This window comes from Streptomyces sp. KL109B (assembly GCF_030766935.1).
Taxonomy (GTDB): Bacteria; Actinomycetota; Actinomycetes; order Streptomycetales; family Streptomycetaceae; genus Streptomyces.
The window spans coordinates 518829-713038 of record NZ_JASERL010000004.1; the positions used below are offsets into that span (position 1 = coordinate 518829).

Genomic DNA, 194210 nt, shown 5'->3' on the forward strand with positions numbered 1-194210 from the left:
CACACGGCCAGAATCACGTGATGCCCGCTCTTCCCGGAGGGCAACGTGCCGGTGTGCGACAGCGTGGCCGGCGGCTGCCCCTGGTACGGCACCGTGAGGAACGGCGTCGTATTGAGGGACGCCCGCGTCAGCGGCTGGCTCTGGTCCCAGCCGTCCTTGGTGATGTAGTAGCGGAAGTCCGTGGTGGAGTGCCGCGCGGTGAACTGCCAGCGGAAGGTCTGGCTCTGACCGGCCGACACCTGCGTCGTCGGCCAGGCGGTGCCGTTCGGCTGCTTGGCCGCGTCGAGCGCGCCGAAGTTGCCGTGCCCGCCGGAACAGATGTGCCCGTCCGCGGGTCCGGCCGCAGGGAAGCCCTTGAGGCCCTCGACGCTCTGCGGCTCCCACTGGATGTCGCCGCAGCCCTTGACGGTGCCGTTGGCGCACAGCTTCTGCCTGCTGATGGGCAGATCCGTGTAGCCGTGGCCGCTGGCGCCGCCCGCGGAGAGCGCGAACGCTCCCGCGGTGGTCAGGCCGAGCACGGACGCGTACACCTTCGTACGCTTCGAGATCCTTCGCATGCTGCCGCTCCTGGGGGTGTTGGGAGTGCCGGAAGCTGTGCGCACAGCGATAGTTCAGGTCTAGACCAACGCACAATGTAGAACCGTGAGTTGGGCATGTCCAGACCAATCGCAATTCCCGAAGCGTCACTCCCCTCGCCCTGTATAGAAGGCCACCGTCAGGTCCTTCACGAGCAACTTGCGTTCGTAGTCGTCGAGATCGACCAGGCCGCGCGCGGTCAGCCGCGTCACGGTGTCCTCCACCGAGTCCACGACCGAGGTGAGGACGGTGTCCCGCTGCCGCGCGTCGAGGGCCGCGATCCGGCGGCGGCGCATCGCCGCGGCCACCTCCGGCTCGTACTCGATCCGCGTGGGCTGCGCCGAGAACACCTCGATGCCGACCGCCGCGGCGTCCTCTGCGAGCCGCCGGGTGAGCAGATCGCCGAGGATCTCCACGCCCCGCAGCGCGGGCGCGTCCCGGTCGCGGACCTCGGCGGGCAGCCGGGACAGCACCCGCGCGAGCCCCGTCTCCACGCACTCGCGCAGATACGTCTCGTGGTCCGCGACCCCGAGCGTCGCCCGCGCCGTGTCCTTGATCCGCCAGGCGACGAGCACGACGACGCGCAGCGCCTCGCCATTGGCGTCGACCGCCGGCAACGGCTCGCTGCGCCAGTGCCGAAGGCGCAGGTCGACCCGGCGGCGCCGCAGCAGCGGGTTCAGCCACAGCAAGCCCTGCCTGCGCACGCTCCCCCGGTACCGGCCGAAGCGGGTGAGCACCCAGGCCCCGCCGGTGCGCCCGCGCGCGAGCCCGCCGACGCCGAAGGCCGCGAGCGCCCCCGACCCCGCGAGCGCCGCCCACTGCGCGGGGCCGAACCCGGCGCCCACGGACCCGCCGACCCCCGCGAGGTCCGTCACGACCTTGGGCAACGCCCCCGCCCAGCCCGCCGAGGCCGCGGCCCCGGCCGCCCCCACGGCCCCGCCGAACACCCCGAAGGCGCCGGGCAGCGCACGTACGGGACGCTCCTCGATGTCGGGGTCGGCGGACGGCGCGGAGCGGGCCGGGGCGGTGGCGGCGGCGGTGGCGGTGGCGGCCGGGGGCGTACGACGGGCAGCGGGCGCGGTCCGGCTCTTGGCCGCGCTCTTGCCCTCGGCAGCATCAGCCGTGGCCGCACCGGTCGCCTTGGTGACCACCGCCGGGCGCAGCGGCACCGCCACCGGATCGGGGTCGTCACGGAAGAGGAGATGGACCGGAATCTCGGTGGTGGACTCGTTGCGGATGAGCCGCGTGCCGCGCGCCCCTCCGTCGGTTTCGGTCATGGAACCCTCCGCGTCGCGCGTCATGAGAAGAGCCGCCGCCAGGTCTCGGGGCCCGGATAGCCGTCGGCCGCCTTGCCGCGCCAGCCCTGGGCCCGCTGGAACGCCTCGACATTGCGCCGGTCCGCCTCGGTCCAGCGCGGCCCAGGACCCTTGCGGTAGTGCTTGCCGAACCCTTTCTTCACGAGCTGCTCGCCGAGCCGCGTGACATCGGCGCTCGTAGCGCCCTGCCGGAACTTGGCCTTTCCGGGGAAGGCCGACGACCCGGCCCGCTCACCGCCACCGGCGCCCCCGCCGGCCGCCGGAATGCTCCGCCCCTGCCCCTTCGACAGATACGCCCAGGTCGTGGGCCCCGGGATGCCGTCGGCCGCCTTGCCGCGCCAGCCCTGCGCACGCTGGAACGCGCGGGTCGCCCTGCGGTCGGCCTCGCTCCACTTCGGCCCGGGGCCCACCCGGTAGTACCGCTTGCCGCCCCGCTCGACGAGCATCTTCCCGAGCCGGGTCACATGCGAGTTGTTCTTGCCGGGACCGAAGTACTTGGCTCCGGGGAACTTCGTCGACGACGCGCGCGAGCCCGAACTGCCGTCCGTGACCGCCTTGTAGCGCAGCGCGATGTAGTTCTTCGAGTGGCTCCAGTACGCGTACGGGGTGGTCTGCACGCGCGCGCCCGGCCGGGTCTGCTCGTACGCGACGTACTGGGTGCGCGAGGCGTTCGCCCAGCCGCCGAAGATCGTGACGTGCGAGCCCTTCTCCGGGTCGGAGGGGTTGTGGAAGAGCAGGATGTCGCCCGGCTGCAGCTGCGCCTTGGTGATCCGGGTGCCGTACTGGGCGAGGCTCCCGGTCCACTCGTTGCCCGGCAGGCCCCACGCCATCGAGACGAAGCCGGAGCAGTCCTGGCGGTAGCCGTCCTTCCAGTACTTGTTCATGTCGTACGGGACCTTGGCCGAGATCCACGTTCTGGCCCGGTCGAGGATCGCGGTGCGCGAGGTGCCGCGCAGCGTCGGGGGCCGGGTGAGCGAGACGGAGGCGGCGGCCGGGGCCGGTGCTCCGTGCAGGGGGCCGGTGCCGCCCTGGGGTGTCGTGTCGCCGTTGTCCTCGTCGTCCGGGGCCGGGGCCTGGGGCCTGACCTCGCGGTGTTCGGCCGCGGCTGCCGGGGTTGTCTGGAGGCCGCCGATGACGGTGCCCGCGGCGGCGGCGAGGACCAGGGCGTGCCGGGTGCCCACCTTGGTGCGCACCGGGTGGGACACGGAGCGCCGCCACGCGGCGCAGCCCGCGCAGTCGCAGTCCTCGGCCGGGTCGACGTCCACGAATACGGGTGCGCTCATGCGCTCCATGCGATTCCCCTCACACTCCGGTGCCGGACTTTGGAATATCGAGCCTCGATTTCGCACGCAGGAAGCGTCTCAACTGTCCCGACAAATCGCATGTTGACGGTCCGAATGATTGAAATCCTCAGAAATTACCCAAAACCTCGGCGCGTCGAGTGGTCAGGAGCACCCCAGAGGGTCGGGTAAAGTTATGCGGGTCGACAGGCGCCATTAGCTCAGTTGGTTAGAGCAGCGGACTCTTAATCCGCGTGTCCGGGGTTCGAGTCCCTGATGGCGCACCACCCCGAAGGCCCCCCGCTACTGCGGGGGGCCTTCGGCGTACCACGGCGACCCGCCACACCCGCCAGGCGTAAACGTCACGTTTCCCGGCGTATCGCCCTTGCGATCATGAACCGGGGCACAGCACTCTGTCATGGAGCCATTGGCTCCCAAGAGGCTTACGGTACAAGGCAGTTGAAATGGGCACCGTGACATGCCGGGCCCGATCCGGTTGCCGAGCGCGGGGAGAGGGGCCCCGCCCATGAACCGATGTCGAGGGGGGCATCATGCAACCGGAAGGCCGTCGTTCCAGTCCTATGTAAGTAGGTAAGGGTGGGACGGTGGCCCGCCAGCGATACGCCCGGGGGCACGGTCGAGGGGAACCCGTCCCCAGGGCGTCGGACCGACGACCACGCGGTGACGCGTGCGGGGGGATGACTCATGACGTCGACGCCGACGGGCGCGCGGCCAGAATTCGACCCGTCCGAGACGACCCAGCTGCGGGTGCCACCGCACCGCACGGGCAACGGTCTGAGGCGCATCAGAAAGTCACTGCCGCGCTACGACTACGAGCACTACAGCCGGCTCGCCGGGCCACTGACCCAGCCCGACCCCACCAAGCCGTACAAGGTGCGCTATCGCTCACTGCTCTCACAGGAGCCGCACCGGATCAGGGCCGCGCTCATGCTGGGCGCGGCCCCGCTGCTTTCCCTGGTGCTGCTGTTCTGGCTGATGCAGCCCGAGCACTGGACCGAACGGGACTACCCCGCCTACGAGTTCCTGCCCGCGCTCGACATCGTGATGCTCGTGTCCATCGGGCTCATCGAGTTCTTCCGCTGCATGAACGTGCTGTCCAACGCGCACGCGACGCTCGTCGCCCGCGACCCGGTCCCCGTAGTACCCGAGACCGGAACGCGCGTCGCGTTCCTCACCTCGTTCGTGCCGGGAAAAGAGCCGCTGGAGATGGTGACGAAGACCCTGGAGGCCGCAGTGAAGCTGCGCCACCGGGGTCTTCTGCATGTATGGCTGCTCGACGAGGGCGACGACCCGGCGGTCAAGGAGGTCTGCGCGCGCCTGGGCGTACATCACTTCTCCCGCAAGGGAGTTGAGAAGTGGAACCAGCCGAAGGGGCCGCACCGCGCCAAGACCAAGCACGGCAACTACAACGCCTGGCTGGACGCTCACGGTGACGCGTACGACTTCTTCGCCTCCGTCGACACCGACCACGTGCCGCTGCCCAACTACCTGGAGCGGATGCTCGGCTTCTTCCGCGACCCGAACGTCGGGTTCGTCATCGGCCCGCAGGTGTACGGCAATTACGACAACTTCATCACCAAGGCCGCCGAGTCCCAGCAGTTCCTCTTCCACGCGCTGATCCAGCGGGCGGGCAACCGGTACGGCTCACCGATGTTCGTCGGCACCTCGAATGCCGTACGCATCAGGGCGCTCAAGCAGATCGGCGGCCTGTACGACTCCATCACGGAGGACATGGCGACCGGCTTCGAGATCCACCGGCACCGCAACCCCGCCACCGGGAAGAAGTGGCGCTCCGTGTACACGCCGGACGTACTCGCGGTCGGTGAGGGGCCGAGCGCCTGGACGGACTTCTTCACCCAGCAGATGCGCTGGTCGCGCGGCACGTACGAGACGATCCTCAAGCAGTACTGGAAGGGCTTCTTCACGCTCCCGCCGAGCAAGCTCTTCAACTACACGATGATGATCATCTTCTACCCGATGGCGGCGATGAACTGGATTCTGGCGGCGCTGAGTTGTGCGCTGTTCCTGGGTCTCGGCGCCTCGGGTGTGAACATCGACCCGACGATCTGGCTGATGCTGTACGGCAACGCGTCGGCGCTGCAGATCGGGCTCTACGTGTGGAACCGCCGGCACAACGTGTCGCCGCACGAACCCGAGGGTTCCGGCGGCGTCGCCGGCATGGTGATGTCCGCGCTGTCCGCGCCGCTGTACGCGAAGGCGCTGATCGATTCGGTGCTGCGCCGGAAGTCGAAGTTCGTGGTGACACCGAAGGGCGACTCCGCGAGCCCCGACCGGTGGTTCGCGACCTTCCGCTACCACTGGTACTTCATCCTCATCTTCGCCGCGTCCATCGCCGCCGGCTTCCTCTACGGGCACTCCCACCCGGCGATGATCACCTGGGCCTCCTTCGCCCTGCTGATCACCGCCGCCCCGATGTTCGCGTGGCGCTACATGGTCCGCCAGGAGAAGAAGAAGCCGAAGCCGCCCGAGGCCCCGCAGCAGGATCGCCCCGAGCAGCAGGCACCGCCCCGGGCGCACAACGTGCCGCAGCAGCGGCCCAGTTGGGCCGCACAGCCGCGCACCGGGGTGGACGGGGACAACGAACAGACCATGCAGATTTCCCTGGGGGGACGTAACAAGTGAAAGACGGTTCGAGCCGCCGCCGTGCCCGGCGCATAGTCATCGGCACGGTGGTGGTCCTGGCGCTGGCCGGGATGAACGGGCCCTGGCTGTATCGCTTCGGATCGGCCAAGTACCACGAGTACAAGATCAACCGACCGGAGTACAAGGCCGAGAACGGGCACTGGGACGTCATCGAGTTCCCCAAGAACATGCGCCTCAACACGATCCACGCGGCGCTGCTGCACACCGGCAAGATTCTGCTCGTCGCCGGTTCCGGGAACAACCAGAAGAACTTCGACGCGAAGAAGTTCGACACCCGGCTCTACGACCCGGTGAAGAAGACCATCAAGAAGATTCCCACGCCGACCGACCTGTTCTGCACGGGACATACGCAGCTGGCGAACGGGAATCTGCTGATCGCGGGCGGCACCAAGCGCTACGAGAAGCTGAAGGGCGACGTCACCAAGGCCGGCGGCCTGATGATCGTGCACAACGAGGACCCGGACGAGCCCAAGACCATCAAGGCCGGCACCGTCTTCACGGGAAAGAAGAACGGCAAGTCGTTCGTCGCCAAGGACAACATCACGATCGAGCGCGCCAAGAAGGTCTTCGACAAGGCGACCGGGAAGTTCCTGCGCAATGACCCGGGCCTCGGCCGGGTGTACGTGGAGGCGCAGAAGTCCGGCGCCAAGTACGAGACCGGCACCCAGGACAACTACCGGGTGCAGGGCCTGACCGGCCAGGACGCCCGCAATATGTACGGCATCGCGCAGAAACTCGCCCTGGACAAGAAGGACTTCCAGGGAATCAGGGACTCCTACGAGTTCGATCCGGTCGCCGAGCGGTACATCAAGGTCGACCCGATGAACGAGGCGCGCTGGTACCCGACGCTGACCACGCTCTCCGACGGCAAGGTGCTCTCCGTGTCCGGGCTCGACGAGATCGGGCAGCTGGTGCCGGGCAAGAACGAGGTGTACGACCCGAAGACGAAGAAGTGGACGTACCTGAAGGACATCCGGCAGTTCCCGACGTATCCGGCGCTGTTCCAGATGGAGAACGGGAAGATCTTCTACTCGGGTGCGAACGCGGGATACGGGCCGGACAACGTCGGGCGCAAACCCGGGATTTGGGACCTGGCCAGTAATAAGTTCCAGCGGATTCCCGGGCTTTCGGATCCCGGCATGATGGAGACGGCGAACACCGTCGAGCTGCCGCCCGCGCAGGACCAGAAGTACATGGTGATCGGCGGTGGCGGGGTCGGCGAGTCCAAGCTGTCCAGCGAGAAGACCCGGCTCGTCGATCTGAAGGACCAGAACCCGAAGTTCGTGGACGGGCCGAAGATGGACAAGGGGACGCGGTATCCGCAGGCGTCGATCCTGCCAGACGACTCGGTGCTCGTTTCCGGTGGTTCGGAGGACTATCGGGGGCGCGGCGACTCGAACATCCTTGAGGCGCGGATCTACGACACGAAGCGGAACACGTTCAAGCGGGTCGCCGATCCGAACGTGGGGCGCAACTATCACTCCGGGTCGCTGCTGCTGCCCGACGGGCGGGTGCTGTTCTTCGGTTCGGACTCGCTGTACGCGGACAAGGCGAATACGAAGCCGGGGACGTTCGAGCAGCGGATCGAGATGTATACGCCGCCGTATCTGTACCGGGATTCGCGGCCGGCGCTCGAAGGGGGCGAGCGGACGATTCGGCGGGGTGGGTCGGCGACGTACAAGACGGATCATGTGTCGTCCATCAAGACGGCGCGGTTGATTCGGCCGAGTGCGTCCACGCATGTCACGGATGTCGATCAGACGTCGATCGCGCTTGAGTTGAAGAAGTCGGACGACTCGGTCACGGTGACGGTGCCGAGGAGTCGGTCGCTGGTGGAGTCGGGGTGGTACATGCTGTTCGTTACGGACGATGAGGGGACGCCGAGCAAGGCGGAGTGGGTGAAGGTGCCCTAGCGGGTGGCGGGGGACGAGGTCGCCCGGCGACGATCGCTTGATTGGGGTCAGTTGCCCGCTAGTTTCAGGGCGTAGTCGCCCCACCATTCGCCGGCCTTGGGGCCGCCCTTGCAGGTGCCGTCGGATTCGCCGGGGCGTTTGACCCAGAGGTAGGCCTTGACCTGGGGGTCGCCGGTTTTGGTGGTGGGGTTTTCGCCGAGGGCGCGGCCCGGGGGGTTGCACCAGCGTTCGTCGGCGGCGCCTGCCGTGTAGGGGCCGTTGCCGTTGCGGCTCGTGTCGACGACGAAGGGTTTGTTGCCGATCTTCGCCGAGAGTTCCTTGCCGTATCGGACGGACTCGTCGGTGGTGTAGAAGTTCGATACGTTCACCGCGAAGCCGTCGGCCTGGTCGACGCCCGAGCGCTGGAGCGGTTCGAAGATCTGGTCCGGCTTGCCCCAGCCCGCGTTGCCCGCGTCCAGGTAGACCTTCGTGTCCTTGAGGGACTTGAGCTTCTCGACGGCGCCCTTGAGCAGGTCGTAGCGCTCCTCGTGGAACTGCTGCGGCGTGCAGTTGTCCACCATGTGCTGCACCGCGTCGGGCTCCAGGATCACCGTCGCGGGGCGGTCCCCGATGCCCGCGGCGACCTGGTCGATGAACGCCCGGTACGCGTTGCCGTCGGCCGCGCCGCCGCCCGAGTACTGGCCGCAGTCGCGGTGCGGGATGTTGTAGACGACGAGCAGCGCGTCCCGGTCCGCCTTCTGGGCCGCCTCCGTGAAGCCGCGCGCCTGGTCCGTGGCGTTCTCCGGCAGGAGCCATTCGCCGCTGGGCTGCTCGGCGATCCTGCGGACCTTGGCGGCCTCCGCTTCCTTGCCGTCCTTCGCGAGCGCCGCGGCGGCCTTGGCGGCCTTGCTGTCGGGGTTGACCCAGAACGGGTCGGCGCCCTTGGGCTGTTGGGCCACGGGGGACTCAGCGTTGTCGCCCTCCTTGTCCCCTCCTCCGGAGGAGCAGGACGTACACGCCGCCACGAGCAGCGCCGCCCCCACGACGACCGCTCCAGCCCTCGGTTTCCGGTACATCCACTCCCCCTTGGGTGCACTGTCTGGCCCTCAATCGTGGCATACGTCCCCGCCGCGCCACGAGCGCGTACGCCGCTTGTCAAGGACCTGTTACAGCGCCCGCGGCTCGGGTAGGCGGCGGCAAGGAGGACTCTGTTGCGCGGGGTGAAGGGTGGCGCGAATTGACTCACGAGACCCGTGAACTGCGCCTGGCCGCAGCCCTGTTGGAGTACGCCGAGATCTTCCGCGACACCTTCGACCCGCTGAGCTGCCTGCGCCGCCTCACCGACCACTGCGTGGAGCTGCTCGGCGCCCTGGGCGCGGGCGTGCTGCTGGCCCGGCCCTACTGTCCCGCGCCCGCCACCCATCGCGGCCAAAGACCCGATGTCGTACGGGAGTTGCTGGCCTCCGACGGGCCCGCGAGTCCGGCTCATGACACGCTGCGGACCGGTCGTGCGGTGGCGCCCGTCGATCTGGGATCGGTGGCGGCCGCCACCCGCTGGCCCGAGTTCACGGCGATCGCCCGCCGCCGCGGCATCACCTCCGCGTACGCCGTTCCGCTGCGCCGGGCCGAGGACTTCGACGGCGCGCTCACCGTCTTCTTGACTCACCATCCGCCGCGTACCGATGAGTTGGCAATTACCCAGGCGCTCGCCGACGCGGCGGCCATCGGGCTGCACAATCGCCGTGTCCACAGTCAATACCGGGAGCTGACCGGGCAGTTGAGGGCGGCGTTGAGCAGCCGGGTGCTGATCGAGCAGGCGAAGGGCATGCTCGCCGAGCGGTGGGAGACCGTGCCGGACACCGCGTTCGGTGCGCTGCGGAGCTACGCGCGCGCGAACCAACTGCCGCTCGACCAGGTCGCGTCCGAGGTGATCCGCCGCACGCTGCCCGACGAGCGGGTCAGGCCCGGTTCCTCGTGAGCCCTGGGCTGAATCGCCCAGCCGTTCTAGAGTCATAGGGAGTGGCCCAAGACCCTGGCACGCTCGTCTGATGGACCATCACGCCTCCCGTGCCGAGGCCGGGCACTCCCGCAGCCCGTCTCCCGCACGGTCGAGGGCCAGTCCGGCCGGCGGCTCCGGGGGGATCGGGCTGCCGGCCGGGCCAGGTGTCCGGGACGGACCCTCAACTCGCCTGCCGCGCCGCCTTGTCGGGCGCCGTTACGTCGGTGAGGTACGCGGAGACGACCACGTTCGCGGTGTAGCTGCGCGAGGCCTTGTCGAAGCTGCCGCCGCAGGTGATCAGGCGGAGTTCGGCGCGGTCGGAGCGGTGCGGTCCGTACGCCTTGGCCGGGTCGAAGTTCTCGCGTCCGAGCACCCGGACGTCGTCGACGGTGAACGCGGCGACGGAGCCGTCGTCCCTGGTCACGCGCACGGTGTCGCCGGGCTTCGCCTCGCTGAGTCGGTAGAAGACGGCGGTCCGGGTCTCGGTGTCGACGTGCCCGACGAACAGGGCGGTGCCGCGCTCCCCCGGCCGTGCCCCGTCGCCGTACCAGCCGACGGCCCCGGCCCGCGCGTACGGCGGCGGGTCGACGGCGCCGCCCGCGTCCAGGCCGCGGGGCACGACGGGCGCCCGTACCTTCAGCGCGGCGATGTCGACGCGCTGCGGTGCGCCGCCCGCGACGGGCTCGTGGGCGGGCGGCAGGTCGACGTCGGAGGGGCGGCCGACGGCGGCCGCGTCCCCGGTGGTCGGCGAGGAGAGGCCGAGGTCGGTGGCGCCGCGGCCCCACAGCCACAGGCCGAGCAGCAGCACCGCCCAGGCGACGCCCGTGAGGAGCCGTCCGGCGCCCTGCAACCGGTCGTTCATGGCGGGCTCAGCGCCTCGTCTGCGTATCGGCCGACCTGCGGCGGCGCACGCTGCGTACGGCCACGGCGACGGCGGCGACCGCGGCGAGGCCGAGGCCGATGAGGGCGTGCCGGGTGCCGGGGCCCTCGCTGGGGGCGGCGGCCGGGGCCTGGTGGGCGGCGAGGGCCTGCCGCTCGTGGGCGGTGCCGCCGCCGCCCGCGTGCACGGGGGCGGTCGGGGACGGGGTGGGTGAGGCGGAGGCGGCGGCGCCGTCGAGGACGCGGAGGGTGCCCTTGACCTTGGCCTCGACTCCGTCGCAGGTCACCGAGACCGGGTAGGCGCCGGGCGTGGTGGAGGAGGTGACGCGGGCCTCCGCGAAGAGGGTGGGCTCGTCGGCGGAGGGCGCGAGTTCGGCGGGGGCCACGAAGGCGGTGGAGCGGGCGCTGCCCGTGGCGCCCTCGCAGCCGGACACCCTCAGGTCGACCTCGGTGCCCGCGGGGGCGGCGGCCGGGGTGACCGTGACGGACCCTCCGGAGGAACCCCCTGGGCCTGCCGTGTCCGCCGCGTCCGCGGCGCCGACCGGTGCGGCCGCCAGGACGACGACCCCCGTGACACTGACAGCGAGCACACCTGCACGCATCGTGAACCTCCTCTTAGGCAGGGTCACGCTTCGGGTCGCGTTCCGCATCCTGAGAGCCAGCCGCCTCAGGGGTCCCGTGCGTGCATACGATGGCGGTCAGTCGATCGAGAGCCGTATCGAGCGCCGTATCGAGTGCGTATCGAGATCGAGTGCCGTATCGAGTGCCGAGGAGTCCGCACACATGGCAGAGCCCAAGCCCATCGAATCGTGGCTGACCGACATGGACGGGGTCCTCATGCACGAGGGGGTGCCGATCCCGGGGGCGGACGCCTTCATCAAGAAGCTGCGGGACTCCGGCAAGCCGTTCCTCGTCCTCACGAACAACTCGATGTACACGGCCCGTGACCTGCACGCCCGCCTCAACCGGATCGGCCTGGAAGTCCCCGTCGAGAACATCTGGACCTCCGCCCTCGCCACGGCCAGGTTCGTCGACAGCCAGCGGCCGAACGGCACGGCGTACGTGATCGGCGAAGCGGGTCTGACGACGGCGCTGCACGAGGAGGGCTACATCCTCAGCGACTCCGACCCGGACTTCGTGATCCTCGGCGAGACCCGTACGTACTCCTTCGAGTCGCTCACCAAGGCGATCCGGCTGATCAACGGCGGGGCCCGGTTCATCGCCACCAACCCCGACAACACCGGCCCCTCCACGGAGGGCGTGCTGCCCGCGACGGGCTCGGTGGCGGCGCTGATCACGAAGGCGACCGGCAAGGACCCGTACTTCGTGGGCAAGCCCAATCCGCTGATGATGCGGACCGGGCTCAACGCCATCGGGGCGCACTCCGAGTCCAGCGCCATGATCGGCGACCGGATGGACACGGACGTGCTCGCGGGCCTGGAGGCCGGGATGACCACGTATCTCGTGCTGACCGGGCTCACCGCGCAGTCGGACATCGACCGTTTCCCGTTCCGGCCGACCAAGGTGGTCGACTCGATCGCGGACCTCGTCGACCTGGTCTGAACAACGTACGGCGGCGACCGGGGAGGGCTCAGCTGCCGGTCGCCGACTTCCAGTCGTCCACGTACGTCTGGAGGTTCTTCGCGACGTCGTTCCAGTCCGGCTCGAAGATCTGCACACCGTCCATGATCTTGGCGAGTGCGACGGCGTCGTCGTCGGTGGCCTGCACGTCGGCGCGCGGCGAGAAGCCGCCGCCGACGGAGCTGACCTCGCGCTGCTGCTTCGCGTCGAGCATGAAGTCGAGGAGCTTCTTGCCGTTGGCGGTGTGCGGGGCGTTCTTCACGAGGCCGCCCGCGTACGGCAGGGCGAAGGAGCTCGGCTTCCCCGATCCTCCGGAGCCCTTCTTCGGGAACCAGATGCCGAGGTTGGGCATGTCCTTGGACTGGGCGTAGTTCATCTGTACGTCGCCGTTGGCGGCGAGGAGTTCGCCCTTGTCGACCTTCGGGGAGAGCTTGCCGGTGGAGGCGGACGGGCCGACGTTGTTGGCCTGGAGCTTCTTCAGGTAGGCCATCGCCTGCTCCTTGCCGCCGAAGTCGTGCATGGCCTTGACCAGCAGGGCGGTGCCGTCGCCCGCGACACCGGGCGTGGAGTACTGGAGCTTGTTCTTGAACTTGGCGTCGAGGAGCTGCTCCCAGGTGGTGGGCGCGGTCTTCAGCTCCTTCTTGTTGTAGACGAAGCCGAAGTAGTTGTTCACGAGGGACGTCCAGGTGCCCTTCGCGGACTTGTCGGCGCCGTCGACCTGGTCCGAGCCCTTGGGCGTGTACTTCGTCAACAGGCCCTTGTCGTCGGCCTGTTGGATGAACGGGGGCAGGGTCACCAGGACGTCGGCCTGGGTGTTGACCTTCTCGCGGACGGCGCGCTGCACCATCTCGCCGGAGCCGCCCTCCACGTACTTGACCTTGATGCCGGTCTTCTTGGTGAAGTCCTTGAAGACCTTGTCGTACCAGCCGTCGCCGTTCTCGCCCTTGAGGCCGTCGGCGCTGTAGACGGTGACGACCTTGTCGTCGGAGGCGGCGGAGCTGCCGCCGCAGCCGGTGAGGGTCGCGGCGAGGGCGAGGCTGCCGGTGACGGCGGCGACGGTGGTGAGCGTGTTCTTGCGCATGGCGTGGTGAACTCCCGTAGTACGTGAATGAGTTAGCGGTACGAGGCCTTGGTGCGCAGCCGCGAGACGGCCAGCAGGACGAGCAGCGTGGCGGCCATCAGGACCACCGCGATCGCGGAGCCGGTGAACAGGGAGCCGCGGTCGGTGGTCGCGTAGATCTGCACCGGGAGCGGCATCCAGTCCGGCGGGTAGAGCATCATCGTGGCGCTCAACTCGCCCATGGACAGGGCGAAGCAGAGGCCCGCGGCGGCGTTCAGGGAGGGCAGGAGCAGCGGCAGCTTCACCTTCCACAGGACGTACGCGGGCCGGGCGCCGAGGGAGGCCGCGGCCTGTTCGTACGCCGGGTCGAGGCGCTGGAGGGCGGCCGATACGGACTGGTAGGCGAAGGCGGTGACCAGGATCGTGTGGGCGATGATCACGATCCAGCGGGTGCCGTTGAGCAGCATCGGCGGCCGGCTGAACGCGACGAGGACGGCGAGGCCGACGACCACGGACGGCACGGCGACCGGCAGCATGAACAGGGCGTCCATGACCCGGCGCCCGCGCTTCCTCAGCGCGGCGGCCGCGAGCGCGGCCCACCCTCCGGCGACCAGCGCGAGCACGCTCGCGGTGACGGCGGTGACCAGGCTCGTGGTCAGGGCGGTGAGGGAGTCGCCGCTGGTGGCGGCCTTGTAGTGGCCGCCGGTGAAGGCGGCGGGGAGGGCGCCCGACCAGTTCGTGGCGAAGGACGCCGCGAGCACGACGAGGAGGGGCAGGGCGAAGAGGGGCAGGAAGAGGACGAAGAAGAGCCCCCAGGTGGCCCACCTGCCGGCCTTGCTATGGACCAACACGACGGCTCACCACCCGGTACAGGCCGTAAAGGCCCACGGACACAAGGACGTTGACGACGGCGACGACGCAGGCGCCCGGGTAGTCGGACTCCAGGATCGCCTTGCTGTAGACGAGGGTCGGCAGCGTGGTGACGCCCTTGGCGCCGGTGAACAGGACGATGCCGAACTCGTTGAGGCACAGGACGAGGACGAGGCTGCCGCCGGCGGCGAGCGCGGGCAGCGCCTCCGGCAGGATCACCTGCCGCACGATCCGGGCGGGCCGCGCCCCGAGCGAGGCCGCGACCTCCAGCTGCCCCGTGTCGACCTGCGAGAACGCGGCGAGCAGCGGGCGCATCACGAACGGCGTGAAGTACGTGATCTCGGCGAGCAGCACGCCCCACGGCGTGGCCAGGAACTGGAAGGGCCCGGTGGCGGAGCCGGTGACGTCCGTCCACAGCCCGTTGGCCATGCCCACCTGCCCGTACACGAACAGCAGGGCGAGCGTGATCAGGAAGGACGGGAAGGACAGGAAGACATCGATGAACCGGGCGACGCCCTTCGCGCCGGGGAACGGCACGAACGCCACGATCAGCGCGAGCACGAACCCCAGGACGAGACACCCCACCGTCGACCCGACGGCGAGCCACACCGTCGTGCCGAGCGCCTCACGGAACGCGGAGGACGCGAAGACATCGGCGTACGGCTTGAGGGAGGTGCCGCCGGTGTCGGGGGTGAGCGACTGCTGGACGACGAGGTAGAGCGGGTAGAGGAAGACGACGGCGAGGGCGGCGACGGGCGGCAGGGCCCAGATCCAACCGCTGTTGGCCGTACGGGACTTGACGGCGCTCCGGCGGGGTGCGGAAAGGGCGGCGCTAGCCATTGTCCTCACCCACCCCCGCGGAGAGCAGCACCGCGTCCTCCGGCGCGAAGTGGACCGTGACCCGCTCCCCCAGCGCCGGCGGCTCGCGCAGTTCGCGCACGTCGGCCTTGACGCGGTGGCCGTCGACATCGACGTAGAGGCGGTGGGTGGAGCCGCGCCACTGGACCTCGCGGACCTCTCCGGTCAGGGAGTTGGGGCCTTCGCCGAGGCCGACGAGGTGCGGGCGGACGCAGAGGGTGGCGGTGGAACCGGCCGCCGCGTCGCGCCGCTCCGGGACCCTCAGTTCGGTGGAGCCGAAGGAGACGGTGTCCTTGTCCCGCGAACCCACCTGTACGGGAAGGAGGTTGGCGTTGCCGACGAAGGAGGCGGTGAACTCGGTGCGGGGCCTGCGGTACAGGTCCTGCGGAGTGCCGACGTCCTGGAGGCGGGCCTGGTCCATGACGGCTATTCGGTCGGCGAGGGTGAGCGCCTCGACCTGGTCGTGGGTGACGTACAGGATCGAGACGTCGGGCAACTCGCGGTGCAGGCGCGCCAGTTCGGCGAGCATGCCGGAGCGCAGCGTCGCGTCGAGCGCGGACAGCGGCTCGTCGAGCAGCAGCACGCCGGGGCGGACGGCGAGGGCGCGGGCGATGGCGACGCGCTGCTGCTGGCCGCCGGAGAGCTCGCGAGGATAGCGCTTGGCGTAGGCGGCCATGCCGGTCAGTTCGAGGGCCTCGGCGACGCGGGTGGGGATCTCGGTGCGCGGCACCTTCTGCGCGCGCATCCCGAAGGCGACGTTGTCCTCGACGCGCAGGTGCGGGAAGAGCGCGTAACTCTGCACGACCATGCCGATGCCGCGCCGGTGCGGCGGCAGGTCGGTGACGTCGCGCTCGCCGAGGAACACCCGCCCCGAGGTGGGTCGCACGAACCCGGCGACGGCGCGCAGCGCGGTGGTCTTCCCGGATCCGGAGGGCCCGAGCAGGGCCATCACCTCGCCGGGCTCGACGGTCAGGTCGAGGGAGTCGAGGGCGAGGGTGCCGGTGGTGTTGTTGCCGGTCTTGCTGGTGCTGCCGCCGTACGTGACCGAGACCCGGTCGAACCGGATGCCGCTCAGCTTCTGGTCGATGTCTCTCACGGCGGCAACACTCCTGGCGCCGGGTGTCCCTCGCGAAGCGGCCCGGCAACGGGACGGTGAACGGGCACCCAAGCTTGGCCCAGACCCGTTACCTTTCTGTTATGCGGGTGAAGCCGGGTTGCTCAACTCCTGGTGGGCGCTGGGGTGTTACCAGCCCTCCGCGCCCAAACGCGCGGTGAACGAGAACCGGTCCCCCCGGTAAAGCGTCCGGACGCGCTCCAGGGCGCGGCGCCCGGTGTCGTACGAGATCCGGTGGATGAGCAGCATCGGCAGCGCGGGCGGCGTGCCGATCAGCAGGGCCTCGCGCGGGGTCGCGAGCACCGTCTCGATGCGCTCGTCGGCCGAGCCGAACTCGATGTCGAGGCGGTCGTGGACGTAGGCGTAGAACGAGGAGTCGGGGTCGAACTCGGCGTCGAGGCGCGGCATCCGGGCCACGGGAACGTACGTCGATTCGAGGCCGACGCGTTCGTCGTCGGCGAGCAGTACGCGCTCCATGTGCCAGACGGGTTCGCCGCGTTCGAGGCCGATCTCGGCGGCGAGGGCGGGCGGGCACGGGAAGCGTTCGAGGCCGATGAGGGTGCGTCCCGGGCGGCGGCCCTGGCGGCGGACGCCCTCCGTGTACGAGGCGAGGGAGAGCGGCTGGGCGAGTTTCGGTCCCGCGACGACGGTGCCGCGGCCCTGGCGTCGCAGCCGGCCTTCGAGCAGCAGCTCGCGCAGGGCCTGGCGGACGGTTTCGCGGGCGACTTCGTAGCGGAGGGCGAGTTCGCGTTCGGTGGGGAGAGGGTCTCCCTCGGTCAACTCCCGTAGGAGTGCGGCGATTTGGGCTTTCGCGGCGTAGTACTTCGGGATGCGCCCGTGCTCGGGGATGCCGTCGCGCACGGGGGCGCCGGGCGCCTGGTCGTTCGGGTAGTCCACCCGGGGATGTTCGCAGATGGGGGTGAACGTGGGGGTGGAGGCGGGGTTGAGGCGGGGGTTGAGGCAGGGGTGGAGGCCCGGGTTCAGCGTCCTGCGGTGCGGAGGCGGCGGGCTCCGACGACGAGCGTCGCGCCGGCGAGGAGGAGGGCGCCCGCCGTGATGCCCAGGGGCAGCAGGGCGCGGGGGCCCGTCCGGGCGAGTTCGTCGGCGAGGGTCGGGCCCGTGGGCTCCTCGATGGTGAACGGGTAGCCGTTCGACTCGCCGACCCAGTCGCCGTCGTCGTCCCTGCGGCGGACCAGCGCGGCGCTGGCGGTGACGCGGTCGGGGCGGGTGCCGTCGGTGAACGCGAGGCGTACGTCGACGGTGACGGTGTCGCCCGCGCCGACCGAGAAGCCGGGGAATTCGCCGAACACGCCGATGTTCTCGCGGGCCTCGGTGCGCTCGAAGTCGACGGGGCGCCAGCGGGTGCCGTCGCGGAACTCCAGCTTGATGCGCTTCGGCGTCAGGCGCTTGGTCCGGTCGACGAGTACGAGGACCGGGTGGAGGTCGGCGCAACGGGTGGCGGTGGTGTTGGTGAGGTCGAGGGAGAAGCGGTGGGGGGCGGCGCCGGGGTGGTAGGTGGCGGGGCCCTCGTCGATACGGGTGTCGATGGGGAAGTCGCCGTGGGTGGCGGCGGAGCAGGCGCGGGTGCCGGTGTCTGCGACGGCTGGCGTGGGGGGTGTTGGCGCGAGGGTGAAGGCGGCGGTGGCGGCGGTGGCGGTGACGCCGAGGGTGAGTGGGCGGCGCAGTCGCATGGCGGGCCTTTACGGGTCGCGGAACGAATAGCCTCTCCGGCGGGGGTGGGGTGGGTTGTTGCGGCGCGCCGCGGTGTCCTCCGGTTTCCCTCGGTCGGCGCAACCGGTGCCGTGGTTGCGGCCTCGGGGCTCCGCCCCGGCCCCCGCGCCTCAAGCGCCGGCGGGGCTTGGATGTGGTCGTTCGCCGCCGAGGCCGGAGAAGATCGGGGCGCTGCCCCGGACCCCGCGCCTCAAACGCCGGCGGGGCTTGGATGTGGTCGTTCGCCGCCGAGACTGAAAAAGATCGGGGCTCCGCCCCGGCCCCCGCGCCTCAAGCGCCAGCGGGGCTTGGATGTGGTCGTTCGCCGCCGAGGCCGGAAAAGATCGGGGCGCTGCCCCGGACCCCGCGCCTCAAGCGCCGGCGGGGCTTGATTTGCCGAACCGGCGTTACAGACACGGGAGTCCGCCCCCCCCTGCCCGGGGCACGCGGCTTCCCCGCCCTCCCCCGGTACGGGTTACGAGCGGTGAGGGGTGGCGTGGCCGAAGACGGGGGCGAGGATCATGTGGGCGGCGCCTTCGACGGCCAAGGTGTCACCGCCGGGAGCCGCCCGGACGGGTATCGCGGGGCCACCGCCCTCACGCCGCGCGCGGGCCGCGACGACGTGGGCCACACCGCGTACGAAGCGATCCTCGTGCGCGGCCACCGTGCGCCCACCCAAGAGCACCGCGTCGATGTCGAGCAGGCTCACCAGATTCGCCGCGCCCTCGCCGAGCACCCGCGCCGCCTCGTCGAGCCCCTCGTCCGTGCCGGATGCGACCGCCGCGAGGCAGAGCGCCTCGATGCACCCCCGGTTGCCGCAACCGCACACCGGGCCGTCCAACTGGATCACCTGGTGGCCGAATTCGCCCGCACCGGTGCGTGCGCCGCGGTACAGGGCGCCGTCGAGGACGAGGCCCGCGCCGAGCCCCGTACCGAGGTGGAGGTAGGCGAAGGACTGCTCCCCCGCGCCCTCACCCGCACCCTCGCCCTCGCCCTCAAGTGCCAGCGCCAGCGCCGCCGCGTTCGTGTCCTTGTCGACGACGACCGGGAGGCCGAGGCGCTCCGCGAGGGCGTCGCGGAGGGGGAAGCCGTCCCACTGGGGGAAGCCCGTGACCCGGTGCAGTACGCCGCCCATGTGGTCGAGCGGGCCCGGTACCGCGACGCCCACGCCGAGCACGCTCTGGCCGCCGTCCGCGTCGAGCAGCGCGTCCACCTCGCAGGCCGCCGCCGCGAGCACCGCGTCGGAACCCGCCCCCAGGTCCAGCGGCGCCCGCCGCGCCGCGACCACCGCGCCTGACAGGTCGGCGAGCACGATGCGCAGCTCGTCGCGGTCCAGGTGCAGGCCGACCGCGTGCCCGGCCCCCGCGAGCAGCCGCAGGACCGTGCGCGGCTTGCCGCCCGTCGAGGCGCGGCGGCCGGCCTCCACGGCGAGGCCGTCGCCCCGCAGCCGCGCCGTGATCTTGCTGACGGCCTGCGGCGTGAGCCCGGTGCGCTCGGCGAGTTCGAGGCGGCTTATCCCCGTCTCCCCCGCCGTGCGCAGCAGATCGAGCACGAGCGCCGCGTTGTGCCCGCGCAGGGCGCTCAGGTTCGCGCCCACGGTCGCCGCCATGGTCCTCCTCACGTATGCATCACCCTTGCATCGCCCTTGCATCGCCCCTGCGCCATCCTTGCGTCACCCTTGCGTCACCCTGCTCCCCACCAGCCCATCACCAGTCCATCACCAGTCATTGTCTCCCGCGCTTGCACTTTGGCAACACCGTTGCTTAAGTGGAGGCATGACTGGCATGACTGGTATGAGTACTCCGCTCCGCGTGGGGCTCGTCGGGTACGGCCTCGCGGGCTCCGTCTTCCACGCTCCACTGATCGCCGCGACCGAGGGCCTGACCCTGGACACGGTCGTCACCTCGAACCCCGAGCGCCAGGCGCAGGCGCGCGCCGAGCACGGCGACGGCCTGCGCTTCGTCGCGTCCCCCGACGACCTGTGGGAGCACGCGGACGAGCTCGACCTGATCGTCATCGCGTCGCCGAACAAGACGCACGTGCCGCTCGCGAAGGCCGCCATCGAGGCGGGCCTCCCGGTCGTCGTCGACAAGCCGGTCGCGGGCACGGCGGCACAGGCCCGTGAGCTCGCGGAGCTGGCCGAGAAGCAGGGCGTACTGCTGTCCGTCTTTCAGAATCGGCGGTGGGACAACGACTTCCTCACCCTTCGATCCCTCCTCTCCGAGGGCGAGTTGGGGGATGTCTGGCGGTTCGAGTCGCGGTTCGAGCGGTGGCGGCCGCAGCCGAAGGGCGGCTGGCGCGAGTCCGGCGACCCGGAGGAGATCGGCGGGCTGCTGTACGACCTGGGCAGTCACGTCGTCGACCAGGCGCTGGTGCTGTTCGGTCCCGCCGTCGCCGTCTACGCCGAGTCCGACGTGCGCCGCCCCGGCGCCGAGGCCGACGACGACACGTTCATCGCGATCACCCACGCGAACGGCGTCCGCTCGCATCTGTACGTCTCCGCCACCACCGCCCAACTCGGCCCGCGTTTCCGCGTGTTGGGCTCGCAGGCGGGCTACGTGAAGTACGGGCTCGACCCGCAGGAGGCCGCGCTGCGCGACGGGAGGCGTCCGGCGGCCGGTGAGCCGTGGGGCGTGGAGGGCGAGGCCATGTGGGGCCGGGTCGGCTCCGGCGAGTCCCCGCAGACCGGCGGCGGCCGCCCGTACGCGACGCTCGACGGCGACTACCCCGCGTACTACGCCGCCATCGCCGCGGCCCTGCGCGACGGCGCCCCCAACCCGGTCCCCGCCACCCAGGCCGCCGACGCGCTCGACGTCCTGGAGGCGGCCCGCGTGTCCGCCCGCGACGGTGTGGTGGTGAAGCCGTGAGCCCCCTCAACCCCCGTCCCAATCCCGAAGGCGCCCCGCAGATCGCCGAGTTGGAGGAGCAGGAGCGCAGGCTCGTCCTCGACTCGTTCACGTACGACGACGCCTGGGCGCTCGGCAATCTGCTCGTGGAGCTGGCCCGCGAGCGCGGCGCCCCCGTCGCGATCGACATCACGCGCGGCGGCCAGCAGCTGTTCCACGCGGCGCTGGAGGGCTCGGCCCCGGACAACGACGCGTGGATCGCCCGCAAGCGCCGCGTCGTGGAGCGCTACCACGCCTCGTCGTACCTGGTCGGCAGCCGCTTCCGGGCCAAGGGCACGACGTTCGAGGACACCTCGCGCCTCGACCAGGACGTGTACGCGGCCCACGGCGGCGCCTTCCCGGTCACCGTACGGGGAGCGGGAGTCGTCGGCGCCGTCGTGGTCTCCGGGCTGCCGCAGATCGAGGACCACAAGCTGGTCGTGGCGGCGCTTGAGCGGTTCCTCGGCTAGGGCCCCTAACGCGCCGTCAACCGCAGCCGGACCGGTTCCGCCGGGCGCATCGTGATGCCGAACGCCGTCGCGATTTCCCGGTCGTCCTCGGCCACCACCTCGTACGACCGAAGCAGCGTGGCGAGGCCGAGGACGGATTCGAGCATCGCGAACTGCGCGCCGACGCAGGCGCGCGGGCCGCCGCCGAACGGCATCCACGCGTACCGGTGGCGGCCCTTCTCCGCCTCCGGCAGGAAGCGGTCCGGGTCGAAGCGCATCGGGTCCGGCCAGTGGGCGGGGTCCCGGTGCGTGACGTACGCGGAGATGGTGACGTCGGCGCCCGCCGGGAGGAGTACGCCGTCGATCTCGGTGTCGGCGACCGCCTGCCGGCCGACCGCGGCGGCGGCCGGGTACAGCCGCATCGCCTCCTTCACCACGCGTTCGGTGTACGGGAGTTGGTCAAGGTCGGCGGCGCGCGGCGGGCGGCCGTCGGTGAGCACCGAGTCGATCTCCTCGCGGGTGCGGGCCTGGGCCTCAGGGTTCCGGCCGAGCAGGTGCAGGGCGAAGGTGAGCGACGTGGAGGTCGTCTCGTGCCCGGCGAGCAGGAAGACGAGGACCTGGTCGCGGATCTCGTCCGGCGAGAGCGTCTCGCCGTCCTCGGTGCGCGCCTGGATCAGCAGCCCGAGCAGGTCGTCGCCGGGCTCTTCGGCGGCCCTGCGCTCGGCGATCAGGGTGTCGCAGACGGCGTACAACTCCTGGCGCGCGGAGTCGAACCGGCGGTTGCGGGGCGTCGGCCAGTCGGGCTTGACGATGCCGGCGCCGTAGGCGCGCCGCAGGGACGTCTCGCTGATCTCGGGGAAGAAGCGGCGGACGGCCGGGACGGCGGTGTCGATGTCGGCGCCGAAGAGGATCCGGGCGACGGCGCGCAGCGTGAAGAGTTCCATCTCGGCGGCCACGTCCACGCTGTCCCGGCCGCGCCAGCTCTCGGCGGTGGCCTCGGCCTCGCCGACGACGGCCGTGTCGTAGACCCGGATGCCGCGCGGGGTGAACAGCGGCTGGACCAGCCGGCGTTGACGCAGATACGTCTCGTCCTGGCTGGTCAGCAGGCCGTTGCCGAAGGTGCTGCGGAGCTCCTCGTAGAAGAGGTTGTCCTTGCGGAAGTTGCCCGACTCGGTGGCGAGGACCTGCTGGGCGGCCTCGGCGGAGAACAGTCCGTACATGGCGCGCCGCAGTCCGGGCGGTCCCGCGAGGAACTTGACCACGTCGCCGTGGGTTTCGCGGGCCCGCAGGAAGGTGCCGAGCGCGTCGCGCTTCAGGTCGAGCATGGAGCCGAGGAGCGGGGCTCCGGAGGGTATGGGGGCTTGGGCGGTTACTGTCACGATCGGCAGCGTGCGCGCCCCGTTGCGGGCTCGCAACGGGGCGCGGCGACTCTCGCTCAATCTTCACGTTACCGGCGCGTCAACCTCCGGCTCAGGCACGGCCGTTGGCACGGCGCTGCCTGCGGGTCAGGTAGACGGCGCCCGCACCGGTCGCCGCGGTGACCGCCGCGATCGAGCCGAGGACCGCGGTGCCGAGGGAGGGCGTACCGGTGTCGGCGAGCTCACCGCCGCCTCCCGTGCCTCCCGTGCTGCCACCGGAGGCCCCGCCGTCGTCACCGCCGTCGCTCGGCGTGGGGGCAGGGGTGGTGTCGGAGGGGGTGGGGGTCGGGGTGGTCGGTGAGAGGGTGGGGGTCGGGGTGGTCGGTGAAGGGGTGGGGGTAGGAGACGTCGGAGTGGGCGTCGGGGTCGTGGGCGTAGGCGTAGGCGTGGGCGTGGGGAGGCTGTCGTCCTCGCACGTCGGCAGGTCGCCGACGAACGGGTACGCGTGGATCTCCTGGCCCCCGCCGGCGCCCGCCGGGGAGGTGTGGGTCAGCGAACCGGCGCTGTAGAAGCGGCCGTTGAAGCCGGACATCGTCATCGTCGTCGTGCTCGACGGGTTGCCCACCAGAGTGCTTCCGGAGAACTGGGTGCCGCCCGCGAGCTCCACGCTGCTCGCGTCGGGGAAGTTCCACAGCAGCCGGTCGCGCAGTTCGGGCGGGAGCAGGTCCTCGTACGTGTTGATCTTCCGGGCGTCGCCGTAGACGTTGACGAGGACGGTGGCCCCGGACGGGATGCCTGCGAAGCGGTAGCCGGCGGAGCCGCCGCTCGCGGAGATGAGGTCGAAGTCGACGTCGAAGACCTGGATCGGGGAGCTGCCGTCGCCGGTGAACGTCGTCGTGCTGCCGTCGTTGACGGCGGTGCCGGTCGGGGTGCGGCGGGCGCCGTTGTCGTACGCGTAGCAGTGACTGGCGTCGGTGAGGTGTTCCCGGATGCCGGTGTAGGGCCTGGCGGCGTCGGGGTCGCGGACGGCCTTCGACTCCACGACGCCGCTGAACGTGCCCCCGATGCGCGCGACTCCGTCGGCGTCGGCTGCCTCGACGGCCAGCCGCTCCCCCTGGGCGACGGTCAGGTCGCCGCCGGTGGTGATGAAGTCGGTGCCGTCGTCCGGGGGCACGCGCGAGCCGACGCCCGCGATGCCGACGTTGTAGATCCCCGAGGCGCTGGGGTCCTTGTCCTGGTCGTAACCGCCCATGACGACGACCTTGCCCTCGGCCTCCGCGGCGCCCTGGCGCACGAGGAAGTCACCGCCGACGAAGACGTTGATGTTGTTGTCGCGCCCGGACAGGCCGCCGTTGTGAGGCTCCGGATACGAGTCCGGGCACGCGTCCCCGAGACAGGGCCCGAGCCCGTCCGGCAACGGTTCGGCGACCGCGGGCCCGGCGGCGGCCCCCACGACGAGAACCGCGGAGGCGAGGCTCGCCGCCGGCAGCCGGGCGGTGGACAGAGCACGTCTGATTTTTCCCATAGCCGCACTATGAGAATGCTCCCTGCCCACCCCCGCCAGACACGCACCCGCGGGGGCCCAAGGCGCCCCAAACGGCGGCGGGCGCCCCCTCCAGGGGCGCGGGACTGTGGCGGTCTACGGCTCCGCCGCGTGGGCGCAAACGCAACCACAGCAGAACCCGCACCCGCCAACGCACACACAACCAGCAGCCCAAAGAGCGCGCCCCGCCCCCCAGCGGAGAGCGCCTACGCTCCCTTCAGCTCCTGCCGCTGCCGCCCGAGCCCCTCGACCTCCAGCTCCACCACGTCCCCGGCCCGCAGATACGGCTTCGGCTCGGGCTGCCCCATGGCGACGCCCGCCGGCGTGCCGGTGTTGATGACATCGCCGGGGTACAGGGTCATGAACTGGCTGACGTAGCGCACCACTTCGGCCACCGGGAAAATCTGGTCGGCGGTCGTGCCGTCCTGCTTCAGCTCCCCGTTCACCCACAGCTTGAGGCCGAGCGCCTGCGGGTCCTGCACCTCGTCCGCGGTCACGAGCCACGGGCCGAGCGGGTTGAACGTCTCGCAGTTCTTGCCCTTGTCCCACGTGCCGCCGCGCTCGATCTGGAACTCGCGCTCGGACACGTCGTGCGCGACCGCGTACCCGGCGACGCAGGCGAGCGCGGCCTCGTGGGACTCGACGTAGCGGGCCGTGCGCCCGATGACGACGGCCAGCTCGACCTCCCAGTCCGTCTTCTTCGAGCCGCGCGGTACGAGGACCGTGTCGTCGGGGCCGACCACCGTGTCGGCCGCCTTGAAGAACACGACCGGTTCGGCGGGCGGCTCGGCGCCGGTCTCCGCCGCGTGGTCGTGGTAGTTCAGGCCGATGCACACGACCTTGCCGATACGGGCCACCGGCGGGCCGATCCGCAGCCCCGACGCGTCGAGGACGGGCAGTTCTCCGGACGCGGCCGCGGCCCGTACGCGCTCGATCGCGGCGTCGTCGGCGAGCAGCGCCCCGTCGACGTCCGTGACGAGTTCCGACAGGTCCCGCAGGGTTCCCCCGGCGTCGAGCAGCGCGGGGCGTTCGGCTCCGGCAGGACCGACTCGCAGCAGCTTCATGGTGTAACTCCCTCTGCAGTAGGAGGAGCCTCCACGGCCCGGTGCGGCGGGCAGCCAACGGAGGACTGGTCGATCCTCCAAGGAGAACGTCCAGCTGGCAATACCCCGTTCACGGACTGGACCCGGACCGCTGCGCTCCGTGGGGGCTTCAGAGGGCGGGCGCGGCCGCCGCCCCTCCCGCGTACGGCATGTCCCGGTAGAGCACGGCCCGCTCGATCGAGCTCCACGTCGTCGACGTGACGACGTACAGCGCGGCGGCGAGCGGCACGAAGGCCACCGTGAACAGGGTGAAGAAGGACATCAGCGGCATGAACTTGCCCATCGCCGCCATGCCCGGCACCTGCTGCTGCCCCTCCGCGCCCGGCTTGGCGGCGGCCTGCGCCATCTGCCGCTTCGTACGCCGGTAGTTGAAGCTCGCGACGGCGGCGACGAGCGCGAACAGCGCCACGTAGACGAGGCCCTGCTCGCCGAAGAGGCCGCCGTGCGCGAGCGCGTCGTGGAAGCGGCCGCCGAGCGGGGCCGCGCCGAGGGTGTGGCCGAGCAGGGCATTGGGCTCGCCGCCGATGCTCTGGTTGGAGAACAGGTGGTAGAGCAGGAAGAACGCCGGCATCTGGCAGAGCATCGGCAGGCAGCCGGTCAGCGGGGAGACCTTCTCCTCGCGGTGCAGCTCCATGATCGCCTTCTGCATCGCCTCTGGGCTGTTCTTGTGCTTCTTGCGCAGTTCGGCGATGCGCGGCTGGAGCTTGGCCCGCTCGCGCTGCCCGCGGGCCGCCGCCCGCGACAGGGGGTGGACGAGGAGGCGTACGAACGCGGTGAACAGGATGATCGCGGCCGCCGTGGCGGAGGCGCCCAGCAGGGGCTGGAGCAGGTCGGCGAGGTGCTCGACCAGGCTGGCGAAGACGGACATGAACGACGACATGGGTGAGCCCTCCGGGGGTCTCGTCGTGCCGGAAACGGGACGCGGTGTGCGCTTTCGGCGTGACGGACTGCTGCGGAGCGGAAGGGTTCAGCAGGCCGTCGGGGCGAGACGTCCGGGTGCTCGGGGCCGGGGCCGGCCGGAGGCGTCGGGATCGCGCTGCGGCAGGAACGCGGTGCGCCGCTCGCGGTCGCGGATGGCGGTGCGTACGCGGGTGGGCGCCACGGTGGGCGCGGAGCGCGCGGCGAGGACGGCGCAGGCGGCGAGCGCGGAGCCCGCGGCGGCGGTCGCGGCGAACGTGACGGCGCCGACGAAGCTGCCGGTGTCGACGAGCGCCGAGCCGAGGAGGGCGAGGAGCAGCAGGGCGACGGGCCGCAGAAGCGTGGAGCTCCCGCTCGTACGTGCTGCCATGCGCCTGCCTCCTCTCACCACTCTCGTAGTCGTGTCCCGCCCAGTTATACAGGCTCGGTCACGACGGGCTGGAGGAGGCGTCGCGGTTCGAGGAGGGCGCGGCTGACCGGGTCGGCGGGGTGCCGGTCGAGTCCTTCGCCCGGCAGCATCTCGACGTCCTCCAGTTCCACAGGGCCCCCGCACTTCGCGCACTCGCCGACGACGCCGAGCGGCGTCCCGCACACGGCGTGCGTGAACTCACGCATCGGCAGCGAGCCCGGGATCTCCCGCCCCCACGCGCCGAGCGCCCGCACGGCGGGCCACAGCCCGCGCCCGTGCTCGGTGACGACGTACTCGTGGCGCGGCGGCGACTCCTGGTACCGGCGCTTTTCGAGGACGCCGGCGGTGGTGAGCGCCTGGAGCCGGGTCGCGAGGACGGCGCGCGGGATGCCGAGGTGGACGAGGAAGTCGTTATAGCGGCGCACCCCGTAGAGCGCGTCGCGGATCACGAGCAGTGTCCAGCGTTCGCCGACGATCTCCAGCGCGCGGGCGAGCGAGCACTCCTGCGACGCGTAGTCCTTGCCGAGAGCCATGGCCCCACTGTAGCCACTTTCCGCGTTCCAGGTTCAGTGAACGAACCGACCATGCTACGTTCGTCGAGCCGGTAAGTTCATTCACTGAACCTGCGACTGGATAGGCCCTGCCATGCCCCAGCCCACTCAGCCCGTACTCGCCCACCCCCTTCATCCCCGGGCCGCCGAGCCCACCCGCCCCACCGCCACCCTCGCCGTCACGAGCGCGGCGACGGCCGTGGCCCTCATGACGTACACCGCGCCGATGATCACGCTCGCGGACACGGCCGCGTCCCTGCGCACGGGCCTCTCCTCCCAGGCCTGGCTGCTGAACGGCACCCCGCTCGGCCTCGCCGCGCTGCTCCTGGTCGCGGGCAGCCTCGCCGACGACTACGGGCGGCGCCGCGCCTTCGTCCTCGGCACGGCCCTGCTCACCGTCACGACGGCGCTGGGCGCGCTCGCCACCAGCACCCTCCTGTTCACGCTCGCCCGGATCGCGCAGGGCGCGGCGTCGGCGGCGATCCTGGCCGCGAGCCTGGGCCTGCTGGTGTCCGCGTTCCCGACCCCGGCGGGCCGGGTCAAGGCCACCGGGGTGTGGGGCGCGTTCGTCAGCGGCGGCATCGCGCTCGGCCCGGTGGTGGCGGGGGCCGTCACGGACCTCGCCAACTGGCGCTGGGCGTACGGGGTGTTGGCCGCGGCGACGGCCGTGGTCGCGGCCCTCGCGCCCCGCGCCCTCACCGAGTCCCGCTCCCCACGCGGCGGCCGCCCCGACCTCCCCGGCGCCCTGGCCCTCGGCCTCGCGCTCGCCGCCCTCCTCGCGGCCCTCACGCTCGGCCGCGACGGCTGGCTGCGCGCCCCCATCGGCGTACTACTGGCGGCAACTGTGCTGCTGCTCACGGCGTTTGTGGCCATCGAGCGCCGCTCCCGCACGCCGATGATCGACCTGTCGCTGCTGCGCCGCCCCCTCTTCCTGGCGTCGACGGCGGGTGCCTTCTTCACCGGCGTCTCCGTCGTGGCGCTCTTCTCGTACGTCCCCACGCTCGTGCAGCACACGATGGGCGTCACGGCGATGGGCACGGCGGGCCTGTTCGTGCTCTGGTCGGGGACGTCGTTCGTGGTGGCGCTCCAGGCCAGGCGGCTCGCGGGCCGGGTCTCGCCGCGCCACCAACTGGCCGTCGGCTTCGTCCTCCACGCACTGGCGGTGGCGACGATGCTGGGCGCGGCGGGCTCGGGCCACTGGACCCGCCTGGTCCCGGGCCTCGTCGTGTCGGGCGTGGGCAGCGGACTCCTGAACGCCGCGCTCCCCCTGCTCTCCGTCGACTCGGTGCCGGCCGACCGCGCCGCGATGGGCTCGGGCGCGGGCAACACGTCCCGCTACATCGGTTCGGCCGCGGGCGTGGCCCTGATGATCGCGGTGTCGACGTCGACGGGGACCGGCCGCCACGCCCTCGACCGGGGCACGAACGCGGCGTTCATGGTGTCGGGCGCCCTGGCGCTCGCGGCGGCGGGACTGCTGCTCACGCTGCGGGAGCGGAAGCCCGCTCGCCCGTGACCGGAGTCATGCCGCCGGGGCGGAGACCCCCTCGTCCGTGACCGGGTCCCGCGCGAGCACGACGTCGTCCGGCCGTTCGTCGCGGTCGGCCGGACACGCGTACGTCACGGCGAGGGTGACGACGAGGTTGGCGGCGAGCGCGAGAATCCCGGCGTTGACCCCGAACACGGGATCGTGCCCGCCGAAGACCAGCACACACACGATGACGACCCCCACCCCGAGCCCACTCAGCGCCCCCACCAGACTCAACCTCCGCCACACAAGCCCCACCAGCAGCATCGGCACGAGCTGCGCCATCCCCTCGTACGAGATGAGGGAGAGCCGTACGAGGGTGTTGGGCGCGGCATAGGTGAGCACGAGCGCGACCGTCCCGGCGGTGACCACCACGACCTGCGCCCCGGCCTTCTGCACCCGCGACGAGCCGCGCCATCGCGGGACGAGCGACATGACACTGCTCCCCCACATCGTTCCAATGACCAGCATGAAGACGGCCATCGGCACGATGGAGGAGAGCGCGGCCGCGACCCCGACGACCCCCACGACCCACGCGGGCAGCGAATCGACGACGAGCTTGAACAGCGCCAGGTTGGAGTCGGCCCCGGTGAGCCCCGGAACGACGAACAACGCCGCCATGCCAAGGAACATGGGCACGAAGAGCAGCACGTTGTAGGCGGGCAGCCACATCGCGTTGCGCCGCAGCGCGTCGGCGCTGCGCGCGCCCAGGTACCCGGCGACGGTGGTCGGGAAGATGACGACGGTGAGCGCGTTCAGGAAGGTCGTCGTCGCGAACCACCCCTCCCCGTACGGCGATCCACCACTCCCCGGCAACGTAAGCCACGCACTCTTCTCCTCGACGAGCCGATCGAGGAACGCCCCGTAGCCGTCGAAGTAGTGCAACGGCACATAGAAGGCGAGAAACGCGAGCGTGACGATGACGAGCAGGTCCTTCAGCACCGAGACCCAGGCACTCCCCCGCAGCCCACTCACCACGACGAAGAGCGTGGTGACGGCGAAGCCGATGAAATAGGCCCAGTTGAGGCTGACGGCACCGTACGAGATCGTCGAGACGACGACGCCCATCCCCGTGATCTGCAACTGGATGTACGGGAGCAGGAACACGGTGACGAGGACCGCGACGGCCGCACCGAGCCAGGGCTTGCCGTACCGGTGCGCCACCATGTCCGTGATGCTCACGAGCCCGTGCCGCCGCGCGTACGACCAGAGCAGCGGCCCGACGACGTACCCGATGGCGTACCCGCAGGACATATAGGCGACGACGTACAGGACAGGGGCCCCGTAGTTGTACCCCCACCCGGCGGCGCCCAGGTAACTGAAGCTGGTGTACCCCTCCCCCGCCATCAGCACCCACACGAACACGGCGCCGAGGGACCGCCCGCCCACGGACCACTCGGCGAGCCCGCCGCCACCGCCCTTTCCGCGTACGGCGAGCAGCCCGAGGGCGACGGTGGCGACCATGAAGACGCCGAAGAGGGTGGTGGCAACGGCGGCGTTGCTCACTTGCCGGCCTCGCGCATCCTGCGGTCCCCACGCCAGGTGAGCCAGGCGGCGAACGGGGTGACGAGGGTGGCCCCGAGCAACCACACGAACAGGAACGGCAGCCCGAACACGACGGGTTCGACGCGGTTCACGAAGGGCAGCGCGCCGATGTAGAGCACGAAGGGGACGAGGAGCCAGAGCAGGTGGGGCCGTTTGATCACGAACAGGGAGCCTAACGGGGACGTCCTCCGCTATCGGGGACGCATGGCGCTCAGCTTCCCCCACACCACGAGCCGGTACTTGCTGGTGAACTCGGGCGTACAGGTGGTGAGGGTGATGTAGTACCCGGGGTCGTCGTACCCGGCCCCCGGCACGACGCGGCTCCGCGGCACCGGGTTGATGACACCCCCGTCACCGGCCGATGTCTGGGCGAGCGTCTTGTCGACGACGTACGAGTACGAGGCGGACTTCGTCTCCACGGTGAGGGTGTCGCCGCGCCGCAGCCGGTTGATGTACCGGAAGGGTTCGCCGTGGGTGTTGCGGTGCCCGGCGAGCGCGAAGTTGCCGGGGCGGCCGGGCTGGGCGGTGTCCGGGTAGTGGCCCACGTAGCCCTGGTTGAGGACGGCGGACTTGCTGATGCCCTGGGCGACGGGTGCGCGGATGCCGATGCGGGGGATGCCGAGGATGGCGTAGGCCTGGTCCCAGTCGGGGGTGGTTCCGGCGGGGGCGGTGGAGGGGGCGCTCGGGGTGACGGTGGGGTCGGCGGTACCGGCGGCGGGCTCGGTGGACGGGGCCGAGGAGTCCGAGGAGTCCGAGGAGCCGGAGGAGCCGGAGGGGCCCGAGGAGTCACCCCACTGCCGCTCCAGCGCCTGCACCTGCCGGTCGGCGCCGGCCCTGGCCTCCCGGTTGGTCCACCACAGCTGATGCACGACGAGCAGCAGCACGACGAGGCCGAGGGTGACGGCGACTTCGGCACCGTTCCACAGCACACGGCGCGCGGCGGACCGTGGGGCCCGCCCCTGGGCGACGACGACGGGCCTGCCCCCGGGGGCACGCGTACGTTGCATCCGTTGCGACAGCACGCGCGCAAGATAGGTGGTGGGGCGCGAACTCACCAGAGCCTCACCAGAGCCTCACCAGAGCGAGGGGGCGTACGGTCCCGTCCCGATCGGGCGGGTACCCGGCCAAGGTTCCGGCAGTACGGTGTCCCCCATGCGCCCCGACACCCCTGCCACGCCCTCCGAGACCGACCGCGCGAACCACGTCGCGGAAGCCGAGCGCCTGGAGCGCACGGCGGCGATGTACCCCGAGGACGCGGAACACCTGCTCCTCCAGGCCGCGGCCCACTACGAACTCGCCGAGTCCCGCGACCGCGCGACGACGTTGTACGACACCCTGCTCTCCGCCGCCCCCTCCGGCACCCTCAACTCCCCCACCCTGATCCGCGCGCTGAAGGCGGCGAACCTGTGGGAGTACGGCCACGAGGCGGAGGCCAGGGCGATCATCACGGGCGTCCGCACGGCGGCACCACGCGACCCCGGCCCCTGGGTCATCGTGGCCGAGTCCCTGGAAGCCCACGACGAACTCGAACAGGCCCACGAAACCTTCACGGAGGCGCTGAACCTCCTGCTCCCGGACCCCGCCTCCGGCGACGTGGAGTACGCCCAGCACCCCCTCCTCCTGGGCCGCCACCGGGTCCGCCGCCTCCTCGCGGTCGACCACGACACGTGGGACGACCTCGCCGACGAGGTCAACCGCACGTCGGTCTCCCTCGACGAACTCCACGACCCGAAGCGCGTCTGGGCCCTCGGCTCCGAAAACCCGGCAGAGCTGGAGGCCGAAATCACCCGCCTCCGCGCCGAATTGGGCACCTACCGCGAAGCCCTCTCCCGCCCCTTCCCGGTGGCCGTCCTCCACTGGCCCTCGACGGAATACGCGGAACTCCTGTCGGCGTACCCCGCCCTCTCCTCGGAATACCCCTCCTACGAAGCCCACTTGACGTCAACGGAGGCCTCGCTGCGCGAACTGTCGGAGTCGGGCACGGCCAACCTCGGCATCGTCACGGGCACGGTCCCCTCCTACGAGGCCTTCGCAGCGTCCGAGTCCTCCTCCCCGGAGGACGCCTCCCTGCTGCCGCAGTACGCGACGACACTGGCGGCGCGTGGACGCGCGGTGGCGTGGCCGCCGGCGGGTGGGGCGGGGTGTTGGTGCGGGTCGGGGGACGCGTACGAGGTGTGCCACGGGACGGGCCGCTGACGAATCGGCCGACGGCCCAGACGGGCCTCCGCCGCACCGGTCCCTCGGCCACAATGCTCGTATGCCCCACCCCACCCCGTCCTCCGCCGCCGTCTCGGCGCGCATGAGCCGACAGGGCTCCCGCGACACCGCGCCCGAGGTGGCGGTCCGGCGCCTGCTGCACGCGGCCGGGCTGCGCTACCGCCTCAACGTCCCGGTCCCCGGCATGCCCCGGCGCACGATCGACATCACCTTCGGCAAGGACAGGATCGCCGTCTTCATGGACGGCTGCTTCTGGCACGGCTGCCCGCAGCACGCGACGAGTCCGAAGTCCAACGCCGAGTGGTGGCGGACCAAGCTGGACAAGAACATGGCCCGCGATCATGGACAGTGCAGGCTGAGCGTCGGACACCCACTCAACGAGAGATGCCCCGTCACAGGTTCTCAACTTGACTATTTCGAAAGCTACTTAGACGTTCCGTCGGAACCGTCGGCTTCCTCTTACAGATTTTCCTTCTCACTTTCACCGTCGCGCGCTACCGTCTCAATCACCCCCATGAACAGGCGTGTTCGCGCGTACGAGAATGGTCATGTTTCAGCATGCACCAACCTCGGTGAGCAGGCGACCCCACGCAGATCGACCGATACCGAAACCGTGGGCATGGATATGCAGATGAGCCAGGCGTACGACCAGTGGTGCGAGGTGTTGTCCGAGGAGTTCTTTGGTGCATCTCACGCATTGCAGAACACGGTCCTGTACGTCGATGACGACGTGGAGCGTGAGCTCGCCGAACGACACCGAATCGAGACACCGCTCACCGATGCGGTCTCAAGTCGGATGCACTGGGGGAGGTCGGACCGTTCACTCCTCCACGGGATCAGGTACGACTGCCGACTCTGGGCCTCGCAAGGGAGCGTCGGCCCACCCCCAAGCCTTCCCGTGCTCGCAGCCTCCGTTCTCGCGGCCACTCGCATGGCGGCCTCCGATGGAATGCGCCGTACGAACTACCGCGGGCGCTGGTACCAGTTGTTCGGTGTTCCGCAGGAGGGACACCAGGCGAACCGACTCAACCAGGCCCTGGACGACGTAGCCGCGATGTGGGCCGAGTTGGGCTCATGGCTCGACGAAGCCGGTGGACTGTACGGCACCAGCACGGTGAGCACGGACAAGACCTTCTGGCGGGTCGGCTACCCGGTCTCCCAAGCGCTGGTCCGCACGTCGGACCGTCAGATGCTCACTCGGTTCTTCGCGACGACACGGCTCCGCCCACGGAACGCCACGGGGGTTCCGGGTCGGGAGCTTCTGCGCCGACTCGCTGTATGGAGCGCGGGCCGTGGCCGCCAGTTCTCCCCGCGCTTCATGAACGAGGTGCGGCTCGCCTCCCAGAGCGGCAAGGGCGATCCGCTCATCGACATCGCCGCCCTCCTCGAACGGCTCGCCGCTGACTGGGACGGCACACTTCACGAGCCCGAGCGGACACACCGCCGAAAGGCGGCAGGGCTACGGCTTGCGGTGACCGAACGAGGGCAGCGCCTGGAATGGCTCGCGGACATAGCCGAGGGCATCGATGAGACGACCGTCCAGGTACATGGCGGCCGGTCCTTCTCCCTGCGGTCCGACTACGGCGGCGTGTACTCGGGGCTGGAGACTCTCAATCCGTCTGAACCTCAGCTCAGACTCGGTTTACGGCTCGAGGGAAGCGACCTCGTCATCGAGTGGGTACCGCAAGAGGTCGTCCTGCTCCGCATGCATCCAGACCTCGGAGAGTGGGTCAGTACGGAATACTTCGAGCCTGGCGAACACCACTGGATCCTGGCCTCTTCAGCCGAGGCCGCGAAGGTCCGAGCCATGCTCGCCTCGCTCGACTCCAGAATGGTCCCGGAATATAAGGCCCCTGTTCCAGGGTGGGTACTCTTCAAGAGAGTTCGCGCGGTCGACGCCTCAGCGTTCACCAGGACTCTGAACTCGAAGAACGAGCACACCTACGTCCTGCAACCGCAGGTACGCCGGGACACGAAGCTCGTGGGCGGACTACGCATCGCCCGTGAATACCCGTCGGGTTCCGGCGTAGCGGGCCATTACCTCAGTGGTGCCGAGCCGGACTTGCTGCTCCCGGCCGCCCAGGCACCCGACGGAACAGTCGATGTGACGCTGAATGGCCGCACGACGAAACTGAAGGCCGACCCCCGGGTTCCTTTCCCTCTGAGGAAGCTTTCCCTTGAGGAAGGAACGCACCAAGTCGGCACTACGTCGAGCAGTCATGTCTTCACCGTGCACCAGGGGCTCCACGAGGGTCTGCCGGAAGAGACCGGCAGTCTTGGCTATAAGTGCGGCGGAACCGCGGCTGTTCGCGTCAGCACCACAGACGACAGCGGGACGTGGCTCAGGGGAGCCGTCGTCCCGGAAACGATCAAACTGCCACACTCGGTGATCGTCAGGTCCCGGATCCAGGAAGCGTTCTTCCTCGACCCGTACGGCGGGGTCGTGCCTGTGCGAGGCCAGAAGCCCCCTCCGTGGATCAGAAAGCGGGTGCCGGCGGCAGCCGCCGAACCCGCCCTGGAGGTCGAAGCCCCCTCCACATCAGTGTGGTTCGTGTACCGAACCTCCCAGCGCTGGTGGGTGAGAGCCGTCAACACCGACATCCCTGCCCCCGAACTGACCGGGGAGGAGTATGAGTGGGCCGATGTAGTGCGTCGAGCGCACGCCGGTGGCAGATGCGGCCTCCCGGCCTGGGCCCGTTACGTGGAAGCCGCACGGGCAATCGGCAACGAGCACGATCGAGGTGCAGTGTGATGGATATCGGTGACCTGCTTCTTCGGTGGCTCAGCGAGGAAGCGACCGGCCAACTCTCTGAGGTTAAGCAGGGATTGTGGTGGCTCGGCACCAAGGACTGCCCCGAGATCGGGCCGGGCGCGCCAGGCCGCTGGCTGCGCGACGCCGTCTCCCTCGCCTACCTCGACATCGACTGGACCGGACGCCAGTGGTCGGCCGCACCTCCCGTACTCACCCCTCTGCCCAGAGCACAGGGACTCGCCGTCCTCACAGGTAGTCGCACCGCGGCTCTCGATCGGCGTCTGACACAGTGCGTGGAGGACGGGCTCGTCGAGCTGTACCGCGCCCCTTCGGACCGGCCTTCGCAGGACATCCCGCTCCCGGCGTCCCTTCTCGTCCGGTTCAACGAGGTGAGCGAACTCTCCCAACTGGCAGAGGACTTGTGCGTGGAGCATGCCCCCTGCTTCGCCTACCAAGGTGCGGCGCTCCTCTCCGACAACGTTCTTACGGAGAGAACCTCGGTTCCCGAGTTCGGGGCGCCTCTGGAGCAGTACGACTTTGACCAACGTCGCTATGTTCCAGTCCCCCGCCCTCAAGGCCAGGGCCTGTACCGGCTCAAGCGGAGAGACGGCAAGCGAACCTGCCAAGTCCTGCTCGATGACACTTGGTACGAAGCCTCACACGAACACGGTGTCTACGCGGTGCTCGCGCTCCAGGGCAACGCCGCCGACGTATTGCGGTGGCTCCCAGAGGAAGACTGCGGCCGAGACCGCACCGGCACACTCTTCGTCGACTGGGGCTACCCACTCCCGGACCTCCAGCGAAGAGTGGCTGCCATGTGCTCCGGCCTTGCCCCGCGGATCAACGAGGGGGCAGAGAACCTGGCGTACGACAACGTCCCGGAAGTCGTCGCCATCAAGATCGCACGCTCGCTCGGACAGACCCTCGGAGACCAGCAGTGAACGACGCCTCGCCCTCGGAGCCTTCAGCCTCGCAAGCTCCGGATCTCGATGTCATCGGCTCCTTCGAGCATTTGAAGGACGCCCTCTTCCGTTATTACGACACACCATTCGGCCTCGCTGACAAGCAACTCCAGGAGGAACGGCGGCTGCTGTTCGACCGGGACGGTGGCGCCTGGCGGCGACCGCTGATCGAGGTACGGCCCCAGTACGTCACCTCGGGCATGAGCATCGCCGACTCGGTCCACACCGTAGGGGCTCATCCAGATCTCGCCGAACTGGTCAAACTTGGACTCCTCCACGAGGTTCCGTCGCTGTACGAGCACCAGCACCGAGCGCTTGCCGCGGCGGTGCGGGACAACCGGGACGTCGTCGTCACGGCGGGCACGGGGTCCGGGAAGACCGAGTCGTTCCTGCTGCCAATTCTGGCGGACCTGATACGCGAATCCGAATCGTGGACACCGGCGTCCTTGCCGGTCAACAGATGGTGGCCCTCACCCAACGGGGATTTCCAGGCGCAGCGTACGGGCGAGCGCGGGCGGCACGCCGCTGTGCGCGCCCTCGTCCTGTACCCGATGAACGCGCTGGTCGACGACCAGATGATGCGTCTGCGCAAGGCTCTGGACAGCGATGGTGTCCGCGAATGGCTCGCGCGCCGACGCCCCGGCCACCGCTTCTACTTCGGCCGGTACACAGGTGCCACGCCGGTGCCCGGCGAGATCGGTTCCCCCACCGGAGTCCGAACTCTCCGCGAGGAATTCGCCGAGTCCGAGAAGCGCAGTCGCCGGGCTCAGAGCCTCGAAGGCGACGCCCGGTACTTCATCCCGCGCCTCGACGGCGGCGAAATGCGCTCACGCTGGGACATGCTCCAGGCACCACCAGACATCATGATCACGAACTACAGCATGCTGAACGTCATGCTGATGCGGCCACGCGAGTCGGCAATCTTCGAGAAGACTCGCCGCTGGCTCGACGAAGTACCCGACGCACGCTTCACGTTGGTCGTCGACGAGCTCCACATGTACCGCGGGACAGCGGGCACCGAGATCGCTTATCTGCTGAGGAACCTCCGGCACCGTCTGGGCCTCGACCACAGGCCGGACAAATTCCGTGTGATGGCGGCGTCCGCCTCACTCGAGGCGCCGCGCGATCTCGACTTCCTCCAGGAGTTCTTCGGGGTCGAGCGCGACCGCTTCGAAGTACTTGGGGGCCGACTCGTCCTGCCCGCGGACACCGCCACCGATGTCTCCGGCTTCGCCACCGAGTTCGCCCAACTTTCTCAGCAACCCGATCCTACCGAGTCGGACGAACTCCTCGCTCGGTCCAAGGCGGGTGAGGCACTCACCAATGCCCTGCGCGACGGGGATCGCCTCACCTCGGACTTCGACACCTCGGTCTCCGACAGACTCTTCCCTGCTGCTCGGGACGCAAGCCAGCGGCGAGCGGCGATGTCCGGTGTCCTCGCGGCGCTGCGCACCACCACACTGCCGGACGCTCCACGGCTGCGCGGACACCTGTTCTTCCGCAACATCCCCGGAGTCTGGGCCTGTTCCGATCCGACGTGCAGCGCGATAGCCCGGGAGTCGGAGAGCGACCGAACAGTGGGCAAGCTCTACTCCCGTCCAACGTCTCGCTGTGACTGCGGCTCCAGGGTCCTGGAGTTGCTCTACTGCCAGAACTGCGGGGATGTGTTCCTGGGCGGCTACGCTCCCGAATCCGCTTTCAAGAAGCGCAGGGCCAAGGGCTTCGAGGCAGGACTACTCGCGGACCTCCCTGATCTCGACTCGCTGCCCGACAACGCATCGCTCGGTGCCAATGCCGCGAACTACGTCGTCTACTGGCCCCGTACGCGGGAGCCCTCCTTGGACAAGCACGACTGGACTTCCAGCTCGGACAAGGGGGCCATGAGCGCCGAGTTCGAGTTCAAACGGAGCTCCTACGATCCGCGAACGGGCACACTGCGCAACCACCGGAACCACACCGGATGGTCCTTCCACGTCAGCATCCCGGAGACGAAACGCGGGCACAGCCGCCTCAAACCCGAGAACCTCCCTGCTGCCCCGACCCGTTGTCCCGCCTGCAACGACAACTGGGAGATCCGCAACATCGGGAGTGAGCATTTCAGCCTGAGTGACCCAAGGCGTCTGCGCACACCCGTACGATCCATGCGCACCGGTTTCGAGAAGGTCAACCAGGTACTGACCACCGGAATCTTCTCGCAGCTGACTCATCGGCAGGCAGTCGTCTTCTCCGACAGCCGTCAGGACGCGGCCAAACTCGCGGCAGGCCTTGGACTCCGGCACTACCAGGACCTCCAGCGTCTCCTCCTCGCCAAGGAGGTCACGGAGCAAGGTGAACCTGTGACCGACCTCGCCACCGTGCAGGGTTACTACCGCAAGGACGTGGCGCCACCGATCTACGTGGCCGATGCCAAAGCGGCCCGCTCCCGCCTCCGCGCCCGGGACCGCGAGACGTATGACGCGTGGGAAAAGCTCGTGAAGTCCGATTCGGCAGGCGGCCTGGACGACCTCGACGACACCCCCGCCCCTGAGACCGAAGCCGATCTGCACGAAGTGCTGAGCCGGGTCCCCAGCCTGGACAGCCACGCCGCAACCGTTGCCGAGCATCTCGTCCATCTTGGAGTCAATCCGGGCGGGCCCGGAGCGTCGCTCCAGAGAACCCAGTACCAGCAGGGCTCCCCGGCCTCACCCTGGTCCTCGCTCTATCGGTGGCCCGACGATCCTGATGGCAAAGTCCGCGATGAGTCGTCGAGCATGCTGAGCGAGCGGCAGCGAAATCTCCGGGACGAGATCTGGGAGTCTCTCAGACGAGAACTCCTGATGGGCCTGTTCGGCAGTGCAGGAAGGGACTTCGAGTCCCTTGGTCTCGGCTGGCTTACCCTCTCGACCGACAAGACGTCACTCGACGCTCCCCGCTCCTCGAACGCTGCGCTCATCCGCGGCAGCCTGCGTGTACTGGGCCACTTGCGCAGGTTCGCCGGCCTGCGCACCGCCGCTGACGCACCTCCCCGCCCCCTGCGCGACTACTGGCGAAAGATTGCGGAGGCATCCGGGGGCGGCAGTACGGCGGAGGACGTACAGCGTCAGGCGGAGCAGGCATGGGGCAACGCGGTTGTCGGCTATGTCATCCAGCCCGAACACGTTGCCCTCCGCCATGGAGAGAACAAGGCATGGACTTGCGGCCAGTGCACACGCCGGCACCTCCACCCCGGGACTGGCATCTGCACCAAGTGCGGAACCACGCTCCCGAACGAGGCCATCCCCTTCAACGCGCCAGATGACGACTACTACGCCTGGATGGCCAATAACGGAACCGGCAATTTCCGGCTCAACACGGCGGAACTCACCGGCCAAACCGACAGAATTGAGGCTCAAGGCCGCCAGGCCCGGTTTCAAGGCGTCCTCCTGGACGAGACGGAGAAGCCCCGGCCCGACACCCTCGACGTGTTGTCCGTGACCACCACCATGGAGGCCGGTGTTGACATCGGTCCGCTCTCCGTCGTGCTGATGGCGAACATGCCGCCCACCCGCTTCAACTACCAGCAGCGAGTTGGACGCGCTGGACGACGTGGCTCGCCCGTCGCCCTGGCCCTCACCGTATGCCGCGGCCGAAGCCACGATGAGCACTATTTCCAGGACCCGAAGCGCATCACGGACGCGCCCACTCCCGCGCCTTATCTGTCCACGGAAATGGAAGACATCTACCGGCGTGTGCTGGCCTCCGAGGTACTGCGCAGAGCCTTCGACGCCACCCGTGAGGCCTCGTCGGACGAATCCGAACTCGATCCAACTCGAAATGTTCACGGGCGATTTGGCCTGGCTCAGGACTGGACAGCCGTCCGATTCGAGATCGAAGCGTGGATCACATCCGAACACCGACAGATCCGCGCGCTCGCCGACGCCCTGGCCGCGCACACGCGCGGTACGGGCATGGCCGAGGACGCCATACTCTGGATCACGGAGGGTCTCATCTCCCGTGTGACAGCTGTCGCGGAGGCGCCGCACGGCCACCAGGACCTGAGCCAGCGACTCGCGGAAGCCGGCGTCCTCCCGATGTTCGGCTTCCCGACCTCCGCCCGCTACCTCTACACCCGCAAACCGATCCGGTCCTATCCCTGGCCTCCCCCAGGCGTGGTGGACCGCTCGCTCGACATCGCCATCGCCCAGTTCGCGCCGGGTGCGGAGACCGTGAAGGACGGGAGCGTGCACACCGCGCTCGGCGTCGCCGCCTATGAGCCCACCGGAAGAGACCCACGAGCGGTATCGGATCCCCTGGGCGAGGCCCGCCATATCGGTATGTGCCGGGCTTGCGGCCACCTCGACGAAGATGCGAAGCCCAGGCCCGAATCCGAGGCACACGACAACACCGACGTACGGAATCTTCCGTGCCCAGCATGCGAAGCCGACGACGGATCATTCCGGGAGATTCCGCTCCGCCAGCCCGCCGGTTTCTTCACCGGTGGCAAGCCCCGGGACTTCGACGGCAACTTCTCGTGGCGCGCCCGATCGCTGTCACCCCGCACCGCTGCCGACCTGGAGACCGGCGCGCCACTGAAGCACATCGAATCAAGGCTGGTTGTCCATGCGGGCAAGGGCCGTCGCTACGCGGTGAATGACAACAGCGGACGTCTCTTCCACTTCTCCCCCGCCAAGGCGACCGGCAAGTGGTCCGGGGCTCTTGTCGAGGCCGAAGCGGCGTCGGTCCACGCCCCGTGGTTGTCGACCGATACAGGGACGGACAGCAGCACGGTCAGCACCGCCATTGGCGCGGTCCAGCACACCGATCTCTTCCTGCTCGGGCCGACATCGGGTGAGCTCCCTGAACTCGGCCTCCGACTGAACCTCGCCTCTGTCCCCCAAGTGACGGGCTTCCCCGATGATCGGTCAGGGCGGCGTGCCGCCTGGTACTCGCTCGCCGCACTGCTCCGGGTGGCGGCCGGCGACATCCTGCAGGTCCAGCCGAACGAGATCGCCGCGGGTATCCACGGAGCGGGTTCGGCGCACAACCGCGCCCGGACCTTCGCGTTCCTCTCCGACACCCTCGACAATGGGGCCGGCTATTGCACTCACCTCGCCGAGCCGGATGTCTTCCGGGAGCTGATGACCGCCGCGCGCCAGATGCTGGAGAGGTTCCGCACCGGCAACCATGGGAAAGAGTGCGGCGGTTCCTGCTACGAGTGCCTGCGCGACTACACCAATATGGCCTACCACTCACTCCTCGACTGGCGTCTCGCTGAGGACCTGCTCTCCATCCTCTCCGGCAGGACCTCGGAAGGCATTCGGCCCCGGCAGGCGAGCCGACTCCTGACGAACTGGTCAAGCGACTTCGCGGAAGACGAGGCCGAGTTCGTGCCCGACCTGGGGGGAGCCGGCCCGGCGGTCCTCTTCGAGGGGCGCCTCTGGGTCACTGCGAAGAGCCCCTTCGAGGCCACTGACTCCGAGATGAATGCCGCTCGGATCATTCGTGTCCGGCAGGCCGCGGCAGCGGACAAGAGGGGCGTGCCGGACGTCGTGTTCGTCGATGACTTCCTGTTGGACAAGGCACCGTCTCGTGTCAACGCGCTGGTCACCGGATTCGAGGGGCCGTGATGACAGTCGCCGAAGACCGTCAACCGCACGACTATCGTTGACACACCTGAACGCACCCATTGGCAACACACCGAACAGGAAAGGCAATTGCTCCCCTTCGAGAGAGACAAGACTGCGGCCTCCTGGATCGTGAACCAGGAGCTCGTGAGGCAGGACGCGGAACTCGTCGCAGTAGCCGAGCGCATCCGGTCACTCGATCCGGAGGGAAGGCGGTTCGCCGCAGTGCTCCGGGACACCATCGACCAGCTCCTCAATGGCGAGGTGACAGGACGCTACGACTGGAAGACGCTCTTCAAGACCGAGAAGACGCACGCAGGCACGATGGTGGAGATCAACCTGCAGCGTGAGTTCGAGTTCGACGATGGCGATCCCATGGACTACCGGATCGCCGGCGTCGACGTGGACTGCAAGTACTCCCAGCTGTTCGGCGGCTGGATGATCCCGCCTGAGGCCGTGGGGCACCTGTGCCTCGTGCTGTGGGCCGACGACTACACGTCCCGCTGGAGTGCCGGCGTCGTACGGATACACCGCGAGTGGCTGAATGGCACCAACAGGGACATGAAGCACACCCTCAAAGCCGAACACCGAAACAAGATCTACTGGCTGTGGTTCGAGGAGGAGCTTCCCGAAAACGTGCTGCTCCACATGAATCCCGGCGACCGAAACGCGGTGTTCGCTCCGAAGTCCGGCCAGCAGCGCTTGAACGAACTCTTCAGGCGAGCACAGGGACGCCGGATCGGCCGGAACGTCGTCCGGACAGTCGCTCAGCAGAAGGACTACATGAAGCGGGTTCGCGGTAACGGTGGATCCCGCTCCGCACTGCGCCCCGAAGGGATCCTCATCATGGGGGACTACGCCAGCCACCAGGCCATCGCCGCCCGGCTGGGCATCCCCGTGCCACAGGAAGGCGAATTCGTCAGCGTCCGCGTAGTCAAGGCCAGGTCGGAGCACGCTTCCCAGCCACAAATCGAACTCGACGGCTCGATGTGGACATGTGCCGGGCATGATGACCCCTACGAGCGCGGCCCGCTGCTTCCTACACACACCGCGATCAGCGGCACATGAGTCTCCGGGCGTTTCTCCATACCGAGCAAGGGAGTTGAGCAGTGCCAGGCGATCCCCATCAGCCCCGGGAGCTGCCGTTGATCAGGCAGTACAAGGACTGGCTGCAGCGGAATCCGCCAGAGGACAGCCCTGACAGAGCGGCCTTCTTCTCCCAGGGCACCGTCGTACTCGACACGAATGTGCTCCTGAGCCTGTACGAGTACACCCCTGATGCCCGTGCCGAAGTACTCCAGGCCCTTGCGTCGGTCCAGGACCGTCTTTGGCTCCCGCACCAGGTTGGACTGGAATTCGTCAAGGGCCGCCACCGCGTCATCGCCGAACGGCACAAGGCCCTGAAGGCCGCTCCAAATTCCATCAACAAGCACATGGGAGAGGCCAACAAGGCAATCATTGCCGCCAGGCAACTCGTGCAGGATTTGCTCCTCAAGTACGCCCGGGACATCACGGGCAGCGAGGAACTCGCCTCGCTCATATCCAGCCAGTCCATTGATGCACTGCTTGGCGACTGGAAGAAGGAACTCATCGCACGTGTGAAGAGCCTGAGCGCAGGCAGCGACATAGCTCTTTCATCGGTTGACGCAGAGGACCCGGTCCTACCGAAGGTTGCCGAACTCTTCGGCGAGAACGTGGCCGCTCAGCCCAGCCCGGACGAGTTGCGCCACAGAGTTGAGGAGGCATCTTCATACAGGTTTCCCAACAAGATCCCTCCGGGGTTCTCCGACGCAGGCAAGGGAACCCCAATCGACGCGGCCGGCGATTACCTGCTCTGGGAGGAGGTAATCCGGTTTGCCAGCGACTCGACAGAACGTGAGCACCTGCTGTTCGTTTCCAGTGACACAAAAGAAGACTGGTATGAGACAGAGGGGGGTCAGCGCCGACCATGGCCCTCACTGGCCACCGAGATGAGGATCCGCGCAGGTACCGAATTGCGCATTGAAACTCCCGGACAGTTCTACCGCGGTGTGAAGCAGTATCTGCACGCCCGCATAGCCGATACGACATACGAAGAGATCGACCGAGCTGCGGAGGTCCCGAGCAACCCTGTCATCACGGATTCCGGAGCTGTCGGTGCGGCCCCTCCCACTGAACTCGTCCTGGCCGCCACAAAGGCCGCAGGGCTCAGCCCGTCGGCACTGCGAACGATGGATGATCTGGCCGACATCCAACGTCTGACCTGGTGGCTGATTGGCGTTACTGCTCAACTCGGCAGACGCACACCGAGCGACGATGAACCCGACGTCGCGCTTGAGGCAGCGATCCGAGCAGAGGAGCCACCCTCTGCTCACTGGCATCCGGGCACCACACTTCGGCTTGGCGAATGGCCCTATCGGAGTTCAACATGGATCGCGCCTTGGTTCGCACAAGCCGTGAACAGCACTTCCCAGAACGACAGACGGACCCTCCAGGCCCTAGCAGCCCAGCACTTGGACCTTGCGCCGCCCCCGGCTTGAGGCAGCCCCGCCCCACACAATCGGAGATGCACATGCCCGACCCCGAGCCTCCCGTTGAATCCTGGCAGCGGGAAAAGGCCAATACGCGACATGCCTTGCAGGTCCTGGCTTCACAGATGGACGAGCACACTCGGGGACAAGACCTTTTCGTGGCGTACACATACGCCAAGAAAGTGGCAGCCAGAGCCCTACAGGCAAGGATGTTCATGCACTTGCCCGAAAGGAACGAGGATTTCCACCGAATTCATGCGCGCGTACAAGCTGAACTCGACGCGCGCTACGGAAACTTCTTTCCCGATGGGTTCCTGAAAACCCCGTACAGTGGACAGCTGCACGAACGCCTCTTCTCTCTGCTGCAAGAGAACCTGAACACCGACCTCGAGGGAGACATGCTGCGCATCGTGACTGCCGACAGCGTGCACACCGAGCGTCGAGCCCGTGAACTAAGGGAACTCGGTCTCGACGTGGAGTGCCGCAAGGCCAAGGAAGGTGACTTCTACAATCTCCATTCGCTTGACCTGACCTTTGAGCGACTGCCCTCGCTTGTCAGAACCATCACGCGAAGCAAAGTGAAGGAGAAATCAGAGAGGGATCGCCTCCTCGAGCGCGCAGGAATCCAATCCGCATGAAAAGCGACCCCTCCTGGGAACCACCGGCGGGCTCCTGGGCCTCTTCGGCAGCGCGCCGCCGGAACATGCAGGCAATCCGCAGCAGAGATACCGCACCCGAGCGGCTGGTACGCCACCTCGTTCACGCTCAAGGGTTGAGATATCGGGTAGCAGCAAAGCCGCTATCCGATTTGCGGCGCACTGCGGACATGGTGTTCCGTCCGGTGAAACTCGCCGTATTCATCGACGGGTGCTACTGGCACGGCTGCCCCGAGCATTACGTGCCGCCCAAGACCAACTCGGGCTATTGGTCCGACAAAGTAGCGCGGAACATGACCCGCGACGCAGACACCAACCAGCGCCTCAAGGAAGCCGGTTGGACCGTTCTACGGTTCTGGGAACACGAGTCACCCGACGACTGCGCGCTCGCCATCGTCGACACTGTCAGCCACCTTCGCGCTGACAGGGGTTGAAAGGTCGTCGACCGCGAACAACGCACCACTGTCACGCTGGCTGACGAGTTTGCGCTTTCTCCGCTTCCTCACGGGAGCAACGACTCCCGCCTCGCGCGCCGCTTCCAATGCCTTGCGGATCTGCACTCCGACCGCCTCGGCCACTGGCGGTGGAAAGGCGTTCCCCACTTGCCGGTAGGCCGCCGTCTTCCCGCCGGAGAACTTCCAGGTATCCGGGAAACCTTGGATCAGCGCGGCTTGGGTCACCGTTAGCTTTGGCCCCGAGTCCGCGTATAGATCGCGCTCCTCGGTCCCCTTTGCCTCCATCTCAACGATCTCGTTCGCAACACCAAGCCCACACACTCCGAGCTCCGCCCAGGCCTTCTTGGCTCGCGTCGGGCCCAAGTCAGCCCCGCCATGCTTCTTCGAGCCGCCGACGAGCGTCGGCGCCACTCCCCTGTCCGCCTTCTCGAGCCAGCGGTCATACCACTCGTCGGCACGCGGATCGTCCGACGCGTTGTACCGCTTACGCATGGTGTCCTTCAACGCCATTGCGACCGTGAGCAGCGGCTTCGTCTCAGGCTTCTTCTTCTCAAAGAAGGGAAAGTATTCCTTCTTCAACGCGACGAGAATGGCGCGCGGACGAAGCTGCGGTACCCCATAGTTCTTCGCCTCCAGAACCTCCCAGTAGCACTTCTTGTATCCCAAGCGCCTGAGTTCTGTGAGGATCTCTTCGCGGTAGTCACGGAACTTTTCGTACGGCTCCAAGAGCCCCCGAACGTTCTCGATCAACACTGCCTTGGGTTCAAGCTCATCAACCAGATCAAGCATGTATGGGAAGAGGTCACGCTCGTCGTGCTTCCCCAGCTGCTTGCCGGCCAGGGAAAATGGAGGGCAAGGCACCCCCCCGGCCAGGAGATCAAGGTCTCCTCGCTCCAGCCCCAGCCCCGTACGGAGCTCCTTGGGATCGATCTTGGTGAGGTCCCCCTGCATAATCTCGCAGCCATCCCACTCCTCGTCGCGCTCGACGTTCTGCCTCAACGTTGCGACCGCGTGCGAGTCGATCTCGATCAACGCAAGGTGCCGGAACAACGCGGCGTGAAGCCCCTGCGCCTGGCCCCCCGCCCCAGCGCAGATCTCAATCGAGGTCAGCTCCCTCTCAGTGCTGGCCATGCACCCTCCTTTCCGACTTACTCAACTGGCGCCGATTGCCACCAGTCATTACAGAGGGTGACAGACCCCACTGACAGCGCGACCTTCCCAAGTGTGCGGCATGCCGCGCCCCTTCTGCCCCACAGCCCCCGCGAGAGCGAACACTCATACGATATTGCCTATGCCGCGCTACGACTGGACCCGGGAAGAGCTCCTGCTGGCCTGCGCGCTGGTCGTCGACAACGGCTGGCGGGAGCTCCGGAGCACCGACCCACGGATCATGGAGCTGTCCGAACTCCTGAGGGCCCTGCCCGTGCATGAAGGTGCGGCGGAAAGCGACCCGAATTTCCGTTCCCCGAACAGCGTCAAGCTCAAGACGAGCAACATCATGACGGCGTACCGCGGCTATCACGGGACGCTCATGAAGGGAGGCCGAGGAACCCTCAAGGTCGTTGAGGACTTCACCGAACACCCTGCGGAGATGCTCGCCGCCGCCTACTCCCTTCGCGCAGGAATCGCCTCTGGCGAGCTCCTGGCCATATCGGAGCAGGCTGACGACGGAGACAGTGATCCGGTCGACGTGCTTGAAGGACGCCTGCTCGCACGCTGGGCCCACTACCGCGAACGTGACCGCAGCCTGCGCACCCGCAAGATCCAGAGCGTCACGAGGAGCGGCCTGACGATCCGCTGCGAAGTGTGCGGTTTCGACTTCCATCAGATTTACGGCGGGCTGGGAGACGGCTACATAGAGGTACACCACAGGCTCCCCCTCCACATATCCGGCCCCACCAAGACCCAGCCTGACGACCTGGCCCTCCTATGCGCCAACTGCCACCGCATGTGTCACAAGAGCTTCCGCGACAAATCCTGGCGCACTCCCGACGAGCTGAAGGCCGAGATGGAGAAGTCCGCAGACGACTGAACCTTGCCGAGCCATGAGACACAGGCTTCGCTCGGGTCCCGCCTCATGCCGCTGCCCTGACCACATGCTGATCCAGGTCAACGCCGAAATCGGTAGCAAGAACCAGCTGCAGCCGCCGGTATGCCTGCACCTCGCGTCGGAGCCTTTCCTCGACCGCGGTCGTCAAGCCGCCCCCGCCTCGTATCGCACCACAGCCTGATCCAGGAGATCGTCCGGATCGCATCCCCGCGCCGCTGCCCAGTGCAGCAAGTCGGCGATCAACTCGACAGCGGGCTGGGCGAGCCCGGTCGGAGCCTTCACCGCGAACAGGAGCGGGCGCCCTCGGTGATCCTGGTAGGTCTGCAAGATTGCGCTGGCACGTCGGATGCCAGAGATGAATTGGGCGTCAGGGACCTCCAGTTCACACCACACCGCCTTCCCCGAAGCCGTGAGCAGCGTGCCCCACTCCGCGACGAGCGCCGCGACCAGATGGAGCCCGCGGCCGCACTCCGCACCGCACTCCACCCCCGTTACCAGCGGGATCGCGTGACTCTGGTCGTGGACTTCGATACAGAGACGGCCGTCCCTGAGCTCCAGGACCAAGGCTGCCAGGGCGCCCGCGCCTACGTGATGCAGGACGTTCGTCGCGAGTTCCGTCACGACGAGCTGGACCTCCTCCACGAGGGATTCGAGCGCCCAGAGCTCCAGCAGGCCGGCGGCCTCCTGGCGCAGGCGGCGCATTTCCAGCGGGGCCGCCTCGAAGGGCAGCACGTAACGGAGTTGGAGTTCTGAAGAGACGTCGTGGTCGGCCATGGCCGTGCTCCCTCCCGGGCCACACAGCGCTGCGCCCGCCGCATCCATGCGGCTGCGCTGCGTAGCGGTGCACTCACGAGCATGGCACAGAGAAGTCTCACTGTGTAACTTCTCACGAGAACCCATCGAGTGAATCTACTGGTACGCCAACTCCCGCCGCACCTAGCCTGATCAGGATCTCCGGGGACCCCCGGGCCTGTACGGGGAGGAAACCCATGTCCGTCCGGACCACCACACGCCGCCGTCAGCTCGGCGCGATGATGCGGAAGCTGCGCGCCCGCAAGGGGCTCACCCTTGAGGAGGCCGGGAATCTGGTCGGCGTATCAAAAGCGACGGTCAGTCGGTACGAAACCCAGGCCGGGCCTGTGAAGTGGCTGGTGGTGGAGGCGCTGTGCCGGGAGTACGACGCAACGGACGCCGAGCGCACAGCAGTTGTCGCGCTCGCCAAGGACGCGAAGCAGCAAGGTTGGTGGAGCTCCTTCACCGACTCCATCCCGGAGAGCATGAACATGCTGCTCACGCTTGAGGATGAGGCGGTGCGCGAGGATCACTTCTGTTCCGTCTACGTCCCCGGGCTGCTCCAGACCCGCGAGTACAGCACGGCCCTCCAAAAGGCCAACGAAGTACGGCTCGCCCAGCCCGAGATCGAACGCCTCGTGGACATCCGCATGAAGCGGCAGGACATTCTCAACCGTCCGTCTCCACCGCACCTTTGGGCCGTCCTGGATGAGTCGGTGATCCGTCGCGTCGTCGGCTCACCTGCGGTCATGAAGGCCCAGCTCACCCGGCTGCTCGAAGCCAGCGAATCGGCGAACATCACGCTGCAGATCCTGCCGTTCGCCAAGGGAGCGCACGGGGCCGCGCTGGGGAGTTTCGTGATCCTGGGCGCCGCGGAGCCGTCTCTCGACGTCGTGTACGTGGATATCCACACCGGCTCACTCTTCCTGGAAAAGGAAGAGGAACTCGCACGTTACCGGCTTGCGTTCGAATACCTTCGCGCACAAGCGTTGGACATGGAGGCATCCGCTTCCATGATCCAGGACGTACGCAAGGAGCTGTAATGCAAGGTGGGCCCGCGCTTCCAGCGGCTCGGCAGTGGTTCAAGTCGTCGTACAGCGGCGCCAATACAACCGAGTGCGTGGAAGCCTGCCCCGTCGCCGAGGGGATAGCGATACGCGACTCCAAGCACGCCACCGGCCCCGTCATCCCCTTCGCCCCCCACCCCTGGGCCGCCTTCCTGCACGCCCTTCGGGCCTCCGACCGGCCCCGCCGCCCCGGGCAGATGCGGCACGACTCCCCCTCGTAGACGGAGAGTTGTTGAGGAGCAGAGCCGGGACCGGGGCGCCCAGGCACGACGTGAGCGTGGCGCGGATGTGATCGGCCACCGTCCCGGGACGGGCCCGCAAGTCCTCCCCCGTCACCGCCACCACCCGCAACCCCGCCCGCGCCAAGCGATTGCGCTGGGCGAGGGTGCGCTGCCAGGACTCGACGTCGAAGTGGTAGGCGCGGGAGTCGACTTCCAGGGCCACGCCGTGCGCCGGCCAGTACGCGTCCGGGCGGGCCAGGAAGGTGCCGGTCGACGGGTCGTGGAGGTCCGGGTTCCACAGGGGTTCCGGGAGGCCGTAGCGGTGGAGCAGGGCGCGCGCGTCCGCCTCCAGGGCCGAGTGGACGCCCGCCGTCAGGTGGTCCGCGGACCGTGCCACGTACGGCGCCAAGTGGCGGCGTGACGCGCGGAGTTCGGACAGCAGGGCCTCCGGCGCGCAGAAGCCCTGCTGCACCGCCTCCGCCAGCAACGCCGTCACATCACGTTCGCACGCCAGGTCGCGCACCGCGTCCGCCACCGCCCGCCCCGGCTCCGCGCACCGCAGCCCCGCCACCGGCCACACCTCCGGCACCCGGCGCGTGCGGTGCACCCGCACGTAACCCGACGCCCGCCGCGCCGCGTCCGCACCCTCGTACGGCACGAGTACGTCGACGTAACGCAGGCGCTCCGGGCGCGGCGCCGCGCGGAAGTTGTGCAGCGTCAGCGCCGCGTGGCCGGTCAGCAGGGCGTGCTCACCCCCGTACAGCAGCGCCGCGCGCAGGCGTTGGCGTGGGGTGGGCGGGCCCGTCTGGAGGAGGTAGACGTGGCGCAGGATGCGCTGCCAGGGGCCGTCGCGGCGGGTGCGGTAGCTGATCGTCGAGTCGGCGCAGCCGAGCGCCAACAGCTGTTCGCGCGTGAGGAGTTGGTCCTGGGCGCGGGCGAGTTGGGTGCGGGCCAGGGCGGGGGCGGATGGCGAGGTGCGAGTGGTCACTTGAGTAGTCACCCCTGACTCATGCCCCTTCCCGCCACACACTCACCCTTCGTATCCGGTCCATAACTGTGTGCGTACGGGACTGTGACCCCTTTCCCCAGATTGGCTGGAGAAAGGGGTCACAGCCCCCCTCACCCCCCTCCCCCACCCTCCATCCACGATGTGGCCCACACCACACCCCTCCGCGTCACACCCCCGCCCCGCGCTCCGTCACATCTACGTAGCACGTAGGTAGCCGCCAAGAAGGCCCCCAAGGGCCGGACACAGGAGCCCACCATGGAAGCGCGCCTCAACCCCTTCACCAGCCCGCTCGCCGGGAAGGTCGTCAAGTACCTCAACTCCGCCGAGAAGGCCGTCGCCGACTCCTCCCTCCCGGCCGCCACCCGGGAGCTCGTGAAGATTCGCGCCAGCCAGATCAACGGGTGCGGGTTCTGCACCGACATGCACACCAAGGACGCCGCGCACGCCGGCGAGACCCAGCAGCGGCTGAACCTGGTCGCGGCCTGGCGCGATGCCACCGTGTTCACCGACGCCGAGCGGGCCGCGCTGGAGCTGGCCGAGCAGGGGACGCGGATCGCCGACGGGGCCGGTGGCGTACCGGACGAGGTGTGGGCGAACGCCGCGAAGCACTACGACGAGGAGCAGCTCACCGCGCTCGTCGCGCAGGTCGCGATCATCAACAGTTACAACCGCCTGAACGTCATCGCGCAGGTGCCCGCCGGTTCCTACCAGCCGGGTCAGTTCGGCTGAGCCGCCCCTGAGCCACCCCCTCGCACGCGGGCGCGCCCCTCACCGAACCCGAACCCGAACCCGAACCCGAACCCCCGAGGGCCGCGCCCGCGCCCCCGGGCGTAACCTCACAAAAGAGACGCCCCCACGGCACGCCCTACGACCCCGGAGGTTCACCCCATGGCCAGCGCCAGCACCCGCGCCCTCCCCACCGCCCCGATAGCCGCCGCCGGGCTCGTCGGGGGTTACGCCACCGCCCGGTTCACCAAGAAGCGGCCGCTGGGCGGGGCCGTGCTGGCCGTGGCCGGGGCCGCCGCCGCGACGCAGTGGACGAAGGCGCGGGGCGGGAAGGTCGCGGGGGCGCTGACCGGTGCGTACGTCGCGGCCTTCGGCGCCTCGCACCCGCTCGCCAAGAAGGTGGGGGCCTGGCCCGCCGTGTTCGGCGTCGCCGGGGCCGTGGCCGCCGCGTCGTACGTCCTCGTGGACCGCCGCGCCTAATCGGTACCGGTAGGGACGTGCGTCAGTACGTTCACCACTTTCCCCTGCGGGTCCCGTACGAAGAAGCGGCGCACGCCCCACTCCTCGTCCCGCAGGTCGTGGACGATCTCGGCGCCCGCCGCGCGCATCGCCGCGTACGCGGCGTCGACGTCGTCCACCTCCACGCTGATGTCCGGCACCACCGGGCCCGTCGCCTCGTGCGTGAAGAACTGGATCTGGGCGGTGGGGTCGGAGGGGGAGACCAGGGTCATGATCCAGCCCATGTTCATCGCCTCGCGGAAGCCGAGCGCGCCGTAGAAGTCGCGGTTCGCCGCCATGGCGCCCGTCTCCCCCGACACCTCTACGTTCGGGACGGCCCGGCGGATGTGCGTGTGCGTGTCCTCGGTCGCTGCCATGTCGCTCATCGTCGCCTCACCGCCCCCTGAACGTCGAGCGGTACGCCCCCGGCGACACCCCGAACACCGCCTGGAAGTGCTGCCGCAGCGACGTTCCGGAGCCGAAGCCGGTCTCCGCCGCCACCCGGTCCACCGTGTGGTCCGTCTGTTCCAGCAACTCCCGGGCGCGGTCGACGCGTTGGCGGTTCAGCCAGGTCATCGGCGTCAGGCCGGTCTCCTCGCGGAAGCGGCGGTTGTACGTACGGATGGACATGGAGTCGCGGGCCGCCAACTGCGTGAGCGTGAGGGGCTCCGACAGTCGCCGCAGGGCCCACTCCCGTGAAGCCGACGTCGACGTCAGCCCCGTCTCCTCCACCGGCACCGGCCGCTGGATGTACTGCGCCTGGCCGCCCTCCCGGTACGGCGGCACCACGGTGCGGCGCGCCACCTCCGCCGCCACCGCCGAACCGAAATCCTCGCGGATCATGTGCAGGCACAGGTCGATGCCCGCCGCCTCCCCCGCCGAGGTCAGCACCCGGCCCTCGTCCACGTAGAGGACGTCCGCGTCGACCGTCACCGACGGGAAGGTGTGCGCGAAGCGGTCCGAGGACATCCAGTGGGTCGTCGCGCGGCGGCCGTCGAGCAGGCCGGCCGCGGCCAGGACGAACGATCCGGTGCAGATGGACGCCACGCGGCCGCGGGTCGCCGAGGCCGCCAGCACGCTCTTCAACTCCCCTTCCAACGCACCTGGTTGGAGCTCCTCGTCCAGTTCGTGCGAAGCCGGCACCAGGACCGTCCGCGCCGTCTCCACCGCCTCCAGGCCGTGCTCCGCGTAGATCGGGAAGTCGGCGTCCGTGCGGATGCGGCCGGGACGGGGCGCGCAGGTCCGCACCTCATAGAGGCGCTCGCCCGTGGCCGGGTCGCGGGCCGTGCCGAACAGCTGGTGGACCAGGCCCAGCTCCATGGGCAGGACACCGTCCCGGACCAGGACCGCCACCGCCGACTTCGCACTGCCCCGAGCACGTCGCACAGCAGCACTGGTCATGGCCAGATTCTTTCACACCGTGACCATCTGGCCAGTCGTGCCGCCGCCCCCTCCCGGCACAGGCTCGTACCCATGGACCCCAACCCCAGGCAAAGAAAGTGGATCGTCGCCGCCGGCGCCGCCCTCGCCATCGTCGTCGCCGGAAGCTTCAGCACGCTCGCGGGGCTGCTCGTCGGGCCGCTGCACGAGGAGTTGGGGTGGTCGCGGGCGGACATCGGGTTCGGCTCGCTCGTGAACATGGTCGTGTACGGCGCCACCGCCCCGCTCGCCGCCGCCCTCATGGACCGGATCGGGATGCGGTGGGTCGCGAGCGGCGCGCTCGGCCTCATCGCCACCGGCACCGCCCTCGCCACCACCATGACCGCGCCCTGGCAATTCGCCCTGTACTGGGGCGTGTTGGTCGGGGTCGGGACCGGGGCCACCGCCACCACCTTCGCCGCCACCGTCACCGAGCGGTGGTTCGTGGCGCGGCGCGGGCTCGTCGCCGGGATTCTGACGGCGGCGAGCGTGGTGGGGCAGTTCGTGTTTCTGCCGGTCCTTTCGTGGGTGATCGGCGAGTGGGGGTGGCGGGCCGCCGCGTACGGGCTCGCGTGCGCGGCGGGGGGTGCGCTGCCGCTCGTGTACGCGGCCGTGCGGGATCCGCGTGCCGCTCCGCGCAGCCGGAACAGTCCCCGCCTGGGCCTCAACTTCCTCCGCAGCGGCCCCTTTTGGCTGCTCGCCGGCACCTTCGCCGTCTGCGGCGCCTCCACCAACGGCGTCATGTGGACGCACTTCGCGCCCGCCGCGCACGACCACGGGATGCCGCCGACCGTCGCCGCCTCGCTGCTCTCGCTCATCGGGATCTTCAACGTCGCCGGGACGGTCGGGTCCGGGTGGGCGACCGACCGGTACGATCCGCGCCGGTTGCTGGCCGCGTACTACGCGCTGCGTGGCGCGTCTCTTCTCGTACTTCCTCTGCTGCTGAGCGCGAGCGTGAATCCGCCGCTCGTCGCGTTCACCGTCGCGTTCGGGCTGCTCGACGTCGCGACCGTGCCGCCGACGATCGCGCTGTGCCGCGCCCACTTCGGCTCCGGCGCCCCCTTCGTCTTCGGCTGGGTGAGCGCCGCGCACCAGGTGGGGGCGGGGTCGGTGGCGTACGTGGGAGGTGTCGTCCGGGACGTGTTCGGGGCGTACGACCTGGTGTGGGTGGGGGCGGGCGTGCTGTGCGCGGTGGCGGCGCTGCTGGCGCTCGTCATCGGGCGCGGTGGTTCCGTCCCCGTGGTGGGGCGGCCGGAGGTCTACGCTCCGAACGCCCGCGACACCGTATAGATCACCAGACCCGCCAGGGAACCGACCACCGTGCCGTTGATCCGGATGAACTGCAGGTCGCGGCCGATGTGGGCCTCGATCTTGCGGGTCGTGTGCTCGGCGTCCCAGCCGGCGACCGTGTCGGTGATGAGGGAGGTGATCTCGGCGCGGTACGTCGTGACGACGTAGACCGCGGCGCCCTCCACCCAGCCGTCCACCTTGTTGCGGACGTCCGGCTCGGAGGACATCCGGTGGCCGAGGGAGAGGAGGGAGGCCCGCACGCGCAGGCGCAGTTCGCTCTGCTCGTCCTCGGCCGCCGCCACGATCATTCCGCGGACCGCGGCCCACGCGGAGGCGATGATGTCCTGCACCTCCGAGCGGCCGAGGATCTCCGACTTCAGGCGCTCGATACGGTCCCGGGTGTCGGAGTCGGACTGGAGGTCGGCCGCGAAGTCCGTGAGGAAGCGGTCGAGGGCGCCGCGCGCGGGGTGCTCGGGCATGTCGCGCATCTCGGTGACGAAGCGGAGGAGTTCCTTGTAGACGCGCTCGCCCACTCGTTTGTCGACGAAGCGAGGGGTCCAGCCGGGGGCGCCGCCCTGCACCGCGTCCATCACCGAGTCCGAGTGCAGCACCAGCCAGTCGTGGGCGCGGGCGCAGACCAGGTCGACGATGCGCTTGTGGCCGCCGTCGGCCACCACCTTCTCCAGCATCTTGCCGAGGCCCGGCGCGATCTCCGCCTTGTCGGCACGGCGCGTGATGGCCTCGCCGACGATCGCCTGCACGTCGGAGTCGCGCAGCACGGTCAGGGCGCCCCGCAGGGCCGTCGCGAGCTCCGCCGTCACCCGATCGGCGTGTTCGGGCTGGGCGAGCCAGGAACCGAGGCGGCTGCCGATGCCGACGGCGCGCAGCCGGCCCCGTACGACATCGCCTGACAGGAAGTTCTCGCCGACGAATTCGCCGAGGGAGACGCCCAGCTGGTCCTTCTTGGTGGGGATGATCGCCGTGTGCGGAATGCGCAGGCCGAGCGGGTGGCGGAAGAGGGCGGTGACCGCGAACCAGTCGGCGAGCGCGCCCACCATGCCGGCCTCCGCCGCTGCCGCGACGTATCCGGCCCAGGCGCCCGCGCCCGCGTGCTCCGCCCAGGTGGCGAGTACGTAGACGAGCGCGACGAGGACCAGAAGACCGGTCGCCGTCAGCTTCATCCGGCGCACGCCGCGCCGCTTCTCCTCGTCGGCCGCGGTGAACTCGGTGGCGGAGCGGCGGGCGGCGGGGGTGGGGTTGGGGTTGGGGGTGGGGCGGGATTGGTCGGGGGCGGCGCGGGAAGACTGCCCCGTGTCTGGTTCAACCGCTTCAACCGCTTTGTCCGCCGGGCCCTGCGTCCCCCGCGCCCCGCGCTTCACGTCGCCGTCCACTCAGCCCACTCCACCTCGGTCATCGGCCCGACTGCCATCGACCTGACGTCGACTGTCATCCGCCTCACACATTGTCCCTTCTTGACCTACTCCCGGAACGAACCAAAGGTTCCCGGCGTCTACCTGTCCGGAGGGGGGCAGCGTCGGCCCCCTTGTTTGACGGTCCCATCCCATGCCGCATCATGGGTTCATCACACCGGAGCCTCGGGCTCCCCCTGCCCGAGGAGACACACACCGCATGACCAAGCGTCACGGTTATGCCTTGTTGACCGCGCTCGTCGCGGTCGTCGTGATGATCTCGGCCGCCATCTACGTGGGATTCTCCGGAGTCCTCGGCGGCGACGACGACAACCTTCAGGCGAGCGGCACGCACTCGCGCGGCTCCGCCGACCCCGCATCCACCGGTACCTGGGCCGGCACCTGGTCCGCGTCTCCCGCCGGCGGGGAGCCCGGCACGGAGACGAATGGATTCTTCGGCCACTCCATCCGCAACATCGTGCACACCAGCGTCGGCGGCAACGCCGCGCGCATCACCCTCTCGAACCTCTACGGCCAGTCGCCGCTGCGCATCACGCACGCCTCGATCGCCGTGGCCTCGGCGCCGAACAATCCGACGGCGCTGTCCGACACGATGCGGCGCCTGACGTTCTCCGGGAACCCCTCGGTCGTCATCCAGCCCGGCCAGCAGGCCGTCAGCGACGCGCTGCGGATCACCGTGCCGAGCGACTCGGACATGCTGGTCACGACGTACTCGCCGACGCCTTCGGGACCGGTCACGTACCACCCGCAGGCCCGCCAGATGTCGTACGTCGCCCGGGGCGACCGCACCGAGGAGCCCAGCGGCACGCTCTACAACCAGCAGAGCCCGTACTGGCGCTACCTGACCTCGCTCGACGTGCTCAGCAACGAGGCGCAGGGCACCGTCGTCGTCCTCGGCGACTCCCTCACGGACGGCATCACCTCCACGATGGGCGCCAACCGCCGGTGGACGGACATCCTCGCCGAGCGGCTGCGCACCGAGTCGGGTGCCCCGCGCTACGGCGTCGTGAACCAGGGCATCAGCGGCAACCGGATACTGGCCGACGGCTTCGGCCGCCCCGCCAACAACCCGAGCGGCCTCTCCCGCTTCGAGCGGGACGCGCTCAGCCGCTCCGGGGTCCGCGCCGTGATCATCGACCTCGGCATCAACGACATCCTGCGTACGCCGCAACAGACCAACGCCACGAAGATCGTCGACGGCCTGAAGGAAATGGTCCGCCAGTCGCACGCGCGCGGCCTGCGGGTGGTCGGCGCGACGCTCATGCCGTTCCAGGGCCACCCCGGCTACCGCCCGAACCTGGAAGCGGTCCGCCAGTCCGTGAACCAGCAGATCCGCGCCGGCCAGGTCTTCGACAGCTACGTCGACTTCGACCGCGCCCTGCGCGACCCGTACAACCCCCGCCGCCTCCTCGACCAGTACGACTCCGGCGACCACCTCCACCCCAGCGACGCGGGCTACCGCAAGATGGCGGAGACGTTGGACCTGTCGTCGTTGCGGGGATCGACGGGGGCGGAGCTGTAACACTCAGTCGCAGCCAGGTCGGGCTCCCGCTCAATCGGCGACAAAAGCAGAGTGGCCTGCGTTTCGGATGTCGAAACGCAGGCCACGCACTCGCCGTGCGGCGGAAGGGATTCGAACCCTCAAGCCCGATCAAGGGCCACAGATCCTAAGTCTGCTGCGTCGCCATTGCGCCACCGCCGCCCGGCCGTCATGCTACCGGGCCCGGTCCCGACCACGGCACCAGGTATTGGTGGACGCATGGCAGTTCGGGCACAGATACCGCAGGTTCTCCCGCCGGTTGTCCAGCGGGTCTGCATTGATGTGGTCGACCTCCAGGACCAGCCGCTTCCCCTGCCACAGCTCACCCTGGCCACATTCGGCACACGCGCGTGGTGTACCGATCTCGTCGAGCGCCCGGCGCAGCGTGCGCGTACGGGCGCGCTGCGCCCCGGATTCGTGGCACACCAGGATCTCGTCGGCGCTCTTGCGTGTGGGAGACGGGACTCCGGCCCGGTGGCCCTGCCCGACGAAGTGTTCTGTCGACAGCCCGTATTCGTCGATGCTGCGCTTCGCCCTGGCGCGGGCCGCCCCATTCGCGGGTGAAAGCCCGAGGCGGCGCAGTACGTCGGCCAGTCCATTGGCTTCGGCGACGGCTTGCGTGAGCTCTGCTTCCGGGAAGAGGCTTTGCCCCGCCCTGCCGCGACGCCACGTGAAGTGACCGGTGTCGATCCCGAACCTCTCCAGCTTGGCGTTCACCAGCCCGTACGGCCCGTCCTCCGGTGGAATCCCCATGTGGACGAACATCTCGCGGACGCTGGTGGAGCAGGCGGCGGCTTCGGCCAGGATCTCCTTCGAGTACGACCGCTTCGGTCGTTCGGGCAACGGCTCGTCCTGGAAGTGGGACGTGTCGATGCCATAGTGAGCGAGCCGGTCACTCAGGTAACGACGGGGGCCGCTGCCCATCGGCGCGCCGACCCGGCGCATGAGATCGACCAGGCTGTTGGAGACGGGCGCGGTCCGCTCCAGGAGCTTCTTCGGATACTTGCTCATACCGAACTCCCCTTGCGGCCTCGGTATGTGTCCGTCACGGAATGGCAGTTGGGGCAGAGCAGGCGGAGGTTCTCGCGCCTGTTGTCCCACCAATCGCCATTGATGTGATCGACCTCCAGCGGAAGGGGCCGGTTGTTCCACTGCGTGCCGGTCCCGCACATTGAGCATTGCTCGGGTACACCGAGACGCAGCAGCTCCCGCCGGAGGCGACTCCCCGGAACCCGGCCATCCTCTGGGGAGCGCAGGATGAGCGGATTGCCGAGAGCTCCCTTCGGCCGCTGCTCCGGCCGCACGAAGTGCGAAGTGTCGATCCCGATCGCCTTGATCCGTCGACTGATGTGAGCCTGGTTGCCGCCCACCGCGCTGACACCCAGGCGCCGTACAACATCCTTGAAGTTGCTGGACTCCGCGACGACCCGGCGCAGTGTTTCCTCGGTGTGCCGTGACCAGTGCCGAGGAACGTGCGACATGTCGATCCCTTCCTCGGCCATACGTTTCTGGAGGTAGGCCCGACGGCCCGGGGTCGGGTCACCCCCACAGAACCGCACCGCCTCGTCCCACGACCCCGCGCTCCGAGCCGCCTTCTCCAGCAGCTCCCGCGTGTACCGCTGCCTGCCACCCATGAGGCCCCCTCCCTTTCGCCCGCCCGTTCCCCTTCTCGTACAGAGCAACGAAACGAAAATCGGACCGTCACGCACGAAGTGCGAAACGGTCCGATCCGGTGCCGGGAACGGGAAGTGGGGGTCAGAACTTCGGCGTAGGTGCCTGGGATTCGACCATTTCGGCGGCCTCCTCGTCCGTCTCCACCGAGGGCGGGGAGCCGGCCAGGGGCTTCTGGGCGGTCTCCTTCATGCAGGCGACCGCGATGACGCCGACGAGGGCCGCGGCCATCGAGTAGTAGGCGGGCATCATGTCGGAGCCGGTCAGGCCGATCAGGGCGGTGATGACCAGCGGGGTCGTGCCGCCGAAGATCGAGGCCGAGAGGTTGTAGCCGACCGAGAGGGAGCCGTAGCGGACCTGGGTCGGGAAGAGCGCCGGGAGGGCCGCCGACATGGTGCCGAGGAGGCAGACCAGGGAGAGGCCGAGCAGCAGCATGCCGAGCGAGACGGCCCACAGGGCGCCGTTCTTCACCAGGAGGAAGGAGGGGATCGAGGTGATGAAGAAGCCGATCATGCCGGCCATCAGCAGCGGCTTGCGGCCGAAGCGGTCGGAGAGCTTGCCGACCTGGTTGATCAGGCACATCAGGACGATCATGGTGATGATCAGGATCAGCAGGCCGTGCGTCTCCGAGTAGCCCATCTCGTCCGACAGGTACGTCGGCATGTACGAGAGGAGCATGTAGTCGGTGATGTTGTAGGCGCCGACGAGGCAGATGCAGAGGATCAGGGTCGGCCAGTAGTCGCGGAAGATCTTGGCCAGGTCGCCCTTGGCGGTGGTCTCCACGGAGGAGGCGGCGTCGGTCGCGCGGTGCGAGGACTCGTCCTCCAGCTTCTGGAAGGCCGGGGTCTCGTCGAGGCGCAGTCGGAGGTAGAGGCCGACGAGGCCGATGGGGCCCGCCACGAGGAACGGGATGCGCCAGCCCCAGGACTCCATGCCGTCGCTGCCGAGCGCGGAGGTCAGGATCACGACCAGGCCGGCGGCGCCGACGTAACCGGCGAGGGTGCCGAACTCCAGGAAGCTGCCGAAGAACCCGCGCTTCTTGTCGGGCGCGTACTCGGCGATGAAGGTGGAGGCGCCGCCGTACTCACCGCCCGTGGAGAAGCCCTGGATGAGGCGGAAGAGGATCAGCAGGACCGGGGCCCAGAAGCCGATCGAGTCGTAGGACGGGATCAGGCCGATCGCGAAGGTGCCGATGGCCATGAGGATCATGGTCATGGCGAGGACCTTCTTGCGGCCCAGCTTGTCGCCCATGGGGCCGAAGACCATGCCGCCGATCGGCCGCACGAGGAACGAGACCGCGAAGGTCGCGAACGAGGAGATCAGCTGGACCGTGTCGTTCCCGGAGGGGAAGAAGACGTGTCCGATGGTCACGGCCAGGTAGGAGTAGATACCGAAGTCGAACCACTCCATGGCGTTACCGAGCGATGCCGCCTTCACCGCGCGCTTCACCGCGGTGTCGTCGGTGACGGTGATGTCGGTGCGGCGCAGCGGCGGGTTCTTGCGCCGCCTCACGGCGCGGAACAAGGCGCGGTGACGCTTGACCGCCTCCGGGTCGGGCACCAGCCCTTCCTCGGTTTCGGTGGCCATGGGGTGGATCCCTTCTCTGACTGCAAAGCGTTTCCAGGTTCCACCTGCTCGCGGACGTTAGTTGCAAACGAAAGTCCCTAGCTTTCGGGACTTTCGTCACAACCTTTCGTCCTTAACTTCCGTCAATGCCCGAACTTTCGCACGCGGGACACCCCCAGAAGATGCGGGAATTCTCAGATGCCGAGATCCTTGATGATCTTCGCCACATGGCCGGTCGCCTTCACGTTGTAGAGGGCGCGCTCGACCTTTCCGTCCTCGTCCACGACGACGGTGGAGCGGATGACTCCGGTGACGACCTTCCCGTAGAGCTTCTTCTCGCCGAAGGCGCCGTAGGCCTCGAGGACTTCCTTGGACGGGTCCCCTACCAGCGTGACCTTCAGTCCCTCCTTCTCGCGGAACTTGGCGAGCTTCTCGGGCTTGTCGGGCGATACGCCGATGACGTCGTAGCCGGCCTCGGCGAGTACGTCGAGGTTGTCGGTGAAGTCGCAGGCCTGCTTGGTGCAGCCGGGGGTGAGGGCGGCCGGGTAGAAGTAGACGATCGTCTTGCGGCCCTTGTGGTCGGCGAGGGAGACCTCGTTGCCGTCGGCGTCGGGCAGGGTGAAGGCGGGCGCGGTGTCGCCGGGCTGCAGTCGCTCGCTCATGGGGGGGCCTCCTGGGGCGTCGTGCCGAGTGGGACTCGGTTGAGCGTAATGGGGGTGCCGAGGGGTGTGGCGGGCGGCGAGCTGACAGACTGTCCATTACTCATACGCAGTTACTCACACGCAGTGCGAGCAGCGACCTTGGAGGCAGCGCGGTGTCGGACAAGTCCAGCACGTCGGATACCCCGGATACGCGGACGCCGGCCCAGATCGAGGCGGACATTAAGCGCCGCCGCGACACCTTGGCCGAGACGCTCGACGAGATCGGTGTCCGGGTGCACCCGAAGACGATCGTCGGCGACGCGAAGGCCAAGGTCGCCTCGCAGGTCGACCACACTCTCGGGCGGGCGTACGTCGGGGCGAACCGGCTGGTGTCCGAGGTGAAGGGGCAGCTGGTGTCGGAGGAGGGCGCGCCGCGCCTGGAGCGGATCGTGCCGGTGACGCTCGTCGTGGTCGGGGTCGTCGGCCTCCTCGCGGTGGGCTCGCGGCGGCGCAAGCGCTGACCCGGCGGCGTACAACGGCGCGTGGGGCAGGTAAGTTCGTCGGCGTGAGCGTCAATCCCGATAAGCCCAGCACCCACCACGACGACAAGCTGCCCATCCGGATGCTGCACGACCGTGTGCTCGTGCGGCAGGACTCCGCGGAGGGCGAGCGGCGCAGCGGTGGCGGCATCCTGATTCCCGCGACGGCCGCCGTGGGCAAGCGCCTTGCCTGGGCCGAGGTCGTGGCGGTCGGTCAGAACGTACGGGCGGTGGAGCCGGGCGACCGGGTGCTGTTCGACCCGGAGGACCGGGCGGAGGTCGAGGTGCGGGGTGTGCCGTACGTGCTGATGCGCGAGCGGGATCTGCACGCGGTGGCGGCCGACCGGTTCGAGGGGTCCGAGGACTCGACGGGGCTGTATCTGTAGCCGACCGGTATCTGTAGCCGAGCGGTATCTGTAGCCGACTGTTCGTACGCGCAAGGGCTGGTGACCGTGGTCACCAGCCCTTTTCTCTGACCTGTCGGACTTATTGGCCGTCCGGCAGCGGGTTCAGATCGGTGCCGCCGTCCTGGCCCCCGTTCTGGCCGCCGGTGCCGGGTTCTTCCGTGGTCGGTTGCCCGTCCGTCGGTTCCTCGGTCGGCGGCGTCTCGCTGCTCGGCTCCTCGCTGGGCGACTCCTCGTCGGAGGGGGTCGCGGAGGCGGAGTCCGAGGGGGACTCGCTCGGTGACTCGGAAGCGGACTCGGACTCCGTCGTCGTGGGCAGCGGTTCCTGTTCGGCGCCGTCCTGGAGTTCCAGGTCGAAGTCCTTGGCCGGGGTGCCGGACAGCGCGCCCTGCGTGAACTGGGCCCAGATCTGCGCCGGATAGCCGCCGCCGTTGATGCGGGGCAGGCCCGTCGCCCCGTACAGCGAGGTCTGCGCCCCGGAGTCCGGGTCCTGGCCCATGACCGAGACGACGGTCACGAGCTCCGGGGTGTAGCCCGCGAACCAGGCCGCCTTGTCCTCCTCCGCGGTGCCGGTCTTGCCGGCGGCGGGGCGGCCGGCGGCCTTGGCGGCGGTGCCGGTGCCGCCGTCGACGACCGACTTGAGGATCGAGGTCGTGGTGTCGGCGGCCTCGCGGGGGACGGCCTGCCGGGTCTCGTTCTCGGGCAGCGTGACGTCCTCGCCGTTCTTGGTGACGGAGTCGAGGAGCGTGTACGTGCCGTGCTCGCCGTGGTTGGCGAGGGTCGCGTAGGCCTCGGTCATGTCGAGGACGGAGGCGGTGGAGGGGCCGAGCGCGATCGACGGGGAGGCGGTCAGGTCCGGGGTGTTGGAGGGGATGCCGAGGTCGACGGCGGTCCGCTTGACCTTGTCGGAGCCGACGTCGACGGCCATCTGCGCGTACACCGCGTTGACGGACTTGTCGGTGGCCTCGCTGACCGTGATGTTGCCGTAGGACTTGTCGTCCTCGTTGGCGGGGGCGTAGTGGCCGCCGTCCCAGCCCTGTACGGGGCGCTTGTTGGTGCCGTCGTAGATGGTGCTGGGGGTGATGCGGCGGCCGTCCTGGGTCTTCGAGTCGTTCTCGACGGCCGACGTGAAGACGAACGGCTTGAACGTGGAGCCGACCTGGTAGTCGCGGCGCGTGGCGTTGTTGACGTACTGCTTGGTGTAGTCGACGCCGCCGTACATGGCGCGCACCTTGCCGTTGGACGGGTCGATGGCGGCGCCGCCCGCGCGGACGTTCTTGTCGATGTCGCGGGCGTTCTTGTCGAGTTTCGACATCAACTGGTCGTCGACTGCCTTCTTGAAGGCGTTCTGTTTCTTCTTCTGGAGCGTGGTGGTGATGCGGTAGCCGCCGCCCCTGAGGGTGTCCTCGTCGAGGATCTTGTTGTCGGTGATGTAGTCCTTCACGGCCTGCACGAGGTAGCCGCGCTGCCCGGACAGACCGGATGGCGCCTTCGCCTGGTCGGGCATCGGGAACTTCATGTTCTGGCGGTCGGACTCGTCGAGCCAGTCCTCCTTGACCATGCCGTCGAGCACGTAGTTCCAGCGGGCCACGGCCTTCGACTTGTTCTCCGGGTGCGCGGTCACGTCGTACGCGCTGGGGGCGTTCACCAGGGCGGCGAGATAGGCGCCCTGAGCGGTCGACAGGTCCTGGACGTCCTCGCCGTAGTAGGCCTGGGCGGCGGCCTGGATGCCGTACGCGTTGCGCCCGAAGTAGCTGGTGTTGAGGTAGCCCTCCAGGATGTCGTCCTTGGACTTCTCGCGGTCCAGCTTGATGGAGATGAAGAACTCCTTCACCTTCCGGGTGACGGTCTGCTCCTGGTCCAGGTAATAGTTCTTCACGTACTGCTGGGTGATCGTCGAGCCGCCCTGGGTGCCCTTGCCGGTGAGCGTGGACCAGGCGGCGCGCAGCAGGGCCTGCGGGTCGACCGCGGACTCGGAGTAGAAGTCCCGGTCCTCGGCGGCGAGCACGGCGTGCTGCACCGACTTGGGGACCTGGGTGAGGCTCACGTTCTCCCGGTTGACGTCGCCGTCGCGGGCGATGGTGCTGCCGTCGGCGTACAGGTACACATTGCTCTGCGCGGTCGCCGCCGAGTTGGCGGCCGGGATGTCCACGAGGACGTAGCCGAGCGCGAACAGGCCGACGCACAGCAGGATGAAGCCGATGAACCCGCCGAGCACCATCCGCCAGGTGGGTACGAGGCGCCGCCAGCCGGTGCGCTTGGGGCGCTTGCCCTTGCCATCGGCCTGGGCCTCGGACTCGGGCTCGGCCTGGTGGGAGCCGTCGGTAGGGGTGGGTGCGGGTTCCTGTCGCGGCTGCTCGGGCTGTTGCGGCTCGTCGCTGCTCATGTCCTGTGGAACTCCTGATCCGCTTCGTACGTCACGTACGCCTCGTATGACACATATGACCTCTAAGACTGCTACACGGGGCCGAAAATCCGTGGCAGGCGACGCGCGGGCTCACTAGGCTCCTGCGCTTCGGCCCATTTCGCGAGGGGGAGAGCCGTGGGAGCGGTGCGGCTGTACGCGGCGGTGGCCGCCGGGGGCTTTCGCCGGTACGCGACGTATCGCGGCGCGACCCTCGCCGGTGTCTTCACCAACACGGTGTTCGGCCTGATCATCGCCTGTACGTACATCGCGCTGTGGGACGAGCGGCCGCATCTGGGCGGGTACGACCAGGCGCAGGCGCTCACGTTCGTGTGGGTCGGTCAGGCGATGTTCGCGGTGATGGTGCTCCAGTTGGGTGGCGGCTTCGAGGCGGACCTCATGGAGCGGATCCGCAGCGGGGACATCGCGATCGACCTGTACCGGCCGGTGGATCTGCAGTGCTGGTGGCTGGCGCAGGACCTCGGGCGGGCCGCCTTCCAGTTCCTGGGGCGCGGCGTCGTGCCGATGACGATCGGGGCGCTCGTCTTCCAACTTGCGCTGCCCGGCGAGCCGTTGAGATGGGTGGCGTTCCTGCTGACCCTGGTCGCGGGCGCGGCGGTCAGTTTCGCGATCCGCTATCTGGTGGCGCTGTCCGCCTTCTGGCTGATGGACGGCAGCGGGGTGGTGCAGATGTCGGGGCTCGTGTCGACGTTCCTGTCCGGGATGCTGCTGCCGCTGAACGTGTTCCCGGGCGCCTTCGGCGAGTTCGCCCGCGCGATGCCGTGGTCGACGATGGTCCAGGTGCCGGCGGACGTGCTGCTCGGTCAGCGGGGCGCGGCGGGGGCGCTGCTGTTCCAGGGGGCGTGGGCGGTGGCGCTGCTCGGGGCGGGGCGGCTGTTGCAGTCCGTCGCGACGCGGAGGGTGGTGGTGCAGGGTGGCTGAGCGGGGCGCGGGCGTGCGGGGCGCGGGCGTGCTCGGGGACGCGGTGCGGACGTACCGGCTCGTCGGCGGCATGTGGATCCGGTCCACGATGACGTACCGGGCGTCGTTCCTGATGACGGCCTTCGGGAACTTCGCCGTGACCGGCCTGGAGTTCGTCGGGATCCTGCTGATGTTCTCGCAGGTGGACCGGCTCGGCGGGTACGGGCTGCCCGAGATCGCCTTCCTGTACGGGGCGGCGGGCACGTCCTTCGGGCTCGCGGACCTGGCGTTCGGTTCGGTGGGGCGGCTCGGTCAGCGGGTGCGGGACGGCACGCTCGACACGTTCCTGGTGCGTCCCGCGCCGGTGCTCGCGCAGGTCGCGGCGGACCGGTTCGCGCTGCGCAGGCTGGGGCGGGTGACGCAGGGCGTGGTGGTGCTTGGCTGGGGCCTGACGGTGATCGATGTGGCGTGGACGCCGCTGAAGGTGCTGCTCGTCCCGGCCCTTGTGGTCAGCGGAGCCGCCATCTTCACGGCCGTCTTCATCGCGGGCGCGGCCTTCCAGATCGTGGCGCAGGACGCCTCCGAGGTGCAGAACGCGGCGACGTTCGGCGGCAACGCCATGCTCAGCTATCCGCCCACCGTCTTCGGCGACACGCTGCTGCGCGGCGTCACCTTCGTCCTCCCGCTCGCCTTCGTGAACTGGCTGCCCGGCCTCTACATCCTGGGCCGCCCCTACCCGCTCGACCTGCCGCGGTGGGCGGCGCTCGCGCCGCCGCTGGTGGCGGCGGCCTGTCTGGCCCTCGCGCTGTTCGCGTGGCGGGCGGCGCTTCGTACGTATCGCAGCACGGGGAGTTGATCGATGTGACGTCCGCAGCCGAGGAGTTCATCCGTCTCGACGACGTCGAGAAGGTCTTCGACGTACGCCGGAAGACGGGCTTCATGCGGCGGGAGCGGCGCGAGGTGCGGGCCGTGGACTCGCTGAGCTTCGCGGTGCGGCGCGGCGAGATGGTCGGCTACATCGGCCCGAACGGCGCCGGGAAGTCGACGACGATCAAGATGCTGACGGGCATCCTGACGCCGAGCGCGGGCCGCGTACGGGTGGCGGGCATCGATCCGTCCCGCGAACGGGCCCGCCTGGCGCAGCGCATGGGCGTCGTCTTCGGCCAGCGCACGACGCTGTGGTGGGACCTGCCGCTGATCGACTCGTACCGGCTGATGCGGCGGATGTACCGCATCGAGGAGCGCAGATACGCGGAGAACCTGGAGCGGTGCGTCGAACTCCTCGACCTGGGCGACCTGTTGGACGCGCCGGTGCGGCAGCTGTCGCTTGGACAGCGGATGCGCGGGGACATCGCGGCGGCGCTGCTGCACGACCCCGAGGTGCTGTACCTGGACGAGCCGACGATCGGCCTCGACGTCGTCTCGAAGGTCAAGGTCCGCGGCTTCCTGCGGGACTTGAACACCGAGCGCGGCACGACGGTCCTCCTCGCCACGCACGACCTGACCGACATCGAGCAGCTGTGCCGCCGCGTGATGGTCATCGACCACGGGCGGCTGATGTACGACGGCGAACTGGAAGGGCTGCACGAGGCGAGCACCGGGGGCGACCCGGCCGAACGCACCCTGGTCGTCGACCTCGAACGCGAACTCCCGCCCCTGGACATCGAGTTCACCCGTGTCGTGAAGGTGGAGGGGGCGCGGCAGTGGCTGGCGTTCCCGGCGGGGCGGTCGGCGGCGCCGCTCGTGGCGCGGATCGCGGAGCGGTATCCGATGGTCGACCTGTCGGTGCGCGAGCCGGACATCGAGGCGGTGATCGCGCGAATGTATGCGAGGGACACGTCCGTAGCGCCCTGACGCCAGTCCTTCGTACGCTGACTGCCATGACGGATGAATCCGACCGCCCAACGCCCTCCGCCGCCAGCCCCGAACTGCGCGCGTCCGATGCCGACCGCGAGCTGGCCGCCGGGCGGCTGCGGGACGCCCTCGCGGAGGGGCGGCTCGACATGGAGGAGTTCAACGAGCGGCTCGACGCGGTGTATCAGGCGCGTACGTACGGGGAGTTGGCGCCGCTGACGAAGGATCTGCCGGTCGGGGCGGGTGGCGCGGCGGCGGCGACGAGTCTGGTGAAGGAGCCGCTGCCCGAGGGGGCCGTCGACTGGGGGTCGCGGATCCGGGGCGAGGCGACTTCCACGTGGGGCGTCGGGATCATGTCCGGGTTCCAGCGCAAGGGGCGGTGGACGGCGCCGCGGCGGTTCAACTGTTTCGCGTTCTGGGGCGGCGGCGAGATCGATCTGCGCGAGGCGGACTTCGAGGCGCCCGAGATCGTGATCAACTGCGTCGCGCTGATGGGCGGGATGAACGTGATCGTGCCGCCCGGCGTGGAGGTCGTCGTCCGCGGCATCGGCATCATGGGCGGCTTCGACCACAGCGAGGAGGGCGTGCCGGGTGATGTGGGCGCGCCACGGGTGGTGATCACCGGGTTCGCGTTCTGGGGCGGCGTCGGAGTCGACCGCAAGGTCTCCCGCGCCGAGAAGCAGCGCCTCAAGGAGGAGCGCCGCCGGGAGAAGCTGGAGCGGAGGGAGGAGCGGCGCGGGCTCGACCGGGGCGATGGTTGACGCCATATAGAGCCCCTGCGGCGATTGAGCAGCGGGGTCCGGGGCGGAGCCCCGTGGCGTGGGGCGGTCGGCCGCCACGGGGGCAAGGGCTCAGCTCAAGAGTTCCTTGACCACCGGGACCAGGGCGCGGAAGGCCTTGCCACGGTGGGAGATCGCGTTCTTCTCGGCGGCCGTGAGCTCGGCACACGTACGCGTATCGCCCTCCACCCGCAGGATCGGGTCGTACCCGAACCCGTTCGAGCCCGCCGGCGCGTGCGTGAGCACCCCCCGCAGCCGGCCCTCGACCACCCGCTCCGTCCCGTCCGGCAACGCGAGCGCCGCCGCGCACGCGAAGTGCGCGCCCCGGTGCTCGTCGGCGTCGATGTCGCCGAGCTGCGCCAGCAACAGGTCCAGGTTCGCCTGGTCGTTCCCGTGCTTGCCGGCCCACCGCGCGGAGAAGATCCCGGGCGCGCCCCCGAGCACGTCGACGCAGAGCCCGGAGTCGTCGGCGACGGCCGGAAGCCCGGTGGCTTGGGCGAGGGCGTGCGCCTTGAGGAGCGCGTTCTCGGCGAAGGTGACGCCGGTCTCCCGCACGTCCGGCACCTCGGGGTACGCGTCGGCGCCGACCAGCTCGTGGGGCAGGCCGGCGTCGGCGAGGATGGAGCGGAGTTCGACGATCTTGCCGTTGTTACGGGTGGCGAGGATGAGGCGGGTCATGCCTCCAGTGTCCCAGGTCGGTGGGCACCCCTTACGACGACGTGCACACCTTCGTCAGCTCGCCCGCCGCGTCCGTCACCGGGGAGACGTCCGGCGTCTCGTCCCCGTTCTTGATCGACGTACGGACGTTGTCCACGGCCTTGTTGAGGTCGTCGACGGACTTCGAGACATCCGCGTTGTCGGTCTTGTCGCCGATGCTGTCGAGGTTCTTGTCGATCTTGTCGAGCGCCTCGTCGGCCTGCGTCGGGTCGTTGGACGCGTTCTCCACGGCCTGCTGGAGGTCGATCACGCTGTCGGAGATGGAGTCGGCGGTGCGGGCACAGTCGAGTGCCTTGTCGACGGCCGAGCAGCCGACGGTGGCCGGGATCGCGACGAGTGCCGCGGTGGCGGCGAGTATGGCGATACGGCGGTGGCGCGCGGGCATGGAAGGGTCCTCCCCTGAAGTACGGACGGGCGGACGGCAGTTGATGACGTACGACGCCGTCCATCCACCCGTAGTGACGCAGTCGATGGCTGTGCGGTTGCTGAGCACCGCCACCCTACTTGGGGATTTCTTTACCTGGTGCTCCTGGCCAGCCAGGGGCTGAGCGTCCCGCGCAGGATCAGTTCCTTGCCCTCGACGGTGATCCTCGCGTCGTCCTCCGGGAAGAGCCGCACGGACACGGCCGGGGTGCCGCCGAGGTCGACGAACGCCTCGTGCGGCAGCGTGCCGTCCGGATCGGCCACGACGAACGCTCGCGCACCGCCCGCACCGCCGCCTCGGTGCTCGCGAGGCGCGGATGCCGGGAACTACTCACAGGCCCTCAAAGGGTCCCCTCCAGCGCCTTCCGCTGAATCGCGGCCAGCTCGTCGCAGCCCGAAACCGCCAGGTCGAGCAGCGCGTTGAGCTCGTCGCGCGCGAACGGCTCGGCCTCCGCCGTGCCCTGCACCTCGACGAAGCGGCCGTCGCCGGTGCAGACGACGTTCATGTCGGTGTCGGCGCGCACGTCCTCCTCGTACGGGAGGTCGAGCATCGGGACGCCGTCGATGATGCCGACGGAGACGGCGGCGACGGAACCGGTCAGCGGCTTGCGCCCGGCCTTGATGATCTTCTTGCCCTGGGCCCACGCGACCGCGTCCGCGAGCGCCACGTACGCGCCGGTGATCGCGGCCGTCCGCGTACCGCCGTCGGCCTGGAGGACGTCGCAGTCGAGGACGATGGTGTTCTCGCCGAGGGCCTTGTAGTCGATGACGGCGCGCAGCGAGCGGCCGATCAGGCGGCTGATCTCGTGGGTGCGGCCGCCGATCTTGCCGCGCACGGACTCGCGGTCGCCGCGGGTGTTCGTGGAGCGCGGCAGCATCGAGTACTCGGCGGTGACCCAGCCCTCTCCGCTGCCCTTGCGCCAGCGCGGGACGCCCTCGGTGAAGGAGGCGGTGCAGAAGACCTTGGTGTCGCCGAAGGAGACGAGGACGGAGCCTTCGGCGTGCTTGCTCCAGCCGCGTTCGATGGTGATCGGGCGGAGCTGTTCGGGGGTGCGACCGTCGATGCGAGACATGGGCACGAGCGTATCGGGTACGTCGAAGGCCCCGCCCCGCGCGTGCGGGAGGGGGCCTTCGGCGAGTGGCCTCAGCGGCTCACATCATGTCTTCGATGTCGGCGGCGATGGGGTCCGCGTCGGTGCCGATGACGACCTGGATCGCGGTGCCCATCTTGACGACGCCGTGGGCGCCGGCGGCCTTCAGCGCGGCCTCGTCGACCAGGCTCGGGTCGGAGACCTCGGTGCGCAGGCGGGTGATGCAGCCCTCGACCTCTTCGATGTTGTCGAGCCCGCCGAGCCCGGCGACGATCTTCTCAGCCTTCGTGGCCATTTCGTTCTCCCTGTGTTCTCCGGGCCCGCCTTTGGGCCGCTTTGTCACGGTAACCCACGGTTGGCCCATCTTCGCGAGCGGTGAACCCACCCGTGCCGAAAGATGACGAGCACGGACCGACCCGTCCCCGTAACTGGTCTACACCAGTAGCCAGAGTATCTAACGCCCGCCCAACGTGGCTTGTTCCGGGAGGACGCCCATGAGCGCCAATGCTGCCGCCGCGCCGAGGCCGAGCCCCTGGAAGAACTTCTTCCAGGGGCTCCAGAAGATGGGGCGCAGCCTGCAGCTGCCCATCGCCGTGCTTCCCGCGGCCGGCATCGTCAACCGTCTCGGCCAGGACGACGTCTTCGGCCCCGACGGCCTGAACTGGCCGGATGTCGCCAGCGTCTTCAAAGGCGCGGGCGGTGCCCTGCTCGACGCCGACATCGGCCTGCCGCTGCTGTTCTGCATCGGTGTCGCGATCGGCATGGCGAAGAAGGCCGACGGTTCGACGGCGCTCGCGGCCGTGGCCGGCTTCCTCGTCTACCGCGGTGTGCTGCACCAGTTCCCGGAGGACTGCGAGGGCGGCGCGAAGGCGGTGGCCACCGGCTGCCAGGCGGCGGACGGCACCGTGGCGGCCTTCACGTACCAGAACCCAGGGGTGTTCGGCGGCATCATCATGGGGCTGCTGGCCTCGTTCTTCTGGGTCCGCTACCACCGCACCAAGCTGGTCGACTGGCTCGGCTTCTTCAACGGCCGCCGGCTCGTCCCGATCATCATGGCGTTCGTCGGCATCGTCTTCGCGGTGCTGTGCCTGTTCATCTGGCCGCCGATCGGCAACGGCCTGGAGTCCTTCTCCAACTGGCTGGAGTCCCTGGGCGCCATCGGTTCCGGCATCTTCGGTGTCGCCAACCGCGCGCTGCTCGTGATCGGTCTGCACCAGTTCCTCAACACCCCGCTGTGGTTCCAGTTCGGTACGTACACCAAGCCCGACGGCACCGAGGTGCACGGCGACATCAACATGTTCCTCAGCGGCGACCCGACCGCGGGCATCTACCAGTCGGGCTTCTTCCCGATCATGATGTTCGCGCTGCCGGCCGCCTGTCTGGCGATCGTGCACTGCGCGCGGCCCGCGCGGCGCAAGGCGGTCGGCGGCATGATGATGTCGCTGGCGCTGACCTCGTTCGTCACGGGTATCACCGAACCGATCGAGTATTCCTTCGTCTTCATCGCGCCGGTCCTGTACGGCATCCACGCGGTGCTCACGGGTGTGTCGATGGCGGTGACCTGGGCACTGGGGGTCAAGGACGGCTTCAGTTTCTCCGCGGGTCTGATCGACTACGTGATCAACTGGGGCCTGGCCACCAAGCCATGGATGATCATTCCGATCGGCCTCGTCTTCGCCGCTCTCTATTACGTGCTCTTCCGGTTCGCGATCACGAAGTGGGACCTGAAGACACCGGGGCGCGAACCCGAGGAGGAGGTCGAGGACATCACCAAGGCATAACACTTTCGGCGCCGCCACAGGCGCTACGGCGAAGGGCCCCGGACCAACTGGTCCCGGGGCCCTTCCTCGTGGGAAATCGGGGCAGGAATCAAGGGTTCCTTATCCCGCCTTCACCGTGCTACAACAGGTCTACACCACTGAGTGGTGTAGACCATCTGCTTTTCATGGAGGAAGTTGATGAGCACCGCCAGCGCTACGGCGGCCCCCGCGAAGAAGCGGGGTTCCGGCCTTTTCCAGGGCCTCCAAAAGGTGGGCCGCAGCCTGCAGTTGCCGATCGCGGTGCTTCCGGCCGCCGGCATCATGGTGCGGCTCGGCGCCGATGACGTCTTCGGCAAGGACGGCCTGGACTGGGGCACCGTCGCCACGGTCTTCGCCAACGCCGGTTCGGCGATCACCACGCAGCTGCCGATCCTGTTCTGCATAGGCGTCGCCATCGGCTTCGCCAAGAAGTCCGATGGCTCGACGGCGCTCGCCGCGCTCGTCGGTTTCCTCGTCTACCAAAAGGTCCTTGAGGCCTTCCCGGTGCACGAGGCCGTGATCAAGAAGGGCGAGGACGTCGCCGCCGTCTATAACGACCCCGGTGTCCTCGGCGGCATCATCATGGGTCTGCTTGCGGCCGTGCTCTGGCAGAAGTACCACCGCACCAAGCTGGTGGACTGGCTCGGATTCTTCAACGGGCGCCGGCTCGTCCCGATCATCATGGCCTTCGTCGGCATCGTCGTCGGCGTCTTCTTCGGCCTGATCTGGGAGCCCATCGGCGAGGGCATCACCCACTTCGCCGAGTGGATGACCGGCCTCGGCGCCGGTGGCGCGGCCCTGTTCGGCCTGATCAACCGCGGCCTGATCCCGATCGGCATGCACCAGTTCGTCAACACGGTGGCCTGGTTCCAGCTCGGCGACTACACCAAGCCCGACGGCTCCGTCGTGCACGGCGACATCACCCGCTTCCTCGCGGGCGACCCCTCGGCCGGCATGTACCAGTCCGGCTTCTTCCCGATCATGATGTTCGGCCTGCCGGCCGCGGCCATCGCCATCGCCCACTGCGCCCGCCCCGAGCGCCGCAAGGCCGTGATGGGCATGATGGTCTCGCTCGCGCTGACCTCGTTCGTCTGTGGTGTGACCGAGCCGATCGAGTTCACGTTCATGTTCATCGCGCCGGTCCTGTACGTGCTGCACGCCGTCCTGACCGCCATCTCCATGGCCGTCACCTGGGCCCTCGGCGTGCACGCCGGCTTCAACTTCTCGGCGGGCTTCATCGACTACGCCCTGAACTGGAACCTCGCGACCAAGCCATGGATGATCATCCCGATCGGCCTGGTCATGGCGGCCCTCTATTACGTGGTGTTCCGCTTCGCGATCACCAAGTTCAACCTCACCACCCCGGGCCGCGAGCCCGAGGAGGAGGTCGAGGACCTCACGAAGGCGTGAGCCTCACCGGCTGAGCGGCATGGCGAAGGCCCCCGGAACCCGATGGTTCCGGGGGCCTTCGCCTGTCCGGTTCGGACTGTCCGGTTCGGACTGTCCGGTTCGGACTGTCCGGTTCGGACTGTCCGGTTCAGATCTCGTACGTGCGTCCCGGCGCGGCCAGATCCACCGCGCCGTCGAAGACCGCGCGCGCGTCCGCGAGGTTGACCTGCGGGTCGGTCCACGGCGGGATGTGGGTCAGGATCAGCTTGCGGGCGCCCGCGCGCTGCGCCGACTCCCCCGCCTCCCGGCCGTTGAGGTGCAGGGCCGGGATGTTCTCCTTGCCGTCCGTGAACGCGGCCTCGCACAGGAACAGGTCGCTGTCCTCGGCGAGTTCGTCGAGCGCGGCGCACGGGCCGGTGTCCCCGGAGTACGTCAGGGAGCGGCCGCCGTGCTCGACCCGGATCGCGTACGACTCCACCGGGTGGCAGACCTTCTCCATGCGGACGGAGAAGGGCCCGATCTCGTACGAGCCCGGCTTCACGGTGTGGAAGTCGAAGACCTCGCTGAACGCGGAGGCCGATGGGGTGTCGGCGTGCGCCGTGGTCAGGCGCTGTTCGGTGCCCTCGGGGCCGTAGACGGGCATGGGGTCGCACCTGCCGCCGTCGTGGCGGTAGTAGCGCACGACGAAGTACGCGCACATGTCGATGCAGTGGTCCGCGTGCAGGTGCGAGAGGAAGATCGCGTCGAGGTCGTAGAGACCACAGTGGCGCTGCAGCTCGCCCAGGGCGCCATTGCCCATGTCGAGGAGCAGCCGGTAGCCGTCGGCCTCGACGAGGTAGCTCGAGCAGGCCGAATCCGCGGACGGGAACGACCCCGAGCAGCCGACGACGGTGAGCTTCATAAGAGCTTTCAACCTCCGCGCTGGCGGTCGGAATGCGGGGTGGAACATGGGCCATGGGCCAAGGGGGTCAGTCGAGCGTAAGGCGCGAAAGGGCGGGTGGCTCCTCCGTCACGGGCTGTTGTGGGCGAACTCACCTGCGCTGTCACCGGTTCGGAGGGCTTCCGGTCCGCGGGAGCACCCCGCGCGTCCCACCGGTACCGTCATGCCTATGGACACGTCCTGGTGGCTCGCGCTCGCGGCCGTCGTGCTGCTCGCGCTCGTCGCGACGCTGGTCGACGGGTGGGGCCGCGGCTCCCGGCACCGCCACCGGGACCGGCACGCGCCTCGGGGTTCGCACGCGCGGGGGCCCGAACCGGGCGACATCTGGTGGGCGATGGTGCCGTACGAGGACGGGCCTGGCGGCAAGGACCGGCCGTGCCTGGTGCTGTCCGTACGCAGGGGTGTGGCGACGGTCGCCAAGATCACCAGCCGGTACCACGACGAGCGGCCGGGGGTGATTCCGCTGCCGCCGGGGGCCGTGAGTGACGCGCGGGGGCGGGCGAGCTTCCTGGAGACGGATGAGCTCCGCTCGGTGCCGGTGGGGGATTTTCGGCGGCGGGCGGGGGTGCTCGATCCGGGGTTGTGGGATCAGGTGCGGCATCTGGGTACGTGAAACCCCTCCGGCGTTGCGGTTCCGGGGCGCTGCCCCGGACCCCGCTCCTCAATCGCCGGAGGGGCTGAAAAAAGAAGGCCCAGACGTAAGGGTTACGCCCACAACTGGCCGTGCAGCACCTCGATCGCTTCCTCTGTCGTGGCCGCCGTGTAGACGCCCGTCGACAGGTACTTCCAGCCACCGTCGGCGACGACGAACACGATGTCGGCGGGCTCCCCCGCCTTCAGCGCCTTCTTGCCGACGCCGATCGCGGCGTGCAGCGCGGCCCCCGTGGAGACGCCCGCGAAGATGCCCTCCTGCTGCAACAGGTCACGCGTACGCGTCACGGCGTCGGCCGAGCCGACCGAGAAGCGGGTCGTGAGGACGGAGGCGTCGTACAGCTCGGGGACGAAGCCCTCATCGAGGTTGCGCAGGCCGTAGACGAGGTCGTCGTAGCGCGGCTCGGCCGCGACGATCTTGACGTCGGGCTTGTGCTCGCGCAGGTAGCGGCCGACGCCCATGAGGGTGCCGGTGGTGCCGAGGCCCGCCACGAAGTGCGTGACCGAGGGGAGGTCGGTGAGGATCTCCGGTCCTGTCGTGGCGTAGTGCGCGCCCGCGTTGTGCGGGTTGCCGTACTGGTAGAGCATCACCCAGTCCGGGTGCTGCTCGGCCAGCTCCTTGGCGATGCGGACCGCGGTGTTGGAGCCGCCCGCGGCGGGGGACGGGATGATTTCCGCGCCCCACATGGCGAGCAGATCGCGCCGTTCCTGCGAGGTGTTCTCCGGCATGACGCAGACGATCCGGTAGCCCTTGAGGCGGGCGGCCATCGCGAGCGAGATGCCGGTGTTGCCGGAGGTGGGTTCGAGGATGGTGTCCCCGGTCTTGATCCGGCCTTCCTTCTCGGCCTGTTCGATCATGTGGAGCGCGGGGCGGTCCTTGATCGAGCCGGTCGGGTTGCGGTCCTCCAGCTTCGCCCAGATCCGGACGTCGTCGGAGAGCGAGAGCCGCGGCAGGCGCACCAGGGGGGTGTTGCCCACCGCGGCCAGCGGGCTGTCGTAGCGCATTGCCCGCTCAGCGCATTCCGCCGGCCACGGCCGGCAGGATCGTGATGCTGTCGCCGTCCGAGAGCTTGGTGCTGATGCCGTCGAGGAAGCGGACGTCCTCGTCGTTCAGGTACACGTTCACGAAGCGGCGCAGCTGACCGTTGTCCACGATGCGGTCGGCGATGCCCGAGTGCCGGGTGTCCAGGTCGGCGAAGAGCTCGCCGAGGTTGTCACCGCTGCCCTGGACGGCCTTCTCGCCGTCGGTGTAGGTGCGGAGGATGGTCGGGATGCGGACCTCGATGGCCATGCTGGGGCTCCTGTCAGGAGTCGGAAGTCTGGTGGGTGAGCGCGCGGCGGCGCTTCCGTACGGGCCGATGGGCGGCCTGCGGTACGGCGGTGCGGCTCAGCGCGGACAGATGGCGCTGGCGAGGCGGCACAGGTCGACGTGCAGCCGCGCCACGAGCAGCATGCCCGGCGTCTTTTCGCTCACGTCGTGGAAAACCATGGGCTCATCGTATCGATTCCCGTCCCGGATCCCGGAGTGTGATCTCACCATGCGGGCGATTTGCGTCCACCTGTTGAGATTCAGTCCGTGACCTGGACTTCTTCCTCCGTGATCGCGCCCTCGACGATGCGGTACGAGCGGAACTGGAAGGGGCCCGCGTCGTCGGTGTCGGCGGTGGAGACGAGGACGTAGTGGGCGTTCGGCTCGTTCGCGTACGTGACGTCGGTGCGCGAGGGGTACGCCTCGGTGGCCGTGTGCGAGTGGTAGATGACGACCGGCTCCTCGTCGCGGTCGTCCATCTCGCGGTACAGCTTGAGCAGGTCACCGGAGTCGAACTCGTAGAACGTGGGCGAGCGCGCGGCGTTCAGCATCGGGATGAAGCGCTCGGGCCTGCCCTCGCCGACCGGGCCCGCGATGACGCCGCAGGCCTCGTCGGGGTGGTCCTTGCGGGCGTGCTCGACGATCTGGTCGACCAGGGTCTGGGAAATCTTCAACATGCGGCCAGCATAAGCAAGTGGGCCCCGCCGTACCGGAGTGCGGTACGGCGGGGCCCAACTGGTGAGACGGAGCGCCTCCCAGGCGCCTCAGCTGCGCTTCGAGAAGGCCGCGGCCTCCGGGTTGCGCTTCTTCAGGATGAAGTACGAGACGCCCAGGATCGCGGCCCAGACCGGCGCCGCGTACAGGGAGACGCGGGCGTCCGGGTCGATGCCCATCAGGACGATGACGAGGAAGATGAAGCCGAGCGCGAGGGCGCTGACCCACCAGCCCCACGGCGCGCGGAACTCGGACTTCGGCAGCTCGCCGCGGTCGGACTTGATGCGGTAGCGGATCTGGCAGATCAGGATGATGATCCAGGCCCACATGCCGGAGATGGTGGCGAAGGAGACGACGTAGTTGAACGCCTCGCCCGGCCACTGGTAGTTGATCCAGACGCCGACCAGCATCATCGCGGCGGAGAACGTGGTGCCGATGACGGGCAGGCCGTTCTTGTTCAGCTTGGTGAAGAACTGCGGGCCCTGGCTGTTCTGCGCGAGGTCGCGGAGCATGCGGCCGGTGGAGTACATGCCCGAGTTGCAGGAGGACAGCGCGGCGGTCAGCACGACGAAGTTGACGATGGCGGCGCCGATGCCCAGGCCCATCTTGTCGAAGGCGTGCACGAAGGGGCTCTCGCCGGCCTTGAAGGAGGTCCACGGCACGACGGACAGGATCATGATGAGCGCGCCGACGTAGAAGACGGCGATGCGCCACGGCACGGTGTTGATCGCCTTCGGCAGGACCTTCTTGGCGTCCTTGGCCTCACCGGCGGTGACGCCGACGAGCTCGACCGCGAGGAAGGCGAACATCACCATCTGCAGGGTCATCAGCGTCGAGCCGATGCCGTTCTCACCGGCGAAGAAGCCGCCGAGGTCCCACAGGTTGGAGACGGAGGCGGTGTCACCGGCGTCGGAGAAGCCGATGGTGAGGATGCCGGCGCAGATCAGGATCATGCCGATGATGGCGGTGACCTTGACCGTGGAGAACCAGAACTCCAGCTCACCGAAGAGCTTCACGGAGATCAGGTTGGCGCCGTAGAGGATGACGGTGAAGACGAGTGCGGAGATCCACTGAGGGATGTCCCACCAGAAGGTCATGTAGGTGGCCGCGGCGGTGACCTCGGTCATTCCGGTGATGACCCAGAACAGCCAGTACGTCCAGCCGGTCGCGAAGCCCGCGAAGGGGCCGATGAACTCGCGCGCGTACTCCGAGAAGGAGCCGGACACGGGTCGGTACATGAGGAGCTCGCCGAGCGCCCGCATGATGCAGAAGATGACGATGCCCGCGACGGCGTACGCGAGGATCAGGCTGGGTCCCGCCTTGGCGATGCCCTTGCCCGCACCGAGAAAGAGACCGGTCCCGATGGCACCGCCGATGGCGATCATCTGGATCTGCCGGGCCCCGAGCCCTCGCTGGTAACCCTCGTCGGTCTCGGCCTGCGCGGCCTCATTGCCGTCGTGCTGCTCGTCGACCTGCGCTGAGGTCATGATGTGCGCCTTTCTCCATGCCGATCCGTGCCGTACTCGGCTCGGATCGACTGTGACGATCCTTTGGGGTCTGGGCCCCTGGATGGATGGAGCTTGTGCCTACCGGCGGTCGGCCGGTCGGGGCGCCCTCCGAGAGGACAGGGGTGGCGTCCCTCGGGTGGTCGTGAAGATTTATCACGCGGTTCACGCGGGTTGGCCGGGGCGCGTGTGGCGTACGCCACCCGGAAAAAGGACAAAGGGAATCACCGCGTCCGATTACGGTCGGGCGCGGTGACGGGATCGTTATACGGATTTGAGGGCCTGCTGAGCGAACAGGCCACCCCCGTGTCGGATCAGGGCATCAGGGTCTCGACGAGCGTCTCCTGAAGGCCGCCGAGCCACAGGTACGCCATCACCATCGGCTTGCGCGCGTCGTCGTCCGGGAGCCGGTAGAGGAGGTCGGTGTCCTCCTCGTCGGTGATGTCGAGGCGGGTGCCGATCGCGAGCCGCAGATCGTTGAGCGCGCGCATCCACTGGATGGACTCGCCCTGAGACAGCTTGAGGATCGCCCCGCCGTCGCCCGCCGGGCTGAGCGCATCGAGCGAGCGGACCACCGCGAGGGCGTCCTCGCGCTTGCCCGCCCGCAGGTCGTTCTCGGTGAAACGGCGGAACTCCGAGGAATGCGCGCGCAGTTCATCGGCGTCGCCCTCTTCACTGCCGGGGCCGCCGTACGCGTCCGGGAAGAGCCGGCGGAGCACCGCGTCGGACGGCGGCTCGCTGGGCCCCTCGGCGAAGAGCTCCGCGAGCGGGTCGTCGTCGACCTCGCCGCCCGGCCCCGGCCCGATCAGCTCCAACAGCTGCACCGCGAGCGAGCGGATGATGGAGATCTCTACGTCGTCGAGGGCGACGGCGGCGCCGCCACCCGGGATCGGTTCGAAATGTCCTGGCATCGGGATGCTGTTACTTCCGATCCTGTTGAAGCGTGGCCCACAGGCCGTATCCGTGCATCGCCTGCACGTCGCGTTCCATCTCCTCGCGGGTACCCGTGGAGACGACGGCCCGGCCCTTGTGGTGCACGTCCATCATGAGTTTGGTGGCCTTGTCCTTGGAGTACCCGAAGTACGTCTGGAAGACATACGTCACGTAACTCATGAGGTTCACCGGATCGTTGTGGACGAGAGTGATCCAGGGGACGTCCGGCTCGGGGACGACGGACGCCTCCTCCGTCGTCTCGGGCCTCTCGATCTCAAGGGGTGCTGGAGCCGTCACAGGGCCCATGCTGCCACCACCACCCGGCCCACGCACAAACGGACGCAGAAATCGTCACCCTGACGTTAATCGGGGGTAGCATCCTTCCTATGAACACAGCGGACCTGGGCCTGCCGGTGGACGTCCCGTCGACAGCGCTCTTCACCGACCACTACGAGCTGACGATGCTGCAGGCGGCCCTCCGCGCGGGCACCGCCGACCGGCACTCGGTCTTCGAGGTCTTCACGCGGCGCCTGCCCGAGGGCCGTCGCTACGGTGTCGTCGCGGGCACCGGGCGGGTCCTGGACGCCGTCGAGAACTTCCGCTTCGACGCGGCCGTGCTGGGATTCCTGCGCGAGCGCGGCGTCGTCGACGAACCGACGCTCGAATGGCTCGCGAACTACCGCTTCTCCGGCGACATCTGGGGCTACCCGGAGGGCGAGGTCTACTTCCCCGGCTCCCCCGTGCTGCGCGTCGAGGGCTCCTTCGCCGAGTGCGTGCTCCTGGAGACCGTCATCCTCTCGATCCTCAACCACGACTCGGCGATCGCCGCCGCGGCCTCCCGGATGTCCTCGGCCGCGGGACACCGGCCGCTGATCGAGATGGGCGCGCGCCGCACGCACGAGCTGGCCGCCGTCGCCGCCTCGCGCGCCGCGTACGTGGGCGGGTTCGCGACGACCTCGGACCTGGCGGCCGGATTCCGGTACGGGATTCCGACCGTGGGCACGAGCGCCCACGCCTTCACCCTGCTGCACGACTCCGAACGGGACGCCTTCCGCGCCCAGGTCGACTCCCTGGGCGGCGCGACGACGCTGCTCGTGGACACGTACGACGTGACGGAGGCGGTGCGTACGGCCGTCGAGATCGCGGGGCCCGAGCTGGGGGCCGTCCGGCTCGACTCCGGCGACCTCCTGCTCGTCGCGCACCGCGTGCGCAAGCAGCTCGACGAGCTGGGCGCCAAGAACACCAAGATCGTGGTCACCTCCGACCTCGACGAGTACGCCATCGCCTCCCTCGCCGCCTCCCCCGTCGACGCGTACGGCGTGGGTACGCAGCTGGTGACCGGGTCCGGGCACCCCACCTGCTCCATGGTCTACAAGCTGGTCGCGCGCGCCGACTCCGACGACCCGAAGACGCCGCTCGTGCCCGTGGCAAAGAAGTCGGCGGGCGGGAAGACCTCCATCGGCGGCCGCAAGTGGGCCGCGCGCCGGCTCGACGCGGACGGGGTCGCGGAGGCGGAGGTCGTGGGCAGCGGGCCCGTACCGGCGGACCTCGTCGACCGGCAGCTGCTCGTGGAGCTGGTCAAGGGCGGCGACGTGGTGGCCCGGGAGCCGTTGGACGCGGTGCGCGAGCGGCACATCGCGGTGCGGGACGGGCTGCCGCTGTCGGCGACGCAGCTGTCGCGGGGCGAGGCCGTGATTCCGACGGAGTACGTGTGAGGGCGCCTGGCGCCCTTCCGCCGGTCCGTCGCGCCACATGCCCTCTCCCGCAACGCACTTGAAGCTTCTACGCTCGTAGTCTCCAAGCAGAAGGACAGCCATCATGCGCCGCGCCCTGATCGTCGTAGACGTGCAGAACGACTTCTGCGAGGGCGGCAGCCTCGCGGTGGCGGGAGGTGCCGATGTCGCTGCCGCGATCACCGATCTCGTGGGGCAGACGGGTGGCGGGTGCTACCAGCACGTCGTCGCCACGCGTGACCTCCACGTCGATCCCGGTGAGCACTTCTCGGACGCGCCGGACTTCGTGCACAGCTGGCCGAGGCACTGTGTCGCGGGGACCGAGGGGGTCGGGTTCCATCCGAACTTCGCCCCGGCGGTGGCCTCCGGCGCGATCGACGCGGTGTTCGACAAGGGGGCGTACTCGGCCGCGTACAGCGGGTTCGAGGGGGCCGATGAGAACGGGGTGCCGCTGGCGGAGTGGCTTCGGGCGCGGGAGGTGTCCGAGGTGGATGTGGTCGGGATCGCGACGGATCACTGTGTGCGGGCCACTGCCGTGGACTCCGTCCGGGCCGGGTTTCGTACGAAGGTGTTGCTCGATCTGACGGCCGGGGTGGCGGCGACCTCTACGGAGGCGGCGCTCGATGAGCTGCGCGGGGTGGGCGTCGAGCTGACCGGTAAGCCGCTCGTGGCGTGACGTCGCGGGGCTCTGCCCCGGGCCCCGCTCCTCAAGCGCCGGAGGGGCTTGAATGTGGTCATCCGCCGCCGAAGCTCAGAAAGATCGGGGCTCTGCCCCGGACCCCGCTCCTCAAACGCCGGAGGGGCTGGGTTTCAGCAGCGCTCGTATCGGGTGCCAGAGCTCGCCCGATCTGGTGTCGGGGGCCGTGCGCCAGATCAGGCCGTCCGGGTGGTGGAGGACGGCCGTTATTTCGTCCGGGGTCGGGGGCTGGGTGTTGCCTCGGAGGTAGACCGCGCGCAGGCCCAGGTTGCGCAGGCGGGTCAGGGCTCGGGGGCGGTTCGCGGCGTGCACCAGGACCCGTACGGCGCCGTCGGCGGAGCCGGGCGCGGGCAGGGTCAGGGCGACGACGACCGTGCCTCCCGGCAGCTTGCAGAACCCTCCTGCGGACATGACTGTCACACCCCCGTGAGACGTAGTGTCAATAAGGAACTCACAGGACGCACCTAAGCACGACCGGCCGCGACCCCGCTAGAGGGTCGCGGCCGATACGTTTCTGACCTGCGGTTTTACGGTTCTACTTGGCTGAAGGGCCCACCTTGACCGTCATCGAGGAACCGTCGAGCGGCTGCTTCACGATGCTGATCTTGGTGTTGGTGTCAGTTGTGCGCACGCTCCCCGTGGGGTTCTCCGCGTACCAGTACGTGCCCTTGTGATCGTCGAAGACGGGCGTCCCCGACTGCGCCGGGATCTTCGTTTCGACGCCCAGCTTGTGGAGCGTCATGCCGGGGACCGGGTAGTGGCCGAAGGCGGCGTCGTACGGCGTGATCTTGTTGGTGATCAGCTTGCCGTCGGCCCACTTGAGCGGCTTCGCGTGCGCGTCGACCGGGAGGATCAGCCCCTTGCCGGGGTGCTGGCCGACGTTGTTGTTGCGCTGCGAGGTGTCCCACTGCCAGACGACGAGGCCGGGGCGGTACGAGTAGTGCTCGACCCAGTTCTGCTTCGAACCGCCGTCGCGCCAGCCGAAGTTGTACGGGCCGACCTTGAGGGTCTTGTCGTACGACACGTACTGGCGGTTCTCGGCGAGGTAGAACTGCGGGAAGTCGCCGGTGATCGAGGCGCCGATGCGGGAGAAGCCGCGGGTCGTCCAACCGGCCTGCTCCGTCTCGGCGTTGTCGGAGAAGAGCGTCGCGCCGTCCGCCTTGACCGTGAAGTTGTCGAAGGCGAAGCCCATTTGGGCCACTCCCCCGTCGGTCTTGTAGCGGAAGCGGACGTCGATCTTCTGGCCCGCGTAGGCGTCGAGCGGGTAAGTGAGGTGCTGGAACGCGCCGTTGGTGCCGGTGAGGGCCGGCTTGTCGCCGCCGTCGCGCGGGATCGGCTGGCCGTCGGCGGTGCCGTCGATGGTCTTCCAGCTGGCGCCGGCGTCCGTGGACACCTGCGTGTAGAGGTAGTCGTAGTCCTTCTCGATGTCGTACCAGCCGTCGAGTTCGAGGGCGGCCGACTTCTTGCCGGTCAGGTCGACCGTGCGGCTGAGGGTGTTGTCGAGGTCGTCGCCGTAGTCGGACCACCACTGCTTGGTGCCCTCGGCGGGCTTGACGATGTCCGTCGTCACCGTCTTCTTGGGCAGTTCGACGACGAGGGCCTGCTTGAGCTTCGTGTTGTACTCCGAAACCCCCAGCTTGTGCGTGGAGTTGGTGGCGGCCTTCGCCTTGTCGTAGTTCAGCCAGCCGAGTTGGAGCTTGTCCCACGCGGTCATGTCGCCCGGCATGTCGCCGATGGCTTCCTTGCCGGTGCCGAGCCAGGAGCCCGCCGACATCAGCGACCAGAAGCCGACCGAGTTCTCGCCGGTGTACGTCGTGTCGTACAGGTCGGGCAGGCCGAGGTCGTGGCCGTACTCGTGGGCGAAGACGCCGAGGCCGCCGTTCTCCGGCTGCATCGTGTAGTCGCCGACCCAGATGCCGGTGTCGCCGATCGGGGTGCCGCCCGCCTTGAAGCCGGCCGGGCCCGTGTCACCGTCGTCGCGGGAGAAGGCGTAACCGCGGTGCGCCCAGAGGGAGTCGCCGCCCTGCGCGCCGCCGCCCGCCGAGCCGTCCTCGCCCGCGTGCACGATCTGGAAGTGGTCGATGTAGCCGTCCGGCTCGTTGAAGTCGCCGTCGTTGTCGTGGTCCGTGCGGTCCCACTGGTCGTACTGGGCCATGTCAGCCTTGATGTCGGCGTCCGACTTCCCGGCCGCCTTCTGCTGCGCGACCCAGGCGTTGACGCCGTCGCGGACCAGGTCCTCGACGTTCGGGCAGTTGTCGGCGCCGCAGTAGTTGGAGCCGTAACGGGCCTCGTTCCACTCGACCTTGACCCAGTCGGAGACCTCGCCCTCGACCGAGTAGCGGCCGGAGGAGGTCTTCTCGTAGTAGGTCTTGAGCGAGTCGACGCCCTTGCCGGAGGCGTCCTTGCCGGACCCGAAGTAGAGGTCCTTGTAGTGCTGGGAGTTGTAGTCCTTCTTCCAGGCCGTGCTGTTGTCCTTGGTGCGGTCCGGCTCGGCTATCTGGTTGTGCAACGGGCCGGGCGTGCCGCCGTACTTGGGCTTCAGCTCGGGGGTGTCGTCGTCCGCGCGGTCGACGAGCGTGGTGTTGTCGACCTTGTCGCCGAACTCGGTCAGGATCGTGAAGATCTTGTCCGTGCGCTCGCGGCCCAGCTCGACGTACTTGCCCTTCGACAGCTCCACGACCTTGGAGCCGTGCTTCTCCTGGACCTTCGATGTGCCCTGGAGGACCTCCTGCAGGGCCGTCTGCCGCTGCTTCTCCTGCTGCTTGCTGAACGGGCCGTCGAAGACGTGGCCCTTGCCGCCGTACGTCTTTCCGTCGGCGGTCGCGCTCGTCGCGGCCGGGGTGTCGGCCTGGGCGGTGGTCGCCGCGAGCGAGCCCGTGGCCGCGGTGGCGGCGAGGGTCGCGAGCACGGCGACCGATCTCAACGCCCGTCTCTTGGTGGTCACTTGAGTGATCCCCTCCTCCGTGGCATGAACACCACGCGTCACAAGTGACGCTATTTGAGCGGAAGTAGAGGAGAAATAACAGACCTTGACTGAGACATCCGCTCTGCACTATGCAGGGCGATCTGTTCGGAATACGGACGCGTGAGCTTGCTCTCAATACCATCAACGGGCGCGCCACACAGTCCACTTGATGGACCTGGTGACTCCGTGCGCCCCCCATGCTCCGGTGGCATGGCTTAGGGCACGCTTACCGAGTGCTTTACTCGGGCACAGGTCCGATTAGTCTCCCAATGTCACGAGGACGGATGTCACCATGCCTCGCCCGACTGTCGCACAGCTCGCCTACGGTTCGGCCACCGTCGTCTGCTCCACGATTGCCATGGTTCTGCTGTCCCAGACGAGTTCGGGCCCCGGCATCCCGGTCATCGCCGTCTCGGCGCTCATCCTGGGGCTCTTCGTGGCGATGTCGGTGCCGACGCGCAAGCGGGGGCCGAAGGCCGAATCGGCTGTTGTCGCCTCCGCCGATGCCGCTACCGCTGCCGCTACCGCTGGCGCTGCCTCCGGGGAGCGGGTGCCGGAGCAGCGTTTGAGCGCCACCGTCTCCTCTCCCCCGTCCCCCGCCTCCGCTGAGGCCGCGCGCGACGCCGTACGCGAACCGGCGGGCCCGTGAGGTACGGACCCGCCGGTACTGCTTCGGTGCAGGTGCTCGGTCAGGCGGTGCTGACCACCACGGTCTTCACCGCCTTGTCGTGCAGGCCCTGCTTGTAGGGCTTGTCGAAGAAGCTCCAGCCGCCGGTGATCGCGGTCCAGATGCAGGCGCAGCAGAACACCGCGGGCACCCACAGGACGATCGCGCGCAGCAGGCTGGTCTGCGTGCTGGGCGTCGCGCCGTCGCTCAGGTTGGCGACCCGTAGCTTCAGCCACTTCTTGCCGAGCGTCTGCCCGGTCTTGGCCGTCATGATCGTGTCGTAGCCGACGTAGAAGATGGCTCCGATGAGCGACTGGCCCATGCGCTTGCCGTAGTCCATGTCGTCGGGGTCGACGTTGACCTGGAGCAGGCCGAAGATCCAGGAGATCAGGCCGACGACGATCGCGACGAGGATCATGTCGATGATGCGGGCGAGGACGCGTTTGCCGCTGTCGGCGAGTGGGGGCATGCCGGCGAGGGGGTCGGGGGTGCCGTAGCCGCCGCCGTAGGGGTCGCCGCCGTACGGGGGCGGGGGCGGGGGCGGGGGTGGCGGTGGGGGTGCGGAATCGTAGGGGGAGCCGCCGCCCTGGTTGGTGGGCGGCGGCTTGCGGAACGGGTCGTCGTCCGGCGGTTGGCCGGACCCGGAGGGCGGCGGTTCGGTGCTCATGGCCCGAGTGGAACGTGTTCGTGGGCGGGGTGCACGTGGCGGGCCGCCGTATGGATGACCTGGCGGACCGTCACCCGTTCCGTTCCGGCCGCCCTCCTCCCACGCCACGGGGCGCCGCCCCGGACCCCGCGCCTCAAACGCCGGCGGGGCTTGAATGTGGCCATCCGCCGCCGAGACTCAAAAGACCGGGGCTCCGCCCCGGACCCCGCTGCTCAATCGGCGGTGGGCTCGGTTTATCGAGCCTCGCCGGCGATTGAGGCGCGGGGGCCGGGGCGGAGCCCCGCGGCCGCAACGGACGACGGGTCAGGTCAGCCCGCGACGAAGGTGCCGGCGGCCTTGTCGTGGAGGCATTGGCGCCAGGGGCGGTCGATGGCGCCCCAGAGGACGCCGAGGAGGCCGACCGCCAGGACGCCCGGCACGCTGTAGACGAGCCAGCGCTTGAGGGCCGAGGGGAACGACGGCGCCTCGTGCTCCTCGATGTCACGGACCGTCAGGCCCAGCAGCTTCTTGCCGAGCGTGTAGCCCCACTTCGACGTCGGCAGCGCCTCGTACAGCGTGCCGAAGATCAGCAGCACCGCGAGCACGATGCCCAGGTACGTCCCCGTCGTGCCGTCGATCAGCCAGACCGTCATCTCGTGGCCCGAGGCCTTCGCCGCGTCGATCTTCTCGTTGATGTGGTCGACGGCCTTGGTCCCGAACGGGACCGCGACGGTCGCGGTGACCGCTCCGACGACGACCGAGTCGATGAGCCGCGCCGCGAACCGCTTGCCGAGACCGGCGGGCCGCGCCGCCGCCGCGGCCTGCGCCGCCGCGAGGAACGGGTCGGTGGCCACCGGCTTGAAGGGCGTCACCGGCGCGTTCGGGGCGGCGGCCGGTGCCGCTTGGGGTGCCTGCTGGGCCCAGGAGGGGGAGCCGCCGCCCGGGCCCTGGGTCATGGGGCTTTGGAGGTGTGCCTGGGATGGCTGGGATGCCTGGGGTGGCTGGGGGGCCTGGGGCGGTTGGGGGTGTTGCGGCTGTTGTGGGGGGACGGCCGGCTGGGGGTTGAGGCCCGCGTGGGACTGGGCCTCGGAGTGGGGCGGGGGCGTGGGCCGGCCGCTCTGGGCGTCCTGCTTGGGCAGCGTACGGAACGCCATCGTGCCGTCGTTGGCCTCCGGCTTCGGGCGCATGGCGCGCATCCTGACCGTGCCGTCGGTGCGCTCCTCGGGCTCCGGCTCGGCGGTCTCGGCGCCCGGCGGCGCACCCCAGGACACCCGGGCGCTCTGCTCGGCGCCGAATCCCGCCTGCCGCGCGGCGTTGGCCTGCCACGCGGATGCCGGTTCGGGCGCGCCGGTTCCGGTTCCGGTTTCGGGTGCGCCCATCTCCGTATGTACGGAGGGTTCCTCGTCGAGGAAGACGGGGCCTGTCTCCTCCGCGGGAGGCGGCTCGGACGTCGCGGTGGGGGCGGGGGCGGCGCCCGCTCCCGACGGGGTCGGCAGGGACTCTCCGTCGGTGGGGGCGGGGCGACTGGTGCCGGGAACCCACGCAGCCCCGTTCCAGTACCGGACATATCCGGGAATGGACGGATCGGGGTAGTAGCCTTCGCGGGGCCTGTCGTCGCCGGGGGCCGGGGTTGGGGCACTCATGTCCGTCGTCCCGTATCTGCTCGGGGGTCTTGTTGTGGGGTCCACATCTATCAGACCCCGGCGCTCACACGCGCCGCTCCGTCATTACGGACCACTTTCCGGGGAACCTGACACCTGCCCCGAAACGCGGAGAAGAATCTTCCGCGAACTCGCGTAATGCTCCCGGCAGATCGTCCTCTCACCTTCCAACGGGCCCGCTCCGGGCTCGTACGAAGGAGAGGAAGTGCCCGACATGAACGCCCGCGACATGCACACCGTGGTGGAACGCGAACTGGAACTGAAGCTCGTGCTCTCGCCGGAGCGGAGCATCCCCGTCCCGGCCCGGCTCACCTACCGCATCGCCGATCCGTACGCCGTCCACATCGCGTTCCACATCGGCTCGCACCACCCGGTCCACTGGACGTTCGCCCGCGAGCTGCTCGTGGAGGGCGTGTTCCGGCCGTGCGGGCACGGGGACGTGCGGGTGTGGCCGACGAAGGTGGACGGGCGCAGCGTGGTCCTTGTGGCGCTGAGTTCGCCGGACGGGGACGCGCTGCTCGAAGCGCCGGCCGCGCAGGTCTCGGCGTGGCTGGAGCGGACGCTGCGGGTGGTGCCGCCCGGCGCGGAGGCCGATCAGCTCGGCATCGACGACGCCCTGGCCGAACTGCTCGCCCCGACGCCTGCCGCCGACGACCTCTATCTGTGCGACCCGTGGCCCGGGGACGAGTCGTCCTCCGAGGAGCTGTGAGGCGCCTGCCACGGGGGTGGTGTCACTCGGCGGGGGTGCCGGGGGTCAGGGTGCCGGTGAGCGTCGTGCCGGCCAGGCCCGGGTCCGCGACCGCGGTGCCGACCGCGAGGCCGATCGAGGAGAGCGCGAGGGCGCCGACCAGTACGGCGGCGGTCGTCCGGCGGCGGCGGGCGGACTTGTGGGAGGCGCGGTCGGTGTCGCTGTGGCTCATGGATTCAGGATCCCGCCCAAGTGCGCCCCGTCACATGAGGCTTTCGTCCTTTATACGAACCGTACGTGACGGGGTGCGGGGTCTGCGGGGTCTGCGGGGTCCTGAACGTCAGAACAGTTTGCCGGGGTTGAGGAGGCCGAGCGGGTCGAAGGCCGCCTTCACCGCCTGCTGCATCTCGACGCCGACCGGGCCGAGTTCGCGGGCGAGCCACTCCTTCTTGAGTACGCCGACGCCGTGCTCGCCGGTGATGGTGCCGCCGAGTTCGAGGCCGAGCGCCATGATCTCGTCGAAGGACTCGCGGGCGCGGCGGCCCTCGTCGGCGTCCTGGGCGTCGAAGCAGACGGTGGGGTGGGTGTTGCCGTCGCCCGCGTGCGCGCACACGCCGATGGTGAGGTCGTACTTCTCGGCGATCCGCTCGACGCCTTCGAGGAGTTCGCCGAGCTTGGTGCGGGGCACGCACACGTCGTCGATCATCGTGGTGCCCTTGACCGCTTCGAGCGCGGTGAGCGACAACCGCCGTGCCTGGAGCAGCATTTCGGACTCCGCGGCGTCCTCGGCCGGTACGACCTGGGTGGCGCCGGCCGCTTCGCACAGCGCGCCGACGGCGGTGAGGTCGGCGGCCGGGTCGTGGGTGTCGAAGGCGGCGAGCAGCAGCCCCTCCGTGGTCTCCGGCAGGCCCATGTTCGCCATGTCGTTGACGGCCTTGACCGTCGTACGGTCCATGAGTTCCAGGAGCGACGGGACGTGTCCGGCCTCCATGATGCGGCAGACCGCGTCGCAGGCCGTGGCCGCCGATCCGAACTCGGCCGCGAGCACGAGCTGTTGGGGCGGCTGCGGCTTCAGTGCGAGCGTCGCCTTCACGACGATGCCGAGGCTGCCCTCGGAGCCGACGAAGAGCCGCGTGAGGTCGTAGCCTGCGACGCCCTTCGCGGTGCGCTTGCCGGTGTGCATGAGGCGGCCGTCGGCGAGGACGACGTCGAGCCCGAGCACGTACTCCGCCGTCACGCCGTACTTCACGCAGCACAGGCCTCCGGAGGCCGTGCCGATGTTGCCGCCGATGGTGCACATCTCCCAGCTGGAGGGGTCCGGCGGGTAGTAGAGGCCGTGTTCGTTGACCGCGCGGGAGAGCGTGGCGTTGATGACGCCCGGTTCGACGACGGCGATCCGCTCGACCGGGTTGATCTCCAGGATGCGGTCCATCTTGGTGAGCGAGAGCACGATGCAGCCGTCGGAGGCGTTGGCCCCGCCCGACAGGCCCGTGCGGGCGCCCTGCGGGACGACCGGGACGCGCAGCGCGGTGGCCGTGCGCATCACGTGCTGGACCTCTTCGACGGTGCGCGGGAGGACGACGACGGCGGGGGCGCCGGCGTCGCAGAAGCTCGCCATGTCGTGGGCGTAGGAGGCGGTGACGTCGGCGTCCGTCAGGACCGCTTCCGTGGGCAGGCCCGTGCGGAGCGCTTCGATGAGTGTGCGGCTCATGATCACACCTTCGCACTCCGTGCGACCTGTGTGAACCCCCTGCTGGGGCCCTCGATTTGAGCCCCTGCGCCTCAAGCCCCTGCGGCGATTGAGCAGGCGGCGCCGGTGTTGCGGTCGCGGGGCTCTGCCCCGGACCCCGCGCCTCAATCGCCGGCGGGGCTTGATTCAGCCGAACCGTCGGTCAGACGAGGGCCGTGCCGATCAGGCCGTTGCGGGTCACCAGGGACGCCAGGTCCGGCTCGCTGAGCTCACCCGTTCCGGCGGGACGCCTCGGTAGGACCATGTAGCGGGTTTCCGCGCTGGAGTCCCAGACCGTGATCCGTACGTCGTCCGGGAGGGACACGCCGAACTCGGCGAGTACCGCGCGGGGTTCACGTACGACGCGCGAGCGGTACGCCTCGCTCTTGTACCAGCCGGGCGACGGGCCGAGGAGGCGGAGCGGGTAGCAGGAGCACAGGGTGCACACGATCATGTTGTGCTCGGATTCCGTGTTCTCGGCGACCCGCAGGCGCTGCGGCTGAACTCCCCCGGAGGAGAAGCCGAGTTCGGCCACGGCGGCCGAACCGTCCGCGAGCAGCCGCTGCTTGAACGCCGGGTCGGTCCAGGCGCGGGCCACGACCTTCGCGCCGTTGACCGGCGATGCGCCCGCGAGGAAGCCGTCGATGACCTCGTCGACGGCCTCGCCGCCGACGATTCCCTTGTCCTCCAACAGGCTTTCCAGGAGCCGTACTTGGCGGGAGATCACCGCGTCGACGTGGTCACCGGACATCGGCGTCGGCCTCCTCGGAAGGCAAGGGCTCCAGGTAGCTCTCGGACAGGTCGAGGACGACGTCGTGCTCGCCCTCGCCCTCACCCTCGCCCCACAGCTCGCGCGCCGCGAAGCGCACCGCGTAGATCATCTCGACGGGCGCGTCCTGCCGCCCCTGCGCGCGCACGTCGGCGAGCGGTGCCCGCCCCTCCGGCTCGACGACGACGCCGAGTTTGCCGCGGGCGTAGCGCGGCAGGCGGGTGTGGTGCGGTGGGTCGTGGCGGTAGGTGCGGACCCGGTCCCCGGGTGCGTACGCGAGACGCTCAGGCATGATCGAGCACCCCCGCCCCGATCAGGCCCTTGCGTTCGAGGAGCGTACGGATCGCGTGGAACCAGCGTTCGTAGTACGAGGCCGCCAGGTACTCCTGGGGCGGCATCGTCTCGATCGCGTCCCGGAACTCGTCGAGGTTGAAGACCTTCTGGACGAGCAGCACGCGCTGGAGCGCGAAGACCCGCGCCTCCCAGTCCGCGTGGAAGGGTTCGGCGTCGTCGGTGGTGTCGATGGCGCCGAACCCGGTCGTTCCGCCTACGTCGTTCATCCTGGCCATGCGGCCAGCTTAGGAGCGGGCGTCAGAGATTTCCGCGCTTCTCCTGCTCGCGCTCGATCGCCTCGAACAGGGCCTTGAAGTTGCCCTTGCCGAAGCCCATGGAGCCGTGCCGCTCGATCATCTCGAAGAAGACGGTCGGCTTGTCCTGGACCGGCTTGGTGAAGATCTGCAGCAGGTAGCCGTCCTCGTCGCGGTCGACGAGGATCTTCAGCTCGCGCAGTGTCTCGACGGGTACGCGGGTCTCGCCCGCCCATTCGCCGAGGGTGTCGTAGTACGAGTCGGGGGTGTCGAGGAACTGGACTCCCGCCGCGCGCATGGCGCGTACGGACGCGACGATGTCGTTCGTGGCGAGCGCGATGTGCTGGACGCCGGCGCCGCCGTAGAACTCCAGGTACTCGTCGATCTGGGACTTCTTCTTGGCGATGGCCGGTTCGTTGATGGGGAACTTGACCTTGAGGGTGCCGTCGGCGACGACCTTCGACATCAGCGCGCTGTACTCGGTCGCGATGTCGTCGCCCACGAACTCCTTCATGTTCGTGAAGCCCATGACCTTGTTGTAGAAGGTCACCCACTCGTTCATTTTGCCGAGTTCGACGTTGCCTACGCAGTGGTCGATGGCCTGGAAGGTGCGCTTGGCCGGGGGTTCGACGATGGGCGCGGCGGCCGTGAATCCGGGCAGGTAGGGGCCGTCGTAGCCGGTGCGCTCGACGAGTGTGTGGCGGGTCTTGCCGTACGTGGCGATGGCGGCGCGGACGACGGTGCCGTGCTCGTCCTTCGTCTCGTACGGCTCCTCGATGCCGCGGGCGCCGTGCTCGACGGCGTAGGCGTACGCGGCGCGGGCGTCCGGGACCTCGATGGCGAGGTCGACGACGCCGTCGCCGTGCGCCGCGACGTGGTCGGCGAGGAAGTGGCCCCAGTCGGTCGACGCCTTGATGACGGACGTGAGGACGAAGCGGGCCGAGCCGTTGGTGAGGACGTAGGACGCCGTTTCGCGGCTGCCGTTCTCCGGTCCGGAGTAGGCGACGAGCTTCATGCCGAAGGCGGTGGAGTAGTAGTGCGCGGCCTGCTTGGCGTTGCCCACGGCGAAGACGACCGCGTCCATTCCCTTGACCGGGAAGGGGTCTGCCTGCCGTGCGGTGTCGGGAGTGCGGTGTGTGGTCTGCGTCATACGGTGAGGTTCTCGCCGGTCCGCAAGGTGCGCAATAGTTTGCGTTTTTGCTGGGCAATGTGACCAGTGGCCTGCCCATTTCCGCGGGCTTCTTGTACAGGATGACTACCCCGGAGGGCCCATGGCGATCGACGATCTGGACGGGCGGCTCATCGTGCTCCTCGCGCGCGAGCCGCGGATCGGTGTCCTTGAGATGTCCCGGCGGCTCGGTGTCGCGCGGGGCACCGCGCAGGCCAGGCTCGACCGGCTTACCTCGAACGGAGTCATCCGCGGCTTCGGCCCCCAGGTGGACCCGGCCGCCCTCGGCTATCCCGTCACCGCGTTCGCGACGTTGCAGATCAGGCAGGGGCAAGGGCCCGACGTCAGGACCCATTTGGGAGGCGTGCCGGAGGTCCTGGAACTGCACACGACGACCGGCAGCGGGGACATGCTGTGCCGGCTCGTGGCGCGCTCGAACGCGGATCTTCAACGTGTGATCGACCGGGTTGTCGGTTTTGATGGCATCGTCCGGGCTTCCACGGCGATCGTCATGGAAAATCCTGTTCCGCTGCGGATCATCCCGCTCGTGGAGCAGGCGTCAGGAGATTCCTGACGGCTATCCGAGCACCGCCCGGGAGTGAGGCGCGATGAACTTCTGGGACTATCTGGCCGCCCGGCACCAGCAACTGCTCGCCGACGCCTATCAGCACGCGAGCGCCGTCTTCCAGTGCATGGTCCTCGCGACCCTGATCGGCATCGTCATCGGCATCTTCGCGTACCGCAGCGAATGGGCCGGGAACCTGGCGACGACCGCCACCTCGACCATTCTCACCATTCCTTCGCTCGCCATGATCGGTCTGCTGATCCCGATCGTGGGCCTCGGCGTCGCGCCGACCGTCATCGCGCTGACCCTGTACGGGCTCCTTCCGATCGTGCGGAACGCGATCGTGGGCCTGCGCGGCGTCGACCCCGCGCTGATCGACGCGGCGACGGGCATCGGGATGTCGCGCACGGCCCGCCTGTTCAAGGTGGAGCTGCCGCTCGCCTGGCCGCCGATCCTCACCGGGATCCGGGTCTCCACGCAGATGCTGATGGGCATCGCCGCCATCGCCGCGTTCGCCTCCGGGCCCGGCCTCGGCAACGAGATCTTCCGCGGCATCGCCTCCCTGGGCAGCGCCAACGCGCTCAACCAGGTGCTCGCCGGGACGCTCGGCATCATCATCCTCGCCCTGCTCTTCGACGCCGCGTACGTCCTCATCGGACGGCTGACCATCCCGAGGGGGATCCGTGCCTGACACCACGACGACCGCGACGACCGAGCCGTCGGAGCCGAGCGGGTCCCCGCAGACGTCCGGGGCCGGCATCGAGCTGGAGAACCTCACCAAGCGCTATCCGGGCAATCCGCAGCCCTCCGTGGAGAACGTCAACATGGAGATCAAGGCGGGCGAGCTGATCATTTTCGTCGGCCCGTCCGGCTGCGGTAAGTCCACGACGCTGAAGATGATCAACCGGCTGATCGAGCCGACCGGCGGGCGGATCCGGATCGGCGGCGAGGACGTCACCGACATGGACCCGGTGAAGCTGCGCCGCAAGGTCGGGTACGCGATCCAGTCCTCCGGGCTCTTCCCGCACATGACGGTCGCCCAGAACATCGCGCTCGTGCCGAAGATGATCGGCTGGTCCAAGTCGAAGATCAAGGCGCGGGTGGAGGAGATGCTCGACCTCGTCGGGCTCGACCCCGCCGAGTACCACAACCGCTATCCGCGCCAGCTCTCCGGCGGCCAGCAGCAACGCGTCGGCGTGGCAAGGGCGTTGGCGGCCGACCCGCCCGTGCTCCTGATGGACGAGCCGTTCGGCGCCGTCGACCCGATCACCCGCGACCACCTCCAGGACGAGCTGATCCGGCTCCAGCACGAGCTGCACAAGACGATCGTCTTCGTCACCCACGACTTCGACGAGGCGATCAAGCTGGGCGACCGGATCGCGGTGCTGCGCGAGAAGTCGCACATCGCGCAGTTCGACACCCCGGAAGCCATCCTCACCAACCCCGCGGACGACTTCGTGTCCGGGTTCGTGGGGGCCGGCGCGGCGCTGAAGCGCCTCAACCTGACGCGCGTACGCGATGTGGAGGTCACCGAGTATCCGACGGTGCAGGTCGACGACCCGCTGCAGGACATCTTCAACAAGCTGCGGGCGGCCGGTACGAACGAGCTGCTGCTGCTCGACAAGCGGCGCCGCCCCTACAAGTGGCTGCGGCGCGGCGACCTGATGCGCGCCAAGGGCTCGCTCGCCCGCGCGGGCACCCTCGTCCACGACACCGTCACCTGGGACGCCACCCTGCGCGACGCCCTCGAAGCGGTCCTCACCGACAACGCGGGGCGGGTCGCGGTGACCGGGCGGCGCGGTGAGTACGAGGGCGTCGTCGACATGGAGACGCTGATGAACTCCGTACACGAACTCCTGGAGGCCGACCGGCTCGAAGCGGTCGAGCACCAGCACGAGCTGGAGGAGCAGCGCGCCGAGCAGACGCACCAGGAGCAGGAGGGTTCCCAGGCCCCCGACGGGGAGGCGAAGGCGTGAGCACACCGTCCCGCAAATCGCCCCCGAAGGGCGCGCGCCCCGAGGGCGAGCACGAGGTCAAGGGCCTCGCGTTCCGCGACGAGGGCCAGAGCGAGCCGGAGGCCCCGCCGCCCCCGGTGGCCCGGAAGGACCCGCCCCGCATCACCTGGAAGAAGCTGACGTTCCTTCCGGTGTTCCTGATCCTGGTGCTGGTGATCACCTGGCTGTGGTTCCGCAATGCCGACCTCGACACGATCTCCGAGAACGCCATCTCGGGCGGCAAGGTGTGGAAGGCGCTGCGCCAGCACATCAGCCTGACGGTGATCTCCACGTTCTTCGTGCTGATCATCGCGATTCCGCTGGGGATCCTGCTGACCCGCAAGATGTTCCGGAAGGCGACGCCGTTCGCCCTGGCCATCGCCAACATGGGGCAGGCGACCCCGGCGATCGGTCTGCTGGCGCTGCTGGTGATCTGGCTGGGCATCGGTGAGAAGTCGGCGCTGATCGGCATCATCATCTACGCGATCCTGCCGGTGCTCTCCAACACCATCGCGGGCCTGAAGGCCAACGATCCGACGCTGCTGGAGGCGGCGAAGGGCATCGGGATGTCGCCGATGGGGGTGCTGCGCAAGGTCGAACTCCCCCTCGCCGTCCCGCTGATCCTCGCCGGTGTGCGCACGGCGCTCGTCCTCAACGTCGGTACGGCGACGCTCGCCACGTTCGGCGGTGGCGGCGGCCTCGGCGTCCTCATCACCACTGGCATCACCAACCAGCGGATGCCGGTCCTGATGCTCGGCTCGATCCTCACGATCGCGCTCGCCCTGCTCGTCGACTGGCTGGCCTCGCTGGCCGAACTCCTGTTGCGGCCGCGCGGGTTGGAGGTGCGCTCATGAAGTACCGCAAGTACCGCGTACGTATGGCGGTCTCGGCGGCCTGCGGGATCGCGCTCCTGGCCGGCTGTGGCCTCACCAGTGGCAGCCCGCTGGTCGACGACGTGCAGCCCGGTTCCATCGGCAAGGACAAACCCCTTGAGGGCGCGGACATCACCGTCACGTCCAAGGAGTTCACCGAGCAGCTGGTGCTCGGCGCGATCATGGGCATCGCCTTCAAGGCGGCCGGCGCGGACGTCCTCGACCGGACCGGCATCCAGGGCTCCATCGGCGCCCGCGAGGCCGTCAAGTCCGGGGACGCCGACGCCATGTACGAGTACACGGGCACGGCCTGGATCACCTACCTCGGCAACTCGGACCCGATCACCAATCCGCAGAAGCAGTACGAGGCGGTGCGCGAGGCCGACAAGAAGAACGGCATCACGTGGCTGCCGCAGGCCGAGCTGAACAACACCTACGCGCTCGCCATGAACGACGCCAACTTCAAGAAGTACGGCACCAAGACGCTCTCCGACGTCGCCGCGCTCGCCAAGAAGAACCCGAAGGCGGTCACGCTGTGCGTGGAGAGCGAGTTCGCCAACCGGGCCGACGGGCTGCCCGGCATGCAGAAGGCGTACGGGATGAACCTGCCGCCCGCGAACATCACGCAGATGGACAGCGGCATCATCTACACCCAGGCGTCCAAGGGCAGTTGCACGTACGGCGAGGTCTACACGACCGACGGCCGGATCAAGGCGATGCACCTGAACGTCATGGAGGACGACAAGCACTTCTTCCCGAACTACAACGCGGCGCCCGAGATCAACAGCAAGGCGCTGAAGAAGTACCCGGAGATGGCGGACATCCTTGAGCCGATCACGAAGAAGCTCAACAACACCGTCGCCCAGGACCTCAACGCCAAGGTGGACGTCGACGGGCAGGACCCGCACGACGTGGCGAAGGACTGGCTGGTGAAGGAGGGGTTCGTCAAGGAGTGACCCGGGTGGGCCGAGTGCCCCTGGCGGGGCTCAGCACTGTGGGACGGTGCCTGAGCCCTTTTCCAGGTTCGTCAGCGCCGTCATCGTGCCCTTGAGCGTGCTCACCGAGATCAGCTTCATCGACTTCGGCGCGGAGGCCTTCGCGTCCTGGCACTCCGCCTTCGGTACGAGGAAGACGGTGGCGCCGTCGCGGTCGGCGGCCTGCACCTTCAGCGAGACGCCGCCGACCGGGCCGACCTTGCCCTTGTCGTCGATGGTGCCGGTGCCCGCGATCGACCTGCCGCCCGTGATGTCGCCGCCGCTGCCGTCGCCGTCCAGCTTGTCGATGATGCCGAGGGAGAAGAGCAGTCCCGCGCTGGGTCCGCCGACGTCGCCGAGCTGGAGGTCGACCTTGATGTCCTTCGAGGACTTGCCGAGGTAGTTCAGCGCGGCCTCGGTGGCGGCGTCCTGCGAGCCCTTCATCTCCTGGGCGTTGTGCTGCTCGATGTCCTTCGTCGAGCCGCCCGTCGGGTACACCGAGTCGCGCGGCATGACGGCGCGATTCTCCGCGAACCAGCCGTCGAACACGTCGCTGAGGTGCACGGAGGCGTCCGGGCCCGTCGCCACGATGGTCACCGCGCGGAGTTTGCCCTCCGTGGGGCGGGTGGGGGCGCCGGTGATGTCGATGACGGGTTTGCCGCCGTCCTCGCCCAGGACGTTCGTCGTGGGGCCGGGCTGGGCCACCGAGAACGGGAGCGGGGCGAGAGCCGCTACCGCCAGGAGGGCGAGGACGGGGGTGGCGCAGATGGCCAGGGCGGTGGGGCGGGGGAGGCGATTGAGCACGAGGTGACTCTAACGTGGTGGGCTGTGTCAGCGGCGATGGTGTTGCGGTCGCGGGGCGCTGCCCCGGACCCCGCTGCTCAATCGCCGCAGGGGCTCAAAAGATCGGGGCGCTGCCCCGGACCCCGCTGCTCAATCGCCGCAGGGGCTCAAAAAGATCGGGGCGCTGCCCCGGACCTCGCGCCTCAATCGCCGGCGGGGCTTGGATGGCTCACCTCAACGCGTCCGCCACCTCGCGGGCCGCGTCCAGGACGCGGGAGCCTACGCGTTCCGGGACGGAGTCGGAGAGCATGACGACGCCGACGCTGCCTTCCAGGCCGGTGACGCCGAGGAGGGGGGCGGCCGCGCCGCTCGCGCCTGCCTCCAGTTCGCCGTGGGTGAGGGTGTAGCCGGATTCGGGGAGGACGCCCTGGCGGGCGCCGAGGATGGCGCGGCCCGCGGCGCCGCGGTCGAGGGGGTGGCGGAAGCCGGTGCGGTAGGCCACGTGGTAGTCGGTCCAGGTGGGTTCGACGACCGCCACGGCGAGGGCTTCCGTGCCGTCGACCAGGGTGAGGTGGGCCGTCGCTCCGATGTCCTCGGCGAGGGAGCGGAGGGCCGGGAGCGCGGCCTCGCGGACCAAGGGGTGGACCTGGCGGCCGAGGCGGAGCACGCCGAGGCCGACGCGGGCGCGGCCGCCCAGGTCGCGGCGGACGAGGGCGTGCTGCTCCAGCGTGGCGAGCAGACGGTAGACGACCGTGCGGTTGACGCCGAGCTTGTTGGAGAGCTCGGTGACGGTCAGGCCGTGGTCGGTGTCGGCGAGCAGTTTGAGGACGCGCAGTCCCCGGTCGAGCGTCTGGGAGGTCTCCGCGGTCACGACGCCCACTCCTTAGTGGTGAGGGACGACGGCCTCCTGCGCGGGGGTCGCGTCACCTGTCCCGTGGGCGACGCGCGTCAGAGGCCGCCGGTCGGTGATCAGGCGCTGGGCTGCTTTACGGCTGTCTTCGTGCGCACCGGCTGCGCTCCGCGGCGGCGCTGCCACGGGGCGTGTGCGTGCCCGGAATCTAGCGAGGCGTCCCGCTCAGCGGAAGACTCCGTCCAGAATCCGGTCACTCACCGGCCGGAGTTGTACGTGATTGCCCGTACTTGATCCCCGTGTCATTTCATGCGGGTCACTTCATGCGGGTCGCCCACTCGCGGACCTTGTCGATGCGCTGGCGCAGCTGCCCGCCGGTCGCCTCCGCGCTCGGCGGGCCGCCGCACACCCGGCGCAACTCGGTGTGGATCACGCCGTGCGGCTTCCCGCTCTGATGCACGTACGCCCCCACCAAGGTGTTCAACTGCTTGCGCAGCTCCATGAGTTCCTTGTGGGAGACGACGGGGCGGCGCTCGGCGGGGAGTTCGAGGAGGTCGGCCTCGCTGTCGGGCTTCTTCTTGCTGTGCGAGATCTGCCGGGCCTGGCGCTTCTGGAGGAGGAGCTGCACCTGGTCGGGTTCGAGGAGGCCGGGGATGCCGAGGTAGTCCTGCTCCTCCTCGCTGCCGGGGTGCGCCTGCATGCCGAACTCGGCGCCGTTGTACATGACCCGGTCGAAGGTGGCCTCGGACTCCAGGGCCTCGAAGGAGAACTGCTCCTGCTCGCCGGTGTCCTCGTCCTGCTCCTTGTTCGCCTCGTCCATCTCCTTCTCGGACTCGGCGTAGGGGTCCTCCTCCTGGTCCTTCTTCGGCTTGTCGAGGACGTGGTCGCGCTCGACCTCCATCTCGTTGGCGAAGCCGAGCAGGTCGGGGACGGTGGGCAGGAAGACGGAGGCCGTCTCGCCGCGCCTGCGGGAACGTACGAAACGGCCCACGGCCTGCGCGAAGAAGAGGGGTGTGGAGATCGTCGTCGCGTACACGCCGACCGCCAGGCGCGGGACGTCGACGCCTTCCGACACCATGCGGACGGCGACCATCCAGCGGTCCTCGCTCGCCGCGTAGTCGTCGATCCGCTTCGAGGCGCCGGTGTCGTCGGAGAGGACGACGGTGGCCTTCGTCCCGGTGATCTCGCGGATCAGCTTCGCGTACGCGCGCGCCGAGTCCTGGTCGGAGGCGATGACGAGGCCGCCCGCGTCCGGGATGCCCTTCCTGACCTCGGTCAGGCGGGCGTCCGCGGCGCGCAGCACGCTCGGCATCCACTCGCCGCGCGGGTCGAGGGCGGTGCGCCAGGCCTGGCTGATGGCGTCCTTCGTCATCGGTTCGCCGAGCCGGGCCGCGATCTCGTCGCCCGCCTTCGTGCGCCAGCGCATGTTGCCGCTGTACGAGAGGAAGATGACCGGGCGCACGACGTTGTCGGCGAGGGCGTTGCCGTAGCCGTACGTGTAGTCGGCCGCGGACCTGCGGATGCCGTCGTTGCCCTCCTCGTACTGGACGAAGGGGATCGGGTTGGTGTCGGAGCGGAACGGGGTGCCGGTCAGGGCCAGGCGGCGGGTGGCCGGTTCGAAGGCCTCCAGACAGGCCTCGCCCCACGACTTCGAGTCACCGGCGTGATGGATCTCGTCGAGGATCACCAGCGTCTTGCGCTGCTCGCTGCGGTTGCGGTGCAGCATCGGGCGCACGCCCACACCCGCGTACGTGACGGCGACGCCGTGGTACTCCTTGCTGAGCGGGCCCGCGCTGTAGTCCGGGTCCAGCTTGATCCCGATCCGCGCGGCGGCCTCGGCCCACTGCTTCTTCAGGTGCTCGGTCGGCGCGACCACGGTCACCTGCTGCACGACGTGGTGGTGCAGCAGCCAGGAGGCGAGGGTGAGCGCGAAGGTGGTCTTTCCGGCGCCCGGGGTGGCGACCGCGAGGAAGTCGCGCGGCTGCTCCTGGATGTACCGGTCCATCGCCCCCTGCTGCCAGGCACGCAGCTTGTTGGCGGTGCCCCAGGGGGCGCGCGCCGGGAAGGCGGGGGGCAGATGGGAGGCGTTCGGGGCGGGGTTCGCGGTAGTCACGGTCTCCGGTTACTCAAAGCTGGACGGCACGGCTACGTATGACAACCGGGCCACCCTACCGGTGACACGGTTGACGGGCGTGCCGGGCGAGGCCGCGCGTGGGGTGGTTGGGACGTGTCTCACAGATCAACTGGCGGTTCTCCGCGCCTACTTCCGCAGCCGGGTCGCCACCCACACTCCGGCCAGCGCGACCGCCGCCATCGGCAGGAACACCGCGACGAAGGCCGCCGGGTGCGAGCCGCCCGCGCCCTGCGCCGCGCCGTGCCCGGCCGCGCCCACCGCTCCCCCGCCCAGCGCGGCAAAGGCGGCGCCACCGGCCGCGAGCAGCAGCGCGTTGGAGAGGCCGTCGGAGATCTGCAGCGCGGCGGAGTTCGTCCCGACCTCCTCGGGCGCGGACAGTTGCAGCAGCAACACGGACGTCGACGAGATCACGAGCCCCATCCCGAGGCAGCCGAAGGCCCACGCGATCGCCACCGTCCACACCGGCACGGCCTCGACCAGCACGCTCGGCGCGACCGCGATGGCCGCCGCCACCAGCACCATGCCGCCCGCGACGAGCCGCTCCCGGTACGGCTCGACCCGCGGCCGCGACTGCAACCACGAGCCGAACGCCCACGTGCCGCCGCCCGCGGCCAGCGAGAACCCGGCGAGGGTGGGGCTCAGTCCGCGCTGCGTCACCAGCATCAGCGGCACGAACGACTCCGCCGCGATGAACGAGCCCGCCGCGATCCCGCGCAGCAGCACCACGGACGGCAGCCCGTGCGCGGCCCGGTACGTGCCGCGGGGCAGCAGGCCGAGCACGGACGGCACGAGGAGGGCGGCGCCGACGGCGGCCGGGAGCAGGGACAGCGGGCGCAGGTCCTGGGCGGCGTACTGGAGGAGGCCGGCGCCGAGCGAGATGCCGAGGGCGAGCCGGATCCGGCGCCGGTCGAAGGCGGCCGGGGCAGTGCCCTCGGGTGGGCCGCTCGCGCGCCGCCTGACCTCCGGGAGCGCGAGGGCGAGCGGCAGGACGACCAGGATCGGGATGCCGAGGAACACCCACCGCCAGCCGATGTGCTCCGTCACGGCGCCCGCCGCGAGCGGTCCCACGATCGACGGTACGACCCAGCTCGCCGCGAACGCCGCCATGATCGCGGGGCGCAGGTGGTCCGGGTAGGCGCGGCTGACGACGACGTACAGCCCGACGATGACCAGGCCGCCGCCGAGGCCCTGCACGGCGCGCCCGGCGATGAACATCCACATGTTCGTCGCGGTTCCGGCGAGGAGGAGGCCGGCCGCGAAGGAGGCGATGCCGGCGGTGACGGGGCCCAGCGGGCCGTTGCGGTCGGCCCACTGTCCGGCGAGGACCATGCCGAACAGGCTCGTCGTGAAGAACCCGGAGAACGCGAACGCGTACAGCGAGACGCCGTCGAGTTCGCGGGCGGCGACGGGCATCGCGGTGCCGACGGCGGTCGCCTCGAAGGCGATGAGGAGGACGACGGTGACGATGCCGATGCTGAGGGCGCGGTAGGTGCGGCCGAGTACGCCCTCCGTCTCCGACGGGGTGCCGGGTGATGTGGTGGCGGTTGTGGTGGGGGCGACGTCGGTGTCGTCTTCGAGGGCGGCCATGGGGTTCAGGGTAAGGGGCGTTTTGGGGGCTGACGCCTGTCGGGAGGCGGGGTCCGGGGTGGTCCCTTGGTCGTAGGTCGTCCGGGCCTACGCCTCGGGGCGCCGCCCCTGACCCCGCTGCTCAAGCGCCGCAGGGGCTGGAAAGATCGGGGCGCCGCCCCGGACCCCGCGCCTCAAACGCCGGCGGGGCTTGAATGCGGTCATTCGCCGCCGGAGCTTCAAAAGATCGGGGCGCCGCCCCGGACCCCGCGCCTCAAACGCCGGCGGGGCTTGGATGCGGTCATTCGCCGGCGGGGCTTGGATGTGGTCATTCGCCGGCGGGGGTTGGATCGGGTCAGTCGTACGTGATGTCGGACTCCTTGTACTTGCAGTACGTGCCGTCGGGGCCGCTGCCGGTTTCCTCGGGCTCGTCGCCGGAGTCGTTGCCCTCGTAGCGGACGCAGGGCTCGATCTTCTTGTCGTCGTCGCCGTGGATACGGATGTTGCTGAGGGTGGCGGTGTCGCCGTAGTTGGTGTTGATGCCGACGAGCGACTTTCCGGGGGCGGTGACGTCGACGTCGGAGACGGTGATGGTGCGCTTGTGCTGCGTGGAGCAGTTGCCGCAGGAGCGGACGAGCTTGCCGAAGTCGGAGACCTGGAAGCCGCTGACGGCGAGCGTGCCGGCGCCATTGAACTGCAGCACCTTGTCGTCGGCCTTCCGCGCGCCGCCGCCGGTCACCTTGTACGTGGCGGAGGACGAGGTGCCCTTGAAGGTGGCGGCGTCCTCGCCGACGTCCTCCCACCACACGTTCTGGAGCGTGCAGCTGCCCGCGCAGTGCACGCCGTCGGCGGCGGGCGAGCCGATGATGACGTTCTTGAGGACGGCCCCGTCCTTCAGGTTGAAGATCGGGTCCTGGCCCTCCTCCTGGCCGTCGCCGCCCAGGTCGCCGCTGCCGTAGTAGCGCTTGAGGCCGCCGTCGAGCGTGCCCGAGACGGAGATCGACGACGAGACGGCCTGCTCGCCCTTGGCCTCGGGCCACGCGGCGGCGGCACCGGCGGAGCCGATCATCCCGTTGGTGACGAGCGCGGCGCCCGCGATGGAGAGCGCTCCGGCGCTCGCCCACAGGGCGCGGCGGCGGGTGACCTTGCGGCGGTGTCTTGTGGGGGTCATGTTCCGCTTCCTAGGGGGAGTTGGTGTGCTGTCCCCCTTCGGTCGCCGCGGGCGGCGGGGAGGTTGCCGGGGTTTCCGGACGGGTGGCCGTGTGCCCGAGTGGTTTAGGGATTCGCCTGCGCTGCGTCCATGAGCGGGCTCCGCCCGCGGGGAAGCGCACCGGTTCGATTCCGGTCACGGCCTCTGGAGCGCGAGAACGACGAAGGGGTGCACCGCCAACAGCGGTGCACCCCTTCGTCGTTCGGTCGGTCAGCCGGTCAGGCGGTCGGCTCCACGGCGGGTGCCTGCTGCTCGGCGGCCACCGCCGCCTGCGGGCGGATCGGCAGCCGGTTGACCGGGCGGCCGGTCGCCGCGCGGACCGCCGAGGCCACCGCCGCCGGGGCGGCGACGACCGGGGCGGCGCTCGCGGACTTGGCGCCGAAGGGGGCGACGACGTCGCGCTCCTCGACCAGGTTCACGAGGTGGATGTCGGGGGTGTCGAGCGAGGTGGGCAGGGCGTAACCGGTCAGGTCGGGGCGGCGGACGATGCCCTTCGGGGCGCGGAGGTTCTCCGTGAGGGCCACGCCCACGCCCTGGGTGACTCCGGCCTCGATCCGGGCGGCGAGCTGGGCTGGGTTGAGGATCCGGCCGACGTCCTGCGCGACCGCGAGTTCGACGACCCGCACCGAGCCGAGCTCCACGTCCACGTCGACCACCGCGCGGATCGCGCAGAAGGCCATGCCGACGAAGGCGTCTCCCTGGCCGGAGGCGTCGAGCGGCTCCGTGGGATGCGGGCGGCACTGCGCGGTGGCCCACAACTCCTTGCCGTCCATGGCCTCTTCGACGGTCGTCGAGAGGACCCCGTCGTACGAGGTGATCTTGCCGTCGGCGATCTGGAGCAGCTCCGTGGACATGCCGAACTTGTGGGCCAGCGGCTGGAGAAGCTGCGTACGGACCATCTTGGCGGCCCGCTCGACCGCCCCGCCCGAGACCCACGTGTGCCGGCCTCGGAGTCCCGGCCCGGCGGGCGGCTGGTCCGTGTCGACCGGCGCCACGTGGACCTCCTCGACGCCGAGCGTCTCCTGGACGATCTGGCGGGCCAGCGTGGCGAAGCCCTGTCCCGTCTCGACGGCGGCGCAGATGACGGTCGCGACGCCGTCGTGCACCTTGACGGTGGCCGTCGACACCTCGTCGGCACCCTCGGAGCCGAGCATGTGCACCATGCCGACGCCGTAGCCGACGCCGCGCCTGACGGCGGACGGCTCGCCCACGCCCTCGGGGCCGCCGGGCAGCAGCCAGTCCTCCTCCGGCCCGTCCTTGGGCAGCGGGGGAAGCGGGAACTCCCGTACGGAGGTGAGGAGTTCGGCCACGGGCGCCGGGCACGTCACCGTCTGACCGGTCGGGAGCACGTCCCCTGTGGCCAGCACGTTGCGCATCCGGAGCTCCGCCGGGTCGACGCCGAGCTTCTTCGCCAGCTTGTCCATCTGCGCCTCGTACGCGGCGCACACCTGCATGGCGCCCTCTCCGCGTACGTGGCCGGACGGCGGGTTGTTCGTGCGGACCGCCCAGCCCTCGATGGAGGCGTGCGGCACTACGTAGGGGCCGCAGGCGAAGGAGACGGCGGCGGCGAGGGCATCGGACGACGTGTCCGCGTACGCCCCCGCGTCGAGCAGGATCTGGGCCTCCACCTTCACCAACTTCCCTTCCGCGTCCGCGTGGTGGCGGTAGCGCAGCAGGGTGGGGTGGCGGTGCGGGTGGCCGAGGAAGGATTCCTCGCGGGACGCCGCGAGCTTCACCGGGCAGCCGGTGTGCAGGGCGAGCAGTCCGAGCGGGAGGTGGAAGCTGGGGTCCTCGCGGTCGGCGGTCGCGCCGGGCACGCCCGTGACGACGACCTTCACGCGCTCGCGCTCCAGGCCGTACCGGGCGGCGGCCAGATCACGGTCGCCGTGCGGATCGGTGGAGGCGATGTACAGCTCCACTCCCCCGTCGGGACGCGGCACGGCGAGCCCGGCCTCGGCGCCGATGGGCGCCGGGTCCTGGCGCCCGATCCGGTAGAGCCCCTCGACGATCACCTCGCCCGTCGCCTCTGCGTCGCCGTGCTGGAGCGGGATGTGGCGGACGAGGTTGCCCTCGGGGTGCAGGGGCTCGGCCGCGAAGGACTGCTCGGGGTCGGTGACCGGGTCCAGGACCTCGTACTCGACGATGATCGCGGCGGCGGCCATCCGCGCGGTGTCCGGATGGTCGGCCGCGACGGCCGCGATGGCCTCGCCGTGGTGGCGTACGACCTCGGAGGCGAACATCGGCCGGTCGGAGGCCCGGTGACCGGCGAGCGCCCCACCGGGAACGTCCTCGTGCGTGACGACGGCGCGCACCCCGGGCATCTCGCGCGCGTGGGAGGTGTCGATGCTCACCACGCGCGCGTGCGCGTGCGGAGAGCGCAGGATCGCCGCCCAGAGCAGGCCCTCGGCCCACAGGTCGGCGGCGTACGGGAACGTGCCTTCCGCCTTGGCGTGCGCGTCCTGCGAGGGCAGCGACATGCCCAGGCCGTGCGGGAAGCTCTCCGCTTCCGGAGCCGTGGGGGCCGCCGGGCCCGTGGAGGTCGTGGCCGTCTCGCTCGTCATGCCTGCCCTCCGTGCTGGTCGCCCTGCGGGTCCTGCCCGCCCTGTTGAAGGTCCTCGGTCACCAACGGGCCCGCCTGGCGCGGAATCCGCGGCTCCTCCTCGCCGCCGCCCTCGGCCGACGCCGCCTCGGCCGCGGCCTCCGCCGCCGCCCGCCGCTCGTCGGCGACCTGGCGCACCGCGTCCACCACGCCCCGGTAGCCGGAGCAGCGGCACAGGTTGCCGCACAGCGCCTGGCGGGTCTCCAGAGCGGTGGGGTTCGGATTGCCCTCCAGCAGATCGTGCGCGGTCATCGCCATGCCGGGCACGCAGAAACCGCACTGCACGGAACCGCACTCGGCCAACGCCCGCTGCACGTCCGAAGGCCGCCCGTCCTCCGCGAGCCCCTCGACGGTACGGACCTCGCTCCCGGCCGTCGTCGCGGCCGGCACCAGACAGGACGCGACGAGCCGCCCGTCCACCTGTACGTTGCAGGCCCCGCACTCGCCCTGCGAACACCCGTCCTTGGCCCCGGCGAGCCCCAGCCGCTCGCGCAGCACATACAGCAACGACTCCCCGATCCACGCCTCCGTGACCGGCCGATCCGCCCCATTGACCCGCAACACGTAGCTGGCCAGGGGGTGGTCGTCGTGGAGGGGGAGGGGGGCGGCGGGCGCTTCGTCCGTTTCCGGTTCCTCGACGGCGGGCTCAGCCACCTCAAGCCCCGCCGGCGATTGAGGCGCGGGGTCCGGGGCAGAGCCCCGCGACGCAGGCTCGGCTTCCGGCTCCCCGCCGGAGGCATCGGCATCCGCCCACGGCGCCACCGCACCCCCCGGCAACGTCGCCGGCGGCGCCTGCCCCGCCACCACGGCGGACGTGAACTCCCCGGACTCGTCCGGCAGTTCCCCGTCGGCGAGCGGAATCGACCACTCCCCGGTCTGCCCGGCCGCCTGGGGCGCCGGCCCCACGGCCTCGGCCGACACCTCGCCCGCCGTACCGCCGGAGGTATCCGGTGAAACCAGATTCTCCGGCAACATCCACACCCCGGTCGCCGCAGGATCGGCCCCCGCCGCCCCCGTGGCCGGGCTCACCGTTATCGGCGGCGGCACATACCCGTGTCCGGGCGCGGCCAGCGGCGCCTCGTCCGGGAACCCCTCGGGCGGCAACTGCACGAAGGCCGTCGCGTCGGCGTCGTACTCGCCCTGGGGCACCGGCTCCCAGCCGTCGGCTCCGGGGTACTCGTTCGTCACGACAGCGCCCTCCCAAGTGCACGTCGGGCCAGGACGGCGACGGTGCGCCGCAAGTGCAGTACGGCGGGCGGCAACTGCTGTCGCGTTCCGTCCGGCGCGGGCTCCGGGTCGGGGACGCACGCCGCGGCGACGTACTCGCCGAAGGCATGCACGGCCTCCGGTACGAGGGCGCCGCGCTCGCCGTCCCAGTCGATGAGCGAGGCCACCCACTGCTCGGCCTCCAGGGGCCGCAACGGCATGGGCGCGATGGCCCCGACGGCGCACCGCACTCCGCGCCGCGCCGGGTCGAGGACGAGCGCGACGGACGCCATCGCGCGCCCCGGCCCCGTACGCCCGGTGGCCTTGAGGAAGACCTGCGGCGCGTGCAGCAGCGGAACCCGTACGAAACCGATCAGCTCGGCCGGACCGAGCATGTCCATCCCGGCCAGCAGGTGCGAGACCGGGACCTCGCGTCTCGCGCCGCCCTGCCCCGCGATGATCAACGTGGCTTCCAGCGCGGCCAGTACGGGCAGCGTGTCGCCCGCGGGCGCGCCGGAGGCGATGTTGCCGCCGAGCGTCGCCGCGTTGCGGATCTGGGGCGGCCCCGCTGCGCGCGCCGCGGCGGCGAGGCCGGGGATGAGCGCGGCGAAGTCGGGGCGGCCGATGCGCGCGTGCGTGAGGCCCGCGCCGAGCAGCGCGTTCCCGTCCTGGTACTGCCAGCCGCGGATCTCGCTGATCCGGCCGAGCCCGACGAGGGCCGCCGGGCGCAGCTGTCCCGCGTTGACCTGGGCCATGAGGTCCGTGCCCCCGGCCACCGGTACGGCCGCGGGCATGGCGGCGAGCGCCTCGACGGCCTCGTCCAGCGAACCCGGAAGTACCGCGGCCCGTGTCGTCGCCTGCGGTGCGTGCGTGGTCAAACCGGCTGCCCCTTCCCGATGTCCGGCCGCGTGCCTGGGCGGCGGCCCGGTCCCCCGCAAGGTCCTCGCTCGGTCCACGCGTGAGAGCCGTTCCCGCCGTTACGCCTGTTCCGCCGTACGGTACGTGCTGACAGGCCGGACGTGGCAACTCTGGCACATCTTCCTCTCGGGCCGGAGAGGGGGTCCGGTAGGAGGCATTCGCCCCTTCCACCTCATGGATGACCGATATCGCACCAGATCACCCGTGGGCGCGAATTGGCCCTCTTCGGTGATGTATGAGGTGACGTACGAAGTGACGCGCGGCCTCGCGGGCGGCCAAGCTCACACGTTCGGGGGTGCCCCTTCGAAGGGACGTCCGAGCAGCCCCGGCCGACGCTGCCACGGCAGGGGGCCGCCCGGTGGCCGATAGCCGACCCCCAGTGCGTCAAGTCGCCCGTAGTGGGCGGCCATTCGGCGCTCGAAGTCCGCGAAGTCGCGCGCGCCGGGCGCGGGCAACCCGCTCCACGCGACCTCTCCGAAGGCGCAAAGGCGCGGATACAGCTGGTAGTCGACGCGCCGCTCGTCCTCCGTGACCTCGGTCCACAGGTTGGCCTGCGTGCCGATGACGTGCCGCGCCTGCTCCGCGCTCAGCCGCGGGGGAACCGGTTCGAAGCGGTAGACGTCCTCCAGGGTGCGTACGTAGCCGATGGGGACCGGTTCGTCGTCGCCGGGGGCCTGGCGGTAGTTCAAGTAGACCTGCTGCTCGGGGCACATGACGACGTCGTGGCCCGCCTGGGCCGCCGTGATGCCGCCTTCGTAGCCGCGCCAGGAGGAGACCGTGGCGCCGGGCGCGAGGCCGCCTTCGAGGATCTCGTCCCAGCCGATCAGGCGCCGACCGCGCGCGCTCAGCCAGCTGTCGAAGTGCCGGATGAACCAGGACTGCAGCTCGTCCTCGTCCTTCAACCCCAGTTCCGCGATGCGGGCCTGGGCGGCCGGCGAGGCCCGCCACTGGTCCTTGGGGCATTCGTCGCCCCCTACGTGGATGAACGGCGAGGTCTCGGCGGGGAACAGGTCGAGGAGTTCCTCGAAGACGCCCTCGTAGAAGCGGAGGGTGTTGTCAGTGGGGGCGAGTACGTTCGGATTGACGCCCCAGGTGTCCCAGACGGGGAGGGAAGACGTGTCGACGACATCGCTGTTGCCGAGTTCCGGATACGCGTGGATGGCCGCCTGCGAGTGGCCGGGGACGTCGATCTCGGGGACGACGGCGATATGCCGCGCGGCGGCGTAGGCGACGATCTCGCGGATGTCGTCCTGGGTGTAGAAGCCGCCGTGCGGCCGCTCGTCCCACAACGGCGAGGCGCGGTGGCCGAGTTTCGTCCGTGACCGCCAGGCGCCGCGCTCCGTCAGCTTCGGGTGGCGCTTGATCTCGACGCGCCAGCCCTGGTCGTCGGTGAGGTGGAAGTGCAGGACGTTGAGCTTGTGGGCGGCCATGAGGTCGAGTTGGCGCAGCACTCCGGCCTTCGGCATGAAGTGGCGTGCGACGTCGAGCATCATGCCGCGCCAGCGGAAGCGGGGCGCGTCGTCGACGGTGAGGTGCGGGAGGGTCCACGTACGGCCTGGGGCGGGGAGCGGCGCGCGGCGATACGCGTCGGGGCCGAGGAGTTGACGCAGCGTCTGGGCGCCCCAGAAGACGCCGGCCGCGTCACCGCCCTCGATCGTGACGCCGGTGCCGGTCACGCGCAGCCGGTAGCCCTCGGGTTCCAGGGCGGGGTCGAGGAGGAGGCGCACGGTGTCGTCCTCGTCGGCGCCCTTCGGGGCCAACTCCAGGCCGGTGGCGGCGCCGAGCGTCGCGCGCAGCCAGCGCGCGGTGCCCCGGGTGCCCTCCTGAGCGGCGATGCCGGTGCGCTCGCCGAGCGCGTAGCGGCCGTCGCCCGCGCGCGTGAGACGACGGGGGACGGGGATCAGGTCCATGTGGTCGGCCATGAGGCCGGAGGCTAAAAGGACTGGACCAATTCCCGCAATGGCGCGGCGGATCCGGGTGGTCTCGGAGACGCGAAACCCCGGGCACGCGAAACCCCGGGCACGCGTCACCGCACGCCCGGGGTTCACCGGGTTCACCAAGACAGAAGGGGCGGGTTACTTGCCCTTGCCGCCGTCCTTGCCGCCCTTGTCCTTGTCGCCGCCGCTGTCGCCCATGGACTCGTAGATCTCCTTGCACATGGGGCACACGGGGTACTTCTTCGGGTCGCGGCCCGGCACCCACACCTTGCCGCAGAGCGCGACGACGGGGGTGCCGTCGAGGGCGCTCGCCATGATCTTGTCCTTCTGGACATAGTGGGCGTAGCGCTCGTGATCGCCATCGCCGCTCGACGTCTGCGGCGTCGGCTCTACGAGGGTCCCCGTACCTGTCCCGCGCTCGGGCTCAAGAGTGCTCATAACCGCCAAGGGTACTTAAGCCCGCCGCGTCCCGGAACGGACCTGGTCCGAGCCTTCGTCACACCCCTTCGGGAGGGCCGCCGGGCGCCGTGCGGCGAGGTGCAGCGCGAGCCCCGCCGCCGCGACGACCGCCGCCGCCCACGGCAGGGCGCGCGGCGCGAGGCCCGCCGCGAGGGCGAGTCCGGCGGCGCCCGAGCCGACCGCGCTGCCCAGGTAGAGCGCGGAGTTGTTCAGGGCGAGGGCGACCGTGCCGCGTTCGGCGCGCAGCGCGAGGAGCCGGTGCTGCTGCGGCACCTGGAGCGCCCAGCCGACGGCGCCCCACACCACGAGCGCGGGGAACGCGGCGGCGCCGAGCAGCGGCAGCACGCCGAGCGACAGGGCCAGCACCGCCATGACCACGCCGACGAGCGCGAAGGCCCGCCCCGTGCGGTCCACGAGCGGCCCGGCGAGCACGCTGCCGAGCACCCCGCCGACGCCCCACGCCCACAGGTACGGCGTGAGGTCCCCCTCCCCCACACCGCCCGCCGAGGCGAGCACGGGCGCGAGGTACGTGTAGAGCCCGAGGCTGGCGACCGCCGCGAGGAACGAGACTCCGACGATCGGCAGCACGGCCCGGTCGGTGAGCGCGCCCAGCCGCTTCCGGGCGCTCACCGGCGGGTCCGCCGGCACCTCCGGCAGACCGGCGAGGAGCCCGACCAGCGCGACCGCCCCGAGCCCGGTCACCACCCACATCGTGGCCCGCCACCCGGCCTGCCCGGCGAGCAGCACCCCGAGCGGCACCCCGAGCACCGTGCCCGCGCTCATCCCGCCCATCACCAGGGCCAGCGCCCGCCCCCGCCGCGCGTCCTCGACGAGCCCCGCGCCCGCCGCGGTCGACAGCGCCGAGTACACCCCGGCCCCGACCCCCGCCACGGCCCGCGCGAGCAGCAGCACGGCGAGCGAGGGCGCGAGCGCGGTCAGCGCGTTGCCGAGCGCGAAGACGCCGAGCGCCGCGAGGATCAGCGTCCGGGGCCGCACCCCGGAGACGAGCCCCGCGACCAGCGGCGCGCTCACCGCGTACGCGAGGGTGAACACGGTGACCATCTGCCCGGCGGCCGAGACCGTGGTCCCCAGGTCACCGGCCACGACCGGCAGCAGCCCCGCCATCACATAGGCGTCGAGCCCCAGCGTGAAGGCCCCCACCATCAGCAACCAGACCCTGCGCACGCGCTTCAACTCCCTCTCCGGACCGTTCCACCACCCGTGGACGAGTGGACGAGGGGGAAACGTAGGCAGCCTCCGGTCCGCCGCGGAAATGTCTTCGGCGCGCACTTATGCTCGGTGGGCATGGATCACGTACCGGCCGCCGTCGACGGCGTGGAGCTGCGCCACCTGCGCGGATTCCTCGCCCTCGCCGACGAGTTGAACTTCACGCACGCCGCCGACCGGCTCGGCGTCGGGCAGCCCGCGCTCACCCGCTCCCTGCGCGCCCTGGAGTCGGCGCTCGGCGTACGGCTCCTGGAGCGCACCACCCGCCGCGTGACACTCACCGACGCGGGGCGCCGCCTCCGCGACGACCTCGCGCCCCTGATCACCCGCGTCGACGCCACGCTGCGCGCCGCCGCGAACAACGGCCCGGCCCTGCTCCGCCTCGGCTTCACCGCACTCCTGCCGGAGGCCTGCGCCCGCCTCAACGCGGAGTTCGAGGCGGCCACCGGCGCCGGAATCCGGCTCGTACGACGCGACGCCGCGCTTGCCGGTCTCACGTCCGGCGCCTGCGACATCGCGGTGGTCCGCGGCGAACTGCCGCCGGGCGCGGCCGTACGTTCCCGGGTCCTGCTGCACGAGCCCCGTACGGCCGTCGTGGCGCGCGGTTCCGCCGAGCTCGCGGGGCGCCGCGTCGTCGACTGGGCGGACCTCGCGGACCTGCCGCTCGTCGTGAACACCGTCACCGGCACCACCCACCCCGACCTCTGGCCCGCCACCCGCCGCCCCCGCCTCGCCTGCACCGCCGACAACCTCGACGAATGGCTGGAGGCGGTCGCGGCCGGACACGGGGTGGGCGTGGCCCCGGCCCCGGTGACCCGCAGGCACGCCCACCCGGGCCTACGCCACGTACGCCTGAAGAACGCGCCACCGGTGGCCGTCCACCTGGCAATCCCGGCGCGTGACGCGCACCCGCTGGCGGAACGCTACTTCGACCGTTCAAGCCCCTGCGGCGCTTGAGCAGCGGGGCCCGGGGCAGAGCCCCGCGACGCCGGCCCCGGCTCCCGGAACCCCGGAGCCGACGTCAATTGAGCGTCGGATCATCCGGATACGTCGCCACCATCGCCAACTCACCGCGCTGCCGCCGCAGCACCGCCCGCCACAACCCCTCCGGCCGAGTCGCAGAGACATCGCCCGGCTCCGACTCGACGACGTACCAGGCCCCCTCGGTCAACTCGTCCTCCAACTGACCCGGCCCCCACCCCGCGTACCCCGCGAAGATCCGCAACGAGCCGAGCGCCGCGGCAAGCAGTTCCGGCGGCGCCTCCAGGTCGACGAGGCCGATCGCACCGTGCACCCGGCGCCAGCCGAGCGGCGCCTCCCCCTCGTCGTCCCCGGGGATGACCGCGACGCCGAGCGCCGAGTCCAGGGAGACCGGGCCGCCCTGGAAGACGACCCCCGGTTCCCCCGCGAGATCGCCCCAGCCCTCCAGGATCTCCCCGACGTCCACCGGCGTCGGCCTGTTCAGTACGACGCCGAGCGAGCCCTCCTCGTCGTGGTCGAGGAGCAGCACGACCGCCCGGTCGAAATTCGGGTCCGCGAGGGCGGGAGTGGCCACGAGCAACCGCCCTGTGAGCGAGGACACCTCGGTCATGGGTGACATGATCCCGCATCTGCCCGCCGTAGGGGGAGCCAAGCGCGACAACCCGCTTGAACGCAGCTCAGCGCGGGCGGAAGCGGAAGCACCACACTTCACAAAGCCGTCACGCTTTGTACCCACTTCACAGCGCTTCGTGTTGTAGCGAACTCATGACGCTCCAGAGCACCCTCAGGCATACGAATAAGGGGGAAGCCCCCCTTACCCTTGAGCCTGGCCCAGCCCTTCTCTTCGGAACGCGAGATTCATGACCGTCACCGACGATGTCCTCCTTGTCCACGGCGGAACCCCGCTCGAGGGCGAGATCCGTGTCCGCGGCGCGAAGAACCTCGTGCCCAAGGCCATGGTCGCCGCGATCCTCGGCAGCGCGCCGAGCCGGCTGCGCAATGTCCCGGACATCCGCGACGTGCGCGTCGTACGCGGACTCCTGCAGCTGCACGGTGTGACGGTCCGCTCCGGCGAGGAGCCGGGCGAGCTGGTGATGGACCCCTCGCACGTCGAGTCGGCCAACGTCGCCGACATCGATGCCCACGCGGGTTCCTCGCGCATCCCGATCCTGCTGTGCGGCCCGCTGCTGCACCGGATCGGCCACGCCTTCATCCCGGGCCTCGGCGGCTGCGACATCGGCGGCCGGCCCGTCGACTTCCACTTCGAGGTGCTCCGCCAGTTCGGCGCGACCATCGAGAAGCGCGCGGACGGCCAGTACCTGGAGGCCCCGCAGCGCCTTCGCGGCACGAAGATCCGGCTGCCGTACCCCTCCGTGGGCGCCACCGAGCAGGTGCTGCTCACGGCCGTCCTCGCCGAGGGCGTCACGGAGCTCTCGAACGCGGCGGTGGAGCCGGAGATCGAGGACCTGATCTGCGTCCTGCAGAAAATGGGCGCGATCATCGCGATGGACACCGACCGCACGATCCGGATCACCGGCGTCGACAAGCTCGGCGGGTACACGCACCGCGCGCTCTCGGACCGCCTGGAGGCGGCCTCCTGGGCGTCGGCGGCGCTCGCCACGCACGGCGACGTGTACGTGCGCGGGGCGCAGCAGCGCTCGATGATGACGTTCCTCAACACGTACCGGAAGGTCGGCGGCGCCTTCGAGATCGACGACGACGGCATCCGCTTCTGGCACCCCGGCGGCCAGCTGAAGTCGATCGCCCTGGAGACGGACGTCCACCCCGGCTTCCAGACGGACTGGCAGCAGCCGCTGGTCGTGGCCCTGACGCAGGCCACGGGCCTCTCCATCGTCCACGAGACGGTGTACGAGTCCCGCCTCGGCTTCACGTCCGCCCTGAACCAGATGGGCGCCCACATCCAGCTCTACCGCGAGTGCCTCGGCGGCTCCGACTGCCGCTTCGGCCAGCGCAACTTCCTCCACTCGGCGGTCGTCTCCGGGCCGACGAAGCTGGAGGGCGCCGACCTGGTCATCCCCGACCTGCGTGGCGGCTTCTCCTACCTGATCGCGGCGCTGGCCGCCCAGGGCACGAGCCGTGTCCACGGGATCGACCTGATCAACCGCGGCTACGAGAACTTCATGGAGAAGCTGGTCGAGCTCGGCGCGAAGGTGGAGCTGCCGGGCAAGGCCCTCGGCTAGCCGTTTCCGCTCGCGTACGCCCGTCGGGCCCTCCCGGAACGTTCCGGGAGGGCCCGAGGTCTTTGTCTTTAGGGGCGCGGGGAACTGCGCGAACGCAACCACGCGAAAAGGCGCGACGGGCCACAGTGCTGAGGGTCGCCCGCAGATCCGCCCCTGCCGGGGCTGGGCGCGCAGTTCCCCGCGCCCCTAGAAGCAAAAAGCAAAAAGGCGGCCTCCCGGACGAATCCGGGAGGCCGCCTCGCGCCTAGGACTTACTTGCCCTTGGCGGCTTCCTTGAGCTTGGAGCCCGCCGAAACCTTGACGCTGTAGCCGGCGGGGATGTTGATCGGCTCGCCGGTCTGCGGGTTGCGGGCGGTGCGAGCGGCACGGTGGGTGCGCTCGAAGGTCAGGAAGCCGGGGATGGTGACCTTCTCGTCGCCCTTGGCAACGATCTCGCCGACGGTCTCGGCGAACGCGGCCAGCACGGCGTCGGCGTCCTTGCGGGTCACCTCGGCGCGGTCGGCCAGCGCGGCCACCAGCTCACTGCGGTTCATGTTTGTACTCCCGTGTTCTTCTTGCCGTTGAGGCGTGCCACGCGGCATGGCCGCGTGTTGGGCAACAGCGAAGCCGATGCTGCCAGGGTCTCGGTCAGGCCCAGGACCCGGGTCCGTCTTCCAGACCCATGCGCCTGAAGAGGCATCCTGCCCCTACCCACGGCGGTAAAGCCAATCCGGCACCCCTTGGGGTCACACGGAAAGCTCCACCGCGCCGGTCGAAGGGGCGGGCCGGAGGGCCTGTTTCCCGGCCAGCCTATGGGGCCCGTGGGCCCCGTAAACCGCGACGCGCCGGTAATCAGGCGGTCGTGGCCCCCGTCACAGCCACTCCGGCGGCCTTCGCGGCGTCGCGGACGGCGCCTGCGACGGCTCCCGCGACCTTGTCGTTGAAGACGCTCGGAATGATGTAGTTCGGGTTGAGCTCGTCCTCGGTGACCACGTCGGCCAGGGCCGTCGCGGCGGCCAGCATCATCTCCGTGTTCACCGTGCGCGACTGGGCGTCGAGCAGGCCGCGGAAGACGCCGGGGAAGACGAGGACGTTGTTGATCTGGTTCGGGAAGTCGGAGCGGCCCGTGGCCACCACGGCGGCCGTCTGACGGGCGATCGCCGGGTCGACCTCCGGGTCCGGGTTCGCGAGCGCGAACACGATGGAGCCGTCGGCCATGGCGGCGACGTCGTCGCCGTTCAGCACGTTCGGGGCGGAGACGCCGATGAAGACGTCGGCGCCGACCACGGCCTCCTTCAGCGTGCCGGTGAGGCCCTCGGGGTTGGTGTTGTCGGCGATCCAGCGCAGCGGAGAGTCGCTGTCGGCGTCCTTGAGGTCCTCGCGGCCCGCGTGCACGACACCGTGGATGTCGGCGACGACGGCGTTCTTGACGCCCGCCGCGAGCAGCAGCTTGAGGATGGCCGTACCGGCGGCGCCCGCGCCCGACATGACGACGCGGATGTCGCCCATGTCCTTCCCGGCCACGCGCAGCGCGTTGGTCAGCGCGGCGAGCACGACGATGGCCGTGCCGTGCTGGTCGTCGTGGAAGACCGGGATGTCGACGGCCTCGCGCAGGCGGGCCTCGATCTCGAAGCAGCGGGGCGCCGAGATGTCCTCCAGGTTGATGCCCGCGAAGCCGGGGGCGATGGCCTTGACGATCTCGACGATGGCGTCGGTGTCCTGGGTGTCCAGGCAGATCGGCCAGGCGTCGATGCCCGCGAAGCGCTTGAAGAGGGCCGCCTTGCCCTCCATGACCGGCAGCGCGGCCTTCGGGCCGATGTTGCCGAGGCCGAGCACCGCGGAGCCGTCGGTGACGACCGCGACGGAGTTGCGCTTGATGGTCAGACGCCGGGCGTCCTCGGGGTTCTCCGCGATCGCCATGCACACGCGGGCCACGCCCGGCGTGTAGACCATGGACAGGTCGTCACGGTTGCGGATGGGGTGCTTCGACGCCATCTCGATCTTGCCGCCGAGGTGCATCAGGAACGTACGGTCGGAGACCTTTCCGATCGTGACGTCCTCGATGCCGCGGAGCTTGTCGACGATCTCGTCCGCGTGGGACGTGGACGAGGCCGCGATCGTGACGTCGATCCGGAGCTTCTCGTGACCGGAGGCGGTGACGTCGAGGCCGGTCACCGAGCCGCCGGAGGACTCCACGGCGGTGGTGAGCTGCGAGACGGCGCTTCCGCCCGCGGGCACCTCCAACCGGACCGTCATCGAGTAGGAGACGCTGGGCGCCGTTGCCATGGCCGACTTCCTCTGCTTTCACCGTGTAGCTGTTGCCGTCCGATGGTCGCACCTACCGGCGAGTACGTGGTAGTCGCATCGGATTTTGAAGCTAACGTTCATTCATCTTTCGGAAAGTGGTTTCCACCATACGAGAAGTGAGCGGAAACGGGAAGAGGAAACAGAACGAGGCCCACGTCACGGAAGTGACGTGGGCCTCGACTCACGTATACGACACCGACCCGCCATGCTCGCCTCGCGGCAAGTGGTCCCTCTAAGGGACGATGGTTGGGCCCGGGGGCTTGGATCGAGCCGGTGCCGTCATCAACGGTAACACCGGAGACAGCAGGGGCAAGGGTCAGTCGCGGAGCAGGTCCGGCACCCCGTTCGCGTCCGGTTCGTCCCGGTCCCCCGACACCACCGTGAGCTGCTGCGTAGCCCGGGTCAGGGCGACGTACAGGACCCGCAGACCCGCGGGCGACTCGTCGGCGATCTCGGCCGGGGAGACCACGATCGTGGCGTCGTACTCCAGGCCCTTGGCCTCCAGGGAGCCGAGCGCGACGACGCGCTCGCCGAGCCCGGAGAGCCAACGGGCGGCCTCCTCGCGGCGGTTCATCGCGACGACGACGCCCACGGTGCCGTCGACCCGCTCCAGGAGCCGGGCGGCCTCCTCACGGACGGTGTCGCCGGGCTTGTTCCGTACGACGACGAAGCGCGGCTCCACGCCCGTCGAGCGGACCGCTGACGGGGACTCGGAGCCGGGCATCGCGAGGGCCAGGACCTTCGAGGCGAGCTCGGCGATCTCGGACGGGTTGCGGTAGTTGACCGTCAGCTCGAAGCGGCGGCGTGGCCGGGTGCCGAGGGCCTCGTCGCGGGCGGCGGCGGCCTCGTCGGGGTCGGACCAGGAGGACTGGGCGGGGTCGCCGACGATCGTCCACGTCGCGTGCCGGCCGCGGCGGCCCACCATGCGCCACTGCATCGGCGTGAGGTCCTGCGCCTCGTCGACGATGACGTGCGCGTACTCGGTGCGCTCCTGGGCGAGGCGCTCGGCGCGCTCGCGCTGGGACTCCTCGCGCTGCGGCATCAGCTCCTCAAGGCCGGTGAGCTGGTCGAGCGGGTCGTACTCGCGCTTCTTCTTGGGGCGGGCCGGAGTGCCCACGATGGCGTTCAGCTCGTCGAGGAGGGCGACGTCGTGGACCGAGAGGGCGTCGCGGCGAAGGGACTTGGCGAGCCTGCGGACCTCGCCGGGGTTGAGGACGCGGCGGGCCCAGCGGCCCAGGCGCTTCTCGTCGGACATGGCGGTCAGGACCGTACGAGGGGTCAGCTCCGGCCACCACGCGTCGAGGAAGCGGAGGAACGCGTCCTCGCTCGTGACGTCCTCGTCGAAGGACGAGCGCAGCTCGGCCGCGAGCTCCGGGTCGGAGTGCCGGCTCGCGGCGCCCGACTGCTCCCACAGCGCGTCGAGCAGCAGCTTGCGGGCGCGCGGGCGCAGGTGGTTCACGGGGGCCGTGCCGCCGAGTGCGGCCTGCCGGATGCGGTGCAGGCGGTCCGCCTCCAGCTCCAGGCGGCGGCCGAAGGCGACGACGCGCAGCCGGGTCGGGGTCTCCCGCGCCGTGGCGGCCTCGGGTTCGTCGTCACCGAAGGCGAGTTGCTCCTGGACCGGGGCCGGGGCCTGAGCCGGGCCGCCCGTCTCCAGGGCGCCGCGCGCCGCCTTGCGCAGCACCTTCAGCATCCGCGACGAGCCCTTGACCCGGGCCACCGCGGGCGAGTCGTACACGGCGGCCTCCGCCCCGTCGACCAGCGAGCCGACCGCGCGGATCGCGACCTGGCCCTCCTCGCCGAGCGAGGGCAGCACGCCCTCCGTGTAGGCGACCAGGAGCGGCGTCGGGGACACGATCAGGATGCCGCCCGAGTAGCGGCGCCGGTCCTGGTACAGGAGGTACGCGGCCCGGTGCAGCGCCACCGCCGTCTTGCCGGTGCCCGGCCCGCCCTCGACGTACGTCACGGAGGCGGCGGGCGCCCGGATGACCTGGTCCTGCTCGGCCTGGATGGAGGCCACGATGTCGCGCATCGAGTGGCTGCGGGCCTGGCCGAGGGCGGCCATCAGCGCGCCGTCGCCGATGGCGGGGAGCCGCTCGCCGTCCAGGTACGCGGTGAGTTCGGGGCGCATCAGGTCGTCCTCGACGCCGAGCACCTTGTGGCCCTTGGAGCGGATGACGCGGCGGCGCACCACGCGGCCCGGGTCGACCGGCGTGGAGCGGTAGAAGGGGGCGGCGGCCGGGGCGCGCCAGTCGATGACGAGCGGCGAGTAGTCGGCGTCGAGCACGCCGATACGGCCGATGTGCAGCGTTTCGGCGATGTCGGCGGTGTTGTCCTCGCGCACGGCGCCCTCGGCCGGCTCGATCGCCGTGTACGCGCCGTCCGGGCCCTTCTTGCCGTCCTTGCCCTGGAGCAGGTCGATGCGGCCGAAGAGGAAGTCCTCGAACTCGTTGTTGAGGCGGTTGAGGTGGATGCCCGCGCGGAAGACCTGCGCGTCGCGCTCGGCGAGCGCGCCGGGCGTGCCGACCTGGCCGCGCTTGGTGGCGTCCGCCATCAGGAACTCGGCCTCGTGGATCTTCTCTTCGAGGCGTCGGTAGACGGCGTCGAGATGGTCCTGCTCGACGCCGAGCTCGCGGTCGCGCACCGAGTCCGCGAGCCGTTCGCTCCCTGCGTCACCTGCGTCGTTATCCGATTTCACCGCTGAATCGTGCGGAGCCTGAGCGGCCACCGGGCCCCCTTCTGACGTGCTGGGCAGCCGTCAAAGGTACGCGAAAGGGGCCCCGGAGGGCTACGTGCGGCGTCCGCGCGGTCAGGCGTTCACCTCTACGAGCCGTTTCCCGTCGAGCGTCTCGACCTCGAAGTGGTCGATCTGGTCGGGGTCGAAGGCCGCGCCCCCGTGCACGTACAGCGGGAGCTTGGCGTTCTTGTTCTCGCTGTCGTCGATGCCGTAGCCCCACTTCGGGACGGCCCAGGTGGTGACGGTCTCGCGTTCGCCGTTCTTGCCGACCGCGACGAGGGAGCACTTCAGCGGGCCCTTGACGTTCTGCAGTCGCAGTACGGCGTGGGTGCCCCAGGTCTTCTTCTCCATGCCGATCGTCGCGGTGACGTCGGTCGCCGCGTTCGTGGCCCGCACCTTGTCGGTGATGTGCTCGAAGGCGTCCTTGGCGGGGCTGGTGGAGTGCGCCTCGACCGTGCCGTGGGAGCCGTCGTCGCCTCCGGTCACCGCCATGACGGTCAGCGGGCCGCCGACGATCAGGGCCGCCGCGGCGGCGGCCAGAAAGAAGCCGCGCCTGCGCTTGCTCGCCCGGCGGGTCGCCAGCTCGTCGGCGAGGGACTCCGCGAGGCGGGGGCTGGGGCGGGCGGCCAGGGAGTCGCCGATCTCCGGGGTCGGCAGGCGCGGGGCGCCGCGGTCGGCGGGCAGGTCGGCGAGGGCGGCGAGCATCGGCTCCATGCCCGCGAACTCCTCCAGGTTCCGCGCGCACCGCTCGCACGTCGCCAGGTGCGCCTCGAACGCGCTCGCCTCGGCGTCGTCGAGGATGCCGAGCGCGTAGGCGCCGACGGTCTCGTGCGCATCTCCCATGGGCCCCGTCGGCTCGTGCCCGTACGTCGATGTCATGCCGTCACCCCCCGCTCCTCCAGTGCCAGCTTCATCGAGCGCAGCGCGTAGAAGACCCGCGAGCGCACGGTGCCGCTGGGGATGCCGAGCGTCTCGGCCGCCTCGTTGACCGTACGTCCCTTGAAGTACGTCTCCACGAGTACTTCCCGGTGCGCCGGGGTCAAGTCCTCCAGCGCGTCGGAAAGGGTCATCAGCCACAGCGCCTTGTCGATCTCGTCCTCCGCGGGGATGACCTCCAGCGGCGACGGGTCGACCTCCTGCGGCCGGGCCTGCCGACTGCGGTGGCCGTCGATGACGATGCGCCGGGCGACCGTCACCAGCCAGGGGCGTACCGAACCGGTCGCCCGATTGAGCTGACCGGCGTTCTTCCAGGCACGGATGAGCGTTTCCTGTACGACATCCTCCGCGCGCTGCCGGTCCCCCGCCACAAGTCGGAGCACATAGGCCAGAAGCGGTCGGGCGTGCTCGGCGTAGAGCGCGCGCATCAGCTCCTCGTCCGGCTCGGGCGGCCGGGGCGCACGATGTCGGGCCCGGGGCGGGCGTTCATCGGCCACGGCGGAATCCTTGCGCACGCCTACCTCCGGTGTCCCCAGTTCGACGATCCGGCCATCTCTTCTCGGCTGGGCTCACGGGAGGGATACGCGGATGAACACGCGTGTGTTCAAAGGGAGTTGAGGATCTTCGCGGGTGCGGGTGTCACGCGCGGGCGAGGGCGGCGGCCCTGCGCCGGTGTCTCGCCACCCGCTCCCGGTTGCCGCACACCTCGCTTGAGCACCAGCGGCGCCTGCGGCCGCGCGACGTGTCGAGGTAGATGATCGGGCAGTTGTCGCCCTCGCACTGGCGCAGGCAGTCGCGCACGGCCGGGTCGGTGAGGAGGTCGACGGCGTCCCGGGCGACGGCGGCGAGCAGGGCCGGGCAGCCGGGTTCCATGTGCAGGGACCGTACGAGGGTGCCGTCGGCGGCGCGTACGGCGCGGGGTGCGGGCGGGGCCGCGCGGGCGAGCAGGTTGACCCGTTCCAGGGCACCGGGCGCGGGCCGGCCGGAGAGTTCGCCGCGCACCAACTGGCCGACGTGGCCGCGCAGTTCGCGGAAGGCGGCGAGCCAGGCGGCCGAGCGGTCGGGCAGCGCGGCGTTCTCGGGGACGAGCCCCGCGCCGACCAGCCAGGCGCGCAGCAGGTCGGGCGTGGTGAGGCGTTCGTCGGGGTGTGCGGTGGCGACGAGGTCCAGGCACAGGCGCCCGGAGTCGAAGCGCAACTCGTAGGGGGCCGGGACTGGTGCAGGTGCAGGTGCAGGGGGGCGGGGCCCTGTGGGTACTGCTGCCATGTCCTCTACAGTGCCCGCCCGCGCGCGCGGCCGGAACCCCCGCCGCCGGAACGCGAGTTGACGCCCTAGCCGAACGCGTAGGCGGGAGGGTCGTCGTGCAGGATGCGCTGGAACAGGACGTGGTCGCGCCATTCCCCGTTGATGTGCAGGAACTTGGGGGCGAGCCCGTACCGTTCGAAGCCGCACTTGGCGAGGACGCGCTGGGACGCCGTGTTGTCGACGAGCGTGCCCGCTTCGATGCGATGCAGCCCCAGCTCCTCCCGCCCGGCGCGGCAGACCTCCTCGACGGCGGCGGGGATCAGGCCGCGGCCCCGGTAGTCGGCGTCCGACCAGTAGCCGAGGTTGGCGCTGCACAGCGGGCCGAGGTGGATGCCGCTGAGCGCGACCCGCCCGGCCACCCGTCCCCCCGCGGCGTGATCGAACAACAACCACAACGCCCCGCCCGGCTCGGCGATCCGCTCGACCTGCGCCGCCTCCGTGTAGTAGCCCTGGCTGCGGAACGGCTCCCAGGGCTCCATGAACTCCCGGTTGCGGACGACGGCCTCGGTGAGCGCCGCCGCGTCGTCGGGGACGGCGCGGCGGAGTTCTATGTCGGGGGTGATCAGCATGCCCGTACGGTACGCGCCGCGACCGTGGCCTGGACGCTCGCGCATGGGGGCGCGCGGATCGACGATGTCGGGCGGCGCCGACCGCAGCTTGACTGAGCGCATGACGACATCGGCATCGACGCGTTTCACGGGATGGGTACTGGGGGCGGCCACGGTCGCCATGGGGCTGGCGGCGGGTTCGTTCTACGTGTTCGCGTGCGGCGTGATGCCCGGCCTCGCGCGCGCCGACGACCGTACGTACATCGAAGCGATGCAGGGCATCAACGCCGCCATCCAGAACCCGGTGTTCTTCCTGAGCTTCGTCGGGGCGCTGGTGTGCACCGGGTACGCGGCGTGGCGGGTGCGGCGCCGACAGGCGGTGCGCGGCTGGGTGTTCGCGGCGCTCGTCGGCTACGCGCTGGTGTTCGTGCTGACGTCTGCGGTGAACGTGCCCCTGAACGACACGCTCGCCGCGGCCGGCACCCCCGCGCGGATCGCCGACCCGTCGCGGGTCCGGGAGCACTTCGAGTCCCCCTGGGTGACGTGGAACGCGGTGCGCGCCGCACTGAGCGCCGCCGCGCTCGGCTGCCTTGTGCGGGGGCTCGTGGTGTGGGGACACGCCACCCGTGGCTGAGGTCGCGCAGTTCCCCGCGCCCCTAAAATGCGCACTACGTGCGCCACCCCAGGACCACGAGGCTATGCGCAACGATTACGGGTACGTCCGACCACGGGTAGCCATCTTGGGGGCGCGGGGAACTGCGCAACCGCAACCACGGACGACCACACCCGGGGACGGCCCCCACCACAGGTAGCCCATCTTGGGGGCGCGGGGAACTGCGCAACCTCAGCCACGGGCCACCCGCACCAACGGGGCAGGCCCCACCACGGCGTCCCGGTCACCCGTCCGCGTACTTCGCATCCGCCGCCGCATCCAACGCCAACCGATACCCCCGCTTCACCACGGTCTGGATCAGCTTCGGCGCCCCCAGGGACACCCTGAGCCGCGCCATCGCCGTCTCCACGGCATGCTCATCGCGGCCGGCACCCGGCAACGCCCGCAACAACTCCGCCCGCGACACCACCCACCCCGGCCGCCGCGCCAGCGCCCGCACCAGCGACATCCCCGCGGGCGGCACCGGCCGCAGCTCACCGTCGACCACCACGGCCTGCCCGCGGATCTCCACCTGGTGCCCCGCGACCGGCAACGTACGCGCGCGTGCGGGCAGTTCGTGGCAGAGCAGCTGCACCAGCGGCCCCAACCGGAACCGTTCAGGCTGCACCGTATCCACACCCCGCGCCTGCAACGGCAGCGCCGTCACAGGCCCCACGCAGGCGGGCAGCACATCGTGGTGCAGCGCGGCGAGCAGCTCCGGCGCGAGGCCCCGCTCCTCCGCCCGGTTCAGGAGCGCCGTGGCGGCGGGCGCCGAGGTGAACGTCAGCGCGTCCACGCCGCGCGAGACGGTGGCGTCGAGGAGGCGGTCGACCGGGCCGATGTCCTCCGGCGGCAGCCACCGGTAGACGGGGACGCCGACCACTTCGCCGCCGGCCTCGCGCAGCGCCTCCACGAACCCGGGGAGCGGATCGCCGTGCAGCTGCACCGCCACCCGCCGCCCCTGGACGCCCTCGTCGAGCAGCCGCTCCAGGACCTCCGCCATCGACTCGGACGAGGGCGACCACTCCTCGGTGAGCCCGGCCGCCCGCACCGCGCCCTTCACCTTCGGTCCGCGCGCGAGGAGTTCGACGCCGCGCAGCCGCGCGAGCAGGTCCTCGCCCAGCCCCCAGCCGTCGGCCGCCTCGACCCACCCACGAAAACCGATGGCCGTGGTGGCGACCACCACGTCCGGCGCGTGGTCGATCAACTCCTTCGTAGCCGCCAGGAGTTCACTGTCGTCCGCGAGCGGCACGATGCGCAGGGCGGGCGCGTGCTGCACGACGGCGCCGCGCCGCTGGAGCAGCGCGCCCAGCTCGTCGGCGCGGCGCGCCGCTGTCACGCCCACGGTGAAGCCCGCGAGCGGCCCGTGGGCCCGCTCCGGCTTCGTGGCCTGCTGTTCGTCGTCCATATTGGTTCTCGCCCCGCTCGACGTGTCTGCGAACACCGGGTCCACCGGTGCGTCGTCCGAGCCTGTCAACGCTCCGTGTCAGCCTCGGATCAACGTTATTGCGTGCGTGTTACGGGGGCCAATGTCACACCTCGGCGTAGCTGAGCTGCGGCTTCGCCTCGGCCGCGGAGCTCGCGACGGTGCGCGAAGCGGAGCGGCGAAGGTATACGGCCCAGGTCACCGCGAAGCACACGGCGTAGAAGGCGAGGAAGGCGACGAAGGCCCCGGTGCCGGTGCCCGCCGTCTGGAAGGACTGCCGGAACGCGAGGTTGATGCCGAGCCCGCCGAGCGCGCCGACGGCGCCGATGAGCCCCATGGAGGCGCCGGACAGGCGTCGCCCGTACGCGGCGGCCTCCTCGCCGGTGAGCCCCTTGGCGAGGGCCTTCGCCTGGAAGATGCCGGGGATCATCTTGTACGTGGACCCGTTGCCGAGCCCGCTGAGCACGAACAGGGCGATGAACGCGACGGTGAACAGGGCGAGGGACTTCTCGACCGACGCCAGGGTCACGACACCCGTGGCGACGGCCATGCCGACGAAGTTCCACAGCGTGATGCGCGCGCCGCCGTACCGGTCGGCGAGCTTTCCGCCGACGGGCCGGATGAGGGAGCCGAGCAGCGGCCCGATGAACGTGACTCCGGCCGCCTGGAGCGGCGTACGCCCGAACTGGGTCTGGAGGACGAGCCCGAAGGCGAACGAGTAGCCGATGAAGGAGCCGAAGGTGCCTACGTAGAGGAACGACATAATCCACGTGTGGGCGTCCCGCACGGCCTCCTTCGCGGCCCCGGTGTCGTTCTTCACGGACGCCAGGTTGTCCATGAACAGCGCCGAACAGACGGCCGCGACCACGATCAGCGGAATGTAGATCCCGAGCAGCACGCGCGGTCCGCCGCTCGCGCCGATCACGGCGAGCGCGACGAGTTGCACGACGGGTACGCCGATGTTGCCGCCGCCCGCGTTCAGGCCGAGCGCCCACCCCTTCTTACGAAGGGGGAAGAAGGAGTTGATGTTCGTCATGGAGGAGGCGAAGTTGCCGCCGCCGACGCCGGTGAGCGCCGCGCACCACATGAAGGTGGTGTACGAGGTGCCGGGCTCCATGACCACGAACGCGGCGATCGACGGGACGAGCAGCATGCTCGCCGACATGATCGTCCAGTTGCGGCCGCCGAAGACGGCGACGGCGAACGTGTAGGGCACGCGCGCGAAGGCGCCGACCAGTGTCGCCATGGACACGAGGAAGAACTTCCCCGCCGGGTCGATCCCGTACTCGGGGCCCATGAAGAGGACCATCACCGACCACAGGGTCCAGATGGAGAACCCGATGTGCTCGGACAGGATGGAGAAGGCGAGGTTGCGCCGGGCCACTTTGGCGCCCGTCTCCTCCCAGAACACTTCGTCCTCGGGATCCCACCGCTCGATCCACTTCCGGCTCCGGGTCTGCTCCTTGGGGCCAGGCATCGCACGCCTCCAGGTCACGGTTCGCCACTGACGTTCCCGAAGGTAGGGAGGCGGGATTTCCGGTTCGTGGCCCGAAGTGACCACTGGGGAACTTTGCTCTCACCTGGCGGGGCGTACGGGGGTGAGGCCGGTCGGCGAGTCCGTCATGACGCGGGCGTCCATGACCCGTGCGTCCGCGTCCGGCAGCCACCCGTCCGCGGGCCGCTCCAGCCACCCGTCCTCCGCCGCGAGCGCCGCCGCCGCGGCCCGCAGCGCGTCGATCCCCGGATGCCCGCGCCCCTTGCGCCACACCAGCGACACCGGCGACAGCGGCACCGGGTCGACGAGCGGCCGCAGCACCGAACCCGGCATGCCCGGAAAGTCGATCCCCGTGAGCACCGGGTTCCGGTACTTGGTCATGATCCGGCGGAACTCCTCCTTGCCGACGGCGAGCGGCGCGGGCGGCGCGACACGGATGCCCCGGCCCTCGAACAGCAGCCGGGCGAGGTCGGTCCACTCGGGCGTACGGGGATTGCCCGCGCCCGCGTAGACCGACTCACCGGCGAGGCGGCCGAGCGGGACGGCGTCGAGGTCCGCGAGCGGGTGGTCCTCGGGCAGCAGCACCGCCATCGGCTCGTAGCGCACCGGCTGCTGGTCGAGGCGGGCGCGCACGGCCGCGTCGAGCCCGGCGAACCGGCCGAAGGACACGTCGAGGCGCCCCGCGAGGAGTTCGGCGGCGGCGAAGGTGAGCCCGGACTCGTAGCGGGCCATCAGCTCCTGCTGCGGGGCGAGTTCGCGGGCCCGCGCCAGCACCCGCTCGTGCACGAGCCCCGGGCTGTTGACGTCGACGAGCAGCGGCCGGCCGGTGACGGCGTCGGGCCCGGCGAAGGCCGCGAGCAGCTCGTCCTGCGCCTCGATCGCGCGCCGCGCGTACGGCAGCAGCCGGGCCCCGTCCGCCGTGAGCGTCACCTGGCGTGTGGTGCGGCCGAACAGCTCGGCGCCCAACTCCCGCTCCAGGCGCCGGATGTCGCGGCTGAGCGCCTGCTGGGCGACGTACAGGCGGGCGGCGGCGCGGGTGAAGTGCAGCTCGTCGGCGACGGCGAGGAAGGCGCGCAACAGGCGTGGGTCGACGTTCGCTGGGGACATCCGGCGAACTTACAACGCGGGTGTGTGAATCGGTACCGAGTAGGTGTTGGACCATGGACGTGACCAGCGGCGACGCTCATGGCATGTCCACCGCCACCGCCTACACCCGCCTGTTCACCGTCCCCGGCGCCCGCGCCTTCACCCTCGGCAACCTCATCGCCCGCTTCCCGCAAGGGATGTTCAGCATCAGCGCCGTGATCATGATCTCCGGTTCGCGCGGCTCGTACGCGCTCGCGGGCGCCGTCACCGCCACGGGGCTCGTCGCCAACGCGCTCGTCGGCCCGTGGACGGCCCGCCTCGTGGACCGCCACGGGCAGGCGCGGATCGCGGTCCCCGCGACCCTCGTATCGGCCTGCGGCTCGCTCGCACTGCTGCTGTGCGTGCACTTCGGTGCGCCCAACTGGACGCTTTTCGCCGCTTACTTGGCGTCCGCGACGACCCCCAACACGGGCGGCCTGTCCCGGGCCCGCTGGGCGCACCTGCTGAAGGAGACCCCGGACGACCTGCACACGGCGAACTCCTTCGAGCAGGCGGCGGACGAGCTGTGCTACATGCTCGGCCCGGTCGTGGCCGCCTTCCTGTGCGGCTCGCTCTTCCAGGAGGCCGGCACCCTGATCAGCGCCGTCCTCATGGTGACCGGCGTACTCATCTTCGCCGCGCAACGCGCGACGGAACCGCCTCCCCACGCGCGTACGAAGGCGACGAGAACGCCGCTACGCGCGCGTGGCATGCCGCCCCTGCTGCTCGCCTTCCTCGCCACGGGCGGCATCTTCGGCTCCCTGGAGGTCGTCACCGTCGCCTTCGCCGACGCGCAGGGCCACAAGGTGTGGGCGGGCGGCATCCTGGCGCTCCAGGCGGCGGGCTCCTGCGCGGCGGGCCTGCTCTACGGGGCGTGGAAACCGTCGGGCCCGGCGGCCCGCCGCCATCCGCTGTGCGTGGCGGCGATGGCGGCCCTGATGACGCTGCCGCTGCTCGCGGCCTCGCTCACGGGCTCCTTGTACGTTCTCGGGGGCGCGCTCCTGGTCGCGGGCATGGCGACGGCGCCGACGATGGTGACGGGCATGACCCTGGTCCAACAACGTACGCCCGATGGCCAGTTGAACGAGGGCATGACGCTCGCCGTGACCGGCATCCTCACCGGCATCGCGACCGGCTCGGCCACGGGCGGCGCCGCGGTGGAGCACTGGGGCCCCACCGCGGCGTACACGGTCCCGGTCACGGCGGCGACGTGCGCGCTGCTCCTCGCGCTGTACGCCTACGTACGGTCCGGCCGCCCGCGGGTCAGCACGTGACCGGCTTGCGCCACGAGCACTCCAGGTCGCCGTCCCGCTCGGCGGCCGGGACGGCGCGTGTGGACTTCGGCGCGACGGCCGCCGCCTCCTTGGAGGTGGACTTCGCGAGGGTCACGACGATGGCGTCCTCAAGGGGCTTCACGGAGTCCACGAGGTAGTTGTTCTGGACGATGCTGTAGACGAGCAGCCGCCCGTCGGCGTCCTTCACATAGCCCGACAGCGCGGAGGCCCCGGTCAACGACCCGGTCTTGCCACGGGCGTTGAGGGCGGCCGGGGTGTCGCACATCCGGCTGCGCAGCGTCCCGCCGACGAACCGGTCGGGATCGCAGGCCACCGGCAGCGACTTGTGCCAGTCGGCGTACCAGGGCTCGTCCTGTACGGAGATCAGCAGGTCGGCGAGTTGCCTCGCGGCGAAGTTGTCCTTGCGGGAGAGCCCGGAGCCGTCGACCTGCCGCGCCTTGGTGGCGTCGACGCCCGCGCCCTTCAGGTAGTCGGCGATGGCGTCGATGCCGTCACCCCAACTCCCTGGCTTTCCGGTCGTCTTGAAGCCCATGGCCTTGGTGAGGGACTCGGCGTGCATGTTGTTGGAGAGCTTCATGAAGGGGATCAGCAGGTCCTTCAGCGGCATGGACTCGTGCGCGGCGAGCCGCTTCGCGCCCGCGGGCGTGGCCCGCCCCAGCTTGGTGCCCCCGCCGACCTTCACGCCGTGCGCGGCGAGCGCGTCCCGGAACACGGCGGCCGCGTACCCGGTCGGCTCCCACACGGTCACCCACTCCTTGGTGGTGTCCCCGCCCACCGGCACGGTGCCGCTCACGGTGATGGTGTTCGTCCCGTGCCGCCGCTCGACGGCGACGCTGTCGTCTCCCCCGGCACCGACGGTGGAGGCCTGTACGTCGACGTGGACGTACCGGTTCTTCGGGGTGACGCTGACGGTCGGCTTGTCCCCGGCCTTCGCGCCGGGCTTCACCTCGACGATGACGGTCCCGGTGTCGTAGTCGGTATCGGGCGCGACGCTCAGCGCGCTGATCTGGGCGGCGTAGTACGAGGACTCGTCGTCGCCGCCCCAGGTGTCGCCGATCCGGTGGTCGTCGAAGCGGGTGTCGTCGGCGACGAGCCGCCCGCTCACCCGCTTCACCCCGGCCGCGGCGACCTCGGCGGCGAGCTTGTCGTAGTCGGCGGCGAGGGTGGTCGGATCGCCGGTACCGCGCAGATACAGGTCCCCGTCGAGCGCCCCGTCGCGCACCCGCCCGGCCGCGAGGACGTCGGTGCCGAACCGGTAGTCGGGGCCGAGGACGCCCATGGCGGCGGCGGAGGTGGCGAGCTTCGTGTTGGAGGCGGGCATCAGCCGCCCGGTCGGATTGTGCTGGTACAGGGTCTCGCCGGTCTTCGCGTCGGCCACGACGACGCTCGCCGCGCCACCCTCCATCCGCGCGTCCCCGAGAATCGTGTCGATGGCCTCCGGCAGCCCGCTCGGGCTGGAATCGGCGCCGGCCGGTCCGCCCCAGGAAAGTCCGGCGGCGGCCACGACGAGTACGAGGGGCCAGGCCCATCTACGGGTTCTGGAAAGCGAGTTCCCATCACGTCTACTCATGCCACAGGAGCATCCCGGAACCACAGGGCCCCGCCAAGACCCACTCCACGACAAAGGCCCGACTGCGTTCGCAGTCGGGCCTTGTATCGCATGGGATGAGTGGAGATGGCGGGAATCGAACCCGCGTCCAACGGTGCAGCAGCAGGGCTTCTCCGTGTGCAGTTCGCTTCGATTTTCTCGGCCCCGGTGATCACGCGAACAAGTCGCCGACGGGCCCAGTCACTGTTTGATTTCCCATCGAACCCCGTGACCGGGCTCGATGGTTTAGTTCCCTAGATTATGCCAGGATCCGGGTCGGGAACATCCCCGGGCTGACACCCTTTTAGGGTCCTTCAGTCACTGCTTATTAGGCAGCGAGGGCGAAGGACTGGGAATCGCGCTTAGAATTGGCGATTATTGGTTGCGACATATGGTTAACGAGATCATTGCCGCTTCCTCGACACGCTTCCCCTGCTTCGACATCCGCTGTCGAAACCGATCATCCCCATGTTGATTTTTCAAGGTGGATCTTTCGATCCGGCGCCCCTGCGTGAGGAGCAGTGCCATCGTACGTGACCAACGCGCGACGGGGCCAGCGTATTCCTGACGAACCCCTGGCGGCCGCGTCAGCCCATCCGCTCGTTGTTGCGCTGACGCCGCTTCGCCGCCGCGATCGCCCGGTCCGAGTCCCGCCGGTCCTGCTTCTCGCGCAGCGTCTGCCGCTTGTCGTACTCCTTCTTGCCCTTGGCGAGCGCGATCTCGGCCTTCGCCCGGCCGTCCTTGAAGTAGATCGCCAGGGTCACGATCGTGTGACCGGTCTCCTGGGACTTCGACTCCAGCTTGTCGATCTCGTCGCGGTGCAGGAGCAGCTTGCGCTTGCGGCGCACCGCGTGGTTCGTCCAGGTGCCCTGGTTGTACTCGGGGATGTGGGCGTTGTGCAGCCACGCCTCGCCCCCGTCGATCTGGACGAAGGCGTCGGCCAGGGAGGTACGCCCCTGGCGCAGCGACTTGACCTCCGTGCCGGTCAGGACGATGCCGGCCTCGTAGGTGTCCATGATCAAGTAGTCGTGGCGCGCCTTCTTGTTCTGCGCGACCATCTTGCGCTTGCCGTCCTTCTTGTCGGACGACGCCCCCTTCTTGCCCTGCTTGGGCTGGGACTCCTTCGGTACATACATTGCCTTGGCCATAGTGCTGGCCATTTTCGCACTAAGAGGGGTCCCCGAGGCCAGTCAATACTGTCTCCGCCCTGCGCAGGGTGTCCGCCTCGGTCTCCAGGTCCGGGGTGATGCCGCGGCCGTCGACGGTGCGGCCCGACGGGGTGCGGTAGTGCCCGACGGTCAGCTCCGCCACGGAGCCGTCGGGGAGCCGGCTCGGCATCTGGACCGAGCCCTTGCCGAAGGTCCTGGAGCCCACGACGACCGCGCGGCCGCGGTCCTGGAGGGCGCCGGTCAGCAGTTCGGCCGCGCTCATCGTCCCGCTGTCGACGAGCACGACCACCGGTCTGGACGTGTCGGCGCCCCGCTGCGCGTGCAGCGCCCGCTGCGCCCCGCGCACGTCGTACGTCGCCACGAGCCCGCCGTCGAGGAACGCGGAGGCCGCCCTGACCGCCTCGGTGACCAGGCCGCCGGAGTTGCCCCTCAGGTCGAGGACGACGCCCGCGCGCGCGGGTGCCGCGCCGACCTCCGTACGCACCTGGTCGCCGACGCCCTTGCTGAAGGCGCTGACCTTCACGAGCGTCGCCCCGTCGGGGAGCCGGGTGGAGGTGACGGCGTCGGTCGAGAGGTTGGCGCGGCGCAGCGTCTCGCTCCACGCGCGCGTGCCGCGCTGCAGGCCCACGTGGACGGAGGTGCCCGCGTACTTGCCGCGCAGCAGCGCGAGGACCTCGGTGACGGGACGGCCGGTGACCGGGTCGCCGTCGACGGCCGCGATCCGGTCGCCCGCGCGGATGCCGGCGAGCTGCGCGGGCGAGCCGTCCCTGACCTTGGTGACCTTGACCTGCCCTTCGGCGGTGCGGCGGGCCCGCAGGCCGATGCCGGTGTACTCGCCGTCCAGGGACTGCTCGAACTCCTCGTACTCGCCCGGCGAGTAGACGGCGCCCCAGCGGTCCCCGCTGCGGCTGACCGCGTCCTCTGCGGCCTTCGTGGGCGATTTCCCGTCGGCCATCGCCTCGGCCGCCGCGTCCCGCGGGTCGGCGCCCTCGGCGAGCGGCTTCTCGTGGGCGGCGACCAGCGAACCGTCCGCCTTCCCGGCGGCTTTCCCGTCCACCTCGGGCCAGGAGCCGGTCGCGGCGCCCGCCGCGAGGACCGTCACGAAGATCAATGTCAGGCTCGCCCCGCGGCCGATGCGGCGGGGCCGGGAGAAGGCGTCCGGACCTGACATGTCGGTGAGTCTAGGACAACACAGGGCGTCGTACGGGTTGTTGACCCGTACGACGCCCTGTGGCGCGAAGGACTCTTGTCACACCTTGAGGTACTTGCGCAACGCGACGAACGCGGCGAGCGCCGGCATCAGCACGCTCACGGCGAGGATCAGCGGCAGCTTCGTCAACACCGAGTCCCAGCCGATGAAGTTGATGAGCTGCAGCTTGTCGGAGAGGGCCACGCCGTTGTCGATCACGAAGTACTGGCCGGCCGCGAGGAACACACAGGCGATGCCGCCGCCGATGAGCCCGGCGACCGCGGCCTCCATGATGAACGGCGCCTGGATGTAGAACCCGGACGCGCCGACGAGCCGCATGATGCCGGTCTCCCTGCGGCGGCTGAACGCGGACACCCGCACGGTGTTCACGATCAGCAGCAGCGCCACGACGAGCATCACCGCCATCACGGCGCCCGCCGCCCAGTTGAGGTAGCCGAGCAGCCGGAAGAGGTTGTCGAGCACGCCCTTCTGGTCCTGCACGGACTGCACGCCGGGCCGCCCGTTGAACGCCGTCGCGATGACGTCGTACTTCTCCGGGTTCTTCAGCTTGATCCGGTACGACTCCTGGAGCTGGTCCGGCGTCAGCGAGCTGGCCAGCGGGGAGTCGCCGAACTGCTCCTTGTAGTGCTTGTACGCCTGGTCCTGCGATTCGTGCGCCACCTTGTCGACGACGGGCAGCTTCTGGAGGTCGGCGAGGATGTCCTTCTTCTGCTCGGTCGTGACCGGGCCCTTGGCGCAGTTCGGGTCGGAGTCGGCGTCCCCCTTGTTGCACAGGAAGATCGAGACGTTGACCTTGTCGTACCAGTAGCCCTTCATCTGGTTGACCTGGTCGCTCATGAGCAGCGAGCCGCCGAACAGGGCGAGCGAGAGGGCAACCGAGATGATCACGGCGAAGGTCATCGTGAGATTGCGGCGGAGTCCTACGCCGATCTCCGACAGAACGAATTGGGCACGCATAGCGTCACTAACGCCTTTCGCAGCTTTCTTTGCTCGGTACTTCTCGGTACTTCTCGCGGTCTGTGGTTCTCAGTGCTGGTAGCCGTAGACGCCGCGCGACTGGTCGCGCACGAGGCGGCCGTGCTCCAGCTCGATGACGCGCTTGCGCATCTGGTCCACGATGTTCTGGTCGTGGGTGGCCATGATCACGGTGGTGCCCGTCCGGTTGATCCGGTCGAGCAGCTTCATGATGCCGACCGAGGTCTGCGGGTCGAGGTTGCCGGTCGGCTCGTCCGCGATCAGCAGCTTGGGCCGGTTCACGAAGGCCCGCGCGATGGCCACGCGCTGCTGCTCACCACCGGACAGCTCGCCCGGCATGCGGTCGTCCTTGCCGCCGAGGCCGACGAGGTCGAGGACCTGCGGCACGGACTTGCGGATCTCGCCGCGGGACTTGCCGATGACCTCCTGCGCGAAGGCGACGTTTTCGCCGACCGTCTTGTTGGGCAGGAGACGGAAGTCCTGGAAGACCGTGCCGAGCTGGCGGCGGATCTGCGGGACCTTCCAGTTGGATACGCGGCCGAGGTCCTTGCCCAGCACGTGCACCTGGCCGTGGCTGGCCCGCTCCTCGCGCAGCACGAGGCGCAGGAACGTCGACTTGCCGGAGCCGGACGAGCCGACCAGGAAGACGAACTCACCGCGCTCGACCTCCAGGGAGACATCCCTGAGGGCGGGCCGGGTCTGCTTGGGATAGACCTTGGAGACGTTGTCGAATCGGATCACGGGTGCGCCTCGGTGCATCGGGGGGCGTCGGAGGTAGGTGTGCGTGACCATACGCGAAGCCGCGCGCGGAGCGCAGGCGCCGTCCCCGGTTGAGCGTTTTATCCCGCTGTGACGCCGGATGAGTCGCCGGTTTTGTCCGTCCCGTACCTGGTAGGGGGCCGATCCCTCAAGGGAGGCGCGCCTAAAGTCCGGGAAGCTGGCACAGTGGTAGGGGGAACGGTTGCGTTTCCCGGAGCGTTGAGCGGAGAGAACGAATGGGTACCCGCCCGGACGACTCCGCCGCGCGGGAGAGGAGAAGCGCATGACCTACGACCGGCTGGTGTGCGCGAACTGCGCGGCGCCCGTGAGCGAGGGCCGCTGCCCGGTGTGCCGGGCGAACCGCGAGCGGATGCAGCAGCAGAACCCGCTGTCCGCGCTGAGCCCCATGGCGCTGGTCGCGCTCGTGGCCGTGCTCGTGGCGGCGATGGCGCTGCTCGCGCATCAGACGGTGTAGCCGCCGCACACAGACATGCGAAAGGGCCCGGAGCCGATCGGCTCCGGGCCCTTTCGTACGGCGTGTCGCGCGTTACGCGGCGGTACCGCGACCGCCGGCGAGGCGCGGCAGGAGTCGGAAGCCGACACCGCCCGCGATCATCGTGGCGGCGCCGATCACCAGGAACGTGGTGCCGGAGGAACCCGTCTCGGCGAGCTCACCGCTCGGCTTGGCAGCCGCGCCCGTGCCGGTGCCGGTCTGCTCGGCGGGCTCGGAACCGGTGTCGTTCAGGCCTTCCTTGCCCTGGCCCTGCTCGACGGGGTTGTTGTTGCCGTCGGGGGTGGTGTTGTCGCCACCGCCGGTGGCGGAACCGCCACCGGTGCTGGAGCCGCCGCCCGTGGAGTCGTCGCCGCCGGAGGTGGAGCCGCCGGTGGACTGGTCGCCGCCGGTGCCGCCGGTGGACTGGTCGCCGCCGGTGCTGCTGCCGCCGGTGGACTGGCCGCCACCGTTGCCGTTGCCGGAGGTGATGCCGCCGTTCTGGTTGCCCTGGGTCAGGCCGCCGTTCTCGTTGCCGGAGGTGATGCCGCCGTTCTCGTTGCCCGAGGTGACGCCACCGTTCTCGTTGCCCGAGGTGATGCCGCCGTTCTCGTTGCCGGAGGTGACACCGGCGATACCGCTGCCCGGGTCCTCGTCCTCGGGCGGCTCGTCGTCGGCGGGCGGGTCAGCGGGCTTGCCCTTGCTGTCCCAGCAAACGAGGCCGAGCGGGCCGCACGTCTTGCCGCTCTCCTCATCGATGGTGTCGGCAGAGGCCACGCCCGCTGCGGTCAGCGAGGCGCCAGCCGCGATCACCGCACCGGCCGCTATCCGCGCCACGCGGATCCGCGTCTTCTTGGTCATCAGTCTGCTACCCCCAGTAGCCAATCGTCAGTGGAGCAGCGTCAGGGACTGCGTTCAACAGGAGGCAGCAGAGGCCTCGTTCACCTCTCCCCCGTTCACACGCGTCCCACTAATACGCATGCCGCGCGCCAGCCTTTCCACTTTTCGGACCAGCGTCAAGGCCGTTGCGCACGTAATGTCCATAATTGGGCGAGTTGACCGCCATACGAACATGTGACTGTGACGTAAATGCCAGGTCGTTCTTCACGAGTAGAACACAACTGGAGAGGCGGGAGGGGCAAAACGAAAGGCAACTGTCGTTCCGTGAACGGCAGTTGCCTTTGTCTTCGTTGAATCCCGGAGTTACTCCCGGCGTTACTTCTCCTGCTGCTTGCGCCAGCGAATCCCGGCCTCAAGGAAGCCGTCGATCTCGCCGTCGAGCACGGACTGCGGGTTGCCGACCTCGAACTCGGTGCGCAGGTCCTTGACCATCTGGTACGGGTGCAGGACGTAGGAACGCATCTGGTTGCCCCAGGAGTTGCCGCCGTCGCCCTTGAGGGCGTCCATCTTGGCCTGCTCCTCCTGGCGGCGGCGCTCGAGGAGCTTGGCCTGGAGGACGTTCATGGCCGTGGCCTTGTTCTGGATCTGCGAGCGCTCGTTCTGGCAGGAGACCACGATGCCGGTGGGGATGTGGGTCAGGCGGACCGCGGAGTCCGTCGTGTTCACGCCCTGGCCGCCGGGGCCCGAGGACCGGTAGACGTCGACACGCAGTTCGGACTCGTCGATGTCGATGTGGTCGGTCTGCTCGACCACCGGGAGCACCTCGACGCCCGCGAAGGACGTCTGGCGGCGGCCCTGGTTGTCGAACGGCGAGATGCGCACCAGGCGGTGCGTGCCCTGCTCGACCGAGAGCGTCCCGTACGCGTACGGGACCTTGACGGCGAAGCTGGTCGACTTGATGCCGGCCTCTTCCGCGTACGACGTCTCGTAGACCTCGGTCTTGTAGCCGTGCCGCTCGGCGTAGCGCAGGTACATGCGCTGCAGCTGCTCGGCGAAGTCGGCGGCGTCGACGCCGCCGGCCTCCGCGCGAATGTTGACGATCGCCTCGCGGGAGTCGTACTCACCGGAAAGGAGCGTGCGGACTTCCATCTCGTCCAGCGCCTTCTTGACGGACTTGAGCTCGGACTCGGCCTCGGCGCGGGTGTCCGGATCGTCCTCCTCGTCGGCCATTTCGAAAAGGACCCCGAGGTCGTCGAGACGACCGCGCAGGGCTTCGGCCTTGCGGACCTCCGCCTGGAGGTGGCTCAGCTTGCTGGTGATCTTCTGCGCCGCCTCCGGGTCGTCCCACAGGGACGGCGCGGCCGCCTGCTCCTCGAGCACGGCGATATCTGCCCTCATCTTGTCGAGGTCCAGGACGGCCTCGATCGACTCCATGGTCGAGGAGAGGGACTTCAGCTCTTCGGAAACATCGACGACTGCCACAAGACCAGCCTAACGGCTGGTGCAAGTGATCCGTTCCGGCCCTGGGCTCGCCGCTTCGGGCCCCTACGGTTCCGTGGGCGCGGAATTGTTGCTGTCCACGGGCGGCGCCTCGTCCGAGCCCGACGTGGCCGCCCATACGCCGCCGCCGACCGCGGCGACGAGAACGAGCCCGGCCGCGCCGAGCGTGATGCGTCTGCGGCGGGTGGCGTGCCGGTTGCGGGCCGAGCCGGGGCGGGGTGAGCCGTGGGCGCGAGGGGCGCGGGCCGTGCCGCGGGCGCCGCCGGCCAGTTCGTCCGGTGCCGGGACCCTCATCGACGTATGGGTGTCGCGGTTGGAGTCCTTGGGGGCGGAGCCGGGGACCAGGGAGACGGCGCCGCGGCGGGGCTTCTCCGGGGGCTCCTGCGGGGCCTGTGCGCTCGGCTCCGGCTCCTCGTCGGGGTCGGGCTCCGTCTCCGGCTCGTCCACGTCGAGCGGGGGCAGGCCGACCAGCAGCGGCTGCAGTTCGCGCAGCCGGGTGGCGAGTTCGGAGGCGCGCAGCCGGGAGGCGGGGGCCTTGGCGAGGCACTGGATGAGCAGCTGCCACAGCTCGTCGGGGATGCCGGGGAGCGGGACCACCGTCTCCGTGACGTGCCGGCGCAGGATGGCGCCGGGGTGGCCGCCGCCGAAGGGCGTGAAGCCCGCGAGGAGTTCGTACAGGACCGTCGCGAGGGCGTAGATGTCGACGGCCGCGCGCGCGGGCAGGCCCTCGATGACCTCGGGGGCGAGGTAGTCCGGCGTACCGATGATCTTTGTCGCGCGGGTGCGGCGCGGGGTGTCGATCAGCTTGGCGATGCCGAAGTCGGTGAGCAGCGCGGGGTGCGATCCGCCGGGGCCGAGCTCGCCCTGCATGTCCAGGAGTACGTTCTCCGGCTTGACGTCGCGGTGCACGATGCCCGCGGCGTGCGCGGCGGCGAGGCCCTCCGCGACGTCCGCGACGATGGCGACGGCGGCCTCCGGGGGCAGCCTGCGCTCGCGCTCCAGGCGCGTCCGCAGGTCCGTGCCGCGTACGAGGTCCATGACGAGCGCCAGGTCGTTCCCGTCGACCACCAGGTCGCGGACGCCCACCACGCGCGCGTGGTCGAGGCTCAGCAGGGCGGTGCGCTCCTGGACGAAGCGGCCGACCAGTTCCTGGTCGGAGGCGAGGTCCTCGCGCAGCAGTTTGATGGCGACCGGCCCCTCGGGTCCCTCGCCCAGCCACACCGTGCCCGCACTGCCGCGCCCCAGGATCTGGTGTGCGGTGTACCGGCTGCCGATCTTCCGTGCCAAGACTGCTCCTACAGACGCGTGTTGGCGCCCAAGCTACGCGGCTCGGACGCCAACCTGCGCATCAGAGGGGGAAATCACCCGTCGGATGTCGACAAATCTCCAACGTCACGGAGAAGTTGCCGGGCTAGTTGCCGGTTTTGCTCCCCAGGTCGCCGATCCAGCCGGACACGGTGGAGAACCAGTCGGAGAGCTGGTCCCAGTAGCCCTTGCCGGTGCCGATCCAGTCCTGGAGCGGGGTGAACTCCCAGACGAGCCAGCTCACCACGAAGAGCATCACGATCATGAACAGGCAGCCCTTGAGGCAGCCAAGACCCGGAATCTTCATCCGGTTCGGGCTGCGGCGGCGCGGCTCACGCGGCTCGCGCGGCTCCCTCGGGGGGCGCGCGGGCTGCTGCGGCGGCGCGTACTGCTGGGGCTGCGGCCGCTGTTGGGGCTGGGGCCGCTGCGCGTACTGCTGCGGCTGCTGTTGCTGCTGTTGTTGCTGCTGCGGCTGCGCGACCTGGCGCTGCGGGCGGCGGCGCAGCGGGTCCTGGTCCGGGGCGAGGTACTGGACCTGCGTCTGCTCGTTGCGGTCCCGCGCGGCGCGCAGCTGGTCGCCCCAGGCGTCCGGCATCTGCTGCGGCGGGCCCTGCGGCATCGGCGGCATGACGGCGGTCGGGTCGGCCGCGTCGCCGCCCTGGTCGTTGCCCTGCTGGCGCATGACGCTGGTGGCCGCGTTCGGGTCGTACGCCCCCGCCGCGGCGGCACCCGCGGCCGCGCCCGCGGCACCGGCGAGACCGGCCGCCGCCGCGTTGTTGGGCAGCACCTGCGTGGGGTCCGCGTCCGAGGTGCCGGGCGTGCCCGGAACCTGGGCCGGGGTGGGGTCCGGCGTCAGGAGCGCGCCGACGCCCTCGGCGGCGGCGATCTGCGCGCTGCTCGCGTGCACGCCGATGCCCTCGGCGACGGTGCGCAGGCCGCGTGCGAGGTTCTCCGCGCTGGGCCGTTCGTCCGGGTTCTTGCGCAGGCAGCGCTCGATGACCGTCCACAGCGGGTCCGGGACCGTGGACGGGCGGCGCGGCTCGGAGCTGAGGTGCTGGTGCAGGACTTCGAGGGCCGAGCCACCGGAGAACGGGGGCCGGCCCGTGACCAGCTCGTACAGCAGGATGCCGGCGCCGTAGACGTCGACGGCGCTGGTCTGCGGGCGGCCCTCGGCGGACTCCGGCGCCACGTAGGCGGGCGTGCCGACGAACTCGTGGGTGCGGGTCAGGCCCGGGGAGTCGGCGAGGCGGGCGATGCCGAAGTCGGTGAGCATCGGGTACATCTCAGCAGTGCCGTCCGGGTCCCACTTCAGCAGGACGTTCGCCGGCTTCAGGTCGCGGTGCACGACGCCGTCCGCGTGCGAGGCGGCCAGCGCGTCGGCGATCTGGGCCGTCAGGAGCGCGGCGCCGACCGGCGAGAACGGGCCGTTCTCGCGCAGGTACTTGTGCAGGTCCGGGCCCTCGACGAGGTCCATCACGAGGGCGAGCAGCTCGCCCTCGACGACCAGGTCGCGGGTGCGCACGATGTTCGGGTGGGTGAGCCTCAGCAGGACGGAGCGCTCTCTCAGGAAGCGCATCACCACGTCGGCGTCGTTGGCGAGCTCCTCCTTGAGGACCTTGATCGCGACCGTCTCACCGGGCTGTCCCGCGACGGCCGCCTCCGCGCCCGCCGTCTCGCGCTGGCGGGCTCGCCAGACGGTGCCCGTGGCGCCGCGTCCGAGCGGCTCCTCGAGCAGGTACTTGCTGCCTACCGGCCGCACGTCATGCGCTCCCTGCATCGGTACTTGCTTGGGTCACCCGGTTCCGGGTGTTCCGACCCACTCTAGTGGCGGATTCCCCGGTACTGGCTGTCGATCTTCTGTGGCCTTCGCCCCTCACCGGGACTTCTCGGCCTACCCGTGTTCGACGGAAAGACGCACGGCTGGGGCCATTGGTTGCCGAGGGGTGACGTGACCGATCTCAAGAGGTGCGCGAGCAGGCACTTTTACGGGCAGAGGCGACCAATCAAGATCACTTACGGGTGGCTGGGAATGTAATCTGCGGCCTGCAAGGCCTCGATTGAGGGTGGTGGAGGGTGACGGGCGGGCGTGTTGTCAGCGGCAGGTGCAAGGATGCTTTGCAGCACTGGCTGACGTGCCCGTGGCGGTGGGGGATCTGCGGTGGGGGACCGCGGGCCAGCCCCTCGTTTCCGGGCGCCCGCGCAGAAGGGACCGCAGGCGGCGATGCAGATCCGGCTTACCGTCGTAGACCCCCTGGGCACGCGCCCCGACATGCTCGCACGGGGTGACGACACCCTCGCACGCGGTGTCGACGTGCTGGTCACGGCCCCCGCGGGCACCGCACTCGCCGCGGTCGTCTCCGGCCTGGCCACGGCCGTCGCGGGCGGCGAGCCCGGGTCCACGACCCTGTACGCGGGCACGGAGCGGCTCGACGCGCAGCGCTGCGTCCTCGGCGAGCCCCCGCTGATCGACGGCGCCGTGGTCGCGCTCGGCGCCCCCGTCGACCCGGGTCCCGAGCCGGACGACGCGGCGGCCCAGCTGCATGTGGTGGCGGGTCCTGACGCGGGCGGCGTGCACCTGCTGCACGGCGGGCAGATCCGCGTCGGCCGCTCCGCCGACGCCGACGTCTCGCTCGACGACCCGGACGTGTCACGGCTGCACTGCGCGGTGACGCTCGGCGCCGACGGCCGGATCTCGGTGGAGGACCTGGACTCGACGAACGGGACGTCGGTGGACGGCCGCCCCGTCGACACCCGTCCCGTACGCCTCTCCCCCGGCTCCCTCGTGCGCGTCGGCGAATCGGCGCTGCGGGTCTCCGTCGCGGGCGACGCGGCGCGGCCCACTCCGCTGCGCACGGCGTCGGACGGGGAGGGGCACGTACGGGTGCTGTTCGCCGAGGAGCCGACGCGGACGCCCGCGAGCGGCTCCGCCCCGGACCCCGACCCGGCCCCCGACCGGGAGACCCGGCACGCGTACGGGGACTCCGCCTGGGGCTCCGCGGGTGACACCACCGACACGGATACCGGTACCGGAACCGGCGGCGGGCAGGGCGGCTCGCGCCCCGTCGTGTCCGGGCCGGAGGGGGCCGAGGAAGCGGACGGCGCGCGGTTGGGCACTCCCGCGCGCGGCACTTCGCTGCCGCCGCGCGCCCCGCGCAAGCGCGGTGGGCTCTCGCGACTGCTGCGGCGCGGTTCCGGGCGCGACAAGCGCGCGGCGTACGACGGGTACGACGGGTACGAGGGGTACGACGGGTTCGACGGCGCCCGCGGGCAGGACCAGCAGCACGAGATCCACGAGCCGCACGTGCTGCGCACCCCGCAGCGTGCCGCCCCCGTGACCGACCCCGCCGCCCCAGAGGCGTCCCCCGCCTCCTCCTCGTACGAGGAGGAGACCCGGCCCGTCGTCGGTGCCGCCGAGACCTGGCCGGACGCGGCCGCGCTGCTGCTCACCGCGCTCGGCCCCGGGCCGCGGCTGTGGGAGCGCGGGCCCGGCCACCCGGAGTCGCTCGCGGTGCGGCTCGGCAGCGTCGACCGGCCGGGCCCCGGCGGCGTCGGGCTGCTGCCCGCGGTGCCGGTGACCGTGGGGCTCGCGGAGGCCGGGGCGCTGGGGCTCGCTGGGCCGCGCGCGCGGCTCGCGGGGCTTGCCCGCTGCGCCATCGCCCAGCTCGCGACGCTGCACGCGCCGGAGCGCCTGGAACTCGTCCTGATCTCGACCGACCGGGACCGGTCCCTTGAGGAGCGGGTCGAGGAATGGTCCTGGCTCGGCTGGCTGCCCCAGGTGCGTCCCGCGCACGGCCAGGACTGCCGGCTGCTGCTCGCGTACGACCGGGAGCAGGCGACGGCCCGCACGGGCGAGCTGCTGCGCCGCCTCGACGACCACGCGGCGGGGCTCCGGCCCTCGGCGCAGAGCCCGGACGAGCCGGTCGCCGCCACCGTCGTCGTGGTCGACGGCGACCCGGGGAGCGCCTCCCTTCGGGAGGCGACGGTGCGGCTGGCCGCCGAGGGGGCAGCGGCCGGGATCCATGTCGTGTGCCTGGCCGAGGCGCCCGCCGCGTCGCCCGCCTCACCGGCCACGCAGAGCTACGAGGCGGCGTGCGCCGAGAGCCCGGCGTTCCGCGCGTGCGGGGCGGTGGCGCTGCTCAGCGGCGATGTCGCGACGACGCTGCGGCTGCACCGAGCGGCGCGGGGGCAGCTCGTCGGGCACGGCACGGTCGGCACGGCGGACGCGGTGTCGCTGGCGTGGGCGGAGCGGTTCGCGCGGGCGCTGGCTCCGTTGCGCACGGACGCGGTGGGCGGTTCCGGTGACCGGCCGGGGGCGCGGGTGTCGGCGCCGCTGCCCCAATCGGCCCGCCTCCTGGACGAGTTGGGGTTGGCGCGAGCCACGCCCGCGTCCCTGATGGCGCGTTGGGCGGCGGCCGGGGACGATCCGGACTCGCTCGGCGGCCGGGTGTGGGCGGTCCTCGGGGCCGGTCCGCGCGGCCCGCTGACCGTGGATCTCGCCGCCGACGGCCCGCACTTGCTGGTCGAGGGCCCCGCGGGCAGCGGCCGTACGGAGCTGCTGCGCTCGGTCGCCGCGTCGCTCGCCGCGGCGGAGCGGCCCGACCGGCTCGGGATGGTGCTGGTCGACGGTGCGCCGGGCGGGGAGCGCGGGGAGCGTACGGAGGGGCTGCGGGTCTGCACGGACCTGCCGCACGTCACGACGCACCTCGCCGCCAACGATCCCGTACGGATGCGGGAGTTCGCGCAGGCGCTGACGACGGAGCTGAAGCGGCGGGCCGAGCTGATCGGGCGTACGCACTTCTCCGAGTGGCACACGCAGCGGGCCGTTTCGGGGCGGGTCGTGTCCCAGCGGGGTGCGCCGGCCGCCGAGGGGGCGGGGGCCGGGGATGTGGATGTGCCGCCGAGTTCGACGATGCGGTTGCGGCCGGGGGCGACGCGGGAGAAGGCGGAGCCCGGTTCTCCGCTTTCTCCGCTGCCACGCCTGGTGGTCGTCGTGGACGACCTCGACGCGCTGCTCTCGCCGCCGCTCGGGTCGCCGGGGCGGCCGGCCGCCGGGTCGGTGGTGCGGGCGTTGGAGGCGGTGGCCCGGGACGGGGAGCGGCTCGGGGTGCATCTCGTCGCGGCGTTCGCCTCCGGCGGGGGCGTGGGGTGGACGGCGCGGCCGCGGGTCGTGCTCGACGCAGTGAGTGGCGGCAGTGAGGATCCCGCGCCGGGGCGTGGGGTGTTGCACGGGGCGGACGGGCGTGACGTGGAGGTGCAGGCGGGGCGGGTGACCGGGCGTATCCCGCGGACCGCGACGCAGCGGCCCACCGTGGTGGCGCTCGAGTGGGCGCGGATGGGCGATCCGCCGGACCGCCGCCCGGTACGTGAACTGGGGAACGGGCCCACGGACTTGGCGCTCCTGGCGAGTGCGCTGGAGCGCGCGGCCCGCTCGGTCTCCGCGTCCGAGGTCCCCTCACTCCTCTAGCCGGGCCGGGGGCGGCCCGGGTCGATCCTGTTGCGCCGCCCCGGGCCCCAGAGCCGTGCCGGGGCCGGCGCCCGTGGCCCTGAGCACGCGGCACCGTGCGCCGCCTTGCCCACCCTGCCGCCCAAGGCGGCAGATTGCCCAAGGCGGTTGCGGCCCACCGCGAGGGGCGGGCAGCCGTGGGGGACGGCGGGTAGCCCAAGACGGGAGCGGCCCACCGCCGGCGGTGGGCAGCCGTGGGTGAGGCGGATCGCCCACGGCGCGAGGCGGCGACCGCAACGGGTGGGGAACCGTGGGGGGACGGCGAGTAGCCCAACGCGGGAGCGGCCCACCGCTGGAAGCGGGCAGCCGTGGGGGACGGTGGGCCGCTCGAGCCGTGAGGCGGCGGCCGCCGGGGAGCGGGTGGGGTGGGTTATTGGAGCCCCTCCGGCGATTGAGGAGCGGGGGCCGGGGCGGAGCCCCGAGGCGTAGGACGTCAGGGGGTTGAGAGCCACGGTTGGTGAGGACGCCCCCGGAGGGGGAGATGGGCGGAGGACCGCGGGAGCGAAGCACGGCGGGCCGGGGCGGAGCCCCGTTAGGCGCCACCACGGTCGGGCGCAACAGACGGGACGCGCCCCAACTACCCCCACCCACCGCCCCCTTGACGCATCACGACCCCGTCACGATCAACGGGTTTACAGGCCTGGCACCCTTGCCGGTCATCCCTGGCCGGGCGTAGACCAGTGCGCACGGGAACCGCTCAGTACGTACGTTCAGCGTTCCGGACGAGAACGGGGCAGTGATGGGCAGCACTCGCAGCACTCGGCGCACTCGGCGCACTCTTCGTACACCCGCACCCAGGACCCACAGCACCCTCCGCACCCTCCGCACCCTCCGCACCACCCTCACAGGCATCGCCATCGGCTCCCTCGCGCTCGCGCTCACCGCCTGCGGAGGCGATGACGGCGGAAACAAGGGGGACGGGAACGGCGGCGGCAAGTCGCCCGCTGCGTCCGTCAAGTTGCCGAAGCTGGACGGGAAGTCGCTGGAGATCGCCGCGGTGTGGACCGGCGACGAGCAGAAGAACTTCAAGAAGGTGCTCTCGGAGTTCGAGAAGCGGACGGGCGCGAAGGTCACCTTCGTTCCCGCTCAGGACCCGATCATCAACTTCCTGGGTTCGAAGGTGGCCGGCGGCGCCCCGCCGGACGTCGCGATGCTGCCGCAGCCCGGCGCCATCAAGCAGGCCGTCGACAAGAAGTGGGCGAAGCCGCTGGGCGCGGACGCCCAGGCGCAGCTCAGCAAGAACTACGCCCAGGGCTGGCAGGACCTCGGCAAGGTCGCCGGCAAGCAGTACGGCGCGTACTACAAGGCCGCCAACAAGTCCCTGATCTGGTACAACGCCAAGGTTTTCGAGAACGCCGCCGCCAAGGAGCCCACCACCTGGAAGGAACTCCTCAGCACCTCGCAGGCGATCTACGACTCGGGCGTCACGCCGTTCTCCGTCGGCGGAGCCGACGGCTGGCCGCTCACCGACTGGTTCGAGAACGTCTACCTCTCGCAGGCAGGGCCCGAGAAGTACGACCAGCTCGCCAAGCACAACATCAAGTGGACCGACCCGTCCGTGAAGGACGCGCTCACCACTCTCGCCGAACTGTGGGGCAAGAAGGACTTCATCGCCGGCGGCAACAAGGAAGCCGTGCAGACCGAGTTCACGAAGTCGGTCGAGCAGACCTTCACCGGCGGCGAGCAGCCCAAGGGCGCCATGGTCTACGAGGGCGACTTCGTGCAGGTCAACATCCAGCAGACGAAGGCGAAGGTGGGCACGGACGCGAAGGTGTTCCCGTTCCCGGCCGTCGGCTCCGGGGACCGGCCGGTGGTCAGTGGCGGTGACGCCGCCGTGATCCTGAAGGACTCGCAGGCGGCGCAGGCCCTTGTGACGTGGCTGGCCTCGCCCGAAGCGGCCACGATCCAGGCCAAGTTGGGCGGCTACCTGTCCCCCAACAAGAACGTGGACCTCGCCTCGTACCCGAACGCCGTGCAGCGCGAGATCGCCAAGCAACTCGTGGGCGTCGGCAACGACTTCCGCTTCGACATGTCGGACCAGACCCCGCAGGCGTTCGGCGGCACCCCCGGCAAGGGCGAGTGGAAGGCGTTGCAGGACTTCCTGATGAACCCGAAGGACGTCGCGGGTACGCAGAAGGCTCTGGAGGCCGAAGCGGCCAAGGCGTACAAGGACTGACGGGGCGATGACCACTGCCGCCGGCGGCGGCTCCCCGGCCTCCGGGGCGCCCGCCGCACCGTCCGCCGCGCCGCCCCCACGGGGCCGCAAGAGCGTCACCGGCACCCGCAAGTCCATCGCCGCGCTCTTCCTGCTGCCCGCGCTTGTCCTGCTCGGCGCGCTGGTCGTCTACCCGATCGGGTACTCGGTCGTACGCAGCTTCTTCAACGCGTCGGGCGGCTCGTTCATCGGCCTCGACAACTACGAGACGCTGTTCACGCGCGAGGACACCAAGGCCGCGATCAACAACAACATCTGGTGGGTGGTGCTCGCGCCCGCGGTCGCCACGGCGCTCGGCCTGATCTTCGCCGTGCTCACCGAGCGGATCCGCTGGGCCACCGCGTTCAAGCTGGTGGTCTTCATGCCGATGGCCATCTCGATGCTGGCCGCGGGCATCATCTTCCGGCTCGTGTACGACCAGGATCCGGAGAAGGGCGCGGCGAACGCGGTGGTGGTGTCGGTGCACGACACGTTCGCCGAGTCCTCCGCGTTCCCGAAGGCGCATCCGCGCGGGCCGGACACGCTCACCGGGAAGAGCGGCGGCCCGTTCCTCACGAAGGCCCCGGTGCGGGCCGGAACTCCCGTGCTGCTGCCGCTGGTTGGCGTGGCCGCCGACCAGATGCCCAAGGACGCCAAGCCCGCGAAGCAGCCCGCGACCGGCAAGGCGGGAGGGGTCACCGGCACCGTCTGGCAGGACTTCACCCTCGGCAAGGGCGCGGGCGCCCGCGACAAGATCGACGGGACCGAGGTCGGCTACCCCGGCATGCGCGTCGAGGCCGTCAAGAACGGCAAGGTGGTCGCGGAGACGACGGCCGCCCCCGACGGCACCTTCGCCCTCCCCGCCGCGGCCGACGGCGCCCAACTCCGGCTCCCCGCAGCCAACTTCAAGGAGCCGTACAACGGCGTCGACTGGCTCGGCGACAAGAAGTTCTTCACGGTCCACCTCGGCGGATTCGACCTCTACCTCAACATCGTGACGACCTCGATCATGCTCGCGTACGTATGGATGTGGGCCGGGTTCGCGATGGTGCTGATCGGGGCGGGGCTCGCGGGCATCCCGCGTGAGCTGCTCGAAGCGGCGCGGGTCGACGGGGCAAGCGAGTGGCAGGTGTTCCGGCGGGTCACGGTGCCGCTGCTCGCGCCGGTGCTCGCGGTCGTCCTCGTCACGCTGATGATCAACGTACTCAAGATCTTCGACCTGATCTTCATCATCGCGCCGGGGGCCACCCAGGACGACGCCAACGTCCTCGCCCTGCAGCTGTACCGCTCGGCGTTCAGCGAGGACAACGAGGGCCTGGCCAGCGCGATCGCGGTGCTGCTCCTGCTGCTGGTGATCCCCGTGATGTGGTTCAACATGCGGCGGCTGCGGCGGGAGGTGCGGCGATGAGCACCATCGACGAGACGGTGAAGGCCCCGCGTTCTCTCGTGGGCCGGATCGGCGACAGACTCAGTGGCGGCTTCATCCAGTTCGTGCTGCTGCTGGTGGGCGCGCTGTGGCTGGTGCCGACGATCGGCCTGCTGTTCTCCTCCCTCCGCTCCCCGGAGGACATGGCGGACAGCGGCTGGTGGACGGTGTTCAGCAAGCCCGCGCAGCTGACCTTCGAGAGCTACAGCAGCCTCCTTGAGAACTCCGACATCACACGGTCCCTGGTCAACACGGCGCTGATCACGGTGCCCGCGACGCTGCTGGTCATCGTGATCGGCTCGCTGGCCGGGTACGCGTTCGCGTGGATGGAGTTCCCGGGCCGCGACTGGTGGTTCCTGATCGTGGTGGGCCTGCTGGTCGTCCCCGTACAGGTGGCGCTCGTGCCGATCGCGCGGCTCTTCGGCGACCTCGGGATCTTCGGTTCGATCCTCGGCGTGATCCTGTTCCACGTCGGGTTCGGGCTGCCGTTCGCGGTGTTCCTGCTGCGGAACTTCTTCGCGGAGATCCCGCGCGAACTCCTGGAGGCGGCCCGCCTGGACGGCTCGGGCGAACTCCGCCTGTTCCTAAGGGTGGTGATGCCGCTCGGCGCTCCCGCGATCGCCTCGCTCGGCATCTTCCAGTTCCTGTGGGTGTGGAACGACATGCTGGTCGCGCTGATCTTCACGGACACCGACAGCCAGCCGATCACGGTCGCGCTGCAGACCCAGGTGCGGCAGTTCGGCAACAACGTCGACGTACTCGGGCCCGGCGCGTTCATCTCGATGGTGATCCCGCTGGCCGTGTTCTTCGCGTTCCAGCGGCAGTTCGTGTCCGGCGTGATGGCGGGCGCCGTCAAGTAACGAGGGAGAGCGGGGGGAGTTCCCGCCCGGGGAATTCCCCCGTATGCCGCACGGGACGTGACGTGACCTGCGCGTCGGCCGTTTCCGGGCAGGATGCCCGCGCCGACTCATGGATGTGTCACGTTGCCCCGGTTCAGTGTCATCGTGCCCGTGTACAAAGTGCGGGCGTACCTGCACTCCTGTCTCTCCTCCGTCCTCGACCAGTCGTACGCCGACCTGGAGCTGATCGCGGTCGACGACTGCTCGCCGGACGGCGGCGGGGAGATCGTCGAGGAGTTCGCGGCGCGCGACCCCCGGGTGCGCGCGCTGCGCCTCGCCGAGAACGCGGGTCCGGGCCGCGCCCGCGACGCGGGCCTGAAGCGCGCCCGCGGCACGTACGTCCTGTTCCTCGACGGCGACGACACCCTCGCCCCTGGCGCGCTGCGCGCGATCGCGGACCGCCTCGCGGACACGGGCTCGCCGGACGTTCTGGTGTACGACCATGTACGCACTTTCTGGGACGGCCGCGAGATCTCCGAACAGCCGCCGCGACTGCTCACCGAGGAAGGCCCCCAGCCCTTCCAACTCGCCGACAGGGACGCCCTGTTGGAACTCCCGGCGCACGTCTGGAACAAGGCGTACAACCGGGATTTCATCGAGCGGGAAGGCTTCTCGTTCCCTCCCGGCCACCCCGGGGACATTCCGTGGACCTACCCAGTCCTGATGGCCTCCTCGACCATCGCGACCCTCGACCGGGTCTGCGTCCACCACCGGCACCGCCGCCACCGCCCCGGCCCCCACACCGACCTCGACCCGTACGACCGCGTCTTCGAATTCCTCGACCAGCACCCTGACCTGGACGACGTGTGGCGCCCGACGATCCTGCGGCGGGCGGCCGAAGCCCGCACGGAGCGCAGGCGCCGCACGAACCGCACGCACCGCGCGCTGCGGGCGGCCAAGCGCGCCACGGCCCGCCTCTCCCGGTACGCCACCGGCTCCCGCCGCGCCCTTCGCGCCGCCCTGCTCCGGCTCCACTACCGGGTCCAACTCCGGCTCCCCGTACGGCGGAACGAGGCGGTCTTCGCCCGCAGCCCGGGGCGCGGTCACGGCGGCGACCCGGGCGCGCTCGAAGCGGCGTTCCGCACCTACGCGCCGCGCGTGCGCACCTCGTGGATCGCCCGGCCCGAGCACCGGCACACGGTCCCCGAGCAGACCCGCACCCTCGCCCCCGGCACGGCCGCGTACTGGACGGCTCTCGCCCGCTCCAAGTACCTGGTCACCGAGGCCGACTTCGGCCACCGCCTGGTCAAGCGCCCCGGCCAGATCCTGATCCGCACCCAGCACGGCACCCCGCTGAAGAAGACGGGCCTCGACCTCCAGGACCACCCGGCGGCGTCCCACGGCACGGACTTCGCGGCGCTCCTGCGCTCCGCCGACACCTGGGACCACGTCCTGTCCGCCAACCGCCACTCCACCCTCGTGTGGGAGTACGCGTTCCCCGCCGCGTACGAGACGCTGGAGTACGGCAGCCCCGCCAACGACCGCCTGCACAAGGTGAGTTCGGAGGACGTCGCCCGGGCCCGCGACTGCCTCGGCGTCCCCCGGGACGCGCTCGCGATCCTCTACGCGCCCACCCACCGCGACTACCGGTCCCGGCAGCGCGTCACCCTCGACCTCGACCGGGTGCTGCGGCTGCTCGGCCCCGGCTTCGTGGTCCTCACCCGCGCCCCCTTCACGTACGACGAGCCGCCGGCCCCCGAGACGGCGGCGCGCCTGATCGACGTATCGGAGCACCCGGACGTCGGGACGCTGTGTCTGGCGGCGGACGCGCTGGTCACGGACTACTCCTCGCTGATGTTCGACTACGCGTGCCTCGACCGGCCCATCGTGATCCACGCCGACGACTGGGAGGCGTACGAGGCCGCCCGCGGCACGTACTTCGACCTGCGCTCCTTCCCGCCCGGCGCCGTCGCGCGCTCCGCCGACGAGCTGATCGACATCTTCGCGACCGGACACTGGCGCGGCTCGCGCTCGGCGCAGCTGCGGTCCGCGTTCCGGGCGCGGTTCTGCCCGTACGACGACGGGCGCGCGGCCGAGCGCGTCGTCCGCCGCGTCGTGCTCGGCGAACAGCCCCACACCCTCCCCCAACCACCCCGATCCACAACGGAGTTGACATGCCCCACGAGCTTCCCCGCCCCGCCGCACTCGACGACGTCAAAGGCTGGTTCCACAACATCGACCAGGTGCTCTTCGACTGGTTCCTGAACCGGCAGCGCACGCTCGGCCAGCACGGGGATCTCCTCGAACTCGGCGTCTACCTGGGCAAGAGCGCCATCTTCATGGGCCAGTACCTGGACGAGAAGGAGAGCTTCACGGTCTGCGACCTGTTCGACTCGCCCGCCGACGACGCGGCGAACGACAAGGAGATGAACAAGTCGTACAGCACCCTCACGCGCACCGCCTTCGAGGCCAACTACCGCGCGTTCCATGACGAGTTGCCGAAGGTGGTGCAGGGTCCTTCCCATGTGATCACGTCCCTGGTCGCCCCCGGGAGCTGCCGCTTCGTGCACGTCGACGCCTCGCATCTGTACGAGCACGTGCACGGCGACATCGCGGCGGCCAAGGAGCTGCTCGGCGAGGACGGCATCGTCGTCCTCGACGACTTCCGCGCCGAGCACTGCCCCGGAGTCGCCGCCGCGACGTGGGGCGCCGTCGCGACGACCGGCCTCAAGCCGCTGTGCATCACGGCGACGAAGTTCTACGGGACGTGGGGCTCGTTCGAGCCGGTGCGCGGCGAGCTCGGCGAGATGCTGGCGGGGCGCCGCGACTTCTGGCACGGCGCGGAGGAGGTCGCCGGGCACTCGATGATCCGCATCGACGGCCGCAAGGCGAAGCGCCCGGCCCAGCCGGTCTCGCGCCACGCGTCGGAGGAGTCCGGGCCCGCCGTGCCCTCGCAGACCTCACGCCCGAAGAGCCGACTGCGCTCCCTGCTCGGCCGCTGACCCCCGATCCCCGACCCCGGCGGCCCGCGCTCACCCGTCCGGCCCATGAAAAGGCGGGGCGGGTCGCCGCGACGGGGCACACAGTACGAATGCCGTACACGACGACGACCACCGCACTCGCCCGGTCAGCGGCGCGCGGCGCGACGGCCCTGCGCGGCGGCCGCTTCTGGCGCCCGAGCCCGTTCTTCGTCTTCGGCGGCCTGTGCTGGCTGCTCCTGACGCTCGCGTACTGGTGGGTGCCGATGGCCTACGACTACGGGCTGCACGCGGCGGTGATCGAACGCCTCAAGGCGAGCCCGCTGCACCCCCGCCACCCGCTGGTCGACCTGCCGGGCACCGGCGTCCCGTACGTCTCCTCCCCGTACGCGATCGCCGAGGGCCTCTTCGCGCGGGCGACGGGCCTGACGGGCTGGGAGGTCATGAAGCTGGCGGGCCCCTTCAACCTCGCGGTCCTCCTGACGGGCCTGAACCGCTTCGTGCGCACCCTGACACCCCGCCAATGGGCCCCGGTTCTGGCCCTGTTGACGGTGCCACTGCTCTACGGAACACACACGGACTGGCGCACCGAACCACTCGCCCCGCGCTCCCTCACGATCGACCTCGGCTACCCGTCGACGTTCGCGATCGGGCTCGCGCTGTGGGTGTGGGCGTGGGCCTCGCGGCTGCGGCGGGAGGAGGCGCGGTGGGCCGTGGCGGGGCTGGTGGCGGTGGGCCTGGTGTGGCTGTGGCCGGACACCGGCCCGGCGTCGCCGCACTGGCCCTGGCTCGCACTCCTCGGCGCCCCGGCCCTGTGGCTCCGCTTCCGACGCGACGCCCGGGACCCACTGGTCCTGCTGTGCGCGGCGGGCGTGTTGAGCCTCGGCTATGCGGCCCTGGTGACCCCGTCCACGTACGGCGCGGCGCTGATCCTCACCACGCTCCCGCTCCAGTGCGCGCTCGCGATCGCGCTCGCGGCGCCCCGCCCGTGGACCGGGCAGCGCCGCGCCCTCGCGGCCCTCACGGCGGCGGGCGCGGCGCTCGGCCTCGCCGGCACGGCCCTCGACCCGCCGCCGTCCTGGCCGACGTACACCTGGGCGGCGCGGCACGTCCCGCCCGGCGACGTGGTCCTGACCGACGGCTACCGCCCGACCCGCTCCCTGCCGGGCCACGGCGCGCACCTGGTGGCCCCCGCACGCCCCGACGCGGTCGTCGACAAGGCGGCCTGGGAGCGGCGCCGCTCGGCGGTCCACGCCTACCTCTCCCCCACCGCCACCCGCGCCGAACGCCAGGCGATCGCCGACCGCTACGACGTGCGCTGGCTGCTCCTGAACCGCGGCGAACGCCTGCCACCGGAGGCGGTGCTCGTGGCGTGGAGCCCGCGTACGGGCGAGGCGCTCGCCCGGGTCAACGGAGGTTCACCGAGGGAGAGTTGAGGGCGCCGGACGTGCCTACTCGACGACGAGCCGTACGTCGATGTTGCCGCGGGTCGCGTTCGAGTACGGGCACACCTGGTGCGCCTGCTCGACCAGCTTGCGGCCGGTCTCGGCGTCGACCGAGTCGGGCAGCTCGACGCGGAGCACGACGGCGAGCCCGAAGCCCTCGCCCTCCTTGCCGATGGAGACCTCGGCGGTGACGGCGGCGTCGGCGACGTCCACCTTCGCGCCCCGGCCGACGAGCCCGAGGGCGCTGCCGAAACAGGCGGCGTACCCGGCGGCGAAGAGCTGCTCCGGGTTGGAGCCCTCGCCGCTGCCGCCCATCGCGGTGGGCACGCCGAGCTGGAGGTCGATCACGCCGTCCGAGGAGACGGCACGCCCGTCACGGCCGTGGGTGGCGGTGGCGACGGCGGTGTAGATGGCGTCCATGGGGGACCTGCCTCTCGGTTCCGGGAATCTGTCACGGACCAGTAGATCGCACAATTCAATTGTGCACAACTTAATCTCGCGTCACTTAATGGCGCGGTCGCTACCCTGGGTCCATGACCAGCTCAAGCCCCGACGAATACCTCCGGCTCGACCGCCAGATCTGCTTCTCGCTCAACGCGGCGTCGCGCGCCTTCGGCGGCGTCTACCGCACGCTGCTCAAGGATCTGGGCCTCACCTACCCCCAGTACCTGGTCATGCTGGTCCTCTGGGAGGCCGCCCCCGACGAGGGCCCGCTCCCGGTCAAGCGCCTCGGCGAACGCCTCCGCCTCGACTCCGGCACCCTCTCCCCACTCCTCAAGCGCCTGGAGGCGAACGGCCTCGTACGCCGCGAACGCAGCGCCACGGACGAGCGCTCGGTGACCGTCGCGCTCACCGATTCCGGCGCCAGGCTGAGGGAGCCCGCCGCGACGGTCCCGCGCAGGATCGCCTCCGCGACGGGTCTCGACCTTCAGGAGATCGAGGACCTCCGCTCCCGCCTGGACCACCTGACCCAGGCCCTGGACTCCGCCGAGCTCTGACCCCGACGGACACCACCAAGCCCCGCCGGCGATCGAGGCGCGGGCCCCACATCAAGCCCCTGCGGCGATTGAGCAGCGGGGTCCGGGGCGGAGCCCCGTGGCGTGGACCCCGGCGCGGCGCACGAGCACTCCCGGCCCGAGCCCCCCGCACCCTGCGGACCAGCTGCGCCGCCTCCCCGGCCAACCCCACCCCCACCGCAATCGCCAACGTCACCGCCGCAGCGTGCACAAGCCCGCCCACCCCATCCGTGGTCCGGCCGGAGGCAAGCGCCGCCAACGCCACGTACAACGCACTCCCCGGCAGCAACGGCGCGATCCCCGGAACGACCAGCGGCAGCACGGACTCCCGCCGCCGCCGCGCCACCACATGCCCGGCACACCCCACCCCCGCCGCCACCACCGCCGTACCGACCAGCGACGGAAGACCGAGGACGGCGAACTCGGCCGCCACCACGAACCCGCCGAGCCCGAGCAGCGCCACCGTCGGCCAGTCCCGCCGCGGCGTACGCGCCCGCGCCGCCACGGCCATCGAGAACACGGCGGCGCCCACCGCGGGCGCGCCCAGGTACTCGGCCCGCTCGGCCGTCGGCACGACCGGCGCCTCGAACCCGACGAGCCGCCCCATGCCGAGCACGGCCACCACACCCGTGACCACGGCCGCGAAGACCAGCATCGCGTCGAAGAGCCGCCCGAGCGCGGTCAGATAGTGCCCGGTGAGCGCGTCCTGCACGGCGCTGACGAAGGTGGCGGTGGGCAGCAGCCCCAGCACGCCCGCGACCACGACGGACTGCACGGTCGACGCCGGCACGCTGTGGCTGAGCAGCACGGCGAGGACGGCGGCGGGCATCGCGGCGACGGCCGACCGGTAGAACGCGGGCACGCCGTTGCGCCCCAGCCACCCACTGAGCAGCGCCCCGAGCGCCCCCGCGACGAACGCGCACACCGACGCGAGCGCGCCACCACCGAACGCGATGCCACCGCCCGCCGCCACGAACCCGGTCTGCACCGGCACCCTCCACCGCGCCCACCGCCCCCGGTCCACGGGTGCGTCGAGGATCCGCGCGGTCGCGGCCCGCGCCTCGTCGAGCCCGAGCTGCCTGGCACTGATCCGCTCGACGAGGGCGTGGATGCGCTGCAACGTACGGAAGTCGGTGGCGTGCTTGCGGATCACCCGGTTCGCGTGCAGCGGCGTCAGCTCGCCGGGCGCGTGCGCGGACAGCGACACGGAGGCGAGCGTGACGCCGGGCTCGCAGTAACTGAGCCCGTACGTCTCGGCGACGACGAGCATCCCGGCGACGGCCTCCTCGGCGGAGCCCCCGTACGAAAGCAGCGCCTCCCCGAGCCGGGTCGCGAGCTCGGCGACGCGCGCTCCGTACGCCTCCATGTCGACGCGCCCGTCGTCGTGCAGCAACTCCCCGCCGTACCCATAGCTTCTGGTCGGCTCGATGCCGCGCAGCCGGGGCAGCGCCTGCGCGAGCCAGGGGGCGGCGGGCGCGGCGGAGCGGTAGGGCGACGTGTCGTTCCTCACAGCCATGCGAATCGAGCGTAACGGACATGACGCCCATTTGGGTCAGTCGGTCGCGTAGCCCAGTTCCGCGAGCTTCCGCTCCACGTTCTCGACCTCCCGCCGCATGCCGGCCACCCGGTGCGCGTCGAGCGCCCGCCGGTAGACGTCGACCGCCTCCGGGGTGCGGCCGGCCCGGATCAGCGCGCGGGCGAGATAGCCGAGGGTGATCGCCTCGTTTCCCCGGTAGCCGGAGTCCCGCAGCAGGTCGGCCGCCGCGCGGTGCGAGGCGAGCGCCTCCTCGACCCGCCCGGACCGCTCCTGGACCCCGCCGAGCTTGCTGAAGGCGATGCCCTGGCCGCGCAGGTCGCCCGACGCGTCGGCCAGTTCGGCGGAGTGCCGGTACGCCTCGGCCGCCTCGTCCGTGCGTCCGGCCTCGCGCAGCGCGTCCCCCAGGTAGCCGACGGCCAGCGCCTCACTGGAGCGGTCGCCGAAGCGGTCGGCCAGGTCCCGGGCGCGCGTGGTCACCTTCACGAGGTCGGCCGAGGCGTCCTGTCCGGTCCGCCGCGACCGGGCGCGCAGCACTTCGGACATCCCCACCAGCGAGGACACCGCCTCGTAGCTGTGCTGGTGGGCGACGGCGACATCGACGGCCGCTTCCAGGCACGCGAGCCCCTCGTCGACGCGAGCGTGGTCGTCGCACAGCAGATAGCCGAGCAACTGGTGCGCCCACACCGCGTTCCGGGTGTCGCCCTCGGCGAGGGAGATCGAGGCGGCAAGGCGCAGTTGCTCCTCGGCCTCGGCGTGGTGCGTCCGTCCCTCTGCGCGCAGAGCCCGCCCCAGGGTGCTCCTGGCCCGGCCTTCGGCCCAGCGGTCCCCGACCTCGGCCGCGGACTCCACGGCCGCGAGCGCCAGTCCCAGACCGTCGTACTCCGCGCGGCCCCACATGCCGGCGTAGTCCGCGAGCTGGAGCCGCCCGAGCATGCGCAGCCGCCGACCCGCCGGGCCCGTGAGCCGCTTGGCCGCGACCAGCGCCTGCCCGATCAGGTCCAGCCAGTCGCCGGAGAAGCCCCGCATCACGCAGTACCCGTCGAACGACAGACAGATCTCCGCGGCCCTGTCGAAGTGGCCGTGTTCAGCCGCAAGTTGAGGCACCTGAAGCAACGTCGTGAACTCGCTGTCGAGCAGCCGCACCGCCGCGTTCTTGTCGGCGATGCCGACCCGCTCACCCCGTTCGAGCACGTCCGGCGCCACCGAGCCGAGCAGTCCGGCGGCGGCCCCCAGCACCTCCGCGTAGTGGTCGAGGAGCCGGACCACGGCGGCCGGTTCCGGCTCCCGCTCGGCGACTTCGGCGGCGTACAGGCGCACCAGGTCGTGCATCCGCCAGCGCCGTTCGGACCGCTTGCCGCGGCTCTCCACGAGGTGGGTGCGGCGCAGCGCCTCCAGTTGCCGCCGCGCCGTGCGGGCGTCCGTGCCGAGGAGCTGCCCGACGAGCGCCTCCGAAGCGCCGGGCCCCGGCACCAGGGACAGCAGCCGGAACAGCCGCGCCCGCTCCGCCGGCAGCCTCTCGTACGAGAGCGTGAACGCGGCCCGCACCGAGCGCTGCGCACGCTCCAGCTCGTCCAGACGGTCCCCGGCATCGACCAAGTAGCCGTGGAATTCCCCGAGTTCGAGTTCCAGGTCGTCAGCAAGTCGGGCGGCGACGATCTGCAGCGCAAGCGGCAGCCGCCCGCACAGCTCGACGATCCGCGACGCCGCGTCCGGCTCCTCGGCGACCCGGGGGTCCTCGCCGCCCGCGCTCTGCCGCAGGGCGAGCGCGAGCAGCCGCACGCCCGCCTCCGGGGTGAGGACGTCCAGGGCCACCCGGCGGGCGTCGAGGCCGTCGAGCAGTTCGCGCGAGGTGACCAGCGCGGCCCCGCCGCCGTCCGCCGGGAGCAGCGGCGCGGCCTGGTCGGGATCGGCGGCGTTGTCCACGACGACGAGGAGGGGGTGGCCGCCGTCCGCGTACGCCTTGAGGAGCGTGCGGTACAGGGCCGCCCTGGCGTCGGTGTCCTCGGGCATCTGCTCGGCGGCGACACCGAGCCTGCGCAGCAGCGAGAAGAGCGCGTCGTGCGGGCGTACGGCGCGCTGCCGGTCGTACCCGAAGAGGTCGATGAAGAGCGCCCCGCCGGAAAAGCACTCCTCGGGCCCTGTCATCAAGTGGGCTGCCTGCAGGGCGAGTTCCGTCTTCCCGACGCCACCGAGCCCCGAAATGACGGTGACCCGCGCCGAGTCAGGTTCCGCCCCGGACACGAATCCGCCCACCACGCGCTCCAGGTCCGCGTCGCGCCCGGTGAACGTCTTCCGCGGCGCGGGCAGCCCGCCCAGCGCGGGCAGCATCTCGCGCGGCGTCCGCACCACCACATGGCCGCCCTGGACGACGGGCCCCAGAAACACGCCACCGTCCACGTGGTTGTACGTGGTGTACGAGGACGGTGCGGTAGTGGACACCGGGCCACCCTGCCACCGCCGGGCCGGGCGGGGAAGGGTGTGCCACCATCGACAAAATGGAAGGCCCCGCCGCACCCCTGCCCCAGGCCACCGCCCACCTCGCCCGCCTGCGCCAACTGCGCGCCGCCAAGGACGCCATGGACCGGGACTGGGCCGACGCGGAGCTGAACCTCGACGCGGTGGCGGCCCACGCCGGCTACTCGCGCTCGCACTTCGTCCGCGCGTTCAAGGCGGCGTACGGGCAGACCCCCGGCCAGTACCTCTCGCAGCGCCGCATCGAGCGCGCGGCGGAGATGCTGCGCACCTGCGACCTGACCATCACCGAGATCTGCCACCTGGTCGGCTTCACCGGCCTCGGCACGTTCACCACCCGCTTCAAGCAGCACACGGGCCAGACCCCCGGCGAGTACCGCCGCGAACGCCTCGGCCGCGGCGCCGCCCTCATCCCCGGCTGCTACGCCCTGCTATGGGCAGGCGGCTTCCACCCAACGAGGAACAGCACAACCAGGGACAGCCCGACCAGAGACAGCAATTCTGAGGAAGCCCACTGACAGAACCGCTGCCTACGGTGGAACGGCCACATCGAACACACCGGGAGCCCCCATGATCAAAGGCGTCGGCATCACCACCATCTGGACGCTCGACCAGGAACGTACGAAGACGTTCTTCACCGAGAAGCTCGGCATGGAACTCCGCACCGACATGTCCATGGGCGACTCCCGCTGGATCACCGTGGGCGCCAAGGACCAGCCCGAGTTCGAGTTCGCCCTGATGCGCCCCGACGGCCACGGCGTCGACCCCGAGTCCGCCAAGGCCCTCACCGAACTCGTCGCCAAGGGCGCGATCGGCGGCGGCGCGCTGCGCACCGACGACTGCCGCGGCGACTACGAGACGTTCAGGGCGCGCGGCGTCGAGTTCCTCCAGGAGCCGAAGGAACGCCCGTACGGCATCGAGGCCGTCTTCCGCGACGACAACGGCAACTGGTACTCGCTGACCGAACGCAACGAGGAACTCGACCTCTCCAAGGAGTGGGCGTGACCAGCACCCCCGCCCCCACTCCCGCCCCCGACAACACCGCCGAGCGCTGCGCCCTGTGGCGCGCGATGCACGTCCAGGTCGACGCGGCTCCGCACGTGCTCACGGACGAGGTCGGCCTGCGCCTGCTGGCCCCCGCCCCCGACTGGCGCGAACGCCCCGACATGGAGCCGACGGCGACCCGCGGTTTCCGCGCGGCGATGGTCTCACGGGCCCGCTTCATCGAGGACCTGGTGGAGCAGCAGTCGGCCCGCGGAGTCGACCAGTACGTCATCCTCGGCGCGGGCCTGGACACGCTGGCCCAGCGCCGCCCGGAGCTCGCCGCCCGCCTCGACATCTACGAGGTGGACCAGCCCGCCCCGCAGTCCTGGAAGCGCGCCCGCCTCGAAGCGCTCGGCTACGGGATCCCGCCCCGCCTGCACCTCGTCCCCGTCGACTTCGAGGCCCGGGAGTCCTGGTGGGACGGGCTCACGGCGACCGGTTTCGACCCGCGCCGCCCGGCGCTCGTCGTGTCGACGGGCGTCGCCATGTACCTCACCCGCGAGGCCACGGCCGCCACCCTCGCGCAGACCGCGAAACTGGCCCCGGGCTCGACCCTCGCCCTCTCCTTCATCCTCCCGGCCGACCTCCTCGACGCGACGGACCGCCCCGGTATGGAGACCAGCAAGCAGGGCGCGAGCGCAGCCGGCACCCCGTTCCGCAGCTTCTACACGCCCGAGGACATCCTCACCCTCGCCCACGAGGCAGGCTTCGCAACCACCCACCACGTACCGGGCACGCAACTCGCGACCCGCTACTTCTCGGCCCGCCCGGACGCCCTGCGCCCATCGAGCGGCGAGGACTTCCTCCTGGCCACCACCTGACGCGCGAGCACCTGCCGCGCAAGCGGCGCGCCCTGTGACCCCGAACCCCAACCTGGCTGGGGTTCGGGGTCACAGTGCCTTCAGTGCTGCTGCCGTCGCCGCCGCCAGCCGCTTCAGGTGGCCCTTCGGCAGCTTCGGCGCGCGGACGACCACCGTGCGCCAGTACAGGGGGCCTGAGATCAGGTCGAGTGCCAGTTCCTCGTCGAGGTCCGCGCTCAGCTCGCCGCGGTCCACCGCCGCTCGTACGACGCCGCTCGCCACGCCGTGCTGCCCCTCGCGCAGCGCCTTCTGGAGGGCCTCGGCGATCTCCTCGTTGCGGGCCGCCTCCGCCTGGAGGTCGGGGATGATCTGGCCGGCGACGGGGTGGCGGAGGGCGCGTGAGGTGACCTCGTACAACAGTCGTAGGTCGCCCTCCAGAGTGCCCGTGTCCGGCTGCGGCAGGCCCTGCACCGCTATCGCCGATACCAGGTCGAGGACCAGGTGCAGCTTGGACTTCCAGCGGCGGTAGACCGCCGTCTTCCCGACGCCCGCGCGGCGCGCGATGCCCTCGATGGACATGCGCGCGTAGCCGACCGAGGCCAGTTCCTCGAAGACGGCCGTGCGGATGGCGTCCGTCACGTCCTCGCGCAGGACGGCCGCACCGGCGGGGGCCCGGCGGCGCGTCGGCTTGGGGGAGTCGGCGTTGGTCGGCATATGGCGAATCATAAGGGCGCTGCTGCGCGAGGACGAAACGGTTGCGTTCCGACGTCGATTCGCCCTACTCTCACGTCACGACGATACGGACCCGTCCCGACGTGAACGGCGGGTGAACAGCCGCCGTCACCCCACCCCCGACCGAAAGCAGCGGATGTGAGTCAGGTCCTGGACGCGCCTTCCCCGCAGGAGGCGCCGCGGCCCGTCCCCACCCCGGACGATCCGGCGGCCCTCGCCGCCCGGTACGGGCTGAGCGTCAGCGGCGCGCGGCCCTCCCTGCCCGCCTACGTACGCCAGTTGTGGCAGCGCAGGCACTTCATCTCGTCCTTCTCGACCGCCAAGCTCACCGCCCAGTACAGCCAGGCGAAGCTGGGCCAGGTCTGGCAGGTGCTGACGCCGCTGCTGAACGCGGCGGTCTACTACCTCATCTTCGGCAAGCTCATGGGCACCAGCCGGGGCGTGCCGGACTACATTCCGTTCCTGGTCACGGGCGTGTTCGTGTGGACGTTCACGCAGTCGTCCGTGATGGCGGGGACGAAGGCGATCTCCGGGAGCCTCGGTCTCGTGCGGGCGCTGCACTTCCCGCGTGCCTCGCTCCCGATCTCGTACTGCCTCCAGCAGCTCCAGCAGTTGCTGTTCTCGATGTGCGCGCTCGTGGTGATCCTGCTGGCGACGGGCGTGCCGCCGGCGGTGTCGTGGCTGCTGGCCGTGCCCGCGCTCACGCTGCAGTTCACGTTCAACACCGGGCTGGCGCTGATCATGGCGCGGCTCGGCTCGAAGACCCCGGACCTCGCGCAGCTGATGCCGTTCCTGCTGCGTACGTGGATGTACGCGTCGGGTGTCATGTGGAGCCTGACGCATCTGACGGCCGGGCGGGACGTTCCGGCGGTCGTGACGACGCTGCTTCAGATCAATCCGGCCGCCGTCTACATCGACCTGATGCGCTTCGCGCTCATCGACAGCTTCACCGCCGGTCAACTGCCGCCGCACATCTGGGCGTTGGCGGCCGGCTGGGCGCTGCTCGCCGGGGTCGGCGGGTTCATCTACTTCTGGAAGGCCGAGGAGACGTACGGACGTGGCTGAGAACACCACCGAAGAACAGCGGGTGCCGACCGTCGTCGCCGACAGCGTCGACATCGTCTATCGCGTCAACGGGACGGGAGCCGGTCGCGGCGCCGCCACCGCTGCCCTCAGTCGCATCCTCGGCGGGAAGAAGAAGGCCGAGCGGCGGGCGGGGGTGCGGACCGTGCATGCCGTACGGGGTGTCTCGTTCACCGCGTACCGGGGTGAGGCCATCGGGCTCATCGGCACCAACGGGTCGGGGAAGTCCACCCTGTTGAAGGCCGTCGCCGGGCTGCTGCCCACCGAGAACGGGGCGATCTACACCGACGGGCAGCCCTCGCTGCTCGGTGTGAACGCGGCGCTGATGAACGACCTCACCGGTGAGCGCAATGTGCGGCTCGGGGGGCTCGCGATGGGCATGAGCCCTGGGCAGGTGCGGGAGCGGTACGACGAGATCGTCGACTTCTCGGGGATCAATGAGAAGGGCGACTTCATTACGTTGCCGATGCGCACGTATTCGTCGGGCATGGCGGCCCGGCTGCGGTTCTCCATCGCCGTCGCCAAGGAGCACGACGTACTGCTCATCGACGAGGCGCTCGCCACCGGCGACCGGCCCTTCCAGAAGCGGTCCGAGGCGCGCATCAAGGAGCTGCGCGAGCGGGCCGGGACCGTCTTCCTCGTCAGTCACAGCAACAAGTCCATCCGGGACACCTGCGACCGGGTGCTCTGGCTGGAGCGCGGCGAACTGCGGATGGACGGGCCGACCGAGGACGTCCTCAAGGAGTACGAGGCGTTCAGCAACGCCACCGGTACCGGCAAGGCGAAGGCGAAGAAGGAGAAGGAGAAGGCGAAGGTTCCTGCTGCTGCCTAGCGGCGGGTGCGTAGACGGGGGCGCCCCGAGCCGGATGGATCGGCTCGGGGCGCCCCCGTCTTCGTAGGCCCTTAAGGCCCTAACGGTCCTACGAGTGCGTGCGCAGCAGCGTCCGCATCGTCCGCATGGCGACCGAGAGGTTCGCCAGGTCGAAGGAGTCCGAGCCCTGGATCTCCTCCAGGGTCGAGCGGGCGCGGCCGAGGATCGCCGCGTTCTTCTCCTCCCACGCCTTGAACCGCTGCTCCGGCGTGGACGTGCCGTTGCCCGCCGCCAGTACGTCGGCGGTGAGCGCGGCGTGGGCCGCGTACAGGTCCTCGCGGATGGAGGCGCGGGCCATCGACTGCCAGCGGTCGGAGCGCGGGAGTTCGATGATCCGGTCCATCAGCCGGGTGATGGAGAGGCGGTCGGCGAGGTCGTAGTAGACCTCGGCGACGGCCAGGGCGTCCTTGCCCGTGCGGTCGGCGATCTGGACGATGTCGAGCGTCGGGAAGGCGGACGAGAATCCGGCGACGCGTTCCGCCAGCTCCTCCGGGACCCCGGCCTCCGCCAGTTCGTCGAGGATGCCCTGGTACCACTCGGCGTCGGCGCCGCGCAGCATCTTCGGCAGCTCGGCCCAGACCTTGGTGACGTCCTCCTTGAAGAAGTCGATGGTCTCGGCGAGCTGGAGCGGCTGGGGGCGGTTGTTGAGGAGCCAGCGGGTGCCGCGTTCGACGAGGCGGCGCGAGTGGAGCCGGATCCGGGTCTGGACGTCGGCGGCCACGACGTTGTCGAGTGCCTCGACCGCGTCCCAGACCTCGCCGAGGCCGAAGATTTCGCGCGCGGCGAGCTGCGCCCGCACGATCTCCTCAAGGGACGCGCCCGTCTCCTCACGGAGGCGGTGCAGGAACGTCGAACCGCCCGTGTTCACCGTGTCGTTGACGAGGACCGTCGTGATGATCTCGCGGCGCAGCGCGTGCCCGTCGATCGCGTCCGCGTACTTCTCGCGCAGCGGCTGCGGGAAGTAGGCGTGCAGGAGGCGGCGCAGATACGCGTCGTCCGGCAGCGTCGTCTGGATCAGCTCGTCGGAGGCCGTGATCTTCGTGTACGCGAAGAGGACGGCCAGCTCCGGCTGGCTCAGGCCGCGCCCGGAGTTGAGCAGTTCACGGATCTGCCGGTCGTTCGGCAGGAACTCGAGGCCCCGGTCGAGGTGGCCCTGCTTGCCGAGGCGGCGCATGAACCGCTGGTGGGCGTGGAGCAGGGAAGGCGCCTGGGCGCAGGAGTTGGCCAGCGCCGTGTTCTGCGCGTAGTTGTTGCGCAGCACCAGGTGGCCGACCTCGTCGGTCATGGCGGCGAGCAGCTTGTTGCGCTGCTTGACGGTCATGTCGCCGTCCGACACCAGGCCGTTGAGGAGGATCTTGATGTTGACCTCGACGTCCGAGGTGTTGACGCCGGCGCTGTTGTCGATGGCGTCGGTGTTCACGCGGCCGCCGCCGCGGGCGAACTCGATGCGGCCCAGTTGGGTCGCGCCGAGGTTGCCGCCCTCGCCGATGACCCGGGCGCGCACGTCCTTGCCGTCGACGCGGATCGGGTCGTTGGCCTTGTCGCCGACGTCCGCGTTCGACTCGACCGAGGACTTGACGTACGTACCGATGCCGCCGTTCCACAGCAGGTCGACCGGCGCCTGGAGGATGGCCTTCATCAGCTCGGCCGGGGTCATCTTGGCCTGGCCGGACTCGATGCCGAGGGCCTCGCGGATGTGGGCGTTGAGCTGGATCGACTTGGCGGAGCGCGGGAAGATGCCGCCGCCCGCCGAGATCAGGTCCTTGTTGTAGTCGGCCCACGAGGAGCGCGGCAGCTCGAACATCCGGCGGCGCTCGGCGTAGCCGGTGGCCGCGTCCGGCTTCGGGTCGATGAAGATGTGCCGGTGGTCGAAGGCGGCGACGAGGCGGATGTGCTCGCTCAGCAGCATGCCGTTGCCGAACACGTCGCCGGACATGTCGCCGACGCCGACGACCGTGAAATCCTCGGACTGGGTGTCGACGCCCAGCTCCCGGAAGTGCCGCTTGACGGACTCCCAGGCGCCGCGCGCGGTGATACCCATGCCCTTGTGGTCGTAGCCGGCCGAGCCGCCGGAGGCGAACGCGTCACCGAGCCAGAAGTTGTACGACTCGGCGACCTGGTTCGCGATGTCCGAGAACGACGCCGTGCCCTTGTCGGCCGCGACCACGAGGTACGTGTCGTCCTCGTCGTGCCGCACGACGTCGGCGGGCGGGACCACTTCACCGGCGACCAGGTTGTCGGTGATGTCGAGGAGCGCCGAGATGAAGGTCTTGTACGACGCGATGCCCTCGGCCATCCAGGCGTCGCGGTCCACGCTCGGGTCCGGCAGCTGCTTGGCGACGAAGCCGCCCTTGGCGCCGACCGGCACGATGACGGTGTTCTTCACCATCTGCGCCTTGACCAGGCCGAGGATCTCCGTACGGAAGTCCTCGCGCCGGTCCGACCAGCGCAGGCCACCGCGCGCGACCTTGCCGAAGCGCAGGTGCACGCCCTCGACGCGCGGCGAGTACACCCAGATCTCGTACGCGGGCCGGGGCTCGGGCAGGTCCGGGATGGCCTGCGGGTCGAGCTTCATGGAGACGTACGCGTGCGGCTTGCCGCCCTGCGCCTCCTGGAAGAAGTTCGTGCGCAGCGTCGCCTTGATGACGGTGAGGAAGGAGCGCAGGATGCGGTCCTCGTCGAGCGACGCGACCTGGTCGAGGGCGCCGTCGACCTCTTCGAGGAGGCCGTCGATCAGCTCGGTCCCGGCACGCTGCCGGTCCGGGGACATCCGCGCCTCGAACAGCGACACCAGCAGGCGCGTGGTGTGCACGTTCGTACGGAGGGTGTCCTCCATGTAGTCCTGGCTGAAAGTGGACCCCGCCTGGCGCAGGTACTTGGCGTACGCGCGCAGGACCATCGCCTGCCGCCAGCTCAGGCCGGCGCCGAGGACGAGCGAGTTGAAGCCGTCGTTCTCGGCGAGCCCGGTCCAGGTCGCGGCGAAGGCGTCCTGGAAGCGCTCGCGGCCGTCGGCGCCGAGGTCGTCGCCGTTGCCGTTCGCCGGCTGCGGCATGCGCAGGCCGAAGTCGTAGATCCACGCGGTCTTGCGGTCGCTGCAGCGCAGCTCGTACGGGCGCTCGTCGGTGACCTCGACGCCCAGGCGCTGGAGCACCGGCAGGACGGCGGAGAGGGAGACGGGCGCGCCGATCCGGTAGATCTTGAAGCGGCGCTCGCCGGGGGCCGCGCCCACCGGCTCGTACAGGGAGAGCGCGAAGTCCTGCTGGTCCTGGGCGAGTTGCTCCAGGTGGACGAGGTCGGCGACGGCGGCGCGCGGCGAGTGGTCGGCCTTGTAGCCCTCGGGGAACGCGTGCCCGTAGCGGCGCAGCAGTTCGGCGGCGCGCTCCTCGCCGCACTCGGCGTTCAGCGCCTCCCCGAAGCCGTCGGCCCAGGAGCGGGCGGCCTCGACGAGGCGGGCCTCGATGCGGTCCTTGTCGGCGTCGGAGAGCTCCGGCAGTTCGGTGCCGGGCGCGACGCGGACGACGAAGTGCAGCCGGGAGAGGATCGACTCGGTGTTCCAGGCGGTGAAGTCGACGCTGGTGCCGCCGAGCTCCTCCTTCAGGATGTCGATGATCCGCAGCCGTACGCCGGTGGTGTAGCGGTCGCGCGGCAGGTAGACGAGGGCCGAGTAGTAGCGGCCGTACTCGTCCTGGCGCAGGTAGAGCCGAAGGCGGCGGCGCTCCTGGAGGTAGAGGACGCTCGTCACGATGGAGCGCAGTTCGTCGGCCGGCGTCTGGAACAGCTCGTCGCGCGGGTACGTCTCCAGGATCTGGAGCAGGTCGCGGCCGTCGTGGCTGTTGGGCGAGAACCCGGCGCCCTTGAGGACTTCCTGGACCTTGCGGCGGATGACCGGGACGCGGCGCACGGACTCGGTGTACGCGGCGGAGGAGAACAGGCCGAGGAAGCGGCGCTCGCCGACGACATTGCCCTCGGCGTCGAACTTCTTCACGCCGACGTAGTCGAGGTAGCTCGGCCGGTGCACGGTGGCGCGGCTGTTGGCCTTGGTGAGGACCAGCAGGCGGTGCTCGCGGGCCTTGGCGCGGGCGTCGGCGGGGAGCCGGTTGAAGGACGGGGACACCGGGTGGTGCTCGTCGCGCTCGTGGTGCGGGTCGGAGCGCAGGATGCCGAGTCCGGTGCCGGGCACGGCGGCGAGCGAGTCGTCCTCGGAGAGGTTGTACTCGCGGTAGCCGAGGAACGTGAAGTGGTCGGCGGACAGCCAGCGAAGCAGCTCGCGGGCCTCCTCGACCTCCTGGTCTGGCAGGTCACCGGCGGTCGGCTCGGTCGGCAGCTCCTCGGCGATGCGCAGCGCCGAGTCCCGCATCTTCTCCCAGTCCTCGACGCACTCCCGTACGTCGGACAGGATGCGCAGCAGGTCGGAGGTGATCTGCTTGAGGTCCGCGCGGTCGGTCTCGCGGTCCATCTCGACGTGGATCCACGACTCGGTGAGGACGTCGTGGCCCTCGGCGGAGGCGCCGTCGGGCAGCACTTCGAGCAGCTTGCCGGTGACATCGCGCCGGACGGTGACCTGCGGGTGGATGACGACGTGGATGCCGCGGCCCTGCCGGGACAGCTCGTTCGTCACGGAGTCGACCAGGAACGGCATGTCGTCGGTGACGACCTCGACGACGGAGTGGCTGCACGTCCAGCCGTTCTCCTCGACGGTCGGGGTGTGCACCTTCACGTTGGCGGTGCCCTGCGGGCGGTTCTCCGCGAGGCGGTAGTGCGAGTGTGCGGCGCCGAAGATGTCGACCGGGTCGCGGTCGCTCAGGTCCTCCGGTGCGGTGTGCAGGTAGTAACGCTGGAGGAACGCGAGCACGCCATCGATGTTGTCGGTGGCCTTCGTGCCCTCGCCCGTAGCCCCAGTGGGTAGGTTCCCCCCTACCGGGCTGTTCTCAGCTACCCGGGCGGCCCTGGTGAGCAGCTCGGCTTTGGCTTCGTCCAGCTTGGTCTGCATTGTCCTCTGGCTCCTGTCGCGCGCCGTTGCGAGACGTAGATGTGGCGTAGATGAATCGCTCGGCCTGGCGTCTCGACGCGGGGTGTCCGGTCTGAGACGACGTTATGCCGGGATGGGAGAAGAGCGGACGACAATGCGCCGTTTTCAACGAAAAGGCCATCCGCCCGAAATGATCAGCGGCTGAGCGCCGGGCACGGCCGCTGCTGTGGCAGGCCGTGAGCTCCCGGCGCGGGCAGGGGGCGACGATGCCCCCGCGAGATATCGCGCTGATCACGGGACCCAGGCTATCGCTCTCCAAGGGGGCATCGTCATGAGCCGTATGTGTACAAAACAAGCGGTGGAACTTTGACACTCTGCACAGAACCCCTGAACCCCTTGCGTAGTACGGGCTCTTGCCAGCGGAGCCGCGTGGGGACACGTTGAACTGACGACACGGCGGAATCCGGCGAGGGGAGTGTGTGACCAATGGCACCCAAAATCCTGATCGTCACCGGCGACGCGGCGGAGTCGCTGGAGGTCCTGTACCCGTACCAGCGGCTGCGCGAGGAGGGCTACGAGGTCGACATCGCGGCCCCCACCCGCAAGAAGCTCCAGTTCGTGGTGCACGACTTCGAGCCCGGCTTCGACACGTACACGGAGAAGCCCGGCTACACCTGGCCCGCCGACCTGGCGTTCTCCGAAGTCGATCCGGGCCAGTACGCCGCACTGGTGATCCCGGGCGGCCGGGCGCCGGAGTACCTGCGCGCCGACGCGGAACTCCGCAAGATCATCAAGTCCTTCTTCGACACCGACCGCCCCGTCGCACAGATCTGTCACGGCCCGCTCCTGACGGCGGCGGTGGACGCCCTGCGCGGCCGGCGCGTCACGGCTTACCCGGCGCTCGAACCGGACATGCAGTCGGCGGGCGCGACCTTCCAGGACGCGGAGGCCGTCGTCGACGGCACCCTGGTCTCCGCCCGCGCCTGGCCGGACCACTCGATGTGGATGCGGGAGTTCCTTACGGTGCTGCGCGCGAAGGCACCCGCGGTGGGCTGAGGCGGCGGACTGAGAGGTGCGGTGGCTGCCCCGCCGACGAGGGCAGCCACCGAAACGCGCGCCGTTCCGCACGCGGCGGCGACGAGGGGCCGATGCCACGACAGCCGTGGGGAGTTGACCATTGCCGTCCGGCCCCCTGCCGCGCTTTACGCCCGGAACACGCGACACCCGTACACCCTGCCGCGCCCGCCGGGGCCCCGACATCGGTATTGGCGGGGAGCGGTATACGCATATGGGCGTAGGGGCGGGGATCCGTATACCTACATGTCAGTTGACCATCAAGCGGCGGCTGGCCACCTTCAAGCCCCTGCGGCGATTGAGCAGCGGGGTCCGGGGCAGCGCCCCGCGACCGCAACCCCTCACCGGCTACACCCGATCCGCCCGCTCCCCGGCGGAGCCAGACGCGATCGACGGAATCTCCGTCCTCGACCCCACCCCCAACTTCGCCAAAATATGCTCCACATGCGCATCCGCGGTCCGCTTCGAAATCACCAACCGCTCCGCGATCTCCCGGTTCGACAACCCCTCCGCCACCAGCACCGCGACCTCCCGCTCCCGCCGGGTCAGCGCATCCACCCCACCCCCACGCGCCGCAGGCCCCGGCACCGCCACCGGCGCGGGCGCATCGGCCCCCGCCCGCACCGCCTCCAGCACCCGCGACCCCGAAAGCCGCGCCCCCACCTCCCACCACCGCCGGAACTCGTCCGCCCCCAGCGCCCCCCGCACGGCCGCCCGCACCGCCTCCTGCTCCTCGAACAGCGACGGCAGCATCCCCACCGGGTCCCCGCCCCCGAGCCGCCGCGCGTTCTCCGCGTACCCAAGGAGCCACGCCGCCCGCACATGCCGCTTCTCGCGCGCGGCGGACCACGCGAGCCCGAGGCAGCACAGCGCCGCGATCAGCACCTCGTCGATTTCGGCGGCGGCCTCCAGGCCCCGGCACAGCGAGGCGACGGCGCCCTCCCGCTCCCCGGCGAGCCAGCGGATCAGGCCCTGCACCATGAGCGTGGACGCGAGCAGCTGCCGCTCCCCCGTGCCCTCCAGGTAGGCGAGCCCCGTACGGCACAGGTCGAGCGCGCCGTCCGTGTCCCCGAGTACGCCGAGCAGCAGCGCCCCTTCGTAGTGGATGACGCCGATGCCGAGCCCGTCGCCTCGCGCCACGAGCCGCTGCCGCGCGCCCTCCAGCGCTTCGAGCCCGTCCGGCTCCCCGCACAGCGCGCCGAGCCCGCCCAGATACGCCTCGCAGAACAGCTCCACCCGGTCGTTCCCCGAGCGGCGGGAGATGTCCACAGCCCGGTGGAAAAGTTCGAGCGCGCCCGGCAGATCGCCCCGCCACACCGAGAACAGGGCGATCATGAACCAGCCCCAGGCCTGCTCCTGCCCCACCTCGTCGAGGAGCGCGAGCCCCTTCTCGATCCAGTAGCGCCCCTCGGAGAGCAGCCCGACCGCCCGCCAGTACGGCCCGAGCTGCGCCGCGAACCACAGCCCCGCGGCCACCGACTCGGGGCTCCCGCTCCGGTACGCGTACTCCAGCGCGGCCCGCACATCGGCCTGCGCCGCGCGCAGCACCCGGTAGTGGCCGACCTGCTCGGACGTCAGGAAGCTGTCCCAGTAGCGCTGCCCGAGCTCCCGGTGGTACGCGGAGTGCCGCTGCCGCACCGCGTCCGCCTGCCCCGTCTCCTCCAGCCATTCGGCGCCGTACTCACGGATGGTGTCGAGCATCCGGTACCGGCTGCCGTTCTCCCCGATCCGCTGCACGACGGACTTGTCGACGAGCCCGATGAGCTGTTCGAGCACATCACCGCCCGCCAACTCCCCTCCCGCGCCCACGACTTCGGCGGCGGCCAGCTCGAAGGACCCGGCGAAGACGGAGAGCCGCGCCCACAGCAGCCGCTCCTCGGGCGTGCACAGCTCGTGCGACCAGCCGATGGCCGTACGCAGCGTCTGGTGCCGGGTCAGCGCGGTGCGCCGGCCGCCGGTGAGCACTTCGAAGCGCTGCCCGAGCCGCTGCACGAGGTGTTCGAGCGGCACCGCCCGCAGCCGCACCGCGGCCAGCTCGATGGCGAGCGGAATGCCGTCCAAACGCCGTGCGAGCGCCGCGAGTTGCTCCCGGTTCGCCTCGTCCACGGCGAAGCCGGGCACCACGGCGGAGGCCCGCTGCACGAACAGTTCGAGCGCGTCGTCGGGGGCGAGCGGCGCGATGGCGCAGCAGCGCTCCCCCGGCACGTCGAGCGGCTGCCTGCTGGTGGCGAGCACATGGACGCCCGCGGCCTCCCGCAGCAGTACGTCGGTGAGCATGGCGCAGGCGTCGACCAGGTGCTCGCACGTGTCGAGGACGATGAGCAGCCGCCGCTCCCGAAGGTGCGCGACGACGGCGTCGAGCGGCTCCATGCCCGCCTGTTCGGGCAGTTCGAGCACGGCCGCGAGCGTCACGGGGATCAACTCCGGGTCGCGCAGGGCGCTCAGCTCGACGAGCCACACCCCGTCCGGGAACCGCTCGGCCGCGCCGGCCGCGGCCCGCAGCGCCGTACGGCTCTTGCCCACTCCGCCGGGGCCCACGAGGGTCACGAGGCGGGAGCGCTCGAACCCGGCCCGCACCTCGGCCAGTTCGGCCGCCCTGCCGACGAATGTGGTGACCTCTACGGGGAGTTGACCGCCCCGCCGCTGACCGAACCCGAACCCCATGGCTCTCGCCCCTGTCACATCGCCGCGCCAGTGATCCCAGCACAGAGTACGCAGTTGACAGCGGAGCGTGAACTGACTCCGTGCAAAAGACAGCGGATTCGGAGCGGTTGACCGCTTGCGGTTGACCGTCCCTGGTTGACCGCCTCTGGTTGACCGCTTCCGGCTTACGGCTTCCGGGCGGCGGGTCCGCCTCAGGCCGCCGCGGCCATCCGCTCAGCCTCGCGCACCGCGTCCGCCAAAGAGTCGACGACGGGCGCGCCCACCCCTTCGAGGCTGGCCCTGCTGTGCGAGCCACCGGTGTAGAGCACGGCTTGCGCGCCCGCGGCGAGCGCGGCCACCGCGTCGTCGGCGGCGTCGCCGATGACCACGGTCCGCTCCGGGGCCACACCGTCGAGCACGCCGAGGTGGCGCACCATGTGCTCGGCCTTGCTGCCGCCGGAGGGCCCGGTCCGTCCGTCGACGCGCACGAACCGCTCGGCGATCCCGAACCGCCGTACCAGCGGCATGAGTTCCTCGTGCCCGTACATGCTGAGGATGGACTGGCTGCGCCCGGAGTCCTGCCAGCCGGCGAGCAGCCGCTCGACCCCCTCGGCGAGCCCGCAGTCGCGCGCGTGCCGCGCGTAGTGCTCGTGGAACGCCCCGTCCATCTCGGCCCACTCGTCCTCGGTGGGCAGCCGGCCCATCAGCCGCTCGTAGAACTTCGGGATCGGTATGCAGTACAGCTCGCGGTACTTCTCCAGCGTGATCGGCGCGAGTCCGACGGCGGCGAAGGCGGCGTTGCTGGCGCGTATGACGGCGTCGATGTCGTGGAACAGCGTGCCGTTCCAGTCCCAGACGATGTGTGTGGCTGCGTGCTTCCCCATGCCAGGAACCTACCCGCCGCCTACGACAGTCCAGTCAGCGGTCGCTGTCGCCCACGAGGCCCGGGATCTCCTGCGTGGCGAACCACAGCAGGTCGTGGTCCTCGGCCCCGTCCACGACGAACTGCGCGTCGTCGTCGCCCTTGTCGGCCGCGGCGAGCGCCGCCGCGGCGGCCGTGACATCGGCGTCGGCGTCACCGGAGTCGACGTGCACGGCGGCGGCCTTCGCCAGCGGCACGGCCTCGCGCACCGTCAGCTCGCCGAGCGCGGCGGGGTCGAGCCCGCGGTCCGGGTCGGCGACGGCGGACCGGTCGGGGACGTCCACGGCGACGACGACCCGGCGGCGCGCGGCCTCGGGGTCGGCGGCGACGAGGCGCAGCGAGGCGAGCGCGGCCCGGTTGAGTGCCGCGTACTCCAGCTCCTCGATGTCGTCGGACAGGTACCACTCGCGCAGCGCGGGCGTCACGGCGAAGGCGGTGACGGGCGCGGGCCCGATCTCGCCGGCCCGGTACGCCTCTGCGAGTCGAGGCAGGGACAGAGGTACGTACACGCGCATGGTCCGGCTGCTTTCTGGTCTGGACGGAGGCGGCCTTCCGGCCTGTGGCCGGAAGGGTTTCAGGATACGGGTGGGAGTCCTCCTCCGGCCGTCCCCCTTCGGGCCGCCGCCCGTGCCCGTCCGGGCGTCAACAGCCGCCCGCCTCCGACTCCCGTACGCCCCCGGGAACGCGGCCTCCGCGCCGCCCCGGCCACCCTGATGAGCGAACCCGCCGCCGCGCCCGCGCCCCGCCCACCGGCTCTTGCCGCCGCGCTCCCCGGCCTCGTACAAGATCCCCTACGAGGAGTTACTCACCGGTATCCGGAGGCGATGTCACCGTGCAGAACATGCAGAACATGCAGAACCTGCAGAACACACAGAACGTGCAGAAGGTGCTTTCCAAGCGGGACCCGCGGCGAGTCACCACCCGTCCCCCGAACCGCAGGGACCCCCGCCGCCCCACCGAACGCCGCAGGTCGCCCCAGCCCCCGCCGCACCCCACAGAGCACTTCACCCAGCTGCTGCTCCTGGTGCTCGGCGGCCACCGGCCCCCGCACTGGTTCGCCCGCCACACGGCCGACCGGGCCTACGACGACCTGCTGTGGCTGGTCGACCGCCGCCCGCTCGGCACGACGGGCCCCCGCCCCACGGTGCACGACATCGGCCACTGCGCACTCTCCGCGTACGTCTATGAGGTGTTCGCCCGCATCGCGGTGGGCCCGCGGCTGCACGCCCTGGCCTTCCGCCTGCATCTGCACAGCGACCGGCGCTGGCGCGTCACGGCGGTGGAACTGGACGGCCGCCCACCGAGGGACACGTACGACACCGCTTGAACGCGAACGGTGGGCCGGGCACCCTGTGCCCGGCCCACCGTCGTCGTCAGCTCGACGTCACTTCTTGCGACGGCGACCCTTCTGCTGCTTGCGCCGCTCCGCGCGGGTCAGGCCGTCCGCCTCGGAGCGCGTGGGCCCGCCGCCCTCGGTCACGAAGTCGCCCTCGTCGACGCCGCCCTCGGCGTTCGGCGCCTGGAAGTGCAGCCGGTCGGGCCGCTGCGGAGTGTCCAGGCCCTTGGCCCGGATCTCCGGCCGGGACCCGGCCTGAGCGGGCACGGCGTCCTGCTTCTCCAGGTTCGCGGCCGGCGCCGCGTCCTCGACCGGGACCTCCTCGACCTGCTGCTCGACCTGGACCTCCAGGTTGAACAGGTAGCCGACGGACTCCTCCTTGATGCCCTCCATCATGGCGGTGAACATGTCGAAGCCCTCGCGCTGGTACTCGACCAGCGGGTCCTTCTGCGCCATGGCGCGCAGGCCGATGCCCTCCTGGAGGTAGTCCATCTCGTAGAGGTGCTCACGCCACTTGCGGTCCAGGACGGACAGCACCACGCGGCGCTCCAGCTCACGCATGATCTCGGAGCCGAGCTGCTCCTCGCGCGCCTCGTACTGCGCGTGGATGTCGTCCTTGACGGCCTCGCCGATGAACTCGGCGGTGAGACCCGCGCGGTCCCCGACCTCGTCCTCCAGCTCCTCCACGGTGACCTTGATCGGGTAGAGCTGCTTGAAGGCGCCCCACAGCCGGTCGAGGTCCCACTCCTCGGCGAAGCCCTCGGCGGTCTCGGCGCCGATGTACGCGTCGATCGTGTCGTCCATGAAGTGCTGCACCTGCTCGTGCAGGTCCTCGCCCTCCAGGACGCGGCGGCGCTCGCCGTAGATGACCTCGCGCTGCCGGTTGAGCACCTCGTCGTACTTCAGGACGTTCTTGCGCGTCTCGAAGTTCTGCTGCTCGACCTGCGACTGCGCGGAGGCGATGGCGCGGGTCACCATCTTGTTCTCGATCGGCACGTCGTCCGGCACGTTCGCCATCGACATCACGCGCTCGACCATCTGCGCCTTGAAGAGCCGCATGAGGTCGTCGCCGAGGGAGAGGTAGAAACGGGACTCACCGGGGTCGCCCTGACGGCCACTGCGACCGCGCAGCTGGTTGTCGATACGCCGCGACTCGTGCCGCTCCGTGCCGAGCACGTAGAGCCCGCCGAGGTCCGTGACCTCCTCGAACTCGGCCCGCACCGCTTCCTCGGCCTTCTCCAGGGCGGCGGGCAGCGCGGCCGCCCACTCCTCGACGTGCTCGACGGGGTCGAGCCCGGCCTGACGCAGCTCCGCCTCGGCGAGGTCGTCGGGGTTGCCGCCGAGCTTGATGTCGGTACCACGCCCTGCCATGTTCGTGGCGACGGTGACGGCGCCCTTGCGGCCGGCCTGGGCGACGATCGTCGCCTCGCGGTCGTGCTGCTTCGCGTTCAGCACTTCGTGCTGAACCCCGCGCTTGGACAGCTGCTGCGAGAGGTACTCGGACTTCTCCACGGAGGTCGTACCGACGAGGATCGGCTGCCCCTTGCCGTGCTTCTCGGCGATGTCGTCGACCACCGCGTCGAACTTGGCGACCTCGGTGCGGTAGATCAGGTCGGCCTGGTCCATGCGGATCATGGGCTTGTTGGTCGGGATCGGGACGACGCCGAGCTTGTAGATCTGGTGGAACTCGGCGGCCTCGGTCATCGCCGTACCGGTCATGCCGGAGAGCTTGTCGTAGAGCCGGAAGAAGTTCTGCAGGGTGATGGTCGCCAGGGTCTGATTCTCATCCTTGATGTCGACCCCTTCCTTCGCCTCGATCGCCTGGTGCATGCCCTCGTTGTAGCGGCGGCCGGCGAGGATACGGCCGGTGTGCTCGTCGACGATCATGACTTCGCCGTCGATGACGACGTAGTCCTTGTCCTTCTTGAAGAGCTCCTTGGCCTTGATGGCGTTGTTGAGGTACCCCACCAGCGGCGTATTCACCGACTCGTAGAGGTTCTCGATGCCGAGCCAGTCCTCGACCTTGGCGACGCCGGGCTCGTGGATACCCACGGTCCGCTTCTTCTCGTCGACCTCGTAGTCGCCGGTCTCCTCGATGCCCTTCATCTGGTTGCCCGCCTCGCCCTTCTTGAGGCGCGTGACCAGCTTGGCGAAGTCGCCGTACCACTTGGTGGCCTGGTCGGCGGGGCCGGAGATGATCAGCGGCGTACGGGCCTCGTCGACGAGGATGGAGTCGACCTCGTCGACCACCGCGAAGTTGTGGCCGCGCTGGACGAGCTCGTCCTGGGACCACGCCATGTTGTCGCGGAGGTAGTCGAAGCCGAACTCGTTGTTCGTGCCGTACGTGATGTCGCAGTTGTACTGCTCGCGGCGCTGCGCCGGATTCATATTGGCGAGGATGCAGCCGACGGACAGACCCAGGAACTTGTGGACCCGGCCCATCATCTCGGAGTCGCGCTCGGCCAGGTAGTCGTTCACCGTGATCAGGTGGACGCCCTTGCCGGACAGCGCGTTCAGGTACGTCGGCAGCGTGCCGACGAGGGTCTTGCCCTCACCGGTCTTCATCTCCGCGACGTAGCCGAGGTGGAGCGCTGCGCCACCCATCAGCTGCACGTCGTAGGGGCGCTGGCCCAGCACGCGCCGAGCGGCCTCACGGACGGTGGCGAAGGCCTCGGGCAGCAGGTCGTCCAGGGTCTCCCCGTCCTCCAACCGCTGCTTGTACTCGTCCGTGAGTGCGCGCAGCTCGGCGTCGGAGAGACTCTCGAAGTCCTCTTCGATGGAGTTGACCTGGTCCGCGATGCGGTGCAGCTTGCGCAGGATCTTGCCTTCGCCTGCACGCATGATCTTCTGGAGGACGGACACGGGGGTTGGTCTCCTTGCCGGTCGGGCCTGGCACGGTCGGTTTTCTCCGAGAACTTCTCGGTACTACTGGGAACTACTCGGTACTACTGGGGACTACTAGAGCAACGGCCATCGTATGCGAGGACCCCACCGTGCCGGGAGGTCTGCCATCACGTCCAACGCACGGGCCGCCGCGAAGGTGCCGGTACCGGCCATGAAAAGTCATGGCGCGCCCGCCGCGTGCCGAGCAGAATCGGCCGATGGATCCCGTGACGCTGACCACCGACCGCCTGCAGCTGCGCACATTCGTGCCCGCCGACATCGACGAGGTGTACGTCGCGGCCCAGGACCCCGACATCCAGCGCTGGACCACGATCCCTTCCCCCTACGCGCGCGTGGACGCCGAATACTTCATCAACCGGGTCGTCGCGGACGGCTGGCGCGGTGACACGGAGTACACCTTCGCGATACGCACGGAGGAGCGCGGCCCGGTGGTCGGCGCGATCTCCCTCCACCACCCGCGCGCGGGCGGCTGGGAAATCGGCTTCTGGACGGCGAAACAGTTCCGCGGCCGCGGCTACATGACGGAGGCCGCCCTGGCCGTCGCCCGCTGGGCCTTCACCGACCTCTCCTGTACGCGCCTGGAGTGGCGCGCGGAGGTCGGCAACGTCGGCTCCCTCACGGTGGCCGAACGCACCGGCTTCACCATGGAGGGCACGCTCCGCGCGGCCCTCCCGAACAAGGGCACCCTCCGCGACTGCTGGCTCGCCTCCCTCCTCCCCACCGACCTCCACCTCCCCTCCCCCCTCCCTTACCTCCCATCCCCCTGACCTCCCCTGACCTCCCATCCCCCTGACCTCCCCTCCCTCCCTTCCCCTTGACCTACCTCCCTCCCCCGACTCCCCACCACTGACGCCAGCCCGCCACCCCGCCTCCGCCACGCGAAACGGCAGCCACCACCACCTCCGGCACCCCGCCTCCGCCACACGGGACGGCAGGCCGCCACCGCCTCGGGCACCCCGCCACCCCGACTCCCCACCCCAGACGACAGCCTCACCGCCACCGCCTTGCGCACCCCGCCACCCCGACTCCCCACCCCAGACGACAGCCTCAGCCGCCACCGCCTTGGGCAATCTGCCGCCAAGGGCGGCAGGGTGGGCAAGGCGGCCCCCGGCGCCGGGCAGGCGCTACGCGCGGCGCCCACCCCGTCGCGGCCCAAAACCCCCGACGCACGCAGGCGCACCCCGTGGCGCCCACCCCGTCGCAGCCCAAAAACCCCGCCCCGCGCAGGCCCCACACCCCACACCCACCCCGTTGTCAGTGCCGCCCCCTATCGTTCCGGCCATGACGACCCCGCCGCGTCCCACCGCAACCTTGTCCGCCGCCGAAGCCCGCCGCATCGCCCTGCGCGCCCAAGGCTTCCTCGGCGCCCCCGACCGCAAGGCCGGAGTCCGTGGCGTCCTGCGCCACCTCGGCGCGGTCCAGCTCGACACGATCTCCGTACTCGCCCGCTCCCACGAGCTGATCCCCTACGCCCGCCTGGGCGCGATCCCCCGCACCAAGATCGAATCCGCGTACTGGACCCCCGGCACGAGCACAGGCACAGGCACAAGCACCGGCACCGGCACCGGCACCGGCACCGGCACCGGCACCACCCCCACCCCACACGCCTTCGAGTACTGGTCCCACGCCGCCTGCGTCCTCCCCATCGAAGAGTGGCCCCACTTCGCCTTCCGCCGCCGCGCCTACCGCTCCCGCCCCCACTGGCACCACCACCTCCCCGACGGCGCCTACGACCAGGTGATCAAGCAACTCCGCGCCGAAGGCCCCCTCACCGCCACGGAGTTGGGAGGCGCCAAGAACAAGGGCGAATGGTGGGACTGGTCCGAGTCCAAGATCGCCGTCGAGCGCGCGCTGATGTACGGCGAGGTGGTCTGCGTGGAGCGCCGCGGCTGGAAGCGCGTCTACGACCTGGCGGAGCGCGCGATCCCCGCCCCCCTCCGCCACGACGACCTGGACGACACCGAGTGCGTCCGCCGCCTCGTCCGCCAGGCCGGCGAGGCCCTCGGCGTGGGCACGCGCTCGGACATCGCTGACTACCACCGCCTGAAGAGCGAACAGTTCGACGCGGTGATCGAGGACACCGGCCTCGTCCCCGTCACCGTAGAAGGCTGGGACGGCAAAGCGGCCTGGGCCGACCCGGCAGCCCTGGCCTCATCCCCGCGCGGCCGCCACCGCACCACGCTCCTGTCCCCCTTCGACTCCCTGATCTGGGAACGGGCCCGTACGGAGCGGATCTTCGGCTTCACGCACCGCCTGGAGGCGTACGTCCCCAAGCCGAAGCGGATCCACGGCTACTTCGCGATGCCGGTCCTCTCCGGCGGCCGGCTGGTGGGCCGCGTCGACCCCGCGCGCGCAGGCAGCACGCTGGTCGCCAAACAGGTCTCCCTGGACGGCCCGAAGGCCGTACCTGCGGTGGCGGCGGCCCTCCTCGAAGCGGCGAACTGGGTCGGCTGCGACAGCGTACGAGTGGAACGCATGGACTCGCCCCCCTTGAAGCAGGCCCTGCTCAAGGCCCTGCCCTAGGGACCAGAAACCCGGCCCGCCCTACCGGATCTCCAGGATCTTCTCCCGCATCGCGTACACCACGGCCTCCATCCTGGAGTGCAGCTGCAGCTTCTCCAGGATGTTGCGCACATGGTTCTTCACGGTGTTCTCGGAGATGAACAACTCCTTGGCGATGTCCCGGTTGTTCATGCCCGTCGCCACCAGCTTGAGCACCTCGAGCTCCCGGTCGGTCAGCCGGGGCGCGGGCACGAGCCGCCGCTCGTCCGTGCGTTGGATCATCGACTTGAACTCGGTGAGCAGCTTCGACGCCATGGACGGGCTGATCTGCGACTGCCCGTCGGCCACGGCGCGAATGGCCGTGGCCACCTCGTCCGTCGAGATCTCCTTCAACAGATATCCCGTCGCGCCCGCCTTGATCGCGTCGTAGAGGTCGGCTTCCTCATCACTGATCGTCAACATGATGATCTTGGCGCTTGGCGCCACCTCCTTGATGGAGGTGCACGCCTCGATGCCGCCTCTCTTGGGCATCCGTACGTCCATGAGGACGATGTCAGGCAGCAGATCGGCCGCCTTGTCCACGGCCTCCGCCCCGTCGCCCGCCTCACCGACGACCTGAATGTCCTCCTCGGCCTTGAGGACGATCTCCAGACCGCGCCGGAACAGGGCATGGTCGTCCACCACGAGCACCCGAATCGGTTCCTCGCGCGGGGATCCGGCATCCGGCCCCATGTCGGCGCCGTCCTCACCGGCGCCGGCGTCCTCGCCCCACACAGTTCCGAAGCTGTCCGCCATCGTTCCTCCCCCTGCCTCCCCCTGAAGGCCGCGGCCCGTCTTCCTGTGCCGCGCCAACCCGAGGCACCAGCACGCCGGTTGACCCGGCCCGGCCATGATTTCATGCCGCGGCGTCGGCGCGACGGCCGTGCGGTGCACAAGGGGGTCGCACAAGGGTGCCCCTGGGGGCGCACACGCCCTCAGGGGCACCCGATGAGTGGGTGTCAGTTGAGCTCAGCCGCCGATGGCGTCGCCCGCGTCGGCTCCCCTGACCTGGGAGACCATGGGGTCGGTGCTGAGGTGGATGACGCCGTAGTCGTAGGCGTGCCGCCGGTAGACGACGCTGGGCTCCTTGGTCTCGGAGTCGACGAACAGATAGAAGTCGTGCCCGACCAGCTCCATCTCGTAGAGCGCCTGGTCGAGCGTCATGGGTGCCGCCACGTGGGTCTTCTCACGGACGACGAGCGGGCCCTCGCCCTTGACCTCGAGCGATCCCATCTTGGTGGTCGGTACGCCGTCGGGCTCGGCCTCCTCGGCCTTGGCGATCGTGCCGTCCCCGTTGAGCAGCGCGGCGTCCGGAACGTGCTCGGCGACCTCCGCCGCGGAGATCCGCTTGCCGCGCCGCGACGACCGCTTGTCGTGCTGCTTGCGCAGGCGTGCGTCGAGCTTGTCCGTGGCCAGGTCCAGCGCCGCGTACGGGTCGCTTGCCGCGGCTTCCGCCCTGATCACCGGGCCACGCGTGCGCAGCGTGATCTCCACGCGGTCGCACCGGTCCGCCTGCCGGGGGTTGGGCTCCTTGGACACCTCGACGTCGAGGCTGATCACCTTGCCGTCGAGCTTCTGGATCTTCTCCAGCTTCAGCTTCTCGGCCACGTGCTTACGGAACCGCTCTGGTACCTCGGTCTTGCGGCCCTTGACGACGATGTCCACGCAGAACTCCGTTCCCGGATAGCCCCGCTCCTTGGGCGGAGCATCTCCCTCTTGCACCAGACTCCGGCCACTTCCGGAGTCTCGGACTCGGTGACTTCCACCTCCTCCTCCCCCGTGGACAAGATCTCCACCCCACCATGTCGGGTGATTGCGAAAACGCGTGTGCAATGCCCTGACAAGGCAATCCAATGGCGAGGAGCGGCGCCCGCCTTTCTTGCCGAGTTCCTCACAACCGAACATATCTCGCTCGGACGGATGTCGGCACCCTCTACTGGCACGTACCTCCAACCGAGCTAACGAACCCTGTCTCTACCTGCAACGACGCAAATTCTCGATTAGTTCCGGTTTATTTCGAAGGATTCCGGAGACGCGGCCACGACAGCCGCCCGAAGCATGATCTCGCCGATCTCGTCCGCCTTTCCAGGGGGTGCCGCGAAGCGTGCCCGTGTCGCCCCACGTTCCGTCCCGACCGTCCCCGAACCGGCCGCGACCGCTATTGCGCGCGCAGCCTCCGACAATGAAGCACCCGTCGTCATGAGGTCGTCGACCAGCACGATCCGGCCATTCCCGCTGAACAACCCGCCCGCACCGCCCACCACCTCCAGAGCACCCGTCACATTCGCCAGCCGCTGCCGGGCGTCCAGGCCCGCCTGATCGACCACGGCGCGCCGCTGCCGCAGCACGGCCAGCACCCGCGCCGCGACGCCGGCACGGCGCAGCTCGGCCGCGGCCGCGTACGCGATCCGGCGCGTCGGATCGTGCCCGCGAGCCCGCACGGCCCACCGTGCGGACGGCACGGGAACGAGGGAGACGACCCCCGCCACGGAATTCGTCACGGACCCCACCGCGGGCCCCGCCACGAGACCCGTCACCGGCCCCGCCACGGGCCCAGCCACGAGACCCGTCACCGCCCCTGCCACGGGCCCCGTCACGGCCCTCACAGCCCCGCCAGAAGCCCGCCCGCGCCCGCCGCACCCCTCGGCCCCACCGTCCGCGAGTCCGGCCCGCACCGCCCCGGCGAGCGCCGCGCCCAGTGGCCGGGCGAGGCCGAGCGCGCCGCGCTCCTTGTGGGCGAGGAGCACGGCCCGCACCGCGTCCCGGTACGGCGTGGCCCCGTGCACGGGCGGCAGCCCGGGCGGCGCTGGCCGCGGCCGCACCCGGCTCGGCACGGCGCCGCGCAACGCCGCCGAGCACCGCGTGCACAGCGTCGTACGAGATCTGCCGCAACCGGCGCACTCGGCCGGCAGCACCAGATCGGAGAGGTCCTGCCACCACCCCCGCATACCCACCACTGTGCCGATCCGCGGGCCGCCCTGCCACCCCTGTGGACAACGCCCCTGTGGACAACTCGACGGTTGTGACCAGGGGTTGAGCTCGTACGGGCGACAAACCCGCGCGGCCGCACCGGACCTACCGACCTACCCGGGGCGGCCGCGCCGGACCTACCCGGGATAAACCGGAGCCGTCCCGTCCTTCAGCACCGACTGCCACGCCGCCCCTGACGGCAGCCGCACGATCCCGTCGTCGGAGTGCGCGAGCAGCGGCAGTTCGTCGCTGTCCGACGCCGCGATCTCGCTGACCCTGGTCAGGCCCGGAAGCGCCTGCCCGGTCGGCGTCGAGCCGTCGCACAGCACGTACTGCGTCTGCTGCAGCCCGCCGGGCTCCCTGCCGACGACGACGAGCCGGCTGTCGCCCGCCCACGACACGGCCGTGACCTCTTCCATCTGCGGCGCGGCCTGGCGCAGTTCGGTCACCGAGACCTCCGTGCCGCCCTTCCCGTCGGGGTGGCGCTCGACGCGCCCGATCCACAGCTTCGTGGTGTCCTTCTCCGCCACGAGGAGTCCGACGCGCGCGCCGTCGGCGGACATCTTCACCGCCTCGATGCCGGCGTCTTCACCGAGCCCCTCGACCCGGACCTCCTGTTTCTTGTCCTCCTGGCCCTGCCCGAACATCAGCAGCCGCCGGTGCTTGGGATCACGGTCGGCCACCCACAGGTCGCCGTGCCCGTCCCAACTGGGCGTCGTGAAGCCGTCCTTCTCCGCCTTGGCGTGGCTGCGCGCGACCGCGTCCCCCAGCGACGCGCCGGAGATCAGCGACGCCACGTACAGGGAGCGCCCGTCGTTCGAGATCCCGGCCGCCCGCTCCTGGTCGCGCGAGACGGCCACGGAACGCAGCACCTGCTCGCCCTCGCCCAGCGGCCCCGGCACCTGCTCCGGGCTCTTGTCGGACCGGCTCTTGCCCGGCATCCGCACCAAGCGGCCCTTGCTGTCGAGGAAGTACTGGTCCGGCACCCGCCCGGTGGACCGCGGCACCGCGAGGGCGTTCGCCCCGTCCTCGGTCATCGCGCACATGAACCGGCCGTCGGAGCGCTTCAGTTCGACCTCGTTCACGCTCGACGAGGACAGGTCCCGCAGCGAGAACAGCAGTTGGGCCGCCATCTCCTTGCACTTGGCCTGCCCGGCCCTGCTGCCCGCCCCGTTCAGCGGCACCGTCAGCTTGTTCGCGTCGTCCGGCGCCAGCGAGCCGACGCCCTTCTTCAGCGCCGCGTGCGAGGGGAACGCGGTCCGCACCACCGGGTCGAGCCAGTGCGTCGGCCCTTGCAGCAGCTGCTTGACGGTCTCCGTCAACGGGTCGGTCCACTGCCGTACGAAGACGGGGTCCGCGACGAGCCGCCGCTCCCCGGCCTCGTCGCCCGACGTCGAATTCACCGCGTAGTAGTACTTGTTGACGGAGCTGTAGATCCGCTGGAAGTCGGACTCCCCGAGGACGACCCCCTCCGGGAGGGCGTCGATCCGCCACTGCTTGCCCTTGGAGGTGTTCACCTGGGTCAGGTGCAGATCCCCCTGGTACGACTCGCCCCCGGGCTGGTACGCCTGCTGCTGGTCGACCGTGGCGACCTGATGCCCGGTCAACTGGTAGGAGCGCCCGTCGTTCCCCGAGTTCGGCCGGCCGGACGGCCGGGTGCTGGGGCCGTCGTCGAGCACGACGGTCCGCCCCTCGGGGTCCCAGTTCTTCGCGGCCTTCGGCGTCAGGTACTTGCGCGCCATCGTGTACGAGGGGTCGTCGCTGGTCAGCGCCTCAAGAAAGCCTTCGACGATGGCGGAGGGCCCGACGTTGTCCTTCGGCGGCAGCGCGAAGACCCGCACCTGCGAGTCCGGACGCTGCGAGGCCTCGACCGATTCGAGGCCTCCGTTGTCCGGCATCGAGGCACATCCCCCGAGTACGAGAGCCCCGCACCCGGCCAGCATCCCGGCCCGCATCCCGCGCCGCTGACGCGGCACCCGCTGCTCATCCACGACCGCCGTCGCTCCCCTCACCGCGCGATGTCGCCGCCGTCCGCTCCGTACCCGCCCGCGCGGCGTCGTCCGGTCGCCCGTCGCGCTCCGCCCGGTGCTGCTCGTGCTCCGCGCGGTCGTCGTCCTGTCGCGGCATGCTCGTCGCCCCGCCGCGCGACACCACGCGCGCGCCGTTGCCCGGCAGCGCCGTGGGATCGGTGGGCACGGCCGACTGCGCGTGGCGCGGGGCGATCGGCGCGTTCTCCGCGGCGGGCGGCGCCTGGGCCGGCACCGTCGCGAGCTTCTTGCCGTCGGCGCCCGGGGCACCGGCGTCACCGGCCTCACCGGCGTCCCGATTGCGCCGCGAATCCTCCGGCTCCAGCGGTATCGGCGAACCGCGCAGCGCCTCGTCCACGGTCCTCGGCAACGTCAGCCGGAACTGCGAACCACCACCGGCCTCGCCCCACGCCTGCAGCCAGCCGCCGTGCAGCCGCGCGTCCTCCAGGGCGATCGAAAGCCCGAGCCCCGTTCCGCCCGTGGTACGCGCGCGTGCCGGGTCGGCCCGCCAGAAACGGCTGAACACCCGGGTCGCTTCGCCGGGCTTGAGCCCCACTCCGTAGTCGCGGACCGCGACGGCGACCGCGCCGCCCGCGGCCGCGAGCCGCACGACGACGTCCTTGCCGTCGCCGTGCTCCACCGCGTTCACCACCAGGTTGCGCAGCACGCGCTCCACGCGCCGCGCGTCGGCCTCCGCCACCACCGGCTGCTCGTCGCCGACGATCCGGATGTGCGTGCCCTTGCGCTCGGCGAGCGGCTCGGCACCGCCCACCACCCGTCGTACGACCTCCCGCAGATCTATCGGCTCCGCCTCAAGGGCCGCGGCCCCGGCGTCGAACCGGCTGATCTCCAACAGGTCGGCCAGCAGCGACTCGAACCGGTCCAGCTGATCGGCCAGCAACTCCGCCGACCGCGCGGTCACCGGATCGAAGTCGACCCGCGCCTCATGGATGACATCCGCGGCCATCCGTACGGTCGTCAACGGCGTACGCAGCTCATGGCTCACGTCCGAGACGAACCGCCGCTGCATCCGCGACAGGTCCTCCAACTGCTGGATCTTCAGATAGAGGTTCTGCGCCATCTTGTTGAAGGCCTCGCCCAGGCGCGCGATGTCGTCCTCGCCCGTGACCTTCATACGTTCCTGGAGGCGGCCCGCGGAGAGCCGCTCGGCGACCCCGGCCGCCATCCGCACCGGCGTGACGACCTGGCGTACGACGAGCCAGGCGATGGCCCCGAGCAGCACCACGACGAACAGCCCGGCCGTCGCGAGCGTCCCCTTGACCAGGCTCAGGGACTTCTCCTCCTGCGTCAGCGGGAAGAGGTAGTACAGCTGATAGGCGTTCCCCTGCGGGTCGTTGAGCCGCTTGCCGACGACGAGGCCCGGCTGCGACTCCTTGCCACCCTCGTAGACGATCTTCGTGTACTCCTGCGAGGCGCCGGCCATCCGGTCGACCTGCGCACGCAGGTCGTCGGGCACGCTGCGGTCCGGGTCCACCCCACCGGAACCGCGTGGCGCCCGCCCATTGCCACTGTCGGAATCGCTCGCCCCGAGGGTCACCACGGCGAAGGCGCCCTTGCCGCCACTGGCGAGCTGGGTGACGAGCTCGTTCATCCAGACATTCGAGTTCAGGGAGCTGCGGCTGTCCCCGGACGCGCCGTCCCGCATCCCGGCCGCCGCGGAGTCCGCCTTGTCCTTGGCCGCGCGGAACCCGCCCTCGGCCTGGCTCTGCGAGGCCCGCACCTTGGCGTCGAGCAGCCCGTTGCGCACGGACCCGATCACCACGATGCCGAGCAGCAGCACGACGCCGAGCGACATCAGCAGCGTCGTGACGACGACCTTCAACTGGATGTTCCGCCGCCACAGCCGCATCGCGGGCAGCAGCGGACGCCGCACCCAGCGCGCGAACAGGCGCAGCACGGGGCTGCCCTTCATCCCGCCCTGGAGCAGCAGCCCGCCGTCGATGGCCCGGCGCAGCCGCGAACTCCGCGCGGCGGCAGGCCCCGTCGCGGGTCCCACAGGCCGCTCCGGGCGGGACCCCGGGGCCCCGGGCGCCGAAGCGGCACTGTCTCGGGACACGTCAGCTCGGTCCTGCCTTGTAACCGACGCCGCGGACGGTCACCACGATCTCCGGCCGCTCCGGGTCCTTCTCGACCTTGGAGCGCAGCCGCTGCACATGCACATTGACCAGGCGCGTGTCCGCCGCGTGCCGGTAGCCCCACACCTGCTCGAGGAGCACCTCACGCGTGAACACCTGCCAGGGCTTGCGCGCGAGCGCGACCAGCAGATCGAACTCGAGCGGCGTCAGCGCGATCGGCTGCCCGTCCCGCTTCACCGAGTGCCCGGCCACATCGATGACCAGGTCACCGATGGCGAGCTGTTCCGGCGCCGGCTCCTCCGACCTCCGCAGCCGCGCCCGAATACGGGCCACGAGCTCCTTCGGCTTGAACGGCTTCACGATGTAGTCGTCGGCGCCCGACTCGAGGCCCACCACCACATCGACGGTGTCGCTCTTCGCCGTGAGCATCACGATCGGCACCCCGGACTCCGCCCTGATCAGGCGGCACACCTCGATACCGTCCCGGCCCGGCAGCATCAGATCGAGCAGCACCAGATCGGGCTTGGTCTCACGGAAAGCGGCCAGCGCCTTGTCGCCGTCAGCCACGAACGACGGCTCAAAACCTTCACCACGCAGCACAATGCCGAGCATCTCGGCCAGTGCGGTGTCGTCGTCGACGACAAGGACTCGTCCCTTCATGGACCACATCATCCCATTAGCTCATCGATACCTGGAGTGACCTGGCACACAACTCACTCAAGCCCTCACTTGTCACAGGCGACGCAACGCCCCACTCCGTGACGATCGCCGTCACCAAGTCCGGCGGCGTCACATCGAACGCGGGGTTGTACGCCTGCGTCCCCAGCGGTGCCACCGGAATCCCGCCACCTGCCTCCACTCCGGCCACCGGCACGCGCGGCGCCGTGACCTCCGTCACCTCATGCCCGGCCCGCTGCTCCACCTCGATGGAAGCCCCGTCCGCGGTCTCCGGGTCGATCGTCGTCACCGGCGCGACCACGATGAACGGCACATGGTGATAACGAGCCAACACCGCGAGCGGATAGCTCCCCACCTTGTTGGCCACCGAACCGTCGGCCGCGATCCGATCCGCGCCGATGAGTACGGCATCCACCTCGCCCGCGGCGAACAGCGACCCGGCCGCGTTGTCCGTGAGCAGTGTGTACGCCATCCCGTTGCGCGCGGCCTCGTAGGCGGTCAGCCGGGCCCCTTGCAGCAGCGGACGCGTCTCGTCCACCCACAGCCGCCGCAGCCGCCCCGCCCGGTGCGCGGCGAGCGCGACCGCGAAGGCCGTGCCCTCACCGCCGGAGACAAGCGCCCCGGTGTTGCAGTGCGTCAGGATGCGGTGGTTGCCGCCGGGCACCAGCTCGTCCAGGAGCCGCAGCCCGTGCTCGGCCATCTTGGCGCTGGCCGCCGCGTCCTCCGCGTGCAGCGCCCGCGCCGAGGCGAGGGCCGCCGCGGCGGCCCGCTCCCGCACCCGCGCCCCGTCCCCCGTGCCACTCCCGAACGCGGACCGGTACGCCTCCTGCGCCCTGCGCACCCCGTACGCGAGATTGACCGCGGTGGGCCGCGCGTCCGCCAACGCCTCCGCCGCTTCCGCCACGTCGAAGCCGCGGGCGGCCGCGAGCGCCACCCCGTACGCGCCCGCGATGCCGAGCAGCGGCGCACCGCGCACGGCCAGGGAACGGATCGCCTGCACCAGGGCCTGCGGATCCGTGCACACGAGCTCGGCCTCTTCCGCGGGCAGCCGCGTCTGGTCGAGCAGCACCAGAACGGGCCCCTCCGCCGGCTCCTCCCACCGGATCGCCGGGATGTCGACGGCCTCGGACCGTTTGTCGTCGATGGCCCGTATGTCCTCGCCGGATTGCGCGTACTGATCAGCCATCCGCCCAGTCTGCCCCGGACCGCCCCGACAATTGAAGGCGTGCAGCCCTTACGGGCCCAGGCCATCCGGCGCCCACCCCATGGCACGATGGCAGCCAACCTGCTGCCGCGACCGCGGTCGGGCACTTTGAAGGAGCGACGATGAACGACACTCCGGGCTGGGCATCGCCCGGATCTGCCCCCTCCGACGGCCCGGACGGCAACCGCAAGGACGGAACCGGCCACAGCGGCGAGAACGGCGACACACAGGGCAGCGGCCCTCAGAACGCCGCGCCCCAGGACGCCGCGCCGCAGGACGCCGCCGGTCAGAGCCCGAAGTGGTCCAAGGACCAGCCGCCCCCCGCCCAGTGGTCCGCGCCCTCCGACTCCGGCCAGACGCCTCCTCCCCCGCCCCCGCCGGCTCCCGGCCAGGGCTGGGGCGGTCAGGGCGGAAACGGCGGCTACGGCCAGGGGCCGGGCGGCGGCTGGGGCGGCGGCACCGGCTACCCCGGCTGGGGCGGCGGCTGGCAGGGCAGGCCCGCGGCCGCGAAGCCCGGCGTCATCCCGCTGCGCCCGCTCGGCGTCGGCGAGATCCTCGACGGCGCGGTGTCGACGATGCGCACCTACTGGCGCACCGTCCTCGGCATCTCGCTGACGGTCGCCGTGGTCACCCAGCTTCTGACGGTCCTCCTGCAGGGCTTCGTCCTCAACGACGCGGCGAGCAGCTCGACCCTCGACGACCCCGACGCCACCGCGCGCGAGGTCTTCAGCGCCCTGGGCTCGCTCATGATCGGCTCGCTCGTCGTCGCGGTCATCACGCTGCTCGGCACGATCGTCGCGACGGCCCTGCTGACCACGGTCACCAGCCGCGCCGTGCTCGGGCGGCCTGTGACCATAGGCGAGGCCTGGCGCGATGCCCGGCCTCAGCTCCTGCGGCTGCTCGGCCTGACGCTGCTGCTCCCGCTGATCGCCGTCGTGATCATGCTCGTGAGCGTGGCCCCCGGCATCCTCGTCGGCGCCCTCGGCTCTCCCGACGGCGGCATCGCGCTCGGCGTCATCGGCGGCCTCGCGGGATTCGTCGTGACGATCTGGCTGATGATCCGGCTGTCGCTGGCCTCGCCCGCGCTGATGCTGGAGAAGCAGCCCATCTGGAAGGCCATGGGCCGCTCCACCAAGCTCGTCCGCGGCTCCTGGTGGCGGGTCTTCGGGATCACGATCCTGGCGTCCCTGATCGCCGCGATCGTCTCGGAGATCATTCTCGTCCCGTTCACCGTGCTCGCAGGCGCCGTCAGCGGAGACGGCTTCTCCAGCCTCCTGGACAGCGGGGGCAGCTTCGGCTGGGCCTTCCTCATCATCACCGGCATCGGCTCGGTGATCGGCTCCACCATCACCTTCCCGATCACGGCCGGCGTCACCGTGCTGCTCTACATCGACCGCCGCATCCGCCGCGAAGCCCTCGACCTGGAGCTCGCCCGCGCCGCGGGCCTGCAGGACTACGGGTCCGCCTCCGGCGGCACACCGGGGAGTTGATGGGGTGAGCGCACTTGGGGGAGTGCTCCACGCGACGATCTCGTCGGTGCGCGCCGGCGGCGACGAGCCGCCGGTGACGATCCCACGCGATCCCGCGCGGGAGGCGGCGCGGGACGAGCTGTCCAAGCCCGCGTACCACCAGGACGACCAGAACTGGTTCATCCGCGCCCTGAACAAGTTCTGGGACTGGGTCGACGAGCTCTTCTCCGCCGCGTCAGGCGCCGCCCCCGGCGGCACGGTCGGCCTGCTCGTGATCCTCCTCGCCGTCGTCGCCGTGGCGGCCGCCCTGTGGTGGCGCCTCGGCACGCCGCGCCGCTCCCCCACCTCCGCGGCCCCGCTCTTCGACGACCGCCCGCGCAGCGCCGCCGAACACCGCGCGGCCGCCGCGGCGCACGCCGCCCAGGGCCACTGGAACCAGGCCGTCCAGGAACGGATGCGTGCCCTGGTCCGCGCCCTGGAGGAACGCGCCCTCCTCGACCCGCGCCCCGGCCGCACCGCCGACGAGGCCGCCGCCGAGGCGTCCCGCCCGCTGCCCCAGCACGCGGACCGGCTCCGCGCGGCCGCCCGCGACTTCGACGACATCGCGTACGGCGGCCGCCCCGCGACCCCGGAGACGTACGAACGCCTGTCCGCCCTGGACACCGAGGTGGAACAGACCACCCCCACCCTCACCTCCCCTGCGGGAGCGCCCCGGTGACCGAACCCACCCCGAACTCCGGCCGCGCGCAAGGCGATCCCACGCCCGAGCAGCGACACCCGCGCCCCGACTCCGCGCACCCGAGCAGCCACTCCGGCCACCAGCCGCCCCCCGAACCCGGCACACACCCGGGCACCGGAACCACCGCCACGGCGACCCTCACCGCGCCACCGCCGCCACCGGCCCCGGACCCCGACGGCACCACCTCCATCACGCCCACGACCCGCCAGATCTGGACCCGCACCCGGGGCATCGCCCTGGCCCTGGTCTTCCTCCTGGTCGCGGCCGTCGTCATCGCGGTGGTCCGCTCCGGTGAGCAGCACGGCGCCCTCGACCCGCGCTCCGCCGACCAGCGCGGCAGCCGCGCCGTCGCCGAACTCCTGGCCGACCGGGGCGTCCACACGCGCGTGGTCACCACGACCGCCGAGGCCCGCGCGGCAGCCGACCCCGACACGACCCTCCTGGTCGCCGTCCCCGACCGGCTCACGCCCCACCAGCAGTCCCAACTCCGGTCCGCCACCGCCGACTCCGGCGGCCGAACCGTCCTCGTCGCCCCCGGCTCCGCCGCCGTCCAGCGGCTGGCCCCCGGCGTCACCGCGGACCCCGAACCCGCAGCCGACGAGCCCCTCGCCCCCGGCTGCGCGCTGCCCGAGGCCCGCCGCGCCGGCCCCGCGAACACCGGCGGCCACCGCTACGACACGACGCTCGCCGGCACCGACTCCTGCTACCGGAGCTACGGATCCGCCACGCTCCTGCGCCTGCCGGCCACCACCGGCGACGGCGACACGGTCGTCCTCGGTGCCCCCGACATCCTTCTCAACGACAGCCTCGACAAGCAGGGCAACGCCTCGCTCGCCCTCCAACTCCTCGGTTCCCGCCCTCATGTGGTCTGGTACCTCCCCTCCCTCTCCGACGAGGCCGCGGCCGGTGACACACAGAACGACCGCGGCTTCATCGACCTGATCCCCAGCGGGTGGCTCTGGGGCACCCTGCAGCTCTTCATCGCGGCAGCACTGGCCGCGCTGTGGCGCGCACGCCGTCTGGGCCCCCTGGTCCAGGAGCGCCTGCCCGTCGCGATCCGCGCCTCCGAAACCGTCGAAGGCCGCGCTCGCCTCTACCGCAAGGCGAACGCCCGCGACCGCGCGGCGACGGCCCTGCGTATCTCGACCCGCACCAAGCTCGCCCCCCTCATCGGCGTCCCCGTGTCCCAGGCCCACTCGCCCGAGACCTTCCTCCCGGCCCTGGCACGCCAACTCCCCACGCCCGACCGGGACCCGCACACCCTCCTCTTCGGCCCGCCACCCGCGACCGACGCAGCACTCATCGCACTCGCCGACCACCTCGACGCCCTCGAAAGAGAGGTACGGAACTCATGATGGACCCGACCACTGACAACGCCGGGCCCACGACCGATCCCCGCAGCTCACGGGCGTCTTTGGAGGCCCTGCGCACCGAGATCGCCAAGGCCGTGGTCGGCCAGGACCCCACCGTCACCGGCCTGGTCGTGGCCCTGCTCTGCCGCGGCCACGTCCTCCTCGAAGGGGTCCCCGGCGTCGCCAAGACCCTCCTCGTCCGCGCCCTCGCCGCATCCCTCGAACTCGACACGAAGCGCGTCCAGTTCACCCCTGACCTGATGCCCAGCGACGTCACAGGCTCCCTCGTCTACGACACCAACACGGCCCGCTTCTCCTTCCAGCCGGGCCCGGTCTTCACCAACCTCGTCCTCGCGGACGAAATCAACCGCACCCCGCCCAAGACCCAGTCCTCCCTCCTCGAGGCAATGGAGGAACGCCAGGTCACGGTCGACGGCACGGCCCGCCCGCTCCCGGACCCCTTCATGGTGATCGCGACCCAGAACCCGGTCGAGTACGAGGGCACCTACCCCCTCCCCGAGGCACAACTGGACCGCTTCCTCGTCAAGTTGAACGTTCCGCTGCCGACCCGCCAGGACGAGATCGACGTCCTGACCCGCCACGCCTCCGGCTTCAACCCCCGCGACCTTCAATCAGCCGGGATCCGCCCGGTCGCCACAGCAGCCGACCTCGAAACGGCCCGCACGGCAGTGGCCAAGACGACGATCTCCCCGGAAATCACCGCCTACGTAGTCGACATCTGCCGAGCGACCCGCGAATCCCCGTCCCTCACCCTCGGCGTCTCCCCGCGCGGCGCCACGGCCCTCCTCGCCACGGCCCGCGCCTGGGCCTGGCTGACCGGCCGCGACTACGTCACCCCAGACGACGTCAAAGCCCTCGCCCTCCCCACCCTCCGCCACCGCATCCAACTGCGCCCGGAGGCAGAGATGGAAGGCGTCACCCCGGACTCCGTCATCAACGCGATCCTGACCCACGTCCCCGTCCCCCGCTGACCCGACAGCCCCACGGAGGACGACACGACATGGCTCTCACCGGACGTACGGCGCTGCTCGCAGCGCTCGGCTCCCTCCCCATCGGCATCTGGGAGCCCAGCTGGACAGGCATCCTGGCCGTCAACACCCCCCTCGCCCTGGCCTGCGCCTGCGACTTCGCCCTGGCCGCCCCCGTACGCCGCCTGCGCCTCACGCGCTCCGGCGACACCTCCGTACGCCTCGGAGACCCGGCCGACGCCACCCTCACGATCACCAACCCCTCGCGCCGCCAACTACGCGCGCGTATCCGCGACGCCTGGCCTCCGAGCAGCTGGCAGTCCGGCATGGAGTACGACTCGTCCCGCCACCGCGTGAACATCCCGCCCGGCGAGAGGCGCCGCGTGACGACCCGCCTCCTGCCCACCCGCAGAGGCGACCGCACGGCAGACCGCGTCACGATCCGCTCCTACGGCCCCCTCGGCCTCTTCACCCGCCAAGGCACCCACAGGGCCCCCTGGACGGTCCGCGTCCTCCCGCCCTTCCACAGCCGCAAGCACCTCCCCGCCAAACTCGCCCGCCTCCGCGAACTCGACGGCCGCACCAGCGTGTTGACCAGGGGCGAGGGCACCGAATTCGACAGCCTCCGCGAGTACGTTCCCGGGGACGACACCCGTTCCATCGACTGGCGCGCAACGGCCCGCCAGTCCGCGGTGGCCGTCCGCACCTGGCGCCCAGAACGCGACCGCCACATCCTCCTGGTCCTCGACACCGGCCGCACCTCCGCCGGCCGAGTCGGCGACGCCCCTCGCCTCGACGCCTCGATGGACGCCGCGCTCCTCCTAGGAGCCCTGGCCTCCCGCGCCGGCGACCGCGTGGACCTCCTGGCCTACGACCGCCGCATCCGCGCCCTCGTCCAGGGCCGAACAGCAGGCGAAGTCCTCCCGGCCCTGGTCAACGCCATGGCCCCACTCGAACCAGAACTGATCGAAACAGACGCCCGCGGCCTCACGGCAACAGCACTGCACACAGCCCCCCGCCAGTCCCTCATCGTCCTGCTTACGTCTCTGGACGCGGCCCCCATCGAAGAGGGCCTCCTCCCCGTACTGTCGCGCCTCACGAAACGTCACACCGTCGTCGTGGCCTCAGTGGCCGACCCGACGATTGAATCAATGGCCTCAAGCCGCGGCACCACAGAAGCGATCTACGACGCCGCGTCAGCATCCCAGGCCAAGGCCGAACGCCTCCGCACAGCCGAACAACTCACCCGCCACGGCGTCACGGTCGTGGACGCGACCCCCTCCGCTTTGGCACCAGCCCTTGCGGACGCCTACCTGTCCCTGAAGTCGGCCGGCCGCCTGTAATACGGAGGGGCCGTAAACGCAGAAAAGCCCGGACCGTATCCCGGTCCGGGCTTCTCTC

General features: G+C 70.3%; 168 protein-coding genes, 3 tRNA genes, 1 other RNA gene and 2 pseudogenes (1 of these 174 only partly in view). 69 read left to right on the plus strand and 105 right to left on the minus strand.

The genetic code is table 11. The annotated features are described in order from the left end of the window. From RBJ65_RS16940 to RBJ65_RS16950, 3 genes are all read right to left on the minus strand, one after another. Window positions 1-548 carry the 5' portion of a lytic polysaccharide monooxygenase gene (locus tag RBJ65_RS16940; protein WP_306320552.1) on the minus strand. Its footprint begins 55 nt before the window's first position, so the window shows 548 of its 603 coding nt (coding positions 1-548); the start codon lies at window positions 546-548; its stop codon lies beyond the left edge, outside the window. Window positions 549-683: 135 nt separating this feature from the next. After that, entirely contained in the window at window positions 684-1853 is a 1170-nt protein-coding gene (locus RBJ65_RS16945; protein ID WP_306320373.1) for an SPFH domain-containing protein, read from the minus strand. 20 nt (window positions 1854-1873) lie between these two features. Continuing rightward, window positions 1874-3175 (minus strand): peptidoglycan-binding protein, encoded by a 1302-nt coding sequence (locus RBJ65_RS16950; protein WP_306320372.1) that lies wholly within the window; start codon window positions 3173-3175, stop codon window positions 1874-1876. Window positions 3176-3382: 207 nt separating this feature from the next. Here RBJ65_RS16950 and RBJ65_RS16955 point away from each other — a divergent pair. The 3 genes from RBJ65_RS16955 to RBJ65_RS16965 all read left to right on the plus strand — a co-directional run bounded on the left by RBJ65_RS16955 (window position 3383) and on the right by RBJ65_RS16965 (window position 7770). Continuing rightward, window positions 3383-3459, plus strand: a tRNA-Lys gene (locus RBJ65_RS16955). A 418-nt stretch (window positions 3460-3877) separates the two neighbouring features. Further along, the gene (locus RBJ65_RS16960; RefSeq protein WP_306320371.1) at window positions 3878-5836 is read left to right on the plus strand and encodes a cellulose synthase catalytic subunit; all 1959 of its coding nucleotides are present in this window, start codon (window positions 3878-3880) and stop codon (window positions 5834-5836) included. Further along, window positions 5833-7770 carry a kelch motif-containing protein gene (locus tag RBJ65_RS16965; RefSeq protein WP_306320370.1) on the plus strand — a complete coding sequence of 646 codons (1938 nt, stop codon included), beginning with the start codon at window positions 5833-5835 and terminating at the stop codon, window positions 7768-7770. The genes RBJ65_RS16960 and RBJ65_RS16965 overlap by 4 nt, the downstream gene beginning before the upstream one ends. A 47-nt stretch (window positions 7771-7817) precedes the next feature. Here the strand turns inward: RBJ65_RS16965 and RBJ65_RS16970 are convergent, their stop codons facing one another. Then, window positions 7818-8825 (minus strand): glycoside hydrolase family 6 protein, encoded by a 1008-nt coding sequence (locus tag RBJ65_RS16970; RefSeq protein ID WP_306320369.1) that lies wholly within the window; start codon window positions 8823-8825, stop codon window positions 7818-7820. 161 nt (window positions 8826-8986) lie between these two features. On the opposite strand from RBJ65_RS16970, the gene RBJ65_RS16975 reads away from it, so the two are divergent. Continuing rightward, complete coding sequence (locus RBJ65_RS16975) at window positions 8987-9727, plus strand: GAF and ANTAR domain-containing protein (RefSeq protein WP_306320368.1); 741 nt, start codon at window positions 8987-8989, stop codon at window positions 9725-9727. Between the two features lie 202 nt (window positions 9728-9929). Here the strand turns inward: RBJ65_RS16975 and RBJ65_RS16980 are convergent, their stop codons facing one another. Then, on the minus strand, window positions 9930-10610 hold the full coding sequence (locus RBJ65_RS16980; RefSeq protein WP_306320367.1) for a class F sortase: 681 nt from the start codon (window positions 10608-10610) through the stop codon (window positions 9930-9932). 7 nt (window positions 10611-10617) lie between these two features. Continuing rightward, window positions 10618-11229, minus strand: a complete 612-nt coding sequence (locus RBJ65_RS16985; protein WP_306332147.1) for a hypothetical protein — start codon at window positions 11227-11229, stop codon at window positions 10618-10620. 181 nt (window positions 11230-11410) lie between these two features. Here RBJ65_RS16985 and RBJ65_RS16990 point away from each other — a divergent pair, with 181 nt between their 5' ends. Continuing rightward, on the plus strand, window positions 11411-12190 hold the full coding sequence (locus RBJ65_RS16990; RefSeq protein WP_306322293.1) for an HAD-IIA family hydrolase: 780 nt from the start codon (window positions 11411-11413) through the stop codon (window positions 12188-12190). Window positions 12191-12218: 28 nt separating this feature from the next. Here RBJ65_RS16990 and RBJ65_RS16995 read toward each other — a convergent pair whose 3' ends face one another. The 7 genes from RBJ65_RS16995 to RBJ65_RS17025 form a co-directional block, all read right to left on the minus strand. Further along, complete coding sequence (locus RBJ65_RS16995) at window positions 12219-13289, minus strand: 2-aminoethylphosphonate ABC transporter substrate-binding protein (protein WP_306322294.1); 1071 nt, start codon at window positions 13287-13289, stop codon at window positions 12219-12221. Between the two features lie 32 nt (window positions 13290-13321). Then, window positions 13322-14119, minus strand: coding sequence for an ABC transporter permease (locus RBJ65_RS17000; RefSeq protein WP_306322295.1), 798 nt, complete (start codon window positions 14117-14119; stop codon window positions 13322-13324). After that, entirely contained in the window at window positions 14106-14978 is an 873-nt protein-coding gene (locus tag RBJ65_RS17005; protein ID WP_306322296.1) for a 2-aminoethylphosphonate ABC transporter permease subunit, read from the minus strand. The genes RBJ65_RS17000 and RBJ65_RS17005 overlap by 14 nt, the downstream gene beginning before the upstream one ends. Further along, window positions 14971-16083: an ABC transporter ATP-binding protein gene (locus tag RBJ65_RS17010; RefSeq protein WP_306322402.1), complete on the minus strand. Its 1113-nt coding sequence runs from the start codon at window positions 16081-16083 to the stop codon at window positions 14971-14973. The genes RBJ65_RS17005 and RBJ65_RS17010 overlap by 8 nt, the downstream gene beginning before the upstream one ends. Before the next feature lie 156 nt (window positions 16084-16239). Next, window positions 16240-17007, minus strand: coding sequence for a GntR family transcriptional regulator (locus RBJ65_RS17015; RefSeq protein WP_306322297.1), 768 nt, complete (start codon window positions 17005-17007; stop codon window positions 16240-16242). Window positions 17008-17090: 83 nt separating this feature from the next. After that, the gene (locus RBJ65_RS17020) at window positions 17091-17801 is read right to left on the minus strand and encodes a hypothetical protein (protein ID WP_306322298.1); all 711 of its coding nucleotides are present in this window, start codon (window positions 17799-17801) and stop codon (window positions 17091-17093) included. 494 nt (window positions 17802-18295) lie between these two features. Beyond that, window positions 18296-19429: an ROK family transcriptional regulator gene (locus RBJ65_RS17025; RefSeq protein ID WP_306322299.1), complete on the minus strand. Its 1134-nt coding sequence runs from the start codon at window positions 19427-19429 to the stop codon at window positions 18296-18298. Between the two features lie 166 nt (window positions 19430-19595). On the opposite strand from RBJ65_RS17025, the gene RBJ65_RS17030 reads away from it, so the two are divergent. Together RBJ65_RS17030 and RBJ65_RS17035 are read left to right on the plus strand one after the other, a co-directional pair. Beyond that, window positions 19596-20687, plus strand: coding sequence for a Gfo/Idh/MocA family oxidoreductase (locus tag RBJ65_RS17030; protein WP_306322300.1), 1092 nt, complete (start codon window positions 19596-19598; stop codon window positions 20685-20687). Then, window positions 20684-21175 (plus strand): heme-degrading domain-containing protein, encoded by a 492-nt coding sequence (locus RBJ65_RS17035; RefSeq protein ID WP_306322301.1) that lies wholly within the window; start codon window positions 20684-20686, stop codon window positions 21173-21175. Before RBJ65_RS17030 ends, RBJ65_RS17035 begins: the two co-directional genes overlap by 4 nt. A gap of 5 nt (window positions 21176-21180) precedes the next feature. Here the strand turns inward: RBJ65_RS17035 and RBJ65_RS17040 are convergent, their stop codons facing one another. The 6 genes from RBJ65_RS17040 to RBJ65_RS17065 all read right to left on the minus strand — a co-directional run bounded on the left by RBJ65_RS17040 (window position 21181) and on the right by RBJ65_RS17065 (window position 27018). Beyond that, window positions 21181-22533 (minus strand): cytochrome P450, encoded by a 1353-nt coding sequence (locus tag RBJ65_RS17040; protein ID WP_306322302.1) that lies wholly within the window; start codon window positions 22531-22533, stop codon window positions 21181-21183. 91 nt (window positions 22534-22624) lie between these two features. After that, entirely contained in the window at window positions 22625-24037 is a 1413-nt protein-coding gene (locus tag RBJ65_RS17045; protein WP_306322303.1) for a choice-of-anchor A family protein, read from the minus strand. Between the two features lie 224 nt (window positions 24038-24261). Beyond that, window positions 24262-25119 carry a fumarylacetoacetate hydrolase family protein gene (locus RBJ65_RS17050; protein ID WP_306322304.1) on the minus strand — a complete coding sequence of 286 codons (858 nt, stop codon included), beginning with the start codon at window positions 25117-25119 and terminating at the stop codon, window positions 24262-24264. A gap of 148 nt (window positions 25120-25267) precedes the next feature. After that, window positions 25268-26038 carry a YidC/Oxa1 family membrane protein insertase gene (locus RBJ65_RS17055; RefSeq protein WP_306322305.1) on the minus strand — a complete coding sequence of 257 codons (771 nt, stop codon included), beginning with the start codon at window positions 26036-26038 and terminating at the stop codon, window positions 25268-25270. An 87-nt stretch (window positions 26039-26125) separates the two neighbouring features. After that, window positions 26126-26446, minus strand: a complete 321-nt coding sequence (locus RBJ65_RS17060; protein WP_306322306.1) for a DUF6412 domain-containing protein — start codon at window positions 26444-26446, stop codon at window positions 26126-26128. Window positions 26447-26490: 44 nt separating this feature from the next. Next, a complete protein-coding gene (locus RBJ65_RS17065; protein WP_306322307.1) occupies window positions 26491-27018 on the minus strand; it encodes a helix-turn-helix domain-containing protein in 528 nt (175 codons plus the stop codon). A 112-nt stretch (window positions 27019-27130) separates the two neighbouring features. On the opposite strand from RBJ65_RS17065, the gene RBJ65_RS17070 reads away from it, so the two are divergent. Continuing rightward, entirely contained in the window at window positions 27131-28549 is a 1419-nt protein-coding gene (locus RBJ65_RS17070; RefSeq protein WP_306322308.1) for an MFS transporter, read from the plus strand. Between the two features lie 6 nt (window positions 28550-28555). On the opposite strand, the gene RBJ65_RS17075 is transcribed toward RBJ65_RS17070, so the two are convergent. Genes RBJ65_RS17075 through RBJ65_RS17085 form a run of 3 tightly spaced genes read right to left on the minus strand, consistent with a single transcriptional unit; the run spans window position 28556 to window position 31113 of the window. Beyond that, window positions 28556-30025 carry a sodium:solute symporter gene (locus RBJ65_RS17075; RefSeq protein ID WP_306322403.1) on the minus strand — a complete coding sequence of 490 codons (1470 nt, stop codon included), beginning with the start codon at window positions 30023-30025 and terminating at the stop codon, window positions 28556-28558. Window positions 30026-30063: 38 nt separating this feature from the next. Next, window positions 30064-30267, minus strand: a complete 204-nt coding sequence (locus RBJ65_RS17080) for a DUF3311 domain-containing protein (protein WP_372341401.1) — start codon at window positions 30265-30267, stop codon at window positions 30064-30066. Between the two features lie 30 nt (window positions 30268-30297). Continuing rightward, window positions 30298-31113: a class E sortase gene (locus tag RBJ65_RS17085; protein WP_306322405.1), complete on the minus strand. Its 816-nt coding sequence runs from the start codon at window positions 31111-31113 to the stop codon at window positions 30298-30300. Window positions 31114-31258: 145 nt separating this feature from the next. On the opposite strand from RBJ65_RS17085, the gene RBJ65_RS17090 reads away from it, so the two are divergent. The 8 genes and pseudogenes from RBJ65_RS17090 (at window position 31259) to RBJ65_RS17125 (ending at window position 45219) form a co-directional block, all read left to right on the plus strand. Then, window positions 31259-32302, plus strand: a complete 1044-nt coding sequence (locus RBJ65_RS17090; RefSeq protein ID WP_306322309.1) for an SEC-C domain-containing protein — start codon at window positions 31259-31261, stop codon at window positions 32300-32302. Window positions 32303-32363: 61 nt separating this feature from the next. After that, window positions 32364-32663, plus strand: a pseudogene (locus RBJ65_RS17095) (very short patch repair endonuclease); the annotation flags it as partial. A 2411-nt stretch (window positions 32664-35074) separates the two neighbouring features. Beyond that, window positions 35075-36016, plus strand: a complete 942-nt coding sequence (locus RBJ65_RS17100; protein WP_306322310.1) for a hypothetical protein — start codon at window positions 35075-35077, stop codon at window positions 36014-36016. Beyond that, window positions 36013-41622 (plus strand): DEAD/DEAH box helicase, encoded by a 5610-nt coding sequence (locus RBJ65_RS17105; RefSeq protein WP_306322311.1) that lies wholly within the window; start codon window positions 36013-36015, stop codon window positions 41620-41622. Before RBJ65_RS17100 ends, RBJ65_RS17105 begins: the two co-directional genes overlap by 4 nt. A gap of 87 nt (window positions 41623-41709) precedes the next feature. Next, complete coding sequence (locus RBJ65_RS17110) at window positions 41710-42687, plus strand: NaeI family type II restriction endonuclease (RefSeq protein ID WP_372341402.1); 978 nt, start codon at window positions 41710-41712, stop codon at window positions 42685-42687. 77 nt (window positions 42688-42764) lie between these two features. Continuing rightward, the gene (locus RBJ65_RS17115; RefSeq protein ID WP_306322312.1) at window positions 42765-44138 is read left to right on the plus strand and encodes a PIN-like domain-containing protein; all 1374 of its coding nucleotides are present in this window, start codon (window positions 42765-42767) and stop codon (window positions 44136-44138) included. A 32-nt stretch (window positions 44139-44170) separates the two neighbouring features. Then, window positions 44171-44767, plus strand: coding sequence for a hypothetical protein (locus RBJ65_RS17120; RefSeq protein WP_306322313.1), 597 nt, complete (start codon window positions 44171-44173; stop codon window positions 44765-44767). Next, a complete protein-coding gene (locus RBJ65_RS17125) occupies window positions 44764-45219 on the plus strand; it encodes a very short patch repair endonuclease (protein ID WP_306322314.1) in 456 nt (151 codons plus the stop codon). Before RBJ65_RS17120 ends, RBJ65_RS17125 begins: the two co-directional genes overlap by 4 nt. Here RBJ65_RS17125 and RBJ65_RS17130 read toward each other — a convergent pair. Beyond that, window positions 45154-46371, minus strand: a complete 1218-nt coding sequence (locus RBJ65_RS17130) for a DNA cytosine methyltransferase (protein ID WP_306322315.1) — start codon at window positions 46369-46371, stop codon at window positions 45154-45156. The two genes, RBJ65_RS17125 and RBJ65_RS17130, sit on opposite strands and share 66 nt — an antisense overlap. 160 nt (window positions 46372-46531) lie before the next feature. On the opposite strand from RBJ65_RS17130, the gene RBJ65_RS17135 reads away from it, so the two are divergent. After that, window positions 46532-47272, plus strand: a complete 741-nt coding sequence (locus RBJ65_RS17135; RefSeq protein ID WP_306322316.1) for an HNH endonuclease — start codon at window positions 46532-46534, stop codon at window positions 47270-47272. A 162-nt stretch (window positions 47273-47434) separates the two neighbouring features. Here RBJ65_RS17135 and RBJ65_RS17140 read toward each other — a convergent pair whose 3' ends face one another. Continuing rightward, on the minus strand, window positions 47435-48064 hold the full coding sequence (locus RBJ65_RS17140) for an ATP-binding protein (RefSeq protein WP_306322317.1): 630 nt from the start codon (window positions 48062-48064) through the stop codon (window positions 47435-47437). Window positions 48065-48279: 215 nt separating this feature from the next. On the opposite strand from RBJ65_RS17140, the gene RBJ65_RS17145 reads away from it, so the two are divergent. Together RBJ65_RS17145 and RBJ65_RS17150 are read left to right on the plus strand one after the other, a co-directional pair. Next, window positions 48280-49125, plus strand: a complete 846-nt coding sequence (locus tag RBJ65_RS17145; RefSeq protein ID WP_306322318.1) for a helix-turn-helix transcriptional regulator — start codon at window positions 48280-48282, stop codon at window positions 49123-49125. Then, window positions 49125-49370 (plus strand): DUF397 domain-containing protein, encoded by a 246-nt coding sequence (locus tag RBJ65_RS17150; protein ID WP_306322319.1) that lies wholly within the window; start codon window positions 49125-49127, stop codon window positions 49368-49370. The genes RBJ65_RS17145 and RBJ65_RS17150 overlap by 1 nt, the downstream gene beginning before the upstream one ends. Here RBJ65_RS17150 and RBJ65_RS17155 read toward each other — a convergent pair. Continuing rightward, window positions 49267-50358: a hypothetical protein gene (locus tag RBJ65_RS17155; protein ID WP_306322320.1), complete on the minus strand. Its 1092-nt coding sequence runs from the start codon at window positions 50356-50358 to the stop codon at window positions 49267-49269. The two genes, RBJ65_RS17150 and RBJ65_RS17155, sit on opposite strands and share 104 nt — an antisense overlap. A 276-nt stretch (window positions 50359-50634) precedes the next feature. Between RBJ65_RS17155 and RBJ65_RS17160 the strand changes: the two genes are divergently transcribed. Together RBJ65_RS17160 and RBJ65_RS17165 are read left to right on the plus strand one after the other, a co-directional pair. Then, on the plus strand, window positions 50635-51108 hold the full coding sequence (locus RBJ65_RS17160; protein WP_306322321.1) for a carboxymuconolactone decarboxylase family protein: 474 nt from the start codon (window positions 50635-50637) through the stop codon (window positions 51106-51108). A 159-nt stretch (window positions 51109-51267) separates the two neighbouring features. Beyond that, on the plus strand, window positions 51268-51585 hold the full coding sequence (locus RBJ65_RS17165; RefSeq protein WP_306322322.1) for a hypothetical protein: 318 nt from the start codon (window positions 51268-51270) through the stop codon (window positions 51583-51585). Here RBJ65_RS17165 and RBJ65_RS17170 read toward each other — a convergent pair. Next, window positions 51582-51980: a VOC family protein gene (locus RBJ65_RS17170; RefSeq protein WP_306322323.1), complete on the minus strand. Its 399-nt coding sequence runs from the start codon at window positions 51978-51980 to the stop codon at window positions 51582-51584. The two genes, RBJ65_RS17165 and RBJ65_RS17170, sit on opposite strands and share 4 nt — an antisense overlap. 16 nt (window positions 51981-51996) lie before the next feature. After that, the gene (locus tag RBJ65_RS17175; RefSeq protein ID WP_306322324.1) at window positions 51997-53004 is read right to left on the minus strand and encodes a GlxA family transcriptional regulator; all 1008 of its coding nucleotides are present in this window, start codon (window positions 53002-53004) and stop codon (window positions 51997-51999) included. Between the two features lie 72 nt (window positions 53005-53076). On the opposite strand from RBJ65_RS17175, the gene RBJ65_RS17180 reads away from it, so the two are divergent. Beyond that, window positions 53077-54312: an MFS transporter gene (locus RBJ65_RS17180; RefSeq protein ID WP_306322325.1), complete on the plus strand. Its 1236-nt coding sequence runs from the start codon at window positions 53077-53079 to the stop codon at window positions 54310-54312. Here the strand turns inward: RBJ65_RS17180 and RBJ65_RS17185 are convergent. Beyond that, window positions 54282-55703: a DUF445 domain-containing protein gene (locus RBJ65_RS17185; protein WP_306322326.1), complete on the minus strand. Its 1422-nt coding sequence runs from the start codon at window positions 55701-55703 to the stop codon at window positions 54282-54284. The genes RBJ65_RS17180 and RBJ65_RS17185 overlap by 31 nt on opposite strands. Window positions 55704-55941: 238 nt before the next feature. On the opposite strand from RBJ65_RS17185, the gene RBJ65_RS17190 reads away from it, so the two are divergent. Beyond that, complete coding sequence (locus RBJ65_RS17190; protein WP_306322327.1) at window positions 55942-57264, plus strand: SGNH/GDSL hydrolase family protein; 1323 nt, start codon at window positions 55942-55944, stop codon at window positions 57262-57264. A 96-nt stretch (window positions 57265-57360) separates the two neighbouring features. Here the strand turns inward: RBJ65_RS17190 and RBJ65_RS17195 are convergent. From RBJ65_RS17195 to bcp, 5 genes are all read right to left on the minus strand, one after another. Continuing rightward, window positions 57361-57444: transfer RNA gene (locus RBJ65_RS17195), tRNA-Leu, on the minus strand. Between the two features lie 12 nt (window positions 57445-57456). Beyond that, window positions 57457-58293 carry an HNH endonuclease signature motif containing protein gene (locus RBJ65_RS17200; protein ID WP_306322328.1) on the minus strand — a complete coding sequence of 279 codons (837 nt, stop codon included), beginning with the start codon at window positions 58291-58293 and terminating at the stop codon, window positions 57457-57459. Then, a complete protein-coding gene (locus tag RBJ65_RS17205) occupies window positions 58290-58916 on the minus strand; it encodes an HNH endonuclease signature motif containing protein (RefSeq protein ID WP_306322329.1) in 627 nt (208 codons plus the stop codon). Before RBJ65_RS17205 ends, RBJ65_RS17200 begins: the two co-directional genes overlap by 4 nt. A gap of 121 nt (window positions 58917-59037) precedes the next feature. Continuing rightward, window positions 59038-60540, minus strand: a complete 1503-nt coding sequence (gene proP, locus RBJ65_RS17210; RefSeq protein WP_306322330.1) for a glycine betaine/L-proline transporter ProP — start codon at window positions 60538-60540, stop codon at window positions 59038-59040. Window positions 60541-60713: 173 nt separating this feature from the next. Then, window positions 60714-61181, minus strand: a complete 468-nt coding sequence (gene bcp / locus RBJ65_RS17215) for a thioredoxin-dependent thiol peroxidase (protein WP_306322331.1) — start codon at window positions 61179-61181, stop codon at window positions 60714-60716. A 152-nt stretch (window positions 61182-61333) separates the two neighbouring features. Between bcp and RBJ65_RS17220 the strand changes: the two genes are divergently transcribed. After that, on the plus strand, window positions 61334-61681 hold the full coding sequence (locus RBJ65_RS17220; protein ID WP_306322332.1) for a DUF3618 domain-containing protein: 348 nt from the start codon (window positions 61334-61336) through the stop codon (window positions 61679-61681). 101 nt (window positions 61682-61782) lie between these two features. After that, entirely contained in the window at window positions 61783-62085 is a 303-nt protein-coding gene (locus RBJ65_RS17225) for a co-chaperone GroES (protein ID WP_306322407.1), read from the plus strand. A 100-nt stretch (window positions 62086-62185) separates the two neighbouring features. Here RBJ65_RS17225 and RBJ65_RS17230 read toward each other — a convergent pair whose 3' ends face one another. Beyond that, window positions 62186-64489, minus strand: a complete 2304-nt coding sequence (locus RBJ65_RS17230) for a transglycosylase domain-containing protein (protein WP_306322333.1) — start codon at window positions 64487-64489, stop codon at window positions 62186-62188. 165 nt (window positions 64490-64654) lie between these two features. Between RBJ65_RS17230 and RBJ65_RS17235 the strand changes: the two genes are divergently transcribed. From RBJ65_RS17235 to RBJ65_RS17250, 4 genes are all read left to right on the plus strand, one after another. Then, window positions 64655-65449 carry an ABC-2 family transporter protein gene (locus RBJ65_RS17235; protein ID WP_306322408.1) on the plus strand — a complete coding sequence of 265 codons (795 nt, stop codon included), beginning with the start codon at window positions 64655-64657 and terminating at the stop codon, window positions 65447-65449. Window positions 65450-65519: 70 nt separating this feature from the next. Further along, window positions 65520-66284: an ABC transporter permease gene (locus RBJ65_RS17240; RefSeq protein ID WP_306322409.1), complete on the plus strand. Its 765-nt coding sequence runs from the start codon at window positions 65520-65522 to the stop codon at window positions 66282-66284. Window positions 66285-66289: 5 nt separating this feature from the next. Next, on the plus strand, window positions 66290-67282 hold the full coding sequence (locus tag RBJ65_RS17245) for an ATP-binding cassette domain-containing protein (RefSeq protein ID WP_306322334.1): 993 nt from the start codon (window positions 66290-66292) through the stop codon (window positions 67280-67282). A 26-nt stretch (window positions 67283-67308) separates the two neighbouring features. After that, on the plus strand, window positions 67309-68043 hold the full coding sequence (locus tag RBJ65_RS17250; RefSeq protein ID WP_306322335.1) for a DUF1707 domain-containing protein: 735 nt from the start codon (window positions 67309-67311) through the stop codon (window positions 68041-68043). 90 nt (window positions 68044-68133) lie between these two features. Here RBJ65_RS17250 and rdgB read toward each other — a convergent pair whose 3' ends face one another. The 5 genes from rdgB to RBJ65_RS17275 all read right to left on the minus strand — a co-directional run bounded on the left by rdgB (window position 68134) and on the right by RBJ65_RS17275 (window position 70587). Further along, window positions 68134-68739 carry an RdgB/HAM1 family non-canonical purine NTP pyrophosphatase gene (gene rdgB / locus RBJ65_RS17255; RefSeq protein ID WP_306322336.1) on the minus strand — a complete coding sequence of 202 codons (606 nt, stop codon included), beginning with the start codon at window positions 68737-68739 and terminating at the stop codon, window positions 68134-68136. Between the two features lie 31 nt (window positions 68740-68770). Next, window positions 68771-69163, minus strand: a complete 393-nt coding sequence (locus RBJ65_RS17260) for a hypothetical protein (protein ID WP_306322337.1) — start codon at window positions 69161-69163, stop codon at window positions 68771-68773. 131 nt (window positions 69164-69294) lie between these two features. Next, entirely contained in the window at window positions 69295-69465 is a 171-nt protein-coding gene (locus RBJ65_RS17265; protein ID WP_306322338.1) for a hypothetical protein, read from the minus strand. 77 nt (window positions 69466-69542) lie between these two features. Further along, window positions 69543-70274: a ribonuclease PH gene (gene rph, locus RBJ65_RS17270; RefSeq protein WP_306322339.1), complete on the minus strand. Its 732-nt coding sequence runs from the start codon at window positions 70272-70274 to the stop codon at window positions 69543-69545. Window positions 70275-70353: 79 nt separating this feature from the next. Then, the gene (locus tag RBJ65_RS17275) at window positions 70354-70587 is read right to left on the minus strand and encodes a PTS glucose/sucrose transporter subunit IIB (protein WP_306322340.1); all 234 of its coding nucleotides are present in this window, start codon (window positions 70585-70587) and stop codon (window positions 70354-70356) included. Between the two features lie 199 nt (window positions 70588-70786). Between RBJ65_RS17275 and RBJ65_RS17280 the strand changes: the two genes are divergently transcribed. Both RBJ65_RS17280 and RBJ65_RS17285 read left to right on the plus strand, forming a co-directional pair. After that, window positions 70787-72073 carry a PTS transporter subunit EIIC gene (locus tag RBJ65_RS17280; protein ID WP_306322341.1) on the plus strand — a complete coding sequence of 429 codons (1287 nt, stop codon included), beginning with the start codon at window positions 70787-70789 and terminating at the stop codon, window positions 72071-72073. A gap of 177 nt (window positions 72074-72250) precedes the next feature. Further along, entirely contained in the window at window positions 72251-73501 is a 1251-nt protein-coding gene (locus tag RBJ65_RS17285; protein WP_306322342.1) for a PTS transporter subunit EIIC, read from the plus strand. A gap of 127 nt (window positions 73502-73628) precedes the next feature. Here RBJ65_RS17285 and RBJ65_RS17290 read toward each other — a convergent pair whose 3' ends face one another. Continuing rightward, window positions 73629-74381 (minus strand): MBL fold metallo-hydrolase, encoded by a 753-nt coding sequence (locus RBJ65_RS17290; protein ID WP_306322343.1) that lies wholly within the window; start codon window positions 74379-74381, stop codon window positions 73629-73631. A 208-nt stretch (window positions 74382-74589) separates the two neighbouring features. Between RBJ65_RS17290 and RBJ65_RS17295 the strand changes: the two genes are divergently transcribed. Further along, window positions 74590-75033 carry a type II toxin-antitoxin system PemK/MazF family toxin gene (locus RBJ65_RS17295; RefSeq protein WP_306322344.1) on the plus strand — a complete coding sequence of 148 codons (444 nt, stop codon included), beginning with the start codon at window positions 74590-74592 and terminating at the stop codon, window positions 75031-75033. A 92-nt stretch (window positions 75034-75125) separates the two neighbouring features. On the opposite strand, the gene RBJ65_RS17300 is transcribed toward RBJ65_RS17295, so the two are convergent. From RBJ65_RS17300 to clpS, 7 genes are all read right to left on the minus strand, one after another. After that, window positions 75126-76076 carry a PLP-dependent cysteine synthase family protein gene (locus RBJ65_RS17300; protein ID WP_306322345.1) on the minus strand — a complete coding sequence of 317 codons (951 nt, stop codon included), beginning with the start codon at window positions 76074-76076 and terminating at the stop codon, window positions 75126-75128. A 7-nt stretch (window positions 76077-76083) separates the two neighbouring features. Continuing rightward, window positions 76084-76362 carry a MoaD/ThiS family protein gene (locus RBJ65_RS17305; protein WP_306322346.1) on the minus strand — a complete coding sequence of 93 codons (279 nt, stop codon included), beginning with the start codon at window positions 76360-76362 and terminating at the stop codon, window positions 76084-76086. 96 nt (window positions 76363-76458) lie between these two features. Further along, the gene (locus RBJ65_RS42110; RefSeq protein WP_317453331.1) at window positions 76459-76560 is read right to left on the minus strand and encodes a putative leader peptide; all 102 of its coding nucleotides are present in this window, start codon (window positions 76558-76560) and stop codon (window positions 76459-76461) included. 80 nt (window positions 76561-76640) lie between these two features. Next, window positions 76641-77057 carry a M67 family metallopeptidase gene (locus tag RBJ65_RS17310; RefSeq protein WP_306322347.1) on the minus strand — a complete coding sequence of 139 codons (417 nt, stop codon included), beginning with the start codon at window positions 77055-77057 and terminating at the stop codon, window positions 76641-76643. An 87-nt stretch (window positions 77058-77144) separates the two neighbouring features. Then, window positions 77145-78581, minus strand: a complete 1437-nt coding sequence (locus tag RBJ65_RS17315) for an amino acid permease (RefSeq protein ID WP_306322348.1) — start codon at window positions 78579-78581, stop codon at window positions 77145-77147. A gap of 332 nt (window positions 78582-78913) precedes the next feature. Continuing rightward, a complete protein-coding gene (locus RBJ65_RS17320) occupies window positions 78914-79510 on the minus strand; it encodes a DUF2017 domain-containing protein (RefSeq protein WP_306322349.1) in 597 nt (198 codons plus the stop codon). Window positions 79511-79520: 10 nt separating this feature from the next. Continuing rightward, window positions 79521-79838 (minus strand): ATP-dependent Clp protease adapter ClpS, encoded by a 318-nt coding sequence (gene clpS / locus RBJ65_RS17325; protein ID WP_306322350.1) that lies wholly within the window; start codon window positions 79836-79838, stop codon window positions 79521-79523. A gap of 80 nt (window positions 79839-79918) precedes the next feature. Between clpS and RBJ65_RS17330 the strand changes: the two genes are divergently transcribed. Continuing rightward, the gene (locus tag RBJ65_RS17330) at window positions 79919-81247 is read left to right on the plus strand and encodes a nicotinate phosphoribosyltransferase (protein WP_306322351.1); all 1329 of its coding nucleotides are present in this window, start codon (window positions 79919-79921) and stop codon (window positions 81245-81247) included. Window positions 81248-81350: 103 nt separating this feature from the next. Next, the gene (locus tag RBJ65_RS17335; protein ID WP_306322352.1) at window positions 81351-81941 is read left to right on the plus strand and encodes an isochorismatase family protein; all 591 of its coding nucleotides are present in this window, start codon (window positions 81351-81353) and stop codon (window positions 81939-81941) included. Between the two features lie 111 nt (window positions 81942-82052). Here the strand turns inward: RBJ65_RS17335 and RBJ65_RS17340 are convergent, their stop codons facing one another. Beyond that, window positions 82053-82373 (minus strand): hypothetical protein, encoded by a 321-nt coding sequence (locus RBJ65_RS17340; protein WP_306322353.1) that lies wholly within the window; start codon window positions 82371-82373, stop codon window positions 82053-82055. A 124-nt stretch (window positions 82374-82497) separates the two neighbouring features. Beyond that, complete coding sequence (locus RBJ65_RS17345; protein ID WP_306322354.1) at window positions 82498-84906, minus strand: immune inhibitor A domain-containing protein; 2409 nt, start codon at window positions 84904-84906, stop codon at window positions 82498-82500. Window positions 84907-85219: 313 nt separating this feature from the next. Here RBJ65_RS17345 and RBJ65_RS17350 point away from each other — a divergent pair, with 313 nt between their 5' ends. Beyond that, entirely contained in the window at window positions 85220-85576 is a 357-nt protein-coding gene (locus tag RBJ65_RS17350) for a hypothetical protein (protein ID WP_306322355.1), read from the plus strand. 40 nt (window positions 85577-85616) lie between these two features. Here RBJ65_RS17350 and RBJ65_RS17355 read toward each other — a convergent pair whose 3' ends face one another. Further along, entirely contained in the window at window positions 85617-86261 is a 645-nt protein-coding gene (locus tag RBJ65_RS17355; protein WP_306322356.1) for an RDD family protein, read from the minus strand. Window positions 86262-86569: 308 nt separating this feature from the next. Beyond that, complete coding sequence (locus RBJ65_RS17360; protein ID WP_306322357.1) at window positions 86570-87883, minus strand: RDD family protein; 1314 nt, start codon at window positions 87881-87883, stop codon at window positions 86570-86572. A 247-nt stretch (window positions 87884-88130) separates the two neighbouring features. On the opposite strand from RBJ65_RS17360, the gene RBJ65_RS17365 reads away from it, so the two are divergent. Further along, window positions 88131-88610: an SsgA family sporulation/cell division regulator gene (locus RBJ65_RS17365; RefSeq protein ID WP_306322410.1), complete on the plus strand. Its 480-nt coding sequence runs from the start codon at window positions 88131-88133 to the stop codon at window positions 88608-88610. A gap of 22 nt (window positions 88611-88632) precedes the next feature. Here the strand turns inward: RBJ65_RS17365 and RBJ65_RS17370 are convergent, their stop codons facing one another. The 6 genes from RBJ65_RS17370 to hppD all read right to left on the minus strand — a co-directional run bounded on the left by RBJ65_RS17370 (window position 88633) and on the right by hppD (window position 92824). Beyond that, entirely contained in the window at window positions 88633-88821 is a 189-nt protein-coding gene (locus RBJ65_RS17370; protein ID WP_306322358.1) for a hypothetical protein, read from the minus strand. A 108-nt stretch (window positions 88822-88929) separates the two neighbouring features. Next, window positions 88930-90300, minus strand: coding sequence for an FAD-binding oxidoreductase (locus RBJ65_RS17375; protein ID WP_306322359.1), 1371 nt, complete (start codon window positions 90298-90300; stop codon window positions 88930-88932). 181 nt (window positions 90301-90481) lie between these two features. Then, window positions 90482-91069 (minus strand): nitrile hydratase subunit alpha, encoded by a 588-nt coding sequence (gene nthA, locus RBJ65_RS17380; RefSeq protein WP_306322360.1) that lies wholly within the window; start codon window positions 91067-91069, stop codon window positions 90482-90484. Continuing rightward, window positions 91059-91379, minus strand: coding sequence for an SH3-like domain-containing protein (locus tag RBJ65_RS17385; protein ID WP_306322361.1), 321 nt, complete (start codon window positions 91377-91379; stop codon window positions 91059-91061). Before RBJ65_RS17385 ends, nthA begins: the two co-directional genes overlap by 11 nt. Continuing rightward, a complete protein-coding gene (locus RBJ65_RS17390) occupies window positions 91372-91656 on the minus strand; it encodes an SH3-like domain-containing protein (RefSeq protein WP_306322362.1) in 285 nt (94 codons plus the stop codon). Before RBJ65_RS17390 ends, RBJ65_RS17385 begins: the two co-directional genes overlap by 8 nt. Window positions 91657-91678: 22 nt before the next feature. Next, window positions 91679-92824 (minus strand): 4-hydroxyphenylpyruvate dioxygenase, encoded by a 1146-nt coding sequence (hppD, locus tag RBJ65_RS17395; RefSeq protein WP_306322363.1) that lies wholly within the window; start codon window positions 92822-92824, stop codon window positions 91679-91681. A gap of 121 nt (window positions 92825-92945) precedes the next feature. Here hppD and RBJ65_RS17400 point away from each other — a divergent pair, with 121 nt between their 5' ends. From RBJ65_RS17400 to RBJ65_RS17420, 5 genes are read left to right on the plus strand one after another with little or no spacing between them, the layout of a single operon-like run. Next, the gene (locus tag RBJ65_RS17400; protein ID WP_306322364.1) at window positions 92946-93416 is read left to right on the plus strand and encodes an Lrp/AsnC family transcriptional regulator; all 471 of its coding nucleotides are present in this window, start codon (window positions 92946-92948) and stop codon (window positions 93414-93416) included. A 34-nt stretch (window positions 93417-93450) separates the two neighbouring features. After that, complete coding sequence (locus RBJ65_RS17405; RefSeq protein WP_306322365.1) at window positions 93451-94098, plus strand: ABC transporter permease; 648 nt, start codon at window positions 93451-93453, stop codon at window positions 94096-94098. Continuing rightward, complete coding sequence (locus RBJ65_RS17410) at window positions 94091-95383, plus strand: betaine/proline/choline family ABC transporter ATP-binding protein (RefSeq protein ID WP_306322366.1); 1293 nt, start codon at window positions 94091-94093, stop codon at window positions 95381-95383. Before RBJ65_RS17405 ends, RBJ65_RS17410 begins: the two co-directional genes overlap by 8 nt. Further along, window positions 95380-96255 (plus strand): ABC transporter permease, encoded by an 876-nt coding sequence (locus tag RBJ65_RS17415; RefSeq protein ID WP_306322367.1) that lies wholly within the window; start codon window positions 95380-95382, stop codon window positions 96253-96255. The genes RBJ65_RS17410 and RBJ65_RS17415 overlap by 4 nt, the downstream gene beginning before the upstream one ends. Beyond that, a complete protein-coding gene (locus RBJ65_RS17420; protein WP_306322368.1) occupies window positions 96252-97229 on the plus strand; it encodes a glycine betaine ABC transporter substrate-binding protein in 978 nt (325 codons plus the stop codon). Before RBJ65_RS17415 ends, RBJ65_RS17420 begins: the two co-directional genes overlap by 4 nt. Window positions 97230-97259: 30 nt before the next feature. On the opposite strand, the gene RBJ65_RS17425 is transcribed toward RBJ65_RS17420, so the two are convergent. The 5 genes from RBJ65_RS17425 to RBJ65_RS17445 form a co-directional block, all read right to left on the minus strand. Then, entirely contained in the window at window positions 97260-98051 is a 792-nt protein-coding gene (locus RBJ65_RS17425; protein ID WP_306322369.1) for a S16 family serine protease, read from the minus strand. Window positions 98052-98259: 208 nt separating this feature from the next. Beyond that, the gene (locus RBJ65_RS17430; protein WP_306322370.1) at window positions 98260-98901 is read right to left on the minus strand and encodes an IclR family transcriptional regulator; all 642 of its coding nucleotides are present in this window, start codon (window positions 98899-98901) and stop codon (window positions 98260-98262) included. A gap of 295 nt (window positions 98902-99196) precedes the next feature. After that, window positions 99197-100993, minus strand: a complete 1797-nt coding sequence (locus RBJ65_RS17435; RefSeq protein ID WP_306322371.1) for a DEAD/DEAH box helicase — start codon at window positions 100991-100993, stop codon at window positions 99197-99199. 147 nt (window positions 100994-101140) lie between these two features. Further along, on the minus strand, window positions 101141-102601 hold the full coding sequence (locus RBJ65_RS17440) for an MFS transporter (protein ID WP_306322372.1): 1461 nt from the start codon (window positions 102599-102601) through the stop codon (window positions 101141-101143). Between the two features lie 334 nt (window positions 102602-102935). Further along, window positions 102936-103751: a pectate lyase gene (locus RBJ65_RS17445; RefSeq protein ID WP_306322373.1), complete on the minus strand. Its 816-nt coding sequence runs from the start codon at window positions 103749-103751 to the stop codon at window positions 102936-102938. 85 nt (window positions 103752-103836) lie between these two features. Here RBJ65_RS17445 and RBJ65_RS17450 point away from each other — a divergent pair. After that, window positions 103837-103934 (plus strand) — tRNA-OTHER (locus RBJ65_RS17450). A 74-nt stretch (window positions 103935-104008) separates the two neighbouring features. On the opposite strand, the gene RBJ65_RS17455 is transcribed toward RBJ65_RS17450, so the two are convergent. From RBJ65_RS17455 to RBJ65_RS17480, 6 genes are all read right to left on the minus strand, one after another. Then, on the minus strand, window positions 104009-106351 hold the full coding sequence (locus tag RBJ65_RS17455) for a xanthine dehydrogenase family protein molybdopterin-binding subunit (protein WP_306322374.1): 2343 nt from the start codon (window positions 106349-106351) through the stop codon (window positions 104009-104011). Continuing rightward, window positions 106348-107577 (minus strand): 2Fe-2S iron-sulfur cluster-binding protein, encoded by a 1230-nt coding sequence (locus tag RBJ65_RS17460; protein WP_306322375.1) that lies wholly within the window; start codon window positions 107575-107577, stop codon window positions 106348-106350. The genes RBJ65_RS17455 and RBJ65_RS17460 overlap by 4 nt, the downstream gene beginning before the upstream one ends. Next, the gene (locus RBJ65_RS17465) at window positions 107574-108473 is read right to left on the minus strand and encodes a xanthine dehydrogenase family protein subunit M (RefSeq protein ID WP_306322376.1); all 900 of its coding nucleotides are present in this window, start codon (window positions 108471-108473) and stop codon (window positions 107574-107576) included. Before RBJ65_RS17465 ends, RBJ65_RS17460 begins: the two co-directional genes overlap by 4 nt. Window positions 108474-108794: 321 nt before the next feature. Next, window positions 108795-110435 (minus strand): beta-N-acetylhexosaminidase, encoded by a 1641-nt coding sequence (locus RBJ65_RS17470; protein ID WP_306322377.1) that lies wholly within the window; start codon window positions 110433-110435, stop codon window positions 108795-108797. A gap of 153 nt (window positions 110436-110588) precedes the next feature. Then, on the minus strand, window positions 110589-110888 hold the full coding sequence (locus tag RBJ65_RS17475; protein ID WP_306322378.1) for a DUF3039 domain-containing protein: 300 nt from the start codon (window positions 110886-110888) through the stop codon (window positions 110589-110591). Between the two features lie 15 nt (window positions 110889-110903). Next, window positions 110904-112094 (minus strand): MFS transporter, encoded by a 1191-nt coding sequence (locus tag RBJ65_RS17480; protein WP_306322379.1) that lies wholly within the window; start codon window positions 112092-112094, stop codon window positions 110904-110906. A 120-nt stretch (window positions 112095-112214) separates the two neighbouring features. On the opposite strand from RBJ65_RS17480, the gene RBJ65_RS17485 reads away from it, so the two are divergent. Continuing rightward, the gene (locus RBJ65_RS17485) at window positions 112215-113093 is read left to right on the plus strand and encodes a LysR family transcriptional regulator (protein ID WP_306322380.1); all 879 of its coding nucleotides are present in this window, start codon (window positions 112215-112217) and stop codon (window positions 113091-113093) included. A gap of 64 nt (window positions 113094-113157) precedes the next feature. On the opposite strand, the gene RBJ65_RS17490 is transcribed toward RBJ65_RS17485, so the two are convergent. Next, window positions 113158-113727 (minus strand): YqgE/AlgH family protein, encoded by a 570-nt coding sequence (locus RBJ65_RS17490; protein WP_306322381.1) that lies wholly within the window; start codon window positions 113725-113727, stop codon window positions 113158-113160. A 250-nt stretch (window positions 113728-113977) separates the two neighbouring features. On the opposite strand from RBJ65_RS17490, the gene murA reads away from it, so the two are divergent. Next, window positions 113978-115318, plus strand: coding sequence for a UDP-N-acetylglucosamine 1-carboxyvinyltransferase (murA, locus tag RBJ65_RS17495; RefSeq protein WP_306322382.1), 1341 nt, complete (start codon window positions 113978-113980; stop codon window positions 115316-115318). Between the two features lie 251 nt (window positions 115319-115569). Here the strand turns inward: murA and RBJ65_RS17500 are convergent, their stop codons facing one another. The 7 genes from RBJ65_RS17500 to RBJ65_RS17530 form a co-directional block, all read right to left on the minus strand. Further along, on the minus strand, window positions 115570-115851 hold the full coding sequence (locus RBJ65_RS17500; protein WP_016645140.1) for an HU family DNA-binding protein: 282 nt from the start codon (window positions 115849-115851) through the stop codon (window positions 115570-115572). Between the two features lie 298 nt (window positions 115852-116149). After that, entirely contained in the window at window positions 116150-117583 is a 1434-nt protein-coding gene (locus RBJ65_RS17505; RefSeq protein ID WP_306322383.1) for an NAD-dependent malic enzyme, read from the minus strand. Between the two features lie 337 nt (window positions 117584-117920). Continuing rightward, window positions 117921-120299 (minus strand): UvrD-helicase domain-containing protein, encoded by a 2379-nt coding sequence (locus RBJ65_RS17510; protein ID WP_306322384.1) that lies wholly within the window; start codon window positions 120297-120299, stop codon window positions 117921-117923. A 111-nt stretch (window positions 120300-120410) separates the two neighbouring features. Continuing rightward, complete coding sequence (locus RBJ65_RS17515) at window positions 120411-121217, minus strand: zf-HC2 domain-containing protein (RefSeq protein WP_306322385.1); 807 nt, start codon at window positions 121215-121217, stop codon at window positions 120411-120413. After that, window positions 121214-121789, minus strand: a complete 576-nt coding sequence (locus tag RBJ65_RS17520) for a sigma-70 family RNA polymerase sigma factor (RefSeq protein WP_207829144.1) — start codon at window positions 121787-121789, stop codon at window positions 121214-121216. Before RBJ65_RS17520 ends, RBJ65_RS17515 begins: the two co-directional genes overlap by 4 nt. Before the next feature lie 124 nt (window positions 121790-121913). After that, window positions 121914-122540 carry a CGNR zinc finger domain-containing protein gene (locus RBJ65_RS17525; protein WP_306322386.1) on the minus strand — a complete coding sequence of 209 codons (627 nt, stop codon included), beginning with the start codon at window positions 122538-122540 and terminating at the stop codon, window positions 121914-121916. 65 nt (window positions 122541-122605) lie between these two features. After that, the gene (locus tag RBJ65_RS17530) at window positions 122606-123148 is read right to left on the minus strand and encodes a GNAT family N-acetyltransferase (protein ID WP_306322387.1); all 543 of its coding nucleotides are present in this window, start codon (window positions 123146-123148) and stop codon (window positions 122606-122608) included. A 100-nt stretch (window positions 123149-123248) separates the two neighbouring features. On the opposite strand from RBJ65_RS17530, the gene RBJ65_RS17535 reads away from it, so the two are divergent. Further along, the gene (locus tag RBJ65_RS17535) at window positions 123249-123761 is read left to right on the plus strand and encodes a DUF1772 domain-containing protein (RefSeq protein ID WP_306322388.1); all 513 of its coding nucleotides are present in this window, start codon (window positions 123249-123251) and stop codon (window positions 123759-123761) included. Window positions 123762-124023: 262 nt separating this feature from the next. On the opposite strand, the gene RBJ65_RS17540 is transcribed toward RBJ65_RS17535, so the two are convergent. The 3 genes from RBJ65_RS17540 to RBJ65_RS17550 all read right to left on the minus strand — a co-directional run bounded on the left by RBJ65_RS17540 (window position 124024) and on the right by RBJ65_RS17550 (window position 127807). Continuing rightward, complete coding sequence (locus tag RBJ65_RS17540; protein ID WP_306322389.1) at window positions 124024-125187, minus strand: uroporphyrinogen-III synthase; 1164 nt, start codon at window positions 125185-125187, stop codon at window positions 124024-124026. A 124-nt stretch (window positions 125188-125311) separates the two neighbouring features. Continuing rightward, window positions 125312-126682: a NarK/NasA family nitrate transporter gene (locus RBJ65_RS17545; RefSeq protein ID WP_306322390.1), complete on the minus strand. Its 1371-nt coding sequence runs from the start codon at window positions 126680-126682 to the stop codon at window positions 125312-125314. Window positions 126683-126781: 99 nt separating this feature from the next. Further along, window positions 126782-127807 (minus strand): LysR family transcriptional regulator, encoded by a 1026-nt coding sequence (locus tag RBJ65_RS17550; RefSeq protein WP_306322391.1) that lies wholly within the window; start codon window positions 127805-127807, stop codon window positions 126782-126784. 83 nt (window positions 127808-127890) lie between these two features. Between RBJ65_RS17550 and RBJ65_RS17555 the strand changes: the two genes are divergently transcribed. Then, entirely contained in the window at window positions 127891-129099 is a 1209-nt protein-coding gene (locus RBJ65_RS17555; protein ID WP_306322392.1) for an MFS transporter, read from the plus strand. On the opposite strand, the gene dacB is transcribed toward RBJ65_RS17555, so the two are convergent. The 6 genes from dacB to ftsE all read right to left on the minus strand — a co-directional run bounded on the left by dacB (window position 129089) and on the right by ftsE (window position 134803). Beyond that, window positions 129089-130690 (minus strand): D-alanyl-D-alanine carboxypeptidase/D-alanyl-D-alanine-endopeptidase, encoded by a 1602-nt coding sequence (gene dacB / locus RBJ65_RS17560; protein WP_306322393.1) that lies wholly within the window; start codon window positions 130688-130690, stop codon window positions 129089-129091. The two genes, RBJ65_RS17555 and dacB, sit on opposite strands and share 11 nt — an antisense overlap. A 97-nt stretch (window positions 130691-130787) precedes the next feature. Beyond that, window positions 130788-131176: a transfer-messenger RNA gene (gene ssrA / locus RBJ65_RS17565) on the minus strand. Window positions 131177-131295: 119 nt separating this feature from the next. Further along, on the minus strand, window positions 131296-131844 hold the full coding sequence (smpB, locus tag RBJ65_RS17570; protein WP_306322411.1) for an SsrA-binding protein SmpB: 549 nt from the start codon (window positions 131842-131844) through the stop codon (window positions 131296-131298). Between the two features lie 31 nt (window positions 131845-131875). Further along, complete coding sequence (locus RBJ65_RS17575) at window positions 131876-133048, minus strand: S41 family peptidase (protein ID WP_306322394.1); 1173 nt, start codon at window positions 133046-133048, stop codon at window positions 131876-131878. Between the two features lie 78 nt (window positions 133049-133126). Then, window positions 133127-134044: a permease-like cell division protein FtsX gene (ftsX, locus tag RBJ65_RS17580; RefSeq protein ID WP_306322395.1), complete on the minus strand. Its 918-nt coding sequence runs from the start codon at window positions 134042-134044 to the stop codon at window positions 133127-133129. 69 nt (window positions 134045-134113) lie between these two features. Beyond that, a complete protein-coding gene (gene ftsE, locus RBJ65_RS17585; protein ID WP_266710884.1) occupies window positions 134114-134803 on the minus strand; it encodes a cell division ATP-binding protein FtsE in 690 nt (229 codons plus the stop codon). A 301-nt stretch (window positions 134804-135104) separates the two neighbouring features. Between ftsE and RBJ65_RS17590 the strand changes: the two genes are divergently transcribed. Beyond that, the gene (locus RBJ65_RS17590) at window positions 135105-135296 is read left to right on the plus strand and encodes a hypothetical protein (RefSeq protein WP_306322396.1); all 192 of its coding nucleotides are present in this window, start codon (window positions 135105-135107) and stop codon (window positions 135294-135296) included. Between the two features lie 72 nt (window positions 135297-135368). Here the strand turns inward: RBJ65_RS17590 and RBJ65_RS17595 are convergent, their stop codons facing one another. From RBJ65_RS17595 to RBJ65_RS17610, 4 genes are all read right to left on the minus strand, one after another. Next, on the minus strand, window positions 135369-136172 hold the full coding sequence (locus RBJ65_RS17595; protein WP_306322397.1) for a hypothetical protein: 804 nt from the start codon (window positions 136170-136172) through the stop codon (window positions 135369-135371). Between the two features lie 354 nt (window positions 136173-136526). Beyond that, window positions 136527-137633 (minus strand): peptide chain release factor 2, encoded by a 1107-nt coding sequence (gene prfB / locus RBJ65_RS17600; RefSeq protein ID WP_306322398.1) that lies wholly within the window; start codon window positions 137631-137633, stop codon window positions 136527-136529. 63 nt (window positions 137634-137696) lie between these two features. Further along, window positions 137697-138938, minus strand: coding sequence for a serine/threonine-protein kinase (locus RBJ65_RS17605; protein WP_306322399.1), 1242 nt, complete (start codon window positions 138936-138938; stop codon window positions 137697-137699). A 124-nt stretch (window positions 138939-139062) separates the two neighbouring features. Next, entirely contained in the window at window positions 139063-140715 is a 1653-nt protein-coding gene (locus tag RBJ65_RS17610; protein WP_306322400.1) for a serine/threonine-protein kinase, read from the minus strand. 462 nt (window positions 140716-141177) lie between these two features. Between RBJ65_RS17610 and RBJ65_RS17615 the strand changes: the two genes are divergently transcribed. The 7 genes from RBJ65_RS17615 (at window position 141178) to RBJ65_RS17645 (ending at window position 153332) form a co-directional block, all read left to right on the plus strand. Further along, window positions 141178-144420, plus strand: a complete 3243-nt coding sequence (locus RBJ65_RS17615; protein WP_306332148.1) for an FHA domain-containing protein — start codon at window positions 141178-141180, stop codon at window positions 144418-144420. Window positions 144421-145198: 778 nt separating this feature from the next. Continuing rightward, window positions 145199-146635: an ABC transporter substrate-binding protein gene (locus RBJ65_RS17620; RefSeq protein WP_306324204.1), complete on the plus strand. Its 1437-nt coding sequence runs from the start codon at window positions 145199-145201 to the stop codon at window positions 146633-146635. Window positions 146636-146642: 7 nt separating this feature from the next. Further along, entirely contained in the window at window positions 146643-148061 is a 1419-nt protein-coding gene (locus tag RBJ65_RS17625) for a carbohydrate ABC transporter permease (RefSeq protein ID WP_306324203.1), read from the plus strand. After that, entirely contained in the window at window positions 148058-148939 is an 882-nt protein-coding gene (locus tag RBJ65_RS17630) for a carbohydrate ABC transporter permease (protein ID WP_306324202.1), read from the plus strand. The genes RBJ65_RS17625 and RBJ65_RS17630 overlap by 4 nt, the downstream gene beginning before the upstream one ends. A gap of 123 nt (window positions 148940-149062) precedes the next feature. Beyond that, the gene (locus RBJ65_RS17635) at window positions 149063-151183 is read left to right on the plus strand and encodes a bifunctional glycosyltransferase/CDP-glycerol:glycerophosphate glycerophosphotransferase (RefSeq protein WP_306324201.1); all 2121 of its coding nucleotides are present in this window, start codon (window positions 149063-149065) and stop codon (window positions 151181-151183) included. Then, window positions 151093-151920 carry a class I SAM-dependent methyltransferase gene (locus tag RBJ65_RS17640; protein ID WP_306324200.1) on the plus strand — a complete coding sequence of 276 codons (828 nt, stop codon included), beginning with the start codon at window positions 151093-151095 and terminating at the stop codon, window positions 151918-151920. Before RBJ65_RS17635 ends, RBJ65_RS17640 begins: the two co-directional genes overlap by 91 nt. An 89-nt stretch (window positions 151921-152009) precedes the next feature. After that, window positions 152010-153332: a hypothetical protein gene (locus RBJ65_RS17645; RefSeq protein ID WP_306324199.1), complete on the plus strand. Its 1323-nt coding sequence runs from the start codon at window positions 152010-152012 to the stop codon at window positions 153330-153332. Window positions 153333-153347: 15 nt separating this feature from the next. On the opposite strand, the gene RBJ65_RS17650 is transcribed toward RBJ65_RS17645, so the two are convergent. Next, a complete protein-coding gene (locus RBJ65_RS17650; RefSeq protein ID WP_306324198.1) occupies window positions 153348-153761 on the minus strand; it encodes an organic hydroperoxide resistance protein in 414 nt (137 codons plus the stop codon). A gap of 113 nt (window positions 153762-153874) precedes the next feature. On the opposite strand from RBJ65_RS17650, the gene RBJ65_RS17655 reads away from it, so the two are divergent. Further along, entirely contained in the window at window positions 153875-154339 is a 465-nt protein-coding gene (locus tag RBJ65_RS17655) for a MarR family winged helix-turn-helix transcriptional regulator (RefSeq protein ID WP_306324197.1), read from the plus strand. Between the two features lie 190 nt (window positions 154340-154529). Here the strand turns inward: RBJ65_RS17655 and RBJ65_RS17660 are convergent. Together RBJ65_RS17660 and RBJ65_RS17665 are read right to left on the minus strand one after the other, a co-directional pair. Next, a pseudogene (locus RBJ65_RS17660) lies at window positions 154530-155873 on the minus strand (threonine/serine exporter ThrE family protein); the annotation flags it as partial. A 36-nt stretch (window positions 155874-155909) separates the two neighbouring features. Then, window positions 155910-158333: a tetratricopeptide repeat protein gene (locus RBJ65_RS17665; protein WP_306324196.1), complete on the minus strand. Its 2424-nt coding sequence runs from the start codon at window positions 158331-158333 to the stop codon at window positions 155910-155912. A gap of 137 nt (window positions 158334-158470) precedes the next feature. Here RBJ65_RS17665 and RBJ65_RS17670 point away from each other — a divergent pair, with 137 nt between their 5' ends. From RBJ65_RS17670 to RBJ65_RS17680, 3 genes are read left to right on the plus strand one after another with little or no spacing between them, the layout of a single operon-like run. Beyond that, window positions 158471-158884 carry a helix-turn-helix transcriptional regulator gene (locus RBJ65_RS17670; RefSeq protein WP_306324206.1) on the plus strand — a complete coding sequence of 138 codons (414 nt, stop codon included), beginning with the start codon at window positions 158471-158473 and terminating at the stop codon, window positions 158882-158884. 52 nt (window positions 158885-158936) lie between these two features. Further along, window positions 158937-159371, plus strand: a complete 435-nt coding sequence (locus RBJ65_RS17675) for a VOC family protein (protein ID WP_306324195.1) — start codon at window positions 158937-158939, stop codon at window positions 159369-159371. After that, window positions 159368-160231 (plus strand): class I SAM-dependent methyltransferase, encoded by an 864-nt coding sequence (locus tag RBJ65_RS17680; protein ID WP_306324194.1) that lies wholly within the window; start codon window positions 159368-159370, stop codon window positions 160229-160231. Before RBJ65_RS17675 ends, RBJ65_RS17680 begins: the two co-directional genes overlap by 4 nt. A 69-nt stretch (window positions 160232-160300) precedes the next feature. On the opposite strand, the gene RBJ65_RS17685 is transcribed toward RBJ65_RS17680, so the two are convergent. Further along, a complete protein-coding gene (locus RBJ65_RS17685; protein ID WP_306324193.1) occupies window positions 160301-160924 on the minus strand; it encodes a TetR/AcrR family transcriptional regulator in 624 nt (207 codons plus the stop codon). Window positions 160925-161080: 156 nt separating this feature from the next. On the opposite strand from RBJ65_RS17685, the gene RBJ65_RS17690 reads away from it, so the two are divergent. Together RBJ65_RS17690 and RBJ65_RS17695 are read left to right on the plus strand one after the other, a co-directional pair. Continuing rightward, the gene (locus tag RBJ65_RS17690; RefSeq protein ID WP_372341467.1) at window positions 161081-162007 is read left to right on the plus strand and encodes an ABC transporter permease; all 927 of its coding nucleotides are present in this window, start codon (window positions 161081-161083) and stop codon (window positions 162005-162007) included. Then, window positions 162000-162857, plus strand: a complete 858-nt coding sequence (locus RBJ65_RS17695; protein ID WP_306324192.1) for an ABC transporter ATP-binding protein — start codon at window positions 162000-162002, stop codon at window positions 162855-162857. The genes RBJ65_RS17690 and RBJ65_RS17695 overlap by 8 nt, the downstream gene beginning before the upstream one ends. 88 nt (window positions 162858-162945) lie before the next feature. On the opposite strand, the gene RBJ65_RS17700 is transcribed toward RBJ65_RS17695, so the two are convergent. Continuing rightward, window positions 162946-167886: an NAD-glutamate dehydrogenase gene (locus tag RBJ65_RS17700; protein WP_306324191.1), complete on the minus strand. Its 4941-nt coding sequence runs from the start codon at window positions 167884-167886 to the stop codon at window positions 162946-162948. A 465-nt stretch (window positions 167887-168351) separates the two neighbouring features. Between RBJ65_RS17700 and RBJ65_RS17705 the strand changes: the two genes are divergently transcribed. Beyond that, on the plus strand, window positions 168352-168921 hold the full coding sequence (locus tag RBJ65_RS17705; protein ID WP_306324190.1) for a DJ-1/PfpI family protein: 570 nt from the start codon (window positions 168352-168354) through the stop codon (window positions 168919-168921). 366 nt (window positions 168922-169287) lie between these two features. Here RBJ65_RS17705 and RBJ65_RS17710 read toward each other — a convergent pair whose 3' ends face one another. From RBJ65_RS17710 to RBJ65_RS17720, 3 genes are all read right to left on the minus strand, one after another. Next, window positions 169288-171603: a LuxR C-terminal-related transcriptional regulator gene (locus tag RBJ65_RS17710; protein ID WP_306324189.1), complete on the minus strand. Its 2316-nt coding sequence runs from the start codon at window positions 171601-171603 to the stop codon at window positions 169288-169290. Between the two features lie 191 nt (window positions 171604-171794). Then, window positions 171795-172466, minus strand: a complete 672-nt coding sequence (locus RBJ65_RS17715; protein ID WP_306324188.1) for an HAD family hydrolase — start codon at window positions 172464-172466, stop codon at window positions 171795-171797. Window positions 172467-172500: 34 nt separating this feature from the next. Continuing rightward, window positions 172501-173019 (minus strand): hypothetical protein, encoded by a 519-nt coding sequence (locus tag RBJ65_RS17720; RefSeq protein ID WP_306324187.1) that lies wholly within the window; start codon window positions 173017-173019, stop codon window positions 172501-172503. A gap of 326 nt (window positions 173020-173345) precedes the next feature. On the opposite strand from RBJ65_RS17720, the gene RBJ65_RS17725 reads away from it, so the two are divergent. Further along, window positions 173346-173831: an Rv3235 family protein gene (locus RBJ65_RS17725; RefSeq protein WP_306324186.1), complete on the plus strand. Its 486-nt coding sequence runs from the start codon at window positions 173346-173348 to the stop codon at window positions 173829-173831. 57 nt (window positions 173832-173888) lie between these two features. Here RBJ65_RS17725 and secA read toward each other — a convergent pair whose 3' ends face one another. Next, on the minus strand, window positions 173889-176702 hold the full coding sequence (secA, locus tag RBJ65_RS17730) for a preprotein translocase subunit SecA (RefSeq protein ID WP_306324185.1): 2814 nt from the start codon (window positions 176700-176702) through the stop codon (window positions 173889-173891). Window positions 176703-176941: 239 nt separating this feature from the next. Here secA and RBJ65_RS17735 point away from each other — a divergent pair, with 239 nt between their 5' ends. Together RBJ65_RS17735 and RBJ65_RS17740 are read left to right on the plus strand one after the other, a co-directional pair. Further along, window positions 176942-177511, plus strand: a complete 570-nt coding sequence (locus tag RBJ65_RS17735) for a GNAT family N-acetyltransferase (RefSeq protein WP_306324184.1) — start codon at window positions 176942-176944, stop codon at window positions 177509-177511. Between the two features lie 514 nt (window positions 177512-178025). After that, a complete protein-coding gene (locus tag RBJ65_RS17740) occupies window positions 178026-179267 on the plus strand; it encodes a winged helix-turn-helix domain-containing protein (RefSeq protein WP_306324353.1) in 1242 nt (413 codons plus the stop codon). 21 nt (window positions 179268-179288) lie between these two features. Here RBJ65_RS17740 and RBJ65_RS17745 read toward each other — a convergent pair whose 3' ends face one another. From RBJ65_RS17745 to mtnA, 7 genes are all read right to left on the minus strand, one after another. Further along, a complete protein-coding gene (locus RBJ65_RS17745) occupies window positions 179289-180041 on the minus strand; it encodes a response regulator transcription factor (protein WP_306324352.1) in 753 nt (250 codons plus the stop codon). 213 nt (window positions 180042-180254) lie between these two features. After that, window positions 180255-180950 carry a ribosome hibernation-promoting factor, HPF/YfiA family gene (gene hpf, locus RBJ65_RS17750; protein ID WP_306324351.1) on the minus strand — a complete coding sequence of 232 codons (696 nt, stop codon included), beginning with the start codon at window positions 180948-180950 and terminating at the stop codon, window positions 180255-180257. A gap of 335 nt (window positions 180951-181285) precedes the next feature. Further along, complete coding sequence (locus tag RBJ65_RS17755; protein WP_306332149.1) at window positions 181286-182233, minus strand: ComF family protein; 948 nt, start codon at window positions 182231-182233, stop codon at window positions 181286-181288. 159 nt (window positions 182234-182392) lie between these two features. Continuing rightward, complete coding sequence (locus tag RBJ65_RS17760; RefSeq protein WP_306324335.1) at window positions 182393-184153, minus strand: LpqB family beta-propeller domain-containing protein; 1761 nt, start codon at window positions 184151-184153, stop codon at window positions 182393-182395. Between the two features lie 85 nt (window positions 184154-184238). After that, complete coding sequence (gene mtrB, locus RBJ65_RS17765; RefSeq protein WP_306324334.1) at window positions 184239-186359, minus strand: MtrAB system histidine kinase MtrB; 2121 nt, start codon at window positions 186357-186359, stop codon at window positions 184239-184241. Between the two features lies 1 nt (window position 186360). Then, a complete protein-coding gene (gene mtrA, locus RBJ65_RS17770) occupies window positions 186361-187050 on the minus strand; it encodes a two-component system response regulator MtrA (protein ID WP_306324333.1) in 690 nt (229 codons plus the stop codon). Window positions 187051-187054: 4 nt separating this feature from the next. Continuing rightward, on the minus strand, window positions 187055-188242 hold the full coding sequence (mtnA, locus tag RBJ65_RS17775; protein WP_306324332.1) for an S-methyl-5-thioribose-1-phosphate isomerase: 1188 nt from the start codon (window positions 188240-188242) through the stop codon (window positions 187055-187057). Between the two features lie 140 nt (window positions 188243-188382). Here mtnA and RBJ65_RS17780 point away from each other — a divergent pair, with 140 nt between their 5' ends. The 5 genes from RBJ65_RS17780 (at window position 188383) to RBJ65_RS17800 (ending at window position 194152) form a co-directional block, all read left to right on the plus strand. Then, complete coding sequence (locus tag RBJ65_RS17780; RefSeq protein WP_306324331.1) at window positions 188383-189750, plus strand: glycerophosphoryl diester phosphodiesterase membrane domain-containing protein; 1368 nt, start codon at window positions 188383-188385, stop codon at window positions 189748-189750. 4 nt (window positions 189751-189754) lie between these two features. Then, window positions 189755-190447: a DUF4129 domain-containing protein gene (locus RBJ65_RS17785; protein WP_306324330.1), complete on the plus strand. Its 693-nt coding sequence runs from the start codon at window positions 189755-189757 to the stop codon at window positions 190445-190447. 209 nt (window positions 190448-190656) lie between these two features. Beyond that, a complete protein-coding gene (locus RBJ65_RS17790; RefSeq protein WP_306324336.1) occupies window positions 190657-191823 on the plus strand; it encodes a DUF4350 domain-containing protein in 1167 nt (388 codons plus the stop codon). After that, window positions 191823-192812, plus strand: coding sequence for a MoxR family ATPase (locus RBJ65_RS17795; RefSeq protein WP_306324329.1), 990 nt, complete (start codon window positions 191823-191825; stop codon window positions 192810-192812). Before RBJ65_RS17790 ends, RBJ65_RS17795 begins: the two co-directional genes overlap by 1 nt. 29 nt (window positions 192813-192841) lie before the next feature. After that, complete coding sequence (locus RBJ65_RS17800; RefSeq protein WP_306324328.1) at window positions 192842-194152, plus strand: DUF58 domain-containing protein; 1311 nt, start codon at window positions 192842-192844, stop codon at window positions 194150-194152. The last annotated feature ends 58 nt before the right edge of the window (window positions 194153-194210 follow it).

Bases quoted from the DNA above. Each gene is read 5' to 3' on its own strand.
- RBJ65_RS16945 (WP_306320373.1), bottom strand. From the start codon at position 1,853: ATGACCGAAACCGACGGAGGGGCGCGCGGCACGCGGCTCATCCGCAAC.
- RBJ65_RS16950 (WP_306320372.1), bottom strand. From the start codon at position 3,175: ATGAGCGCACCCGTATTCGTGGACGTCGACCCGGCCGAGGACTGCGAC.
- RBJ65_RS16960 (WP_306320371.1), top strand. From the start codon at position 3,878: ATGACGTCGACGCCGACGGGCGCGCGGCCAGAATTCGACCCGTCCGAG.
- RBJ65_RS16970 (WP_306320369.1), bottom strand. From the start codon at position 8,825: ATGTACCGGAAACCGAGGGCTGGAGCGGTCGTCGTGGGGGCGGCGCTG.
- RBJ65_RS16980 (WP_306320367.1), bottom strand. From the start codon at position 10,610: ATGAACGACCGGTTGCAGGGCGCCGGACGGCTCCTCACGGGCGTCGCC.
- RBJ65_RS16985 (WP_306332147.1), bottom strand. From the start codon at position 11,229: ATGCGTGCAGGTGTGCTCGCTGTCAGTGTCACGGGGGTCGTCGTCCTG.
- RBJ65_RS16990 (WP_306322293.1), top strand. From the start codon at position 11,411: ATGGCAGAGCCCAAGCCCATCGAATCGTGGCTGACCGACATGGACGGG.
- RBJ65_RS16995 (WP_306322294.1), bottom strand. From the start codon at position 13,289: ATGCGCAAGAACACGCTCACCACCGTCGCCGCCGTCACCGGCAGCCTC.
- RBJ65_RS17005 (WP_306322296.1), bottom strand. From the start codon at position 14,978: ATGGCTAGCGCCGCCCTTTCCGCACCCCGCCGGAGCGCCGTCAAGTCC.
- RBJ65_RS17020 (WP_306322298.1), bottom strand. From the start codon at position 17,801: ATGCGACTGCGCCGCCCACTCACCCTCGGCGTCACCGCCACCGCCGCC.
- RBJ65_RS17025 (WP_306322299.1), bottom strand. From the start codon at position 19,429: ATGGCGGCGACCGTGGGCGCGAACCTGAGCGCCCTGCGCGGGCACAAC.
- RBJ65_RS17030 (WP_306322300.1), top strand. From the start codon at position 19,596: ATGACTGGCATGACTGGTATGAGTACTCCGCTCCGCGTGGGGCTCGTC.
- RBJ65_RS17045 (WP_306322303.1), bottom strand. From the start codon at position 24,037: ATGGGAAAAATCAGACGTGCTCTGTCCACCGCCCGGCTGCCGGCGGCG.
- RBJ65_RS17050 (WP_306322304.1), bottom strand. From the start codon at position 25,119: ATGAAGCTGCTGCGAGTCGGTCCTGCCGGAGCCGAACGCCCCGCGCTG.
- RBJ65_RS17055 (WP_306322305.1), bottom strand. From the start codon at position 26,038: ATGTCGTCGTTCATGTCCGTCTTCGCCAGCCTGGTCGAGCACCTCGCC.
- RBJ65_RS17060 (WP_306322306.1), bottom strand. From the start codon at position 26,446: ATGGCAGCACGTACGAGCGGGAGCTCCACGCTTCTGCGGCCCGTCGCC.
- RBJ65_RS17065 (WP_306322307.1), bottom strand. From the start codon at position 27,018: ATGGCTCTCGGCAAGGACTACGCGTCGCAGGAGTGCTCGCTCGCCCGC.
- RBJ65_RS17070 (WP_306322308.1), top strand. From the start codon at position 27,131: ATGCCCCAGCCCACTCAGCCCGTACTCGCCCACCCCCTTCATCCCCGG.
- RBJ65_RS17075 (WP_306322403.1), bottom strand. From the start codon at position 30,025: ATGGTCGCCACCGTCGCCCTCGGGCTGCTCGCCGTACGCGGAAAGGGC.
- RBJ65_RS17085 (WP_306322405.1), bottom strand. From the start codon at position 31,113: ATGCAACGTACGCGTGCCCCCGGGGGCAGGCCCGTCGTCGTCGCCCAG.
- RBJ65_RS17090 (WP_306322309.1), top strand. From the start codon at position 31,259: ATGCGCCCCGACACCCCTGCCACGCCCTCCGAGACCGACCGCGCGAAC.
- RBJ65_RS17100 (WP_306322310.1), top strand. From the start codon at position 35,075: ATGGATATCGGTGACCTGCTTCTTCGGTGGCTCAGCGAGGAAGCGACC.
- RBJ65_RS17120 (WP_306322313.1), top strand. From the start codon at position 44,171: ATGCCCGACCCCGAGCCTCCCGTTGAATCCTGGCAGCGGGAAAAGGCC.
- RBJ65_RS17125 (WP_306322314.1), top strand. From the start codon at position 44,764: ATGAAAAGCGACCCCTCCTGGGAACCACCGGCGGGCTCCTGGGCCTCT.
- RBJ65_RS17130 (WP_306322315.1), bottom strand. From the start codon at position 46,371: ATGGCCAGCACTGAGAGGGAGCTGACCTCGATTGAGATCTGCGCTGGG.
- RBJ65_RS17135 (WP_306322316.1), top strand. From the start codon at position 46,532: ATGCCGCGCTACGACTGGACCCGGGAAGAGCTCCTGCTGGCCTGCGCG.
- RBJ65_RS17140 (WP_306322317.1), bottom strand. From the start codon at position 48,064: ATGGCCGACCACGACGTCTCTTCAGAACTCCAACTCCGTTACGTGCTG.
- RBJ65_RS17145 (WP_306322318.1), top strand. From the start codon at position 48,280: ATGTCCGTCCGGACCACCACACGCCGCCGTCAGCTCGGCGCGATGATG.
- RBJ65_RS17150 (WP_306322319.1), top strand. From the start codon at position 49,125: ATGCAAGGTGGGCCCGCGCTTCCAGCGGCTCGGCAGTGGTTCAAGTCG.
- RBJ65_RS17160 (WP_306322321.1), top strand. From the start codon at position 50,635: ATGGAAGCGCGCCTCAACCCCTTCACCAGCCCGCTCGCCGGGAAGGTC.
- RBJ65_RS17165 (WP_306322322.1), top strand. From the start codon at position 51,268: ATGGCCAGCGCCAGCACCCGCGCCCTCCCCACCGCCCCGATAGCCGCC.
- RBJ65_RS17170 (WP_306322323.1), bottom strand. From the start codon at position 51,980: ATGGCAGCGACCGAGGACACGCACACGCACATCCGCCGGGCCGTCCCG.
- RBJ65_RS17175 (WP_306322324.1), bottom strand. From the start codon at position 53,004: ATGACCAGTGCTGCTGTGCGACGTGCTCGGGGCAGTGCGAAGTCGGCG.
- RBJ65_RS17180 (WP_306322325.1), top strand. From the start codon at position 53,077: ATGGACCCCAACCCCAGGCAAAGAAAGTGGATCGTCGCCGCCGGCGCC.
- RBJ65_RS17190 (WP_306322327.1), top strand. From the start codon at position 55,942: ATGACCAAGCGTCACGGTTATGCCTTGTTGACCGCGCTCGTCGCGGTC.
- RBJ65_RS17200 (WP_306322328.1), bottom strand. From the start codon at position 58,293: ATGAGCAAGTATCCGAAGAAGCTCCTGGAGCGGACCGCGCCCGTCTCC.
- RBJ65_RS17205 (WP_306322329.1), bottom strand. From the start codon at position 58,916: ATGGGTGGCAGGCAGCGGTACACGCGGGAGCTGCTGGAGAAGGCGGCT.
- proP (WP_306322330.1), bottom strand. From the start codon at position 60,540: ATGGCCACCGAAACCGAGGAAGGGCTGGTGCCCGACCCGGAGGCGGTC.
- bcp (WP_306322331.1), bottom strand. From the start codon at position 61,181: ATGAGCGAGCGACTGCAGCCCGGCGACACCGCGCCCGCCTTCACCCTG.
- RBJ65_RS17225 (WP_306322407.1), top strand. From the start codon at position 61,783: ATGCTGCACGACCGTGTGCTCGTGCGGCAGGACTCCGCGGAGGGCGAG.
- RBJ65_RS17230 (WP_306322333.1), bottom strand. From the start codon at position 64,489: ATGAGCAGCGACGAGCCGCAACAGCCCGAGCAGCCGCGACAGGAACCC.
- RBJ65_RS17240 (WP_306322409.1), top strand. From the start codon at position 65,520: ATGTGGATCCGGTCCACGATGACGTACCGGGCGTCGTTCCTGATGACG.
- RBJ65_RS17250 (WP_306322335.1), top strand. From the start codon at position 67,309: ATGACGGATGAATCCGACCGCCCAACGCCCTCCGCCGCCAGCCCCGAA.
- rdgB (WP_306322336.1), bottom strand. From the start codon at position 68,739: ATGACCCGCCTCATCCTCGCCACCCGTAACAACGGCAAGATCGTCGAA.
- RBJ65_RS17260 (WP_306322337.1), bottom strand. From the start codon at position 69,163: ATGCCCGCGCGCCACCGCCGTATCGCCATACTCGCCGCCACCGCGGCA.
- rph (WP_306322339.1), bottom strand. From the start codon at position 70,274: ATGTCTCGCATCGACGGTCGCACCCCCGAACAGCTCCGCCCGATCACC.
- RBJ65_RS17275 (WP_306322340.1), bottom strand. From the start codon at position 70,587: ATGGCCACGAAGGCTGAGAAGATCGTCGCCGGGCTCGGCGGGCTCGAC.
- RBJ65_RS17280 (WP_306322341.1), top strand. From the start codon at position 70,787: ATGAGCGCCAATGCTGCCGCCGCGCCGAGGCCGAGCCCCTGGAAGAAC.
- RBJ65_RS17285 (WP_306322342.1), top strand. From the start codon at position 72,251: ATGAGCACCGCCAGCGCTACGGCGGCCCCCGCGAAGAAGCGGGGTTCC.
- RBJ65_RS17290 (WP_306322343.1), bottom strand. From the start codon at position 74,381: ATGAAGCTCACCGTCGTCGGCTGCTCGGGGTCGTTCCCGTCCGCGGAT.
- RBJ65_RS17295 (WP_306322344.1), top strand. From the start codon at position 74,590: ATGGACACGTCCTGGTGGCTCGCGCTCGCGGCCGTCGTGCTGCTCGCG.
- RBJ65_RS17300 (WP_306322345.1), bottom strand. From the start codon at position 76,076: ATGCGCTACGACAGCCCGCTGGCCGCGGTGGGCAACACCCCCCTGGTG.
- RBJ65_RS17305 (WP_306322346.1), bottom strand. From the start codon at position 76,362: ATGGCCATCGAGGTCCGCATCCCGACCATCCTCCGCACCTACACCGAC.
- RBJ65_RS42110 (WP_317453331.1), bottom strand. From the start codon at position 76,560: ATGGTTTTCCACGACGTGAGCGAAAAGACGCCGGGCATGCTGCTCGTG.
- RBJ65_RS17310 (WP_306322347.1), bottom strand. From the start codon at position 77,057: ATGTTGAAGATTTCCCAGACCCTGGTCGACCAGATCGTCGAGCACGCC.
- RBJ65_RS17315 (WP_306322348.1), bottom strand. From the start codon at position 78,581: ATGACCTCAGCGCAGGTCGACGAGCAGCACGACGGCAATGAGGCCGCG.
- RBJ65_RS17320 (WP_306322349.1), bottom strand. From the start codon at position 79,510: ATGCCAGGACATTTCGAACCGATCCCGGGTGGCGGCGCCGCCGTCGCC.
- clpS (WP_306322350.1), bottom strand. From the start codon at position 79,838: ATGGGCCCTGTGACGGCTCCAGCACCCCTTGAGATCGAGAGGCCCGAG.
- RBJ65_RS17330 (WP_306322351.1), top strand. From the start codon at position 79,919: ATGAACACAGCGGACCTGGGCCTGCCGGTGGACGTCCCGTCGACAGCG.
- RBJ65_RS17335 (WP_306322352.1), top strand. From the start codon at position 81,351: ATGCGCCGCGCCCTGATCGTCGTAGACGTGCAGAACGACTTCTGCGAG.
- RBJ65_RS17340 (WP_306322353.1), bottom strand. From the start codon at position 82,373: ATGTCCGCAGGAGGGTTCTGCAAGCTGCCGGGAGGCACGGTCGTCGTC.
- RBJ65_RS17350 (WP_306322355.1), top strand. From the start codon at position 85,220: ATGCCTCGCCCGACTGTCGCACAGCTCGCCTACGGTTCGGCCACCGTC.
- RBJ65_RS17355 (WP_306322356.1), bottom strand. From the start codon at position 86,261: ATGAGCACCGAACCGCCGCCCTCCGGGTCCGGCCAACCGCCGGACGAC.
- RBJ65_RS17360 (WP_306322357.1), bottom strand. From the start codon at position 87,883: ATGAGTGCCCCAACCCCGGCCCCCGGCGACGACAGGCCCCGCGAAGGC.
- RBJ65_RS17365 (WP_306322410.1), top strand. From the start codon at position 88,131: ATGCACACCGTGGTGGAACGCGAACTGGAACTGAAGCTCGTGCTCTCG.
- RBJ65_RS17370 (WP_306322358.1), bottom strand. From the start codon at position 88,821: ATGAGCCACAGCGACACCGACCGCGCCTCCCACAAGTCCGCCCGCCGC.
- RBJ65_RS17375 (WP_306322359.1), bottom strand. From the start codon at position 90,300: ATGAGCCGCACACTCATCGAAGCGCTCCGCACGGGCCTGCCCACGGAA.
- nthA (WP_306322360.1), bottom strand. From the start codon at position 91,069: ATGTCCGGTGACCACGTCGACGCGGTGATCTCCCGCCAAGTACGGCTC.
- RBJ65_RS17385 (WP_306322361.1), bottom strand. From the start codon at position 91,379: ATGCCTGAGCGTCTCGCGTACGCACCCGGGGACCGGGTCCGCACCTAC.
- RBJ65_RS17390 (WP_306322362.1), bottom strand. From the start codon at position 91,656: ATGGCCAGGATGAACGACGTAGGCGGAACGACCGGGTTCGGCGCCATC.
- hppD (WP_306322363.1), bottom strand. From the start codon at position 92,824: ATGACGCAGACCACACACCGCACTCCCGACACCGCACGGCAGGCAGAC.
- RBJ65_RS17400 (WP_306322364.1), top strand. From the start codon at position 92,946: ATGGCGATCGACGATCTGGACGGGCGGCTCATCGTGCTCCTCGCGCGC.
- RBJ65_RS17405 (WP_306322365.1), top strand. From the start codon at position 93,451: ATGAACTTCTGGGACTATCTGGCCGCCCGGCACCAGCAACTGCTCGCC.
- RBJ65_RS17420 (WP_306322368.1), top strand. From the start codon at position 96,252: ATGAAGTACCGCAAGTACCGCGTACGTATGGCGGTCTCGGCGGCCTGC.
- RBJ65_RS17440 (WP_306322372.1), bottom strand. From the start codon at position 102,601: ATGGCCGCCCTCGAAGACGACACCGACGTCGCCCCCACCACAACCGCC.
- RBJ65_RS17445 (WP_306322373.1), bottom strand. From the start codon at position 103,751: ATGACCCCCACAAGACACCGCCGCAAGGTCACCCGCCGCCGCGCCCTG.
- RBJ65_RS17455 (WP_306322374.1), bottom strand. From the start codon at position 106,351: ATGACGAGCGAGACGGCCACGACCTCCACGGGCCCGGCGGCCCCCACG.
- RBJ65_RS17470 (WP_306322377.1), bottom strand. From the start codon at position 110,435: ATGGCCGACCACATGGACCTGATCCCCGTCCCCCGTCGTCTCACGCGC.
- RBJ65_RS17475 (WP_306322378.1), bottom strand. From the start codon at position 110,888: ATGAGCACTCTTGAGCCCGAGCGCGGGACAGGTACGGGGACCCTCGTA.
- RBJ65_RS17485 (WP_306322380.1), top strand. From the start codon at position 112,215: ATGGATCACGTACCGGCCGCCGTCGACGGCGTGGAGCTGCGCCACCTG.
- RBJ65_RS17490 (WP_306322381.1), bottom strand. From the start codon at position 113,727: ATGACCGAGGTGTCCTCGCTCACAGGGCGGTTGCTCGTGGCCACTCCC.
- murA (WP_306322382.1), top strand. From the start codon at position 113,978: ATGACCGTCACCGACGATGTCCTCCTTGTCCACGGCGGAACCCCGCTC.
- RBJ65_RS17500 (WP_016645140.1), bottom strand. From the start codon at position 115,851: ATGAACCGCAGTGAGCTGGTGGCCGCGCTGGCCGACCGCGCCGAGGTG.
- RBJ65_RS17505 (WP_306322383.1), bottom strand. From the start codon at position 117,583: ATGGCAACGGCGCCCAGCGTCTCCTACTCGATGACGGTCCGGTTGGAG.
- RBJ65_RS17515 (WP_306322385.1), bottom strand. From the start codon at position 121,217: ATGACATCGACGTACGGGCACGAGCCGACGGGGCCCATGGGAGATGCG.
- RBJ65_RS17525 (WP_306322386.1), bottom strand. From the start codon at position 122,540: ATGGCAGCAGTACCCACAGGGCCCCGCCCCCCTGCACCTGCACCTGCA.
- RBJ65_RS17530 (WP_306322387.1), bottom strand. From the start codon at position 123,148: ATGCTGATCACCCCCGACATAGAACTCCGCCGCGCCGTCCCCGACGAC.
- RBJ65_RS17535 (WP_306322388.1), top strand. From the start codon at position 123,249: ATGACGACATCGGCATCGACGCGTTTCACGGGATGGGTACTGGGGGCG.
- RBJ65_RS17540 (WP_306322389.1), bottom strand. From the start codon at position 125,187: ATGGACGACGAACAGCAGGCCACGAAGCCGGAGCGGGCCCACGGGCCG.
- RBJ65_RS17545 (WP_306322390.1), bottom strand. From the start codon at position 126,682: ATGCCTGGCCCCAAGGAGCAGACCCGGAGCCGGAAGTGGATCGAGCGG.
- RBJ65_RS17550 (WP_306322391.1), bottom strand. From the start codon at position 127,807: ATGTCCCCAGCGAACGTCGACCCACGCCTGTTGCGCGCCTTCCTCGCC.
- RBJ65_RS17555 (WP_306322392.1), top strand. From the start codon at position 127,891: ATGTCCACCGCCACCGCCTACACCCGCCTGTTCACCGTCCCCGGCGCC.
- dacB (WP_306322393.1), bottom strand. From the start codon at position 130,690: ATGAGTAGACGTGATGGGAACTCGCTTTCCAGAACCCGTAGATGGGCC.
- smpB (WP_306322411.1), bottom strand. From the start codon at position 131,844: ATGTATGTACCGAAGGAGTCCCAGCCCAAGCAGGGCAAGAAGGGGGCG.
- RBJ65_RS17575 (WP_306322394.1), bottom strand. From the start codon at position 133,048: ATGTCAGGTCCGGACGCCTTCTCCCGGCCCCGCCGCATCGGCCGCGGG.
- ftsX (WP_306322395.1), bottom strand. From the start codon at position 134,044: ATGCGTGCCCAATTCGTTCTGTCGGAGATCGGCGTAGGACTCCGCCGC.
- RBJ65_RS17590 (WP_306322396.1), top strand. From the start codon at position 135,105: ATGACCTACGACCGGCTGGTGTGCGCGAACTGCGCGGCGCCCGTGAGC.
- RBJ65_RS17595 (WP_306322397.1), bottom strand. From the start codon at position 136,172: ATGACCAAGAAGACGCGGATCCGCGTGGCGCGGATAGCGGCCGGTGCG.
- RBJ65_RS17615 (WP_306332148.1), top strand. From the start codon at position 141,178: ATGCAGATCCGGCTTACCGTCGTAGACCCCCTGGGCACGCGCCCCGAC.
- RBJ65_RS17620 (WP_306324204.1), top strand. From the start codon at position 145,199: ATGGGCAGCACTCGCAGCACTCGGCGCACTCGGCGCACTCTTCGTACA.
- RBJ65_RS17625 (WP_306324203.1), top strand. From the start codon at position 146,643: ATGACCACTGCCGCCGGCGGCGGCTCCCCGGCCTCCGGGGCGCCCGCC.
- RBJ65_RS17630 (WP_306324202.1), top strand. From the start codon at position 148,058: ATGAGCACCATCGACGAGACGGTGAAGGCCCCGCGTTCTCTCGTGGGC.
- RBJ65_RS17640 (WP_306324200.1), top strand. From the start codon at position 151,093: ATGCCCCACGAGCTTCCCCGCCCCGCCGCACTCGACGACGTCAAAGGC.
- RBJ65_RS17645 (WP_306324199.1), top strand. From the start codon at position 152,010: ATGCCGTACACGACGACGACCACCGCACTCGCCCGGTCAGCGGCGCGC.
- RBJ65_RS17650 (WP_306324198.1), bottom strand. From the start codon at position 153,761: ATGGACGCCATCTACACCGCCGTCGCCACCGCCACCCACGGCCGTGAC.
- RBJ65_RS17655 (WP_306324197.1), top strand. From the start codon at position 153,875: ATGACCAGCTCAAGCCCCGACGAATACCTCCGGCTCGACCGCCAGATC.
- RBJ65_RS17670 (WP_306324206.1), top strand. From the start codon at position 158,471: ATGGACCGGGACTGGGCCGACGCGGAGCTGAACCTCGACGCGGTGGCG.
- RBJ65_RS17675 (WP_306324195.1), top strand. From the start codon at position 158,937: ATGATCAAAGGCGTCGGCATCACCACCATCTGGACGCTCGACCAGGAA.
- RBJ65_RS17685 (WP_306324193.1), bottom strand. From the start codon at position 160,924: ATGCCGACCAACGCCGACTCCCCCAAGCCGACGCGCCGCCGGGCCCCC.
- RBJ65_RS17700 (WP_306324191.1), bottom strand. From the start codon at position 167,886: ATGCAGACCAAGCTGGACGAAGCCAAAGCCGAGCTGCTCACCAGGGCC.
- RBJ65_RS17705 (WP_306324190.1), top strand. From the start codon at position 168,352: ATGGCACCCAAAATCCTGATCGTCACCGGCGACGCGGCGGAGTCGCTG.
- RBJ65_RS17710 (WP_306324189.1), bottom strand. From the start codon at position 171,603: ATGGGGTTCGGGTTCGGTCAGCGGCGGGGCGGTCAACTCCCCGTAGAG.
- RBJ65_RS17715 (WP_306324188.1), bottom strand. From the start codon at position 172,466: ATGGGGAAGCACGCAGCCACACACATCGTCTGGGACTGGAACGGCACG.
- RBJ65_RS17720 (WP_306324187.1), bottom strand. From the start codon at position 173,019: ATGCGCGTGTACGTACCTCTGTCCCTGCCTCGACTCGCAGAGGCGTAC.
- RBJ65_RS17725 (WP_306324186.1), top strand. From the start codon at position 173,346: ATGCAGAACATGCAGAACCTGCAGAACACACAGAACGTGCAGAAGGTG.
- RBJ65_RS17735 (WP_306324184.1), top strand. From the start codon at position 176,942: ATGGATCCCGTGACGCTGACCACCGACCGCCTGCAGCTGCGCACATTC.
- RBJ65_RS17740 (WP_306324353.1), top strand. From the start codon at position 178,026: ATGACGACCCCGCCGCGTCCCACCGCAACCTTGTCCGCCGCCGAAGCC.
- RBJ65_RS17745 (WP_306324352.1), bottom strand. From the start codon at position 180,041: ATGGCGGACAGCTTCGGAACTGTGTGGGGCGAGGACGCCGGCGCCGGT.
- RBJ65_RS17755 (WP_306332149.1), bottom strand. From the start codon at position 182,233: ATGCGGGGGTGGTGGCAGGACCTCTCCGATCTGGTGCTGCCGGCCGAG.
- RBJ65_RS17760 (WP_306324335.1), bottom strand. From the start codon at position 184,153: ATGCCGGACAACGGAGGCCTCGAATCGGTCGAGGCCTCGCAGCGTCCG.
- mtrA (WP_306324333.1), bottom strand. From the start codon at position 187,050: ATGATGTGGTCCATGAAGGGACGAGTCCTTGTCGTCGACGACGACACC.
- mtnA (WP_306324332.1), bottom strand. From the start codon at position 188,242: ATGGCTGATCAGTACGCGCAATCCGGCGAGGACATACGGGCCATCGAC.
- RBJ65_RS17780 (WP_306324331.1), top strand. From the start codon at position 188,383: ATGAACGACACTCCGGGCTGGGCATCGCCCGGATCTGCCCCCTCCGAC.
- RBJ65_RS17795 (WP_306324329.1), top strand. From the start codon at position 191,823: ATGGACCCGACCACTGACAACGCCGGGCCCACGACCGATCCCCGCAGC.
- RBJ65_RS17800 (WP_306324328.1), top strand. From the start codon at position 192,842: ATGGCTCTCACCGGACGTACGGCGCTGCTCGCAGCGCTCGGCTCCCTC.